The organism is Pseudomonas kairouanensis, from assembly GCF_004682055.1.
In the GTDB taxonomy this organism is placed as follows: Bacteria; Pseudomonadota; Gammaproteobacteria; order Pseudomonadales; family Pseudomonadaceae; genus Aquipseudomonas; species Aquipseudomonas kairouanensis.
Genome location: NZ_QUZU01000004.1, coordinates 57,672 through 220,976, shown reverse-complemented (window position 1 = coordinate 220,976; position 163,305 = coordinate 57,672). Strand labels below are relative to the sequence as shown.

The window sequence follows — 163,305 nt, the reverse complement described above, 5'->3', positions numbered from 1 at the left end:
CGCGAATGCGGTGGGTCAGTCAACCTATCTGTTGCTGACAGACCGCATTCGCGAGCAAGCCCGCTCCCACATTTTTGACCGAGTTCTTACTTAGGCCTCGGGCATCAACTGCTGACGACATTCCAGCACCAAGCGTGCACCACCTTGCTCGCTCGTACCCACCTCCAACTTGAACCCATGCAGGTTGATGATCGCCGCCACAATCGACAACCCCAACCCAAACCCGCCTTGTTGGTCGCTTTCATCCACGCGATAAAAGCGCTGGAACACTGCATCACGCTCAGCAGCGGGAATACCTGGGCCGGAGTCGTGCACTTCGAGGCGCGTGCTACCGGCATCGTTGACGCCACGCAAGATCACCACGCCCCCCGGTGGGGAGAACTTGATCGAGTTGCTCAGCAGGTTGGCCAGGGCTTCGAACAGCAGGGCCCGGTCGCCGGTGATCCACGGCAAGGATTCCGGTGCTTCGAGTACCAGTTGCAGCTCGCCTTCCTCGGCCAGGGGCAGGTAGAAGTCGTGCAGTTCGCGCAACAGCGGCAACGGGTCCATCACCAAAAAACCTGAACGGCGCTGGTGGTCTTCCAGTTCCGAGATGCGCAACAGCCCGCGAAAACGCGCCATCAGCGTGTCGGTTTCGGCAATCGCGTCATCGAGTTTCTCCGCATAGCCCGAATCCGCTTCAGCCTCTTGGCGGATGCGATACAACTGCGCCCGCAGTCGCGTCAGCGGCGTGCGCAAGTCGTGGGCGATGTTGTCGCAGACGCCCTTGACCTCGTTCATCAGCTTCTCGATACGGTCGAGCATGGCGTTGACGATGGCCGCGAGCATGTCCAGTTCGTCGCGTCGGTTCGACAGCGGCAGGCGATGGGTCAGGTCGCCAGCGACGATGGCTTCGGCGCTGGCCTGGATCCCGCGGATCCGTCGCAACGGACGGCGGCGCAACAAATGCCAGCCGGCGGCGCCGGGGATGATGGTCAACGACAACGCCCACAACAGTGCGTGCCAGATGATCCGGGTCACGCCGAACAGCGAGCCGTTGGCGCGCACCAGCACCAGCCAGCGGCCGTCGTCGGTGTGGGTGGCCACGGCGTCGCAGCTGTCTTTAGGCAGCTTGGGGTCGTCGGAGTCAACGCAGTTGGCCAGGGCGTGGATCTTGCCGTCCAGGGGCAGATCCTGCGGAATGGCACGAATCGGTCCGCTCAGGGGCTTGAATTGCTCGTCGAACAGGCCGTAGGCGTCCACGCCCTTCATGTCGAAGGTCATGCTGGTGGTCAGCGCCTCCACCAGTTCCTCGCCGTCAAAGCGCTGGAAAAGGTGCTGGCGCTGCATCAAGGAGTGGCGCGAGAGGTCGCCCAGGTACCCGGACACCTCGTAGTAGAGCACCCCCATCAGGATGCAGCTCCACGCCACGAACAACGAACTGTACAACGCCAGCAAACGGCTACTGGACGAGCGCCAGCCCTTAGAGGGGTTCAGCAATGACATAACCGGAACCTCGTACCGTGCGGATCAGCGGCGTGAGGCCCGGTGGATCGATTTTCTTGCGCAGGCGGCCGATGTGCACGTCGATCAGGTTGGTGCCAGGGTCGAAGTGATAACCCCAGACTTCCTCGAAGATCATCATCCGCGACAGGATCTGCCCGGTGTTGCGCATCAAGAATTCCAGCAGCTTGTATTCGGTGGGCAACAGGCTCAGGGGTTGTTCGGCACGGCTGGCTTCGCGGCTGATCAGGTTCAGTTCCAGGTCGGCCACGCGCAGGGCGGTTTCGAATTCCTTGACCGTGCTTTTACGCCGCAGCAGCACTTCCACGCGGGCGGCCATTTCATCGGAGGCGAAGGGTTTGGTGAGGTAATCGTCGCCGCCCGCGCGCAGGCCGCGTACGCGTTCATCCACGTCGGAGAGGGCGCTGATCATCAGGATCGGCGTAGATACGCCGATGGTGCGCAGGGTGGTAACGATGGCCAGGCCATCGAGTTCCGGGAGCATGCGGTCGAGGGTGATCAGGTCGTAGTCGCCACTGACGGCACGGACCAGGCCTTCGCGGCCGTTGTCTACCCAGTCTACGTCCAGTCCATGGCTACTCAGCTCGGCGACGATCTCGCGGGCTGTTACGGCGTCATCCTCGATGGTCAAAATGCGGGTCATAGGATTACCTGGTGAGCGATTCACACTAGAAGTGGGGCCATTTTGCCAACAAATGCCTGAACGCTTCCTAAATTAAACTTCATCTTGGCAAAACCAACCGATTCCGTGCGGCTGGCACAGGACAATGTGGGAGGGTTTGACCAAAGGTTGCATAACGCCCGTCTGAGGCGGTCATTTCTTGCAAGTTGCATGGTCCTTGGAAGTTCAAGTTATTTAACTTGTTGAAAACGCTAGATATTTAATTTTCAGGCAACTGGCACGCCGCCTGCACTCTCCCTCCCGAGACTTGTAACATTATTTTTCCTGCCGGGAGCACAACAACAATGATCACATCCTCATCCACGCTGCAAGAGTCGAGCACGCGCTCCGGGGTTTCCTGGGGGGCGATTTTTGCTGGGGCCGCTGCGGCGGCTGCACTGTCGCTGATCCTGGTACTGCTGGGGTTTGGCCTGGGCTTTTCGGCGGTGTCGCCGTGGGCCGACAGCGGTATCAGTGCCAAGGGCCTGGGCATTTCCACGATCATCTGGCTGGCGTTTACCCAAATCGTCGCATCGGGTCTGGGCGGCTACATTGCCGGTCGGTTGCGGGTGAAGTGGGCCCATATGCACGGTGATGAGGTGTATTTTCGCGACACCGCCCATGGCTTCCTGGCCTGGGCCGTGGCGACGCTGGTCACGGCAGTCCTGGTGGTCGGCTCGGTCAGCAGCGTGGTTGGTGGCGGCGTAAAAGCCGGCGCCAGCGTGGTGTCTGGCGCGGCTCAAGCCGCCGGTACTGCGGTAAAAGGGGATGACTTCGGCTACTACGTCGATAGCCTGTTCCGTGACGACCGCCCGGTTGCCGTCAGCGATGACGCGGCCCACGGCGTGGTGGCCCGTATTTTCGCCCGCACCCTCAGCAACGACGGCCAATTGGCGGCCGAGGACCGTGCCTACCTGGCCCAGTTGATCAGCCAGCGCACCAACCTCAGCCAGGCCGATGCCGAAGCGCGTATCGACAAGGTCTACGGCGATGCCCGCAAAGCCCTCGAAGACGCCAAGCTTAAAGCCAAGCAGGCCGCTGACACTGCCGCCAAGGTAGCTGCCTATACCTCGCTGTGGACCTTCATCGCCCTGTTGATCGGTGCGTTCTTTGCCAGCTTCGCTGCAACCTATGGCGGTCGTCGTCGGGATGCGGTGGTGTATGTCGAAACCGAACACTTTGTCCGTTAATTCAAGGAGAACATCATGCGCTCAATTCTGCTTTTCTTCCTCGGCGTACCTATCCCGATCATCATCCTGATTGCCCTGTTCATGCACTAGACACGGTAATTAATGTGGGAGGGGGCTTGCCCCCTCCCACATTGGGTATTGCGTAGGGTCAGCCAAGTCGCCACCAGCAATGCACTGGCAGCTGCGGTCATGATCAGCAGCGGTTGCGCAGTACCATCCGACAACAACCCCGTCGCCCAACTGCTCAGCGCCGTCAAAAACATCTGGGTAAAAAAGAACAACCCCGACGCCGTCCCCGCAATCGCTCCGTAAGGCTGCAACACTGCCAGTTGGCAGGCCGGAATCACCATCCCCACCGATACCATGATCACCACCATCGGCAATACAATCGCCAGCCATTCCCCCGGCCACTCGGTGGTTGCGGCGGCGAGTATCAGGCTGCCCAGCACATTCAAGGCGATAGCCCCTGCAATCAACCGATCCGGCTCAAACCGCAGCACCAGCCTGCGAAATAGATTCGCGCCCAGCATGTACCCGCTGATGGTCGCCGCAAACACCAGTGCATAGGCCGTGGCAGACAGGCCGTAGCCGCGCTGCAGCAACGCCGACGACTCTGCAATGAACGGAAAGTACGTGCTGTACACACAGCCGATGGCCAGGGAATAGCGCAGGAAATACCGGTCCCGCAGCAACTGGCCGTAAATGCGCAGCAGGTTGCTCGGCGGCGCGTCGGCGACGGCTGGCGGGCGGGTTTCTGGTAGGCGGCGATACACCACCCAATACAATCCCGCGCCAATCACCCCCAGTACCACAAACAACCCGCGCCAGTTGATAAACGGCAGCATCAGGCTGCCCAGCACCGGCGCGGCCATCGGCGACACGGCCATGGCCATCGAGATCAACCCCAGCAGGCGTGCCTGTTCGTGGCGGTCGAAGTAATCACGCACGATCACCCGGCCGATCACCGTGGTGCAGCAGCCGCCTAATGCTTGGAACAGCCGGGCGATGATCAGCATCCCGATGCTGCCCGCCAGGGCGCAGGCCACCGTCGCCGCGACATACAGCAGCAGCCCGCTCAACAGCACCGGGCGCCGGCCGAATCGGTCGGTGAGCGGCCCGGCGACCAGCAGGGAAATGGCGGAGCCGAGGGTGTAGAGCGTGAGTGTCAGTTGCAGTTGACTGTCACTGGTCTGGAAGTAGTCGGCCATGGACGGCAGGGCGGGCAGGTGCATGTCCAGGGTGATGCGCGGCAAGGCGATCAGCACGGTCAGCAGCACCAGCCAGAACCCGGTGGAAAGGGCGCGTTGGGTCATGGGAAGTGTCTTGGCAAGGAGTAGGGCTCGAACTCTAGCGGCTTTGTGGTTTAATCCTCAGGGCCACTTGGGGCATAAAGGACTGGACCACTTATGAGTCGAGGAAAAGCCGCATCTGCCCTGGACCTGCCGCGCCCAGACAACCTGGACGCGGACAAACAGCAGGGCGCCTATGAAGCCCTGCGTGCAGCCATCCTCAATCGGCAGTTGCCGGCGGGCAGTCGTTTGCCGTCTACCCGCAGCCTCGCCGAGCGTTGGTGGGTGTCCCGTGGCACCCTGGAAGCGGCGTTTGACCGCCTGCACAGCGAGGGTTATGTGCAGCGGGTAGCCGGTTCCGGCACGCGGGTATGCGCGGTGATCCCCGAGCAATTCATCGCTGCCCCGACCGCCCCGGCCATGGTGCGCCGCCCGCTGGAGCCAGACCGGCCCGCAGTGGGTGTACAAAGCCATGTCCCCTTTGTGGCGCGCCGCCCGGATGCCAGTTTGTTTGACCTGAAAGCCTGGGCGCGCTGCATTTCCCGTGGGTTGCTGGCGGCGGGGCCGGGGGTGCTGGAGGCCACCCATCCCGCCGGGTTGCCGGCCTTGCGCGAGCAGATCGCCGATTACCTGCGCAGCTATCGCGGCATGCACTGCGAGGCCGACGAGGTGATTGTCACCACCGGTATTCGCCATGCCCTCGACCTGATCGCACGTACCTTGATCAAGCCCGGCGACATGGCCTGTGTCGAAGACCCTGGCTATCCACCGGCACGCCGTCTGTTCAACCTGGCCGGTGCGCATATCCACGCAATGGCTGTCACCGCCGAAGGCCTCGACACTGGCCAACTCCCCGCCACGGCACGCCTGGCCTACGTCACCCCGGCCCACCAGGCGCCACTGGGCATGACCCTGTCGGTATCGCGCCGCCTGGCGCTGTTGGACTGGGCGGCCCGCGCCGATGCCTGGGTGGTGGAGGATGACTACGACAGCGAATACAACTACAACACCGCGCCCCTGGCCGCGCTTAAATCCCTGGATAACGCCGACCGGGTGATCTACTGCGGCAGCTTCAACAAGAACCTGTTCCCTGGGTTGCGCGTAGGCTTCATGGTGGTGCCCAAGGCGTTGCGCCGCTCGTTGCTGCGCACGTTGCAACTCACCGGGCATTCGGTGGGGGCTACGGACCAGTTGGGATTGGTGGAGTTGTTGGGCAGCGGCGCCTTTGTGCGGCATTTGCGCGCTTCACGCCAGGCGTATCAGGCGCGGCGCGATGAGCTACTTGCGTGCTTGCCGGGTTGTACCGTCAGTGGCCAGCAGGCGGGGTTGCACTTTGTGTTGTGGTTGCCGGCGGGGACCGATGAGACCGGGTTTTGCGAGCGCGCTGCCGCTGTTGGGCTGACGCTGCAAGCGTTGGGTAAGTTCTGCCATAAGGTGGCGTTACCGCCAGCGGTCATCATCGGCTACACCGCACTGACCCTGGCACAAATTCGATTTCATGGTCGTGCGCTGTTCAAAATGTGGGAGGGGGCTTGCTCCCGATAGCGGAGGATCAGATAACAACTCATTGCCTGACACACCGCTATCGGAAGCAAGCCCCCTCCCACATTTGATCTGTGTCGCTGCAACGATCAGTCATCAAACCCAACCTGCTCATGAATCTCATCCACCTTCAATTCCAAGCGATACGCCACCGCAATAAACAACGCCTGGCACAGGCACAAGGTGGCGCTCAACGAGCGAAACGCAAACGATGAGCCCTCATTCACCAACAGCACCGCATTGGCCCGCTTGGCCAGGGGCGACAGGTTGCTGTCGGTGATGATCAGCGTCTTGGCCTGATGGTGCTGGGCAATGCGCAGGCAGTGCTGGGTCTCTTTACCGTAGGGCGTGAAGCTGATGGCGATCACCAGGTCGTTGGCACGCACGCTGCGCATCTGCTCGCGGTAGCTGCCGCCCAGGCCTGAGATCAGGTGGATGCGCTTGTTGGTGTGCTGCAGGTTGTAGACCAGGTAGTCCGCCACTGCAAAGGAGCGGCGCACACCGACCACGTAGATATTGTCGGCATTGACCACCAGGTCCACGGCCTTGTCGAAGGCCACGTCGTCCAGTTCCAACCCCAGGCGCTCGATGCCCGACAACGTGGCATTCACACACTCACGCGCCAGGTCGCCGCCACTGGCTTTTTGCGACTTGTTGGCGATCATGCTGCGGATGCGCTGCTGGTAGTTCTGGACCGGGGTGGTCTTGTGGGTATAGGCCTCGCGAAACAGCGCCTGCATCTCACTGAACCCGCTGAAGCCGAAACGCTGGGAGAACCGCACGATGGCCGAGGGGTGCACTTCGCATTCGCGGGCGATGTCGCTGATGCGGTCGACCATGATGCGGTCGCTCTGTTGGCTCATGTAGCTGGCGATGCGCTTGAGCTGGCGGGGCAGGCTTTCGTATTCGTCGGTGATCAGCTGCAACAGGCGCTCGGCATTGATCGGCGGGCTGGCGAGAGCGTCTTGTGAAGGGGTCTCGGACATGGGCAATCCTTCTGTCTTGTTCGTCTGTTGCGCTGATGGGTGGCGCAAGTCTACAGGGTAGGCGCAAAAAAATACCCCGGCATCACGGCCCGCGTGGCCTGCTGAAACGATGCACGGCGGCTGGTGTGCCCCTATGCTGACGTATTGGAAAAAATATTCCACTAAAAATAATTATGGAATAAATATTGATTGCCGCCGCCGGACGTTCTAGTCTGCACCCACCAAGAGCGTTTGCCGTCCCCACGACGGTACAGCGCAGGCTGATAAAAATAACAGGAGCCAGCATGGGCCAGACTCGTTTTGCCAGTGGGCGTCAATTGGATCTGATTTGCCTCGGGCGCCTGGGCGTCGACCTCTATGCGCAGCAAGTCGGTGCGCGGCTTGAGGACGTGTCCAGTTTTGCCAAATACCTCGGCGGTTCCTCCGCCAATATCGCGTTCGGCACTGCACGGCTTGGGCTCAAGTCGGCGATGCTGAGCCGGGTAGGAGACGACCATATGGGTCGCTTCCTGGTGGAATCCCTGGCCCGCGAAGGCTGCGATGTCAGCGGCATCAAGGTCGACCCGGAGCGCCTCACCGCCCTGGTGTTGCTGGGGCTCAAGGACCGCGAAACCTTCCCTCTGGTGTTCTACCGCGAAAACTGCGCCGACATGGCCCTGCGCGCCGAAGACATCAACGAAGCCTTTATCGCCTCCAGCAAAGCCTTGCTGATCACCGGCACTCACTTCTCCACCGACAGCGTGTACAAGGCCAGCATCCAGGCCCTGGACTACGCGGCCAAGCACAATGTGAAACGGGTGCTGGACATCGACTATCGCCCGGTGCTGTGGGGCTTGGCGGGTAAAGCTGATGGCGAAACCCGGTTTGTGGCCGACCAGAACGTGAGCGCCCATGTGCAAAAGATCCTCCCGCGTTTTGACTTGATCGTCGGCACCGAGGAAGAGTTCTTGATCGCCGGTGGCAGCGAAGATTTGCTCACCGCCCTGCGCACCGTGCGTGAACTGACGCCAGCGACCCTGGTGGTCAAGCTCGGCCCGCAAGGCTGCACGGTGATCCATGGCGCCATTCCGGCGCGCCTGGAAGACGGTGCGATCTACCCTGGCGTACGGGTTGAAGTGCTCAACGTACTGGGGGCCGGCGATGCCTTTATGTCGGGCTTCCTCAGCGGCTGGATCAACGATGCCAGCGATGAACGCTGCAGCCAGTTGGCCAACGCCTGCGGTGGCCTGGTGGTCTCCCGCCACGCCTGTGCCCCGGCCATGCCGACCCCGGCTGAACTGGAATACCTGTTCAACAGCCCGGTGCCGATCACAAGGCCAGACCAGGACGTGACCCTGCAACGCCTGCACCGCGTGTCGGTGCCGCGCAAGCAGTGGAAGCAACTGTTCATCTTTGCCTTCGACCATCGCTGGCAATTGGTAGACCTGGCGCAACGCGGCGGCCAGGACACCACGCGCATCAGCGCGGCCAAGCAACTGTTTATCCAGGCCATCGAACGCGTGGAGAAAAAACTTGCCGAGCAAGGCGTTGCCGCCGATGTGGGCCTGCTGGCCGACCAACGCTTCGGCCAGGACGCGCTCAACGCCGCCAGCGGTCGCGGCTGGTGGATCGCCCGCCCGGTGGAAGTGCAGAACTCGCGGCCGTTGGCGTTCGAACATGGCCGCTCGATTGGCAGCAACCTGATCGCCTGGCCCCACGAGCAAATCATCAAGTGCCTGGTGCAATTCCACCCAGACGACGAGCCATTGCTGCGCCTGGAACAGGAAGCCCAGCTCAAGGCGGTATACGAGGCCTCCCTGGTCAGCGGCCATGAACTGCTGCTGGAAGTCATCCCGCCCAAGGATCACCCGTCCACTTACCCGGACGTGCTGTATCGCAGCCTCAAGCGCCTGTACAACCTGGGCATTTACCCGGCGTGGTGGAAGATCGAGGCGCAGTCGGCCGAGGATTGGAAAAAACTCGACGAACTGATCCAGGAGCGCGACCCGTATTGCCGTGGTGTGGTACTGCTGGGCCTGAATGCCTCGGCGGAGTTTTTGGCCGATGGCTTCCAGCAGGCCAGCCAGAGCACCACCTGCCGTGGCTTTGCGGTGGGCCGCACGATCTTCCAGGAACCGAGCCGTGCGTGGCTGGCGGGGGAGATTGATGATGAGACGTTGATTCAGCGGGTTCAGGCGACGTTTGAACAGCTGATCAATGCCTGGCGCAGTGCTCGCGGCTGAACCGTTCCAAATGTGGAATACAGTCAAATGTGGGAGGGGGCTTGCTCCCGATAGCGGTGGCTCAGTTATGGATGTGTTGCCTGACACACCGCCATCGGGAGCAAGCCCCCTCCCACATAAAGCAGATATCAGTGTTAGCTGAAAACAATAAAAGGTGCAGCCATGCCCGCAATCCGAATTGGCATCAACCCGATCTCCTGGAGCAACGACGACCTGCCGGCCCTGGGCGGTGAAACGCCCCTGAGCACCGCGCTCGCCGAAGGCAAGGAGATCGGCTACGAAGGTTTCGAACTCAACGGCAAGTTCCCCAAGGACGCCAAGGGCGTCGGTGATGTGTTGCGTCCCTATGACCTGGCGCTGGTTTCCGGTTGGTATTCCAGCCGCCTGGCTCGGCGTTCGGTGGCCGAAGAGATCGAAGCCATCGCCGGCCACGTCGAACTGCTCAAACAAAACGGCGCCACGGTTCTGGTGTACGGCGAAGTCGCCGATTCCATCCAGGGTTCGCGCATCCGCCTGATCGAACGCCCGCGTTTCCACAGCGAGCAGGCCTGGCAGGACTACGCCGACAAGCTCACCGAACTGGCGCGCTTCACCCTGTCCCAGGGTGTACGCCTGGCGTACCACCACCATATGGGCGCCTATGTCGAATCCCCTGAAGACATCGACCAACTCATGAAGCGCACCGGCCCGGAAGTCGGCCTGCTGTTCGATTCGGGCCACTGCTACATGGGCGGCGGCGAGCCACTTGAAGTGTTGAACAAACACATCAGCCGCGTCTGCCATGTGCACTTCAAGGACGTGCGCAAGCCCGTTGTGCAACTGGCGCGCAACCAGATGTGGAGCTTCCCGGATTGCATCGTCAACGGCACCTTCACCGTGCCCGGCGATGGCGATATCGACTTCGCCGAACTGCTGGATGTGCTGTTGGCCGCCAAATACGAAGGCTGGCTGGTGGTGGAAGCCGAGCAGGACCCGGCTGTGGCGCCTAGCTACGTGTATGCGAAAAAGGGCTACGACACCCTGCGTGCCCTGCTCACCGAGAGGACAAAAGCATGAGCCTGCTGGTCAAGAGCAACAAGCGCGGGCAAACCATGGTCGCGCTGGAAGAAGGGCGCCTGGAATACGTGGGCTTCAAAGCCTACCGCTTGAGCCTGGGGGAAACCCTGCCGGTCAGCGCCGGTGACAAGGAACTGTGCCTGGTGCTGCTCAGCGGCCGGGTGAATATCGAAGGCGAGGGGTTCAACTGGCAGAACCTGGGGGACCGCCAGTCGGTGTTCGAAGACAAGTCCCCCTTCGCCGCCTACCTGCCGCCCGGCACCACGGCCCAGGTCACCGCCTTGAGCGACGTGCAGATCGCCGTGTGCGCTGCGCCTGGTGCCGAAGGCTACGAGCCGCGCCTGATCCGCCCACAAGACTGCAAACGCAGCGTGCGCGGCAAGGGTGCCAACACCCGCTACGTGTGCGACATCCTGCCGGACACCTCGCCGGCCCATTCGCTGTTGGTGGTGGAAGTGCGCACGCCGTCCGGGCATTCGTCCAGCTACCCGCCCCACAAGCACGACACCGACGACCTGCCGCACCAAAGCTTCCTGGAAGAAACCTACTACCACCAGATCAACCCGCCCCAGGGCTTTGTGTTCCAGCGCGTGTATACCGATGACCGCAGTATCGACCAGGCCATGGCCGTGGAAAACAGCGACCTGGTGGTGGTGCCCAAGGGCTATCACCCGGTCAGCGTGCCGTACGGTTACGAGTCCTATTATTTGAACGTGATGGCCGGCCCCAAGCGCGCCTGGCATTTCCACAACGACCCGCAGCACAGCTGGCTACTGGACCTTTAAGGGGCGCGACATGACCACAACCCGACTGACCATGGCCCAGGCCCTGGTGAAGTTCCTGGACAACCAATACATCGAAGTCGATGGCGTACAGAGCAAGTTTGTCGCCGGCGTGTTCACCATTTTCGGCCACGGCAACGTGCTGGGCCTGGGCCAGGCGCTGGAGCAGGATGCCGGTGATTTGGTGGTGCATCAGGGCCGTAACGAGCAGGGCATGGCCCACGCCGCCATCGGTTTTGCCAAGCAGCACCTGCGCCGCAAAATCTACGCATGCACTGCGTCGGTCGGCCCTGGCGCCGCCAATATGCTGACCGCCGCTGCCACGGCCACCGCCAACCGTATCCCGCTGCTGCTGTTGCCCGGCGATGTCTACGCCAGCCGCCAACCGGACCCGGTGCTGCAACAGATCGAGCAGTTCCACGACCTGAGCATCAGCACCAACGACGCCTTCCGCTCCGTGAGCAAGTATTGGGACCGCATCAACCGCCCCGAGCAACTGATGAGCGCTGCGATCCATGCCATGCGCGTACTCACCGACCCTGCCGAAACCGGCGCGGTGACCCTGGCGCTGCCCCAGGATGTGCAGGCCGAGGCGTGGGACTATCCGGATTATTTCCTGCAAAAACGCGTGCACCGTATCGACCGTCGCCCAGCCACCGCCGCGATGATTGGCGATGCACTGGCCGCGTTCCGGGGCAAACGCAAGCCGCTGATCATCTGCGGTGGCGGGGTGAAGTACTCTGGCGCGAATGCCGCACTGCAGGCCTTTGCCGAGCGCTTTGATATTCCCTTCGCGGAAACCCAGGCGGGTAAAAGCGCGGTGGTGTCCAGCCATCCGCTGAACCTGGGTGGCATCGGTGAAACCGGCTGCCTGGCGGCCAACCTGCTGGCGCCGGAAGCGGACCTGATCATCGGTATCGGCACTCGCTATACCGACTTCACCACCTCGTCCAAGTCACTGTTCAAGCACCCGGACGTGACGTTTCTGAACCTCAATGTCAGTGCTGCCGACGTGTTGAAACTCGACGCGGTGCAAGTGTTGGCTGATGCACAAGTGGCCCTGGACGCGCTGGCCGATGCCTTGGGCGATTACCGCTCCGGTTGGGGCGGGCAGATCCAGGATGCTAAGGCGCAGCTGGATGCTGAGGTGGACCGCGTGCATCAGGTGGAATATTCGGGCGACGGCTTTGTGCCTGAGGTCGACGACCACCTGGACCGCGCCGTGCTGCGCGAATTTATCGAACTGACCGGCTCGTGCCTGACCCAAAGCCGCGTGCTGGGTGTGTTGAATCAAACCCTGGCCGATGACGCGATCATCGTCGCCGCCGCCGGCAGCCTGCCTGGCGACTTGCAACGCGCCTGGCGCAGCAAGGGCGTCAACACCTACCACGTCGAGTACGGCTATTCGTGCATGGGCTACGAGATCAACGCCGCCCTTGGCGTGAAACTCGCCGAGCCGAGCAAAGAGGTGTACGCCCTGGTCGGCGATGGCTCCTACATGATGCTGCACTCGGAGCTGGCTACTTCGATTCAAGAGCGGCGCAAGATCAACGTGGTGCTGCTGGACAACATGGCTTTTGGTTGCATCAACAACCTGCAGATCGGCAATGGCATGGACAGCTTCGGCACCGAGTTCCGCTACCGCAACCCCGAGAGCGGCAAGCTCGACGGCGGCCTGGTGCCGGTGGACTTCGCCATGAGTGCAGCGGCCTACGGCTGCAAGACCTACAAGGTCAGCACCGTGGAGCAACTGGAAGCAGCGTTGGCGGATGCACGTACCCAAACGGTTTCGACGCTGATCGATATCAAGGTGCTGCCTAAGACCATGATCCACGGCTACCTGTCCTGGTGGCGGGTGGGGGTGGCGCAAGTATCGACCAGCGAACGCACGAATGCTGCTGCAAAAAAACTCAATGAACACCTGGCCAAGGCCCGGCAGTACTAATAACAAGAGGAGTTTTTGTATGTCGTTGAAGCTTGGAGTCATCGGTACGGGCGCCATTGGCCGGGACCATATCCGTCGTTGCAGCCAGACCTTGCTCAATAGCCAGGTCGTGGCGGTCACCGACATCAACCTTGAGCAAGCCGCCAAGGTGGTTGCCGACCTGAACATCAGCGCCGAGGTGTATGCCGACGGCCACGCGCTGATCAATTCCCCTGAGGTTGAAGCGGTACTGGTCACCTCCTGGGGCCCAAGCCACGAAGAATTTGTGCTCGCCGCCATCGCCGCTGGCAAACCGGTGTTCTGTGAGAAACCCCTGGCCGTCACCGCCGCAGGCTGCCGCAAGATCGTCGATGCCGAGGTGGCCTACGGTAAGCGCCTGGTGCAAGTGGGCTTTATGCGCCCCTATGACGAAGGCTATCGTGCCCTCAAGGCGGTGATCGACAGCGGCCAGATCGGCGAGCCGCTGATGCTGCACTGCGCCCACCGCAACCCCACGGTGGGTGAGAACTACAAGACCGACATGGCGATCACCGACACCCTGATCCACGAGCTGGATGTGCTGCGCTGGTTGCTCAACGACGACTACGTGTCGGTGCAGGTGGTGTTCCCGCGCAAATCCAGCAAGGCGCTGGCGCATTTGCGCGACCCACAGATCGTGCTGCTGGAAACCGCCAAGGGCACGCGTATTGATGTGGAAGTGTTTGTGAACTGCCAGTACGGCTACGACATCCAGTGCGAAGTGGTGGGGGAGACCGGTATTGCCAAGTTGCCGGAGCCTTCGCAAGTGCAACTGCGCAGTGGCGCCAAGCTGTCCAATGCGATTCTGATGGACTGGAAGGACCGGTTTATCGGTGCCTATGACGTGGAATTGCAGGCGTTCATCGACAGCGTGCGCGCCGGGCAAGTGGGTGGGCCGTCGGCGTGGGATGGGTTTGCAGCGGCCGTTGCGGCGGATGCGTGTATCGAAGCCCAGGGCAGTGAGCAGATTGTGAAAGTCAGCTTGCCGGATCGCCCACGCTTTTACGGCTGACCCACAATCTCAAGTTGAAATGCAGTCAATGTGGGAGGGGGCTTGCCCCCGATAGCGGTGTGTCAGATACAGATTTTTGGCTGACACACTGCAATCGGGGGCAAGCCCCCTCCCACAATTTGATTGGGTTTGCAGTTCAAGTTAGGAGTGTATGTATGCGAATCGGACTAGTCGGCTACGGCCACGGAGGGCGCTTTTTTCATGCGCCGCTGATTGCAACCTTGCCCGGCGCCACGTTTGTTGGCGTCGTCACCCGTTCACCCGAACGCCGAAAACAACTGAACACCGACCACCCAGGCGTTAAAGCCTTCGACTCCATTGGCCAAATCGTTGAAGCCGGTGTCGATGCCCTGGTCATCTCCACCACCCTCAAAGGCCGCCCGGCCCTGGTGCTGGAAGCCATCGAACACGGTGTGGCCGTGGTCAGCGACAAACCCTTCGCCGCCAATGCCGAACAGGCCCAGGCACTGATCACCGCCGCCGAACGCCACGAAGTGCCGCTCAGCGTCTATCAGAACCGCCGTTGGGACTCGGACTACCTGACCCTGCGCAAACTCATAGACGCCGGTGCCCTGGGCACCATCACCCGGTTTGAATCCCGGGTGGAACGCTACACGCCAGACGCCGTGGGCAATGCCCGCGGCGGCGGTTGGCTGAGGGACTTGGGCAGCCATCTGGTGGACCAGGCGCTGCAACTGTTTGGCCCGGTGGATCGGGTGTTCGCGCAATTGCAGTTCAGCCCCGAACATCCCACCCTCGACCACGGCTTCTTTGTCTCCTTGACCCACGCCAGCGGCGTGATCTCCCACCTGTGGGGCAATGCGCTGCAGAACAGCCAGGCGCCGCGTTTTCGTGTGAGTGGCACCTCGGGGTGCTACACCGTCGATGGCCTGGATGGCCAGGAAGAGGCACTGATGGCCGGCAAGTCGCCCAAAACCGAAGGCGAGCATTGGGGCGCCGAAGAGCACCGACGCTGGGGCTGGTTCGAGCAAGGCCCGGAGCGCGAGCGTGTGCCGTCGGAGAAAGGCTGCTGGACCCAGTTCTATCGCCAGTTGCAAGACGCTGTGCAAGGGCAGGGCGCGCTGCCGGTGGACGCCTATGACGCGCTGGAAACCACCCGTATATTGGACGCCGCACGCCTGAGCGCCGAGCGCCAGCAGGTGGTTTCAACAAAAATAGAATAAAATTCTAAAAGATGTTGATATGGAAATTATTTTCCAATAAAGTCTTTTCCAGGTTGCAATAAGTACGTTCGGGCTCGACCCGCACGACTCAAACAAAAACAAGATCAAAAACAACCAGGTACCGTCAGATGAAAATCTTCAACGCTGTACTGCGAGTTTTACGCCCCACTCAAGCGCCCCGCGGCCTGCCCCGCGCCCGGCCGTTCTACTTCTCCTTCCTCAATGTGCTGTGCGTCGAAAACAAAGGCGCGCTGGTCTGCTGCATCCCTGGCGCACCTGTCGTCCGGTTGCCCCAATCGCAAGGCCCGCTCTGATCAACGCAACGTCCAACAAAACCAACAAGAAAGTGGAGACAGACCGTTCATGAAGACCCCGATCCGTTTTACCGCCCTGGCTTTGTCCATGCTGCTGGCCAGTGCTGCTGCGATGGCGGCCGACCTGAAAGTCGGCGTGACCTTTTCCAGTTTTGATGACAACTATCTGACCAGCGTTCGCGGCTACATGGAGCAGCACGTCAAGTCGCTGCCCAAGGGCGATGGCGTGCAGCTGCAGTTCGAAGACGCTCGCGCCGATGTGGTCAAGCAACTGAGTCAGGTCGAGAGTTTCATCAGCCAGAAGGTCGATGCCATTATCGTCACGCCGGTGGATACCGCTTCCACCGCGCGCATCAGCAAGGCCGCTACGGAAGCCGGCATCCCGCTGGTCTACGTCAATCGCCGGCCAGACCAGAAGGACCTGCCAAAGGGTGTAGCGGCAGTGACCTCCGACGATGAAGAGGCCGGCCGGTTGCAGATGCAGTACATCGCCGAAAAAATGGGCGGCAAGGGCAATATCGTGATTCTGCTGGGTGACCTGGCGAACAACTCCACGACTAACCGTACCAAGGGCATCAAGGATGTCCTGAAAAAATACCCCGATATCAAGATCGAGCAGGAACAGACTGGCATCTGGCTGCGCGACCGCGGCATGACCTTGACCAACGACTGGCTGACCCAGGGCCGCGAGTTCAATGCCGTGCTCTCCAACAACGACGAAATGGCGATTGGCGCGGCCATGGCCCTCAAGTCGGCCGGGACCAAGCCGGGCAGCGTGTTGATTGCGGGTGTGGACGGCACGCGCGATGGCCTGAACGCGATTGAAAAGGGCGAGATGACCGTGTCGGTGTTCCAGGACGCCAAGGGGCAGGGTGTCGGCTCGGTGGATGCGGCACGCCAGTTGGCCAAGGGCGAGACGATCGAGCAGAACATCGTCATCCCGTTCCAGCTGATCACGCCTGAAAACGTCAAAGACTTCAAATAGCCTGACATAACAACAATAAGCCGGCAGGGCGGTCATGGCCGCCCTGCAGATGGAGTACTTCCCTATGCTTGCGCAAGCCACTACCTCGCCGCCTCCCGGTATCCAGCCTGTCGAACTGGAAGACCCCTACCTGTTGGAAATCAGCAACATCAGCAAAGGCTTTCCCGGCGTCGTGGCCCTGTCCGATGTGCAGCTGCGGGTGCGCCCCGGCACGGTGCTGGCGCTGATGGGCGAGAACGGTGCGGGCAAGTCGACGTTGATGAAAATCATCGCCGGCATCTACCAGCCCGACGCCGGTGAGATTCGCCTGCGCGGCAAGCCGATTGTGTTCGAAACGCCCCTGGCGGCCCAGAAGGCCGGGATCGCGATGATCCACCAGGAACTGAACCTGATGCCCCACATGAGCATCGCCGAGAATATCTGGATCGGCCGCGAGCAGCTCAACGGCCTGCACATGGTCAACCACCGCGAGATGCATCGCTGCACCGCAGAGTTACTGGCGCGTCTGCGCATCAACCTCGACCCCGAAGAGCATGTGGGCAACCTGAGCATCGCCGAGCGGCAGATGGTCGAGATTGCCAAGGCGGTGTCCTACGACTCCGACATCCTGATCATGGATGAGCCGACATCGGCCATTACCGACAAGGAAGTGGCCCATCTGTTTTCGATCATTGCCGACCTCAAGTCCCAGGGCAAAGGCATCGTCTACATCACGCACAAAATGAACGAAGTGTTCGCCATCGCCGACGAAGTGGCGGTGTTTCGCGACGGCCACTACATCGGCCTGCAACGCGCCGACAGCATGAACAGCGACAGCCTGATCTCGATGATGGTCGGCCGCGAGCTCAGCCAGTTGTTCCCGGTGCGCGAGACGCCTATCGGTGACCTGCTGCTCTCAGTGCGCGACTTGACCCTGGACGGCGTGTTCAAGGACGTGTCCTTCGACCTGCATGCCGGTGAGATCCTGGGCATCGCCGGGTTGATGGGTTCGGGGCGCACCAACGTGGCCGAAACCATTTTTGGCATCACCCCCAGCAGCAGTGGCCAGATCAGCCTGGATGGCAAAGCGGTGCGCATCAGCGACCCGCACATGGCCATCGAAAAGGGCTTTGCGCTGTTGACCGAGGACCGCAAGCTCAGTGGCCTGTTCCCCTGCCTGTCGGTGCTGGAAAACATGGAGATGGCCGTGTTGCCGCATTACACCGGCAATGGCTTTATCCAGCAGAAAGCCCTGCGCGCCTTGTGCGAGGACATGTGCAAGAAACTGCGGGTGAAAACCCCGTCCCTTGAGCAGTGCATCGACACCTTGTCCGGCGGCAATCAGCAGAAAGCCCTGCTGGCGCGCTGGCTGATGACCAACCCGCGCTTGCTGATTCTCGACGAGCCCACCCGTGGCATCGATGTGGGCGCCAAGGCCGAGATCTACCGCTTGATCTCCTTCCTCGCCAGCGAAGGCATGGCGGTGATCATGATTTCCTCGGAGCTGCCCGAAGTGCTGGGCATGAGCGACCGGGTGATGGTGATGCACGAAGGCGAATTGATGGGCACCCTGGACCGCGATGAGGCGACCCAGGAAAAAGTCATGCAGTTGGCTTCCGGTATGACGGCAGTTCACTGACGTACAGAATAAAAAAGGTGATGGGCTATGAACGCAATAACGGATAACAAACCGGCCGTGGCGCCAACCAAAAGCCGTCGGCGCATGCCGACCGAGCTGAGCATCTTCCTGGTGCTGATTGGCATCGGCCTGGTGTTCGAGTTGTTTGGCTGGATCGTGCGGGACCAAAGCTTCTTGATGAACTCCCAGCGCCTGGTGCTGATGATTTTGCAGGTGTCGATCATCGGCCTGCTGGCCATCGGTGTGACCCAGGTGATCATCACCACGGGTATCGATTTGTCCTCGGGTTCGGTGCTAGCGCTTTCGGCGATGATTGCTGCCAGTTTGGCGCAGACATCTGACTTTTCACGGGCCGTGTTTCCAAGCCTGACCGACTTGCCGGTGTGGATCCCGGTGGCGATGGGGCTGGGCGTGGGGCTGCTGGCGGGGGCGATCAACGGCAGCATCATTGCCGTCACCGGTATCCCGCCGTTCATTGCGACCCTGGGCATGATGGTCTCGGCCCGTGGCCTGGCGCGTTACTACACCGAAGGCCAGCCGGTGAGCATGCTCTCGGATTCGTACACGGCCATCGGCCATGGTGCGATGCCGGTGATCATCTTCCTGGTGGTGGCGGTGATCTTCCATATCGCCCTGCGCTACACCAAGTACGGCAAGTACACCTACGCCATCGGCGGCAACATGCAGGCGGCGCGCACTTCGGGGATCAACGTCAAGCGCCACTTGATCATTGTCTACAGCATCGCCGGTTTGCTCGCAGGCCTGGCCGGTGTAGTGGCCTCGGCACGCGCTGCCACCGGCCAGGCGGGCATGGGCATGTCCTATGAGCTGGATGCGATTGCTGCGGCGGTGATTGGCGGTACCAGCCTGGCGGGCGGGGTAGGGCGTATCACCGGCACCGTGATCGGCGCGTTGATCCTGGGCGTGATGGCCAGCGGGTTTACCTTTGTCGGGGTGGACGCGTATATCCAGGACATCATCAAGGGCCTGATTATCGTAGTGGCCGTGGTGATCGACCAATACCGCAACAAGCGCAAACTCAAACGCTGACCTGGAGTGCGGGCTTGCCCTGTTGCCAATCAATCAGGCGCAGCAAGCCCGCTTACCGCAAGCCTTCAGGGGATCAGTGGAAAAAACCAGCGAGCGGCCAGTTCGCGGCTGATTTCGCCACGGTGCACATCCACCACACTTTGCGGGTTCTGCGCCCTGGCGAGCAACGAGTAGTAACTGTCGGTGCGTTGTTCCCTGGTTTTCAGATGGGCCACTGTGTACTCAGGTTTTGGCGTATCAAGCGCGGGGTAGTGCAAGTGCGCATACCACAGGATATCGCCATGTTCCCCAATGACGGTGTACTCCTTGATAAAGTCCTTGCGTTCGCCACGCATGGCCAGGCGCGGTCCTAGGCTGCCCAGCCTGACGTACCTGTTTTCAAGCAAGTACCTCAGGTGGCTATCGGTCGGCGGCAACTCCAGCGTGCGCTGAAGACGCAGCTCGATGCCTTTGCTTGCCAAGGTGGCCTGGGCATCACGTAGATCCTTTACCAAGGCCCGGTCACTTGCAGTCTGGAGCTGTTCAGCCTGGGCACTGATCGCGCGATCCAGTTCGCTTGCCAAGTCGGCGAAACGCTTTGCTTCAACGTCCAGGCTTTCCTGTATTTCTACGGGAAATCTAGACACCCGTGCGTAACCTTCCTGTTGCCTGATAATCGACTGCAATGCCGCGAGGCGCTTACGTGCCTGGCCTTTGACGGTACCCAGCGCACGGGTATCGGGTGGCAGGGTTGGCGCAGAGGGTCGACGTACCTGGACGACTTCATCCCAACCACTTTCGTGCTGTGAGTAGGTCCCCAGCAACTGGTTCTCTTGCTCCGAACGCACTTCTACAACCTCAATGGGCAAGGTGCTGCCGGCAGGTTTGACTTCGCCGATCAAGGTGCCCTGCCGTCGGGTCTTGATCACTTTTTTCTGCGGCCTGCCCGGTGTATTAAGGGCGCGCTTGGGCGGGCGCGTTGGCGTCGGTGCGAGGGTGGGTTTTACCTCGACGGCCAGTTGTTGCACCACGTCTTTGTAGAGACTGCCCACCAATACCTTGAGCGGCTGGAAGTAGGCCGTGTCCAGATCTTCGGCCTGTATCAGTGATATACCTTCTAGAGCATCCACGGCCTGCCCATAGTGCTCGAAGAGGCTGTCGAGCACTGCCAGGCGGTCATCAGGGCTCAGGTTGAGCAAGTTGAGTTCGCTGTGGGTGCGCACATGTCGGCTCAGTGGGTCGAGCACCAGGTCGAGTTCGTTGGCGAGCACGCCTGTTTTCCAGTTCTTCTTGCTCAGATACTTGAGATTGCGCAACTGCAGGTCCTTGAGTGCCAGGGCGGTGAGCTCCTCGGGGCGGTTGAGCGTCAGCCTGTTGTAGCTTTCAAGGCCGGGCTGGCCAAGGTTGTACAGCTCCAGCAAGTAGCGGTCCTTGAGTTCCAGTGCGTGGATCTGACGCTCATTGATCACACTCATATCCTTGAGCATTTGGGCGTAGCGAGGCTGATTAGCGAGGATCGCAGGCATTGTCTGTTCGTACGGTCCAGTCAAATCGGGATGCTCGGCGTACAAGGCCTGGCGATCCATGTCGGCGATCACCACGGACTTGCGTGCATTGTTTACGCTGTTTTCCAGGAACACCGCTGCCACATTGGCAGGCATGGGGATGCCCAGTTCAATACGCTCCTGGCGGCTGTCCAGGAAGCCTCGGTAAGCGTCCATCTGTTCGTGCAGCGCGGCATTGAAGTTCTTACGGGTATTGGCGCGGGCCTGGTCGTTGTATTTTGGGTTGGCGGCGGCCAGGGTCATCAGGCGTTCAGCGGTGTCGACTTTGTCCTGCAAGGCTTGCTGTGGGCTTTTGAGCGTGACCACCCGGCCTTGCTGCGTCTGCTGGGGGCTGGTGATGAAGCGCGTTTGCTCATCGAACAATTGCTGCTTGCGCAGGGCCTTGCGTTCGCGCTCTGCGGCGATGCGTCTGGGCGGCATGCCGCCGCGCAGGCCCAGCTGCAGGTCCAGCGACCAGTTGCCCTGGCCATCGGATTTCAGCATTGGGCCGCGCCGTTGGCTGTTGAAGGGGTCGACGATCACCACGGCGTCGCCCTCCAGGCGCACCTGATACCAGCGGGTGTCTACCAGGGCGTACCAGTCCCGCAGGCTGTGGTACAGGCCGCGTCGCGGACCGTTCAGCACCGGCGTGAGCGCTACCTCGGGCTTGGGTGCCTGCATTTTCCACAAACGCTGTTGTTGGTCGCCAGTCAGACTTTGACGAGTGCTGGAGAAACTGAAGTCAAACACCGTGTCCGCCAGCTCTGGGGCGCCAGTGTCCAATAGCACTGGGCCTTGCTCGATGACCGGCGCCGGATGCGGCGGCCACTGTTCAGGAGCGCGACGCGCCAAGGGCTCGCGCAATGCCTGCGATTGGGTCTGCGGTGACACAGGGTTGGTGCGGGGCGGCGCAGGGGTCAGCTCGAACATCACCATTCCCACGTTGAGCAGCAGATCGACCCATGCCAGCTCGCGGGCAACCGGGTCGGTGCTTTCAAGGGCGGGGATGTCTTGGGCTGCGCTAGCGGCCAGGTTGACCAGCCAGCCGACGAGCATCAAGGGGCCGCGTAGCAGCGGCAGCAACAGTGTGTTGAAAAGCAGGCCAGCACCTTCCAGGAACACTTGCCAGCGACTCTCGGCATTGGACACCGACTCACGGTCGGCCTGGTCTACCAGCGCACGGGCATTGGCGCCATACAGGTACTGCATCAACTGTCCATTGGCGAGGTATTGCAGCAGTTCATCGCTGGTGCCATCGGTGGCCAGTTGAGCGGGTGCCGGAATTTCAGGCAGGTCGAACTCATCACCGGTGCCGAAGCGCACATAGTGAGGCTGCAGGAATCCACCATTGGCATAGATCGGCCGGGCGCCGTCCGACATCCAGGTAAGCACACTGGTTTGCAGGTCCCCGGCAGTCGCCAGTGCATCAAGCAGCAACTGCCGGCTTGCAAATTGTTGCAAGGGGTCGGAATACAGGGGGCGATACAGAATATGCGGCCCGGTGCTGCCACCGTTGGATTCGATGATGTACATGTTGCTCACGACATCGGCCACGGCCTGGGGTTTGCGCACCAGGGCCAGGTGACGGATCACCACGGCTTGACCATTGACCCGCCGTTGCTCGCTGGTATGGCCCATCAACGCCGCCACGTACGCAGCACCTTCGGCGGTGAAGCCTTGCTCGCCCTTGAGGCTCAGTTCCAGTGCCAGCAACGGCAGTTGTGCCTGAAGGTGCTCGGCAAAACGTTGTTCACGCTGGCGAACGTCGGCGCTGTCGCCCAGCATCTGCGTCTTGAGCAGCTCAGGGTAGGTCTTGCCGATGTCGGCCTGCTGGATCAGCCCGCCGCTGGCCACGATATAGTCAGGCGTCAACCATTCCGGCAGCGCGTCGCCACTGCGAAGGGTGATGCTGAGCTGGCCACTGGGGCGGGTGTGGAGGTTGTTGATCGCCAGGTCGATCAGGGTCATATGCACCTTTTCGACAAAACCCGCACCGCCCGGGTAACCGGCAGCGACGCTGAACGTCAGTTGCAGGTCGTCCGGGTCGATAGGGGGCGCGTTGCGTTTGAGCAGATTGCCCAGGACGGTGTGGGTAAACGAGCGAATGTCCGGGATATCACTCAAAAAGGTGAGTCCCTCGCTGCGTTTTTTTGCGTTGGCCAGTTTCAGGCTGTAATGCCGGTAACCTGTACGTGCGTCTGGCGGCGCCTGGCGCAGCCACAGGGGTACGTGGTTGCGTAGGGTGGCCTGGGTACGTTCGGACGCCACGGCCGCGGGCGTCAACGCATGGGACGGGTCGGTGAGATGCCGGTACACCGTCTCCAGGGTTGCCAACCCTTGGCTGGCGGGCAGCTTGAGTGCACCCAACTGTTGCAACTGTCGATTCAGAACAAACGCGGCCTGGGCATCGAATACATTGCCGTCCGGTTCCAGGCGTTGCAGGGTGATCTTTTCGACTACCACCTGCTGCGCCACGGGGTCTACCCAGCCGAGTAGTGCGGCGTCCATGCTGGTATACCGCGAGCATCTGCCACCGGGTGTGCACAGCAATACGTTGGACTGGCCGTTGAGCAACACCAGATCAGGGCCCAGCAGGGTTTGCACGCCGTCGGGCGCCTGGAGTACCGCTTGGGGGCAGTAGGCATGCACGGCATTGCTGCCGAAGAGGGCCAGGCGTTGGTCGCGGTCCGGGTATTCCAGCAGTTGATGGAGCATCTGGCGGTCGGCGATGCGCAGGTCTGTCTGGCCAATGGCGGCAAGACGCAGGGTGTCGCGCAACACATCGCTGAGCCAGCGCCAGCGGGTGGTGCCCCAGTAGGTCGCCTGGGCGTTCTGCAAGGCGATGGGCAGGGTCCAGGGCAGGGCGTTGATCACGTCCGCGATCAGGCGCAGATCCAGCGGTAGCCCATCGCGCAGCTTCAGGTGGGTAGGGGGGTGATCGCTGAGAAAACAAGCGCGGCCGTGGCGGTCGCTGAAGTCCAGGGGCTGCCCGCTGCCAAGAAAGTCGAGCACCCGTGGGAGCAGCGGTTGCAGGCTCCAGGCGCCATTGGCGGTAGGTGTGGCCAGTTGAGTGAGGGTTAAGTCCAAGGACAGCGCCGGCAAGGTTTGGCGGATGCTGTCGTCGAGCAATTGGCGAGCGACATTGGCCAAGGTCGGGCGGCCAGCGAATTGAGTACGGACAGCGCTGGTGATGGGAGCAGCAAGTGGGGTGGTCATGAAACGTCCTTTTTTCAGTGCAAAGCGCACGTGCCCCTAGCAAATTCTTTTTTGTTACCCACCTGGCGTTAGGTATTGCTTGGCAGCGGATCAACCGTTTGTCTTCTATATAGCTCCACAACACTGAATTTCTTGCTATAAACGCACTCCGATAACCATTCGCCAAGCCCGTCCTGGTGCTTTTGGGGGTTATCTCGGAAAAATTGCCTGTCTTTTCAGTTGCTGCGCTCTCAAGTCGGCCTTAGACTGCCGCCCCTCGTAAATTGAGTGCCGGGTGGCGCTTGGAATGGACGGCGCCCTTCCGAGACCTGCAGAGGTCGACCGGAACGCTCCCTTATTCGCCTTAATGCACGTATTTTTTATAGAGAAATCAATGACAAAGGAAAAGTTGCTGGCCATGCCGGCGGATGACTACATGAATGCCGAACAGCACGCTTTTTTCGAGCAGATGCTGCAAGACATGAAAGTGGAACACCACGAGCGCATTGAACAGAACCGTATCGCCATTGAAAGCCTGGACACCCCGGCCGACCCGGCCGACGCCGCTTCCGTGGAAGAAGAGCGTACCTGGCTGGTCAACGCCATCGACCGCGACCAGCGCATGCTGCCGCAGCTTGAGCGTGCATTGGAACGCATCAAGGAAGATTCCTTTGGCTGGTGCGATGACAGCGGCGAGCCAATCGGCCTCAAGCGCCTGCTGATCAGCCCGACCACCAAGTACTGCATCGAGGCGCAAGAGCGCCACGAGCAGATCGACAAGCACCAGCGCCAAGCCTGATGCGGTGATGCTGGGGGATCGTTCAGGCGATCCTCCAGGGAAATACCCGTTACACCCCGTTTATTGATCTGCTGCAAGCCCCCCACTAAAGGCCCATGGATAATGGCCCGATAGTGGCGTTTAATGCAGCGACAATAATGACAAGCAGTGGGGTAACGACAATGGCTGGAGACGGATCTCTATTGGGCTCGGCAATGCCACCGCAAACGGTGCTGCGCAGGTTGCCCGGTTGGCTCGCGCCGCTCCTGCAGAGCACTGCCCTGGTGCTGATCCTGTTGGGCCTGGCGTTCGCTGGCCTGTCTTTATATGTCTGCCTGCCACTGGCCTTGTTGGTGATCTGGCTGCCTCGCCTTAAAAATCATTCGCCGGTTGTCGCACCTCCCGAGCGTCCCGATGCCATTGGCGAACTGACCCGCGACCTGTCCTATACCACCAGCCATAACGCACTCTCCGCTGCCGGTGTGGCCTATTCGGTCAAGCAATTGGCGGCTCGGTTGCAGTCACAGTTGAGCGCGGCCAAGCAGATTGTGGGCAGTGCCGAAGTAATGATCGGCACTGAGAAAATCACCTCCCAACTCAGTCGTGAAGCGTTGAGCGCCGCCAGCCAGGCCCATCAGCGCAGTACCGAAGGCCGCGAAGTGCTGGCCCAGTCGATCACGCGCATGCACCAGCTCAGCCAGCGCGCGAGTGCGAGCCGGGAGCTGATCGAGGCCCTGAGCCAGCGCAGCGAAGAAATCCAGCGAGTGACATTGGTGATCCAGTCCATCGCCAGCCAGACCAACCTGTTGGCGCTGAATGCGGCGATTGAAGCGGCCCGCGCCGGTGAGCATGGTCGTGGTTTCGCCGTGGTGGCCGATGAAGTGCGCGGATTGGCAGGCCGTACGGCTACGGCCACCGATGAAGTCGGGGTAATGGTGGCGGACATCCAGCAACGCACCGCCCAGGTGGTGGAGCAGATCCGCCAACTCTCAGCGGACTTGCACACCGGCGTGGAACAGGTGGAACACGCCGGAGAGCAACTGCACAGCATCGCCAGCCTGGCCGCGGACGTGGAAGGCCAGGTCAATGAGATTGCCCAGGGCACCGACACCAATCGCACCCAACTCGACAGCCTGTTCCATGCTGTCGAGCAGATGCGCAGCGACCTGGCGGTGAGCGACCAGCAAACCCGGCAGCTGGCCGACGCCGCCGTGCAGATGGAAGGGCAGGCCGAGACCATCAGCGAACGTCTGGCCGAAGTCGGGCTGGATGACTATCACCAACGCATCTACGACCTGGCCCGCGAAGGTGCAGGCCGGATTGCCGAGCAGTTCGAGGCCGATGTGCAGCAGAACCGCATCAGCCTGGACGACCTGTTCGACCGCAGCTACACCCCGATTGCCAACACCCGCCCGAGCAAATACCACACGCGTTTTGACGGCTATACCGACCAGGTACTGCCGGCGATCCAGGAGGCCTTGTTGCCGCGTCATGAAGGCTTGGTCTTCGCCATCGCCTGCACGCCCCAAGGCTATGTGCCCACGCATAACACGGCGTTTTCCCAGGCGTTGACCGGTGATGAGCAGGTGGACGCGGTGCAGAACCGGACCAAGCGCAAGTTCGACGACCGCACGGGTATTCGCTGCGGCAGCCATCAACAAGCGGTGTTGCTACAGACGTATACCCGCGATACCGGCGAGCTTATGCACGACCTGTCGGTGCCAATCATGGTCAAGGGCCGACATTGGGGCGGGCTGCGCCTGGGCTATAAGCCCGAAGGCGTGAAGGGCGCACGCTAAGGATTGTTGCTGTTTACGCAATGAAGCTATTCCCCGGACAGCATTTTTCCGGCGCGGTGAACGTCGTAGCATGGGCAGCATTGTTAGCTAGCTAACTAATGCTGCGGAGAAGTTCCATGCAAAACAAAGTCGATGTCGCCGTGATGATCGGCAGTGGCGTACCGCAAACCTTGCGTGCGCTGGGTCAGAAAGCTTGCTGGGTGGTGCTGCTTAACGGGGAACAGCGTGGCACTGCGTTCTCCAGTCGTGATGAGGCTGAAGAGTGCAGGGCTGCCTGGCAGGCGTTGTTGTGCCTGGAGCAGGCAGACCGCCTGCATTGAACGGGTGTCAGTGGGGCTGATGCAGGCGCTGGTTCAGCTCATCCACTGCAATTGCCCAGTCCGCATCTTCGCGCAACTCCTCTTTGAGGAACTGCGCCTGTTGGGGCGACCAGAAGGGTGCATCAATCAGTTTTACGTCTTCAGGCAGCGGGTGGGCGACGATAAACGCGTCGATGGCCTCGGGGGTTGAGTCCAGGCCCAGTTGTTCGAACAGGGTTTCGAGTGTCGGGATTGGCGCGTCCATATCGTTCTCCATGTTGAGGGGGTTATGCATGGGAGGGTATCGACGCGGCAGAGTTCTATCGGATCAGGAATTCAGCGCTCCGGCGTCCACGGCGCTTTTGAGCGCCTTCGCGGCGTCTTTGCCGGCGCTGGCGGCGGCATCGACGGTTTTGAACCAGCGATCTTTCTCCACTTGGTGCGTTGTGACTGTTTTAAGCGGTGGCTTGGCCCGCATCACGATCACTGCTTGAAACTCGCCGTCTACTTCCCTCGCGTCGCCATGGATGAAAAATTCGCCGATATCAAATTCCGTCACGTAGAGCCTTCCCTTGGAGATAACTGCACTGGAGAAACCTGGCCCGCAGGGCACAAACTTCAGTGGACGGGCCAGTATGGCAGTTGTTGGAGGGCTGCGGCGCAGTAAAGTCATCCGGCTGACGAAACGATCCCACCGTGACGGGCTTGCAGGCGGGCTTCGAGTTTTTTCGCCAGTAGGCAGGCCTGGATATGGTCGGAGCGAAAGCCTTTGATCTGCCCGCTGAGTACTTCGCGGATATGGAAGAAGTTTCGGCCGGCAGGTACAACTTGGTAAAGAATCGAATCCAAGTACCCGTGCTCGCTGTGCAAGCGGTAGTATTGGGCTTCGTCCCGGCATGATGAGCGAGTGTGCGAAGGCATGGCGTCGTAGGGTAGTCGTTGCATGGCCTGCTCCTGTCGATCGATAGGGTTGATTCAAGGGCTGCTTTTTTTTGAGTGGTCTTGATCCGGGTTGCTGTTTTAGTATTGTTGTCAGCCGTCGCCGAACGGTTCCATGCCTGGGGATAAAGGTGTGTGTTCGATGTCGGAAGTTGCGTTTTTAATTGGGTTATTCTCTGAAGTGGGTCGGCTCGTGTTCTCGGGCCTTTGAACCTGTGATCTCCTGTGTTGCCTGATGACCTTGCTCAAGGCCCATCGCGTACCTCTGTACTAGTCTTATGGCGCCGCAGCGGATCTTCTTCAGTTTTTTTCAATGCATGTGTTGTGTGATCGTGCCGTAACGGCCGTTTTTTTGTGCTGCCCGCTGTGGCGGACAGCGCTTTTTTCGATGTGGGGGCGTTTCCTTGGCAGTCAGTAATCTGGATATGCACGCGTTGTTCGTGCTGGGTGATTTACGCGCAAAGTTGGTCAAGCAGTTTCAGTCCCGTTTCGTGTATATCACCGAGCAGACTCCGGAAGGCATCTATATTGCCGAAATCGATACCGAAACGGCGCTGGTGGTAGATGACAAACCGCGCCTGGAACTCAAAGTCGGTGATCATTTCCGTGCGGCGGTATTGCCCAGCCGTGAAGGCGGCAAGTTTGAATTGAAGTTCCGCGACATCAAGTTGACCGTATATGGCCTGGGCGACTACGCCTTCGTTTCTTCAGCCGAAGGCCAGGGCATCGTATTCAAGGAAGGCCACAGTGTGATGTTGGTGTTTGCCGCCAATGAGCAACTGCAGGAAGGCCTGACCAAGACCCTCAAAGCCGTGACCGGCAAGGCCGCCAAGTGGCGCAAGGGCGAACTGGTGACCTTCAAGGCCAGCGAGTAACGCTTCAACGCCCGGAACCTCTACTACAGTTGAGTTGACTTAACTATTCAGAGGCTTCGCGCATCCGCGGCAAAGCCGTTCGCTATTGGCTGCGATTTCGCGAGGTGCTAAGGCATGAAAGGACTGAAGACGCTGTTGGCTGCATCCCTGACGAGCTTGAGCCTGTCGGTGGCTGCATTGCCGGTTTCTGCCGCCGAGACCCCGGTGCACTTTGCCGACCTTAACTGGGAAAGCGGCAGCCTGATCACCGAAGTGCTGCGGGTGATTGTCGAGGAGGGCTATGACTTGCCCACCGACACTTTGCCCGGCACCACCATCACCTTGGAAACCGCCCTGGCCAAAAATGATATCCAGGTGATCGGTGAAGAATGGGCCGGTCGCAGCCCGGTGTGGGTCAAGGCCGAGGCCGAAGGCAAGGTGGTGGGCCTGGGGGACACGGTCAAGGGCGCTACCGAAGGTTGGTGGGTGCCTGAATACGTGGTCAAGGGAGACCCCGCCAAGGGAATCAAGCCCTTGGCGCCGGACCTCAAGAGCGTTAACGACCTTGCGCGTTACAAGGACGTGTTCAAGGACCCGGAATCTCCCGGCAAGGGCCGCTTCCTGAACAGCCCCATCGGCTGGACCTCGGAAGTGGTCAACAAGCAGAAGCTCAAGGCCTATGGCCTGGATGACAGCTACGTGAACTTCCGCAGTGGCTCAGGTGCGGCGCTGGATGCCGAGATTGCTTCTTCGATCCGCCGGGGCAAGCCGGTGCTGTTCTACTATTGGTCGCCAACGCCGTTGATGGGGCGCTACAAACTCATCCAGTTGGAAGAACCGCCATTTGATGCCGAAGCGTGGAAGACCCTCACGGATGCGGACAATCCCGATCCCAAGCCTACGCGGTCGCTGGCATCCAAGCTGAGCATTGGGGTGTCTACGCCGTTCCAGAAGGCGCATCCGCAGATTGCCCAGTTCTTTGAAAAGGTTGAGTTCCCCATCGAGCCGCTGAACAAAGCCCTGGCAACCATGAGCGAGAACCACACGGCGCCTCGTGAAGTGGCCCAGGCGTTCCTCAAGAATCACCCTGAAGTGTGGAAGGCGTGGTTGCCGGGGGATGTGGCGCAGAAGGTTGAGGCAAGCCTGAAGTAATCACAATCTTCCTGCAGAATGGAGATCAAAAAATGTGGGAGCGAGCAAGTCCGCTCCCACATTTTTAATTGTATTTCAGATTAGAACTGGGTATTTACCGCCAACTCGAAGGTCCTCGGCGAGCCCAGGTAATACGCCGGTGACACATGGGCAAACTCGGCATACACCTCATTGGTCAAATTGCGTACCCGCCCCGTCACCGAGGTATGCGCATCCACGTTGTAACGCAGGAACGCCCCGAATAGCGTGTAGGCCGGCACCGTCTGGGTATTGGCGTTGTCTGCATACACCTGGGCCACATACCTTGCATCCACGCCGCCTTGCCAGTCTTCGGCAAGGTCGTAGGTCAGCCACAGGTTACCGACCCGCTTGGGCACGTTGGTCGGCGTGTTGCCTTTACGCGAGACCACTGCGCCGCTGGCGGTTTTTTCGTTGAAGTCGTCGTATTCGGCGTCCACCCAGGCGAAATTGCCTTCCGCCAGCAGTCTGGGTGTGATGCGCAGCGAACTGGCCAGTTCAATGCCCTGGGATGACTGGGCGCCCACTGGAATGCTGTTGGTCGGGTCCTGCGGGTCGGTGACGGCAAAGTCCTTGCGCTCGATCGTGTAGGCGGCCACGGTGGCCGAGCCGCGACCGTCCAGGTAGTCGAACTTGCTGCCCACTTCCCACTGCTTACCCGTGGAGACATCGAACACTTGCGTGGTGGTGTTGGGTTGTTCGGCGGCGGTGCTGTATTGCACGTACACATTGGCCGATGGAATGAACTGATAGGTCAGGCCCACGCGGCCGGTCACCGGCTCCCAACTGCGTTTGAAGTGGCGTGGGTTGGTGGCGGTTACCGTGCGGTGGTTGGTGACGTCCAGGTCGATGGCGTCGTAACGCAGGCCAGTGAGCAGCGAGAGCTTATCGGTGAGGCCCAGCCGGTTTTCCACAAACACGGCCTTGGTGGTGACCTCGTTGGTCTTGTCCTTGACGAAGCCCTGCCTGGTACCAGGCAGGCCGTAGAAGTGCCCAGGGTCGTATTGATTCGGATCCACGCTGTTGTTGCCCGGCACGTTCAATGGGCTGTTGGTGGTGCTGTTGACCTTGTACTCAAACCCCCCGGACCAAGTGGTGGACAGGCCAAGCAGGCTGTCGTCGTGGCGCAGTTCGAACTGGTTGCCGTTCTGCTCGCCTTGATGGCGCACCTGATAGGCGGTGGAGCGGTTTACGGCGCTGTTGTCGGCGTTGTACTGATAGGTTTCCAGGTTGCGGTAATCGCGCTGGCTGTCCAGATGATAGAGGGTGTTTTTCAGGGTGGTGCTGTCATTGATGCGGTAGTCGATGATCGAGCGCGCCCAGAGCGTGCGCTGTTCATAGCGACCGTCGGCCACGTTGTAGTTGTTGAAGCGGTTGTGATGGTCGATCTTCAACTCGCCGGCCTTGGGGTTGAGCACCGGCGTGCCCCAGTAGGGGCTGTCTTCGTGCTCGTCCTGGTATTCCAGTGCCAGCGTATGGGACAGGTTGGGCGTGAGGTCGCTGAGCAGGGAAAACGCCAGGCTCCAAGCCTCGCGCTGGTCGCGCTCGATGTAGCTGTGGTTGGTGTTGCGGCTCACATCCAGGCGAGCATAGTGCTGCACCTCGGCGCCGGGCTCGGTCAGGGCGTGGTTGACGCCGAAGGCCATGCCCGCAGTGTCGTAACTCCCGTAGGTGAGCTGGCCTGCGGCAGCGTGTTCCTCGCGGGTGGCCAGCTTGGTCACGTAGTTGAGCGAACCGCCCACGGAGCCGGCACCGTTGATCAGGGAGGAGGGGCCACCCACCAGCTCCACCCGGTCATAGATCCAGGCATCCACTGGCCGCGCCAGGCCGGTGGCGACGTTGATCCCATTGAACATCTGGGTGATCTGGCTGCTGGTAAACCCGCGATAAGACACAAAGCCGCCAAACCCCGGCGGCGCGCTGGCGTTGACGCCGGGCAGGGTGTTGGCCGCATCGCGGAAGGTCTTGGCACCGTGGCGCTCGATATCGTTGCGGTTGGCGATGGCGACCGACGCCGGGGTTTCCCGCACGCTCAATCCCAATCGCGATGCCACGCCGCTGGATTGGTCCAGGGCCAGGCCGGGCTCGGCGGCTGGCTCGCCATCAATGACGGTCGGGGCCAGTTCGATGGCCCATGCGCAAACAGGCAGGCAGCCGAACAGGCCTGCCAACAGGGGTAGATGTTTCATGGTTGAATCCTGAAAAACTTGGCTTGAAAACAACGCACAGCCGCGCCCATTCCCCAGTGGAAAGGGTGGCAGTGCAGATCAGAAAGCGAAGGCGTCAGGCAAAGGCGGGGGGCGCACGCGGATGGGCCGTGGGCCAGGTGAAGCGGGCAGGGATGTCAGCGGTGGCGATAATCGCCGGCGGTGGCGCGTGGGGTTGGGGTAATACCGCCACAGTCAGGCTGGAGTTGAGTGCCGGGCCCATGCCGCCGGTGGAGCACAACGGGCAACCGAAGGCCTTGGACAGCGTCGGCAGGCTTTCATCGGTGTTGCTCGACGGCGTGGGCGCTTGCGTGCGCGGATCCACCGTACAGAACTGGCCACCGATGCCATTGAGCTGCATCCCCACCATCTGGCCGTGACCGATACTGCAGGCGAACACATTGAACAGGACGCAGCAATACAGCATCCAGGCAATGAGCGAGCGATCGGCACGGGCGAATTTCATGGGGCGGCACTTTACCACCAGCCGCCGACGAAATGCCTGCAAAAAATTGTCGGGCGACTATTCTCATTCGCACATTTTCAGGGAGGGCCAGCCATGAGCTTTGTCATCGCGCGATGGATCGTCGGGGTTTTCACCTGCATCAGCATGGTGCACCTGTACTGGGCCGCTGGTGGCAAGCTGGGCTTCCAGGCGGTCATTCCCCAACTGCCTGGCGAATTCGCCAGCGGGCCACGGCCAGCGTTCAAACCCTCGGCGCTGGGTACGTTTTTGGTGGCAATGGGGCTGGTGGCGATCGCCCTGTTGGTATGCCTGCGCGCCGGGCTGTATTTCTCGGCGGTGTCCCATGGCGCATTGCAGTGGGGGATCAGCGCGATTGCGCTGGTGATGTTTGCCAGGGCCATTGGGGATTCGGAGTTGGTGGGGTTTTTCAAGAAGGTGGGTGGGTCACGGTTTGCCAGGTGGGATACGTATTTTTACTCGCCGCTGTGTCTGGTGTTGGGGGTGGGGTTGTTGGTGGTGGCGTGGGGGTAGGAGGGTTAAAAATTTGTTGGGCAACGACACAGTCGGGTTGTATTTGCGTTCCACAAGTCCGGGCACATGATGGATCGTGTCTTCACGTTCAATACAGGTAAACGCTGCACCAAAACCAGCCAAAACACTCTATGAGAAGCCGATCAAACTGATTACGCCAAGGCCTCTCAAATAAAAATCGCTCTCATCCTTACCCGATCCTGCGACCTGGCCGTCATGGTTAATAGAACCTCCCATACGCAGGATTTCCCATGTCGCGCCTTGCTCGTCCCTTGCATCCACTGGCCTTGTCCGTGGCGATGGCTTTTGCCGCTGTGCCGTTGTTGACCGTCCAATCGGCCTTCGCCGAAGAAACCCGCAGCGCCGTGCGCGCTTTCTCGATTCCTGCCGGTGACTTGAGCCAGGCCCTCAACAGCTTGGCCGAGCAGGCAGGGCTGGTATTGGCGTTCGATGCGAGCCTGACCCGTGGCAAACGCAGCAATGGCTTGAGTGGGCAATACGACACCGATGTGGCGCTGAACCAGCTGCTGGCCGGCAGCGGCCTGCAAGCCTTGAAGATCTCCGCCGATCGCTATCGCCTGGAAGCCATCCCGGATAACGGCGGCGCCATGGAGCTGCAGGCCACCACCATCAGTGGCGCCTACCAGAGCGAGAGCCCGACTGGGCCGGTGTCTGGTTATGTGGCCACCCGCAGTCTGTCGGGCACCAAGACCGATACGCCGATCATCGAGACGCCGCAATCGATCTCCGTGGTGACCAAGGACCAGATGCGCGCGCAAAACGCCGAGAGCCTCAACCAGATCCTGCGCTACAGCGCCGCCGTGGTCCCGGAAACCCGTGGCGCCACGGCGTCGCGGCTCGACCAGTTGACTATCCGCGGTTTCTCCCCAACCACCTACCTCGACGGCTTGCGCATGCCGTCGAGCCGTGATGCCTTGCCGCAAAAGGACGCGTTCGACCTGGAGCGCGTCGAAGTGCTGCGTGGCCCGGCTTCGGTGTTGTACGGGCAGGGCACGCCCAGTGGTGTGATCAACATGGTCAGCAAGCGCCCGCTGGACACGCCGTTCCATGAGATTGGTGTGGAATACGGCACCTTTGACAAGAAGCGCACCACCTTCGATTTAAGCGGGCCGATTGACGATCAAGGGGTTTACGCCTACCGCGTGGCTGGCCTTTTCGATGATGCCGATGGCCAGGTGGAACACACTGAAACCCGTCGTCAGTCTTTGTCCACGGCGTTCACCTGGCGTCCGGACGAAGACACCTCCCTGACGTTGCTCGGGCATTTCCAGAAGGACCCCAAGGGGGCGTCCTACGGTTCGGTACCCGCCTGGGGTTCGGTGTTGCACAGCCCAGTGGGACGCGACATCGACGTGGATTTCTATGACGGCGAAAAGAACTTCGAGAAGAGTGACCGTGAGTACTACTCCATCGGCTACGCCTTCGAACATCATTTCGACGATGTATGGACCGTGCGCCAGAACGCGCGCTACCTGCGCACTGAAGGGCAATACCGCAGTCTCTACAGTAACGTCTTGCTAGAGGATTACCGCACCATCCAACGCTCGACAATCGCCAGTGACGTCGACATGGATGCCTATGCCCTCGACAACCAGCTTCAAGCCAAATTCGAGACGGGCCCGTTGCAACACACCTTGCTGATGGGGCTGGATTACCAATACACCCACACCGACACCCTGTCGGGCTCCGGGGTGTACAAGGCGGGGCCGACGCTCGATATTTTTGACCCGGTGTACGGCGCGGCAGTGCCGGTGCCGGCCTACACCTCCGACGTGACGTCGCGCAGCGAACAGACGGGCGTCTATTTGCAGGAGCAAATGAAGTGGGACAAGTGGGTGCTGTTGCTCGGCGGCCGTTATGACTGGGCAAGTACTGACAGCAGTACGGTGAGGGCAGGGACCAAGTCCAAGTCGTCGCAGGATGACAAGGCCTTTACCGGACGTATTGGTCTGGTTTATCTCTTCGACAACGGCCTGGCGCCTTATGCCAGCTATTCCGAGTCGTTCCAGCCACAATCGGGTACGGGCTACGAAGGCGCGGTGTTCCAGCCGACCGAAGGCAAGCAATACGAAATCGGCATCAAGTACCAGCCACCGGGCAGCAATAGCTTTATCAGTGCGGCGATCTTCGACCTGCGCCAGACCAATGTACTGACCACCGACCCCAACCCGCAGCACATCTGCGGCAGCGGACGCTGCCAGAGCCAAGATGGCGAAGTGCAGTCGCGGGGTTTCGAACTGGAAGGCAAGGCCAGTCTCAATGACAACCTCGATATCACCGCGGCCTACGCGTACCTGGACAACCGCATCAGCCAGTCCAACAACACCGTCCGCTACGCCCCGATTGGCGACATCGGCGTAGGCCCGGCGCTGTCGGCCAAAGGCACCACCACCTACGCCGTACCGCGCCACACGGCGTCGGCCTGGGCGGACTACACCTTCCATGATGGCCACCTCAAGGGCTTCGGCGCCGGCGCTGGTGCACGTTACGTCGGCTCTTCCTGGGGCGATACCGCCAACACCCTGAAAGTGCCGGGCTACACCTTGTTCGATGCGGCCGTGCACTACGACATCCCGAACATCACCAGCCTCAAGGACAATCTGCGCCTGGCCCTGAACGCCACCAACCTTGCGAATAAAGAGTACGTCGCGTCCTGCTATTCCTACTCGTGGTGCTGGTACGGCTCACAGCGCACTGTGCAGGCGAGTGCCACTTATCAGTGGTGATAAGGCAATTTAATGGCCCCTTTGTAACAAAATCCTCGCCAGAATCGCTTTTATTTTCAGGTGGTTAGGTGGGGATGCAAATGCGCACTGTTGGAATCATGCTGATCGCCTGCTCTCTGGCCGGCGGCGCGGCTACCGTACAGGCACGGGAGCTGCGCGAGGGTGACAAGTACATGTGCAGTTGGGGCGCGGGTACGGCGGCCAGGGCCCAGGAACTCAAGCTGTCGGGGGTGTCGCTGTACGCGGCGCGGCAGAAGATCCAGAGCATGAAGTTCAACAAATCGTGGATGCGCATGATGGCCATGGGCATCACCGAACAGACCTACGACAGCCGTTCACGGCTCAAGCCCGAGGCGATCCGCCAGGGTTTCTATCAGGATTGCGTTCGCTACAAAGTCGCGCGCAAGTAACGGCTTGTCTTGGGGGCCGGATACACAGCCGCAAGCACCGATCAGTGCAAAATCTGCGTAAGCCTGTCCAACTTCGGCCTGGCGTCGCTGGCCATACTGGGCGCCCGGTTAACGAAGAGGTACAGGCCATGACTGAGTACGTATTCACCCCCGCGCAAACCCCCACCCTTGCCGTACAGGGCAGCGAGGCGCGCTTCCCGCTGCGGCGCGTGTTCTGCGTGGGCCGCAACTACAGTGAGCATGCCCGGGAAATGGGGCACGACCCGGAACGGGAGCCGCCGTTTTTCTTTATGAAACCGGCGGACGCGGTGGTGCCGGCTGAAGGGGTGATTGCCTACCCGCCGTTGACCCAGGACCTGCACCATGAAATTGAGCTGGTGGTGGCCATCGGCAAGGGCGGCGTGGATATCCACCCTGAAGAAGCGTTGTCCCACGTTTGGGGTTATGGCGTGGGCATCGACCTTACCCGTCGCGACCTGCAAGCCCAGGCTAAAAAGCTTTCGCGCCCGTGGGAATGGTCCAAGGCCTTTGACGAGTCGGCGCCCAGCACCGCGCTGCAACCGGTGAGCGCAATCGGGCATCCATCCAGCGGCAAGATCTGGCTCAAGGTGAATGGTGAACCGCGCCAGGTGGGCGACCTGGCAGACCAGATCTGGTCGGTCAGCGAAGTGATCAGCCACGCCTCCAAGTCGGTTGCCCTCAAGGCCGGCGACCTGATCTTCACTGGCACGCCTGCAGGCGTCGGTTCGTTGCAGCCAGGTGATGTGGTTAGCGCTGGCATCGACGGCATTGGCCAGTTGCGTTTCACCCTCGGCCAGGCTTGAGGCTAAAGTGGTGCCCAGGCCACCCGAGAGACCGTTATGCCAGGCACCCGCGTCACCACCTACGGCATGGAACAGCGCAGTGATCGCCCCGACTTCTACATCCGCGACAAACGCGGGCGGGCAGCGCTGACCAGCCCCCATCGCCATGAGTATTTCCAGATCCAGATCAACCTGGGCGGCGACACCGTGCAGCACATCGGTGGCGCGGTGCGGCCGTTTCCGCGCAAGGCCCTGGCGTTTATCCTGCCGCACCGGCTGCATGTGATTCCCCATCCCGAGGAAGGGGAGTTCATGCTGATCAACTTCAGCCAGGGATTTTTCTTGCCACAACTGACCTGTGATCCGCTGGACCTGGAAGACATCCCCATCGACCAGGCGCCGGAGTTGTCGCCGTTTCGCTTTCAGGAGCAGCTGGACTTTATCCTCGACGATGCCGCGTTCGAAGCCGTGCTCACTTGGCTGGCTCACATGCGCGAGCTCGACGCCCACCGCACCTTCGGCGCCCGCGAACGCCTTAAAGGCTACCTGTTTCAATTGATCGGCCTGGTCTGCGAGCAATACGCGGAGCCGTTGCAGGCCTTTGCCGCCAACAACGCGACCCGACGCGGGCGCAAGGATGCCCTGGCGCGTGTGCAGGGATACATCCGCGAGTACCTGCACGAGCCGAGCCTGAACCTTACGGATGCCGCCGCCGCCGCGTTTCTTTCACCCAATTACCTGACGCACTTGCTGCGCAAGGAAACCGGCAAACCGTTCTCCCAACTGGTGCTCGACCGCCGCATGCAACTGGCGCGCACCTTGTTGCTCAACAGTGCGCAGATGATTGGTGCGATTGCCCACCGTTGTGGGTTTACCGATGAGGCGTATTTCTCCCGGTGTTTCCGCAAGGCCCACGGTATGGCGCCGGGGCAGTTTCGTCGACAGCAGCGGGGGGAGTCGTGATAGGCCGATAGCAAATGTGGGGCCCACATCAGCACCAAGTTCTGACATGACAAAGAGTACAGCTTCACGCCTCAATAACCTTTTATTATAAGTGGTTATATAAGGTGCTAGTTGCACCAAAAGGTGGCACTTATATATTCAGAACCTTAAAAAATATGTGGTTATTGAATGACTTACGCATGTTTTAATCCGACGAAAGGAATCAAATAGTCTTGTGACAGCTTTTCACAATCGCTATGATGCGCGGGCGTTCACCTCCCACGGTTTATGCATTTTTAAATCCCAAGTTTCCATCAGCTACTTGGGATTTTTTTTGCCCGCGATTTGATCTCATCGGCAAAGTTAGTCTTCGGCATATGCCGCGCGCATGCGGCCATTGCGTTTGGCCTGGTACAGCAACTTGTCGACCTCTTCGACAAAACCGAGCATCGGGCTGTCCAGCGTGACGATGCGGGTGCCCACCCCCAGGCTCAGGGTCAACAGGTTCGATACCGTCGAAAAGCTGTGCTCGATCTGCTGTTGGCGCACCAGGTGCAGACAGCGCTGCGCCACTTGCCTGGCCGAAGCCGCGTCGGTTTCCGGTAACAGCCATACAAATTCTTCGCCGCCGATGCGCGCAATGAAATCCCGCGGTCGATTGGCAGCCTTGGACAGGGTGTGTGCGACCAGGCGCAGGCATTCATCGCCCTTGATATGGCCGTAGTGGTCGTTGTACTGCTTGAAAAAGTCGATATCCAGGATAATCAACGACAGCGGCAATTGGCTGCGCTGGGCGCTGGCCCATTCCCGTTCCAGCACGGTGTCGAACATGCGGCGGTTGGCGATGCCGGTGAGGCCGTCCTGATAGGAGTATTCCTCCAACTGTTTTTGCAGGCGCACCAGGTGCTCTTCGGTCTTCTTGCGCTCGCTGATATCGAACATAAAGCCGATCAGCGCCTCGACCTCACCGTCCTTGCGCACCACATGCACCACGTCGCGGATCCACACGTAGTCGCCATTCACCGTCAGCGCCCGGTAGTCCGCCTCGTGATCAACGCCGGCCCGGGATTGGGACACGCAGAAATTCACCACGTATTCGCGGTCATCCGGGTGCATGCGTTCGACCCAGTCGTCCACACTCACCCAGCTTTGCGGCGTCCAGCCCAGCAGTGCCTCGATTTGCGGACCGATATAGCTGAACGTCATCGATTGCCAATCGATGCGCCAGGGGATGGCCTTGGTCGATTCCAGAAGGGTCTTGTACACGTCGCTGTCGGGTTGGCTAGGGGGGGCGATGCTCATGGACGATGCTCGGGAGTGTGGGCAAAAGCCAAGAGCCTCTTGTGATCGGCGACGGGAGTCAAGTGTTGCCCCGGCCGGCAGACGAGAGGTCGCTTAAAAGCTTTTCTGGCGCCAGTGTTTCGGCGGTTTCGGGGCCAAATGAGGCGTAGATAACACTTTTGCATGCTGGGCTAGATGGCGTGCAAAACCTCATCTACGCTGCTTGCATCACAACGACTGGGTGGGGCCCGGGGAAGGGTGCGTCACATGATTTCAATCGTCGAATTCAATCGCATCATGGCGTCGGGTTTTCTGCCGCTGGCCTGCGACTGCACACAGAACAGCGATGGCTCGCTGCGCATCAGCATCTTTGAGCCAGAGTCCGGGCGTGTCGACCTGCTGCTGACTTGTGTGTCCCCCGAAGGTTTGGACAGCATCCGTTCCATCTCAAACCTGATCGGCGAACTGCGCACCGAGATCAAGGCCGGGCGCCGTGGGTTTGCGGCGGTAGGCTAGCTGTTGGCCAACTGGGTGGGTGCGTCCGCCGCACCGTAGTAGCGCCAGCAGCAATGACGGTGTTCCGGCAGGATAATGCAGCCACTGAGGCTGACGATCAGCAGTGCGGCAACCAGCATGGAAAGTCGGCGATACATGGTGTTTCCTCTTGGGGTGAGCGGCGTTGATCCTTTAACGCAGCGGCCTGCCTGAATCCGTCGCACGCCTTTCAAATATTTCATCAAGCGCCGCCACCCCTTGGGCAATACTGCCCGCGACCCCAGCCTGAAAAATTTCGTGCACCCAGCGACGGATTTTTTGGCACCCGCCGTTCAACCCATCAGCAACCGGCACTTTTGCCCATTGCATGAAGGAGTTGCCATGAAGTCCCTGGCCAAATTGCGCTGTGCCTTGCTTGTACCGCTGGTGTTGACCGCGTTTGTGAGTACCCCGAGCGTTGCCCAGACCGAAGTCATTATTCGCCAGGCGCCACCTGCTGAGCGTGTCGAGATCATTCCCGCGCAACGCCCCGGTTATGCCTGGGACCGTGGCCATTGGCAGTGGCACCACGGTGCCTACACCTGGGTGCCAGGCCACTGGCAGCCGGTGATACGCAATGCGCGCTGGGAGCCGGGGCATTGGGAATCGCGCGGCCCGAATTGGTACTGGCGTGAAGGGCGTTGGGTTCGCTGACACCTGAGCCTTGGCCCCCGGAGCGAGAATTGCCCGATTGAAAAACACTGATCCGGACGTTGAACTGCTGGCACGCATCGGTAACAACGAGCCCGCCGCCGTCAACGAAATGGTGACGCGCAAACTGCCGCGCCTGCTGGCGCTCGCCAGTCGGATTCTGGGAGACCCCGACGAGGCCAAGGACGTGGCCCAGGAAAGCTTCCTGCGCATTTGGCGCCAGGCGGCCCGCTGGCGCAGTGGCGAGGCGCGTTTTGATACCTGGCTGCACCGGGTGGCGCTCAACCTGTGCCATGACCGTCTGCGCCGACGCAAGGAGCACCCACTGAATGAGGAGGCGGTGCTGGAACTGGCTGACAGCGCGCCATCACCGGATCAACAGCTGGAAGCCTTGGATAACAGTGCGCGCATGGCCGCAGCGTTGGCGGCATTGCCCGAACGCCAGCGCGAAGCCATTGTGCTGCAGTACTACCAGCAATTGTCCAACATCGACGCCGCTGCCCTGATGAATATCAGCGTCGAGGCACTGGAGAGCCTGCTGTCGCGGGCCCGACGCCAGTTGCGCAGCCAACTTGCCGATACACCCGGGCTCGCCCGCCCAGGAAGGGGAAAATCATGACACCTGAACGCTTTTCGCACTTGGCCGATGCTTATGGCGCCGAGCTGCATCGTTGGCCGCTGGCCGAGCAAGCACCGGCCCAGGCACTGCTGGACAGTGGTAGCGCCATCGCCCATGAGGCGTTGGGCGCGGCACGTTGGCTGGATGGCCAGTTGGACAGTCATCAACTGGCCTTTGTCGATCCGGCGCTGGCGCGCCGTATTCGCCAGTCGGCGCCGCGTCCACTGTCGTTCTGGTCGCGCTATGCGCGCTGGCTCTCACCGGCAGGCGTCGTGGGCGTGGGGGTCGCAGGCATTGTCACGGGCATGCTGGTGGCATCCATGAGCGTGCCGCTGCCGATGCTCTCATCCGAAGTACTGCCCAGTGTCTTTGATCAAGGCGACGCGGAAGTCGTGTTCAGCCTCAACACCGAGGAAGCCGAGCAATGACCGTCAGATCCCTTAAACCCTGGTTGCTGGTATCGGTTTTGCTCAATGTGTTCCTGGTCGGCGGGGTCGGCGGTGGCCTTTACCATTGGTTGGCGAGTGCCCAGCCGGCGCAAGCGGTGGTCAATCAACATGGGCTGCGCCAAGCGATGTTCAAGTTGCCGCCGGAGCGGCGCAAGGAGCTGCGCCAACTGTTACGGCATAACCGCGCCGACAGCCAACCGCTGATCATGGCCGGCCGCGAAGCGCGCATGGGGGTGATCAAGCAGCTGCAAGCGCCAAACCTGGACCGCGATGTTTTGGTCAGCGAATTGGCCAAGGCCAGGGAAGCCGATGCGGCGTTGCGAGCGCTGGTGGATACGACGCTGGCGCAGTTCGCCAGCACCTTGCCTCGGGATGAGCGACAAAACCTGGTGGAGGTGTTGTACCTCAGGGGCCAAGCCCGCGCGCTACAAACGCCGTAGGAAAGACTTGACGATATGCCGGGTGGCGTCCGTGGTGTCCAGTTGATCCATGGCGCCATAGGGCTGCCACTGGCAATCTACGATTTCATTGCACGGCCGCGCCTCGTCGATGTTCACCACCGAGGCCTCGAACACATGGTGCAGGGTGTCGCGGGCCTTGAGCTCTTGCAAGTAGAGCAGGCCATCCACGTTCAACCCGGTTTCTTCTTCCAGCTCGCGCGCGGCAGCCCCTACCGGGCGCTCGTCGCGCTCGACCTTGCCGCCCGGCAACGCCCATTTTGATCTGGCCTTGCGCACGAAGAGGATATGCCCCTCGTGTTCGCAAATGACCGTTGCCCGAGTTTTCATCGTCTGTGCCCCTGCAGTTGGATGAATGTCATAAAAGTGTAATGCAATTGTCATGCTAAAGGGGTGTGGCACAGGGCGATGGGTATGTGGATACTGCCCGCTTGATGAAAACGCACGAGGAGAATCAATGACTACCGTACGTTGGGGCATGATTGGCTGTGGCAGTGTCACTGAATTAAAGAGTGGACCCGCTTTCCACAAAGCGCCAGGTTCGGCGCTGGTGGCCGTGATGGGGCGTCGCGAAGAGGCTGTGCGCGATTATGCAGCGCGCCATGGCATTGCGCGCTTCTACACCGACGCCCAGGCGCTGATCGACGACCCCGAAGTTGACGCGGTGTACATCGCCACGCCGCCTGACAGCCACCTCGAATACAGCCTGATGGTGGCGGCAGCCGGCAAGCATTGCTGTGTCGAAAAGCCCATGTCCCTGAATGCCGAGCAAAGCGCGCTGATGCAACGCACGTTCGAGCGTGCCGGGCTGCACCTGTTTGTTTCCTACTACCGCCGTTCACTGCCGCGATTCCAACAAGTGCGCGAATGGCTGCAGGCCGGGCGCATCGGCGAGTTGCGCCAGCTGACCTGGCACCTGTGCAAACCCGCCGCTGTTGAGGACGCCAGCGCTGGCAACTGGCGCACCGACCCGGCCATTGCCGGTGGTGGTTATTTTGCCGACCTGGCCAGCCATGGCTTTGACCTGTTCCAGTTCCTGGCCGGTGATATCGTCGAGGTCGCGGGTTTTACGGCGCGCCAGGCCGGGCGTTATGCCGCCGAAGATGCGGTAACGGCGTGCTGGACCTTCACGTCCGGCGCGCTGGGCATGGGCTGCTGGAACTTTGTCGCCGACCGCCGTGAAGACACCGTAGAACTGATCGGCAGCCGTGGGCGCATCCAGTTTTCGGTGTTCGAAGACCAGCCCATTCGCCTCGAAAGTGAGACCAGCGAGGTCTTGGAAGTCCCCTGTCACGCCCATATCCAATGGCACCATGTGTTGGCCATGAACGCACATATCCGTGGCGAGGCCGAGCATCCTTCCTTGGCCATCGAGGCGCTGAAGACCGATCGGATCCTCGACAAGGTGCTACAACGTAACCCCCATCATCCCAGCTAGGCGCGATAGGGTTTTGTCTTTTCAAGGAGTACAGGGATGAAATACTGGATGCTGATGTGGCTGGTGCTGGCCACCGGTGCACTGGCGGCCCCCCGCAGCCAAGGCACGCCGGGGGAATTCGATTTTTACGTGCTGTCGCTGTCGTGGTCGCCGACCTTTTGCCTCACGCACCCGGATAACGAGCAGTGCACGGGCAAGGGCTATGGGTTTGTGCTGCACGGCTTGTGGCCGCAGTACGCACGGGGAGGGTGGCCGGCTTCCTGCGCGCCGCAGGTGCCATTGAACCGCGAAGCGATGGAGAAGGGCGCTGCGTTGTTTCCTACGCGCGCGCTGCTCAAGCACGAATGGGCCAAACACGGCACATGCAGCGGGCTTGAGCCCGTGGCCTATCTGGAGAAAACCGATGCGGCGCTGGGCGTCGTGAACATTCCGCAGCGACTGCAACCGTTCAACACGCCGCCGTCCCTGCAGGCCCGTGAGATCGAAGCGCTGTTTCGCGAGAGCAACCCGCGCCTGGGCAACCACGGGTTGGCCGTGATCTGCAGAGGCAAGGTGCTCTCGGAAGTGCGGGTGTGCCTGACCAAGGACCTGGCCTTCGCTGGTTGCCCACGCAGTGTGAAAACCCAGTGCCGCGACGGCGATATCCGCATTCCCACGCAGCGCTGAGGCCTCATCGCGCTGATCAAGCGTTGAGATACACCGGGCTATCGCTGGACAACGACGCCTTCACACCGTGGGATGTGTCGCTGACCAGCACTTCTTCACGGTCCTCACTCAGCGCTTGCAGGGTGAGAGCGACCACTTCCTGCGGCGTGCTTTTCGGTGCATCCACCCCGGCCACCATGTCGGTGTCGATGTAGGCGGGGTGCACGCCGATCACCAGAGTGTTTTGCTCACGCAACTCGCCGCGCAGGCCATTGGTAAGACCCCACTGGGCGGATTTTGAAGTGCTGTAGCCACCGGCACCCGGAGGGCTCAACCAGCTCAATACCGACAGCACGTTGATCAACGCGCCGCCGCCTTGCGTGGCCAGGATCGGCGCAAACGCACGACTGACCCGCAGGGTGCCGAAGGTGTTGACGTCAAAGTGTTGTTGCAGGTTTTCGACGCTGTCTTGCGCCAACAGCGAACCGTATTTGAGGAAGCCCGCGTTGTTGATCACCACGCTGACATCACTGGCCTGCTCGGCGGCGCGTTGTACGCTGGCGGCGTCTGTGATGTCCAGGGCAATCGGCGTACTGCCGGGGATGTTAACGCTGCCGGGGTCGCGTGCGCCGGCGTAAACCTTGGCCGCACCGCCTTCCAGCAGCGCGATGACAAACGCTTTGCCCAGGCCGCGATTGGCGCCGGTGACCAGTACCACTTTTCCACGAATATCCATGATGAGCTCCACGCTGAACATTAGGTTTAATAATGAAACCGTTTTTATGTTGAGCGTATCGGTCCTATAATGCAACTTAATTTTTGGAGGCCCGACAATGAAGCGCAAATGCATGGAAGGAAACGTCTGCCCGGTCGCCCGTGCCCTGGACGTGGTGGGCGATTGGTGGACGTTGCTGATCATCCGCGACGCCTTTGCCGGCGTGACCCGTTTCGGTGATTTCCAGAAGCACCTGGGCGTGGCCAAGAACATCCTCGCCACGCGCCTTAAGGATATGGTCGAGCAAGGCCTGCTACAAACCAGCGAAGTGGGCGCGCGCAGTGAATACCAACTGACCGACAAGGGCCGTGCGCTGATGCCGGTGCTGGTGACCCTGGCGCAATGGGGCGAAGCCTTCACCGAGCCGGACGATGTCGGCACCCGTGTGCTGGATGCGCGCTCGCTCAAACCGTTGCGCAAAGTCGAGATCGTTGCCGAGGACGGCCGTGTGCTGCAGCTCGAAGACATCGTCACCCAGGCGCCACTGGCCTGAAGCACAGGAGGCGCTAAACTCCTAGGGACCGCCTCCCCGTGGTGAACGGGCTTGCCGCCTCGTCCGGTGTTCGGAGGTCTTCCCACCAAGGAGACACGCCGTGAGCACCGACTTTGAAAGCAAGACCACCTTCCAGGGCCTGACCCTCAAACTTTATCGTGGAGAGGGCGCCGCATTGCTGGCCTTTGACCTGGCCCCTGACCTGGCGACACCCGATTTCGTCGGCTTCAGCATAGAGGTCAAATACCCCAACGCCGAACAATGGGGGGCGTTGCGCAACCGTCTGCACTTTGACTACCCACCGACCCCCGAGCGCCCGCGCAGCTTTTTGTCCACCGAGGCGCCGTTTCAGAAATTCCGCTGGGTGCATGTGCCCAGCGAGATCCTGGCCGGTTTCTACCGCTATCGGGTCACCGCGTGCTACATGGACGCCAACGGCACGCTGCGCAAGGGCGTGAGCCTGGAAGGCCAGATTTCCCTCGTTGCGCAAACCATTAACGATTTCCTCAATATCGGCTTTACCCGGGGCTTCGCTTCCTCCCAAGCCTACGGCGACCGGTTCGACAATGAAACCCGCATCCTGCCGCCGTCTGGTGCGCCGGTATCGGCGGCGCTGGAGGTGGACATGGCGCCTTTCGAAGCCAACTACCAATGGCTGGGTTTTGAAGCGCGGCAGTTGATCCTGCAGGTGCTGGACCAGGTGGCGAATGACCCCGAACTGACCCTCGACGCGCAGCTCTTCGAAAGCAAAGAGCCGGATATCCTGCGGCGCCTTGAACAGCTGGGCCCAAGGCTGCGGGCGATCATCGATGACAGCACCAAGCAAAAGCCGGCAACCAGCTGCGAAAGCATCAGCGCTCAACGCTTGACCGCCAGCGGTGCTCACGTCAAACGCATGCACTTCTCTGGCTTGCAGCACAACAAGGTGCTGATAGTACGCCGCGCCGGTCAGGCGATTCGGGTATTAGGCGGGTCCACCAATTTTGCTCTGCGCGGGCTGTATATCCAGGCCAACAATGTGCTGCTGTTCGACGATGTTGCCGTGGCCGGCAAGTTCGCCGAGGTGTTCGATGCCTACTGGAGCAGGCCAGCGGCTTTTCGCAAGAACCCGCTGTCACAGTACTGGTGGGTGGTACGCGACGCGCCCGGTTCCAAGGTGTCGTTGTGCTTCTCGCCCCATGTCGATGCATCGCTGTCCTTGGACCCCATCGCCGCCAGCATCGAGCAGGCCACCAGTTCGGTGTTGTACTCCATCGTGTTTCTCAACCAGATCACCGGCAACGTGCGCAGCGCACTGGACGAGTTGATGCAGCGCTCGCTGTTTTCCTACGGCGTGGCCCAGCGCACTGGCAAGCTGGCGGTGTACAAGCCGGATGGCTCGGTGGGGCTGTTGCCGTTTGCCTACCTGTCGAGCAACGCACCGGCGCCGTTCAAGGCGGAGTGGTCGGGCAATGCGGGGAACATGGTGCACAACAAGTTTGTGGTGACCGACTTCAACGGCACCCGTCCCACGGTATACACCGGCTCATCCAACCTGGCCGAGGGTGGGGAGAAGAAGAACGGCGATCACCTGATCTGCATCGAAGACCGCAAGGTGGCCGTGGTCTATGCGATCCAGGCCTTGTTGCTGTTCGACCATTTCCACTTTCGCGTCAATGCCGGCAAGCCTGGCGCCTTGCAAACCTTGCGCCTGGCCAAGCCGCCGGCGCCGGGCGGCAAGCCCTGGTTCGATGTGTACTACCGTCCTGGGCACGTCAAAGCGCGGGATCGGGAATTGTTTGTGAAATAGTGCGACGGGGGCATTTTGTTCAATACCCCACGCGATTGGCCCTTTACGGTGATGCCATCTTCATCGTCGCAAAAAGGAAATCGCAATGAGCTTGATCCTCTCCATGGCCGCCTTCGCCTTGGCCACCTCCATTACGCCAGGACCGGTGAATGTAGTAGCCCTCAGTTCAGGCGCGCGGTTCGGGTTTGTAGCCAGCCAGAAGCATGTGCTTGGCGCTGCGGTGGGTTTCACGTTGCTGCTGGTGCTGATCGGCCTGGGGCTGCATGAGGTGCTGGTGCGCTGGCCGATCCTGACCCAGTTGATCCAGTGGGGCGGCGTGGCCTTTCTGCTCTACATGGCTTGGAAACTGGCGGTGGACAACGGGCGGCTGGATGCCGATGGCAGCGCCACCGCGCCGTCGATGCTGTACGGCGCGATCATGCAGTGGCTCAACCCCAAGGCCTGGCTGGCCTGCGTGGCGGGCATGGGGCTGTTTGTGGCGGACGGCGCGGCGGCGCAGGTGTGGCTGTTTGCGGGCCTGTACCTGGTGATCTGCTACCTGTCGGTGGCGTGCTGGGCCTATGCCGGGACGTTTCTGCGTCGCTACCTGGGCAACCCTCAAGGCGTGCGGCTGTTCAACCGCTCAATGGCCGCGTTGCTGGTAGCCAGTGTGGGGTATTTGCTGATGGCTTGAGCGGGTCGCGGTATTGCCCCGGTGTCGCGGCGAAGTGCTGTTTGAAGGCGCGCTGGAAATGCGCCTGGTCCGAGAACCCGGCGGCCAGGGCCACATCGGCGATCAGTTGGCCCTGACGCAGTTGGCTGCGGGCGAACTGGATACGCTGGTTCACCAGGAAGGCGTGGGGCGTGAGCCCGTAATACTGCTTGAACGCGCGGATCAGGTAAGAGGGTGACAGCTCGGCTGCCAGGCAAATATCTTCGAGTTTCAGGGCCTGGGTGCAGTGTTCGCGAATGTACTCGGCCGCCCGCTCCAGTTTGTGGTTGACCTCCCGCAGTGGCGATTCACAGGGGTTGAGGCGTTGTTGAACGTCCGTGAAAAAACTCACCAGCAGACTTTGTTTTTGCAGGTGTTCGGCCTGGGGATCCACCAGTGTCCGATACAGCGCCAACAAGCCGCTATACAGCACCGGGTCGCGAGTGTGAGGGGTAGTGAACGCTCGAAAACCCTGGTCGCAGCTGAAGCCCAATTGGTGCTGCAGGTCGGTCAGCCACGGCGTGTCGATGTACAGCATCTGGTATGACCAGGGCTCATTCGCAATGGGGTTGCAGGCATGCACGTCGCCAGGATTCATCAGCACCACGGTGCCGGCGCAGATCTCGTAGGTGTCTGCGCCGTAGTGGTAATAGCTGCGCCCGGTGGTTACCGCACCGATGGAAAAATGCTCGTGGGCGTGTCGGGTGTAGGTGACCTGGCGTCCATCGGCAATGGCTCGCGCTTCGATAAACCCCAGCGCGCTATCGCGCCAGAAGCAGGGGGCTGCGGGGCTTGCTGACGAGGACATGGCGCGACGCTCCAGAAGGTTGCGGGCCCTAGGTTCCTGTATAACCGATGGTTGTTCAAGGCGTCATTTGACCGCCAGGGTCATGTTTTGAAAATAATCGCTCCAGGGGTCGTCGCCGCGGCTGACGGTTTCCAAAGTCGGTACGACAGCCGCCAATGCCCGCAGTTGTGCGCCGCCCTGTAGGTAATGATCCTGGATAATCTGTGTCGCCAGTGCCAGGGACCGCGGTGAGTCGAAGCTGCGGGGAATGCGATGGCCATCGGCATCGGCCTGCGGCAGTGCTTGGACCTCGGGCAGTGGGTTATCGAGTTTGCGAATGTACAGCCCCGGTCGGGGTGGCAGAGCCGTGTGCTTCACCGGCTCGGTACCCTGTGCGTACGCCAGCCAATCCAGGGCAAGGTTGGGCACCGTCTGGCTTGGCGAAGTGGCGGCGGCCAGTAACGTGGCGTAGTTCAAGTCACGTCTTGGCCGAAACAGCAAGTATTTGGGAAAGCATTCGTAGACATGCTGATCTGTGTAGAAACGGGCGCAGACAATCAAGCCAAATTCCCCGACACGACCAGGGCCGCTACGCAGGCTGAACAGCTCCACCGTGCCGTACTCCAGTGCTTCGCGTCGTGGCAGCGATAAACCTGACAAGGCATTTTGCATGTACTCGATGTAGGCGCCCTGCAGCTGCTTCAATTGGAGGTCAAAGGCGTTGTAGAAGGCTTGGTTGAACGGTTGCAACTGAGCGAAGTGACGGGCCATGTCCGCGTAGTTGATGGCCGGATCTGACGACACCCAGCGCACTGACGTGGCATCCAGTTCGTTGGCCATATACAGGTCGATGAACGAGTATTTGTTGGCAGTGTTCGTGTCTTGCACCGCCAATGACCAGACGAGGTCTTCCAGGGCTGCTGAGTGTGGGTACACCTTCTTAAGCGCAAGGAGGGCAATGCTGCGTTGGTTGGGGGCACGCAAGGCAAAGGTCGCCTGGGCAGCGCGCTGCCTCGTGCGCAGCGCGTTGAGCGCCGTGATCGCGGTGTTGGTCTGGGTCGGTGTGTAGCCTTTCTGGCGCGGCAGTACACCGTTGACGGCAGCCCAGGCGAGAATCGGCGGGATGGCCTCGGGCGAGTCCAGAAACAGGCGCCAACTGCCTCGCAGCGGTAAATAGGCCAGGTACAGGATTTCATCGTGACTCATCTGGCGCGCGGCCCCAGGTACGCGCAACTCCAGGTAAGTGGCGTATTGCTGGAACAGCACCCAGGTCTGTGTGGACAAATACGGCAGCGAGTCGGGAATGTCGCGCACCAGCAACTGGGGCCCCTGGCCGCACAGCATCAGGTGCGTTGCCAGTGCTGCGGCACCGGGGTCAAGGCCTCTGAAACTATGCTCTATTTGCGAACGCACAAAGGTGCTCGATTCAGCCCAAAAGTGGGGGGCCGTCAGATCCAGTCCGTTGAGGTGGCCAATATGGGTGTCGACGTCTGGCTCGAAGTTCAGGATCAGCGCCGCCCAAACCAGCGCACTGCGACTGGCGTGGCCACCACTCACGCTGGCTTCACTGCCATGCCATTGCACGGCTTGGGCCAATTGGCTGGCCAATTGCTGGGCGCGGGGCGAGGTGATCAGGCGGCTCATCAGCAAGTCGGCCTCGGCGCGAATATCTTCTGGCGTCTTACCCTGCAGCACGGGTTCGCTGAGGTAGTTGAACAGAGTTTGTTCGGTGCCTGCAACGAACAGGGCGCTGGTTGCGAGCACCTGTTGCCGTTCTTGCTTCGACAGCGTCCAGCCGATGGGCTGTGTGGCTTTGGCCGGAATAACCGCGCGCCAATAATTACTCTCGTACATAGGATGGGGCACGGTAATCGTCCAGCGCTGGGCTATGCGCCGCGCACCGTCCAGGGTGGTGGGCAATGGAATGCCATAGAGCCGCAGTGCCTGGCGCAAGCTGATGGCGTCGTTGGTGCGTATCTCGCCGCCCAGTTCGCTGGCGGTGGCTAGCAGTTGCCTGGCCATCGATGCCAACTTGGGGTTGGCCAGTACCGACTGGGTCAGCGGCTTCCACACACCCTCCTGGTCTCGGGCGCCAATTCCGTTTTCGACACTCAGCAGTACGTGACTGCTGGGGTCGATACGCTGTTGTACCAGGATGGCTACGAATTCTGTCTGCTGCACCAGCGCCTGTAGCTTTTGGCGGCCGGGTAACAATTTGACCGGCAGAATCTCCGGGTCGGCCGTGATAAACCCATCCAGGCCCTGAGGGCCGCTCAGCACGCCGCTGGTTGCGGTTCTAAGCAACGCATCTCGCAGGGTGTGACGGTCATTGAGCACCCCGATGAATCGGCTATAAATGTACCGCTCATCGAGACTGCGTGCCGATGCGTGCAGCGTCGGCGCCGGCGGCAGGGTCCATTGCCGCAACCGAGCAATCAGCGGGGCCAGTTCGGTTTGAGTCGTGATCCGTTCGATGCCGTAGACCTGTAGGCAGGCAGCAATGCTCAGGCTATGGTCCGGGTAAATGTCGGTGCCCAGCTTGTCGGCCAGGCGCCGTAGTGTGTGCCAGCGCAGGTTGGGGTTCTTGGGGCGCAGGTCACGCACCTGGATTTCGCCTCTACGCCGATTGGGCATTACGCGCACCACCTGTTTGGCGTGATCAAAAAAGTAGTCCGCCAGATTGGGCTGCACGCCTTCGACACCGTCTTCAACCACTCCCTTCAGAGACTGCGCCGCCTCTATCAAGGTGCGCGCCAGCAATGAGCCCGAGGCCAGGTGCAGCCGGGTGCTGAACAGGTCCAGGCCATCGAAGGGCACCAGTGTTTCCAGGGTATTGGCCAGTTGTTGGAAGTCGCGCTGCTGGCTGTGGCGCTCGCCATGGATCAACGAGCGGTTCTGGCCGACGTTATCAATGGACGGAAAGGCATCGGCGGCGCGCAACTCCTCGATGATCACTTGAGCCTGGAAGCGATTGGTTGGCATAGGGTAGCCATAGAATGCCAGCACCCGATCCAGCGTCAGCATGCGTTCAGTATTGGTGGCGCGGTCCCCGAGGTAGGGCATGCCTAGCTCGGCTGGGTCCATCAATTGGGCGATATAGATGATCGGGTTGGCCACCCTCCACCAGCCGGACGTGTCGGCCAGGGTAAAGCGCAGTTCGGTGGATTGGTGATAAGCCCGGCCTCGAAGCTGACCGTTGTGCACGTGCAGTGTGGTGAAGTCCAACTGGCGTTTGTCGGCCCATTCAAGGAACGGTGCACTGTTGATCGCCTTGGTGAACATGTCGCCCCATTGGCCCAACAGGGACAGTTCGGAAACCACGACCGGTGTGCTTGCCTGCAACGCTGCCGGGGTTTGCAATATCGGCAGCAACTGGACGATCAGCTCGCGATCACCCATGCGACGCAGGTCTTCGCGCTCGCTCAGGTCGCTGGCTGAATAGCTCGGGCCGTCCAGTACCAGGGTTTCGGGTGAATAGTCTTCAGGGGACAGCGCAAGCGCGAGTGTTCCTTCCATGGGGGCGGCCTTCAGTGGTGGCTAAACCCCAATGATTGGCTGCGGGCTGGATCCCTGGGCAGCAGGCCCTTCGCAGTCTGCCGTGGGTTGCCTCATCCACGGCCGTAAGGCGTCAGAAGCCCCAACGCGTGGCCGATTGCAAGCTGCGCGGTTCGCCGTAGAACCCGGTGCCGAAGAACGCGCTCTGCCAGCCCCCACATTCGACCGCGTTTCGTCAGGCCGGCACGAGGAACGCAGCTTCCAGCAATTGCCGGGTATAGGCATGCTGCGGGTCGGCGAAAATCGACTTGGCGTCGCCTTGCTCCACGACTTGACCCTGCTTGACCACCATCAGCTGATGACTCAACGCCTTCACCACCGCCAAGTCATGGCTGATAAACAGGTAGGTCAGGTTGTACTTGGCCTGCAAGCTGCGCAGCAACTCCACCACTTGGCGCTGCACGGTGCGGTCCAGTGCCGAGGTGGGTTCGTCCAGCAGGATCAGCCGCGGCTTGAGCACCAAGGCGCGGGCGATAGCGATACGCTGGCGCTGACCGCCGGAGAACTCATGGGGGTAGCGATGTCGGGAGTCCGGGTCCAGCCCCACTTCCTTGAGCGCGGCGATGATCGCCACTTCCTGTTCAGCCGGCGTGCCCATTTTGTGGATGCGCAGGCCTTCGCCGACGATCTCGCTGACGCACATGCGCGGGCTCAGGCTGCCGAAGGGGTCCTGGAACACCACTTGCATTTCCCGGCGCAGTGGCCGCACCTGTTGCTGGCTGAGTTGGTCCAGTGGCTGGCCTTCGAAACGAATGCCGCCCTTGCTGGCGATCAGCCGCAAAATCGCCAGGCCCAGGGTGGATTTACCCGAGCCGCTTTCGCCCACGATCCCCAGGGTTTGCCCTTGGGGCAGGCTGAAGTTGATACCGTCCACCGCCTTGACGTAATCGACGGTGTTGCGCAAAAAACCTTTCTTGATGGGAAACCAGACCTTCAGGTCATCGACTTCCAGCAACGGCGGCCCGACCACATTGGTGGCGGGCCCACCGCTGGGCTCGGCGGCCAGCAGCACTTGGGTATAGGGGTGCTGGGGTGACTGGAACAGCGTCTCGCACTCAGCCTGCTCGACGATGCAGCCCTGTTGCATCACACACACCCGATTGGCAATGCGCCGCACCAGGTTCAGATCATGGCTGATCAACAGCAGGGCCATGCCCAGGCGCGCCTGCAGTGACTTGAGCAGTTCCAGGATTTTCAACTGCACCGTCACGTCGAGGGCGGTGGTGGGTTCGTCGGCGATCAACAGTTCCGGTTCGTTGGCCAGGGCCATGGCGATCATCACCCGCTGGCGCTGCCCGCCAGACAGCTCGTGGGGCAGGGCCTTGAGGCGCTTGTGCGGTTCGGGGATGCCCACCAGGTCCAACAACTCCAGGGTGCGCAACGTCGCGACCTTGCCGGTGAGGCCCTTGTGCAGGCCGAGCACTTCGTTGATCTGCTTCTCGATGGAATGAAGCGGGTTCAACGAGGTCATCGGCTCCTGGAAGATCATGGCAATGCGATTGCCGCGAATGTGGCGCAGGGACTTTTCCTTGAGCGTCAGCAGGTCTTGCCCGGCGTACTCGATGGTACCGCAAGGGTGGCGTGCCAGCGGGTAGGGCAGCAAGCGCAGGATCGAATGCGCCGTCACCGACTTGCCCGAGCCGCTTTCGCCCACCAGGGCCAGGGTCTCGCCGCGTTTGATATCGAAGCTGACGTTGTTCACTACCCGGTGTACGTGATCGCCCGTGACGAACTCGACACTGAGGTCGCGGACTTCGATCAGATTGTCCTGGTTCATCTTATTTCCTCGGGTCGAAGGCATCGCGAGCGGACTCGCCGATAAACACCAGCAAACTCAACATGATCGCCAGCACGGCAAAGGCACTCATGCCCAGCCACGGCGCTTGCAGGTTGGATTTGCCCTGGGCCACCAACTCACCCAGCGACGGCGAACCGGCGGGCAGGCCGAAGCCCAGGAAGTCCAGCGCGGTGAGGGTGCCGATGGCGCCGGTGAGGATGAACGGCATGAAGGTCATGGTCGAAACCATGGCATTGGGCAGGATATGCCGGAACATGATCGCGCCGTTCTGCATGCCCAGCGCCCGGGCCGCGCGCACGTATTCCAGGTTGCGTCCGCGCAGGAACTCGGCGCGCACCACGTCCACCAGGCTCATCCAGGAAAACAACAGCATGATCCCCAGCAGCCACCAGAAGTTGGGCTGCACGAAGCTGGCAAGGATGATCAACAGGTACAGCACCGGCAAGCCGGACCAGATCTCCAGGAAGCGCTGCCCGGCCAGATCGACCCAGCCGCCATAGAACCCCTGCAGGGCCCCGGCGATCACGCCGATGATGGAGCTGAGTACCGTGAGCGTCAGGGCAAACAGCACCGATACCCTAAAGCCATAGATCACCCGTGCCAGCACGTCGCGGCCCTGGTCATCGGTGCCCAGCAGGTTGTCGCCGGAAGGGGGCGCCGGAGCCGGGACCTTGAGGTCGTAGTTGATGCTCTGGTAGCTGAAGGGGATCGGCGCCCACAGGGTCCAGGCGTCCTTGGCCTTGAGCAATTCCTGGATATACGGGCTCTTGTAGTTGGCCTCCAGCGGGAACTCGCCGCCAAAGGTGGTCTCCGGGTAGCGCTTGAGCGCCGGGAAGTACCAGCCACCGTCGTAGTGCACCGCCAGCGGCTTGTCGTTGGCGATCAGTTCGGCGCCCAGGCTCAGCACAAATAGAATCAAAAACAGCCACAGTGACCACCAGCCGCGCTTGTTGGCCTTGAACCGCTCGAACCGGCGGCGATTGAGGGGGGACAGGTTCATCTCAATGCTCCCGGCTGGCGAAGTCGATACGTGGATCGACCAGGGTGTAGGTGAGGTCGCCGATCAGTTTCACCACCAGGCCCAACAGGGTGAAGATGAACAGGGTGCCGAACACCACCGGGTAATCGCGGTTGATTGCCGCTTCAAAGCTCATCAGGCCCAGGCCGTCGAGGGAGAAGATCACTTCCACCAGCAAGGAACCGGTGAAGAAGATGCCGATGAAGGCTGAGGGGAAACCGGCGATCACCAGTAGCATCGCGTTGCGAAACACATGGCCGTAGAGCACCCGGTGATTGGTCAGGCCTTTGGCTTTGGCGGTCACCACGTACTGTTTGTTGATCTCGTCGAGAAAGCTGTTTTTGGTCAGCAGGGTCATGGTGGCAAAGTTGCCGATCACCAACGCCGTAATGGGCAGTGCCAGGTGCCAGAAATAGTCGAGGATCTTGCCGCCCCAGCTCAGTTCGTCGAAGTTGTTGGAGGTGAGGCCGCGCAAGGGGAACCAGTCGAAGTAACTGCCGCCGGCAAATACCACGATCAGCAGGATCGCGAACAGGAACGCCGGGATCGCATAGCCGACGATAATCGCCGAACTGGTCCACACATCAAAGTGGCTGCCATGGCGCGTGGCCTTGGCGATCCCCAGGGGGATCGACACCAGGTACATGATCAGCGTGCTCCATAACCCGAGGGATATGGACACCGGCATCTTTTCCTTGATCAGGTCGATGACCTTGGCGTCGCGGAAGAAGCTGTCGCCAAAGTCCAGCCGGGCGTAGTTCTTGACCATGATCCACAAGCGTTCCGGCGCCGACTTGTCGAAGCCGTACATTTTCTCGATTTCCTTGATCAGCGCCGGGTCCAGGCCCTGGGCGCCCCGGTAGCTGCTGGAACCGGCCACCGACACTTCGGCACCACCGCCGGCAATGCGGCTGGTGGCGCCTTCAAAGCCTTCCAGCTTGGCGATCATTTGCTCAACCGGGCCGCCGGGGGCGGCCTGGATGATGACGAAGTTGATCAACAGAATCCCGAACAGCGTGGGGATGATCAGCAACAGGCGGCGAAAGATATAGGCCAGCATTTAATCGCCTCCGCTCGCCGGATCGGCGCTCGTGTCCAGGGTGATGACAGGTTTCACATCGGGTTTGGCCCACCAGGTGGCAGTGCCGACGTCGTAGCGCGGTGGGACGTTGGGGTGGCCCAGATGGTTCCAGTAGGCCACGCGGAAGGTCTTGATATGCCAGTTGGGGATCACGTAGTAGCCGAACTGCAACACGCGATCCAGGGCCTTGGCGTGGGCCACCAGGCTTTTGCGCGAGTCGGCGTCGATCAGCTCTTCCACCAACTGGTCGATGGCCGGATCCTTGAGGCCCATGTAGTTGCGGCTGCCCGGCTTGTCGGCGCTGGAGGACTTCCAGAACTCCCGTTGTTCGTTACCCGGCGAGGTCGATTGGGGGAAGCTGCCCACCAGCATGTCGAAATCCCGCGAGCGGATACGGTTGACGAACTGCGACACGTCCACTCGCCGAATCACCAGGTCAACGCCCAGGTCGGACAGGTTGCGCTTGAAGGGCAGCAGGATGCGCTCGAACTCGGTCTGGGCCAGCAGGAACTCGATGGTCACCGGCTTGCCGGTGGTGTCCACCATCTTGTCATCGACGATGCGCCAGCCGGCTTCCTGCAACAGTTGGTAGGCTTCGCGTTGCTGAGTGCGGATCATGCCGCTGCCGTCGGTTTTGGCAGGCTCGAAGGCCTGGGTAAAGACTTCGGGCGGGATCTTGTCGCGCAGCGGTTCAAGGATCGCCAACTCATCCGGGCCGGGCAGGCCGGTGGCCGCCATCTCCGAGTTTTCGAAATAACTGCGGGTGCGGGTATAGGCACCGTTGAACAACTGCTTGTTGCTCCACTCGAAATCCAGCAACAGGCTGATGGCTTTGCGTACTCGCACATCCTGGAACATCGGTTTGCGCATGTTGAACACAAACCCCTGCATCCCGGTGGGGTTGCCGTTGGGGATTTCTTCCTTGATCAAGCGGCCGTCGGCGACGGCCGGGATGTTATAGGCATTGGCCCAGTTCTTGGCGCTGAACTCCAGCCAGTAGTCGAACTGCCCGGCCTTCAAGGCTTCAAGGGAAACGGTGCTGTCGCGGTAATAGTCTGTGATGCGGGTATCGAAGTTGTAGAAACCTTTGGTGATCGGCAGGTCCTTGGCCCAGTAGTCCTTGACCCGCTCGTAGCGGATCATGCGCCCGGCCTTGACCTCGGCCACCTTGTAAGGCCCGCTGCCCAGCGGCACTTCGAGGTTGCCCTTGGCAAAATCGCGGGTGGCCCACCAGTGCTTGGGCAAAACCGGCAACTGTCCGAGGATCAGTGGCAACTCACGGTTGTTGGTGCGCTTGAACTTGAACAGCACCCGCAGCGGGTCTTCGGCGACCACGTCGTCCACATCGGCGTAGTAGGTACGGTAGATGGGCGAGCCTTCCTTGAGCAGGGTCTGGAAGGTGAACACCACGTCTTCAGCGCGGATCGGATGGCCGTCATGGAAGCGCGCCTCGGGGCGCAGGTAGAAGCGTACCCAGCTGTTGTCCGGGGCCTTCTCGATCTTGCCGGCCACCAGGCCGTATTCAGTGATGGGCTCGTCCAGGCTTTGCATGGCCAGGGTGTCGTAGATCAGGCCCAGGTTATCGGCCGGTACGCCCTTGCTGATGTAGGGGTTGAGGCTGTCGAAGCCACCCATGGACGACTCGCGAAAGGTGCCGCCCTTGGGCGCGTCCGGGTTCACGTAGTCGAAGTGCTTGAAGTTGGCGGGGTATTTGGGCGGTTCGTTGTAAAGCGTCAACGCATGTTGCGGGGCGGCTTGGGCCACGGTGCACAGCAGCAGGCTGCCGAGCAGGGCAGTACGCAATGACATCATTGGGCGTTCTCCGAAGCTTTCAGCCACCATGCGCTCAGGCCCAGGCTGTAGGGCGGCGTGGTGACAAAGGCGAACCGGTTGCGGTAGGCCAGGCGATGATAGTTGAGGTACCAGTTGGGAATGCTGTAGTGCTGCCACAGCAACACCCGGTCCAGGGCGCGGCCGGCGGCCAGTTGCTCTTCGCGAGTCTGAGCGGCCAGCAGTTTTTCCAGCAGGTGATCGACAATCGGGTTGTTGATGCCTGCGAAGTTTTTGCTGCCCTTGATCGACGCTTGGCTGGAGTGGAAGTACTGCCACTGCTCAAGGCCTGGGCTCAAGGTTTGGTTGAGGGTGATCAGGATCATGTCGAAGTCGAATTGATCCAGGCGCTGCTTGTATTGAGCGCGGTCGACGGTGCGCAGGCGCGCGTCGATGCCGATACTGATCAGGTTCTCCACATAGGGCTGCAGGATGCGCTCCAGGTTCGGGTTGACCAGCAGGATCTCGAAGCGCAGCGGCTGCCCGTCACTGTTGAGCAGGCGTTGCCCCGACAGCTTCCAGCCGGCCTCGCCCAGCAGGGCCAGGGCGCGGCGCAGCGTGTCGCGGGGGATGCCGCGCCCATCGGTCTGGGGCAGGCTGAACGGTTGCGTAAACAGGTTGATGGGCAACTGATCACGGTAGGGCGAGAGCATCAGCCATTCGTGGCCCACCGGCACGCCGGTTGCCGCGAACTCGCTGTTGGGGTAGTAGCTCAACGTGCGCTTGTAGGCGCTGCTGAACAGGGTGCGGTTGGTCCATTCAAAGTCGAACATCAACCCCAGGGCCTCGCGCACTTTGGCCTGGCTGAAGCTAGGCCGCCGGGTGTTCATGAACAGGCCCTGGCTCTGGGTGGGGATCTGGTGGGCGATCTGCGCCTTGATCACGTCGCCACGGTTGACTGCCGGAAAGTCATAGCCCGTGGCCCAGTTCTTGGCCTGGTGCTCAATGTAGATATCGAACTCGCCCGCTTTGAAGGCTTCGAAGGCCACGTCGCTGTCGCGGTAGAACTCCACTTCGACGTTGTCGTAGTTATAGAACCCCCGATTGACCGGCAGGTCCTTGCCCCAGTAGTCCTTTACCCGTTCAAACACCAGTTGCCGGCCAGGGGTGACCTTGCTGATGCGATACGGTCCGCTGCCCAGCGGTGGTTCGAAGGTGGTGGCCTTGAAGTCGCGGTTCTTCCAGTAATGCTGGGGCAGCACCGGCAACTCGCCCAGGCGCAGGATCAGCAGCGGGTTGCCGGCACGCTTGAACACAAAGCGGATGCGATGCCGGTTGAGGATGTCGACCCGCGCCACCTCCTGAAGGTTGGTGCGGTACTGCGGGTGGCCTTCGGTCAGCAGGGTGCGATAGGAAAACGCCACGTCATAGGCCGTGATCGGCTTGCCATCATGAAAGCGCGCTTCGGGCCGCAGGTTGAATACCACCCAACTGCGGTCCTCGCTGTATTCCACCGACTGGGCAATCAGCCCATAGCTGGACGTCGGTTCATCGCCGGACGGCGCGTACTGGCCGGTACCGACCATCAAGGGCTCATTGAGCTCATTGACGCCGTACTGCAGGAAATTGGGCGTGGAAACCGGGCTTGAGCCCTTGAACGTGTAGGGGTTGAGCGTATCGAAGGTGCCAAATGCCATGACCCGCAAGGTCCCGCCTTTCGGCGCCGCAGGGTTTACCCAATCGAAGTGGGTGAATTTGGCTGGGTATTTGAGCGTGCCGAACTGCGCGTAACCGTGGCTCTCGGTAATCGTCGCGTTCGCAGCAAAGCTCAAGGCCAGACTTATTAGTAGAAGGAGGGGACGCTTCAAGTCAGAGATCCGATCCAGGCGGCTTGGGCTTTATGATCGGTACAGTAACAGCTTGTTCCGGTTGGAAAAAGGTTGCTGGAATCACTGGAGAACCAATGTGGGAGGGGGCTTGCTCCCGATAGCAGTGTGTCAGCCAATGAATTTGGTGACTGACACTCCGCTATCGGGAGCAAGCCCCCTCCCACATTCGCTCCTCATTGTGCTTCAGGTCTTAGCGCGGCCCGGAAACCACCAGCATCTGCCCCGGCTTCAACGCCTGGCCAGTGCGTGGGTTCCAACGCTTGAGATGTTGCATCTCAACGTTGAAACGCTTGGCGACGATGTACAGCGAATCGCCTTTCTTGACCTTGTATTGCGTTGGCTTTTTGCTGCTGGCCACCGCGCGGCGGGTGTCTTGCATCACCAGGGTCTGGCCGACCTTGAGTGACTGGCCGTTGAGTTTGTTCCAACGCTGCAGGTCGTGCACGTCGACCTTGTTAGCCTTGGCGATCAGCGTGAGGTTGTCGCCGCTGCGTACCTTGTAGCTGCGGGAACGCCCGGCAACGCGAGCAGTCTCGACTTCGTCGAACACCTGCTTTTTCGGGCGCATGGCCAACAACTCTTCCGGCTTCATGGTCGAGAGGGTGCTGGTGAGCAATTGTGCCTTGGAACTAGGCACCAGCAGATGCTGGGGCCCGTCCAGGGTGGTGCGTTGTTTCAGGGCCGGGTTGAGCTGGAACAGTTCGTCTTCGTCGATCTCAGCCAGCGCGGCAACCCGTGACAGGTCCATGCTTTGCTTGACTTCAACCACTTCGAAGTACGGCGTGTTGGCAATCGGGTTCAGGTTGACACCGTAGGCCTCCGGGGCCAACACCACCTGGGACAGCGCCAGGAACTTGGGCACATAGTCCTTGGTTTCCTGGGGCAGCGGCAGGTTCCAGTAGTCGGTGGGCAAACCGAGTTTTTCGTTGCGCTCGATGGCCCGGCTGACGGTGCCTTCACCGGCGTTATAGGCAGCGAGCGCCAGCAGCCAGTCGCCGTTGAACATATCGTGCAGACGGGTCAGATAGTCCAGGGCGGCAGTAGTGGAAGCGGTGATATCGCGGCGGCCGTCGTAGGCGCGGGTCTGGCGCAGGTTGAAGTAACGCCCGGTGGAGGGGATGAACTGCCACAGGCCGACCGCATCGCTACGGGAATAGGCCATGGGGTTGTAGGCACTTTCAATCACTGGCAGCAGCGCCAGCTCCAGGGGCATGTTGCGTTCTTCAAGGCGCTCGACGATGTAATGAATATAGAGGCTGCCGCGTTCTCCGGCGTTCTCCAGGAAGGATGGGTTACTGGCGAACCACAGGCGCTGTTGTTCGATACGTGGGTTGACGCCCACGCCATCCTGCAATTGAAAGCCCCGACGCATGCGTTCCCAAACATCCTGGGGCACTTCGGGGGTAGGCTTCTCTGAGAGCCAGATAGGTTTTTGCTTGATCTTGGTAACAAGATTGGGTTTGGGTTGCACGGTGGATTGTGCAGCGAAATTTGTCGATTGGCAGCCCGCCAGAGTTGCGGACACAGCCACCGCCACGGCTTGAGCCAGGCGGGTCAATGCGTCTGAATGGTTGGATTTACGAATAGATGACGACATTGGCTGGAAGTAAGTTCCGGGCAAAAATGTCGGGCGATTCTAGAAAGCACTTTGGTTCCGGTCAACCATTCAGAAAATCCGTATCAGAATGCGTGTGCTTAGAACTTATCCTTCCAAGCCCTCAAGCTAGCAAACACCTCGGCCCCAGAGCGGTTGTCCCGGCCATTCCGTTCGTCCGCTTTTTGTTTAACGGATGTTTCAGTGGTGCGCAAAAATGGGTTGGTGCGTTTTTCCAGGGCCAGGTTGGAAGGCAGCGTGATCTCGCCGCGGGCCCGCAGTTGGCGGACACTTTCCACCCGTTCGGCGATATCGGTGTTGTCCGGTTCCACCGCCTGGGCGAACTTGAGGTTACTTTGTGTGTATTCGTGGGTGCAGTACACCAGGGTGTCGGCGGGCAGGGCTGCCAGGCGCTCAAGCGAGGTGTGCATCTGCTGCGGGGTGCCTTCGAACAGGCGCCCGCAACCGGCGGCGAAGAGGGTGTCGCCACAGAACAGCACGCCCTGGTGATAAAAGGCGATATGGCCCAGGGTATGGCCGGGTACGGTATAAATGTCGAAGTCCCAACCGAGCACTGTGATGCGGTCGTTATCGTTCAACGCTACGTCCCGTGCCGGGATGTTTTCGTTGGCCGGGCCGTAGACCTTGGCATCCGTGACACCTTTGAGTTGCTCCACACCGCCGACATGATCATGGTGATGGTGGGTGATCAGGATGTCGCTGAGGGTCCACTGGGGGTTCTGTTTGAGCCAGGCCAGCACGGGGGCGGCGTCGCCAGGGTCGATCACGGCGCAGCGGTGGGTCGACGGGTCCTGTAACAACCAGATGTAGTTATCGGTGAAGGCGGGCAGGGCACTGATCTGTATCATTCTTCGATTCGCCAAGCTGAACACATTGGTGCATCTTAGAACGTCTAGGCGAGTTGGAGAATGCAATGACTGATAAAGCGTTCGCCCAGGCCGATCCTGAGTGGCTGGCCCTGATCAGCTCGGCCCGTGAATGGCTGTCCGGGCCGGTCGGGCAATTTTTGCTGGACGAAGAGCGGCGCATGCTCGAAGACGAGCTTGGGCGGTTCTTTGGTGGCTACCTGGTGCATTACGGGCCGTCGGCCCAAACGCCACCGGCTGCGCCGCAGGTGCAACGCAACGTGCGCCTGGGGGCGCCGTTGCCGGGTGTGGAAATTGTCTGTGAAGAACAGGCCTGGCCGTTGAGCGAGCACGCCGCCGATGTGGTGGTGTTGCAGCATGGCCTGGATTTCTGCCTGTCGCCCCACGGCCTGTTGCGGGAAGCGGCGAGCAGCGTGCGCCCTGGTGGCCATTTGCTGATTATCGGCATCAACCCCTGGAGCAGCTGGGGCCTGCGCCACGTGTTCGCCCACGACGCGCTGCGCCAGGCGCGTTGTATTGCGCCTTCACGGGTGGGTGACTGGTTGAACCTGCTGGGCTTCGCGCTGGAGAAACGCCGCTTCGGGTGCTATCGTCCGCCGCTTGCCTCCACCAAGTGGCAAGCCCGTCTGGCGGGCTGGGAACGTCGTGCAGGCGCCTGGCAACTGTCGGGGGGTGGCTTCTATTTATTGGTGGCGCGCAAGATCGTGGTCGGGCTGCGCCCCGTGCAGCAGGTGCGGCGCGAGCCCATGGGCAAGCTGGTGCCGATGCCCATGGCCAAGGTCAACCGCGAGCAGCGTGAACCGTAAAGCCTCCTTTTAGATTTCAGATTGAGCAACCGATGACCGATACCGTAGAACTCTTCACCGATGGCGCCTGCAAGGGCAACCCAGGCCCTGGCGGTTGGGGCGCCTTGCTGGTGTGCAAGGGCGTCGAGAAGGAGCTGTGGGGCGGCGAACCCAACACCACCAACAACCGCATGGAGCTGATGGGCGCCATCCGTGGGCTCGAAGAACTCAAGCGTCGCTGCGACGTGCTGCTGGTGACCGACTCGCAATACGTGATGAAGGGCATCAACGAGTGGATGGTCAACTGGAAGAAGCGCGGCTGGAAGACCGCCGCCAAGGAACCGGTAAAAAATGCCGACCTGTGGCAGCTGCTTGACGAGCAATGCAATCGCCATGACATCACCTGGAAATGGGTGCGCGGCCACATCGGGCATCCAGGCAACGAGCGCGCCGACCAACTGGCCAACCGGGGTGTGGATGAAGTGCGAGGCTACAAGCAGAGCTGATACCGGCTCACGTGTTAACATCGCGCCTCTTGAAACACACCATACCGTTGAGAGCTGAACCCTGATGGCCATTCGATCTGTTGTACTCGATACCGAAACCACCGGCATGCCGGTGACCGATGGCCACCGGATCATTGAAATCGGCTGTGTGGAACTGATGGGGCGGCGCCTCACCGGGCGCCACTTCCACGTTTACCTGCAACCGGACCGTGACAGTGATGAAGGCGCGATTGGCGTCCACGGCATCACCGACGAATTCCTCAAGGGCAAACCGCGCTTTGCCGAAGTGGCCGATGAGTTTTTTGAGTTCATCAACGGCGCCCAGTTGATCATTCACAACGCAGCGTTCGACGTTGGCTTTATCAACAACGAATTCGCCTTGATGGGGCAGACCGAGCGCGCGGACATTTCCCAGCACTGCTCGATCCTCGACACCTTGATGATGGCCCGTGAACGTCACCCCGGCCAGCGCAACAGCCTCGATGCCTTGTGCAAGCGATATGGTGTCGACAACTCCGGCCGTGAACTCCACGGCGCCTTGCTCGACTCCGAGATTCTGGCTGACGTTTACCTGACCATGACCGGCGGCCAGACCAGCCTGTCGTTGGCCGGTAACGCCTCCGATGGCAGCGGCTCGGCAGAAGGCTCGGGCAACCGCCCTTCGGAAATTCGCCGTCTGCCGGCGGATCGCAAGCCGAGCGTCATCATCCGCGCCAGCGAGCAGGATATGGCCGAGCACGCGGCGCGGTTGGAAGCCATTGCCAAGTCGGCGGGTGCGCCGGCGTTGTGGACTCAACTGACCCAGCAATAACTCTGGTTGAATGAAATCTACAGGTAGGAGGGGGCTTGCCCCCGATAGCAGTGTGTCAGGTACAAATCTGTCAACTGACACACCCTCATCGGGGGCAAGCCCGCTCCCACATTTTTGATCCTCCTGGCCTGTTACATCTTCATTCGCCACATCCGCTCCCAGCTTCTACCCTTGAGTGCATAGCCCCGAGGACTGAACGCCCCCATGTACAAAGACCTGAAGTTCCCTGTCCTTATCGTGCACCGCGACATCAAGGCCCACACCGTTGCGGGCGACCGGGTCCGAGGCATCGCCCGGGAGCTGGAACAAGAGGGGTTCAGTATCGTTTCCGCTGTGGACTATGCCGAAGGTCGGCTGGTGGCCTCCACCCATCACGGCTTGGCGTGCATGCTGATTGCCGCTGAAGGCGCAGGCGAAAATACCCATCTGCTGCAAAACATGGTCGAACTGATCCGGCTGGCGCGGCTGCGGGCGCCCAACCTGCCGATCTTTGCCCTGGGCGAGCAAGTCACACTGGAGAACGCGCCGGCCGATGCCATGAGCGAACTCAACCAACTGCGCGGCATTCTTTATCTGTTCGAAGACACCGTGCCCTTTCTCGCCCGGCAAGTCGCCCGCGCGGCGCGAACCTACTTGGATGGCCTGCTGCCACCCTTCTTCAAGGCCTTGGTGCAACACACCGCCGACTCCAACTATTCATGGCACACCCCTGGCCATGGCGGTGGCGTGGCCTATCGCAAGAGCCCGGTAGGGCAGGCGTTTCACCAGTTCTTCGGCGAAAACACCCTGCGTTCGGACTTGTCGGTATCGGTGCCTGAGCTGGGTTCACTGCTCGACCACACTGGCCCCTTGGCTGAAGCCGAAGCCCGCGCCGCGCGTAACTTTGGTGCCGACCACACCTTCTTTGTGATCAACGGCACCTCCACCGCCAACAAGATCGTGTGGCACTCCATGGTCGGTCGTGATGACCTGGTACTGGTTGACCGCAACTGCCACAAGTCGGTGCTGCACTCGATCATCATGACCGGCGCAATCCCTTTGTACCTGTGCCCGGAGCGCAACGAACTGGGGATCATCGGCCCTATTCCCTTGAGTGAATTCAGCCCCGAGTCCATCCGCGCCAAGATCGACGCCAGCCCCCTGACCCGAGGCCGTGCGCTGAAAGTGAAGCTGGCGGTCGTCACCAATTCCACCTACGACGGCCTGTGCTACAACGCCGAGCTGATCAAGCAGCAAATGGGCAGCAGTGTCGAAGTGTTGCACTTTGACGAGGCCTGGTATGCCTACGCGGCGTTTCACGAGTTCTTCGCTGGACGCTACGGCATGGGCACCTCGCGTACGCCAGACAGCCCACTGGTGTTCACCACCCATTCCACCCATAAATTGCTCGCGGCGTTCAGCCAGGCGTCGATGATCCATGTGCAGGACGGCGGCGCGCGCCAACTGGACCGTGATCGTTTCAACGAAGCGTTCATGATGCATATCTCCACCTCGCCGCAATACAGCATCATCGCCTCACTGGACGTGGCCTCGGCCATGATGGAAGGCCCGGCCGGGCGCTCACTGCTGCAGGAAATGTTCGACGAAGCCCTGAGTTTTCGTCGCGCCCTGGCCAATCTGCGGCAGCACATCGCCGCTGAGGACTGGTGGTTCTCCATCTGGCAGCCGCCGTCGGTGGCGGGCATCGATCGTGTCGTCACCGCAGATTGGCTGTTGCACCCGCAAGATGACTGGCATGGCTTCGGCGACGTGGCCGAAGACTATGTGTTGCTCGACCCGATCAAAGTGACCCTGGTAATGCCTGGCCTCAATGCCGGTGGCGCCCTGAGCGATTGCGGAATTCCGGCCGCGGTCGTCAGTAAATTCCTCTGGGAGCGTGGGCTGGTGGTGGAAAAGACCGGGTTGTATTCCTTCCTCGTCTTGTTTTCCATGGGCATCACCAAGGGGAAATGGAGTACCTTGCTTACCGAGTTGCTGGAGTTCAAGCGCAGTTACGATGCGAATGTCAGCCTGGCCAGTTGTTTGCCGTCGGTGTTTGCCCAGGGGGCGGTGCGATATCAAGGCTTGGGTTTGCGCGACCTGTGCAACCAGCTGCACAGCTGTTATCGCAGTAATGCCACGGCCAAACACCTCAAGCGCATGTACACGGTCTTGCCGGAAATTGCCATGAAGCCAGCCGACGCCTACGATCAGTTGGTCAGGGGGGAGGTGGAGGCCGTCTCCATCGATGCCTTGCCAGGGCGCATCGCAGCCGTGATGCTGGTGCCGTATCCGCCAGGCATTCCGTTGATCATGCCGGGCGAGCGCTTTACCGAGTCGACGCGCTCGATCATTGATTACCTGGCGTTCGCTCGCACGTTCGACAGCAGTTTCCCAGGTTTTGTGGCTGATGTTCATGGGCTGCAACACGAAGACGACGGCAGTGGTCGTTGTTACACCGTCGATTGCATCAAAAGTTAGGGATGTTTATGCAAGCTGTAATGAACCCGAAGTATCCAGGGCTCAGTGTACGGGTCGCCGACGAAGGCTTTGATGCCTATGTGTGGGGCAATGATTTCAGCTTTGAAGTCAGCGCCTATGGTGCACCGCAGATGGGTCAGCGGGTCGATCAGTGGCCCGTGGAGCGTATCTTGCCGTACCGCAAGTGTTATGGGATCGACCCGGAAGAGTTCGCAAGTTTTCGCGATGCGCCGGACAGTGCGATCTTCATGGCCTATCTGGATGATCAGCCGGTGGGGCATGTCGTGGTCAGCACCAACTGGAACGGATTTGCCCATGTGGATGAGCTGGCGGTGGCATTGACGGCGCGGCGTCATGGCGTGGCCAAGGCGTTGCTGGATGTGGCGCAGTTCTGGAGTCGCAAGAAAAACCTGCCGGGCATGATGCTCGAAACCCAGAACAATAACCTGGGCGCCTGTCGTTTGTACGAGCGTTGTGGGTATGAAATGGGCGGCATCGACCACCTGCGTTATCGCGGCATCGACCCGCAAACCCGCGAAGTGGCGATCTTCTGGTATCGGTTGTTCAAGACCGAGGTCTAAACCGCCAACAGGCTTTCAGCCTTCTGCGTGACGATCTCCAGCAGCGCATTCTGCGCGGGGGACGTCGCGCCACCCTTGAGGGTCAGTGCATACAGGCTGACCAAAATCGGCGGCGACACCGGGCACGAATCCAACCCGGCCTCCCTGGCGCCGAACGCGGTAAAGGGGTCGACAATCGCCAGGCCTTCACCGGCTTCCACCATGCTGCGCATCATCTGGTAGGTCTGCACGCGGGTCTGAACCACCGGTAACGGGCGCAAGGCTTGCAGCTTGGCGTCCAACAGGCGGCTGAGCGGGTCCTGGCCTTCCAGGCCAATCATCGACTGGCCTGCCAGGTCCTGCAGTGCAATGTACTTCTGCTTGGGCTTGAGCCAACCGTGGGGCGCCAGCAACTGCAGTTTGCCCTGGGCCAGCACTGTGCTCTGGACTTGCGGATGCTCCGGGTCATGCAGGCTCAGGCCGATCTCGGCTTCGTGCAGCAACAGGCTTTTGACAATCTCTCGGGTCGGCTGGCTGGACAGGTTGCACGGTGTGTCCTGGAAACGACGACGCAGTACCGCAATGCTTTGGGGCAGCAGTTGATTGGCCAGCGGCGGGGTACACAGTGCGCGCAGGGTAGGCGCGTGGTGGTGTTTGAGGCGGCTGGCCAGGCGTTGCACCGGTTCCAGCGCTTCATACACGCGGGCAATGTCGGCTTGCAACTCCAGGGTTTCCCGGGTGGCCTGCAAGCGCCCGCGTACGCTGGCAAACAACATGAAGCCCAGTTGCTGCTCGGCCTCCTTGAGCGCTGCATCTACTTCGCCCACGGAAAGCTGCAACCACTCGGCGGCCAAGCCTGGGTGTCCGGTCTGCAAGATGGCCTGAATCACTTCGATATGACGTAAACGCATCGCCGGAGTCTATGTGCAGCGCGCTGTGTATTCAATAGAATGGCAGCGCTGATCATCAACGACCAAAGCCGGCTACCGGCAACTACAACAAAAACAGGTCTGGTCTCATATGCCTCTACCCTCGATAGACTTCGGGGTAACGGTCAAGCAACTGGTGGTCCTGGTGACCCTGGGCAGCGCGGCCGCTTATCTCATCAACGCCCATGACGACATCCCAGCCGAAAACCTGGCGCAGGAAGCATTTATCCGCGCTCAGGAGCAAGTCAATGCGCAGATAGGCACGGTGCTGGAGATTGCAATGGTCAGGCAGGTGGTCGCGCATCCCGGCTACAGCACGCTGGGTTACACGCGTTCGATGTACGCCGTTGACGGCGAGCGGGGCAGGTTGATGGTGACGCTCAAGCGAATTGAGGGGGAATCGACGATTGAGGTGACGCAAATCCGCCGACCCTGATCACGCCCAGCCCAGTCGATGCCATCAATGGCCAGGACTGAGCAGGTCGATGGGGCGAGATCTCAGGACGCGAGGGTGGTGTCCGATTCGCGCACGAGAATGGTGCCCGACTGAATCAACTTGAACTCATCGCCTTCCAGTTTTTCTACACGGTCGCCAATGGCCAGCTTGTAGGTGGTGGTGGGCGCCGAGCCAGCCAGGTCGCCTTGCGCCGGGTTGGATTCCTGGAACTCATGCACCGAATAAACGCGGCCTTCCGCGTCTCTGGCATGAAACTGTCCGACTAATACTGCTGCCATCTGTTTAGAACCTCTGGAGATAATCACTCGATTTGCGGTTCTGTAGACCGTCATGGAGCGGGGTAGTTTACCTACGTGGAAAAAATACTATTCGCTGATGTTTTAAGATTGTTCCTACGTGCTGGGGTGTACTGCAAACGTCCAGCGCATACTCAAAACCTTCTGGTGATCACGCCACGAAGACTCTATAACTGTTAGCTCCTTTAGTCAGACGTCGGGAAAACCTCCATGAGCAAGGTCTACACGATTGCCGTCCTGGTTGGCAGCTTGAGAAAAGAGTCGATCAACCGCAAGGTTGCCCTGGCATTGGCCGAACTGGCCCCAGCCAACCTCAAGTTGAGCATTGTCGAAATTGGCGACTTGCCGCTCTACAACGAAGACATCGACGCGGATACGCCGCCGGCAGCCTACAGTACTTTCCGTCAGCAGGTGAGCTCATCCGACGCGGTGCTGTTTGTGACGCCTGAGTACAACCGTTCTGTGCCGGCGCCTTTGAAGAACGCGATTGACGTGGGTTCGCGCCCGTACGGCAAAAGCGCCTGGAGCGGCAAGCCGGGGGCGATCATCAGCGTGTCGCCGGGGGCGATTGGTGGGTTTGGTGCCAACCATCACTTGCGCCAGTCCTTGGTGTTCCTGGATGTGCCGTGTATGCAGCAGCCGGAAGCCTATTTGGGCGGGGCCGGGAGTGTGTTTGATGAGTCCGGCAAGGTGTCGGAGAAGACCAAGCCGTTCTTGCAGGCGTTTATTGATGCCTATGGCAAATGGGTGGAAAAACAGACAGCCTGATTTGGTAATGCAGTCAAATGTGGGAGGGGGCTTGCTCCCGATTGCAGTGTGTCAGTCACTGATGTGTTAGCTGACCCACCGCCATCGGGAGCAAGCCCCTCCCCACATTGGGTTTAGCGCAGCCAGTTGGTGCGTGCTAGCTCAATGACTTCATCGCCTCGTCCGCTCATCACCGCCTTGAGCATATACAGGCTGAACCCTTTGGCCTGCTCCAGCTTGATCGTCGGTGGCATCACCAATTCCTGGGTCGCGGTAACCACATCCACCAACACCGGCCCATCATGTTCCAGGGCGCGGCGCAGCGCCGGTTCGAGGTCTTCGGACTGCTCCACACGAATCCCCAGGATGCCCATGGCGTTGGACATGGCGGCAAAGTCCGGGTTTTTCAGCTCGGTGCCGGCATCCAGATAGCCTGCCGCTTTCATCTCCATGGCCACGAAGCCCAGGGACGAGTTGTCGAACACGATGACTTTCACTGGTAATTTCAACTGCGCCAACGAAATGAAATCCCCCATCAGCATGGCAAAACCACCGTCGCCGGACATCGAGATCACCTGGCGATCAGGAAATGCCGCCTGCGCACCGATGGCCTGCGGCATGGCGTTGGCCATGGAGCCGTGGTTGAACGAGCCGATCAGCCGACGCTTGCCATTCATCTTCAGGTAGCGCGCCGCCCAGACGGTGGGCGAACCCACATCGGCGGTGAAGATCGCGTCATCATCGGCCAGTTCGCTGAGCAACCGCGCCACGTATTGTGGGTGGATCGGCCGGTTGGCCTTTGAGGGCTGCGCCAGGTCATCCAGGCCCTGTCGGGCTTTTTCATAGTGTTTGAGCGAGGTGTCGAGAAAGCTGCGATCGGTCTTGCGCGTCAGGCGCGGCAGCAGGGCGGCGATGGTTTCACTCACGTCGGCGGCAATGCCCAGATCCAGCGTGGCGCGACGGCCGAGCGCCTGCGGGTCACGGTCGACCTGAATGATCTTGGCGTCAGTGGGGTAGAACTGGCGGTAGGGGAAGTCTGTGCCGAGCATGATCAGCGTGTCGCAATCGAGCATGGCGTGATAACCGGAGCTGAAACCGATCAGCCCGGTCATGCCCACGTCGAACGGGTTGTCCCATTCCACATGTTCCTTGCCGCGCAAGGCATGCACCACCGGCGCACCCAAGGCGTCGGCCAGCGCCACAACGTGGTCATGGGCCCCCGCGCAACCGCTGCCGCACAGCAGGGTGACTTTCTGGCTGTGCTCAAGCATATCGGTAAGGCGCTGCAAGTCTTGTTCAGCCGGCAGCGTGCGCGGTGCGTGCAGAGCGGGCCAGGGTTTGAGTTTGTCTTCTACTTCAAGCAGCGACACATCCCCCGGAATCACCACCACCGCCACGCCGCGATTGAGGATGGCTGAGCGCATGGCGCGGTGCAGTACCTGGGGCATCTGTTCGGGGTTGGTGACCAGTTCGACGAAGTGGCTGCACTCCTTGAACAGTTCCTGAGGGTGGGTTTCCTGAAAGTAGTTCAAGCCGATTTCAGTGGAAGGAATCTGCGCGGCAATCGCCAGCACCGGCACATGGTTGCGGTGGCAGTCGAACAAGCCATTGATCAAGTGCAGGTTGCCCGGCCCGCAACTGCCGGCGCACACCGTCAGCTCACCGGTGGCAGCGGCCTCGGCACCGGCCGCAAAGGCAGCGACTTCCTCGTGGCGCACATGCATCCACTCGATGCTGTCCATGGTGCGCAAGGCGTCGGTGAGGCCGTTGAGGCTGTCGCCGGTCAGGCCCCAGATGCGCTTGATGCCCGCCTGTTCAAGGGTGGTCGCCAGCTGTTGGGCCAGGTTGATTTTCGCCATGAAGAACTCCAATCGTCAGTGAGGTTAAAAACTGCTGATCAATAGGGGACAGTTCGATCATGGCGAATGCTCCGCCCTTATTGTGAAGATTGCGTCATGGCGGCGCGGTACTGGCGGGTGCGCCGTGCGATAAACCATTGGTCACGCACCAGGGCCATGCACGGCGCGACCTTGGCCTTGGGCAAGTGGCCGCGGCTCAGGCGGTGCATCTGGTAGCGCACCACCGCGAGGATGGCGAGGGAGGCCAGGGGTTTGCGTTTCCAGTCGATGGGTTTGAGTTGGGGGTTGGGGTCGCGGCCTTCGCGCCAGTGTTGGATCAGGTGCGGCTCCAGGGTCAGGGCGGTGGCGATTCCGGCCATGGCGATGCCGCTGTCCAGCACCTGCTGCACGATGGGCAGGCGGCGGATGCCCCCGGTGACCATCACCGGCATCGTGGCAATGGTTGCCAGTGCCTGGGCCATCTCCAGGAAATACGCCTCGCGGGCCAGGGTGCGGCCGTCCCGGGCTTCGCCTTGCATGGCGGGCGCTTCATAGCTGCCGCCGGACAATTCCAGCAGGTCGATGGGCAGCGGGTTGAGCATCTCGACCACGGCACGGGCATCGGCCTCTGCAAAGCCGCCGCGCTGGAAATCCGCCGAGTTGAGCTTGACCGCCACACAGAACGATGGACTGACGCTGGCACGCACGGCAGCGATCACTTCCAGCAACAGACGTGCACGGTTTTCCAGCGGGCCGCCCCAGCGGTCGGTGCGCTGGTTGCTCAGGGGCGACAGGAACTGGCTGATCAAATAGCCGTGGGCGCCGTGGATCTGCACCCCGGTAAACCCGGCTTGTTCGGCCAGACGTGCGCTGGTGGCGAAGCGCTGGATCACGTCCTGGATATCGTCCTCGGTCATGGCCTTGGGTTTGGCGAACATTTTCGAGAAACCACCCAGGTCGAGGGCGACAGCGGAGGGGGCCACGGCTTGTTGGCGCAAGTTGGCTGGGGTCTGGCGCCCCGGATGGCTGAGTTGTACCCAGAAGTGCACGCCTTTGCCGCGAGCCACATCGGCCCATTCGCGAAAGCTCTGCAACTGCCGCTCATCTTCCAGGGCCACACCGCCGGGGCCGGTCATGGCGCGGCGGTCGATCATCACGTTGCCGGTAATCAGCAGGCCGGGCTTGCCGTCGGCCCAGGCCTTGTACAGCTGCTTCAACTCGGGGGACGGCGCTTGGTGCGCATCGGCCATGTTTTCTTCCATCGCCGCCTTGGCGATACGGTTGGCGATGACTTGGCCATTGGGCAGTTGCAAGGCTTCAAAGGGTGACATGGGTTGACTCCTGAGCGGGGGAGGCCTCAGGCTAAGCTTAAAGTTAACTTTAATGTCAAGCAGGCGTTGACGATGAACATTGGTGAGTTGGCAAAACAGAGTGGGTTGGCGGCGTCGCGTATCCGCTTTTACGAGGCCGAGGGGCTGATCAGCCAGGTGGGGCGTCAGGCCAACGGTTATCGGCGTTACTCGGTGGAGGCACTGCAGACGTTGCAGTTGATTCAAAGTGCGCAGCAGGCTGGGTTCACCCTGCAGGAACTCAAGGCACTGATGCCTGCACCGGGAGAGCACAAGCGCGAGGAGTTGATCGAGGCATTGGAGCGCAAGGTGACGCAGATCGAGCAGATGCAGGCGCAACTGGCCCACAGCAAGGCGCAATTATTGGGTGTGATCGAGGCAGTGCGCGCGCAACCCGAAGGGGTGCCCTGCAGCATGGGGCAAAAGCAGGTGCTGGCGTCGATCAAATTGAACCCATGAAAAAACCCTGGCGTGCCAGGGTTTTTTCATTCACGCAGACTTAGCGGCGGCGAAACAGCGGCAACGGTTCATCCGTTGCAGCCTGGTACGTCACTGAGAAGTCCTTGAGGCTTTCCAGCGCTTCGTACGGGTCTTTGTCGGCACGCAAGGCGAAGGCATCGAACCCGCAACGGCGCAGGTAGAACAATTGGTCGCGCAGCACGTCGCCAATTGCGCGCAGCTCGCCTTTGTAACCGTAACGGTCACGCAGCAGACGCGCGTTGGAGTAGTTACGGCCATCGGTGAAGGCCGGGAAGTTCAGCGCGATAACCTGGAAGTGCTCCACGTCGTCGCCGATTTCTTCGGCTTCTTCATCGGCGTCCAGCCATACGCCCAGGCCGCCATCGCGGGCCTTGAGGGCGTGGCCGTGTTCGCGCCACAACGCCAACGGTACGATCAGGTCGTCGCAGTTGGAGATGCCATCGAAGCTCGCGTCCTTGGGCAGCAGGTGCCAGGTTTCGTCGAGGACTTCGTTGTTCTTAATGATTCGCTGCATAGACGCGCTCCTTGAACAGGTCAATGCCGATGCGCTGGTAGGTGTCGATGAAACGTTCATCTTCGGTGCGCTGTTCGATGTACACATCGATCAGCTTGCCGATCACCTCGGGCATGGCTTCCTGGGCGAAGGACGGGCCGAGGATCTTGCCCAGGCTCGCATCGCGGCTGGCGCTGCCACCCAGGGACACTTGGTAGAATTCTTCGCCTTTCTTGTCCACGCCCAGGATGCCGATGTGGCCGACGTGGTGGTGGCCACAGGCGTTCATGCAACCGGAGATGTTCAAGTCCAGCTCGCCGATGTCGAACAGGTAGTCCAGGTCGTCGAAACGACGTTGGATCGATTCGGCAATCGGGATCGACTTGGCGTTGGCCAGGGAGCAGAAGTCGCCACCCGGGCAGCAGATGATATCGGTCAACAGGCCGATGTTCGGCGTGGCGAAACCGCCTTCGCGCAGTTCGCCCCACAGGGTGAACAGTTGGCTCTGCTCGACATCCGCCAGAATGATGTTCTGCTCATGGGAGGTGCGCAGTTGGCCGAAGCTGTAGCGGTCGGCCAGGTCGGCGACGGCGTCCAGCTGCTTGTCGGTGATGTCGCCTGGGGCAACACCGGTCGGTTTGAGCGACAGGGTCACGGCAACATAGCCCGGCTTTTTGTGCGCCAGGGTGTTGCGGCCACGCCAGCGGGCGAAACCTGGATGCTCCACGTCGAGGGCGGCGAGTTCGGCGTCCTGATTGCTCAGGGCCTTGTACTCAGGGTCGACGAAGTGCTTGGCCACGCGATGCACTTCGGCTTCGGTCAGGGTGGTCTGGCCGCCGCGCAGGTGTTCCATCTCGGCGTCGACTTTCTGGGCAAATACCTCAGGGGTCAGTGCCTTGACCAGGATCTTGATCCGGGCCTTGTACTTGTTGTCACGACGGCCATAGCGGTTATAGACCCGCAGGATGGCATCGAGGTAGCTCAACAGGTCCTGCCACGGCAGGAACTCGTTGATAAAGGCACCCACCACCGGCGTACGGCCCAGGCCGCCACCCACCAACACACGGAAGCCCAACTCGCCGGCTGCGTTGTACACCGGCTCCAGGCCGATGTCGTGTACTTCGATGGCTGCACGGTCCGAGGTCGAGCCATTGATGGCGATCTTGAACTTGCGTGGCAGGTAGGCGAATTCGGGGTGGAAGGTGGTCCACTGACGGACGATTTCGCACCAGGGGCGTGGGTCGATCAGCTCATCGGCGGCAACGCCGGCAAATTGGTCGGTGGTGACGTTGCGCAGGCAGTTACCGCTGGTCTGAATGGCGTGCATTTGCACGGTCGCCAGTTCGGCCAGGATATCCGGCACATCTTCCAGCGCCGGCCAGTTGAACTGAACGTTCTGGCGGGTACTGATGTGGGCATAGCCTTTGTCGAAGTCACGGGCAATCTTGGCCATCATGCGCATCTGACGCGAAGTCAGTTGGCCATAAGGCACGGCCACCCGCAGCATCGGCGCAAAGCGCTGAACATAAAGGCCATTTTGCAGGCGCAGAGGGCGGAACTCTTCTTCGCTCAGTTCACCTGCTAGGTAGCGTCGGGTCTGATCACGGAACTGCTTGACGCGGTCCTCGATGATGCGCTGATCGTATTCGTCGTATACGTACATATAGGTCCTGTTCTCGGCAAATCTGCGCGCACGGCCGCGCACTCCCAACGGAGCCGGCGCACGATACCAGTTTGCGTTTATGCGCAAAAGTGATGTTTGAGTATATGCAAATAACCAAAACGACTATTGAGACTGATTCTCGCGATACCCACATTTGTCATACGGGCAAGCATGAACTTTACTGAGGTCGAGTCTTAGTGCAATCACCTATAAAACCGACAAGAGGCGATGCGATGAGCAATCCTACAAAAGCCCGTAAACCCGACAGTACCGTTGATGCCTGGGCCATTCTGTTCCTGATCATTCTGGTGGTGGGAACAGCTGTGTTCTGGGTGAGCCACCAGTAAAGGCAGGACGATCCCAAGTCATGCGCGGACCCAATGTGGGAGGGTGAAAGCACCCTCCCACATTTTGATGGGGGTTACACCCCGGCCAAGTGCAGCACCAGCTTGACGATGCCAAACAGTGTCAATGCAAACACCACCGTGAACACAATGCCCAGGATCACGAAGTGGCTGGGCTTGCCGTGGGTAAAGTCGCGGGCGCGGTTCTTGCCGCTCTGCACGCCAAAGGCTGCCGCCATGACACTGTGCAGCATCTGCCAGAAGGTAGGCGGCTTGTTGTTGACTGGATCGTCCATACATCCCTCGACACCAAGTGTGTAAGGGACAGCATAGACAATCCACTTGGGAGGCGCGGCTTATGCCTTCACGCCGGGGGCTCCAGCTTGAGAAACAACACCCGGTCCAGAGGTGGCTTGATTATTACCTTCTCAAGATTGACCAGTTTTCGATTGTTGGTGCGCGCCTGTTCGATCAGGTCCTTGCGGGTAAACGCGCGTTCTTCTTTTGTCTTCAGGTGGCCGAACGAGGGCTCGAACGCGGGCGTATCAGCTTTAGGGTAGTGAAAGTGCGCGTACCACAACACGGTGTCGTCACCGCGCTTTCCTTCTTTGATCTTCTGTTTGTCACGCACCGCATATTCGGTCAGGAAGCCACCAATCTTCAGCGGCGTTCGCCTTTTGACCAAGTTGATATCGACAAAACCATGGCGCCATAGATACTCGATGTTCGCTGCTTTGGGGCGCTGCTGCTTGAAGGCTTCGCTGCACACCTCCAGCGCCAGGCGCCGCAGGCTTTGCGCCTCGTTGCGATAGGCGTTGATCAGGGCGGCGGCATTGGGCTGGGTGCCGTGGTCACGCTCGATTTCATCGGCCAGTGCGTCAAGCTGGCTCGCCTGCGGGCTCAGCATCTCCTCCCACTCCAGCGGGCGCAGCGATTCACGGCGCACATCGTCCAACAGCTTTTTTTGCTGGTCGCGAATGATGCGCTCAGTCTTCGCCCGGCGTGACATGATCATTTTGGCTTCGTTTTCAATTGCCTTCAGGCCACGCACTACCGGCACCGCAGGCGGTACGGGTGGGGCGGGTTCGACGACTTCATGCCACGCCCCTTCAACGGGGTGTTCGTGGTAGGTGGCGACGATCTTTCTGGTGACAGGGTCCTGGATGACAACCGTGCGGTCGGTGGCCTGCGCTTCGGCGGGTTGCAGCTCACCGACCAGATATTCGTGGTTGCGAGTCTTGAACACGATCTTTGTCGGACTCTTGGTCCGCTCGACTCTGGCCCGGGCAATGTTGGGGGCGAAGCCGGTGTCGACGAGGATCAGGTCGGCCAATTGGGTTTCAAGACCGCTGCGGGCTTCATTCAAGTGCTCCAGGAACGCAGCACGATACGCTTCCCGGATAAAGCCCGAGTTCATTTCAACCAGCGAGTTGACGGCATTTTCCAAGCGCTCGTAGAGGTCAAGTACGCCGTTCAGCACGTTCATCTGTTCGGCAAGGGAGTAGCCGCCGGTGTCACGAATTTCTGCGTGCGACAAGATGACGGTGTCCCTTGTGGGGTCGGCGAGTTCCATGATGAACGGATACTCGGCTGGGTCCCTGGAGCCGTGGTTACGGTTGAAGACCAGTTCTGACAGGAACATCAAAAGGCTTTGTTTTATTTCGACTGAGGAGACATAGGCATAGTCCGGCCTTTCCCTTAGCAGGTACTTGCGCTGCGCGGGGTCGGCCTGCTGGAGGAAGCTTTCCATTTTTTCTGCGAGCACAATCAAGTGCTTGAACGTTTCAACCTGGACTTTCCACAGGGCGAACACCTCGTTGTAGGCATTGGTGATGCCCTGAGGCAACTCGTCGTTAGCGCGGCCACTGAGTTCAAAATACGTTTCGCCCCGATGGGTTTCATTCGAACTCAACAGGCGTTCCATATTGATGTCGAACAGCGACCCCCAGTAATCGTAAAAATACCAGGTTGCAATGTCTTTCTTGCGCTTGGGATCCGGATTCGTCTTGTCAATTTCCATCAGTTCGGCCGCCTTCGCTTCGTACCGTTGCAGGGCGGGAAACAGGGCTTCCTTCGCGTTTCGGTAGCGTTCGTAGGCGATCTCGAACTCAACCCTGGCCGTGGCTGTTTTCTGCTGTTCTTCCAGGTGACGTTGGGTGAATCGCTCTTTGAGTTCAGGAACGGCCTTGCCGAGCAGTTCCCAGACTTGGCGCAGCGTCTTTCTTTGCTGCCTGAGTGTGGCTCGCGCACTGTTCAGGGCGATGACCGTGGGGGCAGCCGCCATGTCGCCCTCTAGAAACTCAATGCCTAGCGCTTTGAGCTCTGCGAACAAGGGTTGCATCTGCTCGGATCTTTTCCTTTGCAGTTCTGCTCGCCTGCTGCCGGGCATACCTCCTTCCAGCCTTGCGCCGCGGTCCAGTCGCCAATGGCCCTGGCCATCGCTCACAAGCTTGAAGCCCGGCCGCAGTGGATGCTGGGGGTGCACCAGGTACACCTCACCAAAGCCTGGCACGACCGCTACTTGGAATAGCAACCCTGCAACGCTCGCGTGCCAGTGATCACCGATGCGGTACAAGCCCTTGAGCGGACCACTGGCGTGGGGAGCGGGCAGCACCTGGGGCCAGGGCACCCGCACTTCGAGCAGTTTCTCCAGCAACAGGGTACCGGCTTCGGGGCTGGCCAGGGAGCGGCTGAAGTCCAGTGCCATCGGGCCTGTCAATGGGGGTTCCCCCGGTAACGCCACGGCACCCTGGCGGATGGTTGTCGTGGCTGAAGGACGGGGAGAGGCTTGCCGGTGTCGCCACGCATTGAGTTGCAGCGCTGTGTCATCCTCAGTGCGGCTTGGCCATGGTTGTGGTGCCTTGTGCGAGGAACTGGCCGCGTGCAGAAGCACCATGGCGATGTTGAGCAGCAAGTCGATCAGGGCCAGTTCGCGCGTGGTAGCGTCGTCGCTGTCCAGTCCGGACAGGTCTTGCTCAAGGCTGCTGACCATCACCATGAACCATCCCGCCAGCATCGCCGGGCCCCGCACCAGCGGCAAGATCAGGGTGTTGAACAACAGCCATGCGCCCTCCATCAGGATCGCCCAGCGGCTTTCATGGTTGGACACCGACTCGCGATCGGCCAGGTCAACCATGGCACGTGCCGTACTGCCAAACAGATGGTTGAGCAGTTGCCCATTGACCTGGGACTGCAGCCATTCATCGGCGCCTTCATCCAGCGCCAGGGTGGCGGGTGCGGGTCGCTCATAGACGGCCGCCTCATCACCGCTCAAGAACCGCAGGATATGCGGCTCTTTTATGCCCCCGTTGGCGTAAATGGGGCGGGCCTTGTCGGTCAGCCAGGTCAAGATACTGTCCTGCAAGGCTCCGGGCTGGGCAAGGGCGTCCATCAAGGCCTGGCGAGTCGAGTATTCGTAAAGGCAGTCGCTGTACAGCGGTCGATACAGCAGGTGCGGGCCCGTGCTCGCTGCGCGGGTTTCGATAATGAAAATATTGGCAACCGGGTCCGGCGCGGTGTGAGGGGCTCTGTAGAGTGCCAATGGGCGTAATACGATCTCCTGGCCGTCCACCACCCTGTCCGCTGGATAGTGGCCCATCAGCGCTTTTACATAGCGATAGCCCAGGGTGGTGATGCCGTACTGGCGCCGGATCTTGAATTCCAGTGCCTGCATGGGCAGGTGCACCTGGAGTTCACGACAAAACAGCGTTTCTCTTTGCTGGGCCTCTTCAGTGTCGCTCAATAACAACGTTCTGATGGACTGCGGGTAGCGCGTGCCGATGTCTACGCGCTGGATCAACCCGGTGCTGCCCATCAGGTAGTCCTCGGTCAGCCAGGCGGGTAGTGTCGCGCCGTCTTTCCCATAGACCTTCAGGGTGCCGCTGGGCTTGCCGGCCAGGTTCTTCACGGCCAGTTCAGTCAGCGACAGCTTGACGTGTTCGATGATCCCGGCGCCGCCTGGGTAACCCGCCGCCACGGTAAAGTCCAATATCACCTGATCCGGGTCGACGTCGCCATGGTCGGCCTTCATCTGGGTGCGCAGTGCCTCATGGCTGAAGCTGTAAATGCTCGCGATCCCCTCGTTGAATGAGCGGGCACGGTTTTTTTTCAGCACCTGCGCCATGTCCTGCAGGTGGCGATGGTAGGCAAACCGGTCATCGGCATTGGCTTGCCGGAGCCAGGCGGGCGATTGGTCGTCCACCTTTTTGAGGTCATCGAGCGAGGCCTTGGGATCCCTGGACAAGTGCAAGGCCGGGTCGGTGAGCCGTGCCAGTCGGGCTTGCAGGGCTTCTTCACTTTGGCCTTCGAAGGACAGGTGCGCGATGTCCTCAAGCTGCTGATTGAGGATCAGCCCTGCTTGCCGCTCAAATACGTTGCCATCGGGTTCGTTGCGTCGCCAGGTCAGGCTGTCGAACTCAAACCGCTCGGCCAGTTTCGCGCCCCAGGCGGTACCGAAGGCATCGATGTCATCAAAGGCTTCAACGTCCCCGTCAATGGCGTACAACAACACCTGTCTACCGCGCACGATCAGCATGTCCGGCGTCAACAGGCTGGTGTGCTCGGCACCCTTGGTCAGGGTGGTTTCGATGAAGTAGACGTAGGTGGGAGGGTCGGAGCGTCGCAGGCGCGTCAGCATTTGCGGCCACAGGCCGACGGTTGTCAGCATTTCAAGCTGCACGCCGCTCAATGTGGTGGGGGCTGTGGCGGCCGCGATCATCTGGCCCTTGAGCAACTCCCCCAGCCATTGCCAACGGCTGTTGCCGTGGGTGTCGGTCTCACTCCAGTAATCGGCCAGGGCCTGCTGGAAGTCGATGTACAGGGTGAGGCGTAACTCGTCGATGACTTGGGCGATGACCTGCATATCGATAGTCAGTGGCGCGGGTGGCGTCAGCCCCTCGGGCGGTGCCTGGGTCAGGAAAAACGATTGCCCATGTCGTGGCGAAAAGTCCAGTAGCTGGGGGGCGAGCAGGTGGCTGATGGCGACATTGAGCAACAGTTGAAACGAATAATTGCCACTGGCCAGCGGAGAGGCGAGTTTGACCAGGGTCAGATCCAGCTGCAGGGTTGGATAGCGCTCCAGGATGCGATGGCGTAACCCTGCATAGACCACCGATACCAGGGTGGGGCGTGAGGCGAAATGAATGCGGGCAGCCTGGGCCGGTAATTGGCCCAGCGCTGCTGCCGAGGTGGGGTTGGGCATGACGAAATCCTTGTTCCGGGTGAAAACCATGGTTGGGTCTGCACAGGAGATCGCATATCGTCACGCAGGTTGCGGTAGTAAAAGACCGCCAGGGTGGCGGTCTTGATGGTAGCGCCTGGGGGGCGACTTAGTTGTCGTAGCCCAGGTTCGGCGCCAGCCAGCGTTCGGTCACGGCCAGGTCCTGGCCTTTACGCGCGGTGTAACTGGCCACTTGGTCCTTGTCGATCTTGCCCACGGCAAAGTACTGCGCTTGCGGGTGCGCGAAGTACCAGCCGCTGACCGCCGCCGCCGGGAACATCGCGTAGTGTTCGGTGAGGAACACACCGCTGCGGCCGGCTTCCATCTCGCGTGCCTGCGGGTCGAGCAGTTGGAACAGGGTGCCTTTCTCGGTGTGATCCGGGCATGCCGGGTAACCCGGGGCAGGGCGGATACCGCTGTACTGCTCCTTGATCAGCGCTTCGTTGTCCAGTTGCTCGTCCTTGGCATAACCCCAGTAGTCTTTACGCACTTGCTGGTGCAGCCACTCGGCGCAGGCTTCGGCCAGGCGGTCGGCCAGGGCCTTGACCATGATCGAGTTGTAGTCATCGCCCGCGTCCTGGTAGGCCTTGGCCACTTCTTCGGCGCCGATGCCGGCGGTGGTGATAAAGCCACCCACGTAGTCGGTTACGCCGCTGTCTTTTGGCGCCACGAAGTCGGCCAGGGAGAAGTTGGGCTTGCCGTCGGTCTTGATGATCTGCTGGCGCAGGTGATGCAAGGTCGCCAGCGGCTTGCCGTCTTCGCCGTAGACTTCCAGGTCATCGTCTTTCACCTGGTTGGCCGGCCAGAAGCCGAATACCGCACGGGCGCTGATGAGCTTCTCGTCGATCAGTTTCTTCAGCATTTCCTGGGCGTCGGCGTACAGCGCGGTGGCGGCTTCGCCTACGACCTCATCGGTAAGGATGCGTGGGAATTTGCCGGCCAGGTCCCAGGAGATAAAGAACGGCGTCCAGTCGATGTACTCGGCCAAAACGTTCAGGTCGATATTGTCCAGCACCTTGGCGCCGGTAAAGGTCGGGGTTACCGGGGTGTAGGTGCTCCAGTCGAACTGTGGCTTCTTGGCGATGGCCGCCGGGTAGCTCAGACGCTCGGTGCGGGCGCTGCGGTTGGAGGTGCGCTCACGTACTTCCACGTACTCCTCGCGGGTACGTTCAACGAAGCCGGCTTTCAGTTCCTTGGACAGCAACTGCGTGGCCACACCCACCGCACGGGACGCGTCGGTGACGTACACCACCGCATCGTTGCTGTACTTGGGCTCGATCTTCACCGCCGTGTGGGCCTTGGAGGTGGTGGCGCCACCGATCATCAGCGGCAGGTGGAAGTCCTGGCGTTGCATCTCGCGGGCCACATGCACCATTTCGTCCAGGGACGGGGTGATCAGGCCGGACAGCCCGATAATGTCGCACTTCTGCTCCTTGGCCACCTGCAGGATCTTCTCCGCCGGCACCATTACGCCCAAGTCGACGATGTCATAGCCGTTGCAACCCAGCACCACGCCGACAATGTTCTTGCCAATGTCATGCACGTCGCCCTTCACGGTGGCCATCAGGATCTTGCCCTTAGCTTCCGGCTTATCGCCTTTTTCCAGTTCGATGAACGGAATCAAGTGGGCCACGGCCTGCTTCATCACGCGGGCAGATTTCACCACCTGCGGCAAGAACATCTTGCCCGCGCCAAACAGGTCACCAACGATGTTCATGCCGGACATCAGCGGGCCTTCGATCACTTCGATCGGGCGGGCGAACGACAACCGCGATTCTTCGGTGTCTTCAACGATATGGGTGGTAATGCCCTTGACCAGCGCGTGTTCCAGGCGCTTGTTCACCGGCCAGCCGCGCCATTCTTCGGTTTCGGCTTCTTTGACGCTGCCGTCGCCCTTGTACTTGTCGGCGATGGCGAGGAGGGCGTCGGTGCCGTCGGGGGTGCGGTTGAGCACCACGTCTTCCACGGCGTCGCGCAGCTCGGTTGGGATCTGGTCGTAGATCTCCAACTGGCCGGCGTTGACGATACCCATGGTCAGGCCGTTGCGGATCGCATACAGCAGGAACACCGAGTGGATCGCTTCACGCACCGGGTTGTTGCCCCGGAACGAGAACGACACGTTGGACACGCCGCCCGAGGTCAGCGCGTACGGCAGTTCGTCGCGGATGTAGGCACAGGCGTTGATGAAATCGACGGCGTAGTTGTTGTGCTCTTCGATGCCGGTGGCCACCGCGAAGATGTTCGGGTCGAAGATGATGTCTTCCGGCGGGAAGCCCACTTCATTGACCAGGATGTCGTAGGAGCGTTTGCAGATTTCTTTTTTGCGCGCTTCGGTGTCGGCCTGGCCGGCTTCGTCGAAGGCCATCACCACCACGGCGGCGCCGTAGCGCTTGCACAGCTTGGCGTGGTGAATGAACTGCTCCACGCCTTCCTTCATGCTGATGGAGTTGACGATGCCCTTGCCCTGGATGCACTTGAGGCCGGCCTCGATCACGTCCCACTTGGAGGAGTCGATCATGATCGGCACGCGGGAGATGTCCGGCTCGCCGGCAATCAGGTTGAGGAAGGTCACCATGGCCTTCTTCGAGTCCAGCATGCCCTCGTCCATGTTGATGTCGATCACCTGGGCGCCGGCTTCCACCTGTTGCAGGGCGACTTCCAGGGCTTCGGTGTAGTTGTCTTCACGGATCAGGCGGGCGAACTTGGCGGAACCGGTGATGTTGGTCCGTTCGCCGACGTTGACGAACAGTGAGCTGCGATCAATGGTGAACGGCTCCAGGCCCGACAGGCGGCAGGCCTTGGGGATATCCGGGATCACGCGCGGCGCATAACCAGCCACGGCCTTGGCGATGGCTTCGATGTGGCCGGGCGTGGTGCCGCAGCAACCGCCGACAATGTTGAGAAAGCCGCTTTGGGCGAACTCTTCGATGACCTTGGCCGTTTGCGACGGCAGCTCATCGTACTCGCCGAACTCGTTCGGCAGGCCGGCGTTGGGGTGCGCCGATACGTGGGTGTTGGCCTTGTTGGACAACTCTTCCAGGTACGGACGCAGTTCGCTGGCACCCAGGGCGCAGTTCAGGCCTACCGAGATCGGCTTGGCGTGGGCCACCGAGTTCCAGAACGCTTCGGTGGTCTGGCCCGACAGGGTACGGCCGGAGGCGTCGGTGATGGTGCCGGAGATCATGATCGGCAGTTCGAAACCCAGCTCCTCATATACACCCTGCACGGCGAAGATCGCGGCCTTGGCGTTGAGGGTGTCGAAGATGGTTTCGATCAGGATCAGGTCGGCACCGCCTTCGATCAGGCCTTTGGTGGCCTCGGTGTAGTTTTCCACCAGTTCATCGAAGGTCACGTTGCGGTAGCCGGGGTTGTTCACATCTGGCGACAGCGAGCAGGTGCGGCTGGTAGGGCCGAGCACGCCAGCGACGAAGCGCGGCTTGGCTGGGTTTTCCAGGGTCTTGGCGTCGGCAATCTTGCGCGCCAGGCGTGCGCCTTCTACGTTTAGCTCGTAGGCCAGTTCTTCCATGCCGTAGTCGGCCATGGAAATACGGGTGGCGTTGAAGGTGTTGGTTTCCAGGATGTCGGCACCGGCATCCAGGTAGGCTTTTTCGATGCCGCCGATCACGTCCGGACGGGTGATCACCAGCAGGTCGTTGTTACCCTTGACGTCGCTTGGCCAGTCGGCGAAGCGTTTGCCACGGTAGTCATTTTCTTCAAGCTTGTAGCTCTGGATCATCGTGCCCATACCGCCGTCGAGGATCAGGATACGGTCCTTGAGGGCTTGATGAAGGGCTTGCAGACGAACGCTACGATCGGACATGGGACTACTCTGGTCAGGCATTTCGGAGGGGGGGAATCATAGCAAACCTGTGCCGATTTAGAGCATGTGCAGGTTTTGCATGAATATCGTTCATGTTGCTCAAGGGTATGGCCCGGTAGAATCACCGACACATTTCCAGCGCACGCATTGAATCGGGACCGGATACATGTCACTTCGCCTCATCATCAGCGCCGTTCTGGCCTTGATCGCCAGTACTGCACAGGCACAAGACTCCGCCCCTGGGATTTCCTATACCCGCGACATTCAACCGATCTTTACCGAGAAGTGCGTGGCCTGCCATGCCTGCTACGACTCCGCCTGCCAGCTCAACCTGGGCAGTGGCGAAGGCGCAGCCCGTGGTGCAAGCAAAGTACCGGTCTACGATGGCGAGCGCAGCAAGGCCACGCCTACGACGCGCTTGTTCTATGACGCCTTTGGCAAGCAAGCCTGGCAGCAGAAAGGCTTTTATTCGGTGCTGGACGCCCAGGGCAGCCAGGCTGCGCTGATGGCACGCATGTTGGAGCTGGGCCATCGGGCGCCGCTGCAACCCAATGCCAAATTGCCAGAAGACATCGTGCTGGGCCTGAGCCGGGAAAACATGTGCGCCATGCCCGGTGAATTCAATGCCTACGCCGGCGCCCACCCCAAGGAAGGCATGCCCCTGGCAGTTACCGGCTTGACCGACCAGCAGTACCAGACCCTGCAGCGCTGGCTGGCCTCCGGCGCCCCGATCGATGAACAAGGCCTGGCGCCCAGTGCCAAGGAGGCCTTGCAGGTTCAGCAATGGGAGAACCTGCTCAACCAACCCGGCGCCCGCGAAAGCCTGGTGGCGCGCTGGTTGTTCGAGCACCTGTTCCTGGCCCATATCTACTTTGAAAACGGTGAGCCGGGGCATTTTTTCCAGTGGGTGCGTTCGCGCACGCCGAGCGGGAAGCCCATCGACCTGATCGCCACCCGTCGCCCGAATGATGACCCCGGCACCCAGGTTTACTACCGACTGTGGCCGGTGCAGGGTGTGGTCGTGCATAAAACCCACATTACTTACCCGTTCAGTGCCGAAAAAATGGCACGCATCAAGGCGTTGTTCTACGCCGGCAACTGGCAGGTCAACGCCTTGCCAGGCTACGGGCCAGGGCGTCGTGCCAACCCGTTCGAAACCTTCGAAGCCATCCCGGCCAAGGCGCGCTACCAGTTCATGCTGGATAACGCCGAGTACTTTGTGCGCACCTTTATTCGCGGGCCGGTCTGCCGTGGGCAAATCGCCACGGATGTTATCCGCGATAACTTCTGGACCCTGTTCCAGGACCCGGACCACGACCTCTACATCACCGATGCCCGCTACCGCGGCCAGGCCACACCCTTGCTGGCCATGCCGGGGCAAAACGATGACGTAGGCAGTGTACTGAGCCTGTGGCTGGCCTACCGTGACAAGCGCAACGCCTATGAGGCCTTGCGCCGTGACAACTATGCGGACCTGCCCGCGCCAAGCTGGTCATCGTTGTGGGCCGGGAACGACAACGCCTTGCTGAGTATTTTCCGCCATTTCGACAGCGCCTCGGTGACCAAGGGTTTGATCGGTGAAGTGCCGCAGACGATGTGGCTGTTCGATTACCCGCTGCTGGAGCGTACCTATTACCAGTTGGCGGTGAACTTCGATGTGTTCGGCAACGTGTCGCACCAGGCCCAGACGCGCTTGTACTTCGACTTGATCCGCAATGGTGCCGAGCAGAACTTCCTGCGCCTGATGCCGGCGGATTCGCGCGAAGGCTTCCTCGACGATTGGTACCAAAACAGCGGCAAGCTCAAGCTTTGGTTGGACTATGAGGCCATCGACGATGACAAGCCCACAGGTTTGCACCTGAACGAAAGCGATCCGAAGCGCGACTTTGCCAACCAGTTGCTGGCGCGCTACGGCGATCTGAACGCCAGCCCGGACCCGATCAACCGCTGCACAGGTGCTTACTGCTCGCGCAGCGGCATCGACCCGGCACTGCAAGACGCCGAGCAGGCGTTAAGCCGCCTGACGGCGCGGCCTGCGGCGGGGCTCCGGGTCATCGACCAGCTGCCGGAGGCGACCATGCTGCGCATCGAAACCTCCAGCGGTAAGCGCGTGGTCTACAGCCTGCTGCGCAACCGCGCCCACAGTAACGTGGCGTTCCTGCTGGGTGAGGCCTATCGCTATCAGCCGGGCCTGGACACCGTGACCATCTACCCTGGCGTGCTCAGCAGCTATCCGAACTTCATGTTCAATATCCCAGCCCAGGAAGTGCCGGAGTTTGTCGCGCAAATGGAGCGGGCCAAGGATGCCGATGGCTTTGAAAAAATCGTCGATCGGTGGGGCGTGCGCCGCAGTCATCCGCTGTTCTGGCAGTATTTTCACGATTTGTCACAGTACATTCGCGAAACCACGCCGGTGGAAGAGGGGGTTCTGGACATGAACCGCTATGAAAACCTCTGACAGGCGGTGCGGGTCTTTTCCGACAAAATTACTCGGACTTTGTACCTGCGTAATATTTTGGCGTAAACTGCCGGCAAGCCTGTGAGGAGTTTCCATGACTGCCATAACCATTACCGACGCCGCCCACGATTACCTGGCTGACCTGCTGTCCAAGCAGAACACCCCAGGTATCGGCATCCGCGTCTTTATCACCCAGCCGGGCACCCAGTACGCCGAAACCTGTATCGCGTACTGCAAGCCAGGCGAAGAAAAACCTGAAGATACCGCCCTGGGGCTCAAAAGCTTCACGGCGTATATCGACCACTTCAGTGAAGCCTTCCTGGACGATGCGGTCGTCGACTACGCCACCGATCGCATGGGCGGCCAGTTGACCATCAAGGCGCCAAACGCCAAGGTGCCAAGCGTCAACGCTGACAGCCCGGTGAACGAACGCATCAATTACTACCTGCAAACCGAGATCAACCCCGGTTTGGCCAGCCATGGCGGCCAGGTCAGCTTGATCGATGTGGTGGACGACGGCATCGCAGTGTTGAAATTCGGCGGCGGTTGCCAGGGCTGTGGCCAGGCGGACGTGACCCTGCGTGAAGGCATTGAGCGCACCCTGCTGGAGCGTGTTCCAGAGCTCAAGGGTGTACGTGACGTGACTGACCACACGCAGAAAGAAAACGCCTACTACTGAGTAAGGCGTTCACTGCGAACATAAAAAACGGCGCCCCGTGAGCGCCGTTTTTTATGCTTTAAATTCAATGTCTTGTGGCATCTACCTAACATTGAAGATCAATTGTGGGAGCGGGCTTGCTCGCCAAAGCGGTGTGTCAGGCAATACAGGGGTGACTGATCCACCGCCTTCGCGGGCAAGCCCGGCTCCCCCATTTTTGACCGAGTTCACCCATCAGGGGCGGTAAAGATGGGCATGCCCTGCGCGATACAAGGACGACTCGCTAAAACTGTCACTGGCCAACACCCGGCCCACCACAATCAACGCCGTGCGCCGAAACCCCTTGGCCGCAACTTTCTCGGCAATATCACTCAGCGTGCCAATCGCCCAGTCCTGGTCCGGCCACGTTGCTCTATGCACCACGGCAATCGGGCAATCGGCGCCATAGTGCGGCAGCAGTTCGGCGACGATTTTCTCCAGGTGGTTGACCCCCAGGTGAATCGCCATAGTGGTGCCATGTTGCGCCAGGCTGTCGAAATCCTCGCCTACGGGCATGCTGGTTTTGTCGGCGTAGCGGGTCAGGATCACGCTCTGGGCGATGTCTGGCAGGGTCAGTTCTGTTTCCAGCAGCGCCGCACACGCCGCTACTGCCGTAACGCCAGGGATGATCTGGAAGGGGATGCCCAGCGCGCGTAGATGGCGGATCTGCTCGCCAATCGCGCCATACAGGCTTGGGTCGCCGGAGTGCACCCGGGCCACATCCTGGCCATTGGCGTGGGCTTCGCTGATCAAATCAATGATCTGTTCCAGATGCAGTTCGGCGCTATTGACCACGATTGACGCCTGATGACCTTCCAATACTGCCGCCGGCACCAGCGAGCCCGCGTAGATGATCACCGGGCAGCTGCGGATCAGCCGCTGGCCTTTGACGGTGATCAATTCCGGGTCGCCGGGGCCTGCGCCGATGAAGTAGACGGTCATGGGGATTCCTGTGGGAAACGGGCGAGCATGAAGATTGCTCATGATCGGGAAGGGCGATTATCGGGTTTTCAGCCGGCACACGCCAACGCAAAGGTGGCTCGGGCGGTTTTTTTGCGCGTGATCAGCAGGCGGGCAGGGCGGCCGGCCAGTTGTTCGGCCAGGGCCAGGGCGGCGCTTTCGGCGATGCCGTAGCAGCCGGTATGGATGAACGCGACGTCGGATTTGTGGCTCAGGCGATCTTCATACGCGGTCAGTTGCCCGGCGCTGAAACAGGTCAGTGGCAGGTTCAGCTCCTTGGCCAGTGCCAGCATTGCGGGCTCATGTCTTTTCAGGTCGATACTGGCCAGCCCCGCGATGCGGTTGCGCTCAATGCCCCCCTCGGCGAGGGCGGCATCCAACAGGTCCAGCAGGGTGCGAACGTCGCAGCCCCGCTGGCAGCCCAGGCCAACCACCAGTGTCATGCCGAGTATTGATCGTCACGGTTGCGGCGGAACAGCCAGGCGCTGATCAGGCCCAGGGCCAGCCAGAACACCACATTGGTCAGCTGCGAGGCGATCTTGAACTGCGCTTCCAGCGCCTCGGGGGCCAACATCGAGTGCACTTCGGGTTGGGGCGCGCCGATCACATGCGGCACGACCAGGATCGCGACGCCCAGCGCCTTGAGCAGCCAATTGCGACCAAACACGATCAGCGCGATACCGGCAGCGGTAGAGGCCGCAGTACCGATCCACCAGGTCTGGCGCAGCGCCAGGTCGGCGGCAGCGGTGCCGGGCAGCTCAGGTGGCAGGCCCAGGGTTGGCGCCAATACGAAGGTTGCATAACCGGCCAGGCCCCACAGCAGGCCTTGAGCGGTACGGGTTGGCGCACGCAGGGTGTAAAGGCCCGCCAGCATCAACGCAAAACCCACTGCAACCACCAGGTTGCCGCCCGTGGTGGACAGCACGCGCTGCCAGCCGTCTTCCGGTTCCCAGGCCTCGGCGTCGTGGGTATGGGCAGCAGCGCCAGCGCCATGCTCGTGGGCCACTTCGACGGCGGCCGGGGCATGTTCAAAGGTTTCCGCCTGCAAAATCAGCGGGGCCACCCAGAAACTTTGCAGCAGGGTCAGCAGCAGGGCGGCCGCAAGACCGGTGAAACCTGCGGTTTGCGCAATACGCTTGATCATGTCGGCAGGTCTCAGTGGCAAGGGAACGCGGCGCTGTGGCGGGTATCGTGGGCCGCGTTGTGCACGGCTTCGATATGGGAGAACCCGGCGAAATACACAAGGCTGGCGCCCAGGATCGACGTCACGATGGCGGCGGTCAGGCGTTGGCTGAGGGTTTGAGTGCTGCTGGCGGAGTGCGAAGTGCTGCTGATGATCGACATGGCGCGTCCCTTTCAGGTGTCTTGAGTGAAACGAGCGCATGAAAACCCCGCGAGCCAGGCACGCAGGGTTTTGAACAGCGCCCGCCCACCGCGGGTTTGTTATCTGATTTTTTCGGGCCGGTCTCCGGGCTTGCGAGGGGAGACTCTTGTAAAGAGTCAGCCTGAAAGCGTCGCCTTCCCATGCCATTGGCACAGTGGATATGACGTTTCGCTCGCTTACCGTTGCGGGGGCAGCACCGGACTTGTCATATCGCTATGACGTACCGGTTTCCCGTTTCACCCTTTGCAGGGCACCCGAAACAAGATGTGTAGGAGAGCATGGGGGTTGGTGGGGAGTCAATTGGGATGTGGTTTTTTGGGTGGTGGTGGTGGTGGTGGTGGTGGTGGTGGTGGTGGTGTACATATCCTTTGCTGCGGTAACGGCCACTTAGGGTTCCGCTCTTACAGCGGGTCACTTTTGGAAGGACCCAAAAGTAACCAAAAGGTCCTCGCCCCAACACTCGGCACCTCGCCTAGGCTCGGTGTGCCCTCTCTCCGGCTTGAATCCGTGGGCCGCCGCAATGGGCCATCCATGGCCCAGTGCGGCTAACCCGGCGTCCTGCCGGGTTACCCACGGATTCAAGCCTGCGTTCGGCCAGCGTGTTTGACGGGGCGCCCCAGATCAAAAGCAAGATCAAGAGCGGCTCGCTTCGCATCGTGGGTACGTTGGTGTCTATCAGGGAATCGCGCAGGCTTTGAATATCAGGTCGGCTACTAGGCCGCCTCGCTTTGTTTTTGATTTTGATCTTAGGCGCCCCGTTAAACACGCTGGCCGGAATTCGGCATGGATTTGGGGGGTAAACCGGCAGGGATGCCGGTTTAGCCGCCCCGCGCCATGGATGGCGCGTGGCGGCGGCCCCCCAAATCCATGTCGGATTACGGGCACACCGAGCCTAGGCGAGGTGCCGAGTGTTGGGGCGAAGCGTTTTTGGTTACTTTTGGCGCTTTTCCAAAAGTGACCCGCTGTAAGAGCGGAACCCTAAGTGGCCGTTACCGCAGCAACGGATATGTACACCAACCCAACCCAACCCAACCCAACCCAACCCCATCATTGACCATCCCCCAAGCACTGCGTAGCCTTGCACCCGCGAGGTTCTTCGGCCCAGGCCGAAGCTAAGAAGGGAACGCGGTCCAAGCCGCGGCTGCCCCCGCAACTGTGAAGGGTTCAGATGACTGCCACGCCACTGCCGAAAAGGCGGGAAGGCGCAGTCAGCGCCGGTCGCAAGACCGGCACGCCCCAAGCCAGGAGACCTGCCTCGCAACCGATTTTCTACTTCAACCGGGCGGGGTGATCCGGTGACGAAATCCGCTGCTGCGCACTGGCGCAGGGCCTATCGTCCCGTATGCCCGCCCCCAAGGGCATCCGATGAAAACACTGGCCAAACTTCCCGTCACCATCGTTACCGGCTTTCTCGGCTCGGGCAAAACCACCTTGCTGCGCCATATGCTCGATAACGCCCAAGGCCGTCGCATCGCGGTGATCGTCAACGAATTCGGCGAGCTGGGCATCGACGGTGAAATCCTCAAGCAGTGCTCCATCGGTTGCACCGAAGAAGAAGCCAACGGCCGTGTGTACGAACTGGCCAACGGCTGCCTGTGCTGCACCGTGCAGGAAGAGTTCTTCCCGGTAATGCGTGAACTGGTGGCCCGCCGCGGCGACCTTGACCATATCCTTATCGAAACCTCCGGCCTGGCCCTGCCAAAGCCATTGGTGCAAGCCTTCCAGTGGCCGGAAATCCGCAGCGCCTGCACCGTGGATGCGGTGATCACCGTGGTCGACAGCCCTGCCGTGGCCGCCGGCACCTTTGCGGCTTTCCCGGATCAAGTGGACGCCCAGCGCAAGCTCGACCCCAACCTGGATCACGAATCCCCGCTGCACGAGTTGTTCGCCGACCAGTTGGCCAGCGCCGACCTGGTGATCCTCAACAAAACCGACCTGATCAGCCCCGAAGACCTGGCCCGCGTGCGCCTGGAAGTCGCTGAAGAACTGCCGCCTGCGGTCAAGATTATCGAGGCCAGCAGCGGTCGCCTGCCGCTGGACGTGTTGATTGGCCTGGGCGCGGGCTCCGAAGAGCACATCGACGCTCGCCACAGCCATCACGATCATCACCACGAAGGTGAAGACGATCATGACCATGACGCTTTCGACTCCATCTCCATCGACCTGCCGCAAGCCGACGAAGCGCTGTTGCTCGACGCCCTGACCCAGTTGGTGGTGCAGCACGGCATCCTGCGGGTCAAAGGCTTTGCGGCCATCCCCAACAAGCCGATGCGCCTGCTGATCCAGGGCGTGGGCACGCGGTTCGACAAGCACTTCGACCGTGCCTGGGGCGCTGAAGAAGCCCGTGTCACGCGCCTGGTGCTCATTGGCCAGGACCTCGACGCGGCGGGCCTCGAAGCGCAACTGCGCGCCGCCCTCAGCGTTTAATTTATGCACCTGCTCAGGACTCAGCCCGGTGGTTTCGTCTCGGACGACAATATTGCCGACCTTGGCCAAACCCCCGCTGAACTGGTGATCCTGTGCAGCGGCGATTCCAGCCTGGCGCTGCTGGCCGAAGCGGCCCAGCAGTTGCCCGATGACTACCCGAGCCTGCGCCTGGCCAACCCGATGCAGGTGCAGAACCATGCTTCGGTGGACTTGTATGTGGATGAGGTGCTGCGCCACGCCAAGGTCATCCTGATTTCGCTGCATGGCGGCATCGGCTATTGGCGCTACGGTATCGAGCGTCTGGTGGAGTTGGCCGAACGCGGCGTGCAACTGATCCTGGTGCCGGGGGATGATCGCCCAGACCCTGAGCTCAGCGGACTGAGTACGGTAAACGCCGAAAGCCGCGACCGTCTTTGGCACTTCCTGCGCCAGGGCGGCCTGGGCAATGCGCTGGATTTCTATCGCTGCCTGGCCAGTAGCTACCTGGGCCGCGACTACGCCTGGGCCGAGCCACAAGCCCTGCCGCGCACCGCGATTTATCATCCGCATAACGCCAATTCCCGTCTCAATGACTGGCAAGCGCACTGGAACGCCGAATTCCCGGTGGCAGCGGTGCTGTTCTACCGCTCCCATTTACAGGCGGCCAATACCGGTTTTATTGATGTGTTTTGCCAACGTTTACAGGCGGCGGGCCTTAACCCGTTGCCGATAGCGGTGGCCAGTTTAAAAGAGCCCGGCTGCCTGACGGTGGTCGAGGACTTGCTGGATGAAGTGGGAGCGGCGGTGATCCTCAATACCACCGGCTTTGCGCAGTCCAGCCCCGAAGCGCCGCATTTACGGCCGTTTCGCCGCAATATCCCGGTGATCCAGGCGATTTGTGCCCAGGACAACGAACCCGGTTGGCAGGCCAGCGAACAAGGGCTCGGCCCGCGTGATCTGGCGATGCATATCGCATTGCCGGAGTTGGACGGGCGCATCATCAGCCGACCGATCAGCTTCAAGGACCTGGCATGGCGCAGTGAGCGCAGCCAGTCGGACGTGGTGTGCTATCGCGCAGCCCCCGAACGCATGGATTTTGTCGCCGAACTGGCGCGGCGTTGGGTTGAACTGGCCCGCGTGCCGAATGCCGACAAGCGCATCGCGCTGATCCTGGCCAACTACCCGACCCGCGATGGTCGCATCGGTAACGGTGTGGGCCTGGATACGCCCGCTGCGGCGTTGAATATCCTACGTGCGATGCAAGCTGAAGGTTATCCGCTGCCGAACGAATTGCCTGGCAGCGGCACTGCTCTGATCCAGGACCTACTGGGCGGCGTCACCAACGACCTCGACAGCCTGGACCTGCGCCCGTGCCAGCAAAGCATGAGCCTGGCCGACTACGAGGCGATGTTCAGTCGCCTGCCTGAGTCCAATCGCCAAGCGGTGCTGGAACGCTGGGGCACGCCCCATATCGACCCTATGTTCCGTGACGGCCGCATGATGATCGCCGGCCTGCGGCTGGGCCTGACCTTTGTCGGTATCCAGCCCGCTCGCGGCTACCAAGTGGACGCCAGTGCGGTCTACCACGACCCGGACCTGGTGCCGCCCCACGGCTACCTGGCGTTTTACTTCTGGTTGCGCCACACCTACGGCGCCCACGGCGTGATCCATGTCGGCAAGCATGGCAACCTGGAGTGGCTGCCGGGCAAGGGCGTGGGGCTGTCGGAAAACTGCTGGCCCGACGCATTGCTGGGCCCGCTGCCGAATATCTACCCGTTCATCGTCAACGACCCGGGCGAGGGCGCCCAGGCCAAGCGCCGCACCCAGGCGGTGATCATCGACCACCTGATGCCGCCGCTGACCCGCGCCGAAACCTACGGCCCGCTGCGTAACCTGGAACTGTTGGCGGACGAATATTACGAAGCGCAATTGCTCGACCCGCGCCGCGCCCTGGAACTGCAAAAAGACATTCTCAAACTGGTGCGCGAAACCCGCATCGACCAGGAACTGGAACTGCAAAGCGATGCCGACGCTGCCGTGTGGCTGCCGCGCCTGGATACCTACCTGTGTGACTTGAAGGAGTCACAGATCCGCGACGGCCTGCATGTTTTTGGCGAATCGCCCCAAGGCCGCCTGCGTATCGACACCTTGCTGGCCTTGCTGCGCATCCCCCGAGGCGATGGCCGGGGTGCGCAATCGAGCCTGTTGCGGGTATTGGCCAAGGCCTTCGAGCTGGGTTTTGACCCGTTGGATTGTGCGCTGTCCGAACCCTGGACCGGTCGCCGCCCGCAGGTACTCCAGAAGATCGACGCGCAAGTGTGGCGTACCGCCGGTGACACCCGTGAGCGCCTGGAGTTATACGCGGCGCGCATGATCGAGCAGGCGCTGGAAGGGCCGCTTGAACAGCTGGAAGAGCCCGGCTGGGAGGATGTAAAAGCGGTGATTGAAAGCCTGCGCATTGTCGTCGCACCGCGTCTGGATGCCTGCGGCCCGGCGGAAATGCGTGGTTTGCTGGACGCCCTCGGCGGTCGTTTCGTACCCGCTGGCCCCAGTGGCGCACCGAGTCGTGGGCGCCTGGATGTGTTGCCCACGGGCCGCAATTTCTTCACCGTGGACGTGCGCAACCTGCCCACCACCACCGCGTGGCGCATTGGATTTCAATCCGCCAACCTGATTCTTGAACGCCACCTGCAAGACCACGGCGACCACCTGCGTCAACTCGGCCTGTCGGTGTGGGGTACCGCCACCATGCGCACCGGTGGTGACGACATCGCCCAGGCCATGGCGCTGATGGGGGTGCGTCCGGTGTGGGCTACGGGCAGCCAGCGGGTGGATGACTTTGAAATCCTGCCCATCAGTTTGCTGGACCGCCCGCGGGTGGACGTGACGCTGCGGGTGTCAGGATTTTTCCGCGATGCCTTCGCCAATCTGATCCGCCTGTTCGACGCGGCGGTGCAAGCAGTGGCTGCGCTGGATGAACCAGATGATATGAACCCGCTGGCGGCCAAGGTGCGCAGCGAGCGTGAGGCGCTGCTCAACTCGGGCCTGGACGAGGAGGCGGCGGCAAAACAGGCCGGCTGGCGCATCTTCGGGGCCAAGCCCGGCGCTTATGGTGCTGGCGTGCAGGGCGCGGTTGACGGTCGCTTGTGGCAAAGCCGCGAGGATTTGGCCGAGGTATACCTGAACTGGGGCGGCTATGCGTATGGGGGCTCCGACGAAGGCACCGCCGCCCGCGAACAATTTGCCCAGCGCTTGAGCCAGGTCCAGGCGGTGTTGCAGAACCAGGACAACCGCGAGCACGACTTGCTCGACTCCAATGACTACTACCAATTCCAGGGCGGCATGCTTGCTGCGGTAGAAACCCTCAGTGGCGACAAAGCCGCCAGCTACCATGGCGACCACAGCCAGCCGGACTTGCCAAAGATCCGCACCTTGAAGGAAGAGCTCAACCGGGTCATCCGCTCCCGCGCCGCCAACCCCAAGTGGATCGACGGTGTGAAGCGCCATGGCTATAAAGGCGCCTTCGAGATGGCAGCGACGGTGGACAACCTGTTCGCCTTCGACGCCACCACTGCGCTGATCGATGACCACCAATATGCCTTGCTTGCCGATGCCTACTTGCTCGACCCCGACACCCGGGCCTTTGTGCAGCAGCACAACCCTGATGCCCTGCGGGATATGACCGAGCGCATGCTCGAAGCCCAGCAGCGCGGCATGTGGCAGGAGCCGGGAGCGTACCGCGAGGCCTTGGAAAACCTGTTGCTGGATATAGAAGAAGACAGCTGATGACCGATACCCCCCATTTCCCGCTGTCCGCTGTGGTCGGCGCCGATGCGTTGAAACTGGCGCTGTGCCTGACCGCCATCGACCCCAGGATCGGCGGTGTGCTGATCGAAGGCCCGCGCGGCATGGCCAAGTCCACGCTGGCGCGGGGGCTGGCAGATCTGTTGGCCAGCGGCCAGTTCGTGACCTTGCCGTTAGGCGCTACCGAAGAACGCCTGGTGGGCACCCTGGACCTGGATGCAGCGCTGGGTGAAGGCCGGGCGCAGTTCTCTCCCGGCGTGCTGGCCAAGGCCGATGGCGGCGTGTTGTACGTCGATGAAGTCAACCTGCTGGCCGATCACCTTGTGGATGTGCTGCTGGACGTGGCCGCCAGCGGTACCAACCTGATCGAGCGTGACGGCATTTCCCATCGTCACGCGGCGCGTTTCGTGCTGATCGGCACCATGAACCCAGAGGAGGGCGAGCTGCGTCCGCAACTGCTCGACCGCTTTGGTTTCAACGTGGCGTTGAGCGGGCAGACCTTGCCGGCCGAGCGTGGGCAGATCATCCGGCGTCGCCTGGATTTCGACAGCGATCCGGCCGGGTTCTGCGCGCAATGGGCCGAGCCGCAAGCGGTATTGCGCGAACGCTGCACCCAGGCACGGGCACGGCTGGACAGTATCGAGTTGGATGACCAGGCCCTGGCCCAGATCACCGAGCGTTGTTTTGCCGCTGGCGTCGACGGCTTGCGTGCGGACCTGGTCTGGCTGCGCGGCGCCAGGGCCCATGCGGCGTGGCGCGGCGCCAGTGCCATCGCCGAAGAAGATATCGAAGCGGTGGCCGAATTCGCCCTGCGCCATCGTCGCCAGGAACAATCGCCTCCGGCCAACCCGCCCAGCCAAGGGCAAGCGCCGCAACCTTCCGACACATCTCCCGGCCAGGGCCAGTGGGGCGATATGCCCGCACCGGCGCTGCCCACGGGGGCGCGGCGTGAAGTGCCCACCTGGCCAAAAAAGCCCTAGGCATCCGTCCTCGACCTGACGCGGGGGCGGATGCGCGGCCCAAGGCGGGCCGGTTGGACAGAGGCAGGCAAGGCAAGGCGCGCAGCGCACAGCAGGGCTCGATCAATTGGCCCGGCACGTTACTCGGTGGCCGACCGCACAGCCGTGAGGATTTGCTCTTTCACCTGCGCAGTCGCTGCGCCCATGAGTTGTGGCTGGTGATTGTCGATGCCTCGGCGTCTACCCGGCGCCATCGTGCAATGACAGATGCCAAAGGCTTGCTGGCGCAGTTGTTTGACGATGCGTATCGCCAGCGGGCGCGCATGGCGTTGTTGACGGCCAGCGGGCAGGCGCCGAAATGGCAGGTTCAAGGCTTGAAAGCTGCGAAAGGCCTGGTCGGTTGGTTGGATCAGCTTGGCGCCGGGGGTGGCACGCCATTGCTGGCGGCGCTGAGCGAGGCGGGTGATTGGCTGGCGGCGCGGCGTAAGCGCTATCCGGCCGAGCAGCAGCGGTTGCTGGTGATTACCGATGGGCGACTCAAGGATATCGCCGGATTGCCGCTGTTGGCGTGTCCGGGGTTGCTGGTGGACATCGAGCGCGGCCCCATCAGGTTAGGTCGGGCTCAGGAATTGGCGGTTGGGTTGCAGTTGGACTATCGGCATATCGATAGCTTGTAGTGCCTGCACCGGCTCTATCGGGGGCAAGCCCCCTCCCACATTTGACCGAGTTTCAATGTTGGAATGCAGTCAGTGTGGGAGGGGGCTTGCCCCCGATAGGGCCCTTGAACCCAGCACAAAAACCTCAGCCAACCCCCGGCACATTCGGCCAAAGATCCGCCACCAGAAACAACCGCTCGGCTTCTTCCCAGTCCTCACCTACTTGAACCATTCGCACCAATAACTGTGCAGGAGCCATCGGGTCCAGCTCGGCCAGCCAGTCGTGCATCCTTTCTTCGCTCCACACCTCATCCGCCGGGTAATGCGCCGGCGCCAGCCAGGCATGGCGCGGTAGCGGTTGCCAGCGGCCAGGCGCGCTACTGCTGGCAAACGCTCGCCAATCCCGCTGATGCAACCAGCGCCCACGCAAATGCTGCGGATGCGCACCCGCCGGTGCTTGGGCTTGGCCAGGCCAGGGATACAGCAAATACCCACCCAGCCACAAATGCGCATCGAACTGCTGGATATCCAACGCCGCCAAGGCTTCACGGCTTTCGGTGCGGGCAGAGATCGGCAGTTGGTGTTGGGCCAGGTGGGCCAGCTTGCGGTTCAGCCGATCATGGCAGCCCGGTCCCAACCATAACGCCGTGTTCTCACCGTCGCCGTCCTGCGGCCCCAGGTAAAGCTTGATCGCCAGTTCAAGGTGATGCACCCCATCGCGGTCGCGGATCAGCATATCCAACTCGCCCAGGGTATGCCCGGCGCGGCGGATCGGCAGGTTGGCGGCGATCAGTTCCACCCCTGGCGCATGCTGCACCGCAAACTGCCACAAGCGCTCGTAATAGAGGCCCAGGCGTCGGGTACGTGCCTGGCTCAGCCAATGCAGCAGGGCGCTGCTGTCTTGATCCAGGGTGCGCAACCAGTGCTCCAGGCGATCGGGCGCCTGCACCCAGTCGCTGCCGGCCAGCGGATGGCGTTGCGACCACGGTGTCTGCGCCAGCATCGGTGGGGCAAGCATCACCCACGCCAGGTCGCGCACCTCGGGGTGGCGCAGTTGGCGGGGCAGGTTGTGCAAATCCGGGAACACAGTCATGGTCCGAGCATAGCCGTTTAACCGCCGCCCAGGGGGCTGAGAACCATTGTCATCAAGGCTTCACGGCGACAAAGGATTTTGCCTGGGGCGGCCTTTCGCCCATAATCCTTGTTTTTGCCACACCCAAAGCCCGCAGGAGCCCCATGGAGCAATTTCGCAATATCGGCATTATCGGTCGCCTGGGCAGTACCCAGGTGTTGGACACCGTCCGCCGGCTGAAAAAATTCCTGCTGGAACGCCACCTGCATGTGATCCTCGAAGACACCATCGCCGAAATCCTGCCGGGCCACGGCCTGCAAACCTCGTCGCGCAAGATGCTTGGCGAAGTCTGCGACATGGTCATTGTGGTGGGCGGCGATGGCAGCCTGCTCGGCGCGGCCCGGGCCTTGGCGCGGCACAATGTGCCGGTGCTGGGGATCAACCGGGGCAGCCTGGGGTTCCTCACCGATATCCGCCCGGATGAGCTGGAAGTCGAAGTGGCCAAGGTACTCGACGGCCATTACCTGGTGGAAAACCGCTTCCTGCTGCAAGCCGAAGTGCGCCGTCACGGTGAAGCCATCGGCCAGGGCGATGCGCTTAATGATGTGGTGCTGCATCCCGGCAAGTCCACGCGGATGATCGAGTTCGAGCTGTATATCGACGGCCAGTTCGTGTGCAGCCAGAAGGCCGACGGCCTGATCGTCGCCACGCCTACCGGGTCCACGGCCTATGCCCTGTCGGCGGGTGGCCCGATCATGCATCCCAAGCTCGATGCCATTGTGATCGTGCCGATGTACCCCCATATGTTGTCCAGCCGGCCGATTGTGGTCGATGGCAACAGTGAGCTGAAAATCGTGGTGTCCAAAGACATGCAGATCTATCCGCAAGTGTCCTGCGACGGGCAGAACCATTTCACCTGTGCCCCCGGTGACACCATCACCGTGAGCAAGAAGGCGCAGAAACTGCGGTTGATCCACCCGCTGGACCACAATTACTACGAAGTGTGCCGCACCAAGCTGGGCTGGGGCAGCCGCTTGGGGGGTGGAGGCGACTGATGCTCGATCCCGCGCGTAGCTACGACCTGATTGGTGACGTGCACGGTTGCGCTCATACCCTTGAGCACTTGCTCGACCAGCTGGGTTACCACAAGCAGGGCGGCGTCTGGCGCCACCCCTCGCGGATGGCGGTGTTCCTGGGCGATATCATCGACCGTGGCCCCAGGATTCGCGAGGCGCTGCATATTGTCCACGACATGACCGAGGCCGGCCAGGCGCTGTGCATCATGGGCAACCATGAATTCAACGCGCTGGGCTGGACCACGCCCGCGCTGCCCGGCAGTGGCAAACAGTTCGTGCGCGAGCACAACCCACGGCATGCGCGGTTGATCCACGAAACCCTGACCCAGTTCGAGCATCACCCTGGCGACTGGCACGACTTCCTTGGCTGGTTCTACGACATGCCGCTGTTTGTCGACGCCGGGCGTTTTCGTGTGGTGCACGCGTGCTGGGATGACGGCTTTATCCAGCCGCTGCGCGCCACCTTCCCGGATGGCTGTATCGATCAGCACTTCGTGCAGGCCGCGGCCGTGCCAGGCAGTTTTGCCTGCAACGCCTTCGACCGTCTGCTGCGGGGCACCGATATGCGCCTGCCAGATGGTCTCACGCTCACCGGTGGCGACGGCCTGACCCGCTCGTTTTTCCGCACCAAATTCTGGGAAGACGACCCGAAAACCTACGGCGATATCGTGTTCCAGCCCGATGCGCTGCCCGAGCCGGTAGCCCGCACGCCCTTGTCGTCCACAGAAAAAAGCTCCTTGCTGCGCTATGGCGTGGATGAGCCGTTGCTGTTCGTCGGCCATTACTGGCGCAGCGGTAAACCGGCGCCGATCCGCGCGAACCTGGCCTGCCTGGATTACAGCGCGGTGCTGTACGGCAAGCTGGTGGCGTATCGCCTGGACCAGGAAACCCGCCTGGATCCGAACAAATTCGTATGGGTCGACGTTGAGCGGCCCGAGGCTATCAAATGAGTGCCGTGGCTGTATTACGCCTGCCCCTGAGCGTCGATCTGGGCGGCTTCGTCAAGCTGCTGCAACGCATGCAAGTGCCCCATCGCGTCAGCGAGGAAGCGGGTGAGCAAGTGTTGTGGGTGCCCGAAACCATCAGCGAGGACGTGCGGGTGCTGTACCAGCGCTTCCCCGCCGGTGACCCGGACCAGCAACTGGATATTCCCGAGCAGGCCCCGATTGCCCGGCCAGGTTTTGTGCAGCAGGTGCGCCACAGTCCGGTCACGGCGGGGGTGTTGCTTGCCAGCCTCATCGTCGGCGCCTTGACCTTGCTTGGGGAAAACCTGCAAGCCATGGCCTGGCTGACGTTCCTGCCGTTCCGCATCCTGGGCGAGTACATCCAGTTCACCCCGCTGGCCGATACGCTCGCGTCGGGGCAGTGGTGGCGCCTGGTCACGCCGATGCTGATCCACTTTGGCATCCTGCACCTGGCCATGAACGGCATGTGGTACTGGGAGCTGGGACGGCGCATCGAAGCGCGCCAGGGCAGTATCAATCTGTTGGGCCTGACCCTGTTGTTCAGCCTGGTGTCCAATTACGCTCAATACGCCTATGGCGGCCCCAGCCTGTTCGGTGGCCTGTCCGGCGTGCTTTACGGCCTGCTTGGGCATTGCTGGATCTTTCAACTGCTCTCGCCAAACCCGGCTTATCGCCTGCCCCGTGGGGTGCTGGCGATGATGCTGATCTGGCTGGTGCTGTGCCTGTCGGGGCTGGTCTCGATGATCGGCTTCGGTGAAATCGCCAACGCGGCCCATGTGGGCGGCCTGGTTATCGGTTGCCTCACGGGTTTGCTGGGCGGGCTTTACAACCGCCGCAAAGCCTCCATTTGATAAGGAAGAGCCTTATGTCCTCTTTTGCTGAAATGATCGAAAACATCACCCCGGATATCTACGAGAGCCTCAAGCTGGCCGTGGAAATCGGCAAATGGTCCGATGGCCGCAAGCTCACCGCCGAGCAGCGCGAGTTGTCCCTGCAGGCGGTGATCGCCTGGGAAATGCAGAACCTGCCGGAAGAGGAACGCACCGGCTACATGGGGCCGCAGGAATGCGCCTCCAAATCCGCGCCGGTACCAAACATCCTGTTCAAGTCGGATGCGATCCATTGATTGAAATTGGTCGCGGTGCAGTCAGCAAAATGTCGGCGCAACTCGGTGAGCCGACCGTTCAATACGCGTTTCGCCTGGGCGATACCGAGGTGCCGGTCAATCCGTTGATCGGCAGCCATATCCGCCTGGAATACCTGGGTGCCATCCATTGCAGCCATTGCGGCCGCAAGACCAAGACCAGCTTCAGCCAGGGTTACTGCTACCCCTGCATGACCAAGCTGGCCCAGTGTGACCTGTGCATCATGAGCCCCGAGCGTTGCCATTACGACGCCGGTACCTGCCGCGATCCGGGCTGGGGTGAAAAATTCTGCATGACCGATCATGTGGTGTACCTGGCCAATTCGTCGGGCATCAAGGTCGGCATTACCCGTGCGACCCAATTGCCGACCCGTTGGCTCGACCAGGGCGCGAGCCAAGCCTTGCCGATCATGCGCGTGGCCACCCGCCAGCAGTCCGGTTTTGTCGAGGACGTGCTGCGCAGCCAGGTGGCCGACAAGACCAACTGGCGCGCACTGCTCAAGGGCGACGCCCAGCCGGTCGACCTCAAGCAGGTGCGCGACGAATTGCTTGCCTCGTGCTCCGAAGGCTTGCACGCCTTGCAGGAACGCTTCGGCCTGCAGGCCATCCAACCGGTGAGCGATGTTGAACCGATAGAAATCCGCTACCCGGTGGAGCAGTATCCCGCCAAGATTGTCAGCTTCAACCTGGACAAGAACCCGATTGCCGAAGGCACGCTGCTGGGGATCAAGGGCCAATACCTGATCTTCGACACCGGCGTAATCAATATTCGCAAGTACACGGCCTATCAGCTCGCCGTGCATCAGTAGAAGGATGCAACCCATGCGCACCGAACAACCGAAGATGATTTACCTCAAGGACTATCAGGCGCCCGATTACCTGATCGAAGAGACGCACCTGACCTTCGAGTTGTTCGAGGACCACAGCCTGGTCCACGCACAGCTGGTGATGCGCCGCAACCCTGAGCGCGGTGCGGGTTTGCCGCCGCTGGTGCTCGATGGTCAGCAACTGGAGCTGTTGAGCGTGACCCTGGCCGACCAGGAGCTGACGGCCGCTGACTATCAACTGACCGACAGCCACCTGACGGTGCAGCCCAAAAGTGAGATGTTTACCCTGGATACCACGGTAAAGATCCACCCGGAAACCAACACCGCCCTGGAAGGCCTGTACAAATCCAGCGGCATGTTCTGCACCCAGTGCGAGGCCGAAGGTTTTCGCAAGATCACCTACTACCTCGACCGTCCGGACGTGATGAGCACCTTCACCACCACGGTGATCGCCGAGCAGCACAGCTACCCGGTGCTGCTGTCCAACGGCAACCCGATTGCCAGCGGCCCCGGTGAAGATGGCTGCCACTGGGCGACCTGGGAAGACCCGTTCAAGAAGCCGGCGTACCTGTTTGCGCTGGTGGCCGGTGACTTGTGGTGCGTCGAAGACAGCTTCACCACCATGACCAACCGTGAAGTCGCGCTGCGTATCTACGTCGAGCCGGAAAACATCGACAAGTGCCAGCACGCCATGACCAGCCTGAAAAAATCCATGCGCTGGGACGAACAAACCTACGGCCGGGAGTACGACCTCGACATCTTCATGATCGTCGCCGTCAACGACTTCAATATGGGCGCCATGGAGAACAAGGGCCTCAATATCTTCAACTCCAGCGCCGTGCTGGCCCGTGCCGAAACCGCTACCGATGCCGCGCACCAGCGGGTCGAGGCGATTGTGGCCCACGAATACTTCCACAACTGGTCGGGTAACCGCGTGACCTGCCGCGACTGGTTCCAGCTGTCGCTCAAGGAAGGCTTCACCGTCTACCGTGACTCGCAATTCTCTGCCGACATGAACTCGGCCACCGTCAAGCGCATCCAGGACGTGGCGTACCTGCGTACCCACCAGTTCGCCGAAGACGCCGGCCCCATGGCCCACGCGGTGCGCCCGGACAGCTTTATCGAGATCTCCAACTTCTACACCCTGACCGTGTACGAAAAGGGCTCGGAAGTGGTCGGCATGCTCCACACCCTGCTGGGCGCCGAAGGCTTCCGCAAGGGCAGCGACCTGTACTTTGAACGTCATGACGGCCAGGCCGTGACCTGCGATGACTTCATCAAGGCCATGGAAGACGCCAATGGCGCCGACCTGACCCAGTTCAAGCGCTGGTACAGCCAGGCGGGTACCCCGCGTTTGGTGGTGAGCGAGTCTTTTGATGCTGCGGCAAAAACCTACAGCCTGACGTTCCGTCAAAGCTGCCCGCCAACCCCGGATAAAGTGGAAAAATTGCCGTTTGTGATTCCAGTGGCGTTGGGCTTGCTGGACGGCAAGGGCGCAGGTATTGCGCTGCGCCTGGCGGGTGAAACCACTGCGGGCGCTACGTCCCGCGTGATCTCGGTCACCGAGGCCGAGCAGACGTTCACGTTCGTCGATATTGCTGAACAGCCATTGCCTTCGCTGCTGCGCGGTTTTTCGGCGCCGGTGAAACTGAGCTTCCCCTACAGCCGCGACCAGTTGATGTTCCTGATGCAGCACGACAGCGATGGCTTCAATCGCTGGGATGCCGGCCAGCAACTGTCGGTGCAGGTGTTGCAGGAATTGATCGGCCAGCACCAGGCCGGCCAGCCTTTGAAGTTGGATCAGCGCTTGATCGATGCACTGCGCACCGTATTGAGCGATGAGACACTGGACCAGGCGATGGTGGCGGAAATGCTGTCGTTGCCGGGCGAAGCCTACCTGACCGAAATCAGTGAAGTGGCCGACGTGGACGCTATCCACGCGGCCCGTGAATTTGCGCGCAAACAGCTGGCCGATCACCTGTTCGAAGGCCTGTGGCTGCGATACCAGGCCAACCGCGAGCTGTCAAAAGCGACCCCTTATGTGGCTGCGGCCGAGCACTTTGCCCGTCGCGCCCTGCAGAACATCGCGCTGTCCTACCTGATGCTCAGCGGCAAGCCACAAGTGCTGGCGGCGACCCTCGATCAGTTTGATACCAGTGACAACATGACCGAGCGCCTGACAGCCTTGGCGGTGCTGGTGAACTCCCCGTTCGAAACGGAAAAAACCCAGGCTTTGGCGGTGTTTGCCGAGAACTTCAAGGACAACCCCTTGGTCATGGATCAGTGGTTCAGCGTGCAGGCCGGCAGCCCCTTGCCGGGCGGGTTGGAGCGGGTCAAGGCGCTGATGGAGCACCCCGCGTTCACCCTCAAGAACCCGAACAAGGTGCGTGCCCTGATCGGCGCGTTTGCCGGGCAGAACCTGATCAACTTCCACGCGGCCGATGGCTCGGGCTATCGGTTCCTGGCGGACCTGGTGATCCAGTTGAACGGGTTCAACCCGCAGATCGCCTCGCGCCAATTGGCACCGTTGACCCGCTGGCGCAAATACGACAATGCCCGCCAGGCGCTGATGAAGGCCGAGTTGGAGCGCATTCGTGGCTCGGGTGAGCTGTCGAGCGATGTGTTTGAAGTGGTCAGCAAGAGCCTTGCGTAACTTGCACGGTGTTTGATTCGCCTCTGGCGGCCTACCAGCACGCCGTCACCCAACAGGGCTTCGTCGCCGACGAGGCCCAATGCCGGGCGGTTGAGGTGCTGCAGGTCTGTCATGAGGCGCTGCATCAGGGGCGTTCGCCCATCACTGGTGTGTACCTGTGGGGGCCGGTGGGCCGTGGCAAAACCTGGTTGATGGACCAGTTCTACCAAAGCCTGCAGGTGCCAGCGCGGCGTCAGCACTTTCATCACTTTATGGCATGGGTGCATCAGCGCCTGTTCCAGCTTACCGGCACCCACGACCCCCTTCAGGCACTGGCCAGGGAACTGAGCCGGGAAGTGCGCGTGCTGTGCTTTGATGAGTTGTTCGTCAATGACATTGGTGACGCGATCATTCTCGGCCGATTGTTCCAGGTGATGTTCGAGGAGGGCGTAGTGATGGTGTGCACGTCCAACCTACCACCTGATCAGCTGTATGCCGATGGTTTCAACCGAGAGCGGTTTTTGCCAGGCATTGCGGCGATCAAGCAGCATATGCAAGTGGTGCCAGTGGACGGTCGGGAGGATCATCGGTTGCATCCCGGTACCGGCGTGCAGCGCTATTGGGTGGATCAGCCCGAAGCGCTCGCCGCAGTATTCAAGCGGATGACCGAAGGACAGGTCGTTCGCAGCGGGTCGGTCATGGTGGGGCATCGCTCGATCAATACCGAGCACTACAGTGATACGGTGCTTTGGTGCCGTTATGCGGACCTGTGTGAGCAACCCTTGGCAGCCATGGATTTCATGCTGTTGTGTGACCGCTTCAAAGCGATCCTGTTGGGTGAAGTGCCCAGCCTCAGCGCGCAAAAGCGTCCGGGGCGGATTGCCCGTGGCACTGAAGACGGTGCCGAACGGGTGGTCGCCGGTGATCGTGAGTTGCCCGCGCTGTCGGTGCACGATGACAGTGTGCGTCGCTTTATCGCCCTGGTGGACGAGTGTTACGACCGCAAGGTGCCGCTGTTCATTGACGCCAAGGTGCCGCTGGAGCGCCTCTATACAGAAGGTTATCTGGAATTTCCATTCCGCCGGACCTTGAGTCGCCTGCAGGAAATGCAGTTGCAGCGTTTTCACGCGGATATTTGTCGTTAATCTCCTTCATCAGCCCTCAACGGCACGCATACAATCGTGTCCTTCAAAGGGAATCGATCCCTTGTAGTCGTGATCGAGGACGGAAATGGACACCCCAGATATCCTGGTGCTGCAAGCCAGCTACACCAACCCTGTGCACGCTCAAGCCATTGGCCGCGTGCTCAACCATTATGCAGAAGACCCAATGGGCGGTGGGCACAGCCTGCCCCTGGACTTGCTTCAACAACTGCCCGCCGAACTCGCCAAGCGCCCACACGCTTTCAGCGTACTGGCCTTTGTGAATGGCGAGCCGGCGGGGTTGGTGAATTGTTTCGAAGGGTTTTCAACCTTTGCCTGTCGCCCACTGGTCAACGTTCATGACGTGGCGGTGATGAGCCAGTTTCGCGGCTTGGGCCTGAGTCAGAAAATGCTGCAGAAGGTCGAGGAAATTGCCCGGCAGCGCGGCTGCTGCAAGATAACCCTTGAGGTGCTGGAGGGTAACGAAGTGGCGCAGTCTGCCTACCGAAAGTTCGGGTTTGATCATTCAGTATTTGATCCGGCCTACGGCACCATGATGTTTTGGAGTAAGTCGCTGTAAATAAAAAAGGCGCCATTACATGGCGCCAAGTTGCACTTTGCCAACGGAGCGGAATGGCAGAGTGGTTTGCGACTTATCAACTTTTAGGTTGTTCTGCGCCATCGGCCTTTAACGGTTTGCCATCCGTGGAAGCGGTTTGTTTGGCGTTGTCGTTGGCGATGTTTTGCATGAACTTAAAGTTGGCGTAGTACGCGTTCGAACGCTCTGAACCGCCTTCAGCGAAGGCTGCGGCAGAGGTCAGGGTGATCAGGCCGGCAAGCATCAGCGTCGAGAGTTTCATCGTCGGTATTCCCATGAAGTGTGATCGGTGTCTGGTCGCTTGATCAGACTCGTGGGGCCGATTATGTGGAGACTTTATTAAGCGAAGCTTAAGTGATTAGCCCCGAAACTTAACAACGTCGTTAAGTTTCGGGGCTTGTAGGGCGAGGTTAACACCGTTGAGGTTCGCGCAAGTGTTGAACTAAAGCGGTTGCAGCGCGATAACACGAAGATGAGTGTCGCTGTCCCTGAAATATTTTTTATCAAATACCCCAGGGACAGTAAATTACTTGAGTACGAGGTCTGCGCCAGTCACCGGCTTGGGCTTGATCATGCTGAAGTCGATCAAGGGCTTCGATTGGCGCAGGTACGGGTTGCCGATCATCTGCGGGCGCGCCTTGAAACTGTCGCTCACCAAGCTTTTGCTGCGGTCCAGTTCATTGAAACTCAACCCCGCCAGGTCGGCCCATGTATGGATCAGCTGCGAGCTGCTGTAGGGCCGCTGCAAGTCTTCGGCAAACTTCCAGTCGTGGGTTTCGCGCCATTTGGGTGAGGCGTAGGCCATGAACGGAATGGTGTACATCGGCGCCGTTGGCTTACCCTCGTTGCGCCCCAGCGTGGTGTGGCCCGCGGAATCGAATACATCTTCGCCGTGGTCCGACAAATACAGTAGGAAGCCATTCGGGTCGGTCTTGGCGTAATCCTTGATCAGGCTCGATACCACAAAGTCGTTGTACAGCACCGCATTGTCGTAGCTGTTATAGACCGCCAACTGGTCGTCACTGACCCCGGCAGGCACACCCTGGCGGTCGGTGAACTTGTCGAACGTCGGCGGGTAGCGGTACTGGTAGCTCATGTGGGTGCCCAGCAGGTGCACCACGATGAACTTGCGCTCGGCCGGGTCGGCCAGGGCCTTGGAAAACGGCTCCAGCACATCGCCGTCGTATTGGCGGGCGTTCTGGTTGCGGTTGTTGTTCAGGTACACCTGCTCGTCAGCCTGTTCGGAAAAGGTCGTGAGCATGGTGTTGCGTTTGGTCATGGTCTGCTGGTTGGTGATCCAGTAGGTCTTGTAGCCGGCCTGTTTCATCACGCTGACAATCGACGGCGTCTTGAGATACAGGTCTGGGTTTTCTTCGTCAGCGAACGTCAGTACCTGTTGCAGCGCCTCGATGGTGTAGGGGCGCGGGGTGATGACGTTATCGAACACCGCCAATTGGTCGCGCAGCTTGTCCAGTTCCGGCGTGGTCGTGCGCGGGTAACCGTAAAGGCTCATGCGTTGGCGGTTGGTGGACTCGCCAATCACCAGCACCAGGGTCGAGGGCTGGTCGGCCATGCTGTCTTTGAGGTTGGTCAGGGGCGGGATCTGGCTCGCGCTGTCGAGCATGTCCTGCATGTTGTCCAGCTGTTGGGTGTAGCGATGGTAGCCGACGATCATCTGCCACGGCACGGCTGGTTCGATACGTGCCTCGAAACGGTCGATGGCATCTTCCATTGTGTCGCTGCGGGCGATCTGCTTGACCAGCGGGTAGCCGACGATGGCCACCAGGATCGCGGTAGCCGCCAGCAGGGCCTGGCTGCGCGGCATATAGACCGGGCGTACACGGGTCCACAGGAAAATGGCGACCGCCGTGTGGGCGATGAAGGCGAGCACGATCCACCAGGCGAAGTATTGAGTGGCGTATTCGCTGGCTTCAGAGATGTTCGACTCGAACATGATGAAGATGACGCTTTGGGAAAATTCCTGCTGGTAAATAAAGAAATAACCCAGGCTGGCCATGGAGCAGGCCCACAGCACCACACCGATCAAGGCGGCAAGCAAGCGCGTTCGGCGTGGGAAGACCAGCACGGGCGCCAACCACAGCGCGCTCACGAAGAACGCCTGGCGGAAGCCGCTGAACCCGGAGGTACCGCTCAGCTGTATCAGTAGTTGGGTGATGCCGGAGAAATACCAGAAAAACACGAACAGCCAGCCCAGGCCGGCCCAATCAAAGCCTTTCGCAGACGTGGTACTGCGTTTGAACATCGCCATCCAGCGCTCCAACCCGGTCATTTTCAGTCGGCGCGCAGGGATGCACGCAACAGAGGCCACCCTTGCATGGGGTGGCCCTTGGGGGCGGGAGTATCGGGAGGGGCGTGTGAAAACTTTGTGAGATTTATGTAGCCGTTATCTTACAAAGTGATGACCGGGCTTAGCAGAGCAGAGGCTGCGCGCTGGAAGGTTGATCCAGTTGGGCCTGCAGAAGGTGAGAGCGCAGGCGCATGACTTCCTGCATCAACTGTTCGCGCTCGTCTTTCAACTGGCGCAACTCATCCCGACGGATAGTGACGTAGAGGGTCTGTGGAGGACGGGTCATCTGTGCAGTGGTCATTGCTTACCTCGCAAATAGCCGGTGTGTCGCGGTGTGCCAGAACGCTTGAGTCGAGGTTCTCGGCAGCAGTCGGACGCAATGATGAATTCTTTTTGGGGGTAAGGGAACTTTTTTATTTTTGATGGTCGTGTGACTTTTGGGGCGGTGATACTGAAACGATGGCAACTTTTTGTCATGAAACTACAGGGATATGCACCTGACTAACCCTCATTAGCCTCATTGCGCTATAAACTATGTCACACATTTTTTAAGCAGTAGGAGCATCAGCACATGCAACTGGGGATTATCGGACTAGGCCGCATGGGCGGGAATATTGCACGGCGCCTGATGCTCAATGGGCATACCACCGTTGTTTTCGACCGAAACGAAGCATTTGTAAAAAACCTGAGCGAGGAGGGCGCTACCGGCGTCGCTGACCTCAAGGCCCTGGTCGCCGGGCTGCAAAAGCCCCGCGCCGTGTGGGTCATGTTGCCCGCAGGCGACCCCACCGAGAACACCATCAATGAGCTGAGTGAATTGCTGGAAGACGGTGACGTGATCATCGACGGCGGCAACACCAACTATAAGGACGACGTGCGTCGCGGCAAGGCCCTGGCGGAAAAAGGCCTGCACTATGTCGATGTCGGCACCTCCGGTGGCGTCTGGGGCCTGGAGCGCGGCTACTGCATGATGATCGGTGGTGACACCGAGACCGTGCAGCGCCTGGACCCGATCTTCAAGACGTTGGCCCCAGGCCTGGGCAATATCCCGCGCACCAAAGATCGCAAAGACAGCGCTGACCCGCGCGCCGAACAAGGCTACATCCACGCAGGTCCTGCCGGTTCCGGGCACTTTGTGAAGATGATCCACAACGGCATCGAGTACGGGATGATGCAGGCGTTTGCCGAAGGCTTCGACATCCTAAAGACCAAGAACTCGGAAAACCTGCCGGAAGATCAGCGTTTCGACCTTAACGTGGCCGATATCGCCGAAGTCTGGCGCCGTGGCAGCGTGGTGTCGTCGTGGCTGCTGGACCTGACCGCCGACGCACTGGCTACCGACCCGAAACTCGACGGTTACTCCGGCTCCGTGGCTGACAGTGGCGAAGGTCGCTGGACCATCGAAGCCGCCATGGAACAAGCCGTGCCGGTACCGGTGCTGTCCACCTCGCTGTTTGCGCGTTTCCGCTCGCGCCAGCAGAGCACCTACGGTGACAAAATGCTCTCTGCCATGCGCTTCGGTTTTGGCGGCCATGTGGAGACCTCCAAAAAATGACCGCCAACGGCAAGAAACCCAAGGCCGAACCCGCGCCGCCCACCACGCTGTTTCTGTTTGGTGCCCATGGTGACCTTGTAAAGCGCCTGCTGATGCCGGCGCTGTACAACCTCAGCCGTGACGGCCTGCTGGGCGATGGCCTGCGCATTGTCGGCGTTGATCACAACGCCATCAGTGACGCCGACTTCGCCAAAAAGCTCGAAGACTTCATTCGCACCGAAGCGGCGAGCAAGGTGCGCGGCAGTGGCGACAATGCGCTGGACCCGCAGCTGTGGGCTCAATTGGCCAAGGACATCAGCTACGTCGAGGGCGACTTCCTCGACGACAGCACCTACGCCGATATCGCCTCGAAGATCGCCGACAGCGGCACTGGCAATGCGGTGTTCTACCTGGCGACTGCGCCGCGCTTCTTCAGTGAAGTGGTGCAGCGCCTGGGCAGTGCCGGCTTGTTGACGGAGACCGACGAAGGTTTCCGTCGTGTGGTCATCGAGAAACCCTTCGGTTCCGACCTGGCCACCGCCGAAGCGCTGAACGCCAGCCTGCTCAAGGTAATGAGCGAGAAGCAGATCTATCGCATTGACCATTACCTGGGCAAGGAGACGGTGCAGAACATTCTGATCAGCCGTTTCTCCAACGTGCTGTTCGAAGCGTTCTGGAATAACCACTACATCGACCACGTACAGATCACCGCCGCCGAAACCGTCGGCGTTGAGACCCGGGGCAATTTCTTCGAAAAAACCGGCACCCTGCGGGACATGGTGCCTAATCACCTGTTCCAGCTGCTGGCAATGGTGGCCATGGAGCCACCGGCGGCCTTTGGTGCCGATGCGGTGCGCGGCGAAAAAGCCAAGGTGATTGGCGCAGTACGTCCGTGGTCGTTGGAAGATGCGCGGGCCAATTCGGTACGCGGCCAGTACACCAGCGGTGAAATTGGCGGCAAACAGCTGCCGGGTTACCGTGAAGAAGCCAACGTCGCGCCCGACAGCAGCACCGAGACCTTTGTTGCGCTCAAGGTGATGATCGACAACTGGCGCTGGGTGGGCGTGCCGTTCTACCTGCGCACCGGCAAGCGCATGAGCGTGCGCGACACCGAGATCGTGATCTGCTTCAAGCCGGCGCCCTACGCGCAGTTTCGCGATACCGAGGTCGATGAGCTCAAGCCCACTTACCTGAAAATCCAGATCCAGCCCAATGAGGGCATGTGGTTCGACCTGCTGGCGAAAAAGCCTGGGCCGACCCTGGATATGGCCAACATCCAGCTGGGCTTTGCCTATAAGGACTTCTTCCAAATGCAACCGTCGACCGGGTACGAAACCCTGATCTACGACTGCATGACCGGCGACCAGACCTTGTTCCAGCGTGCTGACAATATTGAAAATGGCTGGCGTGCGGTGCAGCCGTTCCTTGATGCGTGGAAGGAAGACGACGGCATCCAGGCCTACAAGGCTGGTGAAGACGGCCCGGCGGCAGCCGATGCGTTGTTGGCCCGCGATGGTCGCACCTGGCATAGCCTCGGATGAGTGATGCCGCGATCCATCCCATCCGTTTTATCCTCAGTGACGTGGATGGCACGTTGCTCCATCCAGACCACTGCCTGAGCCAGCGCACCATCGATGCCGTGCGTGCCTTGCGTGACAGCGGGGTGTTTTTCAGCCTGGCCAGCGGGCGTCCGCCCAAGGCCATGCTGCACCTGGTTGAAACCTTCGGTATCGATGTGCCGGTAGCGGGTTTTAACGGGGGAACGTTGATCAACCCGGATGGCAGCATCCTGGTTGCCCATCATCTGCCCGCAGAAGCGGCGTTGGTGGCCTTGGCGTTATTTTCGGCCGAGCCGGACGTGGAGGTGTGGGTGTTCGCCGACGGCGAATGGCTGCGCCGTGATCCGCCCGGTCCGATGGTTCAACGTGAGGCCGATGGCCTGGGCTATGGACCGATTGTGGTGGAAAGTTTCGAACCGTACCTGGACCGGGTCGACAAGATCGTCGCGGCCAGTAACAACGCACCTTTGCTGGTGGAATTGGAAGCCCGTTTGCAGCCTAAGGTGCAGGGATTGGCCCAGGTCTCACGCTCGCAACCTGTATACCTTGACGTCACGGCGATGCTGGCCAACAAAGGTGAAGCGTTGAAGACGCTGGCGGCGCACCTTGGGGTGCCGTTGGAGCAGACGGTGGCAATTGGGGATGGGGGCAATGACCCCGCGATGTTTCAAGTGGCCGGGTTGTCGATTGCCATGGGGCAGGCGGAAGAAGCCGTCAAGCGCCAGGCCAGTGTGGTCACCGGCAGCAATGTCGAGGATGGCGCGGCCGAGGCCATTGAACGGTTCATTCTAGCCAAGCCATAAGTAAGCTTTGCTGTTGCACGTAACTTGCGCGCCTTTTATCCGTAGCGCGCAAGTTAAGTGTTGGCTTACTTCGGCATGGCCCAGGACTGCAACTGGTAGCCGCCCTTGTCGAGTTCGGCGCGGGCCTGCAACAGCAAGTCTTCCAGTTGCGCCGGGTCGGTATAAGTGCTCGACGACAGTTGTTGGCTGCCGATACGGGTATTGGTGCGGTCGATGACGCTCAGGCTGAGGGCGCCATTGCCATCGTGCCAGGCCACGCATTGAAAGGGTTGGAAAGCACGGTCTGCGATCAAAAGAGCTTCGTTGATGCGGAGCGGGGCGTTCATGTGGGGTTCTCTCTCATTGCCCATTCAAGTGGTTGCCGGCGGTTGGGCTGACCGTGCGGCGGGTTACTTGTACTGATGCACGATGACCGGGTACGGGTCACATGTTAGGGCAACATTTTTTAACTTTCCCTGATTAACATCATGTAAGCGGCTGTTTTAGAAGCTCAATGAGCATTTTGTTCGTTAGTAACTTTTCGGCCTGAAACACGGCTAAGTGGCTTTTTGCCCGCACTTATAGCGAAACGGTACAAGCGCAGCGTCAAGACCTTGCTAGTGTTAGCGCCAGGCGTCACAAACCGTTGTTTCTAAATAACTTTAACAATTTTGACGCCAAGGAAAAGTCATGATTGTTACACCCGTCCAGCGCCGCTTGCTCGTGGTCGACCCTTGTGACGACTGTCATGGCCTATTACCTGGTTTGCGCACCGCCGGCTGGGATGTTGACAGCTGTGCGCTTGAGGCTGTGGGCGACCGCTCCTGCGACGTCGGCCTGTTGCGGTTGCAGCCATATCACCTGGAGCGCCCCGAAGCGGTCAAGGAGCTGATTGGCCGTAGCGGTACCGAGTGGATCGCCGTTCTCAGCCAAGATGTACTGCGGCTGCAGAACGTTGGCGACTTCGTCTGCGAGTGGTTTTTCGACTTCCACACCTTGCCCTTTGACGTAGCCCGCGTGCAGGTCACCCTGGGTCGAGCCTTTGGCATGGCGCGCTTGCGCGGCAAGGGCAACACCCCGGTGGATGAGCCGGAACACGAACTGCTGGGGGACAGCCGGCCCATTCGCGAACTGCGTAAATTATTGGCGAAGCTGGCGCCCACTGAGTCCCCCGTATTGATTCGTGGCGACAGCGGCACCGGCAAAGAGCTGGTGGCCAAGACCCTGCATCGCCAATCCCAGCGCCACGCCAAACCGTTTGTGGCGATTAATTGCGGGGCGATTCCGGAACACTTGATCCAGTCCGAACTGTTCGGCCATGAAAAGGGCGCATTTACCGGCGCCCACCAGCGCAAGGTCGGGCGCATCGAGGCCGCCAACGGCGGCACGCTGTTCCTGGACGAGATCGGTGATCTGCCGATGGAACTGCAAGCCAACTTGCTGCGCTTCCTGCAGGAAAAACAGATCGAACGCGTCGGCGGCAGCCAGCCTATCCCTGTGGATGTGCGGGTCTTGGCGGCGACTCACGTCGATCTTGAGGCGGCGGTAGCAAAGGGCTCGTTCCGTGAAGACTTGTACTACCGGCTCAACGTGCTGCAAGTGGTAACCGCCCCGTTGCGTGATCGCCATGGTGATGTGGCGATGCTCGCCAATCACTTTTCCCGTTTCTACAGCCAGGAAACCGGCCGACGTCCCCGCAGTTTCAGCGAAGACGCCCTGGTCGCCCTGGGGCAACACCCGTGGCCCGGCAATGTGCGCGAGCTGGCCAACCGCGTAAGGCGCGGTTTAGTCCTGGCCGAAGGGCGCCAGATTGAAGCCGTTGATCTGGGACTTGTGGGCGAACAGGCAATTTCATCGCCGATGGCTACACTGGAAGACTACAAGCACCGCGCCGAACGCCAGGCGCTGTGCGATGTGCTCAACCGGCACAGCGACAACCTGAGTGTCGCGGCCCGTGTGCTGGGGGTTTCCCGGCCGACGTTCTACCGGTTGCTGCACAAACACCAGATCCGCTAGGGCGGGTAAACCGAAAAGCCCCGCAACGACCCTTATCGTTGCGGGGCTTTTCCTTTTTAGCCTGGTCTCGGTCAGAAGTAGTACGGGAATTTCAGGCTGAACGTAAAGTCCGGCGCGTCATCCGTCATACCAATGGCCAGGTTCGGCACGATGGTCAGGTTCGGCGTGGCCGCAATGGTCATGCCGACGTTGAAGTAACCGGCGTTGGCATCGCTGGACACCACCGATTGCCAATCACCCCCATCAGGCTTGAGTTTGCTCTTGCGCTGCACCAGGTCGGACACCGAGAACGACATACTCATCTTTTCGTTGAGCGCAAAGGCTACGCCGACGCCGATCTGGAAGCTGTCGCCCAGGCTGACCTTGCCGCCGACTTTCTGGTTGGCGTTGGAGCTGATGTCGTCAAACGAGTCTTCGAAGTTGTGGGTGTAGGACAAAGAGCCAAACAGCACCGCCGGGTCGAAGGTCTTGACCAGGGAAATCCCTGGGGTGACCGACCATACGCCGTTACCCGTCGGCAGGCTTTCCGGTACGAACAGGCTGTCGTTGTTCGGCGACTCGACCAGCTTGATGCCGTAGGGTTCCTTGCCTGTTGGGGCCTTGACGCGTAACGAAACCACTGCGTCGGGCAGGGTGTCGGTTTCGTCGAGGAACTTGTAGGCAATACCGAAGTTGACATCGCCAATGGTCGGGTCGCGGGTTACCGAGGCTTCCGACGTGGTTGTGCCACTGTTGCCCGCGCCGCCCGATTGGTAGGTCGATTCGCGATAAACCACCGGCACGTTAATGTCGAATTGCCAACGGTTATCGAGGTTGTAGCGTCCGGTCAGGTCCAGGGTCCAGTTATCTGCCTTGATCCGGTCCAGGTTGATATTGCCCAGGAAGATCGAGTCCAGTGCCAGGAAACCGTTGAGGGTCAACTGGCGCGCATCGTAACGCGCATAGGTAATGCCGGTTTCAAAGCTGAACTTGCCATCGCCGAAAAAGCCGCTGGCTTCGTTGTACAAGTTGCTGACACTTTGTGCCGGCGCCGAATCATCCTTGAGGCTTTGCCCATAGGAACTGCCGCCGCCGGCACCGCCGGAGGCCGCTGCAGCGCCCACACCTGGCGCGCCGGCCACGGTGGTGCCTTTGTTGAAGTCTGCCGGGGACTTGGCCAGGCGCTTGGGCGCTGGCGTAGCCGGTTGATCTTCAACCTGCCTGACTCGTTGTTCCAATACCGCCAGTGCTTTTTGTTGGACTTCGTAGCGTTGCTTGAGCTCCAGAAGTTCCTTTTTCAGCGTTTCTATGTCGGCATCCGGCGCGGCATACAGCAGGGTTGCCGGCAGGAGCGTACTTAAACAAACCACGGCACGTAACGATAAAGATCGATGCATGAAGTAAGCCGTCCCTTTTTTAATGCGTAAGTGTCGAGGCTCAGCGTAGTTCAATAACCGATAGTGCGTAGGCCTTTGAGTTGATCCAGGTTGAGACTGCGGGTGATGTTGTTCAGGTTGTTATTGCCCATCACCACATTTATCTGGGTGAGGTTGGTAATCGCATTAAGATCGCCGGTAATCAGCGTGCTCTGATTGACGTTGCCGCCGCCGATTTGCTGCAGCACGCTGCCTTGGTTGTTTGCGGCCAGGACGGCCATTTGCAGCCCGCCATTTTTGGCCGAGACGCTGACCTGGCCCGCACCGCTATCGCCAGTGATCGTCTCGCCTGCCACCAGTGCCTTGCCGGACTGCACGATGTTCGCGGCCGCCAGGCCATTGCGGGTCACATTGATATCGACGCCATTGTTGGCGGTATTGCCGTCGCCCGCTGCGCGCACGCTTTGGGTGACACCTTGGCCGCTGCCAAGGCCGCTGCCGCCGACCACTGTGCCCGTGCCGGTGTTCGGTGCACTGCCAGTACCGGTAGTGCTGGTGGTGGTGACATAGAATTGCGGGGTAATAGTGGACGCGTTTATTTGCATGTTGGCACTGCCAGTGATGCTGTCACCTGCGGAGTTGGTCCAGGTGGTGCTCATCACGATGCCAAAACTGATAATCCGTCCAGGCATTACATAGCGCCCTCGCAGATCCGCCATTTCCGAATCCTTGAGTTCGATAGGCTTGAACGCCGATGACGCATAAGCGGGCATTGAGGCTGCCAGGCACATGACCGTCAGCCAACGGTAAGTGTTCATCGTCTGCTCCTGGAGCGTCCTGCTCCTTATTGCGCCTCTTGCTAGAAGAAGTCGCTTTGAATGAAACCGTAGTCCATCAGTTCGCTGTCGCGTACTGGGCTGAACTCGTTCAACTGGTTCTTGGCGGTCAACGGGATGGGCGGAGAGAGCAGGGCATTGGTCTTGTCATAACCCTCACCCAATACGGCGAATACGATGCCATTCCAGCCCTTCACGAAGTCGTCCTTCGAGTAGCGCTTGTGGCCCAGTACGGGATCGCCGATATACACCCAGTCCTTGTCTGAACGCTGCAGGACAACGAAGTGCTTGTAGCCGCGGATTTCCAGCAGCACCACAACGGGTACCTTCACGGTAACCAGCACCTCCTGAGTGATCCGGTAGCCCCTGGCTCGCATGCCAATGCTTTCCAGATAGCGCTTCATGTCGAGCATGGAGAAGCCCTGGGTTCTCACCAAGTCCTGGTCTGCGTTGACCAGCATGCCCTTGATGACGTGGTCTTCGTCCACGTCCATCCAGTAAGCCTGACGCAGGATGGTCGCCAGTGCGGCGGCGCCGCAGCTGAAATCGGTTTTCTGTTCCACCAGGTTGGCGAATTTGCGCTCGCGGATACTCTCGACATTCTTGTAGATCAACCCACCACCGGGCATGACCACGGCCATTTGCCCCGCCCAGGTCGGGCCGGTGAGTGCTAGCAGAAGGAGAGAGGCAACGAGGCGCATGATCGTATGACCTGTTGGACGCTGGAATGAAAAAGGGCCTTGTTGCCAAGGCCCTATCTGGATCAGAAGCGAGTGATTGCTACGTTGTTCTGACCTTGGTTGCCGCTGCCTGCTGCAACGTTGGAGCCCACGATGCCAGACGAATTGTTGAACGAGTTGTTGGTGCTGGCGTTGTTGGTAACCGGAGTGGTTTTCCAGCCGTGGCCGCTGCTGAGGTTGAGGGTCAGGTTGCCAGTAACTTCTTGCACGGCGTTGATGGTGGCTGCGCCGCCTTTGCCTTCGCCAGCGTTGATTGCCACGCTGTTGCTGCCTTGGTTAGAGGTGCCGGCAGCTACGTTGGACTGGCCGATACCCGAACCGTCGTTGAAGCTGTCGTTGACCGACGCGTTGTTTTTGGTGCCGCTGTTGATCACCAGGTTGCCGTAGTTGGCTTGAGCCGAGTTAACAGTGGCGAAGACGAAGTCTGCATCGCCAGCGGTGATGGCTACGTCGTTTTTGCCTTGGTTGTTGTCACCGGCTGCGGTGTTGCTGCCCGCAATCCCGGAGTAGTCTTTGAACGAATCGTTTACCGACGCGTTGTTTTTGGTTTTGTCATTGAGCACCACGTTGCCATGGTTGCTTTGGCCGTCGTTGACGGTTGCGGCAGAGGAGGTTGGCGCAGGTTGTGGTTTATACGGCTTGTGGTCACCTGCTTGAGCAGCAACAGCCATGAGCGCAGCGAGAGCGAAAGCCAGTGGTTTGAGGGCCATTGTAGTTTTCATGGTGTATCTCCTTGCTTCTATTTAGTTGGTTAAGTGTTGGTACGGTCTAGCTATCCGACTCAGCTCCATCAGTTGAGTCGTAAGTTCAGGGTGTTAGCCACTCGGTTCCCCACCCCGGCGCTCTGGGTGACCTGTACCACTCCACGGCTGCCGGTGAAGGCCTGGTCGCTGGTAACGACCTGGCGGCTGCCAGTGGTAGGGGTCACGCCTGAGTCTGTTGCAAGCACAACGTTTTGTTGCGACATGACGCTGTCATCGATGCTTTGCGGGCCAGCGTTGACGCTGATACGCACCGCATTGATTGATTGGTTCTGGGCTCCGGCCGACTGATTGATGCTCAGTACACCGTTGCCATTGCTGAAGGAGTTGCCTTGGATTGACGCCTTGGCGTTCAGGGAGCGATCGGCGGGAGCGCCGCTGATCTGCTGGCTCACGGAGATGTTCGCCTGGGCGTTGTGGCCCACGGCGATGGCGACGTTGTTGCTCGATTGTTGCTGGTCGCCGGAGGCCTGGTTGATCGTGACCACGCCGTTGTATTGCTTGCCGGAATTGGTAATGGTTGCGTTGTTGGTGCTGCTGTCGGCCATCGCCGTAGTGCAACCGAGCAGTGCAAGAAGCATCCAGGAATGGTTCATCTCAACGCCCCCCTACCATGCTGCCGATATTGTTCAGAGGCGCCAGACCGCTTGAGACCGCGCCGTTGATGGTGCCGGAGAGGCTGCTGCCACCGCTGTGGCCGGCTGCGCTGCCTGCACCCAGGCCGATGCCGCCGCCGTTGTTGCCGAGCCCTGGAAGATTGCCGCCCGGCAGAATGGTGCGGGTGATGCTGGCGCCACTGCTGATCCCGGCGATATCGTGATCGTTGAGTTCAATACTGGTTGCGCGATAGATCTGGCCAGCCGGGTTGGCGTTGGCAGTGGTGGGGTTAGGATCAGTGCCCGCCGTACGGCCCCACATGTGGCCACGAACGGCGCGGTCAATCACGATCACACCGTCACCTGCAGCGAGCACTGGAAGGCTCACGCTGGTACTCAGTACACAGCTGATCAGGAGGAGGCTCAATGAACCTTGAGTGTGAGTGACCACGGCAATATTCCTTATTTTCAACGCTGACCCTAAACAGCGTTGTAAGGGATAGAGCAGAAGCCGTGCCGCTTTTGATTTGTTGTCGTTATTCAACCAGTTGCGATTGATGCGAGGCAAAGTGATAGCAGCCCTGTATCAGCCGTGAGACAGACCCCCTGCAAGACCCGCCTGCCCGACCGTTGCGCAATCGCTTCACCCGGCTGTATCAGCGCTGTAACACCGTGCATGACAAAACGATGAATCCGCTCACTACAGGGGGTTCAGGGCAGGTGGCTGTAAAAAAAATGGACACTGCAGGCGTGAAAAAGCCCGCAATGGCGGGCAAGGCTCAGCCTTTAGGGGTTTTACGCGGGATGGCGTTAAGTACAGGGTTGCCGTCCTGGTTCTGGGTCAGGTAGACCGGCAGCACCTTGGGCAAGGAGGGGACGAGGTTGGAGACTTCGTTGACGTTATAGATGCCGCCGATGCGAATCGCCCCCGTGTTGGCGTCTGCCAGCATCACTGGCTTGGCCAGGTACCGGTTGATCAGCGGCAACGCATCAGCCAGGGCCAGGTTGTCCAGGATCAGCTTGCCCTGGCGCCAAGCCAGGGCGGTATCGTTGGGGTTGATCGCCTGTACACGCGGCGTGGCATCACCCTGTTGAAAGCGTGCCTGCATGCCGGGAGTCAGGGGCACGCTGCCGTGGACCTTGTCGCTGGAGATCTGCACAGAGCCTTCCAGCAACATCACCCGTACCTGGTCTTCATACTTCCACACGTTGAATTGGGTACCGGTGACCCGTACCTGGCCTTCGCCTGCGCGCACGATAAAGGGGTGGGTGCTGTCATGGGTTACCTTGAAGAAGGCCTCGCCTTTGTTCAGGGTGACACGGCGCTGGTCCTTGTAGTTGCTATAGACCAGCTCGGTGCCCAGGTTGAGTTCAACCTGGCTGCCATCACCCAGGACAACGTTGCGCAAGCCGTCTGTGGCGTCATAGCGTTCATAGGCGTTTGGCAGCAAGCCGGTTTCCCAGCCGGTAAAGGCCGCCAGGGGCAAGGCAACCAGGCTGATGGCTGCCGCTACGGCGTAGTTGCGCCAACGCCGGCGGGGTTCTAAAGGCACCACCACGGCGGTGGGCTCGGCACGAGGCAGGTGGTCGGCAACATCCCAGATTTCGAGCATCGCTGCGTATTCGAAGGCGTGCAGGGGATGGCCGTTGTGCCACTGTTCAAAAGCCTGGCGCTCGGCGGGTGTGCAGTCGTGCGCGTGCAACCGCATGCACCAGTGCGCGGCGGCATCGGTGATAGCGTCATATTCGGCTTCTGAAAGAGACTTTTCTGTCATTTAAACGTCCTGATTTCGCACATTCTAACCTCCCGAGGCTCGGGACGAGAACAGCCATCATGGCGATTGCACATCAATTGGAACTTATTCTCGTTTGGGAGCACCTAAAAAGTCAGGACATTCCCACAATGGAGTACGAAGATGCTGAAGAAAACCTTGATCGCCCTGTGTGCAACCTCCGCCCTGCTCAGCGCTGGTGCGGCCCTGGCCGACAAACCGGGTGCTGGCTGGATTCCCATTGAAAAGGCGATTGAAGTCGCCAAGACCAAGGCCGGTTACATTGAGGTGTACGCCGCCGAGGCCGATGACAATGGCTATTGGGAAGTCAAAGGCCGCAAGGCCGACGGCACGGTGTACGAGGCGCGCATCGACGGCGCGTCGGGCAATGTGTTGCGTGACCAGAAAGACTGATGCACCCCTCGGGGGCCGATTCAGGCCCCCGGATCCAACTGCCTGCCCAAGTGTGTGATCAGGTAAGTCACGGAGTCGGCATTGCCCAGGATGATATCCATCCGGCGGTCTGCGTCACTCATAAACGTTTGGCGGGCATCATCCAGCGTTCGGGCGCCCGTTAAATGCAGCACCCGGTCACGGACCTTCGTCGAACCGACGCGGCCGAAATCTTCCCAGCGCTGCGACAAATCATCCCAGGTCTTGAAAAGCATGGTGGCTGGTGTCATGACCGACAGCGCAGTGCTTTGCAGGTTAGACAGTGCGGTATAGCGGCGCAGGCCGTCGGCGCTGCCGCGATTGATCAGGTCCAGGAACGGACGCATGGTGTCCATGTACGCAAAGTCTTCAGTCTGCGAAACCAGATGGCTGACTTCGTGGACCAACGTGGCCGCACGCGCATGGTCGTCGATATCAAACGGTGCGTTGAGGTGCGGCAGGTAGCCGTCCATCCGCGGGTTGAAAAACAGGTCCAGCAAATAGATTTTTTGTTCGGCGTCTTCGGGTATCACAAAGGCGTAGGTTTGCTCAGCGAACCAGCGCGAAGTGCCGGTGACGAACCGGCTGGAGTCCAGGGTGACCAGGTTGGGTTCGGTCAGACCCGTCTGGATTTCCAGCACGCGAGCTTTGATTTTTGCCACTTGCCCGGGGTTGAGGTTAAGCACGCCGAACATTTCGGTCAGGAGCAGGCCCACGCGGGAGTTCGCGTCCAGTTGGCTCATGAACAGCGTCAGGTTGCGTACGCAGGTGACGGTGTAATACAGCGCCACATTGAGTGCCCGGTCGATACACAGCGCATTGTCCAGGCTCAGCGCACGGATCGCTGGCATGCCCACCGCTTCGATATTGATAGACGCACGCTCGGTTCTTCGGGTGATGACTCGGCCTCGATAGCGCGACAATGTCGGGCCGAAGCGCGGCTCACGTTCAGAAAGGTCCAGTACCCACTGGCCGAGCGCATTGCGCTCGATATAAGGCCCCAGTTCAGAACCGAGGCTGATGCGCCAGTATTCGCCCACCCGTTGCACCGGATAAACCCTGCCGGCCACCGGCACATAGTTGCGGTTGCGGGGCGCATCGCTGTAGATATGCGCTACTGGCCTTTGTTGCAGGTCCGAGAGCGCCACGGTGATGTCTTCAAATCGTTGCAAGCGGGTGCGCAACGGGTCAGTCATATTCGGCATTTGGGGGGGCGATGCCGGCATCGCATCGCCCGGCAAATCGGGCGCGGGCGTTGATGCAGGGGGCGCCAGTGATTCATTCTGCGCTTTGCGCAGGGTGGCCAACGTCGCCACACCCTGGATGAACTTCTGCAAACCCTCGCCGAATCGTTGTTGCTGTTGGGCTTCGGCCGACGCCTGGAACAGCTTGAAACTGCGCCACACCACCAGCGGATACTTGAGCTTGCCCGCAATAAATTGCAGTGCCAGCGGCACGCCTTTTTGCAACAGGCTCGTGATGGCATCCCACTGGTCCCGGCCTTCCTCGTCGAATTGGCAGCCAAGCATTTTGATCAGTAGCGCGGTGTTGTCGCCAAACAACCGCGGCAGGATGTTACCGCGCTCCGGATTGAAAGCCAGCCTGATATCCGGCACATCGCCACGCTGGTTTTCACGCAGCAAATTGCGGTAGGTGGCCTGTTGAGAGGCGTCCAGCTGTCGAATAATCCAGTCCTGCAATGGGCCGGGGCGGTTGATTTCACCCAGAAGGTCTGCTTCCTGGGCGTATTCCTTGAGCACCCGCCAAGGGCTGTACGGGGCATAAAGCACCAACGGCCCCAGGGTGCCTGCCTTTGGACCGATCAAGTACAAACCCAGTACGGTGGCAGCCTGCGCGCCGGGTGTGGCAACCAGTTCCAGCGGCCGGATGATTGCCGTGGCCCCCGTGACCTGCTCGCGTGCCATGGCATCGGGCATATCGATGACTTGCTGGATATAGCTCCAGGCGGTGGCACTCAAGCGTTCCTCCAGTTTTTCTTCGTGGGCATGGCGCAGCAGTTGCCAGGGGAATTGTCGGCAAAACAGTGCGCGGCGCTGGCGGCTATCTTCGGAGTCCGTGGTCAGGTGTGTGGTGAGCAGGCGGCGGTAGATCGAGGCGATGTCCAGTTGGCGCACCAGTTGCACCACTGTCGTGCCGTCGAATGCAGTCGGCAGCGCGCTGGCACCACGGGAGTAGGGGCGCAGGTAGTCGGCACGCAAGTCGGGTAGATGGCGCAGTGCAAAGTCGGTCAGGCGCTGGGGGTGACCGTTGAGCGCGATATGCGCGGGTATCAGCACGTCATCCGGGTTCAGGCTCAGGCCTGGGTATCGGGCTTCCAGCAATGCGCTCAAGTGGCTGGCGACGTGCTCGCGCAGGGCGGGCAGGCTGTGCAGGTAATCGCGCTCGTCCAGCGTGCTCAGGCGGTATTGCTCCAGCAACTCGGCATGCAGCAATTGCTCCTGAGGCGAAGCCATTCCCAGCCACACGGGTAAGGCCTGCTGATGAATCATCGCTTGCGCGATGGCCATGGACCTGCCCAGGTTGGACGGCGATACCTTTTGCATTTCATTGTCCAGGCAATCTTGCAGCCTCTGCGGGCTCAGCGGCGCGGTCAGCCAATAGTCGATACTGTTGATCTGGTGGTTGAGGTAGCTTTGTTGCCGGTTGTCCAACAGGTGCTCGTCGATGCGTTGCAACGGCCCTAGATGGAAAACCTGATGGGGCGCGCGATGACTGGGGCCCAGGTTATGCACCAGGGCCAAGCGTTGGTCCGGCGCTGCCAGACGTTGCGCCAACACATCGCGCAGGGTCTGCAGCGAGGCGAATGGTTCATGGCCGCGTTGCGGCGTCCACAGCACCACTTGGCCGGAATGGTTGGGGTCGATACCGCCGCGTTCGGTCAACAGGAAACAGTTGGCAAGTTCCAGCAAGGTGGGATCGTTGCCGGCGGTCAGCGTCAAACTGTAGGCATCGGGCAGGAACCCCAGCAGCCCGTGACGTCGCACGCGGGTCATGCTATCGGGGCGTAATACCGTGTCGAGAATTCCGTAATGGCGTGGGGTCAACGTCTTGTTCAGCAAGCGCAGCTCTGTTTCGCTGCGCAGGCCCAGCAACAATGCCTCACCCATTTGTTTACGATGGCTTTCCAGAAACTGACGCGCAAAGTCACGCAGATCGTGATTGGCAAAGGGCGCGATGGCCATCGTGACAAGCGTATTGAACGTTTGGATGTCCACGTTGTTCCAGCGCAGTGACGCGCCGTCCTTTCGGCGACTGTAGAGCGCCGTGCGTGGGTTTTGCGGCAGTGGGCCGCCGGCGTTGGCCAGGCGCTCGATAAAGTGATCGATTATGCTCACCGAGTGCACAGGTTCGCGCTCTTCCCGTTGCTCGGCCTGGGTGGCATAGGTATTGGCGCACAGGTCGTCGGGGTCAATATCAAGCCGTCGCGCTTGTAATTGCTGACTCAGCGCCTGGCGTGCCAAGCGTCGCAAGGTGGGGTGATTGCCGCGTTGCGCCACCTGGGCAGCCTGCACGACCGCCAGCGCATGCAACTGGCGCTTGGCGCGTTCGGCCTGCACCGTGGAGGGCCTTCCGTTGTCCGCACTGACTGGATGCAGGCTCCAGCGGCCCTGGGCATCCAAGGCCAGCAAGCGACTGTCGAGCATAGGGCGCAGGTCAAGTGCGCTGTCGATCAGCGCGGCGAGATCGACCGAACCCTCACTGCGACGAAACTGCCCGAGGGCATAGTCCAGATTGCTCAACTGCTTGGCCGCGATGTCTTCGACCATGCCACCAAACACACTGCCAGGCACGGGAAGGCCGCTTACCTGCACCGGGTCCATGGACAGGTAGGCACTGCGCTCTTCCAGTGACAGGAAATTCAATAACTCATCCTCATGCCCGGCGGCCTTGAGCATGCTCAGCAAGGTGTCGTTGAGGTCGTCGAGGTCCTTGAGCACCTGCAGTCCGCGTGACTGGGTGTAGAGGTAGGCGTGTTGATCGCTGAACAGCAGCGTCGCTGCCAGATCGACATGGTGCTGGTAGGGGGCGTGGATACGCACCTTCTCGATACGCAACCGCGGGTGCCAGGCGTGTCGCGCCGACGGCTCGGGAAGGAAGGTCGCACGCAAATGGCGATGTTGCTCCTCGGACAGGATGCCCAGTTGGTGCTTGAACAACAGGTCGGCACGGAGTTTGTCACTCATGATCTGTGCAAACAGGCCTAGTCGCGATTGGCCGTGGCCAATGTCTTCGTTCCACCAGGTCAGCAACAGGCTACCGAGAAGTTTGGAGAGAACCCCGGCCGTTTGTTCTACCAGGCTTTCCCACTGTTGCAGGTTGTCAGCGTGCTGTTTTGCAGTGAAGCCTTGGGTGGTATGGCGGGGGTTGGTGAAGGTACGCGTCTGGCTGGCTGGCCAGTCCTGCTTGAGGTAGTACTGCAGCAACACTTCGTCCAACGGTGCCGATCCGATCCAGCGTGGCTTGTCGTGGGGCGTGTCGGCCTCGGCCTCGATGAAGCTGTTGACCCGCGTATCCCGTTGATCAAGGCCGGGGAAGTAGGGCCGCGCCATGACGGATATCAGGGTGTCGAGCATCCAGGCCAGGGTGGGTGTTTTGTGCAACTGGGCCAGCATGTCTTGCAGGTTGAGCGTCTGGCCGGCGTTGATAGTGTTCTCCTGGTCCTCGAATACCGCGCCGGGTATGGTCGCAGTGGTGAGGGAGAACGGCACGTCCAGGGTGAAGCTGATGCGCTGTCTCGTAGATAAAAATTGAATTAAATCATCTCGTTGTACCTTGTTTGCAAGGCGGTTTGTAACTTCATAGAGCGCCGACTCCCGCCCCTCGAACACTTCGATTCCGCCGTAGGGGGTATAGAGCAACGCTTTGTTTTCTGTCGGGCTCGGGCTCATCAAGAAAGCGCCGGCCAGAGGCATGGACGTTTTATGGGTCAGCTTGATGATCAGTTTCTCCACCACCATGGGAGGGTCGCGCAAGGTGTCATCCTGTCGCGCTTGATCGGTGGCGTAGTAGAGCGTGTTCAGCCAGTCCAGGTCCTGGAGGCTCAGGCCAAGGGCGCGTTCGCGTTCGGTGGGTTCTTTTCTGCGGATCGGGCGGTGAAACTCTTGAAAAAAATACGGGGGGGTTACGTCGGCCATCCAGTGTTCTCCGTCAAGGCCGCTGCCGGCCACAGTGTTGGCGCAGGGTAGGAGGCCTGAGGGTGTCGGCGGCGGTAGATAACTGCTGCGAAAACGACCTGTCGGGCAATCGATGATTGACAGCGGGCGGCGCGCACGTTGTTTAATCACAGGCTTGAGTTGCCCGTCTTGTTGCCCCTTCCAATCATAATTCGGAGCTTCAGATGTCTACGCCGTCCAAGGTCGTTGAGGGTTCCAGTGTCTCCATAGGCTTCAGCGCGTTGGTCGCGCTGTTGCAACAGGTATTTGTGCGCCACGGCACTTCGCCCGAGGTGGCCGCGATCCTTGCCAATAATTGCGCCAGCGCCGAACGCGACGGTGCCCATAGCCACGGCATTTTCCGGATTCCCGGTTATATCAGCACCCTGGGCAGCGGCTGGGTGAATGGTCGCGCTGTACCGCAAGTGACTGACGTGGCCTCAGGCTTTGTGCGGGTCGATGCCGGCAACGGCTTTGCCCAACCGGCCTTGGAAGCTGCCCGTGCATTGCTGGTACAAAAAGCGCAAAGCGCCGGGATCGCGCTGCTGGCGATCCACAATTCCCATCACTTTGCGGCCCTGTGGCCGGATGTCGAGCCGTTCGCCGAGCAAGGGCTGGTAGCCCTGAGCGTGGTCAACAGCATGACCTGCGTGGTGCCCCACGGTGCCGACCGACCGCTGTTTGGCACCAACCCCATCGCCTTCGCCGCACCGCGTGCCGATGGCTTGCCGATCGTGTTCGACCTGGCCACCAGCGCCATCGCCCATGGTGACGTGCAGATCGCCGCGCGTAAGGGGGAGCGCCTGCCGCCGGGCATGGGCGTCGATGGCCTGGGCCAGCCCACCCAAGACCCTAAAGCCATCCTGGAAGGTGGGGCGCTGTTGCCGTTTGGCGGACATAAAGGCTCGGCACTGTCGATGATGGTGGAGCTGCTCGCGGCAGCGTTGACCGGAGGCAACTTCTCGTTCGAGTTCGATTGGTCCGATCACCCTGGCGCGCGCACGCCCTGGACCGGCCAACTGCTGATCGTGATCGACCCAAGCAAAACCAGCGGCCAGGCGTTCGCTGAACGTAGCCAGGAACTGGTGCGCCAGATGCATGCGGCAGGGTTGCGACGGTTACCGGGAGATCGTCGGCATCGCACACGGGCGAAGGCCGAGCAAGAGGGGATTGTGGTGGACGCGCTGGCATTGGAGCAGTTGCATCAGTGGGCGCAGCAATAACTTGTAGCAGCGGGCTTGCTCACGAAAATCGTCAGCGAAAACGCAGGTATCCGGGCGCCTGCGGTGTCTATGGGATCTTCGCGAGCAAGCTCGCTCCTACACGCGGTATGGCTTAGTTGCGACGGCCCAACAGCAGGCCAACCACCAGGCCAAAGCCTGCGGAAATCGCCACGGTTTGCCAAGGGTGACCACCGATGTAGGTTTCGGTGGCATCCACCACCGGCTTGCTGCGTTCACGCACGTTGGACACCGAGTCCAGGGCCTGCTTGAGTTTGATGGCGACCTGTTCGCGCAGGGTTTCGCCTTCTTCGCCTACCAGGGAGGCGCTGCTTTTGAGCAGTTTGTCCGATTCTTCGATCAATGCCGTCAGTTCACTGAAAGCTTGATCCTTGATTTGATCTTCGACGGCTTGGGCGGCAGATTTGCGGGCCATTGGGTGACTCCTTGCAGGTGAATGTGACAGTGATCAATGGAGTGTCGGGCGTCGGCAAAAGTTGCAGTTTTTTTGCGCCTTGAAGGTTTTGCGCCAAATCCGAATCCGAAAAATTCGACCTACAGTGTAAGATGTCGCCTATTTGTGCAGCAGGTAATTCAACATGAGCTTCAATCTGGCCAACAAGACCCTCGCCGAACGCGCGGAGCTGGAAGATGAAAAGTCCCGCCTCTACGACCTGTGGCAAACCAACCTGGGCAAGGCCAAGGGCGAAGCGGCCCGTTTGTTTGGCGAGCGTGCCAAGCGCAAGGGCAAGTGGGCCGAATGGGTGCGTGCGGAACTTGACGGCATGTCGCCGCCGGAGTTCTCCAACATGGTGCGCAGTGAAGTCAACAAGTTGATGGCGGCGGCCAAGTAAAGCTCGCCACGATCCCTTCACGTACCTTGAGCAGCAGAGGATCCAGCTGCACCTGGGTCCGCCAGCCCAACTCCACCGGGTAGCGCGGCAGCGCCAGCGGGCAGGGCAGCACACGCAGGCCGGTCAATTCGGCGATGGCCTGCGCCGCGTGCCCGGGAATCGTCGCCACTGCCTGGCTGCCTTTGAGCAGATAGGGCAGCGCGGCAAAGTGGCTGGTGGAGGCGCACACCCGGCGGCTCAACCCTTGCGCCGCCAACCCCTCATCGGTAATCCCGATAAACCCGCCAGATGACACCAGCACATGCTCGCGGCTGACGAATTCGTTCAGGTCGATGCTGGCTTGGTTCGAGTCCAGCAGGCAGCGGTAATCGCCTTCTCCCAGCACCTGGCGGCTCAAGCGGCTTTGTGCAAAACCGCCAGCGGTAATCGCCAGGTCCAGGGTACGGTCCAATAACGCGCCTGCGACGATCTGGCTGTGGGTCTGGCGAAAAATCACGCGTAATTTCGGCGCGCGCCTGCCGATCTCATCCATCAGCCGACGGCCATAGGCAATCTCAAAATCATCCGACAGGCCCAGCACCACCGAGCGGCCCTCGTAGTGCTGGTTCTGCGGGTTGACCATCGCCAAGCTTTGCCGACAGCGCTCCAGCGCTTCACTGATCACCGGTTTCAACTGATTGGCGCGCAGGGTCGGCGCCAGGCCGCGCCCGGTGCGCACAAATAGTTGATCGTCGTACACCTCGCGCAAGCGCCGCAGGCCCGCGCTGATGGCCGATTGCGTCACCCCCAGGCGCAAGGCGGCGCGGCTGGCGCTGGACTCGTCGTGCAGGGCTTCGAAGGTTTTGAGCAGGTTCAGATCGATCTGGGCGATATTAATTTGGCTCATATCATTCAGCAGTAGAGTGGGCTTTATTCATGATCAAGGCTGGCGGGAGAATGGGCAACCCCCCTGACTTTGGAGTGATGGTGATGCCTGTTTCTACTGTGGCTGCCCTGCAAATCGGTTCCCTGCCCGGCGGCAAGGCCGAGACCCTGGCGCAGATTCTTGGCTATGAAGACGACATACAGCGCAGCGGCGCGCAACTGGTGGTGATGCCTGAAGCACTGCTGGGTGGCTATCCCAAGGGTGAGGGCTTCGGCACCCAGTTGGGTTACCGCTTGCCTGAAGGTCGCGAAGCCTTTGCCCGCTACTTTGCCAACGCCATTGATGTGCCGGGCGCCGAGACCGACGCATTGGCCGGCCTGTCTGCGCGCACCGGCGCCAGCCTGGTGTTGGGCGTGATCGAACGCAGTGGCAACACCTTGTATTGCACCGTGCTGTATTTCGAACCGAGCGGCGGCCTGGTCGCCAAGCACCGCAAGTTGATGCCCACTGGCACCGAGCGGCTGATCTGGGGCAAGGGCGACGGTTCGACCTTGCCAGTGATCGACGCAGCCGTAGGCCGTATCGGCGGCGCGGTGTGCTGGGAAAACATGATGCCCCTGCTGCGCACCGCGATGTATGCCAAGGGCGTAGAGGTGTGGTGCGCGCCCACGGTGGATGAGCGCGAGATGTGGCAGGTCAGCATGCGCCATGTGGCCCATGAAGGACGCTGCTTTGTGGTCAGCGCGTGTCAGGTGCAAGCCTCGCCGGCCGAACTGGGGCTGGAGATTGCCAACTGGCCGGCAGAGCGTCCGCTGATCGCTGGCGGCAGCGTGATTGTCGGGCCGATGGGCGACATTCTGGCAGGGCCCTTGGTGGGAGAGACGGGGTTATTGACCGCGCAGATCGATACCGATGACCTAGTGCGGGCACGGTATGACTATGACGTGGTGGGGCACTATGCCCGGCCGGATGTGTTTGAGTTGGTGGTGGATGAGCGGGAAAAGCCCGGAGTTCGCTTCATCACTGATTAAACGCAGTCCAAAATGTGGGTGCGGGCTTGCTCGCGAATGCTGTGTGTCAGTCAACACATCTATAACTGAACCACCGCATTCGCGAGCAAGCCCGCACACATTAGATTTTCATTGGTTGGGGGAATTGGTTTTCAGCCATTCCTCGCCGGTCATCTCCCAAATGTCCCGAGGGAAGGTGCCCTCGACAAACTGCCCCTCTTCCGTCCTGATCAACCGCATCCCCTCTCGCTCGGAGATCCGTCGCGACCCAAGGTTGGGTGCTGCCTTGGGGACACGCAATACCGGGCGTTCGAGCACGCCAAACCAGTAATCGGTCACCACCGCACTGGCTTCGCTCATCAGCCCAAGGCCCTGCCATTGTGGGCCCAGCCAAAAACCACGGTTGTCGTCCACGGTATCCGACAGGCAGACGTTGCCGATCAGCCTTTCAGGTGCGCTTTTGAGGCGAATTGACCAATGCCATTCCTCGCCCCGTGCCATGGCCGGCAACGCTACGTGCTCCAGGTAGCTGCGTGCGCCATCGGCCGGGTAGGGCCAAGGCACCACAGCGTTGAGATAGCGCACCACTTCCCAGTGGGCAAATTGCTGCTGGATGGCTTCGGCATCGTCCAGGGTCAGTGGGCGCAGAATCAGCCGCTCGGTATATAGCGTCGGTTGCATGGCGTTCACCAAGTAGCCGTGTTCGGTAGGTCCAGAGTGCCACGGTCTACAAAGCGCATCGTGCCAAACAGGCCACCGGCGAGTTTGCCCCGCAGCACATAGGGCAGGTTGTTCAGGCTTTGGGTCTGGCTCAGGCCCAGGGTCTGACGCAACACAGAGAACGCCGAAACACTCACCGGCACCATCAGAACGGTCTCGGAAAAGCGTGGGATGCTTCCGGCTTGATCACTCACCCCCGATGCCAACGGCCGGCCGTTGACCTCAAGGTCCAGGGCTACGCCGTTGTAGTCGATTGCCGTTTCGTTGGGGTTCTGCACCCGCAGCTTCACCGCGAAGCGTACTTCCAGGTCCTGGCTTTGCAGCGGCTCGATGCCCACTACATTGATATTCACCGGGTCACGGTTGGGCAACAGCGCGCAGGCGCTCAAGGTCAGCAGCAGTAGCGATAGAACCATGAGCTTGCGCATATATAGGTGCTCCTATTTCGTGACGTCCGGGTCTTGCATCACTTTGAGGGTAGAGGACTCCGGATCGAATTCATCTTCTTCCAGTTCTATGAACTCTTCCGGCAGGAAAATGTTCAGCAAGATTGCACAGAAGGCGCCCACGGTAATCGGCGATTCGAAGATGTTGTGCAGCGCCTTGGGCAGGTCGCGCAGCACTTCCGGCACGGCGGCCACCCCCAGGCCCATACCGAGGGAGATCGCCACGATCAGCACATTGCGTCGGTGCAGCCCGGCTTCGGCGAGGATCTTGATGCCGGCCACGGCCACGGTGCCGAACATGATCAGGGTCGCGCCACCCAATACAGGCTTGGGCATCAGTTGCAGCACCGCGCCGATCATCGGGAACAGCCCCAGCAGTACCAACAGGCCGGCAATAAAATAGGCCACGTAGCGGCTGGCCACGCCGGTGAGTTGGATCACACCATTGTTCTGGGCGAAGGTGACCATGGGCAGGCTGTTGAAGGTCGCAGCCACTGCCGAATTGAGGCCGTCGGCCAGCAGCCCGGACTTGATGCGCTTGATATACAGCGGGCCTTTGACCGGCTGTTGGGAAATCATCGAGTTGGCCGTCAGGTCACCAGCCGCTTCCAACGGTGAAATCAGGAAGATCACCGCCACCGGTATAAACGCTACCCAGTCAAACGAGAATCCGTACTTGAACGGCACCGGTACGCTAACCAACGGCACCTGGGGCAGCGCCGCCAGGTCCACACGGCCCATCATCCAGGCGACGATAAAGCCCAACGTCAGGCCGATCACGATCGAGCCCAGGCGCAGGAATGGATTGCTGAAGCGGTTGAGCACCACGATGGTCAGCAGCACCAGGGCCGCCAGGCCCATATTGCCAGCCGCGCCCAAGTCCTGGGCGCCAAAGCCGCCGGCCATGTCGGTGACCGCCACCTTGATCAGCGACAAGCCCATCAGGGTGATGATGGTGCCGGTGACCACGGGGGTGATCAGCTTACGCAGCTTGCCGATGAACTGGCTGAGCACCACTTCGATAAACGCCGCGAAAAAGCAGATGCCAAAGATCGTCGAAAGGATCTCGTCGGTGCCGCCTCCCCGCGCCTTGACCATGAACCCCGCGCTGAGGATCACGCTGATAAACGAAAAGCTGGTGCCCTGCAGGCACAACAGCCCCGAACCAATAGGGCCGAACGTGCGCGCTTGTACAAACGTGCCGAGCCCTGACACGAACAGCGCCATGCTCACCAGGTACGGCACTTCGCTTTCCAGGCCCAGCACGCCACCGACGATCAGCGTTGGGGTGATGATCCCGACAAAACTGGCCAGCACATGCTGCAACGCAGCAAAAATCGCGGCAGTGAAGTGCGGGCGGTCTTCCAGGCCGTAGATCAGGTCGGATTTATAGCGGGGGCGAGGAGCTTGTGCGTCAGACAAAATGCGGGCTCGGGTCAGAAAAGGGAGGCGCAGGATGCCAGAAAGTGCCAGTCGTCAGAAGTGTAAAAAAATATTAATGAAGCCCCTGTGGGAAACCATGGGCGCTGCCGATACCTCGTTTAGGCCCACATTCCAATCACAACAGTGGTGACCAAAGGTTAGAACGGCGCGTTGACGCCCACTGATCGTTTCGCGGCAGGGACGCTCGCAAATACTACTTCTGAGAGCATCCCCCCTATGTCCCTTCGCCAATTGAATATTGCTCCACGCGCGTTCCTCGGTTTCGCCTTCATTGCGCTGTTAGTGATTTTATTAGGGGTGTTCGCGGTCAACCGCATGACGCAGATCCGTCAGTCTTCTGTGGACATGAGCGCCACCCAGCTACCCAGTGTCACGTCCTTGGGCATCATCACCGAAAACGTGCTGCGCCTGCGCATCCTCTCTTTTCGCGTGCTCGTCAACCGTGAGCCAGCCGCTCTGCAGGAAGCCGAAACCCGCATGAGTGCGCTGGCTGACAAGGTCAAGGCGGCCCAGGCCAGTTACGCGGCGCTGCCTGCTGGCACCGAGGAAACGGCGTTGTACAAAACCTTTGTCGGCACGCTGGACAACTACTTCAAGGCCCAGGCCGAGATGTTGGCCTTGTCCAAGCAGGGCAAGGTCGATGAGATGCGGACCTTGATCAACACGCGCATCAAGGACGGCACCGACCTGATGGGCGAGCAGTTGAACAAACTCATCGCCATCAACGCCGCCGATGCCAAGACCGCCGACGCCGAAGCCGGGCAAAGCTTCGACGGGGCAGTGACCGGTGTTATTGCGGTGTCGGTCGTGGCGGCGTTGCTCACGGTATTACTCGCTTGGCTGCTCACCCGCAGCATCGTCACACCCTTGCGCAAAGCCGTTGAAGTGGCCGAGACCATTGCCGCTGGCAACCTGAGCAAAGCCATCGAAGACGATGGCAAGGATGAGCCGGCGCGCCTGCTCCACGCCCTGGCCGCCATGCAAGCCAACCTGCGCCAGACCATCCAGCACATCGCAGGCTCCGCCACGCAGTTGGCGTCTGCCGCTGAAGAATTGAGCGCGGTCACCGAAGAGGCGTCCAAAGGCCTGCAGCAACAGAACAATGAAATCGACCAGGCCGCCACGGCAGTCAACGAGATGACCGCTGCCGTTGAAGAAGTGGCGCGCAATGCAGTGTCCACGTCCGAGGCTTCAGGCCAGTCCAACCAGGCCGCGCGTGAAGGTCGCGACCGCGTGGTGGAAACCGTCGGCGCGATCCAGACCATGACCCAGGACGTGCAGAACACCGCTGTGTTGATTGAAGGCCTGGCCACTCAAGGCCGTGATATCGGCAAGGTGCTGGACGTGATCCGCGCCATTGCCGAGCAGACCAACCTGCTGGCACTCAACGCGGCCATCGAAGCTGCGCGGGCCGGTGAAGCCGGGCGTGGCTTTGCGGTGGTGGCCGACGAAGTGCGGGCCCTGGCCCATCGCACCGCGCAGTCGACCCAGGAGATCGAAAAAATGGTCGCCGGTATCCAGAACGGCACCGGTGAAGCCGTGCAATCGATGCAGCAGAGCAACCAGCGCACCCAGAACACCCTGGAAATGGCCCGCGCGGCCGGTGTGGCGCTGGAGCAGATCACCCAGTCCATCAGCCTGATCAACGAACGCAACCTGGTGATCGCCAGCGCGTCCGAAGAACAGGCCCAGGTCTCCCGCGAAGTGGACCGCAACCTGGTGAATATCCGCGACCTGGCCACTCAGTCGGCGGCGGGTGCCAACCAGACCAGCGCGGCCAGCCATGAACTGTCGCGGCTGGCGGTGGATTTGAATGGGATGGTGGCCAGGTTCGTTATTTGATTTGGAATGAGATCAAAAATGTGGGAGCGGGCTTGCTCGCGAAGGCAGTCTGTCAGTTTGCATAGGTGTGACTGACATAACGTATTCGCGAGCAAGCCCGCTCCCACATTGGTTTTGTGTTGTGTCAGGGGTTATTGCTTCCAGGCCGCGGCATTCACCAAATTCTTCGGCCTCTCACCGGCCAACGCCTGCAACAGGTTATCCACCGCACACTTGGCCATCGCCTCCCGCGTCTCATGGGTTGCCGAACCCATGTGGGGAGTAGCCACCACGTTGTTCAAACGCAACAACGGCGAGTCATGAGCCAACGGCTCACGCTCAAACACATCCAACCCCGCCGCCCGTATCGTGCGTTGCTGCAGCGCCGCAACCAGCGCCGCCTCATCCACCACCTTGCCTCGCGAGATATTGATAAAGATTGTCTCCGGGCCCATCAGTGCAAACTCTTCGGCGCCGATCAGCTTTTCGGTCTCGGCGGTGAGCGGCAGCGTCAGGCAGACAAAATCGGCCTGTTGCAGCAATTCATTGAGGCTGCGGTACTGTGCGCCAAAGCGTTTTTCTACCAATGGCTTGGGCGAATGGCTGTGGTAAATCACCGGCATGCCAAAACCAAAATGCCCACGCTGGGCCAACGCCTCGCCGATACGGCCCATGCCGATGATGCCCAGGGTCTTGCCGTGCACGTCGCTGCCAAAGTGCGCCGGGCCGATGTTTTTGTTCCATTGGCCGGCGCGCACCATGTCGGCCAACTCCACCACACGGCGGGCTGTGGCCAGGATCAGCGCAAAGCCGGTGTCGGCGGTGGTTTCGGTGAGTACATCGGGGGTGTTGCTGAGCAGGATGCCGCGCGTGGTCAGGTAGTCGATATCGTAGTTGTCGACGCCCACGGACACGCTGGCCACGGCCTCCAGTTGCGGCGCCAAGTCGAGCAGCTTGGCATCCAGGCGCAGGCTGGCACCCAGCAGGCCGTGGGCGGTGGGCAACGCGTCGCGCAGTTTACCCAGGCCGGTCTCGTCCAGCGCTTCAATCAGCGTGACGTCAGCGTGTTCATGCAGGCGTGCCATCAGCGGCGCGGAGAGTTTCTTGTACAACACGACAGACTTTTTCATGCGGTCTTGGCCTTCAATTCGAGGGTGGGTGCGGGCGAGCGGTCGCTGGCGCCAGGCTTGAGGAAAATCGTCAGCACCACCGACAGCAGCAACGCGCCGCTCATCAGCAGGTACGAGGCGCCGGGCGAGCCGGTGCTGCTATTGAGGTAACCCACCAGGTACGAACCGCCGAACGAACCCAAGGCGCCCATGCTGTTGATCAGCGCCATGGCGCCACCGGCCACGTTGGCGGGCAGGATCTCCGGGACAATGGCGAAGAACGGGCCGTAAGGCGCATACATACACGCCCCCGCGATCACCAGCAGGGTGTAGGACCACCAGAAATGTTCGGCGCCGAGGGCGTAGGACCCATAGAAGGCAATGGAGGCGATCAGCAGCGGCGGCCATACAAAGCGCTTACGCTTTTGCAGCTTGTCCGAGCCCCAGGACACCACCAGCATGCCAATCACCGCCGCCAGGTAAGGCAGCGCCGACAACCAGCCTGCCTCGACCATGTCCATCTTCAACCCGGCCTTGAGGATCGACGGCAGCCACAGCACAAAGCCATATACGCCGATGCTCCAGCAGAAGAACTGCAACGCCAGCACGATCACCTTGGGCGAACGGAACGCTTCGCTGTAGTTCTTCACGGCCTTGATACCCACCTGTTCGGCGGCGAGGGCGCTTTCCAGGCTGTGTTTTTCGCTGTCGCTGAGCCACTGGGCGTCCTTGGGACGCTCATCGGCCAGTTTCCACCAGATAAACGCCCACAACACCGCTGGCAGGCCTTCGATGATAAACATCCAGCGCCAGCTGAAATGCTGCACCAGGTAGCCCGACACCACCGACATCCACAGCATAGTCACCGGGTTGCCGAGGATCAGGAAGGTATTGGCGCGGGAGCGTTCGGCGCGGGTGAACCAATGGCACAGGTACACCAACATTGCTGGCATCACCGCCGCCTCGACCACGCCAAGCGTGAAGCGAATCACGATCAGCATGTAGGCGTTGGACACCACGCCAGTGAGGGTGGCCAAGCCGCCCCAGAGGATCAGGCTGACAAAAATCAGCTTCTTGACGCTGCGCTTTTGCGCGTAGATCGCCCCCGGCACCTGGAAGAAAAAGTAGCCAAGGAAAAAAAGCGCCCCCAGCAGCGACGACATGCCGGGAGTGATCATCAGGTCTTCGGCCATTCCGGAGGCGGCAGCGAAGCCATAGTTGGCGCGGTCCAGGTACGCCAGGCTGTAGGTGATAAAAACGATGGGCATGATGTACCACCAACGGCGGGTGGCGAGTTTCACGGTTTCCATGGGGTGGCTCCTGAGCTTGTTGTAGTTGTGGCAACAGGTAGTTGAGTTACGCAACGGATCGAACGGGTAATTCCAGACGGGTGGGCAAACCTTCCATATCTCCGCGACTCTGCACGGCGCGGCTACCGATCCAGTTGCCGCGTTGTACCGCCTCGGGGAAGCTCAGGTTTTCCAGCAGGGCGCTGATCATGCCCACGGCAAAACCGTCGCCGGCGCCTACGGTGTCCACGACTTTTTCCACGGGCACGGCGGCGATAAAGCCCTGGTCCAGGTGGGTGCGGTAGTAGGCGCCGTCTGCGCCGAGCTTGATGGCAACGGCTTCGGCGCCCTGGTCGAGGTAGAACGCGGCGATATCCGCCGGGTCGTCAAACCCGGTGAGCAGGCGGCCTTCGCCCAGGCCCGGCAGGACCCAGTCGGCGTGGGTGGCGAGGGCGTTTATTTCGCGGATCATCGTCTGCTCGTTAGCCCACAGCGATGGGCGCAGGTTCGGGTCGAACGACACGCTGCCCCCGCCCTTGCGCATTTGCGTCATCAGCTCGGTGGACAGCTCACGGGTTGCTTCGGACAACGCTGGCGGAATGCCGGTGGCATGCAAATGGCGGGCTTGCAGCAGCGCTGGGCTGATAGCCGCGATAGACAAGTGACTGGCCGCTGAACCCTTGCGGAAATACTCGACCTGCGGGTCGGCGCCGGCCTCTTCACGGGACTTGAATTGAAAACCCGTGGGATGCAGCGGGTCGACCGCCACATGCCGGCAATCCAGGCCTTCCTTTTGCAGCGTGTCGACCACAAAGCGGCCTAACGAGTCATTGCCCACCCGGCTCAGCCAGGCGACGTTGAAACCCAACCGCGACAAGCCGATGGCCACATTGCTGTCGGCGCCCGCAATACGTTTATGAAACTGCGCCACCTGGGCCAAATCGCCGGTTTGCTCAGCGACAAACATCGCCATGGTTTCACCAAACGAGAGGATATCGATCTCAGACATGGGCGTTCTCCACGCGGGGTTGGCCAAGGACGGCGAGGGCGCTGACCTGTTGTGCAGTGACGTCAATCAGGTCATCACCTTGCAACGGAAATTCCACCGCCCGAGTAATTCCTTGAGTCATATGCTTGAGCAGTTGTTCCCACAGATGCAGGTCAGTGGCGCCCGGCGGCACGGCCACCAATTTGCCGTCTGCACGTCGGGCCACGGCCTTGCAGTGCAGGTAATCCACATGCCGGCCCAGCAGGCGTGCAGCGGTGAGGGCGGATTGGTCTTGCCACTGCCAGTTGCCGATGTCGAAGGTCATCTTGACCGGCAGGCCCAGGCGTTCCACTTCGGTGAAGAAGCGCTGCATCGGTTCGATGCGTCCGCCGTGCAGGGTCTGGTCGTTTTCCACCAGCAACTGCACCGGGTGGCGGGCGAGCAGGGCGTGCAGGCTTTCCAGGTCGTTGGTGTCGGTGAAATAGCCGAGGGAGACTTTGAGCCATTGCGCGCCAAAGGTTTGGGCGCGGTTCAGGGTGGCAATGAGTTCGGCATTGGGCTGGGCACGGCCAGCGACCCACAGCTCCAGGGGTGATGAGAACACCGATTGCAATTGGTGGTGTTCAGCGGCCTGGGCCAGTTCAGCCGGGTGCTCAGTGGTCAGTAATTCTTCACGCCACTCGATGCGCTGGGCGCCGGAGGCCTTGAGCAGCTCGACAAAGCTCAACTGGCCTTGCTGTCGAACCAAGTCGGCGCCGTAGCTGGAGAGGCTGATGGAGACGGGGTATTTGTGCATTGTTGTTTACCTCTGAAACCGGTTTCATTTTTGTTCAAAAAAACACGCTCTCTGTAGGAGCGAGCTTGCTCGCGAAAATCCTGAGCACACCGTGTTCATTCAGGATGCCCGCGTTACCGTTGGCGATTTTCGCGAGCAAGCTCGCTCCTACAGGGGTTGGTGGAGCCGCGGATGATGAGTTGGGGTGGGAAATCCAGGGTGCGTGTCGGCTCGGTATCGCCACGCAGGCGCTTGAGCAGACAGTCGAACGCTGTGGCACCGATGGCCTCGGTCGGTTGGGCGAGGGCGGTGATACCTGTACCTACCAGCGGATACCAGTCCAGGTCATCCAGGGCGATCAGGCCGATATCCTCGAACAGGTTGCAGCCCAGGCTCTTTAACGCACGGGTACAGGCCAATGCCGCCACGCCGTTGGCACAAAACAACGCCTTGGGCCCGGACTTGGCCAAAAAAATCTGCAGGTGGTGTTCCAATTCAGCGTTCAACTCCAACACGGCGCCGGTCAACTGCGGGCGGTTGGCGATTTCCTGCTTGAAACTTTCCACACGCTCCAACCGCGAGCTGGTGCCGTCTGTGGCCTCACTTACCAACAACACATCGCGATAACCCTGTTGCTGCAAATGCTCCACTGCCATGCGCACCGCCGCCGGGTTATCCAGCCCCACCAGGTCGCTGTGCAGCGGCTCAACCTTGCGGTCCACCAGCACCAGGGGCATTTCCCGTTGCAGTTCCAGCAGTTGGTCCAGGTGATGGCCGAGGGTGTTCACGATCAACCCTTCGATGTTGTACGAGCGCAGCGCCGCCAAGTGCTGACGCTCCTGTTCGTCATCACGGTCGGTGTTGCACACCACCAGGCTGTAGCCGTGTTGGCGGCAGGCGGTTTCGACGCCGTGCATCACGGCAATGGAGTAGGGGTTGCGAATGTCTGCCACCAGCATGCCAATCAGGCGTGTGCGGCCGCGCTTAAGGCCACGGGCCATCTGGTTGGGGCGATAACCGAGGTGGTCAATGGCTTGTTCGATGCGCTGGGCGATGGCATCGGAGAGTAGGGCGCGGTCGTCGCCGATAAAACGCGAGACGCTGGCTTTGGACACGCCGGCGTGTTGGGCGACGTCGAGCATGGTGACGCGGGTGCGTTGGGCGGCGGAGAAGGAAGTCACGGTGGGCAGCCTTTCTTATTTTGAGTTTTCAGAATCTGAAACCGGTTTCAGGAGACATCAACCTGGCCTATTCGTCAAGCGTCAAATCCAAGGTCACGCGGCTGGAAACCGACGAGCGGCAGTGACTACCTGTGAGTTCTGACAGTATTCGATCTTGCGCATTGCGCGTTTAATTTGCCACAGGCACTTGAATGCATCGCGAATGAAGAAATCCTAGGAGCGCATGATGAGTTCTCCACGAAACTTCGGTAAGGCATTGCCAAGAAACGGAATCTTTCGATTGGACGATATTGAGGTGCCCATCCTCGATCACGTGATCCCGCCCATACTTGAAGGCTACATTCCTCATCAGCACCTCGACTCCGACCTTGAAGTGGTCATCCCTAAGTTGTGGGATGGTGCGGCGCAGGCGGGTGAATTCAATATTGTAGAAATCGTCTGGGCTCGCAGTGGAGGGGAGGGCGTCCCCCCCTTCAAGGAGCGCTGGGATGGCCCAATTAACAAGCCTTTTCCTTTCTCCATCTGGATCTCGCGAGACTATCTGGAGAATGACGGCACAGTTCGGCTGGGTTACCGGATCACTGATGAGACTGGAGGGTCAACAACTTCGGATTTGCGCACCCTGGTGCTTGATCGTACCCCGCCCAATAACAACGTTGCACCCCGTGCGCCTCAGTTCCCTGTTTCGCTTATTGATGCGGACTATGCGGCGACGCATCTAACGGTTGACCTTGTCGTACAGCCTTATAATGGCCGACGGGCTAAAGACCGTATTTATTACTACCACTCGGATCAGTCACCGCCCGCCGACGCCGCACCTGCCGGGTATGTAGAGCTTGAATGGGAGGACAGCCCGCTGATCCTGCCGATTCCTGTCGCGCAATTTTCCTTGTATCCCAATGGTACTCAATATGTACATATTCGCCTTCAGGACCGCTCGGGCAACCGAGGGCCCAGGTCTGAACAGGCGAATGTACAAGTGCAACTGCCGGCGGGGCCTTCGGACCTTAAAGCGCTGGTCATTCCAGCGATGGCGAACGGCCTGATCAATCGGCACGATGCCCGGCTTGGGGTGGTTGCAAAATTGCAGTACGACAATTGGCAGACGGGAGACCGCTACACCGTAGATTGGGGGAACACACGCCTTGTAACGCAGAGCGTCACTCAAGTGCCGTTCGATGCCGAGATCCCGTGGCCCAAATTGATAGAGGATGGTTTGGGGATCGACACCGGTAACGCCACCTACACCATCACGCGTTTCGGCAGCAGTGTGCCAACCCCACCCAGCCCACCCACGCTGATTCGTTGGGATTTCAGAGTTGCAGGCCAGGACCATATCAATGCACCTGCATTACTGAATATGGATTTGCCGCGAGTGACGGTATTTGGGGAAGGCTCGACAACGGATAACTACATCGACCTTCGTGATAAGGACAAGCGCGTCTACGCCAGTGTGTTGTTGTATCACCAACCGAAAACGGGAGAAGTTCTAGAGCTATTTTGGGGTGACTTTCCCTCTATGGACAAGCCCATAGCGAGCTATACCGTCGATACAAGCAAGGGGGACGCCGAAGGTGTACGGGTTGAGTTCAGTGATATTGATTGGCAAGTCATTGTTGACGCAGGTAATAACGACAAGTTGCCGGTGTACTACACGACGTTCAATGGCGTGAACGAGCAGTTGTCCTACTTTACCAATGTGGAGGTTGATGCTGTGCCTCCCAAGATATTTCAGCGGGTGGAGTATCCAAGTGCCAATATCTTTACGTTTATCAACTGTGACGCAGCTATAAAACTTTGGGACCACGTCCCTATCCGGATACTGCCCGAAGCAGACTTCAGGGAAGGTGATGACTTGGTTGCACAATGGTACGGTTACCGGGAGTTTGGTGGCGGTGGCCCCATCCCATCGACTGCGGACACCCTGGTGCATCGTTTGAGCAAGGAAGAGGCGGAAAGCGGATATACGTTCAAGCAAGCGAACTATGAAGAGAAAGTCAAACCCATCAAGTCGCCGGACCCGCACAGCCCGGGGAGTTCTGCCTCTGTTGAATATACCCTCTGGCGGAAAAATAGAATCATCGGCTCCTCGAGATTACGTTACGTCAAAATTGATCGAAGAAGACCCGGCCTCGGCTATTGTGGGCCCGACGGCGATGGGCCGGAAATCAAGTAAGTAAAGGCACTTAAAGGTAATAAGCTGATGCACGTTGCAGACATGAGTCGTTGCAGGCGCGAGGCTATTTGACTGGCGAGTTTCGTTTATAAAAAAGGAGAACGTACATGACAATCTTAAGCAAGAAACAGCAGGCTGCAATTGATTCGCGTGCCGCCAATAAAACGCTGTTGTCTCAACGCAAGGCCGGTGTTTTAGCATTGCCCCTCCCAACCTTTGACTCATTGAACAGTGACGGGCTCATTTCTGCTGCCAATGCGAAAAAACCGCTCCCCGTAACGTTTGATATCTCGGAACTGGCTGCCGACGAGGACTTGGACCCCCTCACCACTCGGGTTGACATTCATATGCGTGGCCGAGGCGCATCACAATGGGGAGCGGCGATGTACGTCGTACGGTTCCAGACGGCCGCAAACCCGACCTTCCCACCCATTGACGCACCTTTCATCAGGGATATGCCAGTATCACGCTTGACCGAAGGTCAGCATGAGGTGGGGTATATCCTCTATGAGGGCAGCTCTCCTACACCGTTGCTGATCGGTGCGCCACTGGAGGTGGACTTCACTGCGCCTGAGTTTCCCAATCACCCACGGGCTCCGGAATTTCCGCTCTATCTGGCATCCGGTAAAATCACCCAACAGGATGTGGATGATCATCCCGAGGGCCTGGAGTGTACATATCCTGACTATTCAACCCGTAAAGCAGGGGAACGTATTGCGGTGCACTTCTCTCCGGACTTCTCTTCACAGTTGTCTGACCCGGTTGATACTTTTCCTGTTGACGATGACCTGAAATTTACGCTGGACTGGGACCTGATTAAAGACAATCTAGCTGGGCAAAATTACTTGTTTTATGTGTTGATCGATCTTGCTGGCAACCCGAGCAAAGACAGCACGCCCGCCCGAATCACTTTAGAACTGACGCCTGCTCCGGATCCGCTGGAGGCCTATGTTCCTCTGGCGCGCCAGCCTGCCGACGGACTTCTGGATTTGGCGGACCTTTATGACCCTGATGGGGTGTTCGTCGCTATACGCCAATATACAAACAATTTGCCGTCGGTTGACGTAGTCGAATTGACGTTTGGTACGCGGCCGCCGCTACGTTTTCCCGTCAATTTGTTCTTGCCCTTTCCGTTGATGCTACCCATCACTCGCGCGAACCTGTTGGCTGATTACGGCACCGCCACGGGAGAACTTCCAACGACCATTGCGTATTTTATCGACCGTCACGGCACCTCATTCGATGCGCCAGACCACGAAATTGCGCAGGATTATTCCGCCGAAGGACCTCCACCCACTCCCGATCCGGAAAACCCTGCGTTTAACCTCGTGACGGTCTACGGCAGTGATCCGGACGTGGAGAATGAACTACCTGCTGACGACTTTGAAGTTGATGCGACCGTTAAGTTGGTGTTGTGGGATACGCCTTTGCCGGCTCCAGGAGCAAGAATTCGTGGTTATTGGGATGATTTTGCGCATGAGTTTATGGATGTGACCCTGACCACTGAAGGGCCAGGCGACACCCTGACCCGCACAGTGCCTTGGGAGACTATCCGAACAGTGGGGAACAAGACCGTCAAGGTGTTCTACACAGTGGGTTGGGGTACCAATGACAACATCCAACGCTCCCGTTCGCAGGATGTGGTCGTGAATGCCAACAAAGTCGTGTTGCAAATGGCCGTCATCAAAAAGGCAACCGCGACGTGGGCATGTACGGACCTCCATCCGGTGAATTGGGCAGGGACTGTCCATGTGCCAGGCAATTCGGTCTACTTCAAAGAATTCATGGTCATACGGTGTGAGTTCCGAGTGTTCAGCGATATCACGGGGGATACCCAGTTGGGGACTACACTGGTTCTGAATTCACCGCCACTGACGCCGGCCATGGTTACAGGTGGTTTCGATATTACGGTTCCTTATGCATCGCTGCGTCCCGCAGTGCGCAATTCAGTGGACTTCCACTATTTCGTACCTATTCCAGGAGAGGGGGACCAACCCTCCGTGCGAGCCTGGGCGCGCACTCGGTTCACCGACTTGAATGGTCTGTTTTGCGAGCAGCAACCCCCTACTGTTTAAGGGATGATCCGTTGTAGAGACAGAACATTGGGGGGCTGCGGCCCCCATATTTTCCGTACATCCTCCTTGCGCACTTCACGCTTCAAATACCTTTCTTCACACCGGCATGTTGGGATTAATCCTACATATAAAGGTAATCCCGTTCTGTAGCTTTGCGGCCTTGAGTGGCCTGGCTCCAACCCTCTGGAAATAGGCCGAACAGTTCCGCTATGGAATGTCTGTTGAATGAGTGGTGTCTTGTGAAAATTAATTCGTGTTTTAAGTTAAAACCTTTGGTTGCCATGATGCAGGTGCCGTCGGTGGTCACATTATTGTTTCTTGCTCCGGGTGCCCAAGCCAGGCTTATTGAAAATACGGAAGAAACTATCCGCCATGACGCCTATTTGGATACCTATGAGTTGCAAAATGCCACATTGAACATTGTGGATGGTCGTGCACTGGATATTTATGCCAACGCGTCGAATCTGAACGTCAGTGAGCAAACTACGATTACGGGGACCGTTGTTGCTCAAGGTGGCTCAAATGTGAGCGTAGATGATAGTCGTATCATCGCTTCCGGGGAGTTTAGAACCGGTTTGACGTTACTCAGCAGCACCGCACAGATCAACAACAGTGTGATCTCCAGTGCTGATTATCATGGTTTGCTGGTGGGCAAGTTCACCACCTCGACCGAGGCCTCGAGCGCGGTCGTCAACGGAAGCGTGCTTGTCGGCGCCACAGGTGGTGCTGCAGTGGCAGGTGGAAGTGTACTGGAGGCTGTCAACAGCCAATTGATAGGTACCGGCGCTGGTAGCTTCGGGTTGAGCCTGGAAAGCGCTACGGCCCAGGCCTATCAAAGCAATATCACCGGCGGGCGTAACGGCATTGAAATGTCGTATGACCGTCATGCGCCAGGGCCGAATACGCTGTTGCTTGATCAGACTCATGTCACGGGAACGACGGGTGCAGCTTTGTTGGTGCAAGGTTATAAAGGCAACGGCTCGGTCGCCAACATAGACGTGCGCAATGGTTCGACCTTGACGGGCGGTAACGGCAACCTGCTGGAAGTGAAAGGCTTTTCAACAGCCAATATGAATGTTGAGAACAGCCAGTTACAGGGTGACGTCATTGTTGATGCCGGCAGCAGTGCTCACCTGCAACTCAATGATCATGCTTCGCTGACCGGCCGCCTGGAAAATGTGTCGTCGTTGCTGGTGGGTGATCAATCGATGTGGGTCATGACCGGCAACAGCCAGGTGGGTGACTTGAGTTTGGCCAATGGTGTGGTCAAATTCGGCCAGGGCGAGAAGAACGCGTTTTATCAACTAGACCTGGAGAGTCTGTCGGGGCAGGGCACCTTTGTAATGGGAACGGATTTCGCTGGAGGCCTGACCGACTTCCTGAATATCACTGGGGAAGCAACCGGCAACCACGAACTGTTGCTCGCCAGCAGTGGCGCTGAACCGGTGAACCCGGGAGAGGTGCATATCGTCCATACCGGTGGTGGCGATGCACAATTTTCCCTGGTGGGGGGGGCGGTAGATGTCGGCGCCTGGTCCTACGGGCTTAAGCAAGAAGGTACTGATTGGTTCCTTGATCCCGATAACCGTACCGTCAGTCCGGGTACCCGCTCGGTCCTGGCATTGTTCAATACGGCCCCGACCGTGTGGTATGGCGAGATGACGTCTTTGCGCAGTCGCATGGGTGAACTACGCCATAACGGTGCCGAAGCGGGTGGCTGGCTGCGTGCATACGGCAACAAATATGAAGTCAGCGGTGGAGATGGCGGTGCTTACGATCAGGTACAGCGTGGTTTCTCCCTGGGAGCGGACGCACCGCTGGGCGATGGGCAATGGTTGCTGGGGGTGATGGCTGGCCACAGTACGTCAGACTTGGACCTCAGCCGTGGTACATCGGGTACCGTCAAGAGTTACTACGCCGGCCTGTACGCCACTTGGCTGGATGAAGAGAGCGGCTACTACTTCGACGGTGTGGTCAAGGCTAACCGCTTGAACAATGACTCCAAAGTGGGCTTGAGTGATGGCAAGCAGGCTAAAGGTAGCTACAGCACCAACGCGTTGGGCGCGTCGGTTGAGGTGGGCCGGAACATCAAGTTGGACAACGACTTTTTTATCGAGCCGTTTGCCCAGGCCTCGGTGGTCACGGTGCAGGGCAAGAGCTACGGCCTGGACAATGGCTTGAAAGCCAAAGGCAACCATACTGACTCGGTGCTGGGTAAGCTTGGGGTGACTGTAGGTCGTGACTTTGTAATGGATGACGGCAGTTTGGTCCAACCGTACCTGCGGGCTGGGATGGCCCATGAGTTTGCCAAAAACAACAAGGTGTCGGTCAACAACCAAGCATTTGACAATAACCTTTCAGGCTCGCGTGTAGAACTGGGTGCCGGGGTCGCGGTTTCGCTGTCCAAACATTTACAAGTGCATGCCGATTTTGACTACGGTCAGGGCAAGCACGTTGATCAGCCATGGGGTGCGAATGTTGGTGTGCGCTATACATGGTAACTGAGCAATAACACTGAACCTTGAATGTATAAAAGCGCCCCGTTTTCCGGGGCGTTTTTTTTTGGCTGTTATTTAAATACTTAACAGAATCTGTGCGCGTACTTCTATGCCGTTGAGATCATGGAAGTAAATATCGAGCGCACCACTGATGCTGTTATCATTTGGATCGTGGAAAAATTCAATCGTCCCTCGTTCGGCTTCATAAGCAGGCGTCGGCGTATCATTAACAGTCATGAGAATAACGGCGAGCCGAGGGTCTTTATCGTTCTCTGTTAATGTGTAACGGCCATTTGGCAGGAGGTCGCGATTCGCAGAATACTTGAAGGTGACCACCTGCCTTGAAGTTTCATTGGGTGGGATCCGCATGGTGCCTTCTGCAAGCCAAAAATTATTTTTCAACGTATGCGTCATAAAGTCGGCTTTGAAGTCCTGGCCTCCGATCTTGCCTTGAAAATACTGTTGCTCGACTTCGCTTTTCGTGCCCTTCCGGAGGGGTGCAGTAGGGGTGCTCATTATGTCGTTCTCCTTCGTGTGTCGATGACGTGTGTAAACAATCGGCTTGCAAACGTGCACTCTTTAACAGGCGTCTACTCAAGTCTCTAGATGGCGAGTTGCAATGAAATATTGTCGACGACCAAAAATGTTGTGCCTTCCACTTGAAGCGTGAAGTCAGGAGTATCCACTGGCACCGTGAGCGAAAACAGATAAGTGTCCCAGCCGCCACTACCGCGCAACTCAACCTCGGGTACGTTGTCGGGTGCCAGGTGGAACCTGACAAAGCCATGCCCCCCAGACGGCGTCTGAGCGTCAATTGAAAAAGTGTAAGTCTGCCCTGGGGTTACCGTGATGTGCTGCTCTATGAACCCCCCGTGGTTCAGCTGACTTTGCTGACTGTTGAAGGTCGCGGTGGCCGGAGGAGTGGCTGTCACATCCCAGTCATTCCCGTTAGTTGAAAAATTGCCGTTGCGGATAAGTTCAATGGGAATGATTGTTCCGTCATCCTCAACCAATCTGACGTTATCGAACCACACGTCCCCTGAGGTGCCCGTCAATTGCACAGTGGCCCCAGTTGTGGCTGCGGGTGTGGTGAACGCCAACGAGCGACGCAACCAGCCATGGTTGCCAGACACGGGAATGGACTCCTGGGTGCCTGACGGCTGGAATATCACACTCGCTGCACCCGAGCCGTTGTAGGTAATCAGGCTGTAGAGACTAAAGGTGTAGGCTGTTGCGCCCAAAATGGTCAAGGTCTGTTCGGCCCGGGCATTTTTCCTCAGGATGCAACTTTGGTTGGAGAAATCTACCTCCCCAGGGGGCACCGCAGAGGCATTCCAATGCAGTTCTTTTACGGCAAAGTTGCCGTTGCGAATAAGGTTGTTGGCTAATGGAACGAGCGCTGACATCGGTTAACCCTCCGCAGCTGTTGCATGGCTTTATTAAGTCCATTCAGCGCCCGAAGTCGACATTCAACAACTGTCAGAAGTAACAGGTTCGCCCCTCCGTTCGTCGCCTTTTTCTGATGGTTAGCCCTAGCCGAACAGCCCCGCCGCAATATTGATCGAGAAACCTAAAATCGCGGTATTGAATAGAAACCCGATCAACGACTGCCCCAACACCACCTTGCGCATGCCCCGTGTCGCAACGCCCACATCCGAGGTTTGCACGGCCACGCCGATGGTGAACGAGAAGTACAGGAAGTCCCAATAGTTGGGCGTGAGTAGTCCTTCGGCGAAGCGCAGCGCGGGTTCCTTACCGTCCCAGGTGTAATACAGGCGGGCGTAATGCACGCTGAAAATCACCCCGATCAGCAACCACGAACCGATAACCGTCAGGCCGGTGAAGCCGTAGTGCAACAGGCGTTCGGTGGTGGGCAGGTCTTTGCTGCCGACCAGTTCGAAGGTAATCGTGGCCAAACTCGCAATGGCCGCAATGCACACCGTGAACAGCACTAGCCCGGCGTTCTCATCTTCGATTTCGGCGATGCGCTTGACGTCTTCGGCCTTGGCGCGCCGGGTGAGCCAGAGCATCAGCACGAGGTAGGTCCACACGCCTGTGTTCCAGCCGATGAGGATTTTGCTGACGACCGTGTCGGCCGGCACCAGTAGGCCTACGGCGAGGCCCAGCACGGCGGCGGCGGAGAGGCGAGGGTGGGTGCGGGCTAGGAAGGGCATGGTTGCTCACTGCTTACCAAGTGTCAGCAGACTGTAGCTGATCCTGCATACAACCCATAACCCTGTGGGAGGGGGCTTGCCCTAATGCCAGTCAGTTAAGCTTTTTGTAGGAGCGAGCTCGCTCGCGAAGAACTCGAAGGCAACACGTTCATCCAGGTTTCACGCGTTATCGTTGACGTTTTTCGCGAGCAAGCTCGCTCCTACAGGGGTTGGTAAACGCTTAACTGACTGGCATTAGGGCTTGCCCCCGATAGCGGTGGGTCAGTGAAGAATATTTCAGCTGATACACCGCCATCGGGGGCAAGCCCCCTCCCACATTTGACCGCGTCTACCTTGGGCTCTTTTTGACCAGTTTCATCACCACCACAAAGAACACCGGCACAAACACCACCGCCAGCGTCGCGGTGATCATCCCGCCAATCACCCCCGTACCAATCGCCTGCTGGCTTGCCGAACTGGCCCCGGTGGCAATCGCCAGCGGCACCACGCCGAGGATGAACGCCAGCGAGGTCATGATGATCGGCCGCAAGCGCAGCCGTGCTGCCTTCAACGTGGCGCTGATCAGGTCTTCGCCCTGGTCGTATAGGTCTTTGGCGAACTCGATGATCAAAATCGCGTTCTTCGCCGACAGGCCGATGATGGTGATCAAACCGACCTTGAAGAACACATCATTGGGCATGCCACGCAAGGTCACGGCCAATACCGCGCCGAGTACCCCCAGCGGCACCACCAGCAGCACCGAGGTCGGGATCGACCAGCTTTCATACAGCGCTGCCAGGCACAGGAACACGATCAGCAGCGACAGGCCCAGCAGCATCGGTGCCTGGGCGCCAGACAAACGTTCCTGCAATGACAGACCGGTCCATTCCTGACCCAGCCCGGCGGGCAGTTGGTTGACCAGGCGCTGGATCTCATTCATCGCTTCACCGGTGCTATGGCCCGGTGCAGCCTCGCCACTGATGGCAATTGCCGGGTAGCCGTTATAACGCGTCAACTGCGCCGGGCCCTGGGTCCATTTAGCTTCGACGAAGGCCGACAGCGGCACCATTTTGCCAGCGTTGTTGCGCACGTTGATCTTCATCAAGTCCGCCACCTGGCTGCGTTGGTCGCCTTCGGCCTGCACCACCACGCGCTGCATGCGGCCCTGGTTGGGGAAGTCGTTGATATACGCCGATCCAATCGCCGAAGACAGCACGTTGCCCACATCTGCGAAGGACACGCCCAGGGCGTTGGCCTGCTTGCGGTCCACCTCCAACTGCACTTGCGGTGCTTCGGCCAGGGCGCTTTCGCGCACGTTGGCCAGTATCGGGCTTTTTTCGGCTGCCGCCAGCAGCTGGGTCCGCGCCGCCATCAATGCCGCGTGGCCCACGCCGCCACGGTCCTGCAAGCGGAATTCAAAGCCACTGGAGGTGCCCAGGCCATCCACCGGTGGTGGCAACACGGCGTAGGCAATCGCATCCTTGAGCTCGCTGAAAACCATATTGGCGCGGTCTGCAATGGACGCTGCGGAATCATCGCTACCTCGCTCCGACCAATCCTTGAGCGTGGTAAACGCCAGCGCCGCGTTCTGCCCGGAACCGGAGAAACTGAACCCCATGATCATGGTGGTATCGCCCACCCCCGGTTCACCGGCGTTATGCGCCTCGATCTGCTCGGCCACCTGCACCGTGCGGTTTTTACTGGCACCCGGCGGCAGTTGGATATCGGTGATGGTGTAGCCCTGGTCTTCCACCGGCAGGAATGAGGAGGGCAGGCGGCTGAACATCCACCCCAGGCCCACCAGCAGTATCAGGTAGATCAACAGGTAACGGCCGCTGCGCTTGAGAGCATAGGCCACCCAGCCTTCATAGCGGTCAGTGAGCTGATCGAAGCGTTTGTTGAACCAACCGAAAAAGCCGCCTTTGGCGTGGTGATCACCTTTGGCAATCGGCTTGAGCAAGGTCGCGCACAGCGCTGGGGTCAAGGTCAGGGCCAGGAACGCCGAGAACAGGATCGAAGTCGCCATCGACAGCGAGAACTGCTGGTAAATCACCCCCACCGAACCCGGCATGAACGCCATCGGCAGGAACACCGCCACCAGCACCAACGTGATCCCGACGATAGCCCCGGTGATCTGGCCCATGGCTTTTTTCGTCGCATCCTTGGGCGACAGGCCCTCGGTGGCCATGATGCGCTCGACGTTCTCCACCACCACAATCGCGTCGTCCACCAGGATGCCGATGGCCAGCACCATGCCGAACATGGTCAGCACGTTGATCGAAAAACCCAGCAGCAACATGGTGGCAAAGGTGCCCATCAGCGCAATCGGCACCACCAATGTTGGGATCAGCGTGTAGCGCACGTTCTGCAGGAACAGGAACATCACCGCAAACACCAGCGCCATGGCTTCGAGCAGGGTGTAGACCACCTTGGTGATCGAGACCTTCACGAACGGCGAGGTGTCGTACGGAATCTTGTATTCCACATTGGCCGGGAAGTAGCGCGACAGTTCGTCCATCTTCGCCCGCACCAATGTTGCGGTGTTCAGCGCGTTGGCCCCCGGTGCCAATTGCACACTGACGGCGGTGGACGGCTTGCCGTTCAGGCGCGTGGAGAACTGGTATTCCTGGCTGCCGATTTCTACCCGCGCCACATCACCGATGCGCACGGTGGAACCGTCCGGGTTGGCCTTGAGCACGATGTCGGCAAATTCCGCCGGTGTGGAGAGCTGGCCCTTGACCAGAATGGCGGCGGTGATTTCCTGAGTCTTGGTGCCTGGCAAATCACCAATGCTGCCCGCCGACACCTGGGCGTTCTGCGCGCTGATGGCAGCGTTCACATCGGCGGGCGTGAGGTTGAAACCGATCAGCTTTTGCGGGTCGATCCAGATGCGCATCGCCCGTTCGGCGCCGTATAGCTGCGCCTTGCCCACGCCGTCCAGGCGCTTGAGCTCGTTCATCACGTTGCGCGCCAGGTAGTCGCTGAGCGCCACGTCATCAAGCTTGCCGTCGCTGGAAGTGAGGGTGACCAGCAGAAGGAAACCGGCAGACACTTTCTCTACCTGCAACCCTTGCTGGGTCACCGCTTGGGGCAGGCGCGGCTCCACGGCCTTGAGGCGGTTTTGCACATCTACCTGGGCCATTTCCGGGTCGGTGCCGGGTTGGAAGGTGGCGGTGATGGTGGCCGAACCCAGGCTGCTTTGGGATTCGAAGTACAGCAGGTGATCGGCGCCGTTGAGCTCCTGCTCGATCAGGCTCACCACGCTTTCATCCAGGGTTTGCGCCGAGGCACCGGGGTACACCGCGTAGATCTCGACTTTAGGCGGTGCAACGTTCGGGTACTGGGCCACCGGCAACTGCGGGATAGCCAGCGCGCCGGCCAGCAGGATGAACAGGGCCACCACCCAGGCAAAAATCGGGCGGTCAATAAAGAACTGCGGCATGGCGGGTTATTCCTCTACCTGGACTTTTTCACCGGGGCGCGCATGTTGCAGGCCTTCGACCACAATGCGGTCACCGGCCTTTAAGCCACTGCTGACCACCCAACGGTCTTCGATTACAGCGCCCAGTTCCACCGGTTGCAGGCTCACGGTCTGTTCGGCATCAAGCAGCAACACCATGGGGATGCCGGCACTGTCACGGGTGATGGCGCGTTGCGGCACGCTGATGCCTTGCTTGTCGACGGCCTGTTCCAGGCGCACCCGCACGAAGCTGCCGGGCAGCAGGTCGAGGGTGGGGTTGGGGAATTCGCTGCGCAGGATGATCTGGCCGGTGCCGGGGTCGACGCTGATCTCGGCGAACAGCAACTTGCCTGGCAGCGGGTACAGGCTGCCATCGTCCTGGATCAAGGTGGCCTTGGCCTGGTCCTGGCCCACCTGTTTCAAGCTGCCGGCACGGAAGGCGCGGCGCAAGTCGTTGAGTTCACGGGTGGATTGGGTGAGGTCGGCGTGGATCGGGTTCAGTTGCTGGATGATCGCCAACGGCGTGGCTTCATTCAGGCCCACCAGCGCACCCTCGGTCACCAGCGCCCGACCGATGCGCCCCGAGATCGGCGCGGTAACGGTGGCATAACCCAGGTTCAGCCGGGCGCGCTCGACGGCGGCCTTGTTGGCGGCGACTTCGGCGTTGGTCTGGCGCACGGCGGCGCGGGCGTTGTCGTAGTCCTGGCCGCTGATGGCCTGGTCTTCCACCAGTTGGCTGTAGCGCTGTTCTTGCAGGCGCGCCTGGAACGCATTGGCCTGCGCCTTGCTCAGGTTGGCCTGGGCACTGTCCAGGTCAGCCTTGAAGGGGGCCGGGTCGATGCGAAACAGCACGTCGCCCTGTTTGACGTCATGGCCTTCGTTGAACGCCCGTTGCATCACCACACCCGCCACTCGCGCGCGCACCTCTGCAATGCGCGGCGCGGCGATGCGCCCACTCAGCTCGCTGCTGATGGACAGGGGCTTGGCTTGCAGGGTTTCGATACGGACTTTGGCCAGTGGCGCATCCGGCGCCTGGGCTGCGGAGTTGTCGCAGGCACTGAGGGCGAAGGTCAGGGCCAGCAGGCAAAACGGCGCAAACAGATTCTTCGACATGCTTATATCCCAATAATGACCGGTGCATCCTAAGGTCACTCAGGCAGGGGTGCTGTGAAGCTGTGTAGGAGGTGTGTGAAGAAATGTAAGGTGCGGCGCATAGTGCGCCGAGGATGTATATCCTTACAAAAAACTCGCAAACACCCAAGACGCCCACTGTAGGAGCGAGCTTGCTCGCGAAAAACCTGAGGACGCCGCGTTGCATCTGGTTTACCGCGTCATCGTTGGCGTTTTTCGCGAGCAAGCTCGCTCCTACATTGGGGTTTGTGTACTGCCCGTAACTGTATTTTTGGACGTACCCCCATGCCCAACATCCTCCTGGTGGAAGACGACGCCGCACTCTCCGAGCTGATTGCCAGCTATCTGGAGCGCAACGGCTACCACGTCAGCGTGCTCAGCCGTGGCGATCACGTTCGCGAGCGGGCCCGCAGCAACCCGCCGGACCTGGTGATCCTCGACCTGATGCTGCCGGGCCTCGACGGCCTGCAAGTGTGCCGCCTGCTGCGTGCCGACTCGGCCTGCCTGCCGATCCTGATGCTGACCGCCCGCGACGATAGCCACGACCAGGTGCTGGGCCTGGAAATGGGCGCCGACGACTACGTGACCAAACCCTGCGAGCCCCGCGTATTGCTGGCTCGTGTGCGCACCTTGTTGCGCCGCAGCAGTTTGTCCGAACCCCAACTGGCCAACGACCAGATCCTGATGGGCAACCTGTGCATCGATCTGTCGGAGCGCACCGTGACCTGGCGCGGCCAGCCGGTGGAGTTGTCCAGCGGCGAATACAACCTGCTGGTGGTGCTGGCGCGGCATGCCGGTGAAGTGCTCAGTCGCGATCAGATCCTGCAGCGCCTGCGCGGTATCGAATTCAACGGCACTGACCGTTCGGTGGATGTGGCCATCTCCAAGCTGCGCCGCAAGTTCGACGACAACGCCGGTGAAGCGCGCAAGATCAAGACCGTGTGGGGCAAGGGTTACCTGTTCAGCCGTTCCGAGTGGGAATACTGATCGATGTTTCGTGTGTTGCTGCGTCTCTACCTGATCACCATCGTCACCTACAGTGCGGCGATCTTCCTGATTCCCAAGCTGGTGATCCAACTGTTCGAGCACCGTTACCTGGACTACAACGTCGAGCAGTCCAGGGGGATGCAAAAGCTGATCGTCAAACAGTACCTGCGTGCGCCGGTGGAGCGCTGGTCGCAGATTACCGAGCAACTGAGCCAGGATTTTGCCCCGCTCAAAGTGCACCTGCTGCTGCGTCAGGACGCCAGCTATACCCCCGAAGAAGCACTACAACTGGCCCAGGGCAAGCCGGTGATCCGCCTGGGGGAGTGGGGCTGGGCAGAGGACATCAGCTCGCCGATCAACGACCAGTTCGTGGTCAAGCTGGTCATTCCGCCAGACCCCCTGGACATGAACCTGCTGTACTGGTCGATGAACGTGCTCATCGGCGCCGCATTGCTGGCGTGCCTGTTGATTTGGCTGCGTCCCCATTGGCGTGACCTGGAGCGGCTCAAGAGCACCGCCGCGCAACTGGGCAAGGGCAACCTGGGGGAGCGCACGCAGATTCCGTCCAGTTCCAACATCGGTAGCCTGGCGGCGGTATTCGACACCATGGCCGACGATATCGAGCACCTGCTCAACCAGCAGCGTGACCTGCTCAACGCGGTGTCCCATGAGTTGCGCACACCGCTGACGCGCCTGGATTTCGGCTTGGCCCTGGCGCTGTCCGAAGACTTGCCGCCCGCCAGCCGCGAGCGTTTGCAAAGCCTGGTGGCGCATATCCGCGAGTTGGATGAGCTGGTGCTGGAGCTGCTGTCCTACAGCCGCCTGCAAAACCCGGCGCAGCTGCCGGAGCGGGTGGAGGTGGTGCTGGATGAGTTTATCGATAGCGTGTTGGGCAGCGTCGATGACGAACTGGAAAACCCCGAAATCGTCATCGATGTGGCGCTCGATTGCGCCGTCGAGCGCTTCAGCCTGGACCCACGCCTGACGGCGCGAGCGTTGCAGAACCTGCTGCGCAATGCCACGCGTTATTGCGACAAGCGCATCCAGGTGGGCGTCAAGGTCGGCGCCGATGGTTGTGAAATCTGCGTGGACGACGATGGCATCGGCATCCCGCTGGACCAGCGCGAGCGCATCTTCGAGCCGTTCTACCGTCTCGACCGCAGCCGTGACCGCGCCACTGGGGGCTTCGGCCTGGGCCTGGCCATCAGTCGGCGCGCCTTGGCGGCCCAGGGCGGCAGCTTGACGGCGTTGGCGTCACCGCTGGGCGGCGCGCGTTTCCGGGTGTGGCTGCCCAGCATCGGTTGATCAGAGCACCTTGACCGCACGGCCGATGGCCTGGATCGGCCCAGTGGGTTTACCGGTGGGGGAGCCACGGGGGTCTTCCAGGGTCAGCTCGAACAACTGGTTGGGCGCGAGCGGCGGCAACTGGTCCAGCGGCACCGACAGCGTCTGCCCTGGTTTGACCAGCCCCAGGGACACCGGCGCTTGCCAGCCATCGCCCTTGGTCCAGAATTGCAGGGCCTTGTCGGCCGGTACTTCCATCACCCCCAACGGAATCAGTTGAATCTGCTGGTTGTGACTGGCCTGGATCACCCAGCCAGGCGCCTGGCTTTGGGGCGCCACCAGCACCACCACAAACGTTGGATCAGCCGTAGGCGGGCGGGTCAGCAGCAGTGCGCCCAGGACCAGCGTGGCCGCCAGCCCTGCGCCCGCCAAGCCACGCCACACAGCCAGCATGTCCCACCACCGCGTACGGGCCGTGGTGATGTTGCGCTCGATGCGCTGCCACAGCTGCGCCGAGGGCGGTACGGGTTCGGCCAGCGCGGTCAGCGGCAACAGGCGTTGCTCCCACGCGTCCACCGCTTTGCGTAGTTCGGCGTCGTGCGTTAGGCGTTGCTCCACCTCGCGGCGTTGTTCGGCGGGCAGGGTGCCCAGCACGTACTCGCTGGCCAGTTCGTCGAGTGTGTCGCTCATGCCATGCACTCCCGTAGCGCGGCGAGACTGCGTTTGATCCAGGCTTTGACAGTCCCCAGCGGGGTGCCCAGTTTCAACGCGATTTCGCTATGGGAATAACCGTCGACATAGGCATGCAGGATGCACGTTCGACGGGCCGGGTCGAGCTGCTCCAGGCAGGTGTGGACTTGCCCGGAGCGTGCGCTGAATTCAAAGGTTGCACCATCGCTCACTTGCTCGTGCTGCGCGTCCAGTGGCACCTCGCGGTACTGGTTGCGCACGGCATTGAGGGCCAGGTGACGGGTCACGGTGAACACCCAGCCACGGGCCGAGCCGCGACTGGGGTCAAAGCTTGCGGCACCGCGCCAGATCTTGAGGAATGCGTCGTGCACGATGTCTTCGGCCATGGCCCTGTCGCGGACAATACGCAAGGCCACGCCCAGCAAGTGGCTGCTTTCCTGTTGATACAAGCGGCGCAACGCCCGTTGATCACCACGGGCGCAGGCCAGCAAACAGGCTTCGTAGTCAAACACGCACATTCCCCAACGACCGAATCATCAGGCAGCGTAGTCGACTTTGCTCAATTGGCTGCCCAGAAGATGTAATCGGCCTGGTACTTCACCACTTCCTGCTTGCCCTTGTTGGCCGCCGTGCACTCGCTGCTCGGCGCCACGCCACCCTTGAGCGCGACGCGCTGGATGTAACTCACGCCACTCATGGCACCTTTGCCTTCGGCCGGGTTGGCCTTGACCAATTGGTAGGGCAGGTTGCCCGGGCTCGACGGCGCTACCGCCAACTGGGTGCCGGTGATTGTCGAACCGTCCTTGGCCTGCCAGGTGGCCGGTGGGCCAAAGTAGGTGCCCACTTGCTTGCCGCTGCGGTCATTCAATACGGCCTTGGGGCCGACGAAGGTCCACTCCACCTGGCCAGCGGCGTTGGCTTTGTCACGGCACTCGTAGGTGATTTCGCCGACGCCGGTGGTTTCCAGCGCTACTTTGTGGCCATCCGGCACCTTGATGCTGTCGGGCAAGCCGGTTTGGGCAAAGGCAGCCGGTGCGGCGAGCAGGCTGGCGAGGCAGAGCAATGCTTTGGCGTTCATGGTGTTTCTCCATTGGGTAGAACAGCAGGGTTGCTGCAGGGACTACCCATGGGCGCCAAAATTGGATGCAGGGTTGGCGAATAAATTGTTAAAAAAACAAAAAGATCTAAAGTCAGATCATATTGATATAAGTCGTTATAAGAAAAATCGCTATCCTGCCGCCAGAAATTTATAAGGCCGCAGGTAGCAGTAATGGATGTGGGTAATTTTGGTTTTGTGGTTGCGGGCCTGATCGTTGGTTTTATCGTGGGCATGACCGGTGTGGGTGGGGGCTCGTTGATGACCCCGATCCTGTTGTGGTTCGGCATCAACCCGGCCACTGCCGTGGGTACCGATTTGTTGTATGCCGCCATCACCAAGTCCGGTGGCGTGCTGGTGCACAGCAAGAACAAGAATATCGACTGGACCATCACCGGCTGGCTGACCCTGGGCAGCGTGCCCGCCGTGTTACTGACCCTGTGGTTCCTGGCCAGCCTGCACACCGACCCCAGCGCCATGAACGCGGTGATCAAGCAGGCCCTTGGCGTGGTGTTGCTGCTGACGGCCCTGGCGATCCTGTTCAAGAAAAGCCTGTTGGCCTTCGCCCAACGCCATGCCGGTGACGATTACCACATGAGCCCGCGCAACCTGAACGCGCTGACCGTGGTAACGGGCGCGGTGCTGGGCACCATGGTTGCCCTGACGTCCATTGGCGCCGGCGCCCTGGGCACCGTGGCGCTGTTTATCCTCTATCCGTTCCTGGCCACCCGCCGCCTGGTGGGCACCGAGATCGCCCACGCCGTACCCCTGACCCTGGTAGCGGGCCTGGGCCACGCCAGCATGGGCAACATGGACTGGCACTTGCTGGGCTTTTTGCTGATGGGCTCGTTGCCGGGGATTTATATCGGTAGCCATATGACGGGTAAGTTGCCGGATGGCGTGTTGCGTCCGTGCCTGGCGATCATGCTCATGGCCATCGGCTACAAACTCGCTTTTTAGAGGTGCACACCGTTCAAATGTGGGAGCGGCCTTACGTTTTCACCGGGCCATTGCCGATCTGCCACACAAACGGCGGCTCTGCCCCGTTGATCACCCAGTCCCCAACAATCCGCGCCTTGTAGATCACCGGGTTGTGCGACGACACCGTGCGCGCATTTCTCCAGTGCCGGTCCAGGGATTTGCCCTGGCGCACATCCGACGCCCCCAGCGCATTGAACAATTCACTGGTGGCCCGCTGGATCAACTGCGACACCACCACCTGCGCCGTGGCCGATTCAATCTCGGCGGCCACGTTGGCTTCACGTTCAACCACATCATCCCCGCCAAAGCGCGCCACGTAGGCTCGTTGTGCTGGCACCGTAGCCTTCAAGGCGCTGGCCTCGGCGGCATACACCAACGCGGCGACTTCACCGACCACCTGTTGAACCTGCGCATCCTGGCTGACGTGCGGCGCGTTGCCGTGGCTGTAGATGCGCTTGCGGCTACGTACCTGATGGGCAACGTCCCTCAGCGCGGCGCGACCGATACCGGCGAGGCTGGCCAGCAGCACCAACTGATAGAACGCGGTCTGGTATTTGAAACGGGTGGCAAAATCGATCACGTTTTCTGCTTCCACCACGGCATCGGTAAACCGCGAGGTGCCACTGCCGGTAGTGCGTTGGCCAAAACCGTCCCAGTCGTCGCTGTGCACCACGCCAGGCTGGCGGGCACGGGTGGCGGCGATCACGTCGCCACCGGTGTCGCTGCGCTGGGCGTACACATCGATCCAGTCGGCAAAAATGCTGCCGGTGCTGTAGAACTTTTCTCCATTGAGCTTCCACTTATCGCCGTCCGGGCTGACCTGGGTGACCACATCACCAATGGCCACGTTGCCGATCTCGGTCCAGGCGCAGCCGACGATATCGCCCTCCACAAAGCGCTTGAACCACAGGTCGCGCCCGGCACTCGGGGGCGCATTCAAGCGGTCTTCTACAAAGGCGAAGTGCCCGCGCAAGGCCTGGGGCACGTTGGAGTCGGCTTCGGCCAGTTCGATCAACAGTTCAAACAACTGGGGCAGGGAGGCGCCGCCACCGCCGTATTCCACCGGCACCCGCACCGCGCCAAAGCCCGCCTCTTTAAGCCACTGGATCGGCTCATGGGGCAGGGCGCGGGTTTGTTCGCGCTGCACCGCGCCCTCGGCGATGCGCTGGAAAATCGGCCGGAAGCGGGCGGCCAGGGTGGGGTAGTCGACGCCGGTGGACAGCGGGTTGATGACGTGGTGTTCGGTCATGGACAAGGCTCCTGGGCAGTGATCAATGCCATGGGTATTGCACACTCCGTGCCGGGTGCCTGCCCCCGTGTTTACGGGGTGAAAGCCCCACGCACTGTTGCCCTGGCAACAGTAGATCGACAAACCGTCTCGCTGCGCGACATCGGCCCCGGCCCGCTCGATCCGGGGCAACCCCCCAAGCATGGGCGTTTGCCCTGGCTGGCACGCTTGCTGCTCAAGCCCTGGGTACATTCCTTTTGTACGAGGTAACGTGCGATGAGTCAGCAGCCTGTGAAATTCGCCTATTGGGTGCCCAACGTCAGCGGTGGGCTGGTGGTCAGCAAGATCGAGCAGCGCACCCATTGGGGGATCGACTACAACCGCAAACTGGCGCAACTGGCAGAAGCCGCAGGCTTCGAATACGGCCTCACCCAGATCCGCTTCACCGCCGGCTACGGTGCCGAGAACCAGCATGAGTCCGTGGCGTTCAGCCATGCGTTGCTGGCGGCCACTACCAAGCTTAAGGTCATCGCCGCGATCCTGCCCGGCCCGTGGCAGCCGGCACTGGCCGCCAAGCAACTGGCGACCATCGACCAACTCACCAATGGCCGCATCGCGGTCAATATCGTCAGCGGTTGGTTCAAGGGCGAGTTCCAGGCCATCGGCGAGCACTGGCTGGAACACGACGAGCGCTATCGCCGTTCAGAAGAATTCATCCGCGCCCTCAAAGGCATCTGGACCCAGGACGACTTCACCTTCAAGGGCGACTTCTACCGCTTCAACAACTACACCCTCAAACCCAAGCCCCTCGGCCAGCCGGAAATGTTCCAGGGCGGTAGCTCGCGGGCCGCACGGGACATGGCGGCGCGGGTCTCCGATTGGTACTTCACCAACGGCAACACCCCGGAAGGCATCAAGGCTCAGGTCGATGACATTCGCGCCAAGGCCGCAGCGAATAACCATTCGGTCAAAGTTGGCGTAAACGCCTTTGTGATCGCCCGTGACACCGAAGAGGAAGCCCGCGCGGTGCTGGCTGAAATCATCGACAAGGCCGACCCGGAAGCGGTCAACGCGTTCGGTGATGCCGCCAGGCAAGCGGGCAAGGCTTCACCCGAAGGCGAGGGGAATTGGGCCAAGTCCAGCTTTGAAGACCTGGTGCAATACAACGACGGATTCAAGACCAACCTGATCGGCACACCACAGCAGATCGCCGAGCGGATCGTTGCGCTCAAGGCGGTGGGCGTGGACCTGGTGCTGGCGGGCTTTCTGCATTTTCAGGAAGAAGTGGAGTACTTCGGCAAGCGGGTGTTGCCGCTGGTGCGTGAGCTGGAAGCCAAGGCTGGGATCAAGCAGGTGGCGTGATCGACCCTGTGGGAGGGGGCTTGCCCCCGATGGCAGTGGGTCAGTGAAGCGTATTTGGCTGATACACCGCTATCGGGGGCAAGCCCCCTCCCACAAGGTTTCAGGTGAATCAGACAGTGGTTTGCAGGGTCAGCACTTCAAAGCCATCGGCGGTCACCGCCACGGTATGTTCCCACTGCGCCGATAGGCTGTTGTCCTTGGTCACCACGGTCCAGCCATCCTTCAGGCTGCGCACTTTGGCGCCGCCCTGGTTGAGCATCGGCTCCACGGTAAATACCATGCCTTCACGCAGTTCCAGCCCGGTGCCGGGGCGGCCGAAGTGCAGCACCTGGGGTTCTTCGTGCATCTGCCGGCCAATGCCATGGCCACAGTATTCACGCACCACGCTGTAGCCGTTGGCCTGGGCGTGGCTCTGGATCGCATGGCCGATATCCCCCAGACGGGCGCCGGGCCTGACCTGACGGATGCCGGCCCACATCGCTTCGAAGGTCTGCTCCACCAGGCGCCGCGCTTTGGGGGCCACGGTGCCGATCATGTACATCTTGCTGGCGTCGGCGATAAAACCGCCTTTTTCCAGGGTGATGTCGATGTTGATGATGTCGCCGTCCTTCAACACGTCTTTTGCGCTGGGCATGCCATGGCACACCACTTCGTTGATCGAGGTGTTGATGCAAAAGGGGTAGTCGTATTGGCCCAGGCTGGCAGGGCGGGCCTGGAGGTCGTTGCGGATAAAGGCTTCGACGGCAGCGTCCAGCTCCAGGGTGGAGCGGCCGGCGGCGACGAAGCCGTCGAGCATGGTGAAAACCTGGGCCAGCAGGCGCCCGGATTCACGCATCACGG

At 60.4% G+C, this 163,305-nt stretch carries 140 protein-coding genes and 2 riboswitches (1 of these 142 cut by a window edge); of the genes, 70 read left to right on the top strand and 70 right to left on the bottom strand.

Annotated elements, in window-relative coordinates; all coding sequences use genetic code 11:
* Positions 1 to 90: 90 nt before the first annotated feature.
* On the bottom strand, positions 91 to 1,485 hold the full coding sequence (locus DYL59_RS05885; protein ID WP_135288340.1) for a sensor histidine kinase: 1,395 nt from the start codon (positions 1,483 to 1,485) through the stop codon (positions 91 to 93).
* The gene (locus tag DYL59_RS05880) at positions 1,463 to 2,146 is read right to left on the bottom strand and encodes a response regulator transcription factor (protein WP_003219726.1); all 684 of its coding nucleotides are present in this window, start codon (positions 2,144 to 2,146) and stop codon (positions 1,463 to 1,465) included. Before DYL59_RS05880 ends, DYL59_RS05885 begins: the two co-directional genes overlap by 23 nt.
* A gap of 323 nt (positions 2,147 to 2,469) precedes the next feature.
* On the opposite strand from DYL59_RS05880, the gene DYL59_RS05875 reads away from it, so the two are divergent.
* Complete coding sequence (locus DYL59_RS05875) at positions 2,470 to 3,354, top strand: hypothetical protein (RefSeq protein WP_135288339.1); 885 nt, start codon at positions 2,470 to 2,472, stop codon at positions 3,352 to 3,354.
* Between the two features lie 86 nt (positions 3,355 to 3,440).
* Here DYL59_RS05875 and DYL59_RS05870 read toward each other — a convergent pair whose 3' ends face one another.
* Entirely contained in the window at positions 3,441 to 4,667 is a 1,227-nt protein-coding gene (locus DYL59_RS05870; protein ID WP_135288338.1) for a multidrug effflux MFS transporter, read from the bottom strand.
* Between the two features lie 93 nt (positions 4,668 to 4,760).
* On the opposite strand from DYL59_RS05870, the gene pdxR reads away from it, so the two are divergent.
* A complete protein-coding gene (gene pdxR, locus DYL59_RS05865) occupies positions 4,761 to 6,188 on the top strand; it encodes a MocR-like pyridoxine biosynthesis transcription factor PdxR (protein ID WP_135288337.1) in 1,428 nt (475 codons plus the stop codon).
* An 86-nt stretch (positions 6,189 to 6,274) separates the two neighbouring features.
* Here the strand turns inward: pdxR and DYL59_RS05860 are convergent, their stop codons facing one another.
* Positions 6,275 to 7,171 carry a MurR/RpiR family transcriptional regulator gene (locus DYL59_RS05860; RefSeq protein ID WP_135288336.1) on the bottom strand — a complete coding sequence of 299 codons (897 nt, stop codon included), beginning with the start codon at positions 7,169 to 7,171 and terminating at the stop codon, positions 6,275 to 6,277.
* A gap of 284 nt (positions 7,172 to 7,455) precedes the next feature.
* On the opposite strand from DYL59_RS05860, the gene DYL59_RS05855 reads away from it, so the two are divergent.
* The 10 genes from DYL59_RS05855 (at position 7,456) to DYL59_RS05810 (ending at position 19,357) form a co-directional block, all read left to right on the top strand.
* Positions 7,456 to 9,393, top strand: a complete 1,938-nt coding sequence (locus DYL59_RS05855; RefSeq protein WP_135288335.1) for a bifunctional 5-dehydro-2-deoxygluconokinase/5-dehydro-2-deoxyphosphogluconate aldolase — start codon at positions 7,456 to 7,458, stop codon at positions 9,391 to 9,393.
* A gap of 162 nt (positions 9,394 to 9,555) precedes the next feature.
* On the top strand, positions 9,556 to 10,449 hold the full coding sequence (gene iolE / locus DYL59_RS05850) for a myo-inosose-2 dehydratase (RefSeq protein ID WP_135288334.1): 894 nt from the start codon (positions 9,556 to 9,558) through the stop codon (positions 10,447 to 10,449).
* A complete protein-coding gene (gene iolB, locus DYL59_RS05845) occupies positions 10,446 to 11,234 on the top strand; it encodes a 5-deoxy-glucuronate isomerase (protein ID WP_135288333.1) in 789 nt (262 codons plus the stop codon). The genes iolE and iolB overlap by 4 nt, the downstream gene beginning before the upstream one ends.
* Before the next feature lie 10 nt (positions 11,235 to 11,244).
* Positions 11,245 to 13,176 (top strand): 3D-(3,5/4)-trihydroxycyclohexane-1,2-dione acylhydrolase (decyclizing), encoded by a 1,932-nt coding sequence (iolD, locus tag DYL59_RS05840; protein ID WP_135288332.1) that lies wholly within the window; start codon positions 11,245 to 11,247, stop codon positions 13,174 to 13,176.
* A gap of 19 nt (positions 13,177 to 13,195) precedes the next feature.
* Positions 13,196 to 14,206: a bifunctional inositol 2-dehydrogenase/D-chiro-inositol 1-dehydrogenase gene (gene iolG / locus DYL59_RS05835; RefSeq protein WP_135288331.1), complete on the top strand. Its 1,011-nt coding sequence runs from the start codon at positions 13,196 to 13,198 to the stop codon at positions 14,204 to 14,206.
* A 155-nt stretch (positions 14,207 to 14,361) separates the two neighbouring features.
* On the top strand, positions 14,362 to 15,390 hold the full coding sequence (locus DYL59_RS05830; protein ID WP_135288330.1) for a Gfo/Idh/MocA family protein: 1,029 nt from the start codon (positions 14,362 to 14,364) through the stop codon (positions 15,388 to 15,390).
* Between the two features lie 128 nt (positions 15,391 to 15,518).
* Positions 15,519 to 15,704, top strand: a complete 186-nt coding sequence (locus DYL59_RS05825; protein ID WP_135288329.1) for a hypothetical protein — start codon at positions 15,519 to 15,521, stop codon at positions 15,702 to 15,704.
* A gap of 49 nt (positions 15,705 to 15,753) precedes the next feature.
* Entirely contained in the window at positions 15,754 to 16,689 is a 936-nt protein-coding gene (locus tag DYL59_RS05820) for a sugar ABC transporter substrate-binding protein (RefSeq protein WP_135288328.1), read from the top strand.
* Between the two features lie 64 nt (positions 16,690 to 16,753).
* Positions 16,754 to 18,307, top strand: coding sequence for a sugar ABC transporter ATP-binding protein (locus DYL59_RS05815; RefSeq protein ID WP_135288344.1), 1,554 nt, complete (start codon positions 16,754 to 16,756; stop codon positions 18,305 to 18,307).
* A 27-nt stretch (positions 18,308 to 18,334) separates the two neighbouring features.
* A complete protein-coding gene (locus DYL59_RS05810; RefSeq protein WP_135288327.1) occupies positions 18,335 to 19,357 on the top strand; it encodes an ABC transporter permease in 1,023 nt (340 codons plus the stop codon).
* Between the two features lie 65 nt (positions 19,358 to 19,422).
* Here DYL59_RS05810 and DYL59_RS05805 read toward each other — a convergent pair whose 3' ends face one another.
* Complete coding sequence (locus DYL59_RS05805; protein WP_135288326.1) at positions 19,423 to 24,096, bottom strand: dermonecrotic toxin domain-containing protein; 4,674 nt, start codon at positions 24,094 to 24,096, stop codon at positions 19,423 to 19,425.
* A 373-nt stretch (positions 24,097 to 24,469) separates the two neighbouring features.
* Here DYL59_RS05805 and DYL59_RS05800 point away from each other — a divergent pair, with 373 nt between their 5' ends.
* From DYL59_RS05800 to DYL59_RS05790, 3 genes are all read left to right on the top strand, one after another.
* Positions 24,470 to 24,874 carry a TraR/DksA family transcriptional regulator gene (locus tag DYL59_RS05800; protein ID WP_135288325.1) on the top strand — a complete coding sequence of 135 codons (405 nt, stop codon included), beginning with the start codon at positions 24,470 to 24,472 and terminating at the stop codon, positions 24,872 to 24,874.
* A gap of 95 nt (positions 24,875 to 24,969) precedes the next feature.
* Positions 24,970 to 26,652, top strand: coding sequence for a methyl-accepting chemotaxis protein (locus DYL59_RS05795; protein WP_420359265.1), 1,683 nt, complete (start codon positions 24,970 to 24,972; stop codon positions 26,650 to 26,652).
* A 116-nt stretch (positions 26,653 to 26,768) separates the two neighbouring features.
* On the top strand, positions 26,769 to 26,972 hold the full coding sequence (locus DYL59_RS05790; RefSeq protein ID WP_135288324.1) for a hypothetical protein: 204 nt from the start codon (positions 26,769 to 26,771) through the stop codon (positions 26,970 to 26,972).
* 7 nt (positions 26,973 to 26,979) lie between these two features.
* Here the strand turns inward: DYL59_RS05790 and DYL59_RS05785 are convergent, their stop codons facing one another.
* The 3 genes from DYL59_RS05785 to DYL59_RS05775 all read right to left on the bottom strand — a co-directional run bounded on the left by DYL59_RS05785 (position 26,980) and on the right by DYL59_RS05775 (position 27,896).
* A complete protein-coding gene (locus DYL59_RS05785; protein ID WP_135288323.1) occupies positions 26,980 to 27,216 on the bottom strand; it encodes a DUF2789 domain-containing protein in 237 nt (78 codons plus the stop codon).
* Positions 27,217 to 27,279: 63 nt separating this feature from the next.
* Entirely contained in the window at positions 27,280 to 27,510 is a 231-nt protein-coding gene (locus DYL59_RS05780; RefSeq protein WP_135288322.1) for a hypothetical protein, read from the bottom strand.
* A gap of 110 nt (positions 27,511 to 27,620) precedes the next feature.
* Positions 27,621 to 27,896 (bottom strand): hypothetical protein, encoded by a 276-nt coding sequence (locus DYL59_RS05775; RefSeq protein ID WP_135288321.1) that lies wholly within the window; start codon positions 27,894 to 27,896, stop codon positions 27,621 to 27,623.
* A gap of 419 nt (positions 27,897 to 28,315) precedes the next feature.
* Between DYL59_RS05775 and DYL59_RS05770 the strand changes: the two genes are divergently transcribed.
* Together DYL59_RS05770 and DYL59_RS05765 are read left to right on the top strand one after the other, a co-directional pair.
* On the top strand, positions 28,316 to 28,765 hold the full coding sequence (locus DYL59_RS05770; RefSeq protein ID WP_064452050.1) for a hypothetical protein: 450 nt from the start codon (positions 28,316 to 28,318) through the stop codon (positions 28,763 to 28,765).
* A 114-nt stretch (positions 28,766 to 28,879) separates the two neighbouring features.
* Positions 28,880 to 29,896, top strand: coding sequence for an ABC transporter substrate-binding protein (locus DYL59_RS05765; RefSeq protein WP_135288320.1), 1,017 nt, complete (start codon positions 28,880 to 28,882; stop codon positions 29,894 to 29,896).
* An 80-nt stretch (positions 29,897 to 29,976) separates the two neighbouring features.
* Here the strand turns inward: DYL59_RS05765 and DYL59_RS05760 are convergent, their stop codons facing one another.
* Positions 29,977 to 32,103 (bottom strand): TonB-dependent receptor, encoded by a 2,127-nt coding sequence (locus tag DYL59_RS05760; protein ID WP_135288319.1) that lies wholly within the window; start codon positions 32,101 to 32,103, stop codon positions 29,977 to 29,979.
* Positions 32,104 to 32,197: 94 nt separating this feature from the next.
* Positions 32,198 to 32,587, bottom strand: coding sequence for a DUF2946 domain-containing protein (locus tag DYL59_RS05755; RefSeq protein WP_135288318.1), 390 nt, complete (start codon positions 32,585 to 32,587; stop codon positions 32,198 to 32,200).
* Positions 32,588 to 32,680: 93 nt separating this feature from the next.
* Between DYL59_RS05755 and DYL59_RS05750 the strand changes: the two genes are divergently transcribed.
* The 5 genes from DYL59_RS05750 to DYL59_RS05730 all read left to right on the top strand — a co-directional run bounded on the left by DYL59_RS05750 (position 32,681) and on the right by DYL59_RS05730 (position 38,041).
* Entirely contained in the window at positions 32,681 to 33,118 is a 438-nt protein-coding gene (locus DYL59_RS05750; protein ID WP_135288317.1) for a DUF3995 domain-containing protein, read from the top strand.
* A 251-nt stretch (positions 33,119 to 33,369) separates the two neighbouring features.
* Entirely contained in the window at positions 33,370 to 35,865 is a 2,496-nt protein-coding gene (locus DYL59_RS05745; RefSeq protein WP_135288316.1) for a TonB-dependent siderophore receptor, read from the top strand.
* Between the two features lie 80 nt (positions 35,866 to 35,945).
* On the top strand, positions 35,946 to 36,275 hold the full coding sequence (locus DYL59_RS05740) for a hypothetical protein (RefSeq protein ID WP_135288315.1): 330 nt from the start codon (positions 35,946 to 35,948) through the stop codon (positions 36,273 to 36,275).
* 128 nt (positions 36,276 to 36,403) lie between these two features.
* Positions 36,404 to 37,099, top strand: coding sequence for a fumarylacetoacetate hydrolase family protein (locus DYL59_RS05735; protein WP_135288314.1), 696 nt, complete (start codon positions 36,404 to 36,406; stop codon positions 37,097 to 37,099).
* A 36-nt stretch (positions 37,100 to 37,135) separates the two neighbouring features.
* On the top strand, positions 37,136 to 38,041 hold the full coding sequence (locus tag DYL59_RS05730; RefSeq protein ID WP_135288313.1) for a helix-turn-helix transcriptional regulator: 906 nt from the start codon (positions 37,136 to 37,138) through the stop codon (positions 38,039 to 38,041).
* Between the two features lie 342 nt (positions 38,042 to 38,383).
* Here the strand turns inward: DYL59_RS05730 and DYL59_RS05725 are convergent, their stop codons facing one another.
* A complete protein-coding gene (locus tag DYL59_RS05725; protein WP_135288312.1) occupies positions 38,384 to 39,322 on the bottom strand; it encodes a sensor domain-containing diguanylate cyclase in 939 nt (312 codons plus the stop codon).
* 246 nt (positions 39,323 to 39,568) lie between these two features.
* Here DYL59_RS05725 and DYL59_RS05720 point away from each other — a divergent pair, with 246 nt between their 5' ends.
* Complete coding sequence (locus DYL59_RS05720; protein ID WP_135288311.1) at positions 39,569 to 39,817, top strand: DUF1652 domain-containing protein; 249 nt, start codon at positions 39,569 to 39,571, stop codon at positions 39,815 to 39,817.
* Here the strand turns inward: DYL59_RS05720 and DYL59_RS31340 are convergent.
* Entirely contained in the window at positions 39,814 to 39,954 is a 141-nt protein-coding gene (locus DYL59_RS31340) for a hypothetical protein (protein ID WP_167496657.1), read from the bottom strand. The genes DYL59_RS05720 and DYL59_RS31340 overlap by 4 nt on opposite strands.
* A gap of 34 nt (positions 39,955 to 39,988) precedes the next feature.
* The gene (locus DYL59_RS31335) at positions 39,989 to 40,165 is read right to left on the bottom strand and encodes a hypothetical protein (protein WP_167496656.1); all 177 of its coding nucleotides are present in this window, start codon (positions 40,163 to 40,165) and stop codon (positions 39,989 to 39,991) included.
* Positions 40,166 to 40,177: 12 nt separating this feature from the next.
* Between DYL59_RS31335 and DYL59_RS05715 the strand changes: the two genes are divergently transcribed.
* The 4 genes from DYL59_RS05715 to DYL59_RS05700 are packed head-to-tail and all read left to right on the top strand — an operon-like array spanning position 40,178 to position 41,994.
* Positions 40,178 to 40,489 carry a YXWGXW repeat-containing protein gene (locus DYL59_RS05715; RefSeq protein ID WP_135288310.1) on the top strand — a complete coding sequence of 104 codons (312 nt, stop codon included), beginning with the start codon at positions 40,178 to 40,180 and terminating at the stop codon, positions 40,487 to 40,489.
* Positions 40,490 to 40,526: 37 nt separating this feature from the next.
* A complete protein-coding gene (locus DYL59_RS05710; RefSeq protein WP_135288309.1) occupies positions 40,527 to 41,105 on the top strand; it encodes an RNA polymerase sigma factor in 579 nt (192 codons plus the stop codon).
* Positions 41,102 to 41,533 carry a hypothetical protein gene (locus DYL59_RS05705; RefSeq protein WP_135288308.1) on the top strand — a complete coding sequence of 144 codons (432 nt, stop codon included), beginning with the start codon at positions 41,102 to 41,104 and terminating at the stop codon, positions 41,531 to 41,533. The genes DYL59_RS05710 and DYL59_RS05705 overlap by 4 nt, the downstream gene beginning before the upstream one ends.
* The gene (locus tag DYL59_RS05700; RefSeq protein ID WP_135288307.1) at positions 41,530 to 41,994 is read left to right on the top strand and encodes a periplasmic heavy metal sensor; all 465 of its coding nucleotides are present in this window, start codon (positions 41,530 to 41,532) and stop codon (positions 41,992 to 41,994) included. Before DYL59_RS05705 ends, DYL59_RS05700 begins: the two co-directional genes overlap by 4 nt.
* Here the strand turns inward: DYL59_RS05700 and DYL59_RS05695 are convergent.
* Positions 41,980 to 42,342 carry an NUDIX hydrolase gene (locus DYL59_RS05695; RefSeq protein ID WP_135288306.1) on the bottom strand — a complete coding sequence of 121 codons (363 nt, stop codon included), beginning with the start codon at positions 42,340 to 42,342 and terminating at the stop codon, positions 41,980 to 41,982. The two genes, DYL59_RS05700 and DYL59_RS05695, sit on opposite strands and share 15 nt — an antisense overlap.
* 127 nt (positions 42,343 to 42,469) lie before the next feature.
* On the opposite strand from DYL59_RS05695, the gene DYL59_RS05690 reads away from it, so the two are divergent.
* Both DYL59_RS05690 and DYL59_RS05685 read left to right on the top strand, forming a co-directional pair.
* Positions 42,470 to 43,450: a Gfo/Idh/MocA family protein gene (locus tag DYL59_RS05690; protein ID WP_135288305.1), complete on the top strand. Its 981-nt coding sequence runs from the start codon at positions 42,470 to 42,472 to the stop codon at positions 43,448 to 43,450.
* Between the two features lie 36 nt (positions 43,451 to 43,486).
* Entirely contained in the window at positions 43,487 to 44,116 is a 630-nt protein-coding gene (locus tag DYL59_RS05685; protein ID WP_135288304.1) for a ribonuclease T2 family protein, read from the top strand.
* A gap of 16 nt (positions 44,117 to 44,132) precedes the next feature.
* Here the strand turns inward: DYL59_RS05685 and DYL59_RS05680 are convergent, their stop codons facing one another.
* Positions 44,133 to 44,831: an SDR family oxidoreductase gene (locus tag DYL59_RS05680; protein WP_135288303.1), complete on the bottom strand. Its 699-nt coding sequence runs from the start codon at positions 44,829 to 44,831 to the stop codon at positions 44,133 to 44,135.
* A gap of 97 nt (positions 44,832 to 44,928) precedes the next feature.
* On the opposite strand from DYL59_RS05680, the gene DYL59_RS05675 reads away from it, so the two are divergent.
* The 3 genes from DYL59_RS05675 to DYL59_RS05665 all read left to right on the top strand — a co-directional run bounded on the left by DYL59_RS05675 (position 44,929) and on the right by DYL59_RS05665 (position 47,825).
* The gene (locus tag DYL59_RS05675; RefSeq protein WP_135288302.1) at positions 44,929 to 45,363 is read left to right on the top strand and encodes a winged helix-turn-helix transcriptional regulator; all 435 of its coding nucleotides are present in this window, start codon (positions 44,929 to 44,931) and stop codon (positions 45,361 to 45,363) included.
* Between the two features lie 100 nt (positions 45,364 to 45,463).
* Positions 45,464 to 47,152 carry a phospholipase D-like domain-containing protein gene (locus DYL59_RS05670; protein WP_135288301.1) on the top strand — a complete coding sequence of 563 codons (1,689 nt, stop codon included), beginning with the start codon at positions 45,464 to 45,466 and terminating at the stop codon, positions 47,150 to 47,152.
* A gap of 85 nt (positions 47,153 to 47,237) precedes the next feature.
* Positions 47,238 to 47,825 carry a LysE family translocator gene (locus DYL59_RS05665; protein WP_135288300.1) on the top strand — a complete coding sequence of 196 codons (588 nt, stop codon included), beginning with the start codon at positions 47,238 to 47,240 and terminating at the stop codon, positions 47,823 to 47,825.
* Here DYL59_RS05665 and DYL59_RS05660 read toward each other — a convergent pair.
* The 9 genes from DYL59_RS05660 to gloB form a co-directional block, all read right to left on the bottom strand.
* Positions 47,767 to 48,651: an AraC family transcriptional regulator gene (locus tag DYL59_RS05660; RefSeq protein ID WP_135288299.1), complete on the bottom strand. Its 885-nt coding sequence runs from the start codon at positions 48,649 to 48,651 to the stop codon at positions 47,767 to 47,769. The genes DYL59_RS05665 and DYL59_RS05660 overlap by 59 nt on opposite strands.
* Before the next feature lie 63 nt (positions 48,652 to 48,714).
* Complete coding sequence (locus DYL59_RS05655; protein WP_135288298.1) at positions 48,715 to 52,146, bottom strand: hypothetical protein; 3,432 nt, start codon at positions 52,144 to 52,146, stop codon at positions 48,715 to 48,717.
* A 214-nt stretch (positions 52,147 to 52,360) separates the two neighbouring features.
* Complete coding sequence (locus tag DYL59_RS05650; protein WP_135288297.1) at positions 52,361 to 53,962, bottom strand: ABC transporter ATP-binding protein; 1,602 nt, start codon at positions 53,960 to 53,962, stop codon at positions 52,361 to 52,363.
* A gap of 1 nt (position 53,963) precedes the next feature.
* Complete coding sequence (locus tag DYL59_RS05645) at positions 53,964 to 54,983, bottom strand: ABC transporter permease (RefSeq protein ID WP_135288296.1); 1,020 nt, start codon at positions 54,981 to 54,983, stop codon at positions 53,964 to 53,966.
* 1 nt (position 54,984) lies between these two features.
* Positions 54,985 to 56,061, bottom strand: a complete 1,077-nt coding sequence (locus tag DYL59_RS05640) for a microcin C ABC transporter permease YejB (RefSeq protein WP_135288295.1) — start codon at positions 56,059 to 56,061, stop codon at positions 54,985 to 54,987.
* Positions 56,062 to 57,894, bottom strand: coding sequence for an extracellular solute-binding protein (locus DYL59_RS05635; RefSeq protein ID WP_135288294.1), 1,833 nt, complete (start codon positions 57,892 to 57,894; stop codon positions 56,062 to 56,064).
* The gene (locus DYL59_RS05630; RefSeq protein ID WP_135288293.1) at positions 57,891 to 59,720 is read right to left on the bottom strand and encodes an extracellular solute-binding protein; all 1,830 of its coding nucleotides are present in this window, start codon (positions 59,718 to 59,720) and stop codon (positions 57,891 to 57,893) included. The genes DYL59_RS05635 and DYL59_RS05630 overlap by 4 nt, the downstream gene beginning before the upstream one ends.
* A 211-nt stretch (positions 59,721 to 59,931) precedes the next feature.
* Positions 59,932 to 61,338, bottom strand: a complete 1,407-nt coding sequence (locus DYL59_RS05625; protein WP_135288292.1) for a lytic transglycosylase domain-containing protein — start codon at positions 61,336 to 61,338, stop codon at positions 59,932 to 59,934.
* 98 nt (positions 61,339 to 61,436) lie between these two features.
* Positions 61,437 to 62,204: a hydroxyacylglutathione hydrolase gene (gene gloB, locus DYL59_RS05620; RefSeq protein ID WP_135288291.1), complete on the bottom strand. Its 768-nt coding sequence runs from the start codon at positions 62,202 to 62,204 to the stop codon at positions 61,437 to 61,439.
* Positions 62,205 to 62,269: 65 nt separating this feature from the next.
* Here gloB and DYL59_RS05615 point away from each other — a divergent pair, with 65 nt between their 5' ends.
* The 5 genes from DYL59_RS05615 (at position 62,270) to DYL59_RS05595 (ending at position 67,365) form a co-directional block, all read left to right on the top strand.
* A complete protein-coding gene (locus DYL59_RS05615; RefSeq protein ID WP_135288290.1) occupies positions 62,270 to 63,028 on the top strand; it encodes a methyltransferase domain-containing protein in 759 nt (252 codons plus the stop codon).
* Positions 63,029 to 63,060: 32 nt separating this feature from the next.
* A complete protein-coding gene (gene rnhA, locus DYL59_RS05610) occupies positions 63,061 to 63,513 on the top strand; it encodes a ribonuclease HI (RefSeq protein WP_135288289.1) in 453 nt (150 codons plus the stop codon).
* 70 nt (positions 63,514 to 63,583) lie between these two features.
* Positions 63,584 to 64,324 (top strand): DNA polymerase III subunit epsilon, encoded by a 741-nt coding sequence (gene dnaQ / locus DYL59_RS05605; RefSeq protein ID WP_167496658.1) that lies wholly within the window; start codon positions 63,584 to 63,586, stop codon positions 64,322 to 64,324.
* A 204-nt stretch (positions 64,325 to 64,528) separates the two neighbouring features.
* Positions 64,529 to 66,784: an Orn/Lys/Arg family decarboxylase gene (locus DYL59_RS05600; protein WP_135288287.1), complete on the top strand. Its 2,256-nt coding sequence runs from the start codon at positions 64,529 to 64,531 to the stop codon at positions 66,782 to 66,784.
* A gap of 8 nt (positions 66,785 to 66,792) precedes the next feature.
* Positions 66,793 to 67,365, top strand: coding sequence for a GNAT family N-acetyltransferase (locus DYL59_RS05595; RefSeq protein ID WP_135288286.1), 573 nt, complete (start codon positions 66,793 to 66,795; stop codon positions 67,363 to 67,365).
* Here the strand turns inward: DYL59_RS05595 and DYL59_RS05590 are convergent.
* On the bottom strand, positions 67,362 to 68,255 hold the full coding sequence (locus DYL59_RS05590) for a LysR substrate-binding domain-containing protein (protein ID WP_135288285.1): 894 nt from the start codon (positions 68,253 to 68,255) through the stop codon (positions 67,362 to 67,364). The genes DYL59_RS05595 and DYL59_RS05590 overlap by 4 nt on opposite strands.
* Positions 68,256 to 68,364: 109 nt before the next feature.
* Here DYL59_RS05590 and DYL59_RS05585 point away from each other — a divergent pair, with 109 nt between their 5' ends.
* A complete protein-coding gene (locus DYL59_RS05585) occupies positions 68,365 to 68,709 on the top strand; it encodes a hypothetical protein (protein WP_135288284.1) in 345 nt (114 codons plus the stop codon).
* A 62-nt stretch (positions 68,710 to 68,771) separates the two neighbouring features.
* Here the strand turns inward: DYL59_RS05585 and DYL59_RS05580 are convergent, their stop codons facing one another.
* Positions 68,772 to 69,008: a hypothetical protein gene (locus tag DYL59_RS05580; protein ID WP_135288283.1), complete on the bottom strand. Its 237-nt coding sequence runs from the start codon at positions 69,006 to 69,008 to the stop codon at positions 68,772 to 68,774.
* A 228-nt stretch (positions 69,009 to 69,236) separates the two neighbouring features.
* Between DYL59_RS05580 and DYL59_RS05575 the strand changes: the two genes are divergently transcribed.
* Positions 69,237 to 69,794 (top strand): NADPH-dependent FMN reductase, encoded by a 558-nt coding sequence (locus DYL59_RS05575; RefSeq protein ID WP_135288282.1) that lies wholly within the window; start codon positions 69,237 to 69,239, stop codon positions 69,792 to 69,794.
* Between the two features lie 113 nt (positions 69,795 to 69,907).
* Here the strand turns inward: DYL59_RS05575 and poxB are convergent, their stop codons facing one another.
* Both poxB and DYL59_RS05565 read right to left on the bottom strand, forming a co-directional pair.
* Positions 69,908 to 71,632 (bottom strand): ubiquinone-dependent pyruvate dehydrogenase, encoded by a 1,725-nt coding sequence (poxB, locus tag DYL59_RS05570; protein ID WP_135288281.1) that lies wholly within the window; start codon positions 71,630 to 71,632, stop codon positions 69,908 to 69,910.
* 77 nt (positions 71,633 to 71,709) lie between these two features.
* Complete coding sequence (locus DYL59_RS05565) at positions 71,710 to 72,942, bottom strand: NADH:flavin oxidoreductase/NADH oxidase family protein (RefSeq protein ID WP_135288280.1); 1,233 nt, start codon at positions 72,940 to 72,942, stop codon at positions 71,710 to 71,712.
* A gap of 72 nt (positions 72,943 to 73,014) precedes the next feature.
* On the opposite strand from DYL59_RS05565, the gene DYL59_RS05560 reads away from it, so the two are divergent.
* Positions 73,015 to 73,419 (top strand): MerR family transcriptional regulator, encoded by a 405-nt coding sequence (locus DYL59_RS05560; RefSeq protein ID WP_135288279.1) that lies wholly within the window; start codon positions 73,015 to 73,017, stop codon positions 73,417 to 73,419.
* Positions 73,420 to 73,459: 40 nt separating this feature from the next.
* Here the strand turns inward: DYL59_RS05560 and DYL59_RS05555 are convergent, their stop codons facing one another.
* The 5 genes from DYL59_RS05555 to metH form a co-directional block, all read right to left on the bottom strand.
* Positions 73,460 to 73,954 (bottom strand): DUF934 domain-containing protein, encoded by a 495-nt coding sequence (locus DYL59_RS05555; protein ID WP_048727764.1) that lies wholly within the window; start codon positions 73,952 to 73,954, stop codon positions 73,460 to 73,462.
* A complete protein-coding gene (locus DYL59_RS05550) occupies positions 73,938 to 75,596 on the bottom strand; it encodes a nitrite/sulfite reductase (RefSeq protein ID WP_135288278.1) in 1,659 nt (552 codons plus the stop codon). Before DYL59_RS05550 ends, DYL59_RS05555 begins: the two co-directional genes overlap by 17 nt.
* A 421-nt stretch (positions 75,597 to 76,017) precedes the next feature.
* Complete coding sequence (locus tag DYL59_RS05545) at positions 76,018 to 76,236, bottom strand: DUF2970 domain-containing protein (protein ID WP_135288277.1); 219 nt, start codon at positions 76,234 to 76,236, stop codon at positions 76,018 to 76,020.
* A 68-nt stretch (positions 76,237 to 76,304) separates the two neighbouring features.
* Positions 76,305 to 81,140 (bottom strand): dermonecrotic toxin domain-containing protein, encoded by a 4,836-nt coding sequence (locus DYL59_RS05540; protein ID WP_135288276.1) that lies wholly within the window; start codon positions 81,138 to 81,140, stop codon positions 76,305 to 76,307.
* A gap of 127 nt (positions 81,141 to 81,267) precedes the next feature.
* Positions 81,268 to 84,978, bottom strand: coding sequence for a methionine synthase (metH, locus tag DYL59_RS05535; RefSeq protein ID WP_135288275.1), 3,711 nt, complete (start codon positions 84,976 to 84,978; stop codon positions 81,268 to 81,270).
* A 166-nt stretch (positions 84,979 to 85,144) separates the two neighbouring features.
* On the opposite strand from metH, the gene DYL59_RS05525 reads away from it, so the two are divergent.
* Positions 85,145 to 87,436, top strand: coding sequence for a fatty acid cis/trans isomerase (locus DYL59_RS05525; protein ID WP_135288273.1), 2,292 nt, complete (start codon positions 85,145 to 85,147; stop codon positions 87,434 to 87,436).
* Positions 87,437 to 87,530: 94 nt separating this feature from the next.
* Complete coding sequence (gene nfuA, locus DYL59_RS05520) at positions 87,531 to 88,115, top strand: Fe-S biogenesis protein NfuA (protein WP_032887092.1); 585 nt, start codon at positions 87,531 to 87,533, stop codon at positions 88,113 to 88,115.
* 213 nt (positions 88,116 to 88,328) lie between these two features.
* Here nfuA and cobM read toward each other — a convergent pair whose 3' ends face one another.
* The 4 genes from cobM to DYL59_RS05500 all read right to left on the bottom strand — a co-directional run bounded on the left by cobM (position 88,329) and on the right by DYL59_RS05500 (position 90,437).
* Positions 88,329 to 89,075, bottom strand: coding sequence for a precorrin-4 C(11)-methyltransferase (gene cobM, locus DYL59_RS05515; RefSeq protein ID WP_135288272.1), 747 nt, complete (start codon positions 89,073 to 89,075; stop codon positions 88,329 to 88,331).
* 68 nt (positions 89,076 to 89,143) lie between these two features.
* Positions 89,144 to 89,536, bottom strand: a complete 393-nt coding sequence (locus DYL59_RS05510; protein ID WP_135288271.1) for a cobalamin biosynthesis protein — start codon at positions 89,534 to 89,536, stop codon at positions 89,144 to 89,146.
* Complete coding sequence (locus DYL59_RS05505; protein WP_135288270.1) at positions 89,533 to 90,237, bottom strand: CbtA family protein; 705 nt, start codon at positions 90,235 to 90,237, stop codon at positions 89,533 to 89,535. Before DYL59_RS05505 ends, DYL59_RS05510 begins: the two co-directional genes overlap by 4 nt.
* Before the next feature lie 11 nt (positions 90,238 to 90,248).
* Positions 90,249 to 90,437: a CbtB domain-containing protein gene (locus DYL59_RS05500; protein ID WP_135288269.1), complete on the bottom strand. Its 189-nt coding sequence runs from the start codon at positions 90,435 to 90,437 to the stop codon at positions 90,249 to 90,251.
* 98 nt (positions 90,438 to 90,535) lie between these two features.
* Positions 90,536 to 90,750, bottom strand: a riboswitch (cobalamin riboswitch).
* Positions 90,751 to 91,549: 799 nt separating this feature from the next.
* Positions 91,550 to 91,749, top strand: a riboswitch (cobalamin riboswitch).
* A gap of 93 nt (positions 91,750 to 91,842) precedes the next feature.
* Between DYL59_RS05500 and cobW the strand changes: the two genes are divergently transcribed.
* The 4 genes from cobW to DYL59_RS05475 are packed head-to-tail and all read left to right on the top strand — an operon-like array spanning position 91,843 to position 98,323.
* Positions 91,843 to 92,904 carry a cobalamin biosynthesis protein CobW gene (gene cobW / locus DYL59_RS05490; RefSeq protein WP_135288268.1) on the top strand — a complete coding sequence of 354 codons (1,062 nt, stop codon included), beginning with the start codon at positions 91,843 to 91,845 and terminating at the stop codon, positions 92,902 to 92,904.
* Between the two features lie 3 nt (positions 92,905 to 92,907).
* The gene (gene cobN / locus DYL59_RS05485; RefSeq protein ID WP_135288267.1) at positions 92,908 to 96,669 is read left to right on the top strand and encodes a cobaltochelatase subunit CobN; all 3,762 of its coding nucleotides are present in this window, start codon (positions 92,908 to 92,910) and stop codon (positions 96,667 to 96,669) included.
* Complete coding sequence (locus DYL59_RS05480) at positions 96,669 to 97,667, top strand: magnesium chelatase ATPase subunit I (RefSeq protein WP_135288266.1); 999 nt, start codon at positions 96,669 to 96,671, stop codon at positions 97,665 to 97,667. Before cobN ends, DYL59_RS05480 begins: the two co-directional genes overlap by 1 nt.
* Before the next feature lie 53 nt (positions 97,668 to 97,720).
* A complete protein-coding gene (locus DYL59_RS05475; RefSeq protein WP_135288265.1) occupies positions 97,721 to 98,323 on the top strand; it encodes a vWA domain-containing protein in 603 nt (200 codons plus the stop codon).
* Between the two features lie 124 nt (positions 98,324 to 98,447).
* Here the strand turns inward: DYL59_RS05475 and DYL59_RS05470 are convergent, their stop codons facing one another.
* Positions 98,448 to 99,395 carry a DUF1853 family protein gene (locus DYL59_RS05470; protein WP_135288264.1) on the bottom strand — a complete coding sequence of 316 codons (948 nt, stop codon included), beginning with the start codon at positions 99,393 to 99,395 and terminating at the stop codon, positions 98,448 to 98,450.
* Positions 99,396 to 99,538: 143 nt separating this feature from the next.
* On the opposite strand from DYL59_RS05470, the gene DYL59_RS05465 reads away from it, so the two are divergent.
* The 8 genes from DYL59_RS05465 (at position 99,539) to DYL59_RS05430 (ending at position 107,740) form a co-directional block, all read left to right on the top strand.
* A complete protein-coding gene (locus DYL59_RS05465) occupies positions 99,539 to 100,429 on the top strand; it encodes an NAD(+) kinase (RefSeq protein ID WP_003217892.1) in 891 nt (296 codons plus the stop codon).
* Positions 100,426 to 101,400 carry a metallophosphoesterase gene (locus DYL59_RS05460; RefSeq protein WP_420359267.1) on the top strand — a complete coding sequence of 325 codons (975 nt, stop codon included), beginning with the start codon at positions 100,426 to 100,428 and terminating at the stop codon, positions 101,398 to 101,400. The genes DYL59_RS05465 and DYL59_RS05460 overlap by 4 nt, the downstream gene beginning before the upstream one ends.
* Entirely contained in the window at positions 101,397 to 102,266 is an 870-nt protein-coding gene (locus tag DYL59_RS05455; protein ID WP_135288262.1) for a rhomboid family intramembrane serine protease, read from the top strand. Before DYL59_RS05460 ends, DYL59_RS05455 begins: the two co-directional genes overlap by 4 nt.
* A 14-nt stretch (positions 102,267 to 102,280) precedes the next feature.
* The gene (locus DYL59_RS05450; RefSeq protein WP_135288261.1) at positions 102,281 to 102,541 is read left to right on the top strand and encodes a YeaC family protein; all 261 of its coding nucleotides are present in this window, start codon (positions 102,281 to 102,283) and stop codon (positions 102,539 to 102,541) included.
* Positions 102,538 to 103,368 carry a DUF2797 domain-containing protein gene (locus DYL59_RS05445; protein WP_135288260.1) on the top strand — a complete coding sequence of 277 codons (831 nt, stop codon included), beginning with the start codon at positions 102,538 to 102,540 and terminating at the stop codon, positions 103,366 to 103,368. The genes DYL59_RS05450 and DYL59_RS05445 overlap by 4 nt, the downstream gene beginning before the upstream one ends.
* 13 nt (positions 103,369 to 103,381) lie before the next feature.
* Positions 103,382 to 106,039 carry an aminopeptidase N gene (gene pepN / locus DYL59_RS05440; protein ID WP_135288259.1) on the top strand — a complete coding sequence of 886 codons (2,658 nt, stop codon included), beginning with the start codon at positions 103,382 to 103,384 and terminating at the stop codon, positions 106,037 to 106,039.
* An 8-nt stretch (positions 106,040 to 106,047) separates the two neighbouring features.
* Positions 106,048 to 107,163 carry a cell division protein ZapE gene (zapE, locus tag DYL59_RS05435; protein ID WP_135288258.1) on the top strand — a complete coding sequence of 372 codons (1,116 nt, stop codon included), beginning with the start codon at positions 106,048 to 106,050 and terminating at the stop codon, positions 107,161 to 107,163.
* Positions 107,164 to 107,248: 85 nt separating this feature from the next.
* The gene (locus DYL59_RS05430; protein ID WP_135288257.1) at positions 107,249 to 107,740 is read left to right on the top strand and encodes a GNAT family N-acetyltransferase; all 492 of its coding nucleotides are present in this window, start codon (positions 107,249 to 107,251) and stop codon (positions 107,738 to 107,740) included.
* A 76-nt stretch (positions 107,741 to 107,816) separates the two neighbouring features.
* Here DYL59_RS05430 and DYL59_RS05425 read toward each other — a convergent pair whose 3' ends face one another.
* The 3 genes from DYL59_RS05425 to DYL59_RS05415 all read right to left on the bottom strand — a co-directional run bounded on the left by DYL59_RS05425 (position 107,817) and on the right by DYL59_RS05415 (position 110,367).
* Positions 107,817 to 108,020, bottom strand: coding sequence for a hypothetical protein (locus DYL59_RS05425; RefSeq protein ID WP_135288256.1), 204 nt, complete (start codon positions 108,018 to 108,020; stop codon positions 107,817 to 107,819).
* A gap of 264 nt (positions 108,021 to 108,284) precedes the next feature.
* Positions 108,285 to 110,027, bottom strand: coding sequence for a phosphoethanolamine transferase CptA (locus DYL59_RS05420; RefSeq protein WP_135288255.1), 1,743 nt, complete (start codon positions 110,025 to 110,027; stop codon positions 108,285 to 108,287).
* Positions 110,028 to 110,187: 160 nt separating this feature from the next.
* Complete coding sequence (locus DYL59_RS05415; protein ID WP_135288254.1) at positions 110,188 to 110,367, bottom strand: DUF6026 family protein; 180 nt, start codon at positions 110,365 to 110,367, stop codon at positions 110,188 to 110,190.
* Between the two features lie 270 nt (positions 110,368 to 110,637).
* Between DYL59_RS05415 and gnd the strand changes: the two genes are divergently transcribed.
* From gnd to DYL59_RS05400, 3 genes are read left to right on the top strand one after another with little or no spacing between them, the layout of a single operon-like run.
* A complete protein-coding gene (gnd, locus tag DYL59_RS05410) occupies positions 110,638 to 111,621 on the top strand; it encodes a phosphogluconate dehydrogenase (NAD(+)-dependent, decarboxylating) (RefSeq protein WP_135288253.1) in 984 nt (327 codons plus the stop codon).
* Positions 111,618 to 113,141, top strand: coding sequence for a glucose-6-phosphate dehydrogenase (zwf, locus tag DYL59_RS05405; protein WP_135288252.1), 1,524 nt, complete (start codon positions 111,618 to 111,620; stop codon positions 113,139 to 113,141). The genes gnd and zwf overlap by 4 nt, the downstream gene beginning before the upstream one ends.
* Positions 113,138 to 113,962, top strand: coding sequence for a Cof-type HAD-IIB family hydrolase (locus DYL59_RS05400; RefSeq protein WP_135288251.1), 825 nt, complete (start codon positions 113,138 to 113,140; stop codon positions 113,960 to 113,962). The genes zwf and DYL59_RS05400 overlap by 4 nt, the downstream gene beginning before the upstream one ends.
* Positions 113,963 to 114,027: 65 nt before the next feature.
* Here DYL59_RS05400 and DYL59_RS05395 read toward each other — a convergent pair whose 3' ends face one another.
* Positions 114,028 to 114,288, bottom strand: coding sequence for a hypothetical protein (locus tag DYL59_RS05395; RefSeq protein ID WP_135288250.1), 261 nt, complete (start codon positions 114,286 to 114,288; stop codon positions 114,028 to 114,030).
* Positions 114,289 to 114,631: 343 nt separating this feature from the next.
* Between DYL59_RS05395 and DYL59_RS05390 the strand changes: the two genes are divergently transcribed.
* Positions 114,632 to 115,957, top strand: coding sequence for a sigma-54 dependent transcriptional regulator (locus DYL59_RS05390; protein WP_135288249.1), 1,326 nt, complete (start codon positions 114,632 to 114,634; stop codon positions 115,955 to 115,957).
* A 71-nt stretch (positions 115,958 to 116,028) separates the two neighbouring features.
* Here the strand turns inward: DYL59_RS05390 and DYL59_RS05385 are convergent, their stop codons facing one another.
* The 7 genes from DYL59_RS05385 to DYL59_RS05355 all read right to left on the bottom strand — a co-directional run bounded on the left by DYL59_RS05385 (position 116,029) and on the right by DYL59_RS05355 (position 122,020).
* On the bottom strand, positions 116,029 to 117,333 hold the full coding sequence (locus DYL59_RS05385) for a transporter (protein WP_135288248.1): 1,305 nt from the start codon (positions 117,331 to 117,333) through the stop codon (positions 116,029 to 116,031).
* A 50-nt stretch (positions 117,334 to 117,383) separates the two neighbouring features.
* Entirely contained in the window at positions 117,384 to 118,130 is a 747-nt protein-coding gene (locus tag DYL59_RS05380) for a hypothetical protein (RefSeq protein WP_135288247.1), read from the bottom strand.
* A gap of 41 nt (positions 118,131 to 118,171) precedes the next feature.
* Entirely contained in the window at positions 118,172 to 118,849 is a 678-nt protein-coding gene (locus tag DYL59_RS05375) for a C39 family peptidase (protein WP_135288246.1), read from the bottom strand.
* A 62-nt stretch (positions 118,850 to 118,911) separates the two neighbouring features.
* On the bottom strand, positions 118,912 to 119,610 hold the full coding sequence (locus DYL59_RS05370) for a heme utilization protein (RefSeq protein WP_135288245.1): 699 nt from the start codon (positions 119,608 to 119,610) through the stop codon (positions 118,912 to 118,914).
* Between the two features lie 68 nt (positions 119,611 to 119,678).
* The gene (locus DYL59_RS05365; RefSeq protein ID WP_135288244.1) at positions 119,679 to 120,245 is read right to left on the bottom strand and encodes an adhesin; all 567 of its coding nucleotides are present in this window, start codon (positions 120,243 to 120,245) and stop codon (positions 119,679 to 119,681) included.
* Position 120,246: 1 nt separating this feature from the next.
* Entirely contained in the window at positions 120,247 to 120,696 is a 450-nt protein-coding gene (locus DYL59_RS05360; RefSeq protein WP_135288243.1) for a hypothetical protein, read from the bottom strand.
* 328 nt (positions 120,697 to 121,024) lie between these two features.
* Positions 121,025 to 122,020, bottom strand: a complete 996-nt coding sequence (locus tag DYL59_RS05355; protein WP_135288242.1) for a FecR family protein — start codon at positions 122,018 to 122,020, stop codon at positions 121,025 to 121,027.
* 141 nt (positions 122,021 to 122,161) lie between these two features.
* On the opposite strand from DYL59_RS05355, the gene DYL59_RS05350 reads away from it, so the two are divergent.
* Positions 122,162 to 122,431 (top strand): PepSY domain-containing protein, encoded by a 270-nt coding sequence (locus tag DYL59_RS05350; protein WP_135288241.1) that lies wholly within the window; start codon positions 122,162 to 122,164, stop codon positions 122,429 to 122,431.
* 20 nt (positions 122,432 to 122,451) lie between these two features.
* Here the strand turns inward: DYL59_RS05350 and DYL59_RS05345 are convergent, their stop codons facing one another.
* Positions 122,452 to 127,605: a M35 family metalloendopeptidase gene (locus tag DYL59_RS05345; RefSeq protein WP_135288240.1), complete on the bottom strand. Its 5,154-nt coding sequence runs from the start codon at positions 127,603 to 127,605 to the stop codon at positions 122,452 to 122,454.
* Positions 127,606 to 127,808: 203 nt separating this feature from the next.
* On the opposite strand from DYL59_RS05345, the gene DYL59_RS05340 reads away from it, so the two are divergent.
* On the top strand, positions 127,809 to 128,846 hold the full coding sequence (locus DYL59_RS05340) for an Ldh family oxidoreductase (RefSeq protein ID WP_135288239.1): 1,038 nt from the start codon (positions 127,809 to 127,811) through the stop codon (positions 128,844 to 128,846).
* 112 nt (positions 128,847 to 128,958) lie between these two features.
* On the opposite strand, the gene DYL59_RS05335 is transcribed toward DYL59_RS05340, so the two are convergent.
* Positions 128,959 to 129,279: an ElaB/YgaM/YqjD family protein gene (locus DYL59_RS05335; RefSeq protein ID WP_003217958.1), complete on the bottom strand. Its 321-nt coding sequence runs from the start codon at positions 129,277 to 129,279 to the stop codon at positions 128,959 to 128,961.
* A gap of 163 nt (positions 129,280 to 129,442) precedes the next feature.
* Between DYL59_RS05335 and DYL59_RS05330 the strand changes: the two genes are divergently transcribed.
* Entirely contained in the window at positions 129,443 to 129,697 is a 255-nt protein-coding gene (locus DYL59_RS05330; RefSeq protein WP_003190904.1) for a hypothetical protein, read from the top strand.
* Here the strand turns inward: DYL59_RS05330 and DYL59_RS05325 are convergent.
* On the bottom strand, positions 129,669 to 130,583 hold the full coding sequence (locus tag DYL59_RS05325; RefSeq protein WP_238340611.1) for a LysR family transcriptional regulator: 915 nt from the start codon (positions 130,581 to 130,583) through the stop codon (positions 129,669 to 129,671). The genes DYL59_RS05330 and DYL59_RS05325 overlap by 29 nt on opposite strands.
* Positions 130,584 to 130,666: 83 nt before the next feature.
* Between DYL59_RS05325 and DYL59_RS05320 the strand changes: the two genes are divergently transcribed.
* Positions 130,667 to 131,593: a carbon-nitrogen hydrolase family protein gene (locus tag DYL59_RS05320; RefSeq protein WP_135288238.1), complete on the top strand. Its 927-nt coding sequence runs from the start codon at positions 130,667 to 130,669 to the stop codon at positions 131,591 to 131,593.
* 108 nt (positions 131,594 to 131,701) lie between these two features.
* Here DYL59_RS05320 and DYL59_RS05315 read toward each other — a convergent pair whose 3' ends face one another.
* The 3 genes from DYL59_RS05315 to DYL59_RS05305 are packed head-to-tail and all read right to left on the bottom strand — an operon-like array spanning position 131,702 to position 134,160.
* Positions 131,702 to 132,253 carry a GNAT family N-acetyltransferase gene (locus tag DYL59_RS05315; RefSeq protein WP_135288237.1) on the bottom strand — a complete coding sequence of 184 codons (552 nt, stop codon included), beginning with the start codon at positions 132,251 to 132,253 and terminating at the stop codon, positions 131,702 to 131,704.
* 5 nt (positions 132,254 to 132,258) lie between these two features.
* Positions 132,259 to 132,720, bottom strand: a complete 462-nt coding sequence (locus tag DYL59_RS05310; protein WP_135288236.1) for an LEA/WHy family protein — start codon at positions 132,718 to 132,720, stop codon at positions 132,259 to 132,261.
* Positions 132,721 to 132,732: 12 nt separating this feature from the next.
* Positions 132,733 to 134,160, bottom strand: a complete 1,428-nt coding sequence (locus tag DYL59_RS05305) for a nucleobase:cation symporter-2 family protein (RefSeq protein WP_135288235.1) — start codon at positions 134,158 to 134,160, stop codon at positions 132,733 to 132,735.
* 237 nt (positions 134,161 to 134,397) lie between these two features.
* On the opposite strand from DYL59_RS05305, the gene DYL59_RS05300 reads away from it, so the two are divergent.
* Positions 134,398 to 136,023, top strand: coding sequence for a methyl-accepting chemotaxis protein (locus DYL59_RS05300; protein ID WP_135288234.1), 1,626 nt, complete (start codon positions 134,398 to 134,400; stop codon positions 136,021 to 136,023).
* A 131-nt stretch (positions 136,024 to 136,154) separates the two neighbouring features.
* On the opposite strand, the gene DYL59_RS05295 is transcribed toward DYL59_RS05300, so the two are convergent.
* From DYL59_RS05295 to DYL59_RS05275, 5 genes are all read right to left on the bottom strand, one after another.
* The gene (locus DYL59_RS05295; RefSeq protein WP_135288233.1) at positions 136,155 to 137,132 is read right to left on the bottom strand and encodes a 2-hydroxyacid dehydrogenase; all 978 of its coding nucleotides are present in this window, start codon (positions 137,130 to 137,132) and stop codon (positions 136,155 to 136,157) included.
* Positions 137,129 to 138,421: an MFS transporter gene (locus DYL59_RS05290; protein WP_135288232.1), complete on the bottom strand. Its 1,293-nt coding sequence runs from the start codon at positions 138,419 to 138,421 to the stop codon at positions 137,129 to 137,131. The genes DYL59_RS05295 and DYL59_RS05290 overlap by 4 nt, the downstream gene beginning before the upstream one ends.
* A gap of 46 nt (positions 138,422 to 138,467) precedes the next feature.
* A complete protein-coding gene (locus tag DYL59_RS05285) occupies positions 138,468 to 139,409 on the bottom strand; it encodes a sugar kinase (protein ID WP_135288231.1) in 942 nt (313 codons plus the stop codon).
* Positions 139,402 to 140,184 carry a sugar phosphate isomerase/epimerase family protein gene (locus DYL59_RS05280; RefSeq protein WP_135288230.1) on the bottom strand — a complete coding sequence of 261 codons (783 nt, stop codon included), beginning with the start codon at positions 140,182 to 140,184 and terminating at the stop codon, positions 139,402 to 139,404. The genes DYL59_RS05285 and DYL59_RS05280 overlap by 8 nt, the downstream gene beginning before the upstream one ends.
* Before the next feature lie 113 nt (positions 140,185 to 140,297).
* The gene (locus DYL59_RS05275) at positions 140,298 to 141,305 is read right to left on the bottom strand and encodes a LacI family DNA-binding transcriptional regulator (protein ID WP_202877193.1); all 1,008 of its coding nucleotides are present in this window, start codon (positions 141,303 to 141,305) and stop codon (positions 140,298 to 140,300) included.
* 319 nt (positions 141,306 to 141,624) lie between these two features.
* Between DYL59_RS05275 and DYL59_RS05270 the strand changes: the two genes are divergently transcribed.
* The 3 genes from DYL59_RS05270 (at position 141,625) to DYL59_RS05260 (ending at position 148,096) form a co-directional block, all read left to right on the top strand.
* On the top strand, positions 141,625 to 143,520 hold the full coding sequence (locus DYL59_RS05270) for a hypothetical protein (RefSeq protein ID WP_135288228.1): 1,896 nt from the start codon (positions 141,625 to 141,627) through the stop codon (positions 143,518 to 143,520).
* A gap of 107 nt (positions 143,521 to 143,627) precedes the next feature.
* On the top strand, positions 143,628 to 145,595 hold the full coding sequence (locus tag DYL59_RS05265) for a hypothetical protein (RefSeq protein WP_135288227.1): 1,968 nt from the start codon (positions 143,628 to 143,630) through the stop codon (positions 145,593 to 145,595).
* Positions 145,596 to 145,834: 239 nt separating this feature from the next.
* Positions 145,835 to 148,096 (top strand): autotransporter outer membrane beta-barrel domain-containing protein, encoded by a 2,262-nt coding sequence (locus DYL59_RS05260; protein ID WP_337678416.1) that lies wholly within the window; start codon positions 145,835 to 145,837, stop codon positions 148,094 to 148,096.
* 72 nt (positions 148,097 to 148,168) lie between these two features.
* Here DYL59_RS05260 and DYL59_RS05255 read toward each other — a convergent pair whose 3' ends face one another.
* The 5 genes from DYL59_RS05255 to DYL59_RS05235 all read right to left on the bottom strand — a co-directional run bounded on the left by DYL59_RS05255 (position 148,169) and on the right by DYL59_RS05235 (position 154,819).
* The gene (locus tag DYL59_RS05255) at positions 148,169 to 148,609 is read right to left on the bottom strand and encodes a hypothetical protein (RefSeq protein WP_135288226.1); all 441 of its coding nucleotides are present in this window, start codon (positions 148,607 to 148,609) and stop codon (positions 148,169 to 148,171) included.
* 86 nt (positions 148,610 to 148,695) lie between these two features.
* Positions 148,696 to 149,499 carry a carbohydrate binding domain-containing protein gene (locus DYL59_RS05250; protein ID WP_135288225.1) on the bottom strand — a complete coding sequence of 268 codons (804 nt, stop codon included), beginning with the start codon at positions 149,497 to 149,499 and terminating at the stop codon, positions 148,696 to 148,698.
* Between the two features lie 126 nt (positions 149,500 to 149,625).
* Positions 149,626 to 150,267, bottom strand: a complete 642-nt coding sequence (locus DYL59_RS05245) for a DUF1345 domain-containing protein (RefSeq protein ID WP_135288224.1) — start codon at positions 150,265 to 150,267, stop codon at positions 149,626 to 149,628.
* Between the two features lie 328 nt (positions 150,268 to 150,595).
* Complete coding sequence (locus DYL59_RS05240; RefSeq protein ID WP_135288223.1) at positions 150,596 to 153,688, bottom strand: efflux RND transporter permease subunit; 3,093 nt, start codon at positions 153,686 to 153,688, stop codon at positions 150,596 to 150,598.
* Positions 153,689 to 153,694: 6 nt separating this feature from the next.
* Complete coding sequence (locus tag DYL59_RS05235) at positions 153,695 to 154,819, bottom strand: efflux RND transporter periplasmic adaptor subunit (protein ID WP_135288222.1); 1,125 nt, start codon at positions 154,817 to 154,819, stop codon at positions 153,695 to 153,697.
* 303 nt (positions 154,820 to 155,122) lie between these two features.
* Here DYL59_RS05235 and DYL59_RS05230 point away from each other — a divergent pair, with 303 nt between their 5' ends.
* Positions 155,123 to 155,824: a response regulator gene (locus tag DYL59_RS05230; protein WP_135288221.1), complete on the top strand. Its 702-nt coding sequence runs from the start codon at positions 155,123 to 155,125 to the stop codon at positions 155,822 to 155,824.
* Positions 155,825 to 155,827: 3 nt separating this feature from the next.
* Entirely contained in the window at positions 155,828 to 157,129 is a 1,302-nt protein-coding gene (locus DYL59_RS05225; RefSeq protein WP_135288220.1) for an ATP-binding protein, read from the top strand.
* Here the strand turns inward: DYL59_RS05225 and DYL59_RS05220 are convergent, their stop codons facing one another.
* The 3 genes from DYL59_RS05220 to DYL59_RS05210 are packed head-to-tail and all read right to left on the bottom strand — an operon-like array spanning position 157,130 to position 158,876.
* Positions 157,130 to 157,798 carry an anti-sigma factor gene (locus tag DYL59_RS05220; protein ID WP_135288219.1) on the bottom strand — a complete coding sequence of 223 codons (669 nt, stop codon included), beginning with the start codon at positions 157,796 to 157,798 and terminating at the stop codon, positions 157,130 to 157,132.
* Positions 157,795 to 158,316 (bottom strand): sigma-70 family RNA polymerase sigma factor, encoded by a 522-nt coding sequence (locus tag DYL59_RS05215; RefSeq protein WP_135288218.1) that lies wholly within the window; start codon positions 158,314 to 158,316, stop codon positions 157,795 to 157,797. Before DYL59_RS05215 ends, DYL59_RS05220 begins: the two co-directional genes overlap by 4 nt.
* A 41-nt stretch (positions 158,317 to 158,357) precedes the next feature.
* Complete coding sequence (locus tag DYL59_RS05210; RefSeq protein ID WP_135288217.1) at positions 158,358 to 158,876, bottom strand: DUF3455 domain-containing protein; 519 nt, start codon at positions 158,874 to 158,876, stop codon at positions 158,358 to 158,360.
* 192 nt (positions 158,877 to 159,068) lie between these two features.
* On the opposite strand from DYL59_RS05210, the gene DYL59_RS05205 reads away from it, so the two are divergent.
* Positions 159,069 to 159,854 carry a sulfite exporter TauE/SafE family protein gene (locus tag DYL59_RS05205; RefSeq protein ID WP_135288216.1) on the top strand — a complete coding sequence of 262 codons (786 nt, stop codon included), beginning with the start codon at positions 159,069 to 159,071 and terminating at the stop codon, positions 159,852 to 159,854.
* 31 nt (positions 159,855 to 159,885) lie between these two features.
* On the opposite strand, the gene DYL59_RS05200 is transcribed toward DYL59_RS05205, so the two are convergent.
* Positions 159,886 to 161,124, bottom strand: coding sequence for an acyl-CoA dehydrogenase family protein (locus DYL59_RS05200; RefSeq protein WP_135288215.1), 1,239 nt, complete (start codon positions 161,122 to 161,124; stop codon positions 159,886 to 159,888).
* Positions 161,125 to 161,379: 255 nt separating this feature from the next.
* Here DYL59_RS05200 and sfnG point away from each other — a divergent pair, with 255 nt between their 5' ends.
* A complete protein-coding gene (sfnG, locus tag DYL59_RS05195) occupies positions 161,380 to 162,465 on the top strand; it encodes a dimethylsulfone monooxygenase SfnG (protein WP_135288214.1) in 1,086 nt (361 codons plus the stop codon).
* A gap of 109 nt (positions 162,466 to 162,574) precedes the next feature.
* Here sfnG and map read toward each other — a convergent pair whose 3' ends face one another.
* Positions 162,575 to 163,305 carry the 3' portion of a type I methionyl aminopeptidase gene (gene map, locus DYL59_RS05190; RefSeq protein WP_135288213.1) on the bottom strand. The gene runs 25 nt beyond the window's last position, so only the last 731 of its 756 coding nucleotides appear in the window; the start codon falls outside the window, past its right edge — the gene reads right to left on this strand; it ends in the stop codon at positions 162,575 to 162,577.

What these genes read in the sequence shown, in the direction of transcription:
- DYL59_RS05885 (WP_135288340.1), bottom strand. Translation starts at nt 1,485, where the DNA reads ATGTCATTGCTGAACCCCTCTAAGGGCTGGCGCTCGTCCAGTAGCCGT.
- DYL59_RS05880 (WP_003219726.1), bottom strand. Translation starts at nt 2,146, where the DNA reads ATGACCCGCATTTTGACCATCGAGGATGACGCCGTAACAGCCCGCGAG.
- DYL59_RS05875 (WP_135288339.1), top strand. Translation starts at nt 2,470, where the DNA reads ATGATCACATCCTCATCCACGCTGCAAGAGTCGAGCACGCGCTCCGGG.
- DYL59_RS05870 (WP_135288338.1), bottom strand. Translation starts at nt 4,667, where the DNA reads ATGACCCAACGCGCCCTTTCCACCGGGTTCTGGCTGGTGCTGCTGACC.
- pdxR (WP_135288337.1), top strand. Translation starts at nt 4,761, where the DNA reads ATGAGTCGAGGAAAAGCCGCATCTGCCCTGGACCTGCCGCGCCCAGAC.
- DYL59_RS05860 (WP_135288336.1), bottom strand. Translation starts at nt 7,171, where the DNA reads ATGTCCGAGACCCCTTCACAAGACGCTCTCGCCAGCCCGCCGATCAAT.
- DYL59_RS05855 (WP_135288335.1), top strand. Translation starts at nt 7,456, where the DNA reads ATGGGCCAGACTCGTTTTGCCAGTGGGCGTCAATTGGATCTGATTTGC.
- iolE (WP_135288334.1), top strand. Translation starts at nt 9,556, where the DNA reads ATGCCCGCAATCCGAATTGGCATCAACCCGATCTCCTGGAGCAACGAC.
- iolB (WP_135288333.1), top strand. Translation starts at nt 10,446, where the DNA reads ATGAGCCTGCTGGTCAAGAGCAACAAGCGCGGGCAAACCATGGTCGCG.
- iolD (WP_135288332.1), top strand. Translation starts at nt 11,245, where the DNA reads ATGACCACAACCCGACTGACCATGGCCCAGGCCCTGGTGAAGTTCCTG.
- iolG (WP_135288331.1), top strand. Translation starts at nt 13,196, where the DNA reads ATGTCGTTGAAGCTTGGAGTCATCGGTACGGGCGCCATTGGCCGGGAC.
- DYL59_RS05830 (WP_135288330.1), top strand. Translation starts at nt 14,362, where the DNA reads ATGCGAATCGGACTAGTCGGCTACGGCCACGGAGGGCGCTTTTTTCAT.
- DYL59_RS05825 (WP_135288329.1), top strand. Translation starts at nt 15,519, where the DNA reads ATGAAAATCTTCAACGCTGTACTGCGAGTTTTACGCCCCACTCAAGCG.
- DYL59_RS05820 (WP_135288328.1), top strand. Translation starts at nt 15,754, where the DNA reads ATGAAGACCCCGATCCGTTTTACCGCCCTGGCTTTGTCCATGCTGCTG.
- DYL59_RS05815 (WP_135288344.1), top strand. Translation starts at nt 16,754, where the DNA reads ATGCTTGCGCAAGCCACTACCTCGCCGCCTCCCGGTATCCAGCCTGTC.
- DYL59_RS05810 (WP_135288327.1), top strand. Translation starts at nt 18,335, where the DNA reads ATGAACGCAATAACGGATAACAAACCGGCCGTGGCGCCAACCAAAAGC.
- DYL59_RS05805 (WP_135288326.1), bottom strand. Translation starts at nt 24,096, where the DNA reads ATGACCACCCCACTTGCTGCTCCCATCACCAGCGCTGTCCGTACTCAA.
- DYL59_RS05800 (WP_135288325.1), top strand. Translation starts at nt 24,470, where the DNA reads ATGACAAAGGAAAAGTTGCTGGCCATGCCGGCGGATGACTACATGAAT.
- DYL59_RS05795 (WP_420359265.1), top strand. Translation starts at nt 24,970, where the DNA reads ATGGATAATGGCCCGATAGTGGCGTTTAATGCAGCGACAATAATGACA.
- DYL59_RS05790 (WP_135288324.1), top strand. Translation starts at nt 26,769, where the DNA reads ATGCAAAACAAAGTCGATGTCGCCGTGATGATCGGCAGTGGCGTACCG.
- DYL59_RS05785 (WP_135288323.1), bottom strand. Translation starts at nt 27,216, where the DNA reads ATGGACGCGCCAATCCCGACACTCGAAACCCTGTTCGAACAACTGGGC.
- DYL59_RS05775 (WP_135288321.1), bottom strand. Translation starts at nt 27,896, where the DNA reads ATGCAACGACTACCCTACGACGCCATGCCTTCGCACACTCGCTCATCA.
- DYL59_RS05770 (WP_064452050.1), top strand. Translation starts at nt 28,316, where the DNA reads ATGCACGCGTTGTTCGTGCTGGGTGATTTACGCGCAAAGTTGGTCAAG.
- DYL59_RS05765 (WP_135288320.1), top strand. Translation starts at nt 28,880, where the DNA reads ATGAAAGGACTGAAGACGCTGTTGGCTGCATCCCTGACGAGCTTGAGC.
- DYL59_RS05760 (WP_135288319.1), bottom strand. Translation starts at nt 32,103, where the DNA reads ATGAAACATCTACCCCTGTTGGCAGGCCTGTTCGGCTGCCTGCCTGTT.
- DYL59_RS05755 (WP_135288318.1), bottom strand. Translation starts at nt 32,587, where the DNA reads ATGAAATTCGCCCGTGCCGATCGCTCGCTCATTGCCTGGATGCTGTAT.
- DYL59_RS05750 (WP_135288317.1), top strand. Translation starts at nt 32,681, where the DNA reads ATGAGCTTTGTCATCGCGCGATGGATCGTCGGGGTTTTCACCTGCATC.
- DYL59_RS05745 (WP_135288316.1), top strand. Translation starts at nt 33,370, where the DNA reads ATGTCGCGCCTTGCTCGTCCCTTGCATCCACTGGCCTTGTCCGTGGCG.
- DYL59_RS05740 (WP_135288315.1), top strand. Translation starts at nt 35,946, where the DNA reads ATGCGCACTGTTGGAATCATGCTGATCGCCTGCTCTCTGGCCGGCGGC.
- DYL59_RS05735 (WP_135288314.1), top strand. Translation starts at nt 36,404, where the DNA reads ATGACTGAGTACGTATTCACCCCCGCGCAAACCCCCACCCTTGCCGTA.
- DYL59_RS05730 (WP_135288313.1), top strand. Translation starts at nt 37,136, where the DNA reads ATGCCAGGCACCCGCGTCACCACCTACGGCATGGAACAGCGCAGTGAT.
- DYL59_RS05725 (WP_135288312.1), bottom strand. Translation starts at nt 39,322, where the DNA reads ATGAGCATCGCCCCCCCTAGCCAACCCGACAGCGACGTGTACAAGACC.
- DYL59_RS05720 (WP_135288311.1), top strand. Translation starts at nt 39,569, where the DNA reads ATGATTTCAATCGTCGAATTCAATCGCATCATGGCGTCGGGTTTTCTG.
- DYL59_RS31340 (WP_167496657.1), bottom strand. Translation starts at nt 39,954, where the DNA reads ATGTATCGCCGACTTTCCATGCTGGTTGCCGCACTGCTGATCGTCAGC.
- DYL59_RS31335 (WP_167496656.1), bottom strand. Translation starts at nt 40,165, where the DNA reads ATGCAATGGGCAAAAGTGCCGGTTGCTGATGGGTTGAACGGCGGGTGC.
- DYL59_RS05715 (WP_135288310.1), top strand. Translation starts at nt 40,178, where the DNA reads ATGAAGTCCCTGGCCAAATTGCGCTGTGCCTTGCTTGTACCGCTGGTG.
- DYL59_RS05705 (WP_135288308.1), top strand. Translation starts at nt 41,102, where the DNA reads ATGACACCTGAACGCTTTTCGCACTTGGCCGATGCTTATGGCGCCGAG.
- DYL59_RS05700 (WP_135288307.1), top strand. Translation starts at nt 41,530, where the DNA reads ATGACCGTCAGATCCCTTAAACCCTGGTTGCTGGTATCGGTTTTGCTC.
- DYL59_RS05695 (WP_135288306.1), bottom strand. Translation starts at nt 42,342, where the DNA reads ATGAAAACTCGGGCAACGGTCATTTGCGAACACGAGGGGCATATCCTC.
- DYL59_RS05690 (WP_135288305.1), top strand. Translation starts at nt 42,470, where the DNA reads ATGACTACCGTACGTTGGGGCATGATTGGCTGTGGCAGTGTCACTGAA.
- DYL59_RS05685 (WP_135288304.1), top strand. Translation starts at nt 43,487, where the DNA reads ATGAAATACTGGATGCTGATGTGGCTGGTGCTGGCCACCGGTGCACTG.
- DYL59_RS05680 (WP_135288303.1), bottom strand. Translation starts at nt 44,831, where the DNA reads ATGGATATTCGTGGAAAAGTGGTACTGGTCACCGGCGCCAATCGCGGC.
- DYL59_RS05675 (WP_135288302.1), top strand. Translation starts at nt 44,929, where the DNA reads ATGAAGCGCAAATGCATGGAAGGAAACGTCTGCCCGGTCGCCCGTGCC.
- DYL59_RS05665 (WP_135288300.1), top strand. Translation starts at nt 47,238, where the DNA reads ATGAGCTTGATCCTCTCCATGGCCGCCTTCGCCTTGGCCACCTCCATT.
- DYL59_RS05660 (WP_135288299.1), bottom strand. Translation starts at nt 48,651, where the DNA reads ATGTCCTCGTCAGCAAGCCCCGCAGCCCCCTGCTTCTGGCGCGATAGC.
- DYL59_RS05655 (WP_135288298.1), bottom strand. Translation starts at nt 52,146, where the DNA reads ATGGAAGGAACACTCGCGCTTGCGCTGTCCCCTGAAGACTATTCACCC.
- DYL59_RS05650 (WP_135288297.1), bottom strand. Translation starts at nt 53,962, where the DNA reads ATGAACCAGGACAATCTGATCGAAGTCCGCGACCTCAGTGTCGAGTTC.
- DYL59_RS05645 (WP_135288296.1), bottom strand. Translation starts at nt 54,983, where the DNA reads ATGAACCTGTCCCCCCTCAATCGCCGCCGGTTCGAGCGGTTCAAGGCC.
- DYL59_RS05640 (WP_135288295.1), bottom strand. Translation starts at nt 56,061, where the DNA reads ATGCTGGCCTATATCTTTCGCCGCCTGTTGCTGATCATCCCCACGCTG.
- DYL59_RS05635 (WP_135288294.1), bottom strand. Translation starts at nt 57,894, where the DNA reads ATGATGTCATTGCGTACTGCCCTGCTCGGCAGCCTGCTGCTGTGCACC.
- DYL59_RS05625 (WP_135288292.1), bottom strand. Translation starts at nt 61,338, where the DNA reads ATGTCGTCATCTATTCGTAAATCCAACCATTCAGACGCATTGACCCGC.
- gloB (WP_135288291.1), bottom strand. Translation starts at nt 62,204, where the DNA reads ATGATACAGATCAGTGCCCTGCCCGCCTTCACCGATAACTACATCTGG.
- DYL59_RS05615 (WP_135288290.1), top strand. Translation starts at nt 62,270, where the DNA reads ATGACTGATAAAGCGTTCGCCCAGGCCGATCCTGAGTGGCTGGCCCTG.
- rnhA (WP_135288289.1), top strand. Translation starts at nt 63,061, where the DNA reads ATGACCGATACCGTAGAACTCTTCACCGATGGCGCCTGCAAGGGCAAC.
- DYL59_RS05600 (WP_135288287.1), top strand. Translation starts at nt 64,529, where the DNA reads ATGTACAAAGACCTGAAGTTCCCTGTCCTTATCGTGCACCGCGACATC.
- DYL59_RS05595 (WP_135288286.1), top strand. Translation starts at nt 66,793, where the DNA reads ATGCAAGCTGTAATGAACCCGAAGTATCCAGGGCTCAGTGTACGGGTC.
- DYL59_RS05590 (WP_135288285.1), bottom strand. Translation starts at nt 68,255, where the DNA reads ATGCGTTTACGTCATATCGAAGTGATTCAGGCCATCTTGCAGACCGGA.
- DYL59_RS05585 (WP_135288284.1), top strand. Translation starts at nt 68,365, where the DNA reads ATGCCTCTACCCTCGATAGACTTCGGGGTAACGGTCAAGCAACTGGTG.
- DYL59_RS05580 (WP_135288283.1), bottom strand. Translation starts at nt 69,008, where the DNA reads ATGGCAGCAGTATTAGTCGGACAGTTTCATGCCAGAGACGCGGAAGGC.
- DYL59_RS05575 (WP_135288282.1), top strand. Translation starts at nt 69,237, where the DNA reads ATGAGCAAGGTCTACACGATTGCCGTCCTGGTTGGCAGCTTGAGAAAA.
- poxB (WP_135288281.1), bottom strand. Translation starts at nt 71,632, where the DNA reads ATGGCGAAAATCAACCTGGCCCAACAGCTGGCGACCACCCTTGAACAG.
- DYL59_RS05565 (WP_135288280.1), bottom strand. Translation starts at nt 72,942, where the DNA reads ATGTCACCCTTTGAAGCCTTGCAACTGCCCAATGGCCAAGTCATCGCC.
- DYL59_RS05560 (WP_135288279.1), top strand. Translation starts at nt 73,015, where the DNA reads ATGAACATTGGTGAGTTGGCAAAACAGAGTGGGTTGGCGGCGTCGCGT.
- DYL59_RS05555 (WP_048727764.1), bottom strand. Translation starts at nt 73,954, where the DNA reads ATGCAGCGAATCATTAAGAACAACGAAGTCCTCGACGAAACCTGGCAC.
- DYL59_RS05550 (WP_135288278.1), bottom strand. Translation starts at nt 75,596, where the DNA reads ATGTACGTATACGACGAATACGATCAGCGCATCATCGAGGACCGCGTC.
- DYL59_RS05545 (WP_135288277.1), bottom strand. Translation starts at nt 76,236, where the DNA reads ATGGACGATCCAGTCAACAACAAGCCGCCTACCTTCTGGCAGATGCTG.
- DYL59_RS05540 (WP_135288276.1), bottom strand. Translation starts at nt 81,140, where the DNA reads ATGCCCAACCCCACCTCGGCAGCAGCGCTGGGCCAATTACCGGCCCAG.
- metH (WP_135288275.1), bottom strand. Translation starts at nt 84,978, where the DNA reads ATGTCCGATCGTAGCGTTCGTCTGCAAGCCCTTCATCAAGCCCTCAAG.
- DYL59_RS05525 (WP_135288273.1), top strand. Translation starts at nt 85,145, where the DNA reads ATGTCACTTCGCCTCATCATCAGCGCCGTTCTGGCCTTGATCGCCAGT.
- nfuA (WP_032887092.1), top strand. Translation starts at nt 87,531, where the DNA reads ATGACTGCCATAACCATTACCGACGCCGCCCACGATTACCTGGCTGAC.
- cobM (WP_135288272.1), bottom strand. Translation starts at nt 89,075, where the DNA reads ATGACCGTCTACTTCATCGGCGCAGGCCCCGGCGACCCGGAATTGATC.
- DYL59_RS05510 (WP_135288271.1), bottom strand. Translation starts at nt 89,536, where the DNA reads ATGACACTGGTGGTTGGCCTGGGCTGCCAGCGGGGCTGCGACGTTCGC.
- DYL59_RS05505 (WP_135288270.1), bottom strand. Translation starts at nt 90,237, where the DNA reads ATGATCAAGCGTATTGCGCAAACCGCAGGTTTCACCGGTCTTGCGGCC.
- DYL59_RS05500 (WP_135288269.1), bottom strand. Translation starts at nt 90,437, where the DNA reads ATGTCGATCATCAGCAGCACTTCGCACTCCGCCAGCAGCACTCAAACC.
- cobW (WP_135288268.1), top strand. Translation starts at nt 91,843, where the DNA reads ATGAAAACACTGGCCAAACTTCCCGTCACCATCGTTACCGGCTTTCTC.
- cobN (WP_135288267.1), top strand. Translation starts at nt 92,908, where the DNA reads ATGCACCTGCTCAGGACTCAGCCCGGTGGTTTCGTCTCGGACGACAAT.
- DYL59_RS05480 (WP_135288266.1), top strand. Translation starts at nt 96,669, where the DNA reads ATGACCGATACCCCCCATTTCCCGCTGTCCGCTGTGGTCGGCGCCGAT.
- DYL59_RS05470 (WP_135288264.1), bottom strand. Translation starts at nt 99,395, where the DNA reads ATGACTGTGTTCCCGGATTTGCACAACCTGCCCCGCCAACTGCGCCAC.
- DYL59_RS05465 (WP_003217892.1), top strand. Translation starts at nt 99,539, where the DNA reads ATGGAGCAATTTCGCAATATCGGCATTATCGGTCGCCTGGGCAGTACC.
- DYL59_RS05455 (WP_135288262.1), top strand. Translation starts at nt 101,397, where the DNA reads ATGAGTGCCGTGGCTGTATTACGCCTGCCCCTGAGCGTCGATCTGGGC.
- DYL59_RS05450 (WP_135288261.1), top strand. Translation starts at nt 102,281, where the DNA reads ATGTCCTCTTTTGCTGAAATGATCGAAAACATCACCCCGGATATCTAC.
- pepN (WP_135288259.1), top strand. Translation starts at nt 103,382, where the DNA reads ATGCGCACCGAACAACCGAAGATGATTTACCTCAAGGACTATCAGGCG.
- DYL59_RS05430 (WP_135288257.1), top strand. Translation starts at nt 107,249, where the DNA reads ATGGACACCCCAGATATCCTGGTGCTGCAAGCCAGCTACACCAACCCT.
- DYL59_RS05425 (WP_135288256.1), bottom strand. Translation starts at nt 108,020, where the DNA reads ATGAAACTCTCGACGCTGATGCTTGCCGGCCTGATCACCCTGACCTCT.
- DYL59_RS05420 (WP_135288255.1), bottom strand. Translation starts at nt 110,027, where the DNA reads ATGGCGATGTTCAAACGCAGTACCACGTCTGCGAAAGGCTTTGATTGG.
- DYL59_RS05415 (WP_135288254.1), bottom strand. Translation starts at nt 110,367, where the DNA reads ATGACCACTGCACAGATGACCCGTCCTCCACAGACCCTCTACGTCACT.
- gnd (WP_135288253.1), top strand. Translation starts at nt 110,638, where the DNA reads ATGCAACTGGGGATTATCGGACTAGGCCGCATGGGCGGGAATATTGCA.
- zwf (WP_135288252.1), top strand. Translation starts at nt 111,618, where the DNA reads ATGACCGCCAACGGCAAGAAACCCAAGGCCGAACCCGCGCCGCCCACC.
- DYL59_RS05400 (WP_135288251.1), top strand. Translation starts at nt 113,138, where the DNA reads ATGAGTGATGCCGCGATCCATCCCATCCGTTTTATCCTCAGTGACGTG.
- DYL59_RS05395 (WP_135288250.1), bottom strand. Translation starts at nt 114,288, where the DNA reads ATGAACGCCCCGCTCCGCATCAACGAAGCTCTTTTGATCGCAGACCGT.
- DYL59_RS05390 (WP_135288249.1), top strand. Translation starts at nt 114,632, where the DNA reads ATGATTGTTACACCCGTCCAGCGCCGCTTGCTCGTGGTCGACCCTTGT.
- DYL59_RS05385 (WP_135288248.1), bottom strand. Translation starts at nt 117,333, where the DNA reads ATGCATCGATCTTTATCGTTACGTGCCGTGGTTTGTTTAAGTACGCTC.
- DYL59_RS05380 (WP_135288247.1), bottom strand. Translation starts at nt 118,130, where the DNA reads ATGAACACTTACCGTTGGCTGACGGTCATGTGCCTGGCAGCCTCAATG.
- DYL59_RS05375 (WP_135288246.1), bottom strand. Translation starts at nt 118,849, where the DNA reads ATGCGCCTCGTTGCCTCTCTCCTTCTGCTAGCACTCACCGGCCCGACC.
- DYL59_RS05370 (WP_135288245.1), bottom strand. Translation starts at nt 119,610, where the DNA reads ATGAAAACTACAATGGCCCTCAAACCACTGGCTTTCGCTCTCGCTGCG.
- DYL59_RS05365 (WP_135288244.1), bottom strand. Translation starts at nt 120,245, where the DNA reads ATGAACCATTCCTGGATGCTTCTTGCACTGCTCGGTTGCACTACGGCG.
- DYL59_RS05355 (WP_135288242.1), bottom strand. Translation starts at nt 122,020, where the DNA reads ATGACAGAAAAGTCTCTTTCAGAAGCCGAATATGACGCTATCACCGAT.
- DYL59_RS05350 (WP_135288241.1), top strand. Translation starts at nt 122,162, where the DNA reads ATGCTGAAGAAAACCTTGATCGCCCTGTGTGCAACCTCCGCCCTGCTC.
- DYL59_RS05345 (WP_135288240.1), bottom strand. Translation starts at nt 127,605, where the DNA reads ATGGCCGACGTAACCCCCCCGTATTTTTTTCAAGAGTTTCACCGCCCG.
- DYL59_RS05340 (WP_135288239.1), top strand. Translation starts at nt 127,809, where the DNA reads ATGTCTACGCCGTCCAAGGTCGTTGAGGGTTCCAGTGTCTCCATAGGC.
- DYL59_RS05335 (WP_003217958.1), bottom strand. Translation starts at nt 129,279, where the DNA reads ATGGCCCGCAAATCTGCCGCCCAAGCCGTCGAAGATCAAATCAAGGAT.
- DYL59_RS05330 (WP_003190904.1), top strand. Translation starts at nt 129,443, where the DNA reads ATGAGCTTCAATCTGGCCAACAAGACCCTCGCCGAACGCGCGGAGCTG.
- DYL59_RS05325 (WP_238340611.1), bottom strand. Translation starts at nt 130,583, where the DNA reads ATGAGCCAAATTAATATCGCCCAGATCGATCTGAACCTGCTCAAAACC.
- DYL59_RS05320 (WP_135288238.1), top strand. Translation starts at nt 130,667, where the DNA reads ATGCCTGTTTCTACTGTGGCTGCCCTGCAAATCGGTTCCCTGCCCGGC.
- DYL59_RS05315 (WP_135288237.1), bottom strand. Translation starts at nt 132,253, where the DNA reads ATGCAACCGACGCTATATACCGAGCGGCTGATTCTGCGCCCACTGACC.
- DYL59_RS05310 (WP_135288236.1), bottom strand. Translation starts at nt 132,720, where the DNA reads ATGCGCAAGCTCATGGTTCTATCGCTACTGCTGCTGACCTTGAGCGCC.
- DYL59_RS05300 (WP_135288234.1), top strand. Translation starts at nt 134,398, where the DNA reads ATGTCCCTTCGCCAATTGAATATTGCTCCACGCGCGTTCCTCGGTTTC.
- DYL59_RS05295 (WP_135288233.1), bottom strand. Translation starts at nt 137,132, where the DNA reads ATGAAAAAGTCTGTCGTGTTGTACAAGAAACTCTCCGCGCCGCTGATG.
- DYL59_RS05290 (WP_135288232.1), bottom strand. Translation starts at nt 138,421, where the DNA reads ATGGAAACCGTGAAACTCGCCACCCGCCGTTGGTGGTACATCATGCCC.
- DYL59_RS05285 (WP_135288231.1), bottom strand. Translation starts at nt 139,409, where the DNA reads ATGTCTGAGATCGATATCCTCTCGTTTGGTGAAACCATGGCGATGTTT.
- DYL59_RS05280 (WP_135288230.1), bottom strand. Translation starts at nt 140,184, where the DNA reads ATGCACAAATACCCCGTCTCCATCAGCCTCTCCAGCTACGGCGCCGAC.
- DYL59_RS05275 (WP_202877193.1), bottom strand. Translation starts at nt 141,305, where the DNA reads ATGCTCGACGTCGCCCAACACGCCGGCGTGTCCAAAGCCAGCGTCTCG.
- DYL59_RS05265 (WP_135288227.1), top strand. Translation starts at nt 143,628, where the DNA reads ATGACAATCTTAAGCAAGAAACAGCAGGCTGCAATTGATTCGCGTGCC.
- DYL59_RS05255 (WP_135288226.1), bottom strand. Translation starts at nt 148,609, where the DNA reads ATGAGCACCCCTACTGCACCCCTCCGGAAGGGCACGAAAAGCGAAGTC.
- DYL59_RS05250 (WP_135288225.1), bottom strand. Translation starts at nt 149,499, where the DNA reads ATGTCAGCGCTCGTTCCATTAGCCAACAACCTTATTCGCAACGGCAAC.
- DYL59_RS05245 (WP_135288224.1), bottom strand. Translation starts at nt 150,267, where the DNA reads ATGCCCTTCCTAGCCCGCACCCACCCTCGCCTCTCCGCCGCCGCCGTG.
- DYL59_RS05240 (WP_135288223.1), bottom strand. Translation starts at nt 153,688, where the DNA reads ATGCCGCAGTTCTTTATTGACCGCCCGATTTTTGCCTGGGTGGTGGCC.
- DYL59_RS05235 (WP_135288222.1), bottom strand. Translation starts at nt 154,819, where the DNA reads ATGTCGAAGAATCTGTTTGCGCCGTTTTGCCTGCTGGCCCTGACCTTC.
- DYL59_RS05230 (WP_135288221.1), top strand. Translation starts at nt 155,123, where the DNA reads ATGCCCAACATCCTCCTGGTGGAAGACGACGCCGCACTCTCCGAGCTG.
- DYL59_RS05225 (WP_135288220.1), top strand. Translation starts at nt 155,828, where the DNA reads ATGTTTCGTGTGTTGCTGCGTCTCTACCTGATCACCATCGTCACCTAC.
- DYL59_RS05220 (WP_135288219.1), bottom strand. Translation starts at nt 157,798, where the DNA reads ATGAGCGACACACTCGACGAACTGGCCAGCGAGTACGTGCTGGGCACC.
- DYL59_RS05215 (WP_135288218.1), bottom strand. Translation starts at nt 158,316, where the DNA reads ATGTGCGTGTTTGACTACGAAGCCTGTTTGCTGGCCTGCGCCCGTGGT.
- DYL59_RS05210 (WP_135288217.1), bottom strand. Translation starts at nt 158,876, where the DNA reads ATGAACGCCAAAGCATTGCTCTGCCTCGCCAGCCTGCTCGCCGCACCG.
- DYL59_RS05205 (WP_135288216.1), top strand. Translation starts at nt 159,069, where the DNA reads ATGGATGTGGGTAATTTTGGTTTTGTGGTTGCGGGCCTGATCGTTGGT.
- DYL59_RS05200 (WP_135288215.1), bottom strand. Translation starts at nt 161,124, where the DNA reads ATGACCGAACACCACGTCATCAACCCGCTGTCCACCGGCGTCGACTAC.
- sfnG (WP_135288214.1), top strand. Translation starts at nt 161,380, where the DNA reads ATGAGTCAGCAGCCTGTGAAATTCGCCTATTGGGTGCCCAACGTCAGC.